Source organism: Leifsonia shinshuensis, from assembly GCF_013410375.1.
In the GTDB taxonomy this organism is placed as follows: Bacteria; Actinomycetota; Actinomycetes; order Actinomycetales; family Microbacteriaceae; genus Leifsonia; species Leifsonia shinshuensis.
In genome coordinates this window covers 3,542,342-3,771,283 of record NZ_JACCFL010000001.1, presented here as the reverse complement: position 1 = coordinate 3,771,283, position 228,942 = coordinate 3,542,342, and the positions used below count along the sequence as shown (strand labels likewise).

The window sequence follows — 228,942 nt, the reverse complement described above, 5'->3', positions numbered from 1 at the left end:
AGGTCACCCGCTGGGCGTCGTCGTTCAGCGCGACGGTGTCGCCGTGCAGCGGGGTCACCCGGAGCAGCCGGACGCCGTGGATCGGCACGAGCGAGCCGGTGAAGCTCCCGGTGAAGGTTCCGAGATCCTTGCCGGCCCACAGGTCGCGGACCTTCGCCGGCCCGGTCAGGCCGAGGTCGGACCAGTTCGCGGTGATGTCGGACTCGGTCGGGCCGAGGTTGAACAGGGCGACGGTGTAGCTGCCGTCCGCGTTCGGCGCGTACCAGACCTGCTTGTTCGTGGAGGTCGACACCGGCTGGGCGGGCGTGCCGGTCTGGTCGACCGCCACGACCTCCTTGTTGGTGAGCAGGTCGACGCCGAACGGGTCGAGCTTGGTCAGGTCGTTGCCGACGTACATCGGAGCCGCCGAGATCGCCCACAGCGTGGTCGCCGTCCGGCGCTCGTCGCGGGTGAGGCCGTCCATCGTGCCGTTGCCGACGTCGAGCGAGTCGAAGTCGTTCCAGCCGCCCGGCCCGGCGTAGCGCCACCAGTCGGCGGCCCGCGGGAACAGCCGCGCGATGTTGCTCCACTGGGTCAGCTGGACGCCGGGGGCGTACGCCTCGACGTCCCACTCCACGCGCCAGCCGTTCGCGTACTGCTTCCAGGTGTTCGCGTAGTTGATGTCGAGCGCCCAGGACAGCTCGAACCAGATCCCCTTGGCCTTGAGCGCCTTCGACCAGGCGGCGACGTCGTCACGGGCGTCCACCGACAGGTCGCTGATCCCCGAGCCCGGGGTCACGCTGTCGAACTTCACGAAGTTCACGCCCCAGGCCGCCAGCTGGTCGACGATGGAGTCGATGTACTTCTGCGCGCACGGGTTGGAGAAGTCGAGGCGGTAGCCGATCTTCCAATAGTCGGCCTGCTGCAGCGGCTGCTTCACGATGTCGTGGGTGGTGCAGCCGGGCGCGTTCGCGATCGGGTACGCCGCCTGGTACACCGCGGGCGAGATGCCGGGGATGAAGTAGAGACCGAACTTCTGGCCGTTCGCGTGGACGTGGTCGATGACCGCCTTCAGGCCGTTCGGGTACAGCGTCGCACTCGGCGCCGGCCGGCCGTTGGCGTCGACGCCGTCGTTCCAGCCGGAGTCCACGTTGATGCGGTCGTACCCGGCTTTGCCCAGCTTCGCCTTCATGGCGTCGGACTGGGCGATGATCTGGTCGGCGGTGATCCACTTGCCGTTGCCGGTGTAGACCTGCATGGAATAGCTGCTCCAGCCCAGGTACGGCTTCAGCGCCCAGGGGTCCGGGGTCGGCGCGGGCGCCGGTGTCGGGGTCGCCGTCGCCGCGGGCTTCGGAGTGGACGTCGGCTTCGCCGTCGGCGACGCGGTCGGTGTCGCGGTCGCCGCGGGCGTCCCGGTGGGAGCCGGGGTACTGGTCGCCGTGGCGGTCGTGGGAGCGGTGGGGGTGGGCGTCCCCGTCGGGGTCGCCCCGGCGGGAGCCGCGGCTGCCGCCACGAGCCCCAGCGCCGCGATCGTCGCGAGCAGGGCGGTCAGCCCGCGTCGCGAACGTTTCTGGCCTGTCATACGTTCTTCCTCTCTGAAGAGCTCGCGCGCCCTTACGGCGGTGGAGCGATATGTGGTGGGCCGTCTGATCTGTGGTGGGCGGTGTGGGGCTGGGCGATCGTCCGTGCGGAGGTCAGGGCACGCGCACGAGGTCGAACAGCATCGCTTGCTGGGGGTTGAGCGTGGGCAGCGGGGTCCCGGCGACGGCGAGCACCGCGCCGGGGAGGACGACGCCGTCGGCGGTCGCGGCTGCGGCGATCCAGGACGGGTCGGCGCTCTGGTGCCGGCTCGCCGGGCCGAAGTCGTCGCGGATCCGCACGCGGTAGCGGGCGTCCGGGTCGAGGCCGGGGAAGCGCACGCGGCCGGACTGGCCCGGCGCGGAGGTGGCCAGGCGCGCCCAGGTGTAGATCGCCCGGTCGCCGTCGACGGAGACGATGCCGGAGAGCAGCGTCGTGTCGTCGGCCAGGTCGGCGTTCACCACGCGGCCGGAGTGGATCAGGCCGCGGAGCTCCCGGTAGGCGGCGCCCCAGCGGGCGATCCGCTCCAGCTGGTCCTCGTCGGCCTCCTGCAGGTCCCACTCGATGCCGGCGTGCGCGGTCAGCGCGACGATCAGGCGGAACGCGAGATCGGTGGTCCGGGAGGTGGTGTGCGAGCGCGCGGCGCCGAGGTGCGAGCCGATCAGCTCGGGCGGGATCAGCATCCGGGTCCAGCGCTCGATCTGCAGGCGCTCCACCGGGTCGTTGCAGTCGGACGCCCAGACCCGGTCGGTGCGGTCGAGGATGCCGAGATCGACCCGGCCGCCGCCGCCCGAGCAGGTCTCGATCTCCAGCCCGGGGTGGCGGGCCCGGAGGGTGTCGAGCATCCGGTAGAGGGCGAGGGTCTGCTCGTGCACCGCCGGCCGGTCGACGCCGGCGTAGCCGCTGACCGCCTCGGAGAGGTCGCGGTTGTGGTCCCACTTGATGTAGTCCACGCGGTACTCGTCGACGATCGCGCTGATCCGCTCGAGGACGTACGCGTAGGCGTCCGGGCGGGTGAGGTCGAGCACGTACTGGTCGCGGGCGGTGGCGCCGAGCGCCTGGCGCGGGCCGAGCACCCAGTCCGGATGCGCGCGCGCCAGGTCCGAGTCGAGGTTGATCATCTCCGGCTCGAACCAGAGGCCGAACTCCATGCCGTGCGCGCGGACGATGTCGACCAGCGGGCCGAGCCCGTCCGGCCAGACCGAGCGGTCCACGATCCAGTCGCCGAGCCCGGCGTTCGCGTCGCGGCGGCCGTGGAACCAGCCGTCGTCGAGCACCACGCGCTCCACACCGACGCGCGCGGCGCGCTCGACCAGGGCGGTGAGCCGCTGAAGGTCGTGGTCGAAGTAGACGGCCTCCCACGAGTTCAGCGTCAGCGGGCGCGGCTTCGCCGGGTGCGACGGACGTGCCCGCAGCCGCCGGTGGAGGCGGTCGGCCAGCCCGTCGAGCCCGTCCGCCGACCACAGGAACAGCGCGGTCGGTGCGACGTAGCGGTCGCCGTCCGCGAGCGCGATCTCGCCGGGGCGCAGGCCCTCGCCCACGCCGAGGACGGACGAGAACGGGCCGGCGCCCTCGGTGAGGCGCTCCACGACGTACTCGGCGTCGCCGCTCCAGGCGAGGTGCGCGGCCCAGGCCTCGCCGCGGCGGAAGCCGAGGTCCTCCGTGCCGGCGACGACCAGGAACGGGGCGTCGTGACCGGGCTTGCCGCGGCGCGCGCGCCGGACGTGGCTGCCGAAGAACAGCGGGCCGCGCTGCGGGGCGCGCTCGCGGCACCACTTCCCGGTGAAGTCGAGGATGTCGGTCGCCCGCTCCGGCACGGGCATCAGGACGCGGAGGGCGTCGAGCGTGTACGGCTCAGCGGCACTGCCGGAGAGCGCGGCGTCGCCGGAGACCGCGGCGCCGCCGGAGAGCGCGGCGTCCCGGGTGACCGTGACGTCCACCGCGAGCACGCCGAACCGGTCGAGCGCGATCGCCATCGTCGACCGCAGCGCGGTGATCTCGTCCACGAGGTCGAACTCGATCCGGCCGCCGAGCCCGCCGTCCCGGCCGTCGGTCTCGTACCGCACGGCCACCGTGTGCGGCCGCGGCGTGGTCGCCGACCCGGCGGCGTGCCCCTCCTGCGCCGGGGTCCCCGCCCAGCCCTCGAACTCGCTGGGCCACAGGCTGAACGACCGCGGGATGTCCGGCGAGTTGTTGAGCACGGCGGGGTCGCCGCTGTCGCGCAGGGCTTCCAGCGTCGTCTCGTCCACCGGGCCGAGGTCGGCGCCCCAGTGCAGCACGCGCGGCATCCGCCCTGCCGTGTCGATGACGAGGGAGGTGCCCGCTGCACGCAGGGCGAGTACGGCGCCGTAGCCGTCGAGCATGGGTCTGGCTCCTAGGGAAGGGGATTGCTTGACAGTGTCAATAAACCATGCCTACTGTGTCATCTGCAACCCCGGCCCTGCGATCGGTGAACGGACTTTCGGGACTCACATGACGACGAACACGCTGCAGCTCTCCTGGTCGGCTCCGGCCGCCCACTGGGAGGAGGCCGTGCCGCTCGGCGACGGTCGCCTCGGGGCGATGGCGTTCGGCGGCGCCGAGGGCCGCTACCAGGTGAACGACGCCACGGTCTGGTCCGGCACCCCGGAGACGGCGGGGGAGGAGCTGCGCCGCGTCCTCGCGGGCGGGGCCGGTCCCGACCGGCTGCGGGAGGTGCGCGCCGCGCTCGCGGACGGCGACCTGGACACCGCCGAGCGGCTGCTCCTGACCTTCGAGGGGCGTTACTCGCAGGAGTTCCTGCCGCTCGCCGACCTGTTCGTCGGGCTCCCCGGCGCCACCGTCGCGGCCGGCGAGCCCGCGCGGGTGCTCGACCTCGACGACGCGTACCTGGAGGAGCGGCTGGAGGTCGGCGGCGTCGCCGTCCGCCGCGTCTCCTGGGTCGCCGGGCACACCCTCGTCATCCGCATCGAGGCCGACGAGCCGCTCCCCGAGGTGCGCGTCCGCCTGACCTCCCCGCTGCGGGAGCTCGGCCGCCGGGGTCACGGCGGGCCCGGCTACGGCGAGCTCGGCCTCGACCTGGCCGTCCCGGTCGACGGGGCGCCCCTGCACGAACCCTCCGTCGTCCCCGCCCTCCGCTACGCGGAGCCGGGCGACGGATCGTATGACGGCTTCGCATCCACGGCCCTTGCGGTGCGGAGCGATGGCACGACCGAATCCGACGACTCCGGTCTGACGATCCGCCGTGCCGGTCGGCTGTCGATCGCCCTCTCGTCGTCGTCCCGCGCTGAGTCGTGGTGGGCCGGCGCGGACGACGAGTGGCGGAGCGTCTCCCATGAGACGATCCGGAACCGCGCGCGGGAGCGCGTTCTCGGCGCGCTTGGCGAGAACGCCTCCCCGGCCGCCCCCGGCGCGTTGCGCGGGCGGGCGGCGCGGTTCGCGATCGGCGGCCGGCGAGCCGGCCGGTGGGACGTGCGCGCCGACATCCTCGACGGCGCCGACGACGGCCTCCGGGCGACGGTCGCGGCCGAGTACGGCCGCTACCTCCTCCAGTCCTGCTCGACCCCGGGCGGCCCCGCCGCCAACCTGCAGGGCATCTGGAACGGCGAGCTGCGGCCCGCCTGGTCCTCCAACTACACGATCAACATCAACACCGAGATGAACTACTGGGCGGCCGGCCCGCTCGGTCTCGTCCCGGAGGCGGAGCCGCTGATCGCGCTCGTCGAGCGCATCGCCCGCACCGGCCGGGACGTCGCCCGCGAGCTGTACGGCTGCCGCGGCTGGGTCGCCCACCACAACAGCGACCTGTGGGGCTGGAGCCTGCCGGTCGGGATGGGGCACGGCGCGCCGAGCTGGGCGATCTGGATGATGGGCGGCGTCTGGCTGTGCCACTCGCTCTGGGACCAGTACGAGTTCACCGGCGACGACGCGCTCCTGCGCGACCGGATCTGGCCGCTGCTGCGCGGCGCGACCGAGTTCTGCCTGGACTGGCTGCAGGTCGGCCCGGACGGCGTCGCGTACCTCGCACCCTCCACCTCCCCGGAGAACCAGTACCTCGACGCGGAGGGCCGGCCGCGGGCGCTCGGGCTCACCTCCACGATGGACCTGGAGCTGATCCGCGCCCTGTTCGAGCGCGCGCTGGTGGCCATCGACACGGTCGGCGGCGCGGACACCGACGCCGCGGACACCGAAGGCGCGGACGCCGACGCCGCGCTGCGCCGGGAGGTCGTCGCGTCCCTCGCCTCCCTCCCCGAGCCCCGGGTCGGCTCCGACGGCCGGCTGCTGGAGTGGTCGGCGGAGGTCGGCGAGCACGAGCCGGCGCATCGCCACCTCTCGGCCCTGGTCGGGCTGTACCCGCTCGACCAGATCACCCCGGAGGCGACGCCCGCGCTCGCGGACGGCGCCCGGCGCTTCCTCGACGCCCGCGGCCCCGGCGCGATGGGCTGGTCCTGGGCGTGGAAGATCGCCCTCCGCGCCCGGCTCGGCGACGGCGACACCGCCGCGGAGCTGCTGCGGGAGGCACTCGCGCCGTATCGCGGGGACGCCAGGCGGCACGGACCGGTCGACGGCTCCGAGTGGGGCGGCCTGCTCCCGAACCTGTTCAGCACGCACCCGCCGTTCCAGCTCGACGGCAACCTCGGCTTCCCCGCCGCGATCGCCGAGCTGCTGCTGCAGAGCCACGGCGGCCGCGTCCACCTCCTTCCTGCGCTGCCCGCGGCCTGGCCGGACGGCCGCGTCGACGGCCTCCACGCCCGCGGCGGCATCGTCGTCGACGTGTCCTGGTCGGACGGCGCCCTGCGGGAGGCCGTGCTGCACAACCCCGGTGCGGTGGACCGCCGCGTGCCGGTCCGCTGGGGCGGGTCGGATGTCGACGTGCTCGTGCCCGCCGGCGGGACGGCCGTCGTCGCGGACCCGGTGCCCGTATCCTGATCGGGACATGGAGATGCCCGATCGAGCACTGGACCTTGACGACGAGCTGCGGAGCCGCACGGCCCTGCTCGGGTCGGCGTCCGACGCGGCCACCCGCGTCTTCACCACGATCCTGACCAGGAGCCCGATCAGCAGGATCGACGTGGCCAAGCTCACCGGGCTGTCGCAGGCGGCCGTGACCAAAGCGGTCGCTCCGCTGGTGGCGGTGGGGCTGCTCAACGACTCGCTCGGACCGACCCTGACCGGCCTCCCCGGCCGGCCCGTGAGCCCGGTCGCGCTCGTCCCCGACGCGGTCGTCACGCTCGGCGTGAAGGTGAACGATGACGAGCTCATCGGCGTCGCCACCGACCTCACCACGCGCGTCATCGCGTCCGAGCGGCTGCCGCTCGCGTCGCGGGCGCCGGCGGAGGTCATCGACGCGATCGCGGAGCTCTGCGCGCGGCTCGCGGAGCGGCTCGGCGACCTGGGCCCGCGGCTCGCGGCCGTCGGAGTCGCCGTCTCGGGCGACGTCGACTCCGAGACGGGCGTCGTCCGCGACTCCGCCATCATGGGCTGGAGGAACGTCGAGCTGGGACCGGTGCTCGCGGAGCGGCTCGGTCGCCGGGTCGTCGTGGAGAACGACGTGCGGGCGCTCACCATCGGCGAGCACTGGTTCGGTGTGGGGCTCGGCACCCGGTCGTTCGCGATCGTCACGATCGGCCGCGGCATCGGCTCCGGCCTGCACCTGAACGGGGAGGTCGTCGAAGGCGCCTACGGCGTGGCCGGCGAGATCGGCCACCTGCCGCTCACCTCGCCCGACAAGGTGTGCGCCTGCGGCCGCCGCGGCTGCGTCGAGGCGGTGGCCTCCACCAGCGCCATCGCGGCCGCCGTGTCCGCCGCGCACGGACGGCCGGTCACGATCGGCGAGGCCGTCGAGCTCCGCCGGGCCGGGGACGCCGCCGCCGTCGAGGTGTTCGACGAGGCCGGGAGGGTGATCGGAGCCGCCATCGCCAGCCTGGTCAACCTGGTCGGACCCGAGCTCGTCGTCATCGGCGGCGAGGGGGTGGCCGACTTCGACCTCATCGAGGAGCCGCTGCGCCGCTCGTACGCGGAGCACGTGTTCGCCTCCGCCGACCGCTGCCGGATCGCCGTCCGCCCGCACACCTTCGAGGACTGGGCGCGGGGCGCTGCGGCGACCGCGGTCCGTTCCCTCGTGGTCTGACCCGCCGCTGCCCGCGGGTCAGATGCCGAGCGCGGCCTGGATCTCCCGCGCGGCGCGCGACGCCGTCTCCCGCGCGCTGTCGACGCTGGACGGGCTGTAGCTCGTCGCGACGTAAGGCACGGTGAGCGCCGCCACGGCCTCCGGGCTGTCCGAGCGGAGGATGGGGACGACGACGTCGGTGATCCCCGGTTGCGCGGAGTCCGGGAGCACGAACACCCCGTCCTTCCGGATCGCTGTGAGCCGCTCCTGGTCGAGGCCCCCGAAAGCCGTGGAGACGGTGTCGGCGGCGCCGGTGACGGCGGAGAAGGCGGCGAGGACCATCCCGGTCGCGGTCGTGGCCACGTCGAACAGCGCCCCCACCCGCACCCGGAAGCCGAAGTCCGCCGGGCTCTCGACCTGCGCGACGATCCGCACCCGGTCGCCGTCGAGGATCCCGAGGTTGCAGGACTGCGCGACCGTCGCGGAGACCTCCCGCATCACCGGGACGGCGACGCTGAGCAGCGAGCGCAGCGGCTCCTGCCGGTGGGCCAGGTCGAACATCCGCATGGACAGCTGGTAGAGGCCGGACGACCGGTCCCTGTGCAGGTAGCCGCGCTTCTCGAGCCGCATCAGGGGCCGGAAGATCTGTCCGGTCGAGCGCCCGACGGCGGTGGCGATCTCCAGCTGACTGAGCGGCGACGGGCTGCTCGCCAGGAGTTCGAGGATGTCGAGCGCCTTGTCGATCGCCGGCGCCGCGTAGTCGGGTGAGTCGGACATCCGGTCCCCTTCCCCTATGGGCTGGTCATGCTGACGGGCTGGTCATGCTGACGGGCTGGTCATGCTGACGGGCTGCTTACGAAGCTGCGTGGAGGTTCGCCAGCATGCGGCGGGCGATCGTCCGGTCGATGTCGTCCGGTACCGGCTGGGCGCCGGGCGGCAGCGTGGCGGCCTGCGTCGCCACCCGCTCCAGCGAGAAGGTCTGCAGCAGGAAGCCGAGGTCCATCGACTCGATCGAGTTCCCCTTCGGCTCGCGTCCGGCGAGGTTGAACATCCGGCCGTTCGCGATGAGGATCACGTGGTTGCCGTTCGGGAGGTCGATCCGCTCGACCGCGTCGACGATCTCCGTGCTGCCGGTCTGCCTGGCCCGGAGGGCGGCGACGTCGATCTCCCACGGGAAGTGGCCGATGTTGGCGAGGATCGCGCCGTCGTGCATGTTCTCCACGATGTCGTAGCCGAGGACGTCCGGCCGGCCGGTCGCGGTGATGAAGACGTCGCCCCAGGCCGCGAAGTCCTGCGGGGTGCCGACGCGGAAGCCGTCGAGCGCGGCCTCGAACGCCTTCAGCTCGTCGGTGTCGACGACGGCCACCTTGCCGCCGAGCGCGCGGAGATACTGCGCGACGCCCCGGCCGCACCAGCCGTAGCCGAACACCACGAAGCGCCGGCCGGGGACCATCACGTTGGTGATGCGCATGAAGCTCTCGACGGCCGACTGTCCGACGGCGTGCTTGTTCTCGCCGATGGCCTTGAGCAGGCTGTCGTTGATGACGATCACCGGGAAGGGGATGCTCCCGGCCAGCTCGCTGCGCAGGCGGTCGCCGCCGCTCGTCGTCTCCTCGGTCCCGCCGAGGATCGTGTGCGCTGACCCGCGTTCGACGAGGCCGGCCGCCAGGTCGGCGCCGTTGTCGAGGATCATGTCCGGCCCGGCGTCGAGCACCTTCGCGATGTTGCCCGCGTGCTGCTCGGCGGTGTCCTCGCGTGCGCCGTGGATGGTCACCCCGGGGAGCGTGTTGAGGTACGCCACGACGTCGTTCTGAGTGGAGCCGAAGTTGCCCGTCCCGACGATCTCGGCGCCGCCGGCGGCGAGCGTCTCCAGCAGGACCGCCGTCTTCGGCTCGACGTGCAGGGACATGCCGATCCGATGGCCGGCGAACGGCCGCGTCCCGGCGAGCTCATCGCGGGCGGCGGCCAGGAGGCTCATCCGGGAGCGGATCCAGGCGACGCGCGCGCGTCCCTGCTCGGCGTGATCGTCGGTGTCCATGTGCAGTATCGTACACAGGCGAAAGCCGATTTCATATATGCATGAGCTACCCCGCGCGGACGGGGAGCTTCGTGTCGTCCTGGTGGTACAGGAACTTCTCGAGGGGGAACGGCTTGTGCTGCACGGCGGCGGCGATCAGGAGCTGGCCGATGACCGTCTCGACCACCGCCCGCTCGAAGAGGCCGAGCCCGGACGGGACGGTGATGACGGTGAGGCCGGGGTGCCCCGACGCCGGGAGCTCCGCGGCCTCGGCGCTCGTGACGAGCACGACCCGGACCCCGGCGTCGAGCACCGAGGAGGGGATCGTGGTCTCGCGGCCGTCGCCGAACAGCACGAGGACGTCGTCGGCCGAGAGGACCTCCATCGGGCCGTGCAGGTACTGATAGGTCTCGAACGCGCTGCTGGGCGTGCGGAGCCCCTCGCGCACCATGAGCGAGAGCTCCGCCGCGGACGCCAGCGAGGCGCCGCGGCCGACGACGTCGATGCTCGCGGCCCCGGCCAGGATCCCGCCCGCGGCCTCCGCGATCGGCGCGTACCCGCGGAGGGCCTCCGCGACCCGCTCCGGGAGCCGCGCGGCCTCCTCTCCCGAGTCGAGCGCCCCGACCCGGTCCAGCAGCAGCGCGTAGGCGAGGATCGTGGCGGTGTAGCCGCTCGTGTAGACCGGGGAGTCGGGGAAGCCGCCGAGACCGAGCACGACGTCCGTCGCCTCCCGGATGGGCTGATCCGGGAAGTTGGTGATGCCGATCCGCGAACCGGGCGGCAGCGCGCCGGCGGCGGCGAGCGGCTCCGGGCTCCTGCCGGACTCCGAGACGATGATCGAGTGATCGGCACGCACCGCCGCGAGGCCGTCCGCCACGTCGGAGGCGATCACCGCGACAGCCGGCCGGCCGCGCTGCGCGAGCGCGGCGAGCGGCACCTGCGCCGAGTTGAGCGAGGCTCCCATCGCGACGAAGGCCACGCTCTCGTCCCGGCCCCAGCGCGGGAGCGCTGCCGCGTCGAGAGCGCGTGCGACGGTCGCCAGGGCGAGCTCGAGGTTGGCGGGCTGGGCGTTCATGGCGTCGATGAAGGATGCGGTCGGTTCCATAGTCGTCTTTCTCGAAGAGGTGGGTCGTGCGGGTTCGGGAGGGCGTCAGCCCTTGACGGCGCCGGCGGCCATGCCGCTGACGACGTAGCGCTGGAAGACCATCGCCACGATGATCGGCGGCAGGGCGGCGAGGATGCCGCCGGCGGCGACGAGCCCGAAGTCGGTGGTGTAGCGGCCGGCGAACTCGCTGATCGCGACCGGCAGCGTCTTCGCGGCGTTCGACGACGTGAAGATGAGGGCGTACATGAACTCGTCCCACGCCAGCAGGAACGCGAACATCAGCGCGGCGAAGATCCCGGGCCGGGCGGCGGGCAGGATCACCCGGAACAGCGCGCCGAGCCGGGTGGTGCCGTCGATGCGGGCGGCCTCCTCCAGCTCCTCGGGGATGGTGAGGAAGTAGTTGCTGAGGATCCAGAGCACGAACGGGACGACCAGCGAGCAGTCGACGATGATCAGCCCCGTGACGGTGTCGAGCAGCCCCAGCGAGTTGAGGATGAGATAGAGCGGGATCAGCAGGGCGATCTGCGGCAGCATGTACGTCGCGAGGAACAGGATCAGCACGGCCTGCCGGAACCGGAACCGCAGCCGGGCGAAGGCGTAGGCGCCGAGGATGCCCACGATCATCGAGATGCCGACGGTCCCGACCGCCACGATCGTCGTGTTGGCGAGGGCGGCACGGAAGGTGGCGCCGACGCTGTCGGCTCCGCCGCGGAAGATCAGCTCGTAGCGGCTCCAGTCCAGCGTGTCCGGGATCCACTGCAGCGGCGTCGAGATGAGCACGCGCTGCGGCGTCACGCTGGCGAGCACCATCCAGCCGAACGGCAGGAGGACCGCGAGCGCGACGACCAGCGCCGCGAGGTGCAGGAGGATCGAGTTGCGTTTGGCGTGTCTCACAGCAGGCTCATCTCGGATCGGCGCAGCAGGCGCAGGTAGAAGAAGGTCAGGGCCAGGATGACGAGCACGATGATGTACGACAGTGCGGCTCCCACCCCGAAGTTCTGGTCGGAGAAGGCCGTCGTGTAGGCGTAGTACGCGACCGTCTGGGTGCCGTTGACCGGGCCGCCGCGCGTCATCGTGTAGATGATGTCGAAGACCTTGAACGCCTCCACCGTGCGCAGCACCAGCACCACCGAGATGGAGGGCACGAGCATCGGGAGGACGATCGAGCGGAAGATCCGCGGCCAACTCGCCCGGTCGACCTTCGCCGCCTCGTAGAGCTCGGAGGGGATGGACGTCAGCCCGGCGAGCAGGAAGAACGCGACCAGCGGTGTCGTCTTCCAGACGTCGGCGATGATGACCATGTTCAAGGCGGTGGTCGGGTCGCCGAGCCACGCCTGGTACTGGTCGATGATCCCGAGCTGGGTGAGCGCCGCGTTCAGCGCTCCGTACTGCGCGTTGAAGATGCCCTTCCACATCGCCGCGTTGACGATCGTCGGGATCGCCCACGGGATGATGACGATGGCGCGGAACAGCCAGCGGGCGCGCAGCTTGGCGTTCAGCAGGCCGGCGACGATCAGCCCGAAGACCAGCTCGAGCGCCGTCGAGACGATGGTGAAGTAGAGCGTGCGTCCCATCGCCGCCCAGAACCCGGACGAGCTGAGGACGCCGATGTAGTTCTGCAGCCCGACGAACGGGGTGTCGGTCGCCAGCGCCGAGTTCACCTCGAAGAACGAGATCAGCAGCGTGCGCAGGATCGGGTAGACGATGACCCCGAAGACGGCGATCGCGGCGGGCAGGAGCAGCCAGAACGCCAGCCGGCCCTGGTTGTCGCGCCTGCGCCGGGTGCGGCGCTCCCGTGCGGGGGAGCGCCGTTCCGTCTCGACTCCGGCGACCGACACGCCCGTCACTTCAGGCTCGCGTTGGCGGCCGCGACCGCGTCGTCGAGGGCCTGCTGCGGGTTCTTCTTACCGAGCAGCGCGTTCTGCAGCTCGACCTGGAGGGCCTGCGAGACCGTGTTGTAGTTCGCCACCGGCGGGCGCAGGATCATCGAGTCGTACGCCTTGCCGGCCGCGGCGAACACCTCGGGGTTCGTCTTGGTGATGTCCGGCTTGTCGTAGCTGGCCTTCCAGTTCGTCATGGAGCTGGTGACGTACTTGTCCTGCACGGCCTCGCTCGTCATGTACTCGATGAACTTCCACGCGGCCGCCTGGTGCGTCGACTTCGAGCCGATCGCGAGGGCCATCGAGCCGTTCACGCCGGGGTTGTCCCCGCCGGGACCGGCCGGCGGCACGGTGACGGCGACCTGACCGACCACCTTCGAGATCGACGGGTCGTTCTGGTCGCGGAAGGTGGACTCCCAGTTCAGCTCCATCGCCGTCTTGCCCGCCGCCATCGACTTGTCGGTGTCGTCCTCCAGGAAGGTCGTCGAGGCGGGGTCGGTGAGGCCCTCGTCGAGCGACTTCTTCATGAACTCCAGCGCTTGCACGCCCGCGCCCTTGTTGATGGCGAGCTTGCCGCTGGAGTCGGTGAACTGGCCGCCGAAGGCGCCGAGCAGCTCGGCGTAGTCGCAGACGAGCGCTTCGGCCTGCGACCAGCTCCAGGAGATCGGGTACTGCACGATCCCGGCGTCCTTGAGCTTCTTCGCGACGGCGAGCACGCCGTCCCACGTCTTCACGTCGTCAGGACCGGCGCCGACCTTGGCGAGCATGTCCTTGTTGTAGAAGAACAGCTTGGTGGAGGGTCCCCACGGCACGCCGTAGTACTTGCCCTTGTACTCCGCGCTGCTGAGCGCGCCGCCGAGCATGTCGGACTTCCAGCTCGACGGGAAGTTCTTGGTCACGTCGGTGATGATGCCCTTGGAGGCGAACTCGGCCGGCCAGATCACGTCCAGGTGCACGACGTCGTAGGTGCCGGCGGGCGCCGACGTGACGATCTTGTCGTGCAGCGCCTCGTACGCGACGAACGTCGGCTTGACCGTGATCTTCGGGTTCTTCGCCTCGAAGTCCTTGATCATCGCGCCGATGTCCGACTCCGAGTAGCCGGCCTGCTTCATGAACAGGGCGTTGATCGTGCCGGTGCCGTCGCCTTGGCCGCCGCCGCCGGAACCGGCTCCCGTCACGCTGCAGGCGGTGAGGGCGAGCGCGGCCACCGCCGCGAGCCCGACGCCGGCGAGCGCGCGGCGTCGCCGAGGGGGTGTGATTCTCATGACTTCCTCCGTGATGGTGTTGATGGTGCGAACGGGACCGCGCCCGGCTGGGCCGAGAGTCGCCTGGCCATCGCCAGGGCGCCTTCGACCGGAGCCGCGGTCAGCAGGTGCACGACGTGCCCGAGGCCGCGGGTGCGCAGGCGCTCGTGGAACGCCTGGAACAGGCGCGGCTGGTTGGTGATGACTCCGCCCGCGCAGACCACGTGCCGGCCGACGGCTCCGTGCCGGTGGACGAGCTGCACGCTGCGGGCCAGCTCGTCCGCCGCGTCGTCGATGACGCGTGCCGCGCGCCGGCTCCCGGCGTCGGCGGCGGCGAACACGAGCGGTGCGGCCGCTCCCCAGCGAGTGATCCGGGGATGGACGGTGAGAGCGTTCGACAGGCCGACGACGTCGTCGACGCCGAAGTGGGCGAACAGCGCGTCGGCGAGCTGGTCGGGCTGCTCGCGCTCGTCGACGGCGTCGAACAGGGAGCGGACGGCGTCGCGGACCAGTGCCGGTGCGCTGCCCGGGTCGTTGAGGATGTAGCCGTAGCCGCCCGCGGTGACCGGGGTCCCGTCGGCCAGGCGTCCGACGACCTTCGAGCCGGTGCCCGCGATCACGGCGATCGCGTCGTCGAAGCCGGCGGCGGGTCCGAGGAGCTCGACGTCGTTGACGGTCCAGGTGCGTCCGCGGTGGGCCTCGGCGAGAGCCGACTGGAAGGCCAGGGTCTGGGCCTCGCTGTCGAGCCCGTGCGCGCCGACGGCCAGGGCGGCCTCGGCGCTGCCGGGCAGTCCGCCGAACAGCGCCAGCAGGCCCTGCACGCTCGCGGGGGAGTCGAGCTTTCCGTCCGCCTGCCATTCGGCCGTCGGCACCGACCGGTCCAGGAGCGTGGCGCCGTCGGACTCGGCGCGGACATGCGTCTTCGTGCCGCCGATGTCGATCCCAACGATCACGCGTGGCTCCTCTGCCGTCGTTGCCAGGAAGTTCTCTCCGACCGGTGGGTACTTCTTTCCGATCGGAGTGAGAAGAAGTTGGGTCGACACTAGAAGCAGGACGGCCGCCGTGTCAAGAGCGGCTCAGAAGTCGATGTACGCGAAGCCGTTCACTTCGGCCGCCGCCAGCTCGGCGATGCCGAGCAGCACGCCGTCCTCGCCGTGGGTGGCGGGGGTGACGCGCGGAACCCGGATGATCCGGCCGCGGAGGCGTTGCTCGATCTCCGGGATCACATTCGCGTGCTCACCGGCGAAGCTGCTGCCGAAGACGACGAGCTCCGGGTCGAGGACGATGACGAGCGCGGCGACGGCGATGGCCACCATGTCGAGGATCTCGTCCGCCATCTCCCGCGCGTCGCGGTCGCCGGTGCGCGCGAGCTCGAAGACGTCCTGCGCGGCGAGGGTGCCCGACGCGGGGAGTGCGACGCCCAGCTCGCGGGCGCGGCGGGTGAGCGCGAGCGACCCGATCCGGTCCTCGAGGTCGCCGTGCTCGTCGTACGAGCGCTCCAGGGATGACCGTTCCATCAGCAGGTAGCCGATCTCGCCGGCCTCGGCACGCGCGCCGCGGTACAGCTCGCCGTTTGTGATGACGCCGGCGCCGAGCCCGTTCTCGAGGAAGATCGCGACCAGCCCGGAGAGCCCTTTGCCCGCGCCCGCCCGCAGCTCGCCGAACGCGAGGGCGTTCGCGTCGTTCTCGACCACGATCGGGAGGTCCGTCCGCTGCCGGAGCAGGGTGCCGAACGGCACCCCCGTCCAGCCGAACTCCGGCATCGTGCCGACGATGCCGTCGGGCTGCTGGACGACCCCCGGGACGGCGATCCCCGCGGCCAGGCACGGCGTGCCGAGCGCGTCGGCTCTGGCGATCAGCTCGTCGAAGAGCGCGAACACGCGCTCCAGCTGGGCCTGCTGGTCGTCCCTGCGCTGCTGCTCGGGAGAGTCCTTGGACGCACGCGGCCCGAGCTCGACGCTCCGCCGGAAGACGATGGTGCCGTCGAAGTCGACGAGGATGCCCGTCGCCACGTCGGAGCGCAGCTGGATCGCCGCGACCAGGCGCGAGCTGCCCGCGTAGCGGAGGAGCACGGAGGGCCGCCCGCCGCGCGAAGGCTCCTGGCCCGCCGTGACGACCAGCCCGTCCTCGACGAGCGCTGCGGTGAGCCGGTTGATCGTGGCCGGGCTGAGGCCGGTCATCGCTCCGAGCTGCTGCCGCGAGAGCGGACCGGAGGCGCGGAGGGCCTCGATGATCGCGGTCTGGTTCACGCGGGCGAGCGTGCTCGTCGTCGCCGCTCCGCTTGCGCGTCGTGCCATGTCGTCCACCCCTGGTCCTGATCGCTAGAACTTTACTATCCGTGTGCGACGAAAGTGGCGCACGCCCCGTTGCGAGTTCACCGGAGGGCGACACGCCGTGTCGCTGTACCCAGTTCGGAGGGGGGAATGTCGGTGGTTCCGCGTATTGTCGCGGGTGTGGGACGACGTCCCGAAAAAATCCCCAAAACACTACATCTAGTGGAATGACAATCGTGTCATTCGGGTTATATAGTGGGTAAACACCGCGAGACGCGCGGATGACAAGACTTCAGGGGAGGCCATCATGGACTACGAGAACGACACCGTCGGCGGCTATGCGGTTCCGGTCGACCCGATGGACCTGCTGCAGTGCGACAGCTGCCAGTGACCCGCTGACGACAGCTTCGAGAACCCCGGCGCCCGGTGCGCCGGGGTTCTTCTGTTCCCGGGTTCACGTTTGATGGGGAGGGGGTTTCGCGGAGGGGTCGGGAGCCGGCTGCGTAGAATCGATGGGTGCCAGTGAATCCCGAGCTCGTGGGCCGCAGTTTCCCGCCCACCCCTCCGTATCTCGTCGGCCGTGAGAAGGTGCGCGAGTTCGCCGCCGCCGTGCTCGCGACGGATCCCCTCAGCTTCGACGTGGCCGCTGCGCAGGCCGCCGGGCACGCCGACCTTGTCGCGCCGCCCACCTTCCCGGTCGTGGTGCAGCAGCGCACGCTCGATCAGCTCCTCGCCGACCCGGAGGCGGGCATCGACTTCAGCCGCGTCGTCCACGGCGACCAGCGGTTCACGTTCTCGCGCCCCGTCGTCGCGGGCGACGAGCTGACGGCGACGCTGACCGTCACGGCGGTCAAGTCGCTCGGCGCGCACAGCATGGTCACCGCCGAGACGGTGATCGTGGACGCCGCCGGCGAGCACGTCGTCACCACCGTGTCCACCCTGGTCGTGCGAGGAGACGAGTGATGGCCGCCCCCGATTTCGACGCCCTGGCCGTCGGCGACGTCGTCGCCGAGCGCGCCTTCGACCTCAGCCGCGACGCGCTGGTCCGCTATGCCGGAGCGTCGGGCGACTTCAACCCGATCCACTACCGCGACGACGTCGCGACCTCGGTCGGCCTCCCCGGCGTGATCGCACACGGGATGCTCACGATGGGGCTCGCCGTACAGCCGGTGGTCGACTGGGCGGGCGACCCGGCGCGCGTGGTCGACTACCAGGTGCGGTTCACCCGTCCGGTGGTCGTCGACCCGGCCGAGGGCGCGAGCGTGCTCGTGACGGCCAAGGTCGGTCAGCTCGACGCGGAGGCCCGGGTCGCGCGGATCGACCTGACCACGACGTTCAACGCCGAGACCGTGCTCGGCAAGGCGCAGGTGCGCGTCTCGCTCGCGTGAACGACGGCGTGAACGACGGCGTGAGCGACGGGATGACCGTGGACGAGGAGCGGACGGGGACTCCGCTGTCGGAGCTGACGACGATGCGCGTCGGCGGCGTCCCCGAGCGGCTGATCGCGCCGGCGGACACCGCCGCGCTGGTGTCCGCCGCCCGTGAGGTCTGGCAGTCGGGCGAGGAGTGGCTGCTGCTCGGCGGCGGCTCCAACACCGTCGCGAGCGACGAGGGCTTCGACGGCACCGTGATCCGCGTGGTGACGCGCGGCGTCGAGCGGCTGGACGCGCCGGAGGGCCGCGTGCGGCTGCGGGTCCAGGCCGGCGAGCCCTGGGACGACGTGGTGGCGCTGACCGTGCGGAACGGCTGGTCGGGCGTGGAGGCGCTGTCCGGCATCCCCGGCTCGACCGGCGCCGCGCCCGTGCAGAACATCGGCGCCTACGGCCAGGAGCTGGAGTCGGCGCTGCTCGGCGTCGAGTTCCTGGACGCGGGGACCGGCGAGGTCCGCCGGCTGTCGCGCGCCGAGCTGGAGCTCGGCTACCGCACCTCGGTGCTGAAGCGCGGGATGCTCGGCGTCGTGCTCTCGGTCGACCTGGAGCTGGCGGACAACTCGGTGCCGGGCGGCGTCGGCGCGCCGCTCAGCGCTCCTGTCGCCTACGCGCAGCTCGCGGACTCGCTCGGGGTGGCCCTCGGCGCTCGCGTGCCGGTCGCGGAGCTCCGGCGCGCGGTGCTCGCCCTGCGCGCCTCCAAGGGCATGGTGCTCGACCCGGACGACCCGGACTCGGTCAGCGCCGGGAGCTTCTTCACGAATCCGATCGTCTCGGAGTCGTTCGCCCGCAGCCTCCCGGCGAACGCGCCGCGCTGGCCGGTGACGCCTCCCGAGCCGAACGTCGTGATCGGCCTCCCGCCGGGCGGCGTGCACCCGCTGGACATCCCGCCGCTGGCGGACGGTCCGTACGACGTCAAGCTGTCGGCCGCGTGGCTGATCGAGAACGCGGGGATCCGCCGCGGGTTCGCGCTGCCGGGATCCGGCGCCGCCATCTCGTCGAAGCACACGCTCGCGATCGTCAACCGCGGCCACGCGAGCGCCGCGGACGTGGCGCAGCTCGCGTCGTTCATCCAGGCCAGGGTCCAGTCGGAGTTCGGGGTGCTGCTGCGCCCGGAGCCGATCCTGGTCGGGCTGGTTCTCTAGGCGATTCCCGGCCGGAGGGTCACGCCCGCAGCGCCGCCGCGAACGGCAGCACCGCCCCCGCTCCCGCCCGCCGGAGTTCGCGTCCGGCCACGGTGACCGTCCAGCGGCTGTCGATGAGGTCGTCGACGAGCAGCACCGGAGCGCCGGCCGGCACGTCGAGCGCCGACGCGTCGAACCGGTCCCACACGCCCGCCAGCCGGTAGGTGCTGTTGCCGCCGGGGCCGCCGGAGGGGCCGCCGCCGCGCGGCCCGAGCGCGCCGAGGTACGGCAGCCGGCCGATCTCCGCCAGTCCGCGCGCGAGGCTCTCGGTGAACCGCGGCCGGCCGCGTGACGGCACGGCGACGACGGCCGTGGGCCGGCTCGCCCAGTCCCAGTCGGCGAGCACCTGCACGCACGCCCGGAGCAGCTCCGGCGGGCACTCGGCGTCCGGCGCGCCGGTGTCGAGGACCTGCCGCAGGCGCCCGCCCCAGCCCAGGTCGGTGAGCCGGGCGAGCACGCGCCCGGTCTCGACCTGCTCGCCCGGGGCGATCCTGCCCTTCACCGGCACGCCGAGCGTGTCGGCGCCGGTCGGCCAGAGCTTGCGCGGCTCGACGGGGACGCCGACCCGGTCGAGCTCGCCGGCGATCGTCGCGCGCGCGTCGGCCTCCACAGCCGCCGGGTACCACACGCCGGCGCACCGGTCGCAGCGGCCGCACGGACCGGCGTCCGGGTCGTCCAGCTGCCGCTGCAGGAACTCCATGCGGCAGCCGGGCGTGCTCTCGTAGTCGAGCATCGCCCGCTGCTCGGCCTCCCGCGCCGCGGCGATGCGCTCGTAGCGGTCCCTGTCGTACGACCACGGCTGCCCCGTCGACACCCAGCCGCCGGGCACCCGGCGCGCGGCGCCGTCGACGTCGAGCACCTTCAGCAGCAGTTCCAGCGTCGACGCGCGCAGGTCGACGCGGCTCTCCAGAACGCGCGTGGACTGCACCTGCGGCCCGAGCGCTGCGAGCAGCGCCGTCGCCTTCTCCTCCGTCGGCATGGCTGCGGTGGCGAAGTACGCCCAGATCGCCCGGTCCTCCGGCCCGGGCAGCAGCAGCACGTCGGCCGAGTCCGTCGCGCGCCCGGCGCGGCCCACCTGCTGGTAGTACGCGACCGGGGAGGACGGCGCGCCGAGGTGCACCACGAACCCCAGGTCGGGCTTGTCGAAGCCCATGCCCAGAGCGCTGGTGGCGATCAGGGCCTTGACCTCGTTGCGTTTGAGCCGGCCCTCGAGCTCCTCCCGCTCGGCCGGGTCGGTCTGGCCGGTGTAGGCGGCGACATCGTGTCCGGCGCGCCGGAGGACACGGGCCGTGTCGTCGGCGGCCGAGACGGTGAGCGTGTAGACGATCCCGCTGCCCGGCAGGTCGGCGAGGTGGCCGGCGAGCCAGGCGAGGCGCGCGGTGGCGTCCTCGAGGGCGAGCACGCCGAGCCGGAGCGACCGCCGGGCCAGCGGACCGCGGATGGTGCGCACCGCTCCGGCGGCCGCGGACCCGCCGAGCTGCTCCTCGACGTCGGCGACCACGCGCCGGTTGGCCGTGGCGGTGGTCGCGAGCACGGGGATCCCGTCGGGCAGCGCCGCCACGAGATCGCGCAGCCGCCGGTAGTCCGGCCGGAAGTCGTGGCCCCAGTCGGAGATGCAGTGGGCCTCGTCGATCACGAGCAGGCCGCAGCGGGCGACGAGGGCGGGAAGGTGCTCGTCGCGGAAGTCCGGATTGTTCAGCCGCTCCGGCGACACCAGGAGCACGTCGACCGTGTCGTCGCGCAGCCGGGCCACGACGTCGTCCCACTCGTGCCGGTTGGCCGAGTTGATGGTCAGCGCGCGCACCCCCGCCCTGGCCGCCGCCTCCACCTGATCGCGCATGAGCGCGAGCAGCGGCGACACCAGGATGGTCGGGCCCGCGCCGCGCTCGCGCAGCAGCATCGTGGCGACGAAGTACACCGCCGACTTGCCCCAGCCGGTGCGCTGGACGACGAGCGCCCTGCTGCGATCGTCGACGAGCGCGGACACGGCCTCGAACTGGCCGTCGTGGAAGTCGGCGTCGGGGCGCCCGACGAGGTCCCGGAGGCGGGCGAGCGCACGGTCGCGGGTGGTCTCGGCGGCGGTGTCGGTGCTGGTGTCGGGGCTAGTGCTGGCGGTGCTCATGCAGCCATCGTCCCAGAGGGCGCCGACGTCGCAACCGCCCCCGGCGCAGCTGTGGACCGGAAGCCAAGCGAGCCGCCCTGTGGAGGAGATCGGCCGTCCCGCCGCCGCGGCGCGGCTCAGGTGATCGACGGGATGAAATGGCCGGCGCGGAACGCGGTCAGGGCGGGACGGGGCCGGGATCGCCCCGGATCGCGCCCCTACCGTATCGGGATGTCCACTCTCACCCGTACCCGCGCACAGGGCAGCGTCCGGGCTCGCCTCCGTCCGTTCGAGCTGCGGCTCCGCCTCCCCGACGGCACCTCGGCGGTCGTCGCCATAGAGGCCCGCAATGTCGGCGAGGCGCTCGATCTGGCCCGCAACGCGCTCGGTGACGTCCAGGTCATGGAGTCCCGATGATCCGTCGTCCGTGAGCGCCGCCCGCGCGACGGCGTCTCACTGCGACGCGCCCGAGAACACAGCGCCCGAGAACACAGCGCCCGAGAACACAGCGCCCGAGAACACGAGATGAACCGCGAACCGCTCCGGGTGATGCAGGTGGTCGACCACCTGGGCCACGGCGGGGCCCAGCAGGTCGTGGTCGACCTCTCCAACTGGCTGTCCGCCGACCACGGCGTCGAGGTGTCCGTGATCGGCGCCGGCGGTCCCTCGGCGGCCCGCCTGGCGCCGGCCGTGCGCGTGCTCACGGGCGACGGCGGCGGCTTCGGCGGCCAGACCCTGCGGCTGCTGCGCGCCGCCCGGGCGGTGCGACCGCACGTGCTCCACGCCCACCAGCGGCGGGAGGCCCTGCAGGCGCTCGTGGTGGGACGGATCCTCGGCATCCCCGTCGTGGAGCACGCCCACACCCGGCTGCCGAGCGTGCGGCCGCGGTTCCTGTCGTTCCGCAGCCGCGCGGTGTTCGCGGTGAGCCCCGCCGTGGCCGACATGGTCGTCCACGACGCCGGCCGGCCGCGCGAGCGGGTGCTCGTGGTGGGCAACGTCCCCGCTCAGCGCCCGGGCTCGGCCGATCCGGCGCCCCGCCCGGTGACGGCGCCGCTGCGGCTCCTCGCGGTCGGCCGGCTGGTCGAGCAGAAGGACCCGCTGCGCTTCGTGCGCGTCGTCGCCCGGCTCGCCGGCGAACGGCCGGTGGCGGCCACGTGGGCCGGGGACGGCGAGCTGCGCGAGACCGCGCACGCGCTCGCGCGCGAGCTCGGCGCCCCCGTCGAGTTCGCCGGTCACGTCGACGACGTCTCCGAGCGGCTGGACGCCGCGCACTTCCTGGTGATGACCTCCCGCTGGGAGGGGACGCCGCTCGCCGTGCTCGAGGCGTTCGACCGCAGGCGGCCGGTCGTCGCGACCGCGTCCGCCGCCAACGGCCTGCTCGACGGCGGGCGGGGCTACGAAGTGCGGGACGACAGCTCGGACCGCGACTTCGCCGCGGCGATCGCTCGGGCGGCCGACGACGGCGCCGGGCGCGCCGCGGCGGTCGAGACCGCGAAGCGGTGGGCCGACGCGGAGGCCTCCTCGGAGCGCGTCTTCGGCCCGGTGCTCGACACCTACCGCCGCCTCGCCGCGGCCGCCCGCTCGTGAGCCCGCTCCTGCTCTTCCTCGGGGCGGTCGGCGTCCTCGCCGTCGCGCTCCTGATGATCGCCGTGCCGCCGCGGATGATCCGGGGCGTCGCCGTCTCGTTCGCATTCGTCGCCGCCTCGTTCGGTCTCGCGACCAACGCCCCGGACATCATCCGGCAGGTGAGCTCCGTGGCCGCCATCGGCGTCCTGGTGCTGTCGCTGGTCCGGTCCCGGGCGGCGCGCTCCGGGGGCGTCCGGTTCTGGGCCGTCGCCGTGTGGTGGGGCTACGTGTCGCTCGGCGTGCTGCTCACGGGCAGCTACGGGTCCATCCGCATCGTGCTGTACTTCGGCCTGGCCGCGCTCGCGGCCTACGTCGCGTCGTCGCTCGCGCAGGCAGAACTCCGGCTGGTCTACGGCACCGTCGCCGGGCTGGCGGCCCTGCAGGTCGCCCTCGCGGCCCTGGAGGTCCTGGTCCTGCCGGAGCCGGTCTGGGGCTACACCGGCTTCGTCCGGTACAACCCGTTCGTGGGCGACGTCTACGCCCGCGCGCAGGGCACGTTCGGCCACCCGATCGTCTTCGCCGTGTTCTGCGGGATCGCCGTGATCGTCGCCTGGTCCAACCCGGCGCGGTGGTCGCCGAAGTGGCGGCTGACGAACCTGACCGTCGCGGTCGTCGGTCTCGGCCTCTCCGGGACCCGCAGCGCGGTGGCGGCCGTCGCCGTCGGCCTGCTCCTCCACGTCGCGCTGAACAGCTCGCTGACCGCCTGGCTGCGCTCCGCCGTCGGGGTCGGCGCCGTGATCGTCGTCCTGCTCAACATCGACATCGGCATCGGCACGATCGTCGCGAACCTGCTGGACTCCGGCTCGTGGAGCCACCGCCTCGGCGCGCTCGAGTCGGTCTCCCAGCTGATGGCGCGGCCACCGCTGGAGGCGTGGTTCGGTAACGGGTTCGGGAGCGAGAACCAGCTCTACGACCGCGGGCTCATGCAGCAGATCTACCTGCGCGCCGTCGACAACATGCTCGTCTACGCGCTCGGCACGATGGGGGTCGTCGGGCTGGTCGCGCTGCTCGCCTTCTGGGTGGTGGCGTTCTGCTTCGCCGATCGCACGGTCAAGGCCGTCCTCGCGATGCTGTTCGCGATGTTCTTCTCGTTCGACCTGTTCACCTGGATGAACGCGGGCGTCCTGGCCAGCCTGATGATCGCCCTGCCGCGGACGGCCCGGCCGGCTCCCGGGCTCGTCGCACCGCCCGGCGAGCCGGCGCTGCTGACCGCCTGAGTCCGGCTTGCCGGTGCCGGCGTCAGCGGCCGGAGCGCAGTGCCTTCCTGCTGCGCTGCTCCCGACGGGTCGACGCCGGCTCCGCGGCGCCCGTTTCGGCGCCGCCCGCCTCGGCGGACCGTGCCTCCACGGGCACCGGGGCGGCGTCCGCGTGGGAGGTGTAGTAGTCGTTGCGGTAGTAGCCGTAGTCGTGCGAGTCCACGCCGTTCGGCGGGATCTTGTTGAGCACGGCGCCCAGCACCTTGCCGTTGACCCGCGTCACGGAGCGGTAGGCCTTCTGGAGCTGCTCCGCGGTGACCTGCTTGGCGCCGACCGCGATCACGACGCCGTCCGCGATGGTGCCGAGGATGGCGGCGTCGGTCACGGACAGCAGCGGCGGCGCGTCGAGGATGACGGTGGCGACGCCCGAGAGCGCGCCGATCAGCTCCCGCATCGTGCGGGAGCCGAGCAGCTCGCTCGGGTTCGGCGGCACGCGCCCGGCGCCGAGCACGCGCAGGTGCGTGCTGGCGGAGGGCGCCTGGAGCGCGTCGCCGAGCGCGACCCGCCCGCTCAGGACGTCGGTGAGCCCGACGCCGCCGCGCAGCGAGAACAGCGTCGACTGCATCGGACGGCGCAGGTCGCAGTCGATGATGACGACGTTCTGGTTGCTGGAGGCGATCGCGTCCGCCAGGTTCGCCGTGAGCGTCGACTTGCCCTCGCCGGGGATCGAGCTCGTCACCACGATGACCTTCGGCGGGTTGTCCACGTCGATGTAGCTGAGGTTCGTCCGCAGCTCCCTGAGCGACTCCGAGATGGCGAAGAGCTGCACCGAGTCGGCCGTCGAGGCCTGCTCGACGACGCGCTGGCGCTCGGAGAGCGCCGGGCTCGCCGGAACGGTGCCGATGACGGGGGCGTCGAGGAGGCGCTCGATCTGCTCCACCGAGCGGATCCGCCGGTCGAACTGCTGGCGCAGGAGCGCGTAGACGAGCGCGAGCGCACAGCCGGCCAGCACGGCGAGCACGAGGGCCGTCTGGATGTTGGGCGAGGACGGGAAGTAGGGTGCGCGGGCGTTCGCGAGGGGGACGAACGAGATGGCGGGATCCCCGACCGAGCCCTCGGGGGACTCCAGCGCGCGCACCTGCTCCGAGAGCGCGGTGCTCCAGGCGTTGGCGAGCTTCGCGGCGGCCTCCGGGGTCCCGGCGCTCGCCGTGATCTCGATGATCGCGGTGTCCGCGGGCAGGGTGGCGGTGATGTGGGCGAGGAGGTCGGAGATCGAGCGGTCGGTGCCCAAGGCCTCCTGCGCGCGCTTGGCGACGGCGTCCGACGTGGCGACGCGCACGTACGACTCCGCACGCGACTTCGCCAGGCTCTCGCCGGCGAACGCCATCGACAGGCTCTCGCCGGTCGCGGCCTGGGTCAGCCCGGTGGCCGTCGACTGGTAGACCCGGGGCTGGAGCGCGGTGACGCCCGCCACCAGGCCGATGGTGGCGAGCACGATGACTGCTTCACCGAGCCAGTAGCGCCGGATCATCCGCACGAAGTCGCGCAGGTCGCGGCCCTTCGCCTGGGTGTCAGCGGTGTCCGTCTGCAAGCTCATCGCGCAGCTCCATTTCCGGCGTCGTCGGCCTGTTCCTGTTCGGGTCGGTGCGTGGGTTCGAGGAGGCGCAGCGTCACCAGCTCGTCGATCAGCGCCCGGCACTCCGCGCGGGCGGAGGCGGGGTGGCCGGGGTAGGCGGCGAGCAGGCGGTCGACCAGCTCGCCGTCCGGGGCGTGACCGTCGAACGACCGCCAGAGCGCCCCGGACGTCCCGGTGAGGACGAACTGGCGGAAGTCGGTCACGTCCGCCACGGCCCACCGCCCCGCGGCCGTCTCCACGGAGACCACCGCGCGGGCATGGCGATGCACCATCGCACCGGGTTCACCCGCGATTTCGCCCGAAGCAGGGGCCGACGTCACCGTCGCCACTCGAGCACCCCCGCGTCGACCAGCAGGCCGACGGCGTCGTGGAAGGCCGCATCGTCCCCGGGCGCCGCGCCGTGGGCGTCCCGCAGGCGGGCGAGGAGGGCGTCCTCGGTGCGAGGCTGCGCGGTCTCCCGCCAGAGCGTCCCGGCGATGCCCGCGAGCACACGGACCTCGGCGCCGTGCGCGAGGGCGAGCAGGCCGCCGGCCTCGACGGCGTCGCCGACGGGGGTGCGGACCAGGCTGGTGGTCCCCTCTGCCGCGTCCCGTCCGACAGCGGGCGTCGTGAACGCGAGCTCCTCGGCGGAGCCGGGCGGCGCGGCGGGGGGACCGGCGACGGGGTCCAGCTCGCGCGCGTCGGCGTAGGTCAGCAGCTCGATGCCGCCGACCTGCCGGATCAGCTCCGCGAGGGCGCGGAGCGGCCGCGGATGGTGGGCGAGCGCGGAGAGCTGCGGCACCAGCGCGTCCAGGCTCTCGATCAGGTCGAGGCGCCGGGAGCGCGGCGGCCCGGCCAGACCGGGGTCGCGGTCGAGGACGATGACGCGGGAGACCGGGTGGGGCCGCGGTTCGGCGACCGCGAGACCGAGCGCGCGCGGTGCGAGCTGCGCCTTCACGGGACCGCCGCGGCCCACCGAGAGCGGCTTGGGATACGGCAGCACCGCGCCGTCGGCGCCGACCAGCGCCATCTCGTCGGTGAGGTAGCCGGAGGCCGTGGCGAGCCGGGCGACAGCGGTGGTCTTGCCCGCGCCGGAGGGTCCGACCAGGAGGATCGCGCCGCCGTCCCGGTCCGCGACAGCGGCGGCGTGGAACAGCAGCCCCCGGCCGGTGCTCCGATCGATGAGGGCCCGCGTGATCCGCGCGCTGGCGTCGGCGAGCGCGGCGGCGACCGCGGTGTCGCCGCCCGGGGCGACGACGGAGACCTCCTGCTCGGCCACCTCAGCGCCGCCGGCGGCCGCATCGGAGAGCAGGAGGTGGGACCACGCGTCCGCGAACGCCGCGCCGAGAGCGTCGGCGCCTTCCCCGCCGACGGTGACGCGCAGGCGGTGGCCCAGGGCGCCGACGACGAACGTCCGCCCGGTCGCGGGCAGGGGCGTCGCGGGCAGGGGCATCGCTGCCAGGGGGGTGGCGGGCTCGGTCGGGTGCGCGGGCATGGGCGGGTCTCCTCAGGTGCCGTCGGTCCAGGCAGGGAGGACCAGTATCGGCGCGCGTGCGGCGGCTCCCTCGCGGCGTGGTCCGTCGCCCGTCCCGCCGCCGGCGGGTGATGCCGGGCGGCGACAGGCGGGCGCCGGGCCGAAATGCCAGGTGAAGAGTCCGGTGCGCCGCCGCGGGAGCGCGCGCCTCCCGCGTCGGCACGGCGCACGCGGAGGCGATCCTTTCGCTCTGCGTCCGCGGCTCCACCCGCCGCGGCATCGACCCGAGGGGAGACCCGATGCCGGAGAGCGGCTTCTCCGTCCTGTTCGTGTGCACCGGCAACATCTGCCGGTCGGCGATGGCGGAGCGACTGCTCGCGGCGCGGATGGGCGCCCCGGGCATCGTCACGGTGAGCAGCGCGGGCACCCGCGCGGTGGTCGGGCGGGGGATCTCCTCCCTGACCCGGCCGCGCGTGCGCGCGTTCGGCGGCGATCCCGACGGCTTCGCGGCCACCCAGCTGACCGAGGCGGCGATCGCGCGGGCCGACCTGATCCTCGGGATGGCGCAGGAGCACGCCACGCGGGTCACCGAACTGGACCCCGGCGCGTTCCGGCGCACCTTCACGCTGCTGGAGTTCGCCCGTTCCCTCCACGCGGCCGCCATCGACGGAGACGGCGTCGACGGACACGGCATCCGCGGCGACGCCGGTGACCCCGAACGCTGGCGCGCCGTGACGGAGCGCGCCGTCGACGCCCGCCGCCGCGGCCTCGTGCCGCCGCGCGCGGACGACGACATCGCGGACCCCTACGGCCGCCCTGAGAAGGCGTTCGACGAGATGGCGCGCCGGCTCGTCCCCGCGATCGACCTGCTCGCCGGACGGCCGGTGGCCGCCCGATGACGCACCCCGAGCACGACACCGACACCGACACCGCGCCGGTCACCGCGCGCCGCGCCCGGCGGGATCGCGAACGCGAGCGCACCAGCCGCACGCGGCGCCGCAGGCGCTGGATCTGGATCACGGCCGCCGCGCTCGTCCTCGTGCTGCCCGTCGCCCTGATCGGCGGCTACCTGTGGTGGCTCGGCTCGACCTACGACGGGTCGGTCGGGCGCATCCCGAACGCGTTCCCGAGCGAGGGCCCGCGCCCGACGGGCGTGGCGGGGGTCACCAACATCCTGCTCATCGGGTCGGACTCCCGCGACGGCCTGCACGACGTCATGTCCGGGAAGGCGACCGGCGAGCGCTCCGACACCCTGATGCTCGTCCACCTCCCCGCGGACCGCTCCGGCGTCGTCTTCGTCTCGATCATGCGCGACCTCTGGGTGCCCATCCCCGGTCACGGCACCGCCAAGATCAACGCCGCGTTCAGCTGGGGCGGGGTCCCGCTCGCGGTCCAGACCGTCGAGGACCTGCTCGGCGCCCGGATCGACCACGTGATGGTGGTCGACTTCGACGGGTTCGGAGCCCTCTCCACCGCGCTCGGCGGCGTGGAGGTCCGGTCCGACTACGCGTTCACCTCGAAGAACATGCCGGGCTACTCGTTCGTGAAGGGCGACAACCTGCTCGAGGGCTCCGCCGCCGTCGCGTTCGTGCGCGAACGCTACTCCTTCCCCGACGGCGACTATCAGCGCGTCCGCAACCAGCAGGCCTTCATCCGCGGCATCCTGCAGAGCTTCATCAGCGCGTCGACGCTGACGGACCCGGGCAGGACGCGGGCCGCGATCGGCACGTTCGCGCGCTATGTGGCCGTCGACGACGGGCTGGACGCCTCGGCGGTGGCGTCGCTGGCGCTCGGCTACCCGGGCCTGCGACCCGGAGACATCCACACCCTCACGCTCCCGACAGCCGGGACGGGAACCTCTCCGGACGGGCAGTCGATCGTGAAGGTCGATCCGGCGCGCACGGAGGTCCTCAGGAAAGCGCTCGCCGCCGACGACGTCATCCCGACGCTCGAGGGCGGGGCGCTGGGCGACGGAAGGAAATGATGGTCCGCACCGAGTCGCAACTCCCGCACACGCTGGCCGGCCGGCTGCGCGCCGCGCGCGCCCTCCTCGTGGCCGACGTCCTGGTGATCGGGGGAGCCCTCGCCACCGCGCACCTCGTCCGGTTCGGCAGTCGCAACGACCCGGCGCAGATCGGGCCGCTCGACACGTCGTACGTGATGGTCTCGATCGTCCTCGGGGTGCTCTGGCTGGTCCTTGTCGTCGCGCTGGACGGCTACCGGACCTGGCCGCGACGGCTGAACGGCCCGTCGTACTGGCCGCCGGTCCGCGCCTCGGCCTGGCTGGTCGCCCTGCTGGCCGTCGCCTCGCTCGCGCTCCAGCTCGACCTGTCGCGCGCCTATCTCGGCTTCGCCATCCCGATCGGGCTGCTCGGTCTGCTGGCCGTCCGTTCGGTGAGCCGGTGGTGGATCTACGCGCACAGGGCACGCAGGTACACGCGCCGCGCGCTCGTGGTGGGCACGCCGGAGCGGGTCGCCGAGCTCGCCGGCGTGTTCGCCGAGCGCGCCGCGCCCGTCGCAGTCGACGTCGTCGCCACCACGGGCGTCGAGAACGCCCACGGGCCGTACCTGCGGCAGCTGGTCGAGGAGCACCGCATCGACATCATCGTGCTGACCGAGGAGCGTGACGGCGCGAACGTCCGCCAGCTGCTCTGGGACGTGGAGGGGGCCGGCGCCGTGGTCTGGCTGTCGATCGACGTCCCGGAGCTGGCCGCCCCGCGAGCGGAGTACCATCCGATCGACCGGCTGCCGATCATCGAGGTCGCGCCCGCGGACCGCTCGATCACGCGGAGGCGGGCGAAGCGCGCGTTCGACATCGTGCTGAGCTCGGTCGCGCTGACGCTGCTCCTCCCCGTCATCGTGGTCTGCGCCGTCCTGATCCGGCTCGACAGCCCGGGGCCCGCCTTCTTCCGGCAGGCCAGGATCGGCCGCGGCGGCAAGACGTTCGGCATCGTCAAGCTCCGGACGATGCGGGTGGACGCGGAGAAGCAGCTGGCGGCCCTCCAGCACAGGAACGAGGGCGCCGGGCCGCTCTTCAAGATCAAGGACGACCCGCGCGTCACCCGCGTCGGGGGCTTCCTGCGCCGCACGTCGATCGACGAGCTCCCGCAGCTCTGGAACGTGCTCAAGGGCGAGATGAGCCTCGTCGGGCCGCTGCCGACGGAGGTCGCCGAGTACGACCGCGACAGCCATCGCCGGCTCATCGTGAAGCCGGGGATGACCGGCCTGTGGCAGGTCAGCGGCCGGTCCGACCTGACCTGGGAGCAGGGGGTGCGGCTCGACCTCTTCTACGTGGAGAACTGGTCCGTGGCCGGCGACCTCGGGATCCTCTTCCAGACCGTCGGGGTGGTGCTGCGGCCGAACGGCGCCTACTGACGCCGGGGATGCTCAGCCTGACGCCGGGAGAGGCTCAGCGCCGGCGCGGGTCCCGGCCCGCCGCGGTCAGCGTCGCGAGCACCCGCGGGAGCGCCCGCGCGCCGCGGAACCAGCGCCGCAGGTAGCGCCCGGCCAGCTCCACCGGCCCGAGCCGGCTGGCCGTCGTCTCCTTCAGGAAGGCGGAGGGCGGGGGGAAGAGCGCGAGGCGCAGCTTCGAGAGCCGCTCGCGCGGCGACGCCCGCCGCAGGAGCAGCGCCCGCCGCTCCGACGCCTCGGGGAACTGGGTGCGCAGCCGCCATTCGAGCGACGCCTCGCCCCACGCGAAGCCCGCCTCGTACGGCTTCAGCTGCTCCAGGAACGGGCGCGCGGTGGCCAGCGCGCCGAGCCGCTCCGCGCGCTCGAGCAGCGTCGCGACGTCCATGCGGGCGCAGCGCGCGACGAGGAAGCGGAGCTCGTCGCGGTGGCGCTGGGAGAACCGCGAGCGGATCGCGTGGACCGCTCCGATCAGGATGGCGTCGACGAGTCCGGGGATGCGGACCGGCTGGTCGCCGCACCACATGACCGTGCGCTGGGCCCAGATCAGCTCGAACAGGTCGCCCGCCGCCTCCAGCCCCGGGTAGCGGAAGTGGACGTCGATGTCCGCCGCCCACTCCGGGTGGTACATGCTCGCGCTGTGCACGGGGAAGGTGTCGGTGTCCGGGTCGTGCGCCCGGCGGCGCCAGCCCCTGGCCTCGAGCGCCGCGGTGAGGCGGCGGTGGTCGTCCTCGGCCACGAGCACGTCCACGTCGCTGCTGACGTGCGCCGGCCGGAGCTCGTACTCGTCGGCCGCGATCCCCTTGATGACGAGGAGGCGGATGCCGTCCAGGGCGGCGAGCCGGGCGACGGCGGCGCTGAGCAGGAGCGTCGGCGGCGCGGGCGGGGGAGGCGGGGAGGGCGACCACGATCCGGGTCGTTTCACCAGGCTTTTCACTTCCGCGTCCTCCCATCGGCGGCGGCCGCGGCTCCCGCCTCCGGAAGGTCCCGGTGCGATCGCCGCGGTTCCGCCTGACTCGCAGGGGGCCGCACCGGCGCTCCCGGCCGCCCCTCCGACATAGTCGCAGCCGCGGGCGGCGCGTCCCGCCGGGCGGGCGACGGCTCAGGTGAGCGCTCAGGTGATCCTGCGCGTCGTGTCCGGCGGGATTCCGGAGTGCGCCCCGCGCGGGCGCCGGAACGTGGGTCTTACTGGAGTCCGCGGACGCCGCGTTCCGGATCGGGTACCCGGAGGCGCCGCCGAGGGTGGTCGGGCGTCGCCACGTCAGACGGCAGGACACGACTACCCGGGGCGCCGGCGGCTCATTCGGGTTGAGCGGCCGGCGCCCTCATCCCGCGGGCGGGGTCAGACCTGACGGCGCCGGTTGCGCTGTGCGGCGCTGACGGCGCCGAGCAGGGCGGACACCACGATGATCAGCCCGACGACGGCGATCCAGACGGCGATGGCAGCCCCGGGCGTCAGCGTGGCTATCCAGACGGTGACGCCGGCCAGCCGGGCGGGCGACGAGACGACCGCGAGCGTCCCCGCGGCGAAGAGGACCAGCAGCAGCCCCCAGACGATCCCGCCCCAGCGCACCGGGGGCGGCCCCGACGGCGCCGGGCGCGGCGGGACCGCGGGGACGGTGACGGACAGCCACGGCTCGGCCGGCTCGGCGGCCGGCTCCGGCGCGACGGGGGCGGCGGGCGGCTCCGCATGCGCTGCCGGCTCCGGGACGGCGCCCGCCGACGGGATGACGAGCGTGTCGGCGTCGTCGGCGCTGGTGGCGGAGTCGGTGGCCTCGGCGGACTGCGCGGACTCGGCAGGCTCGACACGCTCTGAAGGCTCTGCGGCCGTGGGCGGGTCGGTCGGCAGCGGCGTCGTGGCGTCCGTGCCGTCGGTCGGGTCGTCGGCGTTCGTGGTCATGTCGGTCTCGTTCTCTCTCACTGCTGGACTCGTTCGATGTGGACGGCGTCGATCTGCGCCACCCGGACGACGGCCTCCGGCGGCCCCGACGGTCCGACCACGAGGTCGGTGGCGCATCCCCCAAAGAGGCCGCCGTCGCACCGGTGCACCTGCTCGGCGCCGGACGGGTCGGTCACTGTGACCGCGGAGACGGTTGCCGTCTCCACGCGCACGGTGGCGTCGGCGGGGACGATCACCGTGGTCGGGCCCGGCCCCTTGGCCAGGTTGACGACGGGCGTCCCCGCGGCGGTCACGGCCTTCGAGAGGTCGATCGTGGTGTCGCCGAGGGCCTGGAGGTAGTTCGCGTTCCCCGCCGGTGTCACCGACAGCGTCCTCCCCGGGGTGACGCCGGCGTCCAGCCGCACCCCCGGCGAGGTCGGCAGCAGCGCGGCCAGGGCGGTGAGCGCGGCGAGCAGGAGGCCGAGGAAGATCAGGAAGCCGCTGCGGCGGCGGGCGATCCCCGCGATCAGGACCGTCACCCCGAAGACCAGGGTGGCCGCGGCGAGGGAGGCGGTGAGCGCGTAGCCGGGGAGCCCGGTCAGCGGACCCCAGAGCGCCCCGGTGAGGGAGCCGGCGACGAGCGCGAGGCCGACGGACAGCCAGCCGATCGCGGCGCCGACCCGCGGGTTGGCGGCGCGGTAGGCGACGCGCCGCGCCTCGGCCTCGGCGTTCGCGGCCGACGCCTGCGCCCGCAGCTGGGCCGAGCGCTGGGCCTTCACCGCGCGCATGTCCTCGGCCAGCCGCAGCTTCCACTGGTCGTGCTCCGCCTTCCACTGGGCCTGGCGGGTGCGCCAGTCGGCCACCTCCTGCTCGGTCGCTCCCGCGGCGGGGGCGGGAGGCGCGGTCGGCTCGGCGACGGTCGCGACGGTCGGCGGTGCGGGGACCGCGGCGGCAGCGGTGGCGGTGGCTGCCGCTGCGGTCGCGGGGCCGCTCGCCGCCGGGGCGCCGACATCGGAGGGACGCTCCGGCGCGGCTGCGGCTGTCGCGGTCGTGGCGCGCCCGGACCAGCCGCGGTGGTCGGCGTTGCGCGCCGCGACGACGATGAGGGCGGTGGCGGCGCCGAGGACGACCAGCGTCCAGAACACCCTGCCGAAGCCGTCCCACCAGCCGGTGGGGCCGCCGAACCACCAGATCCCGTTCGACCAGGGCAGCAGCGAGAGCACCACGAGCACGCCGATCGCGACGATCGGCGGCTCGAACTCGCCCTCGAACAGGCGCTGCAGGTGGATGCGGCCGTCGCGGTCCGGCAGCAGCGCCCAGGCGAGGGCGTAGAGCAGCACGGCGGGTGCGCCGAGGAGCGCGGCCACGACGACGATCCCGCGGACGATCAGCGGGTCGATCCCGATGCGGTAGGCCACGCCGGCGCAGACGCCGCCGATCCAGCCGTCGGTGCGCGTGACGCCGAGGCTGCGCATCCAGTCGAAGAAGCGGGTGCCGCGGCCGGAGAGGCCGGTCTGCGGGCCGCCGTACGGGGCCTGCGGGCCGCCGTATGCGGGCCCGCTGCCGGCCTGCGCGCCCGAAGAGCCAGGGCCGCCGGACGGGGGAGGGCCATCCGAAGTCGGAGGGGTCGTGCTGTCGTTCACCATGACTCGATCGTGGCGCGCCGAGCCGTCCGCTCGCTATCGGGGGACACCCTGACCGCACCCTGATTCCCGCCGATCGCGCTGTGCGGGACGGACCGGGTCTGCTTGGATTCCAGGTATGGCCACCACTCCAGCGACCGGCGCGCGCGTGCAGCGCCCTCCGCTCGCGCGCCCGCGCGACTGCGTGGTCGGCGGGGTGAGCGTAGCGCTGGCCGACCACCTCGGCTGGCCGGTGACTGCCGTGCGCTGGCTCTTCGTCGGCACCTCCCTGATCGGCGGGGCCGGAGCGCTGCTCTACCTGTGGCTCTGGGCGCTCAGCCCGCTCCGCGACCCGGCTCCCGGCGACCCGGACGAGCGCGTGACGCGCCGCGTGAACGTGCCGTGGGTGCTCGCCGCCTTCGGCGCGGCCGCAGGGCTCACGGCCATCGTCCTGGTGGCCGCCGACGCCTCCGGCGCGGCGTTCGGCGCCGTCGTCGCCTCGGTGCTCCTGCTCGTCGCCGGCGTGGTCTGGGACCAGCTCGTCGACGACCAGAGCCTCGCGCCCTCGCCGCTGGCGCCCGCGACCTTCCGGCTCGCGGCCGGCGCGTTCCTCGTCGCCCTCGCTCTCGTGCTCAGCGGCATGCAGGCGGGCCGCTCCTCCGGGTACCTGTGGCTGGCGATCATCGGGGCGACCTTCGCCGGCGCCGCCGTCCTGGTCGCGCCCTGGGCGCTGCGGCTCTGGCGGGAGCTGATCGCCGAGCGGACCGCTCGCGTGCGCGAGGAGCAGCGCGCGGAGATGGCGGCGCACCTGCACGACTCGGTCCTGCAGACCCTGGCGCTCATCCAGAACCGGGCGGGGGCCTCCAGCGAGGTCGGCAGGATCGCCAGGGCCCAGGAGCGCGAGCTGCGCGACTGGCTGTACGCCGAGGGCGCGGACGGCGCGCCGCCGGAGGCGTCCGACCTCGCCACCGAGCTCCGCGAGGTGGCGGCGGCGCTCGAGGTCGACCACGCCGTGCACTTCGACGTCGTGAGCGTGGGCGAGCCCGTGCTGCGCGCTCCCGCCGAGCTGGGCGCGGCAGCGCGCGAGGCGATGCTCAACGCCGCCCGGCACGCGGGCGGCGACGTCTCCGTCTACGTCGAGTCCGGCGCGGGCAGCGCCGACGTGTTCGTCCGCGACCGCGGCCCCGGCTTCGACATCGCCGCCCTGCCGGAGGGCCGGCTCGGCGTGCGCGAGTCCATCGTCGGCCGGATGCGCCGCGCCGGCGGCCACGCCACGGTGACCTCCCGGGACACCGGGACCGAGATCCACCTGACCGTCGAACTGCCCGCCGAGCGAGAATGAGACCATGACCGACGACACCGCACCGCGCCCGATCACGGTCGTGATCGTCGACGACCATTCGATCTTCCGCTCCGGGCTGCGGTCCGACCTGGACGACCGCCTCCGGGTCGTCGCGGAGGGGCAGGACGTCGACGGCGCCGTGGAGGCGATCCAGCGCACGCGTCCCGACGTCGTGCTGCTCGACGTCCACCTCCCCGGCGGGGCGGGCGGCGGCGGCGCGGAGGTGCTGCGCCGCACGGCCGCGGAGCACCACGGCACGCGCTTCCTGGCCCTCAGCGTCTCCGACGCGGCCGAGGACGTCGTGGGCGTCATCCGGGCGGGAGCGCGCGGCTATCTGACCAAGGGCAGCTCCGGACGGCAGGTGAGCGACGCGGTCGTCGCCGTCGCGGGCGGCGACGCGGTGTTCTCGCCCAAGCTCGCCGGGTTCGTGCTCGACGCGTTCGGCGCGGCGGCGGGGGAGCAGGCCGAGAGCACCGACGAGCTCGACCGGCTCTCGGCGCGCGAGCGCGAGGTCATGCGGCTGATCGCGCGCGGCTACGCCTACAAGGAGGTCGCCGCCGAGCTCTTCATCTCGGTCAAGACCGTCGAGACGCACGTCTCCGCCGTGCTGCGCAAACTCCAGCTCTCGTCCCGTCACGAGCTCACCGCGTGGGCCCTGGAGCGCAAGCTGCTCTGACCCCGGGCGTTTTTGCGAGGGGGTGCGGCGTCCCGTACACTTGGGTGCGGTGGTTGAATCCGCCAAGCTTTTCTGCGCCTATTTTTCGCGAATGCCAGGAGGGTTTCTTGGGTTCACGATCCCTAGGGCGGTAGCTCAATTGGCAGAGCAGCGGTCTCCAAAACCGCAGGTTGCAGGTTCGATTCCTGTCCGCCCTGCAAACCGGCATCCCGGATGCCGGTCCACGAAAGGTGTAACGAGGTGGCCCGAAAGGTAATCGACGAGCCGAGCGAGGAAGTCGTCGCCAACGCCAAGAAGGATCGCGCCGCGAGGCGCAACCCCTTCGCGCGGATCGCCCTGTTCATCCGGCAGGTCATGGGCGAGCTCAGGAAGGTCGTCACGCCGACGCGCAAGGAGCTCCTGAGCTACACCGGCGTCGTGCTCGTCTTCGTGGTGATCATGATGGCGATCGTGTCCCTGCTCGACTGGGTGTTCGGTCTCGGCGTGGTGTGGGTCTTCGGGAATCCGAAGTAACCGAGCCTCCCGACCGGCCGCACGGCCATACCGACAGAAATGGAATGAATTCAGTGTCTGAGACGAATCGCGACGACGTCGACTGGGCGACCGCTGCAGAGCAGTCCTCCGAAGACGACGAGGCGCAGACGGGCAACGTCCTGGAGCGCGACGAGGAGTCGTCCGACCCCGCCGAGCACGAGGCGCTGCACATCGTCGCGGAGGACGGCACCGAGATCGACCTGGACGCGGTCCTCGACGCGATGGCCGAGGCCGTCGACCCCGAGGCCGACCGTGCGGTCGACGAGGCCCTCGAGGTCGACTCGGCCGAAGAGGCCGAGGCCGCCCAGGAGGCCGTCGAGGACGAGGACGAGGCCGCCGCGGACCCCTACGAGGAGTTCCGCGCCGAGCTGCGCGCCAAGTTCGGCAAGTGGTACGTCATCCACTCCTACGCCGGCTTCGAGCGCCGCGTGAAGTCCAACATCGAGAACCGCATGGTCTCCATGAACATGGAGGACTTCATCTTCGAGGTCCAGGTCCCCATGGAGGACGTGGTCGAGATCAAGAACGGCCAGCGCAAGATGGTCAACCGCGTGCGCATCCCCGGCTACGTGCTGGTGCGCATGGACCTCAACGAGGACAGCTGGTCCGTCGTCCGCCACACCCCCGGCGTCACCGGGTTCGTCGGCAACGCCCACAACCCGACCCCGCTGCGCTTCGAAGAGGCCTTCTCGATGCTCAAGAGCCTCGTGCAGGTCGACCAGGCCCCGGCCAAGGGCGCCGCGAAGGGCCAGAAGGCCGCCGCGCGCGTCATCCCCGCCGAGGTCGACTTCGAGATCGGCGAGACCATCACCATCAAGGAGGGCTCGTTCGCGGGCCTGCCTGGCTCGATCAGCGAGATCAAGCCGGAGAGCGGCAAGCTCACCGTGCTCGTGTCGCTCTTCGAGCGCGAGACCCCGGTCGAGCTCAGCTTCGACCAGGTCACGAAGCTCTGACGGGAATCATTCAGGGCATCCCCCAGTTTTGACATGACACCGGGTCTCGGAAAGGCCGAGAAACCGGGAGAGCGACGCGGGTTCCGAATCCACGCGCTCGAATACACAAAGAAGGAAGAGACATGGCACCGAAGAAGAAGGTCACCGGTCTGATCAAGCTTCAGATCAACGCCGGCGCCGCCAACCCGGCCCCGCCGATCGGCCCGGCCCTGGGTCAGCACGGCGTGAACATCATGGAGTTCTGCAAGGCGTACAACGCCGCGACCGAGTCGCAGCGCGGCAACGTCATCCCGGTGGAGATCACCGTCTACGAGGACCGTTCGTTCACGTTCGTCCTGAAGACCCCGCCGGCCGCAGAGCTGATCAAGAAGGCCGCTGGCGTTCCCAAGGGCTCCGGCGTCCCGCACACCACCAAGGTCGGCAAGCTGACCCAGGAGCAGGTGCGCGCCATCGCCGAGCAGAAGATGGTCGACCTCAACGCCAACGACATCGACGCGGCGTCGAAGATCATCGCAGGCACCGCCCGTTCGATGGGCATCACGGTCGAGGCGTAAGCCCGACCTCCCCGTCACCCAGACATCACCGTGGCAGAGCCGGCCAGGCTCGCACCACATTCTCGTAAGGAGAAATCTCATGGCACAGAAGTCCAAGGCCTACCGGGCCGCGGCCGACAAGATCGAGGCCGGCAAGTTCTACACCCCCACCGAGGCCGTCACCCTCGCGAAGGAGACCGGTTCCGCCAAGTTCAACTCGACCGTCGAGGTCGCGCTGAAGCTCGGCGTGGACCCGCGCAAGGCGGACCAGATGGTCCGCGGTACCGTCATCCTTCCTCACGGTACCGGCAAGACCGCGCGCGTCATCGTGTTCGCGACCGGCCCGGCCGCTGAGGCAGCCATCGCCGCGGGCGCCGACGAGGTCGGCGGCACCGACCTGATCGAGAAGGTCGCCGGCGGCTACACCGACTTCGACTCGGCCGTCTCCACCCCGGAGCTCATGGGCCAGGTCGGCCGTCTCGGCAAGGTGCTCGGCCCGCGCGGCCTGATGCCGAACCCGAAGACCGGCACGGTCACCCCGGACGTGGCGAAGGCCGTCTCCGACATCAAGGGCGGAAAGATCGAGTTCCGCGTCGACAAGCACGCCAACGTGCACTTCGTGGTCGGCAAGGCGGGCTTCACCGCCGAGCAGCTCGACGAGAACATCAAGGCCGCCCTCGACGAGGTCGTCCGTCTCAAGCCGTCCGCCGCGAAGGGCCGTTACATCCAGAAGGGCGCCGTGTCGACCACGTTCGGCCCGGGCATCCCGCTGGACGTCAACGCGATCTGATCGCATCGTTCCCTCGACGGGCCGGCGCCGCGCACGCGGTGACCGGCCCGTCGTCGTCCGCGGGACGGAATCTGCGACGAACCTGTCTACCCCATCTTGCGGAGGGTAGAACGGCTGGACTACGTTCGGTCTGTCGCGCGTCGCGCGGCGGCTCGATGTCGAGCCAGTCTCAGCGAAGGGGAACGTTGTGAAGCACTCTCGCACCACCGACCAGGTCATCCACAAGAGGGCCATCGGTATCATCGCCACCACGGCCGCCGTGGTGGCGTTTTTGATGGCAGGGGCACCCGCGGCGAACGCCGACGGCCGGGTCTCCTACTCCGGCTCCGTCCCGTCGTGGGCCACCGCCCAGAACGACCAGGGGGCGGCGCCGGCCGACGAGACCGTGCAAGGCGAGATCTATCTGCCGCTGCGCGACCTGAAGGGCGCGGAGAATCTGGCCAAGCAGGTCTCGAATCCGTCGCTGGCCGGCTACCGCAAGGCCCTGAGCCCGGCGCAGTGGATCGCGCGGTTCTCGCCGTCGCAGGCCGACTACGCTTCGGTGCTCGCGTTCCTCAAGACGGCGGGTCTCACCATCCAGGGCACGCCGGACAGCCGTCAGTACGTGGTGTTCCGCGGGACCCCGCAGCAGCTCGGCTCGGTGTTCGGGACCTCCCTGCATGCCTACGACTACGCGGGCCACCGGCTCGTGGCGCCGTCGTCGGCTCCGTCGCTGCCGGCCGCGATCGGAGCGAAGGTCTCCGGCGTCAGCATCGAGCAGTCCCGGACGCTGACGCGGCCGGACTCGATCGTGCAGGGCGACATCGGCGCCTCCGAGACCCCGCAGGTCTCGCGCAAGGCCGCCACTGCTCCGGTGATCCAGACCCCGTGCTCGCACTACGTCGGCGAGCACGTGGTGACGGTTCCTCCCGCGTACAACGGACAGACCAGCTACAGCACCTACAACTGCGGCTACACCCCGCAGCAGCTCCGGAGCGCGTACGGACTGACCGACCTTACCCGCCGCGGCGTCAACGGCAGCGGCCAGACGGTCGCGATCATCGACGCCTACGCCAGCCCGAGCATCCTGCAGGACGCGAACGGCCTCGCACAGCAGAACGGCGAGCCGCTGCTGACGGCGTCGAGCTACCAGCAGCTCGTGCCGCCGGCGTCGCAGTTCACGGATCAGGCGGCCTGCCAGTACCCGAGCGGGTGGCAGGGCGAGCAGACCCTCGACGTCGAGTCCGTGCACTCGGTTGCCCCCGGCGCGCGCATCCTCTACGTGGGCGGCACCGACTGCGGCGGCGGCCTGGACATCGCCATGTCGAAGATCCTCGACAACAAGCTGGCGAACATCGTCAGCAACAGCTACGGGAACGTGGGCGAGGCCGTGCCGGCCGACGTGATCCAGGGCGAGGTGGACCTCCAACTGCAGGCGGCGGGCGAAGGCATCGGCCTGTACTTCTCGAGCGGCGACCACGGGGACGAGGCGGCGCCCAACGAGGTCGGCCACCCGTCGCCCGACTTCCCCGCGTCGTCGCCGTGGGTGACCTCGGTCGGCGGCACCAGCCTCGGCATCGACAAGAACGGCGCGATCGCGTGGGAGACCGGCTGGGGCGACCAGCTCGACAAGATCGTGAAGAACCCCGACGGTACCCTCGCGTACACCTCCGCTCTGCCCGGCGCCCTCTTCGCCGGGGGCGCGGGCGGCGGCGTGAGCGCCGTCTTCTCCGCGCCGGAGTACCAGCGCGGGATCGTGCCGCAGGCGCTGAGCAACGGCTACCGGGTCTCGCCGGACGTCTCGGCGCTGGCCGACCCGTACACCGGCTTCCAGATCGGCATCCGGCCCATCGTCGACGACACGACCCTCGCGACGGGCGACTACGTCAACGAGACCTACGGCGGCACGTCGCTGGCCTCGCCGATCGTCGCCGCCCAGATCGCGATCGTGCAGCAGGCGACCGGGAGGACGATCGGGTTCGCCAACCCGACGCTCTACGCGGTCGACCGGGTGCTGCCGAGCGCGTTCCGCGATGTCGTGCCGCAGAATCCGCCGCAGGCGCTGGTCTACACCAGCCGCAACAGCGGCAACAGCTATTTCATCACGCTCGATCAGGACACGTCGCTGAAGACGGCCAGGGGATACGACGATGTCACCGGCCTCGGCGGCGTCTCGTTCACCCTCCTCAGCCTCGTGGCCCAGGGACGGCACTGAGCGGGTCCGACCGACGACGGGGGACGCCCTCATGCGGCTGCGCATGGGGGCGTCCCTCTGTCCGCCCCGGCGCCGCTACGCTGGCGGGATGACCGTCGTGATCCGTCCCGCGACCCCCGGCGACGCCGTGGCGCTGGCCTCCGTCGCCGCCGTGACGTTCCCGCTGGCGTGCCCGCCGCACACCACGGAGGAGGCCAAGGCCGCCTTCATCGCGACGGTGCTGTCCGCGGAGCGGTTCGGCGAGTACACAGTCGACCCGGAGCGGCGGCTGCTCGTGGCGGAGGACGCCGCGGGCGAGGTCATCGGCTACACCATGGTGAACCTCGGCGAGCCCGCGGACGCGGACGTGCGCGCGGCCCTCCGGGTGCGCCCCACCGCCGAGCTGAGCAAGTGCTACGTGCTGCCCGGGCATCACGGCGAGGGCGTCGCGGGGCGCCTGATGGAGGCGAGCCTGGCCGCGGCGGCCGCCGCCGGAGCGGAGGGCATCTGGCTCGGCGTCAACGAGGAGAACGCGCGGGCGCAGCGCTTCTACGGCAAGCACGGTTTCGAGCGCGTGGGCTCCAAGCGCTTCCTGGTCGGCGACCGGCTGGAGGACGACTGGGTGATGGAGCGCGCGCTGGTCAGCCCTCCGCGACCTTGAGCACGATGGCGCCCCGGGTGTGCTCGTGCTCGAGCGCCCGGTGGGCCTCCGCGATCTCGTCGAGCGGGAAGATCCGGTCGACGTGCACCCGCACGCTCCCGGTCTCCAGCAGGCGGGCGATGACGGCGAGGGTGCTCCCGTCCGGCGCGCCCGTGTAGCCGGTCGCCCGCACCCCGGCGGCTTCTGCCGCCTCGGCGAGCCCGGGGTCGACGCCGGCGGGGACGTGCAGCACGAGCAGGCCGCCCGGCCGGATGAGCGCGAGCGCGCGCGTGGCGCGGTCCAGCTCCGGGGACGGGTCGATCACGACGTCGACGGTGTCCCCGAGGCCGGTGGGGTCGTACCCGGTCGCGGCCTCGTCCACCACCTCGGCGGCGCCCAGGGCGCGCAGCCAGCTGTGGTTCGTGCTGGGCGTGGTGGCGATCACGTGGGCGCCGAAGTACGCGGCGAACTGGATCGCGAAGTGGCCGACGGCGCCGGTGCCGGCGTGGACGAGGACGCGCTGGCCCTCGTGCGCCTTGGCCAGCTCCACCACCATGCCCCACGCCGTGAGCGCGGCGTGCGGCGCCGCGGCCGCCTCGATGTGGGAGAGCGTGGCCGGTTTGCGGACGAGGCTCACGCTCGGCACCGAGACGTACTCGGCGTAGCTCCCGCCGAAGCGCGGCACCATCACCATCCCGAAGACCTCGTCGCCCGGGCGCAGCGGATGCGCGGCGAACGGCGACTCCACGACGACCCCGCTGAAGTCGTGCCCGAGCACGGCCGGGAAGCTGTGGATCGCGTCGAAGACGCCGAGGCCGGAGCGCGTGGAGGCGTCCAGCGGGTTCACGCCGGCCGCGACGACCTTCACCAGGAACTCCGCGTTGACCCGGTCGGGCGTGGGGGCCTCGCCGATCCGGAGCACTGTCGCGTCGCCTGCCGCGTCGAGGAGTGCGGCGCGCATCGTCTTCGGCATTCCTGATCCCCTCGTCGCCCCGCCGCGTGCGGTGCGGCTGCCTCCCAGTCAAACGCGCGGATGAGTCTGCGGTGTTACAGGCGGGTCACCACGTGTGAACAGTCTGTTTCCCGGACCCTGCGCAGCGCCTTTCCCGGTCCGTTCAGGATCGGGCGGCCCGGCTCAGGACGTTCGCAGGAGGGGTCCGGATAGAATCCCTCGACCCGAATCATCCCGGTCCGAGGACCATCCCTGCCGGAACACGACCCGAGGAGAGCCGCTGTGCGACGACCGCTGCGTATCGTGCGCCAGCCGTTCGCCCTGCCGGTGCTCGCGGGCGGCTGGCAGCGGGCCGTCCCGGTGCTGCTGGCGATCGGGACGGTGTGCGTGCTCGGCGGGCTGACGATCATCTGGGCGGCCCGGCTCACCGTGCCGTATCCGGTCTACGTGAGCGAGCTCGGCGCCGTCGGCGCTCCCACCGCGGTCCCGTTCAAGGTCGCGCTCCTGCTCATCGCGGCGGGCGGCTTCTCCGTCGCGCTGGCGAGCGGGCACGTCCGGTCGTCGCTGCGCGCGCTGGACCGGTGGGCGCCCGCCGTCAGCCTCGGCTTCGCCGCGCTGTGCTTCGTCCTGGCGTCCCAGGTCACCTGCACGGCGTACTGCCCGGTCCCGCTGGTGAACCCCGAGTCGACGGTGCAGGACCTGGTGCACACGGTCTCGGCCGTCCTCGGCTTCGCGGCGGCGTGCTTCGCGATGCTCCAGGTCGCGTTCGCCTCCGGCCTGCCGCGGGTCGCGCGCTTCTCGCTGGCGAGCTGCGTCGCGGTGGCCCTCATCACCATCGTGGGCGGCCTGCTCGCGCTCGTGCACGTCGCGACGGAGATCGGCGCCTGGCTGGAGCTCGTCGGCACCACCGTCGCGATCGCGTGGATGGCGGTCTACGCCCTCGCGCTGGTCCGGGTCCCGGCCGGCCCTGGCCGCACCATGGCCGCCGCACCGGACGCCGCCGAAGCCGGCACGATGGATCAGGAAGCGATCGTCGGCTGAACCGCAGCGGCCGGCCGCGCCGTCGCCTCGCGCAGCAGGTCGATCAGATCGCCCGCCAGCGCCACGAGCCGGGCGATCTCCCGGTCGTCCCGGTCGACCCACTGGCACTGGGGCTCCTCGTGGATCGGCACGAACCGGTCGTGCTGCTCCCACACGAACAGCGTCCGCTCGGCGCCGAGGACGTACTGCTGCCACCAGATCTGCCGGAGGTAGTGCCGGGGGATGCTGTTGAACGGCTTGTTCGTGGTCTTGATCTCGGCCAGCTCGATCCGGCCGCCGTCGCGGAGGACGAGGCCGTCCGGCGTCGCGAGGTGCCGGCGGTCGCGCTCGGCGTGGAACAGCAGGTCGGACGGCTGGATGCCGTGCGTCGCGGCGACCCAGGCGGCGATCTCCGGCTCGCGGCTGCGGCCGTGCCGGGTGAAGCTGTTGCCGGAGAACCCGGAGCCGTTCAGCTTGTCGGAGACGGCGGCGCGCAGCGACTGCGGCGTCGACAGCTTGGCGACATCCGTCGCGGTGATGCCGCGGCTGCGGGCGCGGAGCCAGCCGACGCGATCGCTCGACGACGCCACGACGCGCGCCAGGTGCCCGGTCGCCCCCGGGACGGCCGGCACCACCGGCCGCGGGGCCGGAGCGGACGAGGAGGGCCCCAGGTCCGCCAGCACGCCCGGCCGGTAGAGGTCGGCGGTGCGGGTGGCGGAGCGGTCGAACACTCCTCCATTCTGCCTCGGCCCCCGGCGACTCGCCGTCAGCCCACGCCCGCCGCGCCGAGCTGGCGGCGGGCCTCGTCGATCGTCGCGAGGGTGGACACCGCCTCCGCCAGCGAGTGCAGCGGCGACTCGGTGCGGCCCTCCGCCACGTAGCGCGCGAGAGCGGCTGCTTCGTACGACATCCCCTGCCGGTGCGGACGCCCGTACGGGTCGCGCCACGCCTCCACGACGCGGCCGTCCGAGCCGGTCAGCCGGAGGCCGCTCGGACCCCAGAACGGGCTGTCCAGCTCGATCCGGCCGTCGGCGCCGCAGATGGTCGCCAGCGACGGCGTCCCGGCCCGCAGGCCGGTGCTCAGCAGCGCCTGCGCGCCGCGGGCCGAGCTGAGGATCAGCGCCGCCTGCTCGTCCACACCGGTCGGGGCCAGCGTGCCTGTCGCGATGATCCCGGCGGGGGCGCCGAGCGCGAACGACGCCCACGACACCACGTAGACCCCGAGGTCGAGGAGGGCGCCGCCGGCGAGCGCGGGGTCCCAGAGCCGCCCGGCGGGGTCGAAGGCGGCGTTCCCGCCGAAGTCGGCGGTGACGACGCGCAGCTCCCCGAGCGCGCCGGCGTCGAGCAGTTGCCGCACGATGTCGGTCTGCGGGAGGTAACGCGTCCACATCGCCTCCATCGCGAAGACGCCGGCCGCCCGCGCGGCGTCGGCGATCCGCCTGGCCTGCTCGGCCGTCGCCGCGAGCGGCTTCTCCACCAGGACGTGCTTGCCCGCCGCGATCGCGAGGAGGGCGTGCTCCAGGTGCTCGCTGTGCGGGGTGGCGACATAGACGACGTCCACCTCCGGGTCGGCGACCAGCGCCTCGTAGGAGTCGTAGGCGCGCTCGACGCCGTGTGCGGCGGCGAACGCGGCTGCCCGCTCGGCCGACCGCGACCCGCAGGCGACCATCCGCTGCGTCGTGTGCGCGTGCAGCGCGTCGGTGAAGTCGGCGGCGATCCCGCCGGGGCCGATCACGCCCCAGCGCAGGGCGGGCGCGTCCGCGGGGTCCGGAAAGCGGGGCGAGGGGAGGCTGGCCATACGCACAGTCTGCCCTGCCACCTCAGGGGGGTCGCAACACGCCGTTATCCGCGGTGCGGAACGGCGTGTTGCGACCCCTCTTCTGAGGTTCGGGTCAGACCGGCTGCGGGTTGGAGACCTCTGGGGCCTGGCGGGCGCCCGCGACCGGCGCGGCCCAGCGGACGCCGTTGGCGAGGACGCGGCGCACCTGCGGGTGGAAGTAGACCGGGTACTCCTGGTCGCCGGGCGAGAAGTAGAAGATCTTGCCGCGGCCGCGCGTGAACGTCACGCCGGAGCGGAAGACCTCCCCGCCGGTGAACGAGCTGATGAACACCAGGTCGTCCGGCGTCGGGATGTCGAAGAACTCCCCGTACATCTCCTGCGCCTCGATCACGATGGGCTGGTCGACGCCCTCCGCGATGGGGTGCGTCGGGTTCACGTTCCAGACCAGCTCGCGCTCGCCGCCCTCCGGGTTGCGCCAGCGCAGCGAGCAGGTGGTGCCGAGCATGCGGATGAAGATCTTCGAGAAGTGCCCGGAGTGCAGGACGATCAGGCCCATCCCGCCGAGGACGTGCTGCCGCACGCGCTCCACCACCTCGTCGGAGACCTGGTCGTGGGCGATGTGCCCCCACCAGAGCAGCACGTCCGTCTCGGCGAGCTGCTGCTCGCTCAGACCGTGCTCCGGGTCGGCGAGGGTCGCCGTGCGGACGGTGACCTCCTGGCCGAGCAGCTCGGTGAGGCCGGCGGCGATGGCGCCGTGGATGCCGTCCGGGTAGATCGCGGCGATCTCGGGCTGGGTGGTCTCGTGGACGCCCTCGTTCCAGACGGTGACGCGCAGCGGTGTCGTGGCGGTCATGGTCATGCCTCCTGGGTCTCGGTGGTGGTCGTGCTGTCGGCGTCGAGCCCGGCGGTCGCCGGGGTCAGGCGCACCTCGGCGCCGAGGCGGGCCGACTCGTAGGCGGCGTCGATGACGCGGGCGCGATCGAGGGCGAGCGAGCCGTCCCAGTGCGACCAGTTCGGCTCGTCGGCGACGTGCTCGAGGAAGGTCTCGACCACCGCGAGGTGGCCGCGGCCGGCGTCGGCGGTCACCGCGATGTCCTCGACCTCCTCGCCCTCTCCGGTGAAGATGGTCAGTTCGCCGGCGGGGGCGTAGTCGACGACGCGGAGGTCCGCGCCGCCTTCGGTGCCGTAGAGGGTGATGCCGAACTCGTCGCCGGCCGGCCGGTAGGCGGCCCAGCTGGTCTCGAGGACGATCGAGCCGCCGCCCTCCAGGCGCAGCAGCAGGCTGGCCAGGTCCTCCACCTCGTAGGCGGAGCCGACGTGCTGCTTGTCGCTCTTGGCGCCGCCGCGGCCGCGTGCGCCGAGCTCGGAGTGGGTGACGGCGGAGACGGCGGTGACCTGCGGCTCGCCGAACAGGTGCAGCGCGTAGTCGAGCACGTGCACGCCGATGTCGATCAGCGGTCCGCCGCCGGCCATCTCGCGGTTGGTGAACCAGCTGCCGAGCGCGGGGATGCCCGCCCTGCGCAGCCAGATCGCGCGCGCGTGGTACGGCCGGCCGATCTGGCCGGCGTCGATCGCGGCCTTCAGCGCCTCGATGTCGCCGCGGCGGCGGTGGTTGAAGGCGACCTCCAGCACGCGGCCGGAGCGGTGCGCGGCGTCCACCATGGTCTGGGCCTCGGCGGCGGTGCGCGCGATCGGCTTCTCGCTGAGCACGTGGATGCCCGCCTCCAGCGCGCCGACGGTGATCGGCGCGTGCAGGAAGGTGGGGACGGCGACGCTCACGACGTCGAGGTCGCCGTCGGCGACGAGGTCGCGCCAGTCGCTGTAGCGGCGCGTGACGCCGTACTTCTCGCCGAGCTCGGCCCGGGGGCCGTCCTCCATGCCGGCGATGGCGACGAGCTCGACGCCGGGGAGGGAGGCGTAGGCGTCCATGTGCTGCTGGCCGGCCCAGCCGAGGCCGACGACGCCGGCGCGGAGCGGGGTGGTCGGAGTGGTTGCGGTCACTGCGGTCCTTTCGAGGGAGGGTGTTCGTGGAGCGGTGTCGTGGTGGTCGTGGTGGTCGAGGGCGGCGGGCGGTCGAATCGATTCGACCTTCCTGTGGGGCGGCGGTGGTGCGGTGCGGCTTCAGCGGGGGAGGGGACGGGAGGCGACGCCCAGGGTGTCCTGGATGACCATGATGGCCGCGCCGATGGCGCCGCCGGTCTCCGGGGAGCGGGACTGGGTGATGGTGAGATGCTGCGTGGCGAGCGGGGTGGAGCGCTGGTAGACGACCTCCCGCACCCCGGCGAGGAGCTGCTCGCCGACCTGGGACAGGCTGCCGCCGACGACGACGAGCGACGGGTTCAGCAGGTTGACGCAGGTCGCGACGACCTCCCCGAGATCGCGGCCCGCCTGGCGGATGGCCTGCAGCACCTCGGCGTTGCCGGTGCGGGCGAGCGCGACCACGTCGTCGCTGGAGGCCGCGGGGATGCCCGCGGCGGTGAGGGCGCGGGCGATCGCCGGTCCGCTGGCCAGGGCCTCCAGATCGGCGTCGCTGGCGCCGTGGCTCGGGGTCTCGCTGGTGAACGGCACGCGCACGTGGCCGAGGTCGCCCGCGGAGCCCTGCGCCCCGCGCTGCAGCCGGCCGCCGCTGATGATGCCGGCGCCGATGCCGGTCGCGACCTTGACGAACAGCAGCTCCGACTGGTCGGGCCAGGCGAGGGCGTGCTCGCCGAGGGCGAGGAGGTTCACGTCGTTGTCGACGAGGACGGGCACGTCGAACACGCGCCGCACGTACGTCGGGATGTCGAAGCGGTCCCAGCCCGGCATGATCGGCGGGTTCACCGGGAGGCCCGTCGAGTGCTCGACCGGCCCCGGCACGCCGATGCCGACGCCGACCAGGTCGCCGAGCGGGCGCCCGGTCGCGGCATACAGGCGCTCGGCGGTCTCGAGCGCCCAGTCGAGGATCGCCTCCGGGCCGTCGGAGATCCGCAGGCGGCGGGACTCGCTGGTCGTGATCGTACCGGCGAGGTCGGCCAACGCGACGACGCCGTGGGTCGCGCCGAGGTCGATCGCCAGGACCACGCGCGAGTCGGGGTTGAACCGGATCCGCGCGGGAGGGCGGCCTCCGGTCGACACGTCGTCGCCGGCCGGCGCCACGAGCCCGGTCTCGGTGAGCGTGTCGATGCGCACCGCGATCGTCGAGCGCGCGAGACCGGTCAGCTCCGCGAGCTGCGCCCGGGTACGCGGAACGCCGTCGCGCAGGATCGCCAGGAGCTCCGAGGCGTCTGCGGCGACGATGCCGGACGCCCGGGCACTGTCGGTCATGCAGGTATTGAATCACAGGGCTGGCCGGCGATCCAAAGGCGGGCGGCCGTGCGTCGACTTTTGATTGACAATCGGCAGAAGTCTCGCTTGAATGGACGTCGGCGCCGTTTCGTGCGCCGTCACCCCAGCGTCACCATCCAGCGAAACTCGACGAGGAGAACCAGTGTCGACGTCCAACCTCTCCGTGCAGCTCTACACGGTCCGTGAGCTCCTGACCGAGGACACGGTCGGAACCCTCCACCGGATCGCCGACATCGGGTTCACCCAGGTGGAGCCGTTCGGCTTCCTCGACTTCGCGGACGGCCTGCGCCAGGGCTTCGCCGAGACCGGCCTCACCGCGCCCACCACCCACCAGGGGTTCATCGGCCGCGAGGACCTCGACACCGTGTTCGCCACGGCGGCGGACCTGGGCATCACGACGGTTATCGACCCGCACGTCCCCGCCGAGCGCTGGCAGACGGCCGAGGACGTGGAGGCCACCGCCGCCGCGCTCAACGCCGCCGCCGAGGTCGCCGCGAAGCACGGCGTCCGCGTGGGCTACCACAACCACGCGCACGAGCTGGAGAGCACGATCGACGGCGTGACCGCGCTGGAGTACTTCGCGTCGAAGCTCGCGCCGGAGGTCGTCCTGGAGGTCGACACCTACTGGGTGGCCGTCGGCGGCAAGGACCCGGTGACGCTGCTCCCGAAGCTCGGCGACCGCGTCGTCGCCCTCCACATCAAGGACGGCCCCGGCACCACCGAGACCAAGGACCAGGTCGCCGTCGGCCAGGGCTCGCTGCCGATCGCCGACATCATCGCCGCCGCCCCGAACGCCCTCCGCGTCATCGAGCTCGACGACTCGCGCGGCGACCGCTTCCAGGCCGTCGCCGACAGCTACGCGTTCCTCACCACCGAGGCCTTCGCGTGACCGGCACGGAGAAGGTCGGCACGGGCAAGGTCGGCGTCGGCCTCATCGGCGCCGGCGTCATCAGCAACCAGTACCTCGAGAACCTCACCGCGTTCCCGGACCTCGACGTGCGCTTCGTCGCCGACATCGACCTGGAGCGCGCCAAGGCCCAGGCCGAGAAGTACGGCGTCCCGGGCTCCGGCACTGTGGAGGAGCTGCTCGCGGACGACGCCATCGAGATCGTCGTCAACCTCACCATCCCCAAGGTGCACGTCGAGGTGGCGCTGCAGGCGCTCGCCGCCGGCAAGCACGTCTGGAGCGAGAAGCCGTTCGCCCTCGACCGCACCAGCGGCATCCAGCTGTTGGAGGCCGCGCACGAGAAGGGCCTGCGCGTCGCGACGGCGCCCGACACCTTCCTCGGCGCCGGCATCCAGTCGTCGCGCCGCCTGATCGAGAGCGGCGCGATCGGCGCCCCGCTGACCGCGCTGACCCTCATGCAGAGCGCCGGCCCGGAGTCGTGGCACCCGAACCCGGACTTCCTGTTCCAGGAGGGCGCCGGTCCGCTGTTCGACATCGGCCCGTACTACCTGACCGCCCTGGTGCAGCTGTTCGGCCCGGTCAAGCGCGTGTCTGCCGTCGCCTCCAAGGCGAAGGAGTCGCGCGTCATCGGCTCCGGCCCGCGCGCCGGCGAGTCGTTCCAGGTCACCGTGCCGACGCACGTCAGCGCGCTCTACGAGTTCGAGAGCGGCCAGACCGCGCAGTCGATCTTCAGCTTCGACTCCAAGCTGGGCCGCACCCAGTTCGAGGTCGCCGGCCTGGAGGCGACGCTCGTCGTCCCCGACCCGAACACCTTCGAGGGCGACCTCCTGGTGCACGGCGCCGACGGCGTCGAGACGCTGCCGTCGACCGGCACCACGAGCAGCCGCGGCATCGGCGTCGTCGAGCTGGCGCGGGCCATCCGCGCGGGCGTCCCCGAGCGGGCCTCCGGCGAGCAGGCCTTCCACGTCCTCGACGTCATGGTCGCGACCATCGAGGCCGGCGAGTCCGGTGCGCCGGTGGACGTGAAGAGCACCGTCGAGGTCGCTCCGGCCCTGCCGGAGGACTGGGACCCGCGCGCGGCGACCCTGGCCTGATCACGGCGCGGTGGAGCTCAGGGCAGCGCGGAGCGATGCCGCGACCCCAGCGCCGAGGGAGCCTGCGACCGAGGACCAATCACAGACCATGACGAACGGAGCAGTGTGAGCAGCGAGTCAGGTGGACTGAGCCGACGGGACGAGAGCGCGGCCGGAGCGCGGCTGCGGGTCGCGATCGTCGGCGGCGGGTTCATGGCGGAGGTGCACTCGCGCGCCGCCCGGGCCGCGCGCGCCGAGCTGGCGGGCATCGTCTCGTCCTCCCCGGAGCGCTCGGCCGCCGCGGCCGAGCGCCTCGGGATCGGCCGAGCATACGGGTCGCTGGAGGAGGTGCTCGCCGACGACACGATCGACGTCGTCCACGTGACCACGCCGAACGCGCTGCACGCCTCCCAGGCCGCGGCGGTGCTGGCCTCCGGCAAGGACGTCGTGTGCGAGAAGCCGCTGGCGACCACCGTCGCCGACGCGGAGGCGCTGGTCGCCGCCGCGGCCGGTCGCACCGCGACCGTGCCGTTCGTCTACCGCTTCCACCCGCTCGTGCGGGAGGCCCGGGCGCGCTTCGCGTCCGGGGCCGCCGGGCAGGTGCTCACCGTGAACGCCTCCTACCTGCAGGACTGGCTGCTGGCCTCCGGCGACGACAACTGGCGCGTCGACTCCGAGCAGGGCGGGCGCTCCCGCGCGTTCGCCGACATCGGCTCGCACCTGGTCGATCTGGTGGAGTTCGTCAGCGGGGACCGGGTCGCGCGGCTGTCCGCGAAGAAGCGCACGGTGTTCGCCGAGCGCGCCTCCCACGCGGGCATCACCACGGAGGACGCCGCCGCGGTCATCATCGAGACCGTCTCGGGAGCGATCGGCACTCTGCTGGTGTCGCAGGTCGCCCCCGGCCGCAAGAACCGGCTGTGGCTGGAGATCGCCGGCAGCGCCGAGAGCGTGGCCTTCGACCAGGAGCAGCCGGAGACGCTGTGGGTCGGCCGCCGTTCGGGCAGCCTCCTGATCCCGCGCGACGCCGACCAGCTGAGCGCCGACGCCGCGCGGCTGTGCGTGGTGCCGTCCGGGCATCCGCAGGGCTACCAGGACGCGTTCAACGCGTTCGTCGCCGACAGCTACGCCGCGGTCGCGGGGGAGACCCCCGACGGCCTGCCGCGCTTCGAGGACGGCCTGCGCGCCGTCCGGATCACCGACGCCGTGATCGACTCGGCCGAGTCGGGCACCTGGATCGAGATGGGAACCAACTGATGACTGATGGCGAGTCGGGGCGCACGCACCCGGTCACCCTGTTCACCGGCCAGTGGGCCGACCTGACGCTCGAGGAGGTCGCGAAGCACGCCTCCGAGTGGGGCTACGACGGCCTGGAGATCGCCTGCTCGGGCGAGCATCTCGACGTCTGGCGGGCCGCGGAGGACGACGCCTACCTCCAGGGCCGCCTCGACATCCTCGACAAGTACGGCCTCAAGGTCTGGGCCATCTCCAACCACCTCAAGGGCCAGGCCGTCTGCGACGACCCGATCGACTTCCGCCACCAGGCGATCGTCGGCTCGAAGGTGTGGGGCGACGGCGACCCGGAGGGCGTCCGGCAGCGCGCAGCGGAGGAGCTGAAGCTCACCGCGAAGGTCGCCCGCAAGCTCGGCGTCGACACCGTCGTCGGCTTCACCGGCTCCAGCATCTGGCCGTACGTCGCGCAGTTCCCGCCGGTTCCCGCCTCCGTCATCGACGCCGGCTACCAGGACTTCGCCGACCGCTGGAACCCGATCCTCGACGTGTTCGACGGCGAGGGCGTGCGGTTCGCGCACGAGGTGCACCCGTCGGAGATCGCGTACGACTACTGGACCAGTGTCCGCTCGCTGGAGGCGATCGACCACCGCGAGGCGTTCGGCTTCAACTGGGACCCGTCGCACATGATGTGGCAGGACATCGACCCGGTCGGCTTCATCGTGGACTTCAAAGACCGCATCTACCACGTCGACTGCAAGGACACCCGCCTGCGCCCGAAGAACGGCCGCGCCGGCGTGCTCGGCTCGCACCTGCCCTGGGGCGACCCGCGCCGCGGCTGGGACTTCGTCTCCACCGGGCACGGCGACGTGCCGTGGGAGGACTCGTTCCGCGCGCTGGAGTCGATCGGCTACACCGGCCCCATCTCGGTCGAGTGGGAGGACGCCGGGATGGACCGCCTGCACGGCGCCGCCGAGGCGGTCGGGTTCATCCGCTCGCTGCTCTGGAAGCTGCCGACGGCGTCGTTCGACGCCGCGTTCAGCAACCAGGACTGACCGCGACCGGACTGAGGTCGGGGCCTCCCGGTAGGCTCGCGCTCGTGGACATCATCCGGGGTGAGGACTGGTACGGACGCGACCTCGACGGCCTCGAGTTCGACGGGGTGGAGTTCATCGACGTCGACCTGACCGAGGTGCGCTCGACGGGAGCGACGTTCACCGCGTGCACGTTCCGCTCGGTGCGGTTCAACGTGAGCGAGCACACCGACAGCGCGTTCGTGAACTGCACCTTCATCGGCTGCAACTTCTTCGACGCGACGTTCCGGCGGTGCAAGGTCACCGGCAGCAGCTTCAGCGGCTGCGAGTTCGCGCTGCTGACGGTGGAGGGCGGCAACTGGTCGTTCGTGGACCTCGGCCGCGCGGAGCTGCGCGGCGTCGAGTTCACCGGCGTCAAGCTCCGGGAGGCCGACCTCAGCCGCGCGCGCTGCGCCGAGGCCGTCTTCGCGGGCTGCGACCTGTCCGCCGCGGTCCTCACGGGAGCCGACTTCGCGGCGGCCAGCCTGGTCGGTAGCGACCTGACCGGCGTCGACCCGGCCGAGGTCGGCCTCCGCGGCGCGACCATCGACGAGCGCCAGGCCGTCCTCCTCGCGGAGGCGGCGGGCATGACGGTGGTCCCCACCCCCTCCTGACCGCCACGACATTCGTGACGAATGTCGCGTTTGACGCGCCCAAAGGCGACATTCGTCACGAATGTCGCCTTCGGTGAATCTGGCACATTCGTGACGAATGTCGCCAATGGCGTCGCCAAAGTCGACATTCGTGACGAATGTGCGCGGCGCTACGCGACCTCCTTCACCTGCCCGTGCTTGATGTGCAGGCGGCGCTGGGCGCGCTTGGCCACGGCCGAGTCGTGCGTGACGACGATGACCGTGAGGCCGCGGTCGCGCCACAGGCCCTCGAGGAGGTCCATGATCTCGTCGCGGGTCTCCTCGTCCAGGTTGCCGGTGGGTTCGTCCGCCAGCAGCACGTCCGGGTCCTTCACCAGGGCGCGGGCGATCGCGACGCGCTGCTGCTGGCCTCCGGAGAGCTCGGACGGGAGGTGGCTGCCGCGGTCGGCGAGCCCCACCGAGGCGAGCGCCTCGGAGGCGCGGCGCTTGCGCTCCTCCGCGCTCACCTTGAGCGGGGCGAGCGCGGTCTCCACGTTCTCGTGAGCCGTCAGCGTCGGGATCAGGTTGAAGCCCTGGAAGACGAAGCCGATCTCGGTGGCGCGGATCCCGGTGAGGTTGCCGTCGCCGAGCTTCGACAGGCTGGCCTGGCCGAGCTCCACCGAGCCGGAGCTGGGCCGGTCGAGCGCGCCGAGCATCTGCAGCAGCGTGGACTTGCCGCCGCCGGTCGGGCCCTGGATGGCGACGAGCTGGCCGTCCGGGATCTCCAGGGTGACGTCGTGGAGGGCGACGACCTCCCGGCGGGACTGGGTGTACTTCTTGGTGACGTTCGTGAGGGTGTACACGGGGACTCCTTCTGTTCGGGGACGGTTCAGGCGACCGAGCGCAGGGCGGCGGCGGGACGGAGACGGGAGGCGCGCCAGCCGCCGATCGCGCCCGCGATGAGGCCGCCGAGGATGGCGAGCGCGACCGCGCCGACGATGATCCACAGCGTGACGGGCGCGTGCAGGGCGATGTCGGCAGTGGTCTGGGAGGCCGCCCGGCGGATGCCGGCGAACGCGCCGTTCCCGCCGCCGAAGCCGCCGCCGGTGGTGCCGGAGCCGGTTCCTCCGGCGCCCGAGCCTCCCGTCCCGGCCCCGCCCGTGCCCTGACCCGCAGCGTTGGCGAAGCCGGAGCCGATGCTGCCGGTCAGGGTCGGGGAGACGATGTTGACCACCCAGACGCCGATGAGGCCGACGGCGACGCCGATGACGCCGCCGATCAGGCCCTGGACGACCGACTCGCCCGCGACCTGGCCGGTGATCCGGCGGTTGGACCAGCCGATCGCCTTCAGGGTGCCGAACTCGCGGGTGCGGCGGGTGACGCCGGAGATGGTGAACAGGATGGCGATGAGGAACGCCGCCGCCAGGACGATCACCGAGAGCCAGGTGCCGAGGCTGGAGATGAGCTGGCCTGCGCTGCCGAGCGAGCCGGAGACGCTGGAGGCCAGGTCGGCCTGGGTGCTGACGGTCGCGCCGGGGAGGGCCTTGGTCAGGTCGGTCTTGATCTGGTCGATGTCGCTCGACGACGCCGCGGTGATGTAGACCGAGGAGATCTTGCCCGCCTGCCCGGACAGCGTCTGCGCGACCCCCAGCGGGATGTAGGCGTTCGCGGCGGTGGTGGAGTCTGCGCCGGTCGCCGAGACGATGCCGATCACCTTGAAGTCGGTGCCGCCGATGGTGACGGTGTCGCCCACGGCCTTGGACGCGGTCTTGGCGTACGCGGCGTCGAGCACGACGACGTCGGCCGCCTTGTCCGCCGCGGTGAAGGTGCGGCCGCTGGACAGCGTCACGGACGCGAGCGGCCCGACCGACGTGCCGGCCGGGTCGAGGCCCAGCACCGAGAACGAGTCGACGGTGAACGAGCTGCCGCCGGCGCCGTCCGCGCCGCCGGTGGGCGGAGGGGTGGAGGCCGTGCTGCCGCCGGCCGCCTGGCGCTGCTCGCGCAGCTGCTGGAAGTTCGGGAGGGTGCCGCTGAAGCTGGTGTTGGTCAGCGACAGCACGGCGGCGGCCGACTTCACGTTCTGGACCTTCTCGGCCGTGGTCAAGGTGGCCGCGTCCATCACGGTGGCGCCGCGGGTGGGCTCCAGGCGGGAGGTGTTCACCTGACGGCCGGAGCCGGTGTCCGTCCCGGAGTTGGCGCCGAAGTCGAAGCGCGGCCCGCCGCCGGCGCCCTGCTGGGCGGTCGCGCTCTGGGCCGTGGCCGGCTTGGTGACGGTGATGTCGGTGCCGACGCCGTAGACGGACTGCAGCACGCTCGCCTGCGCGTCCTTCACACCGGCGGAGACCGCATTGACGATGATGACGAGCGCGATCGCGAGGGCCATGCCGATCGCGATGATGACCGTCTGCTTGCGGCGATTGAGCAGCTCGCGCCGCAGATATGTCCCGAACATTGGCTTTACGTCTCTCTGGGTCGGAAAGGAGTGATTCAACGGACGGTAGGTTCGGCGCTTTTCGGGGCACTGTGGCGAGGCTATGGATCCGCCGGACGACGTTCGGGGACGTCGCCTCCGCCTCGTGGCGCCGGTCCGACGGCTCTCAGAACTCCCATAGCTTTCACAAAGTCACCATCAATCCCGCTCCTCATAATGGGAAAGGTGACCATCAATGCCCGTGCCGCCTCCGGTGCCTCCAGCCAGCCCCGTACCCTCCTGCGCCGCGCCGACGGCAGCTCGATCCGCGTGCTCGTCGTCGACGACGAGGCCACGCTGACCGATCTGCTCGCGATGGCGCTGCACTACGAGGACTGGGAGGTGAAGACCGCGTCGAACGGGCAGCAGGCCCTGCAGCTCTCGCGCGAGTTCAAGCCGGACGTCGTGGTGCTGGACATCATGCTGCCCGACATCGACGGCCTCCAGGTGCTCTCCCGGATGCGCGCCGACGGCAACGAGGCGCCCGTGCTCTTCCTCACCGCCAAGGACTCCCTGGACGACCGGATCGCCGGGCTCACGGCCGGCGGCGACGACTACGTCACGAAGCCGTTCAGTCTGGAGGAGCTCGTCGCCCGGCTCCGCGGCCTGCTGCGCCGGTCACGCGCAGCCGTCGCCGACCAGGACGACCCGGTGCTGATCGTGGGCGACCTCGTGCTGGACGAGGACAGCTACGAGGTGCACCGCGACGGCGAGCCGATCCAGCTCACCGCGACGGAGTTCGAGCTGCTGCGGTTCCTGATGCGCAACCCGCGCCGCGTGCTCAGCAAGGCGCAGATCCTGGACCGGGTCTGGTCGTACGACTTCGGCGGCTCCTCCAGCGTCGTGGAGCTCTACATCTCCTACCTGCGCAAGAAGATCGACGCCGGCCGGCCGGCGATGATCCACACCGTGCGGGGCGCCGGCTACATGGTGAAGGCCGCGCAATGACCTCTGCCCGCTCTGCGGGCGCCCCGACCTCCGGCCGTGAGCGCGCCCGGCGCCTCGGTCTCCGTCCGTTCCGCACCTGGACGCTGCGCAGCCGCGTGGTGCTCGTCGTCGTCGCGATGCTCGCCGTCCTGGGGGCGGTGATCGGGACGATCAGCGTGCTCGCCCTGCAGAACTACCTCACGGTGCGGCTCGACCAGCAGCTGACCAGTGCGCTGGCGCGCGGCCAGCACGCGGCGGACAGGATCTACGGGAACCAGCCGACCGGACCGGACGCGATCGGCATCGTGCAGACCCCCGGCCAGCAGACCGGGACGTTCGGCGTCATCCGCAGCGGATCCGACCTCCTGTACCCGGTGATCCTCGCGGACCGGCCGCCCGCGTCGTCCGACAACCAGCCGGTGGCGCCGCAGCGCGTCCCGATCACGACCTCGGCGCTGCTCACCCTCCCCGCGGACCAGCAGCCGCGGACCATCGACCTCGGGCCGACCCTCGGCCCGTACCGGATCGCCGCCGCGCAGCTCGACAACGGCGACAGCGTCATCATCGGCCTGCCGCTCAGCGAGGTGAACGCGACCACCCAGCAGCTCACGATCGTGATCGCGCTGGTCACCCTCGCGGGCCTGATCTTCGCCTTCCTGATCGCCAGCTTCGTCGTCCGCCTCGCTATGAGACCGCTCGCCCGCGTGACGGAGACGGCCGAGCAGGTGGCGCACATGCCGCTCGACCGCGGCGATGTCGCCCTGTCGGTCCGCGTCCCGGAGGAGGACACCGACACGCACACCGAGGTCGGCAAGGTCGGCAGCGCCCTCAACCGGATGCTCGGCCACGTCGCGTCCGCGCTGACCGCGCGGCAGGCGAGCGAGCAGAAGGTGCGGCAGTTCGTCGCGGACGCCAGTCACGAGCTCCGCACGCCGCTCGCGTCCATCCGCGGGTACGCCGAGCTCACCCGGCGCTCGCCGCACGAGCTGCCGCCGGACGTCACCCGCTCGCTCGGCCGCATCGAGTCCGAGGCGACGCGGATGACCTCCCTGGTGGAGGACCTGCTGCTGCTCGCCCGCCTCGACGAGGGCAGGGAGCTCGACCGTGACCCCGTCGACCTCTCCCTGCTGCTCATCGACGCCGTCAGCGACGCGCACGCGGCCGGACCCGGCCACACCTGGCACATCGACCTGCCGGAGGAACCGGTCGAGGTCCTCGGCGACGCCCCGCGCCTGCACCAGGTCGTCATGAACCTGCTGGCGAACGCGCGCGTGCACACGCCGGAGGGCACCAGGGTGGTCGCGGCGCTCGCCGTGGACGCCGCGACGCGGGAGGCGGTCGTCACGGTCGCCGACGACGGTCCCGGCATCCCGGAGGACCTCCAGTCCACGCTGTTCGAGCGCTTCGCGCGCGGGGACAGCAGCCGCAACCGCGCCACCGGCTCGACCGGGCTGGGACTCGCCATCGTGCACGCGGTGGTGGAGGCGCACGGCGGCACGGTCACGGTGGCGAGCGAGCCGGGCAGCACGGTGTTCACGGTGCGGCTCCCGCTGGCGGCGTCGGCGGAGGGCGCGCCCCCGGCGGCCGCTCCGATCGAGGACGCCGTCCCGGAGTACGACGCCGCCCCCGGCTACGACGCCGTCCAGGAGTACGACGCCGCCCCGTCCGAGCCGACGCGCGAGCCCGCACCCGCACCCGCACCCGCGCCTGAACGGGCCGAGCGCGAGTGACCGCAGCAGCACTGCCGGCCGTCGCGTACGGCGACCCCGCCGCCCCGCCGCTGGTGTTCCTGCGCGGGCTGCCGTCGGAGCCGGGCCGCGCCCGCGGGCTCGACGCGCTCACCGAGCGCCTGATCGTTAGCGGACCGGCGCGCACCCACCGCGTCTACGCCGTGGGTCGTCCCGCGGAGCTCGAGCCCGGCGCGACGATGGCCGAGGTCGCCGCCATTTACGCGGCGACGCTCCGCCGCCGCTTCCGCACGCCCGCCGCGGTGATGGGCGTGTCGACGGGGGCGAGCATCGCCCTCCAGCTCGCCGTCGACCACCCCGGCCTGGTCGGCTCCCTCGTCGTGGCGGCGGGCGCCGCCGCCCTCGGGGCCAGCGGCCGCGCCGCCCAGCGCCGCTACGCGGACCTCCTCGGCAGCGATCATCCGGCGGCGACCAGCGAGCTGGCCGTCGCGACGATGGACGCCCCGCTGCTGGCCCCGGCCGTCCGCCTCGTCACGCGGCTGCTGCCCGGCCCGGCCGACCCGGTGGGCCTGCGCGCCCTGGTCCAGGCGGAGGACGGCTACGACGTGCGGGACCGGCTCTCGGAGGTCTCCGCGCCCGTCCTGGTCGTCTCCGGCGGACGCGACTTCTTCTACCCGCTGAAGCTGGCGGCGGAGACGGTCCGCGGGCTCCCGCACGCCCGGCACGTGGTGTACCTGAAGCGTTCGCACGCCGGCGTGCCGCTGCATCCGCGGTTCGGGCGCGACGTCGGGGACTTCCTGCGCGCGCAAACCGGCGCCGATTTGCGTGCGGCCCGCCCCATCCCGTACCCTTGACGGAGCCGAAGACCGCTGGTCGACATGCTTGCATGTCCGAAGAACTACTCAGGTAGGGGCCCGCGCAGGTGTGTGAAGTGATTCCCGCAGTTCTCTGCGTGTCGAGCTCCGTGCGTCTGCGCCGGAGCTTTTTTCTTTGCCCGCGGTCGAGGCGCACGCCGCTCCCGCGGTGTGCGAGAAGACAACCGAGGAGTAGCCATGGCGAACAAGGAAGCCACGGTCGCCGAGCTCGAAGGACTGTTCGAGAGCTCGACCGCCGTTCTGCTGACCGAGTACCGCGGTCTCACTGTTGCTCAGCTCAAGACGCTGCGCAAGTCCATCAGTGAGCACGCGACGTACGCCGTGGTGAAGAACACGCTGACCAAGATCGCGGCCAACAACCAGGGAATCTCGTCGTTCGACGACGAGCTGGTCGGGCCGTCCGCGATCGCGTTCGTGCACGGCGACCCCGTCGCCGTCGCGAAGGCTCTGCGCGACTTCACCAAGGCAAACCCTCTGCTGGTGGTCAAGGGCGGTTACTTCGACGGTAACCCGCTGACCGCAGAAGAGGTAGGCAAGCTCGCCGACCTCGAGTCCCGTGAGGTTCTGCTGGCCAAGCTGGCCGGCGCCTTCAAGGCCTCGCTGTTCGGAGCCGCATATCTGTTCAACGCACCGCTGTCGAAGGCCGTTCGCACGGTCGACGCGCTGCGTGAGAAGCAGGAGTCCGCTGCCTGATCCTTCCGGATCAGCACGCGGTGAGTAACCACACACACTAAGGAGAGAATCATGGCAAAGCTGTCGACTGAGGAGCTGCTCGACGCGTTCAAGGAGCTCACGCTCATTGAGCTCAGCGAGTTCGTGAAGAAGTTCGAGGAGACCTTCGAGGTCACCGCCGCCGCCCCCGTCGCCGTGGCCGCCCCGGCCGCCGGTGGTGCGGGCGCCGCTGCCGAAGAGGTCGAGGAGAAGGACTCGTTCGACGTCGTCCTCGAGGCCGCCGGTGACAAGAAGATCCAGGTCATCAAGGAGGTGCGCGCCCTCACCAGCCTCGGCCTCGGTGAGGCGAAGGCCCTCGTTGACGGCGCGCCGAGCACCGTGCTCGAGGGCGCCAACAAGGAGACCGCCGAGAAGGCGAAGGCTCAGCTCGAAGAGGCTGGCGCCACCATCACCCTCAAGTAGTCGACGCCCCATCGGGGCTTCTTCTACCGCAGGCTGATACAGCCACGCGACGCGGACTCCTTCTGTAACAGAGTGTTCCGCGTTGTGGAGGGCGTCGCCCCCGTGACGGGGCGGCGCCCTTCGTGGTTTAACCGGCATGATCCGGTTCCGCCGCGGCAGGTCGCAGCGCGGACGCTCGTCCCACCAGAGCGTCCGATCGCGCCTGCCCGCGTGCATCGGTGTGCAAGGACGCACGACCGGAAGAAGAAACCACGATGAATACCTGGCGCACGTTCGCCTCCACCCTGCGCGGACTCGGGGCCGCGCTCCTGCACGGTGACGACCGCGACAGCGGCGCCCACCCGCCGGATCTCTACCGCAGGACCCTCCTGTACGACCGGTACCTGCGGTGACCCGAACCCATCCGAAACGCCCCCGGCTTGCGCGGCCGGGGGCGTTTCCCCGTCCTAGGGTCGGACGGGTGGACAGTGAGCACGAGGCGCGCGTCGCCTACGACCTCGTCGCGGAGGACTACGCGGCCCTGCTGGCGGGCGAGCTCGAGAAGCTCCCGATCGAGCGGGCGCTGCTGACGGCGTTCGCCGAGCAGGTCGCCGCCGACGGCGGGGGAGCGGTGGCCGACCTCGGCTGCGGTCCCGGCCGCGTCTCCGGGTTCCTGGCCGGCATCGGCGTGGAGGTGCGCGGCATCGACCTCTCGCCCGGGATGATCGAGGTCGCCCGACGTGACCACCCCGGCATCCCGTTCGAGGTGGCGTCGATGGCAGCCCTGCCGTTCCAGGACGGCGAGCTCGCGGGCGCGCTGGCCTGGTACTCGATCATCCACATCCCGCAGGACCGTCAGGACGCGGTGTTCGCCGAGTTCGCCCGGGTGGTGCGGCCGGGAGGCCGGTTGCTGCTCGCGTTCCAGGTGAGCGAGCACGGCGACGAGGACATCGTGCAGCTACGGCAGGCGTACGGGCACGAGCTGGACCTCCGCACCCGGCGGCAGTCGCCCGACCGGGTGAAGCAGCGGATCGCCGCGGCGGGATTCTCGCTCGTCGCCGAGGCGACCCGCGAGCGGATCGCGCCGGAGAAGTCGCGGCAGGCGTTCCTGCTCGCTCAGCGCACGGCGGACGTCGACTCCGGCGACGCGGCCTCCGCCTCCTGAGCGGCGTGCGCCCGCACGCGCCCGCGCACCAGGAACCAGCCGCCGATGAGCAGGGGGACCACGACCACGACGGCGGTGCCGATCGTGAGGGTACCCATCGGCCAGTCGAACAGGATCAGCGCGCCGACCAGCGCGAGGAAGCCGAGCGTCAGATAGCTCGTGAACGGAGCCCCCGGCATGTGGAACGACGGCCGGGCGACCTTCCCGGCCTTCGCCAGGGAGTGCAGTTTCAGCTGGCAGACCACGATGATCGCCCAGGCCCACAGCAGCCCGATGGAGGTCAGGTTGATCCCGACCTCGAACGCGTCGCCCGGCATCACCAGGTTCAGGGCGACGCCTGCCAGGGCGACCACGCCGGTGATGAGGATGCCGCCGTAGGGCACCCCGGCCTTGTTCATCCGGAGCGCGAACCGGGGGGCTGCACCGCGCAACGCCAGCGACCGGGCGATCCGGCCGGTCGAGTAGAGGCCGGCGTTGAGCGACGAGAGGGCGGCGGTCAGGACGACGAGGTTCATGATCGCGTCGGCGCCGTCGACGCCGATGGACGAGAAGAACGTCACGAACGGGCTCTCGTTCTTCTTGAACGCGGTGTACGGGAGGAGCAGCGAGAGCAGCAGGACGGAGCCGACGTAGAAGAGCGCGATCCGCACCAGGATGGTGTTGATGGCGCGCGGCATGGTCTTCTCCGGGTTCTCCGTCTCGCCCGCGGCCGTGCCGATGAGCTCGATCGCGCCGTAGGCGAACACCACGCCCTGGACCACGAGGATGAGCGGGAGGAGCCCCTGCGGGAAGAGCCCGCCGTTGTCGGCGAGCAGCGCGAAGCCCGGCGTGCGGCCGTCGACCGGGGTGCCGAAGACGACGAAGGCGATGCCGATCACGAGGAACGCGACGAGCGCGACGACCTTGATCAGCGCGAACCAGAACTCCAGCTCGCCGAACACCTTCACCGAGAGCAGGTTGAGCAGCAGCACCACGGTGAGGGCGATCAGCGCGAACACCCACTGCGGGACCTCCGCGAGCACCGGGACGTACTTGCCGAAGAAGTGCATGTAGAGCGCGACGGCCGTGACGTCGACGATGCCGATCATGCCCCAGTAGATCCAGTACATCCAGCCGGTCACGAACGCGAGCTTCTCGCCGAAGAACTCGCGGGCGTAGGACACGAACGACCCGGAGTCGGGACGGTGCAGGACGAGCTCTCCGAGCGCCCGCAGGATGAGGTACGCGAAGACGCCGCAGATCGCGTAGACGACGAGCAGCCCCGGACCCCCGTCGTGGAGGCGGCCTCCGGCGCCGAGGAAGAGCCCCGTGCCGATCGCGCCGCCGATGGCGATCATCTGGATGTGCCTGCGCTTGAGGCCCTTGTGGTACGCGCCGTCGCCGGACGGATCGGGGGAGGTCATCCGGCGATTCAATCAGGTGATGTGTGGCATTTCGGCCGGGCTTGATTTATATAGTCCAGCTATATATAATTGAGGCCGTGACCGAGACCATTCGCACCGACACCAGCACGACCAGCACCGACACCGCCCAGCTCCGCCAGACCCTCGGCGACCTCGTCGTCGCCAGCCACCGGCTCACCCGGCTGGCCGCGCGCGTCACCGGCAGCGCAGAGTCGCCGGCGACCTGGCGCACCCTGAGCGTGCTGCAGTCGGTCGGCCCGATGCGGCTCGGCGAGCTCGCCTCGCAGAGCCGGGTCGCCCAGCCGACGATGACCAAGCTGGTGCGGAACCTCGTCGAGTCGGAGTGGGTCAAGCGCATCGCCGACGTGGACGACGCCCGCGCCTGGCAGATCGCGATCACACCCAAGGGCGCCGACGCGCTCCAGGACTGGCGGGACACCCTCTCCGCCGCCCTGGTGCCGATGTTCGCCGACCTGCGCGACGACGAGCTGGCCGCCATGCGCGCCACCGTCGAGATCATCGCGTCGCGCGTCGACCTCTCCAACGCCGCCTCCGCCGCCCTCGACGGCCGCTGAGGCTTTCGCGCCGCCGTTCACCCATCGTTCCCCGTCAGCCCCAGGAGGCCTCACCCTTCATGTCCCACCAGAAGCCGGACAACATCCTCAAGCAGCCGACCGCCGTCTGGGCCGTCGCGTTCGCGTCGGTCATCGCCTTCATGGGCATCGGCCTCGTCGACCCGATCCTCCCGGCGATCGCCGCGAGCCTGCAGGCCACGCCGACCCAGACCGAGATGCTCTTCACGAGCTACCTGCTGATCACCGGTGTCGCGATGTTCTTCACGAGCTGGATCTCCAGCCGCATCGGAGCCAAGCGCACCCTGCTGATCGGCCTCGCGCTGATCGTCGTGTTCGCGCTCGCCGCCGGGCTCTCGCAGAACGTCTGGTCGATCATCGGCTTCCGCGCCGGCTGGGGCCTCGGCAACGCGCTGTTCATCTCCACCGCCCTCGCCACCATCGTCGGAGCGGCCGCGGGCGGGACGTCGGCGGCGATCATCCTCTACGAGGCGGCGCTGGGACTCGGCATCGCCATCGGCCCGCTGCTCGGCGGCCTGCTGGGCAGCTGGAGCTGGCGCGGACCGTTCTTCGGCACGGCGACCCTGATGGCCATCGGCTTCATCGCGATCGTCGTCATGCTCAAGAAGAACCCGGAGAAGCCGTCGCCGACGAAGCTCTCCGCCCCCTTCCGCGCCCTCGGCCGGCCCGCGCTCGGCTTCCTGGCCGCGGCGGCGCTGTTCTACAACATCGGCTTCTTCGTGCTGCTGGCGTACACGCCGTTCGCCCTGGCCGACCTGGGGGTGAAGGACGCGATCACGCTCGGGCTGATCTTCTTCGGCTGGGGCGTCGCCCTGGCGCTCACGTCGGTCTGGGTCGCGCCGCTGCTCACCGCCCGGCTGCCGCGGACCCGTGTGCTCTGGCTGATCATGCCGCTGCTGGCGCTCGACCTCGCCGCCGCCGGGCTCCTGGTGGGCTCGCTGGTCGCGCTGATCGTCTGCGTCATCGTCGGCGGCCTGCTGCTCGGCATCCTGAACACCGTGCTCACCGAGTGCGTGATGGAGGCCACCGACCTGCCGCGCTCCGTCGCCTCGAGCGCCTACTCCGGCGTCCGCTTCCTCGGCGGTGCGATCGCCCCGCCGGCGGCCACCCTGCTGGCCAGCCTGTTCGCGCGCTCCACCCCGTTCTACGCCGGCGCCATCTCGGTGCTGATCGCCGCCGCCCTGGTGATGCTGGGCCACAAGCACCTCAAGCGCGTGGACGCCCCGCACGAGACGCGGGAGCAGGAGGCCGAGGTCCTCGCCCTGGCCGACGCGGACTGAGGCGCTGCCGGGCGTACCGCTCCGCCCGGCGCCCCCGTCTCAGGAACGGCGACAGTAAGCCCTGAACCGGTTCAAGACGAACGAAGAGCCGCCCTGTCCTAGTCAGGGCGGCTCTTCCCGTACGCGCAGAGCGTCGATACGGACGGACTGTCGGCGGTCGATCGTGCCTACCCGAAAGGCGCGATCGGCCAACGGCCGCATGACCCATTGTTTCAGATGCGCGGACCCGAATCGCTCATATCCGACCGGATTCGTGCAATCCGCAACGAATTCGTCCGCGCGGGTGCGGACTCGCAGGTGTCCGGCTCAGCGCGGGGGCGCCGTCGACGTGCGCACGACGAGGTGCGCAGGCGACCGCACGGAGCCGGCGCGCGGCTCCCCGCCGGCGAGCTCGTCGAGCAGGATCCGCGTCGCCGCCGAACCCTGCTCGAAGGGGCTCTGGGCCATCGTGGTCAGCCCGAAGCACGCGGAGTAGTCGTGGTCGTCGATGCCGATGACCGACAGGTCGTCCGGCACACGGAGCCCGTGGTCGGCCGCGGCGAGCATGGCGCCCATCGCCATCTCGTCGGAGCCGGCGAAGACCGCCGTCGGCTTGGGGCCGGGGCGGTCGAGCAGCCGGTTCATCGCGGCGCGTCCCTCGGGGAGGGAGAACCCGCCGGGGATGACCCACTCCGGCCGCACCGTCAGGTGCGCGGCGCGCATGGCCTTCTCGAAGCCGCGCAGCCTCCCGGCCGGCACGTTGCTGTTGAGGCCCTCCTCGTCCTCGCCGCCGAGGTGCGCGATCTCGGTGTGGCCGAGGCCGATGAGGTGGTTCGTCGCCTCCCGGGCGGTGGCCTTCTCGTCGATTCCCACGCTGCGCAGCCCCTTGACCGGGCCGCCCACCACGATGGTCGGGTGGCCGAGGGACGCCAGCTGCTCGCGCTCGTCCGGCGTGAAGTCGAGGCACAGCGCCAGCAGCGCGTCCGTGCGCTTGCGCAGGATGCTGCGGTGGAAGACGCGCTCCCGGTCGCCGCGGTGGCCGCCCAGGTTGAACAGGATCATGTCGTAGCTGGCCGAGCGCAGCTCCGCGTCGACGCCCTCCAGGACCTGCGTGTAGAACCAGCGGCTGACCGACGGCACGACGACGCCGAGCGCGAGCGTGCGCCCGCTGGCCAGCCCCGACGCGCTCGACGACGCCACATAGCCGAGCTCGTCGGCGGCGCGGCGCACCGCCGCGCGCGTCGTGTCGGACACGTTCGGGAGCCCCCGCAGCGCCCGCGAGACCGTCGCCGTGGAGACGCCGGTCGCGCGCGCGACCTCCTCGATTCCTGCCATGCTGCTGCCCCCGTCAGGAGTCCTGGCCCGCTCGCGCCTCCTCCGCCCGCAGGCGCGACGCCTGGATGCGGCGCCGCGCCTGCAGCAGAGCGATGAAGACGACCACGAGCACGAGCGAGATCACTGCCCAGACCAGCGCCGGCTGGCCCGTGAGCTCGCAGGAGGCGGTGATGATCACGAAGGCGACCGCGAAGAAGCCGACGAACCCCAGACCGAGGTCGACGAACTCCTTCGGGTCGTTCCTGCGCATCGGCTCAGCCCTTCACTCCACCTGCCGTGAGGCCCGCGACGATCCGGCGCTGGAAGATCAGCACCAGGATGATGAGCGGGACGGTCACGATCGTACCGGCAGCCATGATGGCCGTGTACGGCTCCTGGTGCGGCTGGCTCCCGGTGAAGGACGCGATGGCGACCGTCACCGGCTGCGTCTTGTCGCTGGAGAGCTGGCTGGAGATCAGGAACTCGTTCCACGAGGAGATGAACGCCAGGATCGCGGTCGTGAACACCGCGGGCGCCGCCAGCGGCAGGATGATCTTGCGGAACGCCTGCGCCTGCGTGCACCCGTCGATCCGGGCCGCCTCCTCCAGATCCCACGGCATCTCGCGGAAGAACGAGACGAGCGTGTAGACCGTCAGCGGGAGGGCGAACGAGATCTCCGGGATGATCAGCGCCTGGTAGGTGCCCATCCACCCGATGTTCGTGAACAGCTGGAACAGCGGGGTGATGAGCGCGACGCCCGGGAACATCGAGGCGGCCAGGATGATCCCGAGGATGATGCCCTTGAACTTGAAGTCCAGGCGGGCGAGCGCGTACGAGGCGAAGATGCCGACGACCAGCGAGATCAGCGTCACGCAGACGCCGATGAACAGCGAGTTCAGCAGCGCGCCGGGGAGGTTGTTCCCGAGCTTGGTGGAGAGCGCCGTCACGTAGTTGTCGAGCGTCACGTGCGTGAACCACGGGGTGTTGTCGCTCGTGTACCCGACTTCGCGGAACGAGGTGACGACCATCCAGTAGAACGGGAGCAGACACCAGAGCACGACGACGATCGCCTGGATGCCGGTGCGGATGGCCTGGTTCCTGTTGCGCTGCTTGGTGCGGTTCTTCGTACGGGTCCGGGGGAGGGCGTTCGCCTCCGCGGTGGCCGATGCGGGGCCGGCGACGGTGGTCATCCCTTCGCTCCCTTCGCTTGCGTCTCCTGCGTTCGGACCACGTTCGTGCCGAGGAACCGCACGAAGATGAACGCGACCAGGAAGATCAGGATGAATGTGATGGTGGAGAGGGCGGCAGCGCTGTTGAAGCCCTGCCTGATCTGATCGACCACGAGGATGGACAGCGTCGTGGTCGCATGGCCTGTGCCTCCGCCGCCGCCCGTCAGGATCTGCGGGAGGTCGTAGATGCGCAGCGCGTCGAGCACGCGGAAGAGGACCGCGACCATCAGCGCCGGCTTCAGCAGCGGCATCGTGACCCGCCAGAACCGCTGCCACGTGCTCGCGCCGTCCATCTTCGCCGCCTCGTAGACGTCCTCCGGGATGATCTGGAGGCCGGCCAGGATGAGCAGCGCCATGAACGGCGTCGTCTTCCAGGTGTCGGCGATGATGACCGCGAACCGGGATGCCCATTCATCGCTCGTCCAGAGGATGTGCGTGTTGAGCACGGCGTTGGCGACACCGGCGACCGAGAAGATGAAGAACCACAGCTTCGCGGTGACGGCGGTGGGGATCGCCCACGGGATCAGGATGGCCGCGCGGACGAACCCGCGGCCGCGGAAGGCGCGGTTCATGATGAGCGCGAACCAGAGGCCGAGGACGGTCTCCAGGATCACGGTGGTGATCGTGAAGAAGAAGGTGACCCCGACGGCGCTCCAGAAGGTGGCGCCGAGGTTGCCAGGCGGGCACGAGACGGTGGTCCCGTTCGGGCCGGCGCACTGCTGGAACAGCCAGTGGGCGTAGTTCTGGAAGCCCGCGAAGCCGCCCTGCACGAACAGGCCGGTCGCGGGATCGAGGCCCGCGTCCTTCTGGAAGGACATCACGATGGCGCTCACGATCGGGTAGCCGATCACGACGGCGAGCAGGACGATCGTGGGGAGGATCAGGTAGAGGGCCCAGCGGCTCTGCTGGCGGTGGACGCGCTTGGCACCGGCGCGCTGCTCAGGTGGCCTGCTCTTCGTTGATGAGGGGGCGACGACGTTCGACGTTGACATGTGCTGCCTCCGGGAGGAAAGCGGGAAGTGTGGGGAGCCGGGCGGCGGGAAGGGTCCCGCCGCCCGGCGACCGTGATGGGCCTTACTGGCCCGCGCTCGCGGTCTTGATGGCCGCGGACATGTCCTTCAGCGCCTGGTCGACCGACTTGTCGCCCTTCAGGGCGGCGTAGGCGTTGTCCTGAACGGCCTTGGTGATGGCCGGGTAGAACGGCGAGACGGGACGCGGAACCGCGTTCTCGATCGACGTCTTCAGGGTGGACAGGTAGGGCAGCTGGCTGTTCAGGCCGGCGTCGTCGTACAGCGAGGAGAGGACCGGTGCGAGCGAGCCCTGCGTCACGAAGAACTTCTGGGTCTCTTCGCTCTGCAGGAACTGCAGGAACGCGAACGCGGTCGCCTTGTGCTTGCTGTAGACGCTGATCGCGGCGTTGTGGCCGCCGAGGCTGGACACGCCGGGCTTGTCGGCGGAGACGCCGGGCAGCGGGGCGATGCCGAAGGTGTCCTTGACCGTCGACGATCCGTCGGTCTTGGCCAGGTTGTAGACGTACGGCCAGTTGCGCAGGAACATCAGCTTGCCGGCCTCGAACGCCTGGCGGCCCTGCTCCTCCTGGTAGGTGATGGCCTCGGCCGGGATCTGGCCGTTCTTGAAGCCGTCCACCAGGCGGGTCAGACCCGCGTTGGCCTGCGAGCTGTCGACGGTGACGGTCTTGCCGTCGTCGCCGACGATGGTGCCGCCGTTGGTGTTGATGGCCTCGGCCACGTTCACCGTCAGGCCCTCGTACTGGGCGAACTGACCGGCGTAGCAGCCGATGCCCTTCGCCTTGGCGATGTCGCAGTCCTTGAGCATCTCATCCCACGTCTTGGGCGGCGTGGGGACGAGGTCCTTGCGGTAGTACAGGATGCCGCCGTCGGAGGTCTGCGGCGCCGCGTACTGCGTGCCGTTGTAGGTGCCCGACTTGACCGTCGGAGCCAGCAGCTTCGAGTTGTCCATCTTGAAGTTGCCGGTCAGCGGCTGCAGCCAGCCCTTCGCGGCGAACTCGCCCGTCCACACCACGTCGACATCGACGACGTCGTAGTTCGGGTCCTTCGCCTGGAAGTGCTGCACGAGGTCGTCGTGCTGCTGGTCCGCCTGGTCGGTCTGCTCCTTGAAGGTGACCTTCTCGCTGGGGTGTGCTGCGTTCCACTTGTCGACCAGGGGACGGACGACGTTGGAGTTGTCCTTGCCCTGCACGTAGGTGATGGGGCCTTTGCTGTCGAGGTTCGCGCCGGCGTCCCCGCCCTGGCTCCCCCCGGATCCTGATCCGCCGCCGGTACATCCCGCAAGGGCGAGGCCGGCGATGGCGACCCCTGCGATCACGGCGAGACGTGCTGCTTTCATTTCACTCCTCGTTGAGCTAGTGGTGCTCTGTGTTGAGCGTGGTGCTCTCGGTGCAGGCGCGGGTGCGCCCGCGCTCAACGTACTCCCGGGTGCGCATTCTGTGCAAGCGTTTACGTCAAGCGCTTGCATTGCGATTCGGTCACGGCGGCGTCTACCCGCGTGCAGGGGATGGACCCTCCGTTTCGGGCGCTCGGGCCGGTCGTTCCTCCGACGGCGTAACCGACGCGGCATCGGCGCTCCCGGCGCCGACGTAGGCTTTCCGTGTGAGCGGAATGCGTGGCATGGGCGGCGGTGGCGGCATGCGCTCACGGGTCAGCGGCGGCGACGCCGCGGCCCAGCGGGCGCTGAATGCGGAGGCGCCGCGCATCCCGCACCTGTTCCGCCGCATCGTCTCGCTGTTCGCCGCGCACAAGGTCGCGATCGTCACGACGATGGTGCTGGTGCTGATCGGCGCGGCTCTGTCGGTCGTGCCGCCGCTGCTCACCCAGCGCGCCTTCGACGAGGGCCTCTTCCCGAAGTCCGGCAAGCCGGACATGCCCGTGCTGATCGAGATCGTCGTGGTGATGATCGTGGTCTTCGTCGGCTCCGCGCTGCTCGGCGTCTGGCAGACCTACCTGACCTCCTCGGTCGGCAACAAGGTGATGGGCGCGCTGCGGGTGCGGCTGTTCTCGCACCTGCAGTCGATGGAGCTGAGCTTCTTCACCAAGACCAAGACCGGCATCATCCAGTCGCGGCTGCAGAACGACGTCGGCGGCGTCGCCAACGTGCTCACCAACACGATGTCGAGCATCCTCGGCAACACGGTCACGGTGATCGCGGCGCTCGTGGCGATGCTGCTGCTCAACTGGCAGCTGACCATCGTGGCGGTCATCCTGATGCCCATCCTGGTGATCGCCCAGCGGCGGGTCGGCCAGGTGCGCGCGCGGATCGCCACCCGGACCCAGGAGTCGCTGTCGGACATGACCGCGATCACGCAGGAGACGCTGAGCGTATCCGGCATCCTGCTGTCGAAGAGCTTCAATCGGCAGCAGGCGGAGATCGAGCGCTACTCGGACGAGAACCGCACCCAGATCCGGCTGCAGGTGTCGCAGTCGATGAGCGGCCAGTGGTTCTTCGCTATGGTCAACATCTTCCTGTCGTCGATCCCGGCGATCGTCTACCTGGTCTCGGGCTGGCTGATCCTCGGCGGGGCGACCGACATCACCGCGGGCACGATCGTCGCGTTCACGACGGTGCAGGCGCGGCTGCTGTTCCCGCTGCTGGCGCTGATGCGCGTGGCGCTCGACCTGCAGACCTCCGGTGCGCTGTTCGCGCGCATCTTCGAGTACCTCGACCTGAAGCCGGCCATCGCCGACCGTCCGGACGCCGTGCCGGTCGACCCGGGCCGCGACCTCGGCCGGATCGAGTTCGACCACGTGGTGTTCCGCTACCCGGACGCCCGGCCGGGGGAGCGCAACACCCTCGACGACGTGTCGTTCGTCATCGAGCCGGGCGAGTTCGCCGCGTTCGTCGGGCCGAGCGGCGCGGGCAAGACGACGGTGAGCTACCTCATCCCGCGGTTCTACGACACGACCTCCGGGCGCATCCTCTTCGGGGACGCCGATCTGCGCGACCTGCAGCAGGACTCGCTCGTCTCGCACATCGGCGTGGTGAGCCAGGAGACCTACCTGTTCCACGCGACCATCGCCGAGAACCTGCGCTACGCGCGACCGGACGCGACGCAGCAGGAGCTGGAGGCCGCGGCGAAGCGCGCGAACATCCACGAGACGATCGTGGGCTTCCCGGACGGCTACGACACCATCGTCGGGGAGCGCGGCTACCGCCTCTCCGGCGGCGAGAAGCAGCGCATCGCGATCGCGCGCGTGCTCCTCAAGGACCCGGAGGTGCTGATCCTCGACGAGGCGACGAGCGCTCTGGACACCATCTCGGAGCGGGTGGTGCAGCAGGCGCTGGACACGGCCTCCCGCGGGCGCACCACCATCGCGATCGCGCACCGGCTGTCCACGATCGTGGCGGCGGACGTCATCTTCGTCATCGACCACGGCCAGGTGGTCGAGCGCGGGACCCACCGCGAACTGCTGGACCTCGGCGGCATCTATGCGCGGCTGTACCGTGAGCAGACCGAGACCGCCGTCCTCGACCCCGACTGACGGGCACCCGGCCCGCCTGACGCCGAGGGCGTTTACGTGACTCTCGATCATTGTTAGGCTGGTCTAACAATGGAGTCAAGCGAAACGAATACCGCGCTGGAGGTCGTGGAGCGGCCCGCGCGCGCCCGCCTGCGCCTGTGGTTCCTGCTCGGGCCGGCCTTCGTCGCGGCGATCGCCTACGTCGACCCGGGCAACGTCGCGGCCAACCTGACCGCCGGCGCCCAGTACGGCTATTTGCTGGTCTGGGTGCTCGTCGCCGCCAACGCCATCGCGGTCTTCGTGCAGTACCAGTCCGCCAAGCTCGGGATCGTCACCGGCCGGAGCCTCCCGGAGCTGCTCGGCGCCCGGCTCGGCACCGGCGCGCGACGGGCCTACTGGGCGCAGGCCGAGCTGGTCGCGGCCGCGACCGACATCGCGGAGGTCATCGGCGGGGCGATCGCGCTGAACCTGCTGTTCGGTCTCCCGCTGCCGATCGGCGGGCTCATCGTCGGCATCGCGGCGATCGCCCTGCTCGCGGTGCAGACGCGGGGCGGGCAACGGCCGTTCGAGGCGGTCATCCTGGTGCTGCTCGGGGTGATCGCCGTGGGCTTCGTGGCCGGGCTGGTCGTCAGCCCGGTCGACTGGCGGGCGGCCGCGGCCGGGCTCGTGCCGCGCTTCGACGGGGCGCCGACGGTGCTGCTCGCCGCGAGCATGCTCGGCGCGACGGTCATGCCGCACGCGATCTACCTGCACTCGGCGCTCGCGCGCGACCGGCACGGCGTGAGCGGCGACCAGGGCAGGATCCGCACCCTGCTGCGCGCGACGCGGCTCGACGTGGTGCTCGCGCTCGTGCTCGCCGGAGCGGTCAACATCGCGATGCTGCTGCTGGCGGCGTCCGCGCTGCCCGGAGTCGCCGGGACCGACACGATCGAGGGGGCGCACGCCGCGATCAGCGCGGCGCTCGGCCCCGCGATCGGCGTCATCTTCGCGGTCGGGCTGCTGGCCTCCGGCCTCGCGTCCACCTCGGTCGGCAGCTACGCCGGGGCGGCGATCATGAGCGGCCTCCTGCGGGTGCGGGTGCCGCTGCTCGCCCGCCGGATCGTCATGCTCGTCCCGGCGATCGGCATCCTCGCGCTCGGGGTCGACCCGACCTGGGCGCTGGTGCTGTCGCAGGTCTTCCTCAGCCTCGGCATCCCGTTCGCCATGATCCCGCTGCTGCGGCTCACCGGCTCGCGCGCGGTGATGGGTGAGCGGGCGGACGCCCGCTGGGTGCGCGTGCTGGGCGGGGGCGTCGCGGCGCTCATCGTCGCGCTCAACCTCGCGCTGGTGGTGCTGACGCTCGCACCGCAGTGATCGCCGGCGCGGCTTCGCGCGCTCAGCCGGCGGCGACCCAGACCGCAGCGGCGGCCGTCGCGCCGAGGACGACCGCCTCGCCGTTCACGTGCACGGTCACGTCGCCCGCGAACGCCCGGTGCTCGTCGACCGTCAGCACGGCGTCCAGGCCGATGCCGCGCTCGCCGAGGTAGCGCAGCACGGCCGGGTCCGCGTCCGAGATGCGGACGACGGTGAGCGGGGTCGCCGTGCTCGCATCGAGCAGCGGGACGGCCTCCGGTCGCCGCGGCGTGCCGTCCGCGGTCGGGATCGGGTCGCCGTGCGGGTCGCGCGCCGGGTAGCCGAGCCGGCGGTCGATGCGGTCCACCAGCCCGTCGGAGACCGCGTGCTCCAGCACCTCGGCCTCGTCGTGCACCTCGTCCCAGCCGTAGCCGAGCTCCTCGACCAGGAAGGTCTCGATCAGCCGGTGCCTGCGCACCATCGCCACCGCGCCGCGGCGGCCGTCGTCGGTCAGCTCGATCGCGCCGTACGGCTCGTGCACGACCAGTCCCTGGTCGGCGAGCCGCCGGATGCCATCGGACACCGTCGCCGCGCGCACGCCCATCCGCTCCGAGAGCTGCTTGACCGTGATCGGGTCGCCGGCCCATTCGGTCGCCGACCAGATCAGCTTCAGGTAGTCCTGGGCCACGGGCGAGAGATCGGACACCGGCATGCCAGAAGTCTAGGCGGCGGCCGGCAGCGCGGATGAGCGGGTAACACGGCGGCGTCCCCGCGGCCGCCCTGTTACGGTGGAGCGCGTGAAGTACGCAGAGACCATCATCGACTTGGTCGGCGACACTCCGCTCGTGAAGCTCAACAGGCTGACCGACGGAATCGCGGCGACGGTGCTCGTCAAACTCGAGTACCTGAACCCCGGAGGTTCGTCGAAGGACCGCATCGCCTCCCGCATCATCGACGCTGCGGAGGCCGAAGGGCTGCTGAAGCCCGGCGGCACCATCGTGGAACCGACGAGCGGCAACACCGGCGTGGGCTTGGCGCTCGTCGCCCAGCAGCGCGGCTACCGCTGCGTGTTCGTGCTGCCCGACAAGGTGGGCGAGGACAAGCGGAACGTCCTCACCGCCTACGGCGCCGAGATCGTGGTGACGCCCACCTCGGTGCCTCCCGAGCATCCGGACTCCTACTACTCGGTGTCCGACCGGCTCGCGGCGGAGATCCCCGGCGCGTTCAAGCCCAACCAGTACTTCAACCCGAACGGCCCGCGCAGCCACTACGAGACCACCGGTCCCGAGATCTGGCGCGACACCGACGGCCGGATCACCCACCTGGTGGCGGGCGTCGGCACCGGCGGCACCATCTCCGGCACCGGCCGCTACCTCAAGGAGGTCTCCGAGGGCCGCGTCCGCATCGTCGGCGCCGACCCCGAGGGCTCGGTCTACTCCGGCGGGACCGGTCGGCCGTACCTCGTGGAGGGCGTCGGCGAGGACTTCTGGCCGGGCGCGTACGACCCGAGCGTGGTGGACGAGGTCATCCCGGTCACCGACGCCGAGTCGTTCCACATGACCAGGCGGCTCGCCCGCGAGGAGGGCATCCTCGTCGGCGGCTCCAGCGGCATGGCCGTCGTGGCCGCGCTGCGCGCCGCGAAGGACCTGACCGCCGACGACATCGTCGTGGTCATCCTCCCGGACGGCGGCCGCGGTTACCTGGCGAAGATCTTCAACGACAAGTGGATGCGGTCCTACGGCTTCAGCGAGGTCCCCGACGAGGCGACGGTGCACGACGTCATCCGCACGAAGCGCGGCGACCTGCCCGACCTCGTGCACGCGCACCCGTCCGACACCGTCCACGACGCCATCGAGATCATGAACACGTACGGCGTCTCGCAGCTCCCGGTGCTGACCGCGGAGCCGCCGGTCGTCATGGGCGAGGTCGCCGGAGCGCTCGACGAGCGCTCGCTGGTCGACGACGTGTTCGGCGGCCGCGCCAAGATGAGCGACCCGGTCGGAGCGCACCTGGGCGAGCCGCTGCCGCTGATCGGAATCAACGAGCCGGTCACCGCGGCGCGGGCGGCGCTCGCCGTCGCGAACGCGCTGCTGGTCACGGAGGACGGCAAGCCCGTCGCCGTGCTGACCCGGCAGGACCTCCTCACCTACCTGAGCGAATGACGCTCACCTCCCTCACCCCCGCATTGGAGCAAGGATCCCGATGACCCACGGTTTCGCCACGCGCGCCATCCACGTCGGCCAGGAGTTCGACCCGACGACGGGCGCGATCATCCCGCCGATCTACCAGACCTCGACGTTCGTGCAGGACGGCGTCGGCGGCCTCCGCGGCGGCTACGAGTACGGGCGCGCGGGCAACCCGACGCGCACCTCGCTCGAGGAGCTGCTGGCCTCGCTGGAGGGCGGCGTGCGCGCGCTGTCGTTCGCGTCGGGCCTGGCGGCCGAGGACGCGCTGCTGCGCGCGGTGCTGCGCCCGGGCGACCACGTGGTGCTCGGCAACGACGTCTACGGCGGCACCCACCGGCTGATCAACCGCATCCACGGCGCCTGGGACGTGCGCAACACGACCGTCGACCTCGGCGACCTGGACGCGGTCCGCGCGGCGCTGACGACCGACCGCACCCGCGTGCTGTGGATCGAGACGCCCAGCAACCCGCTGATGAAGATCAGCGACCTCGCCGCGCTGGTCGAGCTGGGTCACGCGGCAGGGGCGCTCGTCGTCGTGGACAACACGTTCGCGTCGCCCGCGCTCCAGCAGCCGCTGTCGTACGGCGCCGACGTCGTCGTGCACTCCACCACCAAGTACCTCGGCGGCCACTCCGACGTGATCGGCGGCGCGCTGGTCTTCGCCGACGCCGAGCTCGCCGAGAAGGCGCAGTTCATCCAGTTCGCGGCCGGCGCGGTGTCGTCGCCGATGGACGCCTGGCTGACCACCCGCGGCATCAAGACGCTCGACGTGCGGATGAAGCGGCACAGCGAGAACGCGCAGGCGATCGCGGAGGCCCTGGTCGGCCGCCCCGGGATCGACGCGGTGTACTACCCGGGCCTCCCGGACCACCCCGGCCACGACCTCGCGGCGCGGCAGATGAGCGGCTTCGGCGGGATGCTGTCCGTCGCCCTCAGTGGGGGAGCGGCCGCTGCCCGCCGGTTCGCCGAGTCGACGGAGGTGTTCCAGCTCGCGGAGTCGCTCGGCGGCGTGGAGTCGCTGATCGGCTACCCGTCGGAGATGACGCACGCGTCGGTGCGCGGCACCGAGCTGGAGGTCCCGGACAACGTCATCCGGCTGTCGGTCGGGATCGAGGACGTCGCCGACCTGCTGGCCGACGTCGAGCAGGCGCTGAGCCGCTAGCCGGGTCGCCGCAGTGCGCCGAGCCGCTCGGCGAACGGCTTCAGCCTGGCCTTCGCGAGGTTCTCGCGGACGAGCCAGGCGGCGTCGGTGTCGTCGGACGCCGCGAGGCGTTCCAGGAGCGGGAGCCCGGCCTCCGGGTCGGCGGCGGCGACCACGCTGATCGCGTAGCCGAGGGCCTTGCGGAGGACGCGGACGTCCTCCGCCCGGCGCTCCGCCGCGGGCACGGCGAGCAGCGCGTCGACGGCCTCCGTGACGATGGCGGTCGCCTGCGCGGCGTGCTGCGGGTCGCGGAGCAGCGGAGGCTCGGCCACGGCCGCCACCGCCGCCCGCATCGGCAACGGCTCGCCCGAGCGCAGCCAGACCTCCACCTGATCCAGGCCCGCCCGCCAGTCCGCGGCGAGCACGCGCTGCAGTCCGGTCGCGGCCAGTTCGCGGACGCGCCAGCGCCGGTCGCCGGCTGCGGCGGTGAGGAGGGCGACGGCGTCGCCCGGCAGCGTCTCGCCGTCGGCCGCGGCGCGGGCCGCCACGGCGCCGGCCGCGAGCGCCGCACAGGCCGGGAGGAACTCCTCTGTCCCCTCGGGGAGCGGCGTCGCCAGCTGCGGCGGGGTCGCGAGCCAGCCGGCGAGCACCGCGAGTCCCGAGGCGCGGTCCGCCGCGACGGTCTCCGCGAACCGCCCGGCCAGCTCGAGGTTCGCGCGCGGCCCGGGGAGCCGGCTGTCCTCTCCCAGCGCACGCTCGATCGGCGCGCGGTCGCCGGAGAGCGCGCGGCTCCAGAGTGCGGCGAGGTCGGCCATGCGGCGAGTCTAGGGACCTATGCAGCAGGATGGGAGCATGACCGCCATCCGCCCCGCCGGGTCCGCCGACGCCGACGCCGTCCTCCGCCTGTTCGACGAGGCGATCGCCTGGTTCGTCAGCATCGGGAACACCGGCCAGTGGGGCACGGAGCCGTTCTCGTCCCGGCCGGAGCAGGTGGCCAGGATCCGGGGCTGGGTCGCGGAGCAGGGCTCCTGGGTGGCCGAGCAGCCCGGGACGGGCGTCGTCGGGTTCCTGGCGCTCGGCGCGGCGACCGAGTACGTTCCTGCGGCCACCGAGCCGGAGCTGTACGTGCGCGTCCTCATCGGCTCGCGCGACGCCCGCGCCAAGGGCACGGGGCGCCGGCTGCTGGAGTTCGCGCACGAGCAGGCGCAGGCCGCGGGCGTCGGGAAGCTCCGGGTGGACTGCTACGCCGGGGGCACCGGCGACCTCGTGCGCTTCTACGAATCCTGCGGGTACACCCGCACCGACCTGTTCACCGTCGGCGCGTGGCCGGGGCAGGTGCTCGAACGGCCGGTGGACGCCGCGCGCTGAGCGGATTCTCGGCATTCGGGGTATTGATCCGTGAGGAGCCCTCACCGATAGTGGAGGCGTGAGGACTTTCGGGGTGGAGGAAGAACTCCTCTTGGTCGACGAACGCGGGATCGCGACTCCGGTCGCCCCGTCCGCTCTGGCGGACGCTCCCGCCGGGACCGAGCTGCGGCTCGGCGCCGAGATCCAGCAGGAGATGATCGAGACCCAGACGCTGCCGCGCCTGGCCACGGACGAGCTGCTCGCCGACATCCTCGAGGGGCGCACCCTCGCCGACACGCTCGCGCAGCGGCACGGCGCCAGGGCGATCGCCGTGGCGATGTCGCCGATGCCGCTGCGTCCGCACGCCACGCCCGATCCGCGCTACGACCAGATGATGGCCAGGTACGGGCTCACCGCGAAGGGCACCCTGGTCTGCGGCTGCCACGTGCACGTCGCGATCCACTCGCGCGAGGAGGGCGTCGCCGTCCTCGACCGCATCCGCACCTGGCTGCCCGTGCTGCTGGCGCTGACCGCCAACTCGCCGTTCACGGGCGGGGTCGACACCGGGCACGCCAGTTACCGGTTCGTCGCCTGGCACCAGTGGCAGAGCGCGGGGCCGACCGACGTCTTCGGCTCGGTCGAGGCCTACGACCGGTTCGAACGGCTGCTGGTTGAGACCGGCGTCATCCTCGACAAGGCGATGCTCTACCTCGACGCGCGGGTCTCGCACAAGCAGCCGACCGTGGAGGTGCGGGTCGCCGACGTCTGCCTCGACGCGCGCGACACCGTCGTGCTGGCCGCGTTGGTGCGCGCCCTCGTCGACACCGCCGTCGGCGAGTGGCGTTCGGGCGTCGCGCCGCTGCCGACGCCCTCCGCCGCGCTGCGGCTGGCCGAGTGGCAGGCGGCGCTGACCGGCGTCGGCGGCATGCTGCCGCACCCGGTGACCGGCCGCGAGGGCACGGCGGTCGCCGCCCTGGACGCGCTGCTCGTCCACACGGCCGACGCGCTGGAGAGCTACGGCGACCTGGAACTGGTGCGCAGCGGAGTGGACAGGATCCTGCGCAGCGGCGGCGGCGCCGGCCGGCAGCGCGCGGCGCTCGCCCGGCGCGGACGGATGCGCGACGTGGTCGCCGAGGCGGTCGCGGTGACCCACGACGCGGGCGACGAGGGCGACGGCCGTTTCGTGGCGTAGCAGTCCCTTCCGTCGGAGGCCGGACGCGCTTACGCTTCGGACATGAGGTGGGAGGCCATGACGTGGAGGCGGACATGACGGGGAAGGAACTGGCCCACCAGCACGCCGTCTACACGTACGGCTCGCTCCCGCTCACGCTCATGTACAGCCCGACCGCGACCGCGGCGTGGGAGGTGTACTTCGGCGGCGACTACCTCGGCCTTGTGGAGGAGGCGCACACCGCCGGCGATCCGTGGCCGTCGTTCGTGGCGCGGCCGCCCGGCGAGGAGGAGACCGGCGACGGGATCCCGGCGCGGGACTGGCGCGTGGCCGTCGAGCTGCTGGCGGCGCGCGCGGGGCTCTGAGGCGCGCTCGGCGCCTAGCGCCGCCGCACCCGCAGGATCCCCCAGAGGATGAGCCCCGCGGTGACGACGAGGCTCGCCAGGCCGAACCACAGCGACCCGAGCTGCAGGATGATCGGCACGCTCAGCGCCGTGAGGATCCCGCCGCCGAGGATCGGCTCGTAGGTGAGCTGCTTGTAGCCGTACGCGCGGGCGGCGGCGGTCGTGCGCGCCGGGTCGGCCATGTCCGCGAGGACGAACCCGGTCGCCACGTTGCCCTGCGACTGCCCGTAGTCGGCGATCGCGTGCTCGAACCAGTCGACGGGGTGGATGCGCGGGCCGAGCCAGAGCATCCCGACGACGCTCCAGGCGAACGCGATCACCGTGAGGATCACCAGGCTCGGGATGTTCGCCCCGAGGGCGGCCAGCGACATCGTGCCGATCGCGGCGGCGATCAGGATGTCCAGCGCGAGCGTCGTGATGTCGTTGACGGTCCGGCGCTCCACCAGCTCCTCCTTGCCGGCCAGGCTGAGGACGAGCTGCACCACGAACCCGCCGATGACCGTGAACGGGAACAGCGGGAAGTCGTCGAACAGGCCGGAGCCCAGCGCGTTGGCCCCGAACCGCAGCAGCTCCAGGATGAGGAGGCCGAGCGCGATGGCGAGCGCGATCGCGCCGAAGCTCCGGCTGATCGAGCCGAGCCCGACATCGGGCTGGTCGGTGTCGCCGCTGTTCGGCGGGATGTAGTGCTCGGCGTCCGTCGCCGGGTGCACGCGGTCCGTGCGCGCGACGGAGATCCGCGGGTTGCGGATCGCGTAGTTCACGAGGATCGAGCCGCCGACCACCCCGGTGATCATGCTGATGGTGGCGAGCCCGAGCCCGATGTCGACGACCTCCGGAGCGCCGGCGGTCTTCAGGATGTCGCCCATCCCGGCGATCGTGCCGTGGCCGCCCGCGAAGGACAGCTCCAGCACCGAGCCCGCCGCGTCGGGCAGTCCGAAGACCGGCTTCAGCAGGAGGGCGACGGCGAGCGCTCCCAGGGCGAACTGGCCGAACGAGAACACGCTGCCCAGGATGAAGTGCGGCGCAGACTCCCGCCAGAACGTCCGCACGCTCGGCAGGCGCTTGCCCAGCATCACCCCGGCGAAGACGACGTTGATCATCAGGCCGGGAAGTCGCGCGAGGATGTCGGCGACGGGCGCGGGCACCAGCCCCGACGAGTGCGTGAGCGCGCCCAGCACCTGCGGCCCGAGCAGCAGGATCAGGAAACCCGCGATGACGCTGACCGGGATGTACAGCCGGCGCAGGAACCCGGCGTACCGCCGCACGAGGGTGGCGACGACGAGCGCGAGCCCCAGGAACACGAAGGCGAGCGCCGCCCACTGCGCGTCGGTGTAGCCGCCGAACATCGGGCCTCCTCCGTGCCGCCCCGGCCAGAACGCGAACGGGTCAGAACGCAACGGGTCAGAAGGCGAACTGCGCCCATTCCGCACGGTCGAGGCTCACGCGCTCGCCGTGCCGTTCGACCACCCAGTGCGAGGGTGTCCCCGCCAAGTACGTGCAGAGCACGGTCTCGCTGCTCCAGCCGTCCGCGGAGCGGATCCATCTGACCAGATGGATGTCCTGCCCCGGTTTCGGCGCGTTCCCGATCGGCGTCTCATAGGTCGTCACGCTGCACCCCTCCCCAGTTGTGCAGCCGGTCCTCGCCGGCGGCGACGCGATGTGCTCCGCCTCCGCCGGCTCAGGACTGGCTCCTGGACTCGACCCTAGTGGGGTACAAGGCCGGGGGACAAGTGGATTCAGGTGAACGGCAGCCCACAGCTTCCGGACGGGTTAGATGCCGGGGTCGTCCTCGTCGTCCGCCGCCGCGTCGTCCTCCGGTTCGAAGACGCCGTCGGCGTCGTACGGGCCGCCGCCTTCGCCCTCCGCGAGGGCGTCGGTGTCGATGGGCTCGCCGGAGGGGGTCTCCGGCCAGTTCTCTCTCTCATCGGTCATGCCGCGATGGTAGGCCCGATCGCGGTATCGGCAGTACCTCCCTCGTGCGGGGCGCCGACGGGTACCGTCAGAGCGACGCTACGTCGAAGCGACGCTACCGTCGAAGCGACGCTACGTCGAAGCGGAAAGGGGAACGAAACGATGGAATACACCCGACTGGGATCGACCGGCCTGACGGTCAGCCGCCTCGCGCTGGGCTGCATGAGCTTCGGCGACAGGTCGCGCGGCTTCAACGAGTGGGCGCTGGACGACGAGGCGGCCGCCCCGATCTTCCGCCAGGCCGTGGAGGCCGGGATCACGTTCTGGGACACGGCGAACATCTACGGCATCGGCAGCTCCGAGGAGATCGTCGGCCGCGCCATCCGCGAGTACACCACACGCGAGGACGTCGTGCTGGCGACCAAGGTGAACTTCAAGATGCACGACGGCCCCGGCGGCGCCGGGCTCTCGCGCCGCGCGATCCTGGAGCAGATCGACGCGTCGCTGATCCGGCTGAACACGGACTTCGTGGACCTCTACCAGATCCACCGCTTCGACCCGCTGACGCCGGTCGAGGAGACGATGGAGGCGCTGCACGACGTGGTCAAGTCCGGCAAGGCCCGCTACATCGGGGCGTCGTCGATGTGGGCGTGGCAGTTCGCCAAGCTCCAGCACGCGGCCGACCTCGGCGGCTGGACCCGATTCGTGACCATGCAGGACCAGTACAGCCTGATGATGCGCGAGGAGGAGCGCGAGATGTTCCCGCTGCTCGCGGACCAGGGCGTCGGCAGCCTCCCGTGGAGCCCGCTCGCGAAGGGCCGGCTGACCCGGCCCTGGGGCGAGCAGACCCTCCGCGGCGAGACCGACCCGCTCCAGGCGCGCTACACGGAGGAGCACGACCGGCCGATCGCGGAGGCGGTGCAGCGCGTGGCGGAGGCCCGCGGCGTCCCGATGGCGCAGATCGCGCTGGCCTGGGTGCTGCGCAACCCGGTCGTGGACGCCCCGATCGTCGGCGCGACCAAGCCGCACCACCTCCCGGACGCGGTCGCGGCCGTGCACCTGGAGCTGACCGAGGACGAGGTGCGCGAGTTGGAGGCGCCCTACCGGGTCACGATGCCGACGGGCTTCTGAGCCGCTCCATCCACATGACAGGACACGCCGCCTCGCGGATCCGCGAGACGGCGTGTCCTGTCAGTTCGTGGGCGTCCTACGCCTCGGGGGCGGGCTCGCCGGCCTTCGCCTCCGCGATCGACGCGCGGACCGCGTCCATGTCGAGGGACTTCACCTGGCCGATGAGGTCCTCGAACGTCGGCGCCGGGAGCGCGCCCGGCTGCGAGAAGACCAGGATGCCGTCGCGGAACGCCATCAGGGTCGGGATGGAGGTGATGCCGGCGGAGGCGGCGAGCGCCTGCTCGGCCTCGGTGTCCACCTTGCCGAACACGACGTCGGTGTGCTCCTGCGACGCCTTCTCGAAGATGGGGCCGAACATGCGGCACGGGCCGCACCATTCCGCCCAGAAGTCGACGAAGACGATGTCGTTCTCCGTGATCTGGGACTCGATGTTCTGAGCGGTGAGCTCGACGGTTGCCATGAGGGTCTCCTGCTGTTCGAGGGAAGTTGTGGGGGCCGGTGTGGACGGCCGCACTGATTGGAACGGTACGCCCGCCGATGGCATTCCCGCGCGGTCATCCAACCCGGCCCGCTCATCGGAGCCGCATAGGAACCCGTGAGGACACCCATCGACCGGGCATAACCGCACGAAAGGTCACGGGTAGGTCACGGCGGCAGGGTTGCTGCCATGTCCCAGCCAACGACCCTCTCGCTCGACATCGTCGTGCCCGTGTACAACGAGCAGGCGACGCTCGACACGTCCCTCCGCCGGCTGCACGCCTACCTGACCGACACGGTGCAGGCGAGCTGGCGGATCACGATCGCCGACAACGCCAGCACCGACGACACGCCCGCCCTCGCGGACGCGCTCGCCGGAGAGCTGACCGGGGTCGTCGCCGTGCACCTCCCGCTGAAGGGGCGCGGGCGCGCCCTCAAGGCGGTGTGGGGCTCCTCGCCCGCCGAGGTCCTCGTCTACCTGGACGAGGACCTCTCCACCGACCTCGCCGCTCTCCCCCCGCTGGTGGCGCCGCTGCTCTCCGGCCACTCCGACCTCGCGATCGGCACCCGGTTGGGGAGGAGCGCGCGCGTCACCCGCGGCGGCAAGCGCGAGTTCATCTCCCGCAGCTACAACCTGCTGCTGCGCCGTACGATGTCGGTCGGCTTCTCCGACGCGCAGTGCGGCTTCAAGGCCATCCGCCGGGACGTCGCGCAGCGTCTCCTGCCGCTGGTGGAGGACGACGGCTGGTTCTTCGACACCGAGCTGCTGATCCTCGCCGAGCGCGCCGGCCTGCGCATCCACGAGATACCCGTCGACTGGGTGGACGACCCGCACAGCTCGGTGGACATCGTGCGCACCGCGCGGGAGGACCTGAAGGGGATGCTGCGCGTCGGCACGAACATCGCCCGCGGGCGCATCCCGATCGAGGCCGTCTACGCGGAGCTCGGCCGGCGGCCGTTCGCGCCGCCGACGCCGCCGAGCTTCTTCGGCCAGGTGGTGCGGTTCGCGATCGTCGGCGTGCTGTCGACGGCCGCGTACGCGCTGCTCTACCTGCTGCTGTCCGGCGCGCTGGGCGGGCAGGCCGCGAACTTCGCGGCGCTCCTGCTGACGGCGATCGCCAACACCTGGGCCAACCGGCGCTTCACGTTCGGCGTGCGCGGCCGGCCCGGGATGGTGCGGCACCAGTTCCAGGGCCTGGTCGTATTCGGGATCGCCTGGGCGCTGACCAGCGGCTCGCTCGCCGTGCTGCACGCGACGGCTCCGGGCGCGCCCGCCCGGGTGGAGCTGATCGTGCTCACCGCGGCCAACCTGTTCGCGACGCTGCTGCGCTTCGTGCTGCTGCGGCTCTGGGTGTTCCGGGCCGGGAGGCGAGCGGCGGTGCCGGAGGCCGTGCCTCCGCCACGGTCGGCGTCGCCGTCCACGGATCCCGTTCCCGCAGGCGCGGTGTCTGAAACCGCCGCCCTTGTCCTCGCCCCGACCGAAACGGAGAGGTGACCATGTCCGTCAGCACCGCACCAAGCCAGACCGTCTCACCCAGCTCGGCCACCGCGACCGCGCCACCCGGCCGCTCGGCCGTCTGGCTGCGCCGCCTCGTGCGCGGCCGGGAGGACGCCGCCGTCTGGGAGCGCCCAGCGCTCCTCGGCCTCCTCGCCGTCACCGCGCTGCTCTATCTGTGGGACCTCGCCGCCAGCGGCTGGGCGAACTCCTTCTACTCCGCCGCCGTGCAGGCGGGCTCTGTGAACTGGGAGGCGTTCTTCTACGGCTCCAGCGACGCCGCGAACTCGATCACGGTCGACAAACCGCCCGCGAGCCTCTGGATCATGGCGCTCTCGGTGCGGATCTTCGGGCTCAGCTCCTGGAGCATCCTGGTGCCGGAGGCCCTGATGGGCGTCGCGACCGTGTGGCTGGTCTACCTGATCGTGCGCCGCAACTTCAGCGCACGTACGGCGCTGCTCGCGGGCGGCGTGCTGGCGGTCACCCCGGTGGCCGCGCTGATGTTCCGCTTCAACAACCCGGACGCGCTGCTCGTGCTGCTGCTGACTCTCGCCACCTACCTGACCCTGCGCGGCATCGAATCGGGCCGGATCCGGTGGGTGGTCTGGGCGGGCGTAGCCGTCGGCTTCGGGTTCCTGACCAAGCAGCTGCAGGCGTTCCTGATCCTCCCGGTGCTGGCCGGCGTCTACCTGGCGGCCGCTCGCGTCTCGTGGGCGAAGCGCTTCGGCCACCTGTTCGCCGCGCTCGGCGCGGTCGTGGCCGCGGCCGGCTGGTGGGTCGCGATCGTCGAGCTCATGCCTGCGTCGATGCGCCCGTACATCGGCGGCTCGCAGACCAACAGCTTCCTCGAACTGACCTTCGGCTACAACGGCCTCGGCCGCCTCACCGGCAACGAAACCGGCAGCGTCACCAGCGGTCGCGGCGGAGCGACGGGCGGCGGGATGTGGGGGGCGACCGGCATCCTCCGCCTGTTCGAGAACGAGATCGGCGGCCAGATCACCTGGTTGCTTCCCGCAGCGCTCGTGCTGTTCGCCGCGGCGCTCCTCCTCGGCCGCCGGATGGCGCGCACCGACCCCCGGCGCGCGACCCTCCTGCTGTTCGGAGGCTGGCTGATCGTGACCGCGCTGGCGTTCAGCTTCATGGCCGGCATCTTCCACGCGTACTACACGGTCGCCCTCGCCCCGGCCCTCGCCGGCGTCGTCGCGATCGGCGCCTCGGCGGTCTGGGGCGCCCGCGGCCGGCTCTGGGTGCGCATCCTCTCGGCCGTGACCCTGATCGGCACGGCGGTCTGGGCATGGGTCCTGCTGGACCGGGCGACCGACTGGCTCCCGTGGCTCAAGGTCGTCGTCCTCATCATCGCGCTCGCGGCGTCCGTGCTGCTGCTCCTTGCCCCGCGCAGCCGGCCACTGTCGGGCGCGACCATCGCCACCACCCTGGTGGCGGCACTGCTCGCCCCGACCGCCTACACGATCCAGACCGTGACCACCGGTCACACCGGGTCGATCGTGACGGCAGGGCCGACGGTGTCGGGCGCGATGGGCGGACCGGGCGGAGGCCGCGGGTTCGGCGGAGCGCCGAACGGCGGCGGCCAGGGCGGCGCGCCCGGCGGCGGGTTCGGCGGGCAGGGCGGGTTCCCGGGTGGGAACGCTGGTCCTGGAGGGACGACCGGCGGCACGACCGGTGGGACCGGAGGGACCGGCGGCACGACCGGAGGAACGGGTGCGGCCGGCGGTACGACCGGCGGCACGACCGGCACGCAGGGCGGCCCCACCGGCGCTCCCGGCGCCGCGGGCGGGGGCGGCATGCGCGGCCTGCTCGGCTCCAGCACCGTCAGCTCCCAGCTCAGCGCGCTGCTGAAAGCCGACGCGTCCTCCTACACCTGGGTGGCGGCGGCGATCGGCTCCAACTCCGCCGCCGGCTACCAGCTCGCGACCCAGGAGGCCGTCATGCCGGTCGGCGGCTTCAACGGCTCGGATCCGTCGCCCACCCTGGAGCAGTTCGAGCAGTATGTGAAGGAGGGCAAGATCCACTACTTCATCGCGGGCGGAGTCGGCCAGGCCAACGGCGGGAGCAGCGCCTCCAGCGCGATCGCGTCCTGGGTCGAGAAGAACTTCACCGCGACCACGGTGGGAGGTGTCACCCTCTACGACCTGACGAAGTGATGGGAGGCCCCGAAGGGCACATGGACGCCCCTATCCGCTCCGGATAGGGGCGTTCTCGTGCCCCTCGGCGGAGGTTTCGTGCGTCTCGGCGGGGATTGGCGGCGGATATGCGATCAGTGGCCGCGAATGGGCGGCGGATGTCGGCGGTCCGCGCCAGGATTGTCCGGTGACCGAACCTGCGCCCTCCACCACGCGCGTACCCGCTGCAGGCGGAACAGCGGAGCACGTCGAGCACCGCGGCCACCTCGGCGTCGCGGGCGGCACCGCGCTCTACGTCGCGGCCGTGCTCGGCACCGGCATCCTGGTGCTCCCCGCGCTGGCCGCGGCGGCGGCCGGGCCCGGCGCCATCCTCGCGGTCGCCGCGCTCGCGCTCATCTCCGTCCCGCTGGCCGCGACCTTCGCCGCCCTGGCCCGCCGGCACCCGGACGCGGGAGGCGTCGCGACCTTCGCACGGCGGGCGTTCGGGCCGACCGCCGCGCGCATCGTCAGCTACTGGTTCTTCTTCGGCACCCCGATCGGCGCTCCCATCGCCGCCCTGATGACCGCACGCTACGTCGTGGCGGTGATCGGCGGCGGCGCAGCGCAGACCACCCTCATCGCGATCGCCCTCATGGTCGTGCCGGTGGCGGTGACCGCGTTCGGCGTCCGCTTCGCCGCGTCGGTGCAGCTGGTGCTCTCCGGGGCGCTCATCGCGGTCCTCGTGTTCGTCCTCGCGGCCGCCGCTCCGCACGCGCGCGCCGAAAACCTGCAGCCGCTGCTCCCGCACGGCTGGTCCGGGGTCGGCCTCGCGATGAGCCTCTACATCTGGGCGTTCGCCGGCTGGGAGGCCGTCGCGGGCATCGGCGGCGAGTTCCGCAACCCGCGGCGCGACATCCCGCGGGCGACGGCCCTCGCGCTCGTGATCGTGTCGGTGGCGTACCTGGCGATCCAGACCGTCACCGTCGCCGTGCTCGGGTCGGGCGCCTCCACCTCGGCGGTCCCGCTGCTCGACCTGGTCTCGGTCGCGACCGGCTCCGGGGGAGGGGTCGTGGTCGCCGTCATCGCGGCGATCGTCGTCACCGGCGTCTTCAACGCGTACCTGGCGGCCTTCAGCAAGCTGGGCGCCGCGATGGGCCGCGACGGCGACCTGCCCGCCTGGTTCGGCCGCGGCGCCGAGAACGGCGCGGTCGCCCGGCGCGGGCTCCTGCTGTCCGCCGTGGTGATGGCGCTGTACTCGGTGGTGGTGCTCGCCAGCGGCGACCTCCAGCCGTTCATCCTCGTGCACACCAGCATCGCGGCGGCGGTGTACGGGCTCGGCGTCGCCAGCGCGATCGTGCTGCTGCCGACGCGGTCGCCCGGCTGGTGGATGGCGGTGCTGTCGTGCGTGTTCGCGGCCGGCCTGCTCGCGCTCGCGGGCTGGCACCTGGTGTTCCCCGCCGGCATCGCGGTCATCGCGGCGCTCGTGGGGGTGGCCGCGAGCCGGCGGGCCCGCCGTCGTCGCTGAGGCCGGCGTCGTCGGGACCGCCGTCGTCGCTGAAGCCGCCGTCGTCGGGACCGCCGTCGTCGCTGATCGGCCGCCGCCGCAGAGCCGGGGAGCGAGTGCCCTGCGACGCCGCGCCCGGGACGCACCGGGTCGCGGGGGCGGAGCGCCAACGTCACGGATAATGGGGCGGTGAGCCACGACCCCGCGCAACGCGCCGCGAGCATCCGCGACGTCGCCCAGCTCGCGGGCGTCTCGCACCAGACCGTGTCCCGGGTCATCAACGACCACCCGAGCATCCGGGAGTCCACCCGGCAGCGCGTCCTCGACGCGATGGAGCAGCTGCAGTACCGGCCCAACCGCGCCGCGCGGGCGCTCGTCACCGCCCGCTCCCGGACGCTCGGCGTGCTCTCCACCACCGCCGCGGCGCTGTACGGCCCGGTGTCGAGCATCAACGCCGTGCAGGGCGCCGCGCGCGACGCCGGCTACTACCTCGCGGTCGCCCAGATCCCGCAGCTCGACGACGCCGGGATCGCGGCCGCGCTCGACCACCTGCTCGCCCAGGCGGTGGAGGGCATCATCGTGATCGCCCCGCAGGACCTCGTGCTGGAGCACATCTCGAGTGCCCGGCTCGCCGTCCCGTACGTGACGCTCCAGGGCGGCTCCGAGTACGTCGCGCGCGAGCTGACCGTCGACCAGGAGGCGGGCGCCCGCGCGGCCACCGCCCACCTGGTCTCGCTCGGCCACCGGCGCATCCTCCACCTGACGGGGCCGCTGGTGTGGTTCGAGGCGCAGGCCCGCGCCGCCGGCTACGCCCGCGAACTGGAGGCGGCGGGGCTCGCCGTGCCACCGCTGCTGGAGGGCGACTGGTCGGCCGAGTCCGGGTACCGGGCCGCCCGGTCGTTCCTGCGCGACCCCGAGGCGACCGCCGTGTTCGCCTCCAACGACCAGATGGCGCTCGGCGTCTACCACGCGGCCAGGGAGGCCGGCCGCCGCATCCCCGAGGACCTCAGCGTCGTCGGCTTCGACGACATCCCCGAGGCGGCGCACTTCTGGCCGCCGCTGACGACCGTGCTGCAGGACTTCACCGAGCTGGGCCGCCGCAGCGTCGAACGGCTGGTGGCCGAGATCGAGGGCGGCGAGGTGCCGGGCCCCGCGAGCCTCCTGCCGGAGCTGATCGTGCGCGCCTCCACCGCACCCGCCCCGGCCTGACCCGCCACCCGGCACGCAACCGCCGAGTACGCGAAAAATCCGCTCCAGACCGTCGAGTACGCAGAGAATTCGCGTACTCGGCGGCTGCTCGGCGCTCGTCGGGGGGAGGTCGTAGGCTCGGAGGATGAGCACGGACGGGGGATCGACGGTCCAGACCGGGCGCCTCGCCAAGCCGGAGGGGGTGCTCGCGCCGCGCTACCGCTGGGTGAGCGTCGGCATGTGCCTGCTCGTCACGCTGGCGGCGTTCGAAGCGCTCGCGGTGACGACGATCATGCCGACCGTCAGCCGCGAGCTCGACGGCGCCGCGCTCTACGCCTTCGCGTTCGCCGGCCCCCTCGCCGTCGGGGTCGTCGGGATGGTGGTCGCCGGCACGTGGTGCGACCGCGGCAACCCGCGCACCGTCCTGTTCGCCTCGGTGGGACTGTTCGGCGCCGGCCTCATCCTCGCCGGGCTCGCTCCGACGATGGGGCTGTTCGTCACCGGGCGGCTTGTCCACGGGCTCGGCGGCGGCGCGCTCACGGTCGCGCTGTACGTGATCGTCGCGCGCGTCTACCCGCCGCCGCTGCACGCCCGCATCTTCGCCGGCTTCGCCGCGGCGTGGGTCGTCCCGTCGCTGATCGGGCCCGTCATCGCGGGCGCCGTCGCCGAGACGGTCGGCTGGCGCTGGGTGTTCCTCGGAGTCGTCGCGCTCGTGGTGCTGGCCATGCTCATGGTGGTGCCGGCGATGCGCGGCGTCCACGGCCCGGAGGAGCGGCCGGCCGGCGGCCGCACCGAGCTGGTGCGCGCCGGGCTGGCCGCGCTCGTCGCCGTCGCCGTCCTCGCCCTCACCCTCGCGGCCGGGTCCCGCGGTCCCGTCCAGTGGCTGGTGCCGGTGTTCGCGGCCGCCGCTGCGGTCGCCGCCCTGCGGCCGCTGCTCCCGGTGGGCACGCTGCGAGCGCGGCGCGGCCTGCCGAGCGTCATCCTGGTCCGGGGCATCGTGGCGGGGACGTTCTTCTCGGCCGAGGTGTACGTCCCGCTGCTGATGGTCACGCAGTACGGCGCGTCTCCGGCCGTCGCGGGGCTCGCGCTGACGGCGGCCGGCCTCAGCTGGGCCGCCGCCTCGTGGGCGCAGGGCCGCTTCCCGGCCATCGGCCACCGGCTCGCCGCCCGGCTCGGCGCGCTCGGGCTCACCATCGCGATCGCCTCCCTGCTGGTGACCGCGCTGACCGGCGCCTCCCCGGTGGTCGTCGTGGTCGGCTGGGCGTTCGCGGGCGCGGGCATGGGCCTGCTCTACCCGCGGCTCGGCGTGCTCACCCTGGAGTACTCGACCCCCGCCGACCAGGGCTTCAACAGCTCGGCGCTCTCGATCGCGGACTCCACCGGCTCGGCGATCGCGCTGGCGACCACCGCGATCGCGTTCTCGGCGCTCGGCGGAGCCGCGTCGCCGATCGCGTTCGCGGGCGTGTTCGCCGTGAACGGCGTGCTCTGCCTGGCCGCGTGGCTGTGCGGCGGGCGCATCCACCGCCGCTGACCCCGCCGGATTCGCCGGCTCGCCACCCCGCCACCGCCCCGCCCGCCCCGCCCGCCGGGCGGACCGGGGTCGCAACACGCTGTCACGCGCTGCGCTTAGCGGCGTGTCGCGACCCCTGTTACAGGCGCGGGGACGGATGCGCGGGAGACGGTCGCTCACGGAGTGGTGGGTGCCGCCTCCGCCTCGCCGGTCTCCCCGGCGTCGCCGCGCGCCCCGGCCGAGTCCGACGGGTCGCCCTGCCGCCGGCTCGCTAGCAGGAACGGGATCCCGATCAGCTCGATCGCCCCGCCGATGACCAGCGACGTCCCGTACCCCCACAGGTCGGCCGCGCGCCCGAGGGCCGGCTGGATGACCACACCGCCGAGGCTCCCGAACAGCGAGTCGAACGACAGCACCGTCGCGCGCTGCTGGGACGGGATCATGTCGTTCAGGTACGCCTGCCGCACCGGTCCCGCCACCGCGAAGACGAAGCCCCAGATCACCAGCAGCACCACGGCGAACCAGAAGAACGCGGTCAGCCCCATCGCCACCAGGATCACGATGCTGGCGAGCGAGGCGCCGATGATCGCCGTCGTCCGCTTGGCGAACAGGCGCCGGAGCCGCGGCGCGAAGATGCCGCCCGCCGCCTGCGCCAGCGACAGGATGGCCGCCGCGAGTCCCGCGACCGAGTACGCCTTCGGGTCGCCGTACAGTTCGAGCAGGTAGGGCTGGAGGGCGTAGAACGCGTAGATCCCGACCCCGGACGCGAACGGCGCCGACAGGATGACGTAGCGCACCGAGCGCTTCCGCATCCCGTGCTCGATCGACTGCGAGAGGACGTTCCTGGTCGCCCGCCACGGTCCCATCGACCGGTCGGGGGTGAACCCGACGTCGCGCATCGCGACGAATGCGAACACGAACATCAACACGAGCACGCCGGCCCGCAACAGGAACGGCACACCGAGGTTCGTCACCTGCGCGATCACCCCGCCCAGCACGGAGCCGGCGAACATCGCGGCGCCGGTGACGACGAGCGCGCGGCCGAAGACCGACTCCAGGCTCCCCTTGTAGCCGGTGAACGTGAGCGCGTCGACCATCCACGCGTCGGTCGCACCGGAGAAGAAGGTGAAGCCGAGTCCGAGCAGCATGGAGGCGACTGCCCACCAGAAGAACGGTGCATGCCACAGCCAGAGCAGCCAGTAGAGGACGGTCGACGACGACAGGGTGATCGTCCCGAGCAGGTAGGAGGCGCGACGCCCGATGGTGTCGGCGACGACGCCGGTCGGGATCTCGAAGAGGACCATCCCGGCCGTGAAGAACGCGTTCGCCGCGAACGCTTCGAAGTTGGTCAGCCCGGCGTCGAGCAGGAAGAGCGTGTTGATCCCCCAGATGAACGACGCGGCCAGGGTGTTGCCGAGCAGGAGCGTGAGATAGACGCCCTGGACCCGGCGGGCGGAGGGGATCATGGCCGTGAACCGTGTGGTGCGTTCATGCGGGACATGATCGTCCGGTCGGGGGTGCGGTGCCAGAGGCGAGGGGGGTGTGGTGCCGGGCGGGTTGGGCCGGGGTGGATTGGCTGGCGTCTCGGGTCGGGCCGGGAGTGTGTCGGGTCGGGCCGGGTCGGATTGGCTGTGGTGTCGGGTCGGGCCGGGTCGGATTGGCTGTGGTGTCGGGTCGGGCCGGGCCGGATTGGCCGTGGTGTCGGGCGGGGCGTGAATCGGGCTGAGTTGGGCCGATGCTGGGCCATGGTGGAGGCGTCCGCCAGGGTGGGAGGTCCGTGACGGTGACGGTCTCGCTATCGGGTCCGCCAATCCCGGCGTCCGCACGCCGCGGCGACCGGCGATCTATGCCAGCCTGTGGGGATGCGCACGGTCGTCTTCGCCCCCGACTCCTTCAAGGGCGATCGCGGCGGCACTGGACGCGGGGGCGACGGCGCTGCTGCTCGCGATCGGCGGCAGCGCGTCCACGGACGGCGGAGCGGGGATGCTGACCGCGCTCGGAGCGCGGCTGCTCGACGCGGACGGGGACGACATCGTCCCGGGGAATCGCGGGCTGGCCGGCCTCTCCCGGGCCGAACTGACCCTGCGAGCGCTTCCTGCGGGAGGCGCGCGTGTGCTGAGCGACGTGACGAGCCCGCTGCTCGGACCCGCGGGTGCGGCGGCGGTGTTCGGGCCGCAGAAGGGTGCGCGTCCCGCGGACATGCCCGTGCTGGAGGCCGGGCTCGCCCGATTCGCCGACGTGCTGCGGGAGGCCGGGGTCGCCGTCGACCCTGCGACGCCGGGAGCGGGCGCGGCGGGCGGGACCGGGTACGGCCTGCTCGCCTGGGGCGCGGTGATCGCGCCGGGGTCCGCGGCGGTCGGGGAGGCTCTGGGGCTGCCCGCGATGGTGGCGGGTGCGCACGCAGTGGTGACGGGGGAGGGCCGGTACGACGACCAGTCGGCGGCGGGGAAAGTTCCCGAGTACGTGGCGGCGCTGGCGCGGGCGGCCGGGATCCCCGCCCTCCTGGCGGCCGGGTCGATCGCCGCCGACCCGCGCGGATTCGCCGCTGCGGCCTCGCTCTCGGAGCTCGCGGGCGGGTCGGCGGCCGCCATCGCGGACCCGCTCCGCTGGGCCGCGGCCGCCGGTGCGGACCTGGCCCGCCGCTTCGCCGCTGTCGGCAACGGAGGAGATTAGCCGGCTCTCCGGCCCTGATAGCAGTCAACGGAGGAGATCCTGGTGTCTGGGGCGGAAATGTCCTCCGGAGGCGACGTGGGACGGGCCCCGGCCGCGTCGGGTCCGCGAACGCCAACGGAGGAGATGCGGGTGGCCGGGGCGGGAATGTCCTCCGGGGGCGACGTGGGATACGGGCCGGCCGTGTCGGGTCCCTGAACGGCGACCGAGGAGGCTCGGGAGTCGGGGGCGGGAATGCCCTCCGCAGGCGACGTGGGATGCGGCCTGGCCGTGTCGGTCCCCGAACGCCAACGGAGGAGATCCGGGTGTCTGGGGCGGGAATGTCCTCCGGAGTCGACGTGGGATGCGGGCCGGCCGTGTTGGTCCCCGAACGCCAACGGAGGAGGCTCGGGTGTCTTGGGCGGGGATGTCCTCCGGAGACGGCGTGGGATGCGGGCCGGCCGTGTCGGGTCCCTGAACGTCAACGGAGGAGGCTCGGGTGTCTGGGGCCGGAATGTCCTTCCGGAGGCGACGTGGAATGCGGTCCGGCCGCGTCGGGTCCGCGAACGCCAACGGAGGAGATCCGGTCGCGTCGCGCGCCGATCTCCTCCGTTGACTGACTTTTCGGGTCGCAGAAACCCGGAACTCCTCCGCTGCCCACGACCTACAGGTACTGCCCCCGCTGCTCCCGGATGACCGCCCGCGTGTCCACCGGCAGCGGCGCCGCCGCCTCTACGGTCCACGTCGGCCGCTCGCCGGTCAGCGCCCACGCCGCCTGCACGGCGCCGCCGTCGGCGACGTACTCGCCCGGCGCCGGCACGACGACCGGCGCGTCGAAGACCTGTGCCGCGATCGCGGCCACTGCCCGGTTCTGCGCGGCGCCGCCGATCAGCAGGATGCGCTTCTCCCGCACGCCGACCGCGCGCACGGCGTCGAGGCCGTCCGCGAGGCCGCACAGCATCCCCTCGATCGCGGCGCGCGCGAACGTCGCCGGGCGCGTGGTGGCGATGGTGAGGCCGTGAAGGCTGGCCTTCGCGTCGGGGAGGTTCGGGGTGCGCTCGCCCTCGAAGTACGGGACGAGCACGACGCCCTCCGCGCCGGGCTCCCCCGACAGGGCGAGCTCGGCCAGGGTGTCGAAGTCCACCGACAGCAGGTCGGCGATGGAGCTCAGCACGCGCGCCGCGTTGAGCGTCGCGATCAATGGCAGGTTGAGGCCGCCCGCATCGGCGAAGCCCGCGACCGTCCCGGTCGGGTCCGCGATGGGCGAGTCCGTCACGGCGAACACCGTTCCGCTGGTGCCGATGGACACCACCACGTCGCCGTCCGCGGCACCGAGGCCGAGGGCGGCGCCCGCGTTGTCGCCGGCGCCGGGGCCGACGAGGACACCGTCCGGGGTGCGGCCGGCGGCGTCCGCCGGGCCGAGCACGCGCGGGAGGATGACGCGAGCGCCGTCCGTGTCGCGAGCTCCGGCGTCAGCACACACGCCCGCAGCACCGGCGGCCTCCCGCCCGGGCCGCCCGAGTGCCCGCTCGAACAGCTCGAAGTCGTACGCCCCGGCCCCCGCGCTCCAGTACGCGGTCCCGCTCGCGTCGGACCGGTCGGTGGTCAGCGCCTCCAGGTCGGGGCCGAGCGGGCTCTCGTCCGCCGGGCCGTAGCCGAGCAGCCGCCAGGTCAGCCAGTCGTGGGGGAGGGCGACGGCGGCGACGCGCGCGGCGTTCGCCGGCTCGGCGTCCCGCAGCCAGCGCAGCTTGGTCGCGGTGAAGGAGGCCACCGGCACGACGCCCACGCGCGCGGCGTACGCCTCGGCGCCGACCTCGTCGATCAGGTCGCGGGCGGCCTGCGCGCTGCGGGTGTCGTTCCAGAGCAGGGCGTCGCGGATGACCCGGCCCTCCGAGTCCAGCACCACCATGCCGTGCTGCTGACCGGCGATGGAGATCGCGGCCACGTCATCCAGTCCGCCCGCGGCCTCCAGCGCCGAGCGCAGCGCGCTCCACCAGGCGGCCGGATCGACCTCGGTCCCGTCCGGGTGCGCGGCCCGGCCGGAGCGCACCAGCGCCCCGGTCTCCAGGTCGCGCACGACCACCTTGCAGCTCTGCGTCGACGAGTCGACTCCGGCGACCAGCGTCACGTGCGGTCCTCACTTCTCAGATCGTTGCGAAGGGGCGCGTAGACGACCAGTCGTCCACGCGCCCCGGGAACAGCTGGGTCAGCCGCGGGCCCCGAGCAGGTGCTCGAGGGCGAGCTGCTGCAGGCGGACGAAGCCGAAGCCCTTGCCGCCGAAGTAGGCGCTCGCGTCGAAGTCCTCGTACGCGCTGCGGTCGGCGAGCAGGTCGTCGTAGCTCTCGCCCGCGCCCAGCGTCGGCTGGGACAGCTCGGTCACGCGCGCCGACTGCAGCGCCTCCTGCACCTCGGGGTCGGCGCGGAACGCGGCGGCCCGCTCCTTCAGCAGCAGGTAGGTGCGCATGTTCGCGGCGGCCGAGTCCCACACGCCGGTGATGTCCTCGGTGCGGGACGGCTTGTAGTCGAAGTGGCGCGGGCCGTCGTAGGCCTGGCCGCCGTTGGGGCCGCCGTTCTCCAGCAGGTCGACGAGGGCGAAGGCGTTCTGGAGGTCGCCGTGGCCGAAGACCAGGTCCTGGTCGTACTTGATGCCGCGCTGGCCGTTGAGGTCGATGTGGTAGAGCTTGCCGTGGTACAGCGCCTGGGCGATGCCGGCGGCGAAGTTCAGGCCCGCCATCTGCTCGTGGCCGACCTCGGGGTTGAGGCCGACGAGCTCCGGGCGCTCCAGCGAGTTGATGAACGCGAGGGCGTGGCCCACGGTCGGCAGCAGGATGTCGCCACGCGGCTCGTTCGGCTTCGGCTCGATCGCGAACCGGATGTCGTAGCCCTTGTCGGTGACGTAGTCGCCGAGCAGGTTGACGGCCTCCCGGTAGCGCTCCAGCGCCGCCTGGATGTTCTTGGCCGAGTCGTACTCGGCGCCTTCGCGGCCGCCCCACATCACGAACGTCTTGGCGCCGAGCTCGGCGGCCAGGTCGAGGTTGCGGAGCACCTTGCGCAGCGCGAAGCGGCGGACGGCGCGGTCGTTGGAGGTGAAGCCGCCGTCCTTGAAGACGGGCGCGCTGAACAGGTTGGTGGTCACCATCGGCACGATGACGCCGGTGTCGGCGAGGACCTGCTTGAGGCGGTCGATCTGCTTCTGGCGCTCGGCGTCGGTCGAGCCGAACGCGAACAGGTCGTCGTCGTGGAAGGTGAGGCCGTAGGCGCCGAGCTCGCTGAGCTTGGTCACCGCCTCCACCACGTCGAGCTGGGGCCGGGTCGGGCCGCCGAACGGGTCGGTGCCGTTGTAGCCGATGGTCCACAGACCGAACGAGAACTTGTCGGCGCGGGTGGGGGTGAGGCTCATGGAAGGTTCCTTCAGCGTCGTCGGTGATTTGTTGTTTCACTCAACTTATACCAGGCCCGGAGCCCGCGCGCCAGTCCGGGCGACCCGGGGCTCAGATCCGCGTCGCGAGCCACGCCGCCTGTTTGTGCCAGTGCGCCGCCTGCCCGCCCTCGTGGTCGTTGAACGGGTAGACCTCGATCGCGCGGTCCTCCGCGGCGAGGTGGTTGTACGCGGCGAACGTCGTGGACGGCGGCACGACCGTGTCCATCAGCGCCACCGAGAACAGCGACGGCGCCTGGATGCGGCGGGCGAAGTTCACGCCGTCGAGGTACGACAGCGTGCGGAACGCCGCGTCCACCTCGTCGCGGTGCACCGACAGATAGGTGGCCAGCTCCTGGAACGGGCCGCCGACCGCGACTTCGGCGCCGCGGCGGTACGCGCACAGGAACGCGACATCCGGCAGCACCGCCTGCACGCCGGCCAGCGCGCCGGCGGCCAGCGCGATCCCACCGCCCTGGCTGCCGCCGGTGACGGCGATCCGCGCCGGGTCGACGAACGGGAGCGCACGGGCCGCGTCCACCGCGCGCACCGCGTCGGCGAACACCCGGCGGTAGTAGTGCTCGCGGGGGTCGTGGATGCCGCGGGTCATGAAGCCCGGCGTGGCCGGCCCCGAGCCGTGCGGGTCGGCGGTGGAGCCTCCGGTGCCCCAGCCGCTGCCCTGGCCGCGGGTGTCCATGAAGACGTGCACGTAGCCCGCGAGCGCCCAGTCGACGTTCTCGCCGGCGAGGCCGCGCCCGCCGCCGTAGCCCTGGTACTGCACGACCGCGGGGAGCGGGCCGTCCGCATGCAGCGGTCGCGAGACCCAGGCGCGCACGGGCTCCCCGCCGAAGCCGGGGAAGGTCAGGTCCTCCACGACGAGCTGGGTGACCGGCGTCGCGGCGGGTGCCAGCGCCACCTCGCCGCCTGCCGCGCGCGACTCCGCGAGCGTCGCCTCCCAGAAGGCGTCGAAGTCGGCCGGCTCCTCGACCTCTGGACGGAAGTCGATCAGTTCGGCGAGGGTGAGGTCGGTGAGCGGCATTGGTCTCCTCGGGAGGGCTGGGTGCGGAAGTTTCGCGGGACGGGGCGAAAGCCTGGCCGACATTGTGGCACAGTGTCTGCATGTCCGAACCGCCAGCTGGGCCGAGCCGTCCCACCCTGGACGCCATCGCCCAGCGGGCAGCGGTGTCGCTCTCCACGGTGTCGAAGGTGCTCAACGGACGCCCCGGCGTCTCGGCCCCGACGCGGGCGCGCGTCGAGGAGCTGCTGCACGACTCCGGGTACGCGCGCCGCGGCGCCCTTCCCGAGCGCGGAGGGCTGGTCGAGCTGGTGGTCGCCGACCTGCTCAGCGAGTGGTCGGTCGAGATCATCCGCGGCGTCGAGCGGATCACCAGGGAGGCCGGCTTCGTGCTCGCGCTGTCCGCGCTGGGCGATCACCTCGAACCCGGCGGGGACTGGATCTCCGGCGTGCTCAGCAGGAAGCCGGTCGCGGTGATCCTGCAGTTCTCGAACCTGACCGCCGAGCACCGGCAGCGGCTGCGCACCAGGAACATCCCGTTCGTGGTGGTGGATCCGGCCGGGGACCCGCCGCCGGACGTCCCGGCGATCGGCGCGACCAACTGGGCGGGCGGCGTCACGGCGACGCGGCACCTGCTCGACCTCGGGCACGAGCGGATCGCGGTCGTCTCCGGGCCGCCCGACCTGATGTGCTCGCGAGCGCGGGTCGGCGGCTACCAGTCCGCGCTCGCCGAGGCCGGCCTCCCCGCCGATCCGGCGCTCGCGGGCGGCGGCGAGTTCAGTCGCGCGGACGGGGAGCGGGAGGGCAGGCGGCTGCTCGACCGGGCGGACCGCCCCACCGCGATCGTCTGCGGCAACGACCTCCAGGCGCTCGGCGTGATGGACGCGGCGTTCGCGCTCGGGCTGGACGTGCCGGGGGACGTCTCGGTGGTGGGCTTCGACGACGTCGCACCGGCGTCGTGGGCGCGGCCGGCGCTGACCACCGTCCGGCAGCCGCTGCAGGAGATGGCGGAGGTCGCGACGCGAACCGCGCTGCGCCTGCGCGACGGCGACCTCGAGAACACCCGGCTCGAGCTGGCGACGTCCCTCGTCGTCCGCGACTCCACGGCGCCCCCGCCCACCCGCTGACCCGGCGCGTCGAGAAAGTTTTCCAAGCAGTCACCGAAACTTGCGCGCACGGAACACCGCCGGTTAGCGTCGCGCTCGGAGACCGAAACGGCACGCACGACGCGAAGGAGCGGGAACGGATGACAGAGGCGGCACGCGAGCTGCGGGTGGCGATGGTCGGCTACGGCTTCATGGGCGCCGCCCACTCCCAGGGCTGGCGGGTCGCTCCGCGATTCTTCGACCTGGCCGCCGAGCCGGTGATGGCCACCATCGTCGGCCGGGACCGCGACCGGGTGGAGGCCGCTCGCCGGAAGTTCGGCTGGCAGCGCGCCGAGACCGACTGGCGCCGGGTTGTCGAGGACCCGGACATCGACATCGTCGACATCTGCTCTCCGGGAGCCTCGCACGCCGAGATCGCGATCGCCGCGCTGGACGCCGGCAAGCACGTCCTCTGCGAGAAGCCGCTCGCCAACACCGTGGCCGAGGCGGAGGCGATGGTCGCCGCCGCCGAGCGCGCGGCCTCCCGCGGCGTCCGCTCGATGGTGGGCTTCAGCTACCGCCGCGTCCCGGCGATCGGCTACGCGCGGCGCCTGGTGCAGGAGGGCCGCCTGGGTGCGATCCGCCAGGTGCGGGCGCTCTACCTCCAGGACTGGCTGAGCGACGAGAACGGCCCGATGACCTGGCGGCTCGACAAGGAGGCCGCCGGCTCCGGCTCGCTCGGGGACATCGGCGCGCACGCGATCGACCTGGTCGAGCATCTGACCGGCTCCCGGCTGGAGTCCGTCTCCGGGACGCTCGCGACCTTCGTGGAGGAGCGGCCGCTGCTCGGAGAGACGGTCGGGCTCTCCGGCACGGCCTCCACCGAGCGCGGCCGGGTGACCGTGGACGACGCAGCGTGGTTCACCGCCCGGCTCGACGGCGGAGCGGCGGCGGGCGCGATCGGCGCATTCGAGGCGACCCGCTACGCGACCGGCCGCAAGAACGCGCTGCGGATCGAGCTGAGCGGCTCCCGCGGCGCGATCGCCTTCGACCTGGAGGCGATGAACGAGCTCCAGTTCTACGACGCCACCGCGCCGGCGGGGGAGCAGGGCTTCACCCGGATCATCGTGACCGAGCCCGAGCACCCCTACATGGCCAACTGGTGGCCGACCGGGCACGCGATCGGTTACGAGCACGCCTTCAGCCACCAGATCAAAGACTTCGTCGACGCGGTGACCGGCGGCGCCGACCCCGAGCCGTCGTTCGCGGACGGCCTGCACATCCAGCGCGTGCTCGCCGCCGTCGAGGCCTCCGCCGGCTCCGGCAGCGCCTGGACCCCCACCGCCTGAACCGCCTCCTCACCCACCAGTCGAGTACGCCCGAAATCAGCCCGAAACCGTCGAGTACGCAGACAATTCGCGTACTCGGCGGTTGCGATCGGAAGGAACCATGACCAGACAAGCCCTCGTCGTCCGCGGCGGCTGGGACGGGCACATGCCCGTCGAGACCACGAACCTCTTCATCCCGTTCCTGCAGGAGAACGGCTTCGCCGTGCGGGTGGAGGAGAGCCCGGCCGTCTACACGGACGAGGCGTTCATGGACACGGTGGACCTCGTCCTGCAGATCAACACGATGAGCACCATCGAGCCGGACGAGTTCGCCGGGTTGCAGCGCGCGGTCCTGAACGGCACCGGCATGGCCGGCTGGCACGGCGGCATCGCGGACTCCTACCGGAACAACGCCGACTACCTGCACATGATCGGCGGCCAGTTCGCGCACCACGCGGGCAAGGACCCGGCCGAGCGGACGGGCGAGCAGTCGGACAACTACATCCCCTACACGGTGAACATCACGGAGTACGGAAAAGCGCACCCGATCACCGCGGGGATCGAGGACTTCGACCTGGAGACCGAGCAGTACTGGGTCCTCAGCGACGAGTACAACGACGTCCTGGCCACGACCACGCAGAGCGTTCGACCGTGGGACGCCTGGAACCGCCCGGTCACCGCGCCGGCGATCTGGACGCGGCAGTGGGGCCAGGGGCGGGTCTTCGTCTCCGCGCCGGGCCACCGACTGGAGATCGTGGAGTCGCAGCCCGTCCGCACCATCATCGAGAGGGGCCTGCTGTGGGCGGCGCGCTGAACGTCGGAGTGATCGGGGTCGGCGTAATCTCGGCGCAGTACTTCGCCGAGTTCCCGAAGCTGCCGAACCTGCGCCTGCGCGCGGTCGCAGACCTCGACCTCGACCGTGCACGGGCCGTCGCCGCCGAGCAGGGCGTGGAGGCGATAACCGTGGACGAGCTGCTGGCGCATCCCGAAGTGGATGTCGTGCTCAACCTCACCATCCCGCTCGCGCACGCGGACGTCGCGCTGCGCGCGCTCGCCGCGGGCAAGCACGTCTATGGCGAGAAGCCGCTGGCGCTCACGACGGCGGAGGCCGAGCCCGTGCTGGCGCGTGCCGCCGACCTCGGGCTGCGGGTCGGCTGCGCGCCGGACACGGTGCTCGGGACGGGCATCCAGACCGCGCGGGCGGTCCTCGACGCGGGCGGGATCGGCGTTCCGCTCGGCGCCGCGGTGGCGTGGACGGCGCCCGGCCACGAGCTCTGGCACCCGGCGCCGGCGTTCTACTACCAGCCCGGCGGCGGTCCGCTGTTCGACATGGGGCCGTACTACCTGACCTCGCTCGTGACGTTCTTCGGGCCGGTCGTGCGGGTGTCCGGCGCGACGCGCCGCTCGGAGCGCGCGCGCACGGTCGCGACCGGGCCGAACGCGGGAGCCGAGCTGCCGGTGGACGTGGAGACGCACGTCACGGCCATCCTGGAGCACGCCTCCGGCGTGGTCTCGACCGTGACCGTCTCGTTCGAGGTGTGGGCCTCCCGGGTGCCGCTGTTCGAGGTGTACGGGACGGCGGGGACGCTCGCCGTGCCCGACCCGAACCACTTCTCCGACCCGGTCCTCGTCGCGACCGCGGAGGACCGCGAGTTCCGCGAGGTGCCGGTCGCGGGCGGTTACGCGGACGCGGGCCGCGGCTACGGGCTGGCCGACCTGGCGCGAGCCGTCGAGACGGACCGGCCGCACCGGGCCTCCGGCGAGCTCGCCTTCCACGTGCTGGAGATCATGGAGGCCGTGCTCGCCGCGGGCGCCCGGCACGAGGTCGTGACGCTGACCTCCACGGTCGAGCGGCCCGCGGCGGTGCCCGCCGGAACGCGGCCCGAGAGTTGGTGAGGTCCGGCGCACCCGGCGACCTGTAATACAGTGACCGGGATCATGAACAGCGGGACGACAGCGGGGACCAACCTCGACACGGTGCGGCGGCACAACCTCTCGACGGTGCTCGGGATGGTGCACCGCGAGGGTCCGCTGGCGCGCTCGGCGCTCACCCATTCGACCGGGCTGAACCGGTCGACCATCGGCGCGCTCGTCGCCGAGCTCGTCGACCTCGGGCTCGTGCGCGAGCGCGAGCCGGAGACCAGCAACCGGGTCGGCCGGCCGTCGCCGGTGATCGCCGCGGACGGCCGGGTTGTCGCGCTCGCCGTCAACCCCGAGGTCGACGCCGTGACGGTCGGGGTCGTCGGGCTGGACGCGCACGTGCACCGCCGGGTGCGCTATCCCACCGGGCACGTGCCGACCGCGCGCGAGGCCGCCGCGATCGCCTCGGCGGTGATCGACGGGCTGCGGCCCGAGCTGACCGCGGCCTCCCGGGTCGTCGGCATCGGCGTCGCGGTGCCGGGGCTGGTCCGCGAGGAGGACGGCGTCGTGCGCCTGGCCCCGCACCTGGAGTGGGCGGAGGAGCCGTTCGCGGCCGAGCTCGCGGAGGCGACCGGCTATCCCGTGGTCGCGGCCAACGACGCCAGCCTCGGCGCGAACGCCGAGCGCCTGTTCGGCGCGGGGCAGGGCGCGGCCGACCTCGTCTACGTCAACGGCGGCGCGTCCGGCATCGGCGCGGGCGTCATCGTCGGCGGGAGGCCGCTGACCGGCATCAGCGGTTACGCCGGCGAGCTCGGCCACACTTTGGTCAACTCGGCGGGCGTGCGCTGCCACTGCGGCGCGATCGGCTGCCTGGAGACCGAGGTCAGCCAGCGCGCGCTGCTGCGGGTGCTCGGGCTGGCCTCCGCCGACCCGGACGAGCTCTCGCGGGCGCTCGGCACGGCCGTCGCCGCCGGCGACCCGGCGGTGCTCGCGGAGGTGGACCGGCAGCTCGGCTTCCTCGCGACGGCGCTGCGCAACGCCACCAACGTGTTCGATCCGGAGCGGATCGTGCTCGGCGGGTTCCTCGGCGCGCTGCACGAGCTGGCGCCGGAGCGGCTGCCGGAGCTGGTCGCCTCCCAGGCGCTCGCCGCCTCCGCCGAGACCCTCACGATCACCCGTGCCGCGCTCGGCAGCGACATCCTCATGATCGGCGCCGCCGAGCTCGCCTTCGCCCCGCTCCTCGCGTCCCCCTCCGCCCCCTAGCCGACCGCCGAGTACGCGCGAAATCAGGCGAAATCCGCCGAGTACGCAGAGAATTCGCGTACTCGGCAGTCAGGGGGTGGGGGCGGCGCCGAAGTCGGGGATGGGGAGGCGGGCGCCGTTCTGGAGGGCGCTCTGGTGGGCGATGATGCCGGGGAGCGTGTAGCGGGCGGCCTGCCAGGCGTTGACCGGCGGGAGGGCGTGCTCGTTCACGGCGCGCACGAAGTCGTCGGCGAGGAAGTGGTGGCTGCCCTCGTGGCCGTTCGTCACGTGGTCGAACTCGCGCGGGAGCCGCGACCGGTCGTGGATGGGCGCGCTGCCGGAGGTGAACGCGTCGCGCAGCGCCGGGGAGACGTGGGCGAGCGACGGGTCGTCCGGCGACAGCGTCGGCTTCGGCTGCAGGAGCTCGGTGATGTCGGTGACCCCCTCCTTGTCGGTGCGGTGCGAGACGGTCGCCAGCTGCTCGAAGCTGCCCTCCGTCCCGAAGAATCGGAACCGCGACTCCCGGATGTGCGACGGGTAGCCGACCCGGCGGAACTCGTTCGTACGGAACGATCCGCCCCCCGCGACCTCGAACAGCGCCGTCGCGTTGGAGAAGTCGTTGCCGAACATGCTCACCTCGCGGTCGAACACGCCGTCGCCGCGGTCGTCCCGCACCCCGATGGCCGAGACGCTGACCGCGTGCGTGCCCCAGGCGCCGAGGATGCCGCCGATGGAGTGCGTGGGATAGAGCAGGGGCGGATAGCTGGCCGTCGCCTTCCACTCCTCGCCGCCGGAGTAGCGGTAGGCGTCGTAGAAGCCGAGGTCCATGTCGTGCACGTAGTCGCCCTCCGCGTAGAACACGCGGCCGAACGCGCCCTCCGCGATCTGCGACCGCGCGTACACGGTGGCCGGGTTGTAGTGGCTGGTCTCGCCCATCATGTAGGTGAGGCCGGTGCGGCGGACGGCGTCGATGATCGCGCCGATCTCGTCGGCGCTGATCGCCATCGGCACGGCCGAGTAGACATGCTTGCCCGCCTCGAGGGCGCGCACGACGAGCGGGCCGTGCGTCCAGCGCTGGGTGAAGATCGCGACGGCGTCCACGCGCGGGTCCTCGAGCGCCGCCTCGAACGAGGGGAGCGTGCCGGCGAGTCCGTGCTCGGCGACCAGCCGCTCGGCGCGCTCGGGGAGCAGGTCGGTGGCGTAGACCGCGCTCACGCCGGGGTGCAGCGCGAAGAGCTTGGCGAACTGCCCGGCGAACTGGCCGGCGCCGATCATGGCGATGGAGAAGGTCATGTCACTCGCTTCCGGTGTCGGGCTCTACCCCGCGAAAACGGGGCGATGCGCACGTTCACATTCTGCCGCGAATGACGATAGTATGGGTACGCGCCCGCGATCGAATCGATTCGAGCGGGCGGCCTCCAGCACCGCGCACCCGTCGCGGTGCTGTCGTTTTGCGTCCGCGCCGGGCGCAGCCCTCCTCCCCGCACGCCCTCCAGCAGAAGGACTTCGTTTCGTGACCACCGTCGTGCATCCCGGCGACTCGCTCACCGGCCGCCAGCGCTTGGCGTACATCCTGATCCTCGGCGCGCTCACCGCTCTCGGGCCGTTCACGATCGACATGTACCTCCCGGCGCTCCCCACGCTGGAGTCCGACTTCCACGTCTCCACGGCGATGATCCAGCTCACGCTGACGGCGACCACGATCGGCTTCGGGCTCGGCCAGCTCCTGGTCGGCCCGTGGTCGGACAAGATCGGCCGCCGGGTGCCGCTCATCGCCGCGACCGGCGTGCACATCTTCGCCTGCCTCGCAGCGGCGATCTCGCCCAACGTGGAGCTGCTCGGCATCGCCCGCGCCCTGATGGGCATCGGCGCCGCGGCGGGCGGCGTCGTCGCCATGGCGATGGTCCGCGACCTGTTCGGCGGGCGCCCGCTCGTGCGTATGCTCAGCCGGCTGGCCCTCGTCAACGGCCTCGCGCCGGTGCTCGCTCCGGTGCTCGGCTCGTGGTTGCTGCTGGTGATGCCGTGGCGCGGCATCTTCGTCGTGCTCGCCTGCTACGGCGTGTTCGTGATCGCGTGCGTGTCGCTGTGGATCGCCGAGACCCTCCCGAAGGCGCGCCGCCACGACGCCGGCCACTCGACGGTCGGGCAGCGCTACCGCTCGGTGCTGAGCGACCGGGTCTTCGTCGGCATCGCGATCGTGGGAGCCGCGAACTTCACCGGCCTGTTCTCGTACCTGTCGGCGAGCCCGTTCATCTTCCAGGGTCTCTACGCATTCACGCCGCAGGAGTACGGCCTCCTGTTCGCGGTCAACTCGATCGGCATCATCATCGGCGTCCAGTCGGCGTCGCGGCTGACCAAGTACTTCGGGCCGCAGTGGATCCTCGCGGTGTCGACCGCCGTGATGTTCGTGGCGTCGGTCGCGATCGTCGTGCTGGACCAGGCGCACGCGGGGATCTGGGGTGTCGCGATCCCGCTGTGGTTCTTCATCGCCGCCTGCGGGTTCGGCTTCCCGTGCGTGCAGGTCCTCGCGCTGAACAACCACGGCCACGAGGCGGGAACGGCGGCGAGCCTCCTCGGCGCGCTCAACTTCGGCGCGGCGGGCGTGTTCTCGCCGATCGTCGGCCTCCTCGGCACCGGAAGCGCGGCGCCGATGGGCGCCATGATGGCGATCTGCGCAGCGGTCTCCATCGCGGCGCTGTGGCTGGTCGTGCGGCCGCGGACGGTGCCGGAACTCTCGCACTGAGGCGGTGGGGCGGCGACTCCGGGGCGGCGGTGTGTGGCTGGGCGTCGGCCGCAGACGATGCCGGAGTGGGCGCACTGACGCGCGCGGTGCGCTGACCCCGGGCGGCGGCGTGGCTGATCGCGCCCCGCGGACGGCGCCGGAGCCAACGCACGGACCCGCGCGGCCGGGGCGGTACCGTGATCCCATGAGCGCGACGCCACCACTCCACCAGGCCGCACGGATTCAGCGCCGCTGGCCGCTGATCTCGGCGTCCGTCGCCATCGCTCTGGTACTGGTGCTCGGCGCGATCATCGCGTTCCGGCCCAACGAGCCGTTCGTCATCGACCTGAAGTGGATGGCCGAGGTGACCGAGCACCGCTCGCCGGTGTGGACGGTGCCCGCGCTGTTCTTCAACTGGGTCGGCGGCGGGATCGTCGGCTCGGTAGTGATCCCCGTGGTGATCTTCCTGCTGCTGCTGGCGTTCCGGCGGCCGTGGGGCGCCTCGTACTTCGCGATCGCGAGCGTGATCTCCGTCGTCTGCGTCCAGGTCCTCAAGCACACCGTCGGACGGGCGCGGCCGTCCGAGATCCTGGTGGTGGCGGATCCGGGCTCATTCCCGTCGGGGCATACGGCCAACGCGGCGACGATGGCGGTGGTGTTCGGCATCCTGTTCCCGCGGGTGTGGGTGTGGTGCGTCGGCGGCGCGTGGGCGATCCTCATGGCGATCAGCCGCACCTACCTCGGCGCGCACTGGCTGAGCGACACGATCGGGGGCCTGCTCCTCGGTGCGGGCGTCGCGGTCATCGTGTGGGCGCCGCTGGCCTACAAGCTGGCGGAGGAGAGCGCCCGGCCGCACCCGTTCGTCCTCGCCAGGAGCAGACCGGCACCACGCTAGGCCGGCGCCTCCAGCGCCTGCAGCGCCCGGAGGCCCACGCCGATCGTCGTGCCGGCGTCCCCGCCGCTCCGCTCGGACCAGGCCGCGGACAGCCCGGCCCACGCCAGCGCCCAGCGCAGCATCCGCCGCTCGTCCACGCCCGTCTCCTCTGCGATGACCGCGACGGTGCGCTCGAAGCGCCCCGGCGCGAGCGCCACCTCCGGGTCGGGGTTGCAGAGGATGTTCGCGAAGTCGAAGGCGGGGTCGCCGTGGACGTGCTTGGGGTCGATCGCGAGCCAGCCGTCCGTGCCGAAGTCGAGCACGTTGCCGTGATGGACGTCGCCGTGCAGCACCACATCGCCCGCGGGCGCCGCCAGCAGCGCGCGGGCCTCCTCCTCGGCGCGCCGGAACATGCCGTCGTGGGAATACGGCTGCTCGGCCGCGTGCTCGAACAGCTCCGCGAACCAGCGGGTCAGGTCGAACAGGCCCTCCGGGCGCGGCCGGTCGTCGACGCGTTGCAGACGGAGGGCGGCACGGCAGAGGATCCGGGTCGCCTCGTCGTCCCCGTCCGGACCGGACGCCGCGAGCGCCGACAGCGAGCGGTCGCCGGTCGCCCGCGCGAGCACCAGCGCGTCCCCGTCGGCGGCCAGGACGGGCGCTGCGCCGCGCCCGGCCCACCAGCGCAGGACGCGTCCGCCCGCGGCCTCCTCGGCGCCGGTCGCCAGCTTGAGGAACGCCGCGCGCCCGTCCAGCGTCACCGGCTGGAGGACGCTCGACGGGGTCGCGAACGCCGCGCCGTCCGGGCTCAGCGCCCACCGGGCCCGCCAGGGGGCGAGCAGGGCCTCGGGATCGCGCCGCATCAGCCTTCGTCCCGCCGGCTCGGCGCGGAGGCGGTCGCGTAGGCGCCGGGCGTGAGCCCGACGACGGCCTTGAACTCGCGGCCGAAGTGCGCCTGGTCCGTGTAGCCGAGGTCGGCCGCGAGCCGGGCGAGGGCGGGAGGCTGCGGGTCGCGCAGCGCCGCGGCCGCCTCCTGCAGGCGGTAGCGCTGGATGAGCCACTTCGGCCCGAACCCGATGTGCCCGGCGACGAGCCGCTGCAGGCGCCGCACGCCGATCCCGAACCGGTCGGCGAGCTGCTGCACCCGTCGCAGATCGCGGTCGGACTCCACGGCCGCGACGATCGCGTCGACCAGCTGAGCGTCGGCGTCCGGGGCGGGCAGCTCCTGGAGGACGGCCTCGAAGTCCGCGACCGCTCCCTCGGAGTCACCCGCAGCAAGCCTGTCGCGGATCGCGTCCGCCACCGCCGCGAGCGGCACGAGCAGCGCATCGAGCGGGATCGAGGCGGGAGCGCCGCGCAGCGAGCCGCCCACCCAGCCCCGCGCCGTGCCGGGGAGCAGCAGTGCCCCGAACGCCCAGCCGATGCCGGTCAGCGTACGGCCCGAGAGCCCGCGGCTCGCCCGGTGCAGCCGCGCGGAGCCCGCCTCGATCACGACGTTCGCCGCCGGGTACTCGAGCACCGCCTCGCGCACGCTCCCGCCGCCCGGGATCGACCACCGCGGCAGCCAGTAGTGCCGGACGAACGGCTCGCCGGCCGTTCCCGGCGTGCGGCGCTCGATGAGCACGGGGGCAGCGCCGGTCTCGGCTCCCGGTGTCAGGCGGCCCTTGCTCAGCGGCCCGGCGGCGGTGGACGAGGTCACGCTGACATACTTTCATGGTGAGCTCGATCCGCCCGTACCGTCCCGCCGACCGGGCAGACGTCTACGACATCTGCGTGCGGACGGGGGCCAGCGGCGGCGACGCGCGCGGGCTCTACTCGGTCGACGACCTGATCCCCGACGTCTTCGCCGGACCGTACCTGGAGTACCAGCCGGACCTGGCGTTCGTCGTCGACACCGGAGAGCGGGTGGCGGGGTACGTGCTCGCGGCGGCGGACAGCGTCGCCTTCGCGGACTGGTACGACGCGCACTGGCTGCCCGGCTTCCGCGAGCGGTACCCGCTCGAGAAGGCGCCGACGCCGAAGGAGAGGGAGGCGATCGGCTTCGGGCTCGACCAGCACGAGGCGATCGTCCCGGAGGTCGACCGGTTCCCGGCGCACCTCCACATCGACGTGCTGCCCGAGCTGCAGGGGCAGGGCTTCGGCCGCCGGCTCATCCGCGAGCTGCTCGCCGCGCTGCGTCAGCGCGGGGTGCCCGGCGTCTTCCTGCGGATGTCGCCGGCGAACACCGGGGCGATGGCGTTCTACCGCCGGCTCGGCTTCGAGGAGCTGCCGTCCAGCCGGCCGGACGCTCCCGCACTGGCGATCGCGACCGACGCCGAGGTGTGAGCCGACGCCGGCGCCGCTCTACCGGAACCGCGGCATCCGCTCGAACCAGTACAGCAGCTCGGGCGAGCGGCGGCGCAGCTGCGTCATGGTCATGAAGTCCTCCGGCCGTGTCACGGGCACGTCGAGCTGGTCGGCGACCCGCTCCATGTCCTCGGACGACCAGAACTGTCCGCGCATCCGGATGAGCACCCGGCCGTCGTGCCCGGTGATGAACAGCTGGGGGAGCGTGTCGAGCGTGCTGCCGTCGTAGAGCCGGACCAGCAGGATGGACCCGACGTCGGCGGGCCGCACGAACCGCACCTCGCCGAAGAAGCCGCGCTCCCTCACGCCGTCGGCGCGCAGGGTGATCGTGGCGCTGAAGAACGCGTGCACGCCGAGGATCGTCGCGACCACGACGAGCACGTGGGCGAGGAGGACGTAGCCCCAGTCCCCGTCCGGGATGGTCAGCCAGTACAGGACCGCGAACACCGGTGTCGTCAGGGCGAAGATGGCGGTCAGGCCGCGCGTGAACAGGTCCCTGTGCGGGCGCAGCACGGTGTCCACCGCCACGTCCGTGCCGACCCCCGACTGCTGCTGCCTGCTCATCCCTTCGAGCTTGACGGATTCCTCCCGTCGTCTGTAGCGGCATTTTGGGGGACACGGCGTTCTACCTCCGCCAGGTGCTTGACGCGCAGCGAGCGCACCCGGAAGGCGGACAGGATGGTCGCCAGCACGCCGACGGCGAAGAGGATCACCGTGGCCAGGTCATGCATCGAACGGCCGATCAGCAGGGTCACCGCGGCCAGCGCCACGGTGGCGCAGAGCTGCGAGAACATCTTGCCCGTCATGCCCCATATCTAACATGCGAGCCGGGGTCACCGCCAATCGGCGCCGGCCGATCGGTCACCGCCGATCGGCCGACGATGCCGCCGTCAGGCGAGGGAGAGCGCCGTCCAGGAGACGGGCGGGAGCTCGACCGTGAGGACCCCGTCGGCGAGGGCCGCGGTGGTGTTGGCGCGGAGGCCGACGCGCTCCGGGTCCGCGAGCGTGTTCTTCGCGTACACGTCCTCGTCGAAGAGGCTCAGCGCCTCGCGGACCTCCGTCGCGCCCAGGTCGCGCACGTCGATCGTGACCGTCTCGGTCTCGGTGAGGCTGCGGTTGACCAGGAACACCGCCGACTGGCCGGTCGCGGCGTCGTGCGTCGCGACGGCGTCCACGAGGTCCGCCGTCCCGTGGGTGGCGGTCTCGTAGACGCCGGTCCGCACCGTCGGGCGCAGCACCTCCCCGCGGGCCAGCCGGCTGGTGACCGAGAACGGGAAGAACGTGGTCTGCCGCCAGGACGCGCCGCCCGGCTCCGTCATGATCGGGGCGATCACATTGACCAGCTGGGCGAGGGACGCGCTGCGGACCCTGTCGTGGTTCTTCAGCAGCGTGATGAGGAGGTTGCCGACCACGACCGCGTCGGCCACCGAGTAGACGTCCTCGAGCTGGCGCGGCGCGATCCGCCACTCGTCGTTGACCTCGTCGGACGCCTGGTGCTCGTCCAGGTACCAGACGTTCCACTCGTCGAAGGAGATCGCGATCTTCTTGGCGCTCTTGCGCTTGCTGCCGACGTGGTCCGCCGCGGCGACGACCGTGTCGATGAAGTACTGCATGTCCACCGAGGAGGCCAGGAACGACCCGAGGTCGCCGCCGCGCTCCTGGTAGTAGGCGTGCGCGGAGATGAAGTCGACGTGGTCGTACGCGTGCTCCAGCACGATGCGCTCCCAGTCGCCGAAGGTCGGCATCCCGGAGCCGGAGGACCCGCAGGCGACCAGCTCGAGGTCCTTGTCGGCCATCTTCATCGCAGCGGCCGTGCGCGCGGCGAGCTTGCCGTAGTCGTCGGCGGTCATGTAGCCGGTCTGCCACGGGCCGTCCATCTCGTTGCCGAGGCACCACATCCGGATACCGTGCGGATCCGGGGTGCCGTTGGCGATGCGCTGATCGCTGAGCGCGGTGCCGGACGGGTGGTTGGCGTACTCGAGCAGGTCGAGCGCCTCGTCGATCCCGCGGGTGCCCAGGTTGACGGCGAGCATCAACTCGGAGCCGGTCAGCTTCAGCCAGCGCGAGAACTCGTCCAGGCCGACCTGGTTGGTCTCCAGGGAGTGCCAGGCGAGGTCGCGGCGGACCGGGCGCTGCTCGCGCGGGCCGACGCTGTCCTCCCAGCGGAAGCCGGACACGAAGTTGCCGCCGGGGTAGCGGATGGTGGTCGCGCCGAGCTCCTTCACCAGTTCGACCACGTCGAGGCGGAAGCCGTCCTCGTTCGCGGTGGGGTGTCCCGGCTCGTAGAGGCCGTCGTAGACGCACCGGCCGAGGTGCTCGACGAACGCGCCGAAGATGCGGCGGTCGATGGGTGCGACGCGGTCGGAGCGGTCGAGGGCGATGTGGGTTTCCGGCATGTCTGCTTCCTGGTTTCTACAACGTTGTAAAAGCCATGATCGCGGCTGGATGTGACCGTGTCAAACGGCGGAGTCAGCCCGCGGTGATCCTGGTCGATTCGCGGGGGATGAGCCGGTACGGCACGAAGACCTCCTCCGGCGTGAACGGCGCAGGCCCTCCCTCGATCCTGCGGACGAGCAGCTCCACCGCCGTGCGCGCGATCTCCTCGCGGCCGGGGTCGATCGTGGAGAGCGCCGGCATCGAGTACTGCGTCTCGTCGATGTCGTCGAACCCGATCACGGCGACGTCCTCGGGGACCCGGAGGCCGGCCTCCTGCAGCACGCGCAGCGCGCCGAGCGCGAGGACGTCGTTGAAGGCGACGACCCCGTCGAAGTCCACCCCGCGCGCGAGCAGACCGCGCATCGCGTCCGCCCCGTCCCGCCGGTGCCACGAGCCGACCGGCACGACGAGCTCGTCGTCGGCGGGGACGCCCGCCGCCGCCAGCGCCTCCCGGTAGCCTGCGAGGCGGAGCGCCGCCGAGCCGATCTCCTCGCCGGGGTGCGCGCCGAGCGCCACGACCCGGCGCCGGCCGAGCCCCAGCAGGTGCTCGGTGGCGGCGCGGGCGCCTTCGCCGTTGCGCATGGTGACGTGGTCGCGGGGGCCATTGAAGATCCGCTCGCCGAGCAGGACGACCGGGACGGTGATCCCGGCGACGATGTCGACGTCGTCCTGGTCGAGGGCGAGCACGCTGTACAGCACGCCGTCGACCAGCTGCGACCGCGGCCGCCGCAGCACCTCGAGCTCGCGCTCCCGGTCCGCGCCGAACTGCTCGATGAGCACCGACAGCCCGTGTCCCGCCGCGACCCGCATGACGGAGTCGGCGAGCTCGGCGAAGTAGGCGTTCCGGAGGTCGGGGATCATCAGCGCGATGACGTTGCTCCGCCCGGACCGCAGGCTGCGCGCGGTGGGATTGGGTGTGTACCCCAGCGTCGCGATGGCGTCGAGGACCCGCCGCCGGGTCTCCTCACGCACGTACGGATAGTCGTTGACGACGTTCGACACCGTCTTGACCGACACCCCGGCCAGCCGGCTGACATCGTGCATCGTCGCGGCCACGCCCGCTCCTGTCTGTTTCCCGTCGGCACGAGGTTACAACGTTGTAGGGCGGGGCTGTGCCGCCGGCTCCGCTGCGGCCGGCTACGCCACCACCTTGAGCGCCTCCCGCACCGCTCCCTCCTCCAGGAGCGCGCCCACCGCCTGCGCGCGGAGGTCGGCCGGCACCGCCCGGAGGACGCCGCCGGCGTGCGGCGCGAGGCCGGCGGCGTGCGTCGCCGCGAGGGCGCCCGCAAGCGGGACGCTGCCGCCGTCCGCCTCGCCCGCGCCGGCGAGCATCGCCGCCAGCAAGTAGTGCGCCCCGCCGCGCCCGGCGAGGGCGGCGAGCTCCGCGTCGCTCAGCCGGACGCCGTCGGCCAGCCGGCGGGGGAGGAGCGTCGTCCGGACCCCGGCCACCGCGACGCGGGCCCAGCCGTCGTGGGTCACCTCGTCGGTGAGCGCCGTCACCCCGGCGAGGAGACGCGGGAGGTCGCGGTCGAGCCGCAGCGCCTCCAGGAGGTTGCGCGCGGAGCCCAGGGCGACGACGCGGATGCGGCCGGGGTGCCGGCGCGCGAGCTGCGCCAGGGCGGAGGCGGCGGGCGTGCGCAGGACGCGGGCCGTGGAGCGCGGCAGCGTCACGTGGGCGATGGTGGAGGCGGCCGGGTCGAGGTCGGAGACCGGGGAGGCCTCGGCCGGGAAGACGCCGACCCGGATCGCGCCGAACATCCCGGCGAGGTCCGTCAGCGTGTGCGCCGCCGTCCGGTCCGGATCCGGGGCGGCGGCACCGATCCCGGCCACCTGCGCGCCCGTCCCGAGCAGGTGCAGGAGGGCGAGGGCGGCGTCCGGGCCGGCCGGCGTGTCGAGAAAGAACAGCGGCTGCGGCACGGTTGCGGGTTCGAGCGCCACGGGGACCTCCACGTCGTCGTCTGGTCGGTATACGAACTTGTTATACACGTACGGCGTACACGCCCACAACTGCCCCATAATGAGAGCGTGGCGCTGCATGCAGAGGCGGAGGAGTTCCTCTCCCGACCGCTCGAACGACGAATGGCGATCCCGCTGCGGGTCGAGGTCTACACCCGGCTCACGGAGGCGATCCGCGCGGGCGTGTTCCCGGAGTCGTCGCTGATGCCGTCGGAGAGCGAGATCGGGGCGGCGCTCGGCGTCAGCCGCACGGTCGTCCGGGAGGCGATGCTCCTGCTCGCCGAGGACGGTTTCGTGAACTCCGTCCGCGGCGTCGGACGCGTCGTCTCCGGCCGCCTGCCGGAGACCGGACTGGAGAAGCTCCGGCCGTTCGAGGAGGCGTCCGGCGACGCGGGGAGGCTCCGCCGCACGCAGCACCGCGCCGAGCCGGCGTCCGCGGACTTCGTCGCGTCGGGGCTCGGCCTGGCCCCGAACGAGCCGACCTGGCTGTTCGAGAGCGTCATCCTGAACGGCTCGACGCCCTCCGCGCTCCTCCAGGAGCACCTGCCGGGCGGCGCCGTCCTCCGCCGGCTCTCACCGGAGCTCGCAGAGGCGATCGAGCAGGACACCGGCGCCGGGTCCAGCGCGCTCCGCACGCTGCTCGACGCCCTGGGCGCCCGGCTGGGCCCGGCGCAGAGCCGGCTCTCGGTCGGCGCGGTCGGCGCCTCCCGCGGTGCGGTCCTCGGGCTGGACGCGACCGCGCCCGTGCTCATCATCACCCAGACCCTGGAGTGCTCCGGTCGGCCGATCTACCTCGCGAAGATCCTGGTCGACACGGCGGCGATGACGCCGACGATCGTGCAGGCGCTCTGACCGGGGTTCTCAGCCCTCCCGCACGTACGACCCGAGCTCCGGGCCCGGGTGCAGCACGCCGTTCACGATCGCCTCGATGGCGAACTCGCTCGCGCCGGCCAGGTCGACCGCGGTGGGGTCGAGCAGCCACTGCAGCTGGAGGCCGTCCATGACCGCCAGGATGGAGGCCGCTGCCCGGTCGATCGTGTCCGGAGCGGTCACGCCCTCCTGGGCGCAGAGCGCGCGGAACGCGGCGCCGACCTCGACCCGGAGGTTGCGGTAGCGGTCCTGGAAGTACTCCTTCGCGGGGTGGTCCTCGGTGACCGACTCCGCGGAGAGCACGGTGAACACCTGGACGATCCCGGGCCGCAGCGCGTTGCGCTGGGCGGTGGCGACGAGGTGGGCGAACAGCGCTGGGCCGCCGGGGATGTGCTGATCGGCGAGGTGGGCGACGTCGTCCCTGTCACGGAACTCCAGCACCTCCAGGAGCAGGTTGTTCTTGGACCCGAAGTGGTGCAGGACGCCGGCGTGCGTCATCCCGACCTGCTCGGCGATGTCGGCGAGCGTTCCGTTCGTGGACCCCTTGGTGCCGAAGGTCTCGATCGCCGCGCGCAGGATGTCGACGCGCTTCTGCTCGGTCTCCGGACGCGTACCGGTGCCGTTGCCGTTGATGGCCATTTCCGTCGCTCCTGCCGTGCTGGTTGCGGCCGAGCTTACCAGCCAGTAACCTCACCTCAACCAACTTGCTTTCTGACCAGTAAGCAAGTTATCGTCAGCCGACATTCCGCAGCACCAGGGCACAACGCATGTGTCCGCCACGAAGGAGAAGCAATGAGGCTTACCAAGTATCTGATCACGGCATCGGCGATCGCCGCCGTCGGCGCACTTGCGCTGACCGGCTGCTCGTCCGACGGCAAGTCCAGCGCCAGCACGGGCAGCACGGGCTCGCTCACCGTCGCGAAGCCGGATGGCGCGGCCATCCTGGCGACCCAGATCAACAACCCGTTCATCACCACCGGCTCGGGCATGTCGCTCGGCTACGACCGGATGATCTACGAGCCCCTCGCGATCGTCAACCCGGTCGGCAAGAACGAGACCACTCCGTGGCTCGCCTCCAAGGTCGTGTGGAACGCGGACTACACCCAGCTCACCGTCACCCCGCGCTCGAACGTCAAATGGAGCGACGGCAAGCCCTTCACCGCCGACGACATCGTCTTCACCTACAACCTGATCAAGAACACCCCCGCCCTCGACCTGGGCGGCCTCAAGCTGACGGACATCAAGAAGGACGGGAACAACGTCGTCCTGAACTTCAGCGAGTCCAAGTTCGTCAAGCAGGGCGACGTGCTGCAGGTCCCGATCGTCCCCGAGCACCAGTGGAAGTCCGTCGCCGACGCGACCAAGGACCCGGTGACGAAGGCGATCGGCACCGGCCCGTACACGATCAAGAGCTTCTCGTCGCAGGGCGTCGTCCTCCAGGCGCGGACGGACTACTGGAAGGGCACCGTCCCGGTGGCCCAGCTCAAGTACCTCGAGTACAACGACAACACCGGCCTCCTCCGCGCACTGCAGACCGGCGAGACCGACTGGGCGCAGATCTTCATCACGGACTACCAGAAGAACTATGTGGACAAGGACCCGAAGCACAACGTCTTCTGGGGCGCCAACGTCCTGAGCCCCGACATGATCCTGGTCAACACCGCGAAGGCGCCGTTCAACGACGTGGCGCTCCGCAAGGCCGTGAACATGGTCGTCGACCGCAAGGCGCACGCCACGACGGCGCGCGGCAACGCCGGCCCCGAGCTGACCAACGTGTCGGGCATCCCGCAGCCGACCGGTGACCAGTACATCGCCTCCGCCTACAAGGACCAGACGTTCAAGATCGACGTCGACGGCGCCAAGAAGGTCCTCACCGACGCCGGCTACACCTGGAAGTCCGGCGCGCTGACCGACCCGTCCGGCAAGCCGGTCTCCTTCACCCTGCAGGACCCGCAGGGCTGGAACGACTACGTCACGGGCATCCAGCTCGTCGCCACTCAGCTCAAGACCACCCTCGGCATCGACGCGAAGGTCGCCACCCCCGACGCCGACACCTGGTTCGCCAACGTCGCGTCCGGCAACTTCGACGCCGCGCTGCACTGGACCGGCTCCGGCTCGAACCCGTGGCACATCTACGACGATGTCATGAACAGCAGCTACCTCGACCAGGCCGCCGACGGCAAGGTCTCGGACAACTTCGGCCGCTACAGCAACCCGGACGCGACCGCCCTGCTGAAGCAGTACGCGCAGGCATCCGACGAGGCCACCCGCACCGCGGCGCTGGAGAAGCTGCAGAAGATCTTCGTGGACGACGTCCCGGCGATCCCGATCGGCACCCACCCGCAGCTCGCCGAGTACAACACCCGGAAGTTCGTCGGCTGGCCGAGCGAGCAGGACCAGTACGCGACCGCCGACCCGACCCAGCCGTCGGCCGTCCAGGTGCTGATGAACCTGAAGCCCGCGGGCAAGTAGTCGCCGAGCGCGACCTCACCCCACCCGTCCGGGGTGGACGGCGGCCTCGTGCCGCCGTCCGCCCCGGGCGACCGCGGACAGCATGAAAGCGACGCCATGACAGACTCCCTTCTCTCCGTGCGCGACTTCTCGGTCGTGTACGACGTCGACCCGCCGGTCGCGGCGGTCAAGAACGTCTCCCTCGACATCAAGCGCGGCGAGATCGTCGGCCTCGCCGGCGAGAGCGGCTGCGGCAAGACCACCCTCGCCTACGGCGTGCAGCGCCTCCTCAAGCCCCCGGCCGTGATCACCAGCGGCAGCGTCGTCTTCCACGACGAGGGTGGCGAGGACATCGACATCAACGCCCTCGACGCGGAGCAGATGCGCCGCTTCCGCTGGGACAAGACCTCGATGGTCTTCCAGGGCGCGATGAACGCCCTCAACCCCGTGGCCACCATCGGCTCGCAGCTCGACGACGTCTTCCAGGTGCACCGGCCGGGCATGAGCCGGGCCGAGCGGCGGGCGGCCGTGATCGAGCTCCTGCAGATCGTCAAGGTGGGTGGGCAGCGGATCCGCTCCTACCCGCACGAGCTCTCCGGCGGCATGCGCCAGCGCGTGATGATCGCGATGGCCCTCGCCCTCCGCCCGCAACTCATGGTCATGGACGAGCCGACGACCGCGCTGGACGTGCTCGTGCAGCGCGAGATCCTCAAGCAGATCTCCCAGCTCCGCCACGACTTCGGCTTCTCCGTCGTCTTCATCACCCACGACCTCCCGCTGCTGCTGGAGATCAGCGACCGGATCGCGATCATGCGCGACGGCGAGATCGTGGAGCTCGCCACCGCCGAGCAGATCTGGACGAACCCGCAGCACGAGTACACGCAGAAGCTGCTGCAGTCGTTCCCGCGCCTCACCGGCGAGAGAGGAGTGGTCGTCCGATGACCACGCTCGAATTCCGCAACGTCACCAAGATCTACAACGTCCGCGGCTCCGGGCAGCTGAAGGCCCTGGACGACGTCAGCTTCACGCTGGGCCAGCGGCAGACGATCGGCCTGGTCGGCCAGTCCGGCAGCGGCAAGTCCACGATCGCGAAGATCCTCACCCAGCTCGAGACGCCCACCCGCGGCGAGGTGCTGCTGGACGGCGCCCCGATCCCGCGCTCGGGCAAGCGGCTGCGGCAGTACCGCCAGCAGCTCCGGATGGTGTTCCAGGACCCGTTCGCCTCGCTGAACCCGTCGCACACGATCCGGCACCACATCGAGCGCCCGCTGCGGCTCGACCACGTCGTCCCGAAGGCCGAGGTGGACGACGAGGTGCGGCGGCTGCTGCGCCGCGTGCAGCTCGACGCGGACGCCGTGATCGACCGCCGACCGCACGAGCTCTCCGGCGGCCAGCGCCAGCGTGTGGCCATCGCCCGCGCGCTCGCCTCCCGCCCGACCCTGCTGGTGGCCGACGAGCCGGTGTCGATGCTCGACGTGTCGCTGCGCGTCGGCGTGCTGAACCTGCTCGCCGACCTGCAGCGCGAGGAAGGGCTCGGCGTGCTCTACATCACGCACGACCTGGCCACCGCGCGGCACTTCAGCGACGAAATCATCGTCCTCAACCAGGGCCGGATCGTCGAGCACGGCCCCGCCGACGACGTGATCCTCCGCCCGCAGGACCCCTACACCCGTGAGCTCCGGGCCGCGTCCCCCGACCCGGAGAAGCACTTCGGCAAGCTGACCGCCCGAACCGTCACGACAGCACAGACCGCAGGAGGTGCGCTGTGAGCGCCGAGACGACGACGTCCGCGGGCATTGCCCAAACCGACTCCACCCCCGTCGACCCGACGCTCGTCGGAACCACCGCCACCAAGGCGGAGCGCCGCGGCGTCCGCGTCCCGTGGCGGTTCATCGGCGGTCGCGTGGCCTTCTACGTGTTCACCCTGTGGGCGGCCATCACGATCAACTTCTTCATCCCGCGCCTGATGAAGGGCGACGCCGTGTCGTCCTATATGGCGCGCAGCCAGGGGCAGCTCACCCCGGACGCCGAGAAGGCGCTGCGCCTGCTGTTCGGCGTCGACAAGTCGGTGCCGCTCTGGCAGCAGTACCTCGACTACTGGAACATGCTGCTGCACGGCAACCTCGGCGTCTCGATCTCGACGGGCATGGCGCCGGTCGGCGACGCGATCGCGTCCGCCCTGCCCTGGACGCTCGGCCTGGTCGGCTTCGCCACCGTGGTCTCCTTCCTGATCGGCACCGCCCTCGGCGCCGTGATCGGCTGGCGGCGCGGCGGGAGGCTGGACGTCTTCATCCCGATCACGACGTTCCTCGGCACGATCCCGTACTTCTGGCTCGGCCTGATCTTCATCGCGATCTTCTCCACGACGCTCGGCTGGTTCCCCGCCGGCCACGCCTACGAGCTGGGCGTGGACCCGGGCTGGAACGCCGACTTCATCAGTCAGGTGCTCTCGCACGGCGCCCTCCCGATGGCCACCATCGTGGTCGTCTCGCTCGGCGGCTGGGTGCTCGGGATGCGCAACATGATGCTCACCGTGCTCGACGAGGACTACATCACGGTCGCGCAGGCGAAGGGCATGCCGGACCGGCGCGTGCTGTGGCGCTACGCCGCCCGCAACGCGGTGCTGCCGCAGATCCAGAGCTTCGCGCTCGCGCTCGGCTTCATCGTCAGCGGCACGATCGTGATGGAGATGGTGTTCTCCTATCCCGGCATCGGCCTGCTGCTTCTCAACGCGACCAACGCCAAGGACTATGCGCTCATGCAGGGCATCTTCCTGGTGCTCGTGCTCGCCGTCCTGATCGCGAACATCATCGCCGATATCGCGTACGCCATCCTCGACCCGCGCACCCGCCAGACGGAGGCCTGATCATGACTCTGCCCCAGACCGCCTACATCCAGGCGGTGACTCCCGAGCCGCCGGCGCCGAAGAAGACCACCTTCTGGTCGCAGCTCAAGGCCTCGCTGGCCATGTTCAGCAACCCGAAGTCGGCCGCCGGCCTGATCATCCTGGGCGTGTTCGTGCTCGTCGCGATCTTCGCCCCGCTGATCGCCCCGTACGACCCGGAGGCGCAGAACCTGAAGGAGACGCTGCAGCCGCCGTCGTTCACCCACCTGCTCGGCACGACGCACATCGGCCAGGACGTCTTCAGCCAGCTCGTCTACGGCACCCGCGGCGTGCTCGTCGTCGGTTTCCTGGCGACGATCATGGCCACGGTCGTGGCGATCGTCGTCGGCGTCACCGCCGGCTACCTGCGCGGCTGGAAGAGCGAGTCGCTGTCGGCGCTGTCGAACGTGTTCCTCGTCATCCCCGGCCTGCCGCTGATGATCATCGTCGCCTCGCAGTTCCAGGACCCGCCGCTGCCGCTCATCGCCGCGGTGCTCGGCCTGACCGGCTGGGCATGGGGCGCCCGCGTGCTGCGCGCGCAGACCATGTCCCTGCGCAACCGCGACTTCATCCAGGCCGCCCGGGCGAACGGCGAGCCGCTGCACCGGGTGATCCTGGTCGAGATGCTGCCGAACCTCCTGGCCATCATCGCCTCCAGCTTCGTCGGAACCATGACGGCCGCGGTGCTGGGCCTGACCACGCTCGCGTTCATCGGCGTCATCCCGGTGTCCAACCTGAACTGGGGCACCATCCTGTTCTGGGCGCAGCAGAACAACGCGTTCCCGGACTACTGGTGGTGGTACGTCCCCGCCGGCCTGTGCATCGCGCTGCTCGGCGTCTCTCTCGCCCTGATCAACTTCGGCATCGACGAGTACGTCAACCCGCGCCTGCGTTCGGCGGGGGAGCGCGCCCGGGCGATGAAGCGCAAGGGCATGAACGTCAACGCCGCCGTCACCCAGGTGCGCACGAACTCCACGACGGCCTCGGCCGCAGCGACCCCGGAAAGCAACACCGCATGACCTCGATCCTCCCGTCCACGACCACCGACATCCCGCAGGAGGCCCTTCCCTACCAGGACCCATCGCTGACGACCGCCGAGCGCGTCGCCGACCTGCTCGGGCGCATGACGGTGGAGGAGAAGGTCGGCCAGATGCTCCAGCTGGACGCGCGCGACGACCTGCGCGACCACGTCCTGCGGCGTCACGTCGGCTCGATCCTGCACACCTCGCCGGAGCGCATCCTGGAGGCCAACCGGCTCACGGCGCAGACCCGGCTGCGGATCCCGCTGCTGGTCGGCGAGGACTGCATCCACGGGCACTCGTTCTGGCCCGGCGCCACGATCTACCCCACCCAGCTCGGCATGGCCGCGACCTGGGACGCCGAGCTGATCGAGCGCGTGGCGCGCGCCAGCGCCGAGGAGGTCGCCGTCACCGGCGTGCACTGGACGTTCTCACCGGTGCTGTGCATCGCCCGCGACCTGCGCTGGGGGAGGGTCGGCGAGACGTTCGGCGAGGACCCGTTCCTGATCGGCGAGCTCGCGAGCGCGATGGTGCGCGGCTACCAGGGCGACGGGCTCGACGACCCGACCGCGATCCTCGCGACCGCGAAGCACTTCGCCGGCTACTCGGAGACCCAGGGCGGCCGCGACGCGAGCGAGGCCGACATCTCCCGGCGCAAGTTGCGCAGCTGGTTCCTGCCGCCGTTCGAGCGGGTGGCCCGGGAGGGCTGCCGCACCTTCATGCTCGGCTACCAGAGCACCGACGGCGTGCCGATCACCGTGAACGACTGGCTGCTCAGCGAGGTTCTCCGCGGCGAGTGGGGCTACACCGGCACCCTCATCACCGACTGGGACAACGTCGGCCGGATGGTCTGGGAGCAGAAGGTCCAGCCCGACTACGCGCACGCCGCCGCCGCCGCGGTGAAGGCGGGCAACGACATGGTCATGACGACGCCGCGCTTCTACGAAGGCGCGCTGGAGGCCGTCGAGCGCGGGATGCTCGCGGAGGACGCCTTCGACGCCGCCGTCGCGCGCATCCTGACCCTGAAGTTCGACCTCGGCCTGTTCGAGGACCCGCGCCTGCCGTCGCCCGACCTGGACACCGTGGTCGGCAGCGCGGCGCACGCCGAGCTCAACCTGGAGGTCGCGCGCCGCTCGATCGTGCTGCTGGAGAACGACGGGACGCTCCCGCTCGCGGCGTCGTCGCCGGTCCGCGTGGCCGTCGTCGGCCCGCTCGCCGACGACGCCCAGACCCAGCTCGGCGACTGGGCCGGCGGCTCCGGCCAGGCCGGCTGGCTCGACGGCCAGCCGCGCGAGATGATCACGACGGTCCTCGACGGCCTCCGCGGCATCGACGGCTGGACAGTGCGGCACGCCCGCGGCGCCGACATCCTCACCCTGGAGCAGGACCCGCGCGGGGCGACATTCCCCGACGGCCAGCCGCGGCATCCGGTGGTCGTCCCGTCGCTGCCGGACGACCGGTTGATCGAGGAGGCCGTGGCCGCCGCCGAGGCGTCCGACGTCGTCGTCGCCGTCGTCGGCGACCGCATCGAGCTGGTCGGCGAGGGCCGTTCCACCGCGACGCTGGAGTTGATCGGCGGCCAGGTCGCGCTGCTGGACGCGGTGATCGCGACCGGGAAGCCGGTGATCGTCGTGCTCCTGGCCTCCAAGCCGCTGGTGCTGCCGCCGTCGGTGGCCCGGGCCGCGGCGGTGCTGTGGGCGGCGAACCCGGGCATGAAGGGCGGCCAGGCTCTCGCGGAGATCATCGCGGGCCGGGCCGAGCCGTCGGGCCGCCTCCCCATCTCGTTCGCGAGGCACGCCGGCCAGCAGCCCACCTACTACAACCAGCTCCGCGGACAGCACGGCGACCGCTACGCCGACCTCACCCAGTCGCCCGCGTGGGCGTTCGGCGAGGGGCTGTCCTACACGACCGTGTCCTACAGCGACCTGACGCTCGCCGCCACGTCGCTCGGCACGGGCGACGAGATCGAGGCGGCGGTGACGGTGACCAACACGGGCTCCCGCCCGGTCCGCGAGACCGTGCAGGTGTACGTGCGCGATCAGGTCACCAGCGTCAGCTGGGCCGACAAGGAGCTGAAGGGGTACCGGCAGGTGGACCTGGCGCCAGGGGAGTCGGCGCGGGTGCGGCTGACCCTGCCGGTGGCGGACTGCACGATCGTGGACGCGGCCGGCGAGCGGCTCGTGGAGGCCGGGGCGTTCGAGCTGCTGGTGGGGCCGTCGTCGCGCGACGAGGTGCTGCTGGCGGCGGGGTTCGAGGTGCGCTGAGGCCGGGGCATCCCATGCTTCCCGACCCGGCAGGACGGTGCTAGCTTACATATGGTAAGCACGCTGATTACCTGCCGGGAAAGGAAGTTGCCGTGACCGGAACACGCACGGACGACGCGACACGACAGGAGCAGGCCTCGTGAGCGCGGAACGCTCCGAGGTCGCCGCCCCACAGCCCGCGATCGCCCGGCAGCAGCACACCGCCGACGACATCGCGTTCGCCCTGGAGGACCTGCTCGACCGGATGGACCGGTCGCCCACGCTCGAGGAGATCCACGCCCTCACCGCCGCGCTCGGCCGGCACGAGCGCTCGGTGCTCGCGCGGTTCTTCACCCGGCTGAGCGCTGCGGCCTAGCCTGGGGACGGGGCCCGGGAGGAGGCGGCAGCATGGCCGAGCTCGAGCGGTTCGTCGCGAGCGGCAGACCCGCGTTGCGGGAGTGGCTGGCGGAGAACGCCCGCACGTCGCCCGGCGTCTGGATTGTGTACGAGAAGGGCGCGGACCGCACCCTGAGCTATGACGACATCGTGGAGGAAGCGCTCTGCGTCGGGTGGGTGGACAGCCTCCCGCGCAGGCTCGACGACCAGCATGCGATGCTCCGGCTCTCGCCGCGGAACCCGAAGAGCAACTGGTCCCGGCGCAACAAGGAGCGGATCGCCGCCCTGCGCGAGCGCGGGCTGATGACCGCCGACGGCGAGGCCGTGGTCGAGGCGGCCGTGGCGAGCGGCACGTGGTCGGCGCTGGACACGGTCGAAGAGCTCGCCGAACCGCCCGAGCTCCGCGCCGCCTTGGACGCCGACCCGGTCGCGCGCGCCAACTGGGACGCCTTCCCGCGCTCGGCCCGCCGCGCGATCCTCGAATGGCTGCTCTCGGCCAAGACCGACGTCACCCGCGACCGCCGCGTCGAGACCATCGTGACCGAGGCGAACCAGAACCGGCGGGCGAATCAGTGGCGCCAGCCCGGGTCGCCGCCACCGGCCCGCAGCTGACCCGGCGGGTCGGAGGTGCGTTGAGCGCCTAACCGCCGTTCCGTCTCGTCCCGCCTCCCGCCCGCACGGCGGCGAACCCGTCCCGGATCGCAGCGACGAGGTGGCGCGTGGCGGCCGAGGGGCGCCGGCTCGCGTCGTCCGCCGGTGTCGCCACGAGGATCGAGCGCACGAACGACGGGTCGTCGACCGGGAGCAGGACGATGCCGGGGTGTGCGGCGGTCGTCGCGAGGCCCGGGATGAACCCGACCACCATGCGCGCCGCGGTCATGCCGAGGAGGACCTGGAAGTCGTCGGTCCGGATCGCGACGTCCAGGACGTGGCCTTCCGCCGCGAAGGCGTCCGCGACGACGCGGTCCATCGCATCCTCGGCGGAGGTGGCGAAGACCCAGCGCTCGTCCCGGAGCGAGAGCACGGCGGGGAGGTCGACCGACCTGCGCGACGCGAGCGGGTGCCCGACGGGCAGCGCCAGCAGTAGCGGATCCCGGTACACCTCCATCGTCACCACGTCGGGCCGGAAGGGCAGGTCGTAGCCGGGCACGGTGTAGACGAGAGCGGCGTCGAGCGCGCCGCGGTTGATCCGGTCGACGAGCGCGGGGACCTCCTCGAAGGTGGCGTCGATCTCGATGCCGAGGTCGCCGACGCTGCCGGCGACGAACGGCAGGATGCTCGCCGCCGCCGTCGCGAAGGTCCCGAACCGCAGCCGCACCCGTCCCAGCTGGCTGAACTCGCGCGCGTCCGCGACCGCCCGCTCGCTCAGCGTCAGGATCTCCTGCGCGCGTTCGAGGAGCAGCATCCCGACGGGCGTCAGCCTGCTGCCGCGCGGCGAGCGCACGAGCACCGGAGAGCCGACCAGCCGTTCCAGGTTCTTCAGGTGGTAGTCGACGGTCGGCTGGCCCCAGCCCAGGCGGCGGGCGGCGGCTGTGACCGAGCCCTCGGCGTGGACCGCCGTGAGCGCCTCGAACTGCCGCAGATCCGCCATCGGATCCCCTGTCTGGATGTGGGTGACGACCACCCGAGCGGGTGGCGAGCCACATACAGTCTATGTGGGCTGAGCGAAGTTCGGGGGATTCTGGTCGCGGCACGCGGCCCGCACGATGGAGGAATGGCCCCCACCCGCACCTCCGCTCTCGACGGCACCGCCGCGATCGACGACGCGCCCGCGTTCGACGCGACCTCGCCGGCTCCCGCCGACCTCCGTCACTGGGAGACCCCCTACGCCGACGCGCTGGAGCGTCACGCCGCGCGCGGACCGGTCGCGCTGATGGTGCCGGGGCACGGCGGCGACGACCTCGGTCTCAGCGCGCGGCTCGCCGGCTACTTCGGGGAGCGGCCGCTGCAGCTCGACGTCCCGATGCTGCTGGACGACATCGACCTGGGGGAGGACTCGCCGCTCAGCCGCTCCCTCGCCCTCGCGGCGGACGCGTGGGGCGCGCGCCGCACCTGGTTCCTGACCGGCGGCGCCTCGCAGGCCAACCGCATCGCCGCGCTGGCCGTGCGCGGACTCGGCGAGAACATCCTGTCCCAGCGCAGCGCGCACTCCAGCTTCAGCGACGGCGTGCTCTCGGCGGGCCTGGTCCCCTCGTTCGTACTGCCCTCCATCGACTCGCGCCACGGCGTGGCGCACGGCGTCTCGCCCGCCTCCCTGGACGAGGCGCTGACCGCCGCGACGCGCGCAGGGCGCCCGGCGGACGCGGTCTACATCGTCTCGCCCAGCTACTTCGGCGCGGTCGCGGATGTCGCGGGGCTGGCGCGGGTCGCGCACGCGCACGGCGCCCCGCTGATCGTGGACGGCGCCTGGGGGCCGCACTTCGGGTTCCACCCCGACCTCCCGGAGTCGCCCGCCCGGCTCGGCGCGGACCTCGTCGTCTCCAGCACGCACAAGCTGGGCGGCTCGCTCACCCAGTCGGCCATGCTGCACCTCGGTCACGGCCCGTTCGCGGACGCCCTCGAGCCGCTCGTCGAGCGCGCTGTCTCGATCACCGCGTCGACCTCCACCTCGGCGCTGCTGCAGGCATCGCTCGACATCGCCCGGCACTCCCTCGCCACCGGCGCGGAGCTGATCGGCCGGTCGATCGCGGGCGCCGACGCATTCCGGGAGGCGCTGCGCGGCGACCCGCGCTTCGGCGTGCTGAGCGACGGCTTCGGCGCCTTCGACGACATCGTCGCCGTCGACCCGCTGCGCGTGGCGATCGACGTCTCCGGCACCGGTGTGAGCGGGCACTGGCTGCGTCAGCGCCTCATCGACGCCGACGGGATCTACTTCGAGATGTCGACGGCGACCACCCTCGTGGCGCTCATCGGCGCCGGCAAGACGCCGGACCTCGCCCGGGCGCACCGGGCGCTGGCCGCGGCGGCCGACTCGGCCGAGGCGTCCGCCGAGGCGGCGAGCGGCGCCGCGGAGGAGTTCCCCGCCCTGCCCGAGGCCGGGCCGCTGCGCATGCCGCCGCGCGACGCCTTCTTCGCCGGCACCGAGCTCGTGCCCGCGGCCGCGGCCGTCGGGCGGATCTCCGCCGACACCCTCGCCGCCTACCCGCCCGGGATCCCGAACCTGATCCCCGGCGAGGAGATCACGGCCCAGACCGTGGCCTTCCTGCAGGCGGTCGCCGCATCCCCGTCAGGGTATGTGCGCGGCGCCGTCGACCCCGCGGTCGAGCGGTTCCGGGTGACCGCCCGCGACTGATCCACCGCGACCGATTTCGGATCCCCCCACCAATCAAAGGAGACTGGTAGATATGCCCACCATCGCTCAGCAGCTGCTGCGCAGGAAGCCCACGACGCCGCCCGGCGCCGGGGAGGCGCACCTGAGACGCAGCATCGGCCTCTTCTCGCTGACCATGATCGGTGTCGGCGGGACGCTCGGCACCGGAATCTTCTTCATCCTGTCGCAGGCGGTCCCCGTCGCCGGACCCGCCGTGATCTGGTCGTTCGTCATCGGCGGCGTCGTCGCCGGGCTCACCGCCCTCTGCTACGCGGAGATGGCCGGCGCTGTCCCGGCCTCCGGCTCCACGTACTCGTACGCGTACGCGACGCTCGGCGAGGGCACGGCGATGGCGGTCGGAGCGTGTCTGCTGCTGGAGTACGGCGTCTCGACGGCGGCGGTCGCCGTCGGCTGGTCGCAGTACGTCAACCAGCTGCTGCAGAACCTCTTCGGCTGGCAGCTGCCGGTGCAGCTCTCCCAGGCGCCCGAGCAGGGCGGCATCGTCAACATCCCCGCGGTGATCGTCATCGTGCTGTGCTCCCTGCTGCTCCTGCGCGGGGCCCGCGAGTCCACGACGGTCAACAGCATCATGGTGGTCATCAAGATCGCCGTCGTGCTGTTCTTCTGCGCGGTCGCCTTCACCGGCTGGAACGCCGACCACTTCCACAACTTCGCTCCGGCCGGGTTCGCGGGCATCGTCGGCGGCGCCGGGATCATCTTCTTCTCGTTCGTCGGCCTCGACGCCGTGTCGACGGCGGGCGAGGAGGCCAAGAACCCGAAGCGGAACCTCCCGCTCGCGATCATCTTCGCGCTGCTCATCATCATCGTGCTGTACGTCGGCACCAGCCTCGCGGCCCTCGGCGCGCAGGCCCCGGCGAAGTTCGCGAACCAGGACGCCGGGCTCGCGGCGATCCTGCAGAACATCGTCGGCTCCAGCTGGCCGGGGACCGTCGTCGCGATCGGCGCCATCATCTCGATCTTCTCCGTGACGCTGGTCTGCCTCTACGGGCAGACGCGCATCCTGTTCGCCATGTCGCGCGACGGGATGATCCCGAAGGTGTTCGCGAGGGTCAACCCGCGGACGATGACGCCGGTGCGCAACACCGTCATCGTGATGATCGCCACGGGCGTCCTCGCGGCCGTCGTCCCGATCGACTTCCTCGCCGAGATGACCAGCATCGGCACCCTCGTCGCCTTCCTCGTGGTCTCGCTCGGCGTCATCATCCTGCGGGTGCGGGAGCCGGAGCTGGAGCGCGGCTTCCGCCTGCCGCTCGGCTGGACGATCCCGATCCTGTCGATCGCGGGCTGCATCGCGATCATCACCCAGCTGCGCCTCATCACGATCATCGTGTTCCTGATCTGGACCGCGGTCTTCCTCGTCTTCTACTGGTTCTACGGCCGGAAGCACTCCACGCTGCAGACCGGGCAGCCGATCGCCGGCGCGGACGCTCCGTACACGAGCAACTTCGCCCAGCCCAGCAAGAGCGAGATCCGCGAGGCCGCCGAACGCCGGAAGGCGGGCCGGAGATGAGCATCGTCGTCGGTGTGGACCCCGCGCACCGCTCCGCCTCCGCGCTGCACCTGGCGGCGCTGATCGCCCGCTCCTCGGGCGCCGACCTCATCGTCACCGCCGTCGTCCCGCCCGCGTGGCCGACGACCGCGGGCGGCGCGGACGCGGAATGGCGCGGCTACACCCGGGAGAACGCCGACGGCGCCCTCGACCACGCCGCGGCCGTGCTCGGCGGCTCCATCGCGGCGGAGTACCTCCTGCACGAGGCCCCGTCCGCCCGGCGCGGGCTCGTGGGCCTGGCCGAGGAGCGGGAGGCGTCGCTGATCGTCGTCGGCTCGGCGACGGACGGGCCCCAGGGGCGGATCGCGCTCGGCTCGGCCAGCGACACCCTTCTGCACGCCTCGCCCGTCCCGGTCGCGATCGCGCCCCGCGGGTACCGCACGGCGGAGGACGCACGCGTCAGGCGGGTCACCGCCGCCTACCGGGGGACCGGCGCGTCGACCGATCTGGTGTTCGGGGCGGCGGGCGTGGCCGCGTCCGTCGGCGCGGAGCTGCGCGTCGCCTCCTTCGCCGTCGTGCCGCGCGACTCCGGTACGTCGGGCGCCGGCTTCGACGCCGAGCAGGACATCGCGGACACCTGGGCCGCGGACGTCGAGAAGCACGCCGCGGCGCTGGTCCGGGAGGTGTCGGAGCTGCCCGACGCCCCGGAGGTCTCCGACGTCGCCGTGGGACGGGGCGAGACCTGGGAGGCGGCCCTGGCGGACATCGGCTGGGAGCCGGGCGAGGTGCTGGTCGTCGGCTCGAGCACGCTCGGCCCGATCGCCCGGGTGTTCCTCGGCTCGCACGCGGCCAAGATCGTCCGCCATTCGCCGGTGCCGGTGGTCGTCGTCCCACACGGCGTCGTCGGCCGCGACAGGGACTGACGCGACAGGGATTCACGCGACAGGGACTCACGCGAGAGGGACCGACCTCCCGCAGCACCACCCGATCGAACCAGAACGAAGGACCGCACCATGGCCCACCCCCTCCTCGACCTCTTCCCGGCCGGGGCCGCCGTCGACCCCGACGGCGTCCTCGTCATCGCCGGCTGCCGCGTCGACGACCTCGCGCGCGAGTTCGGCACTCCCGCGATCGTCGTCGACGAGGACGCCCTCCGCGCCAGGGCGCGCGAGTACCGCACCGCCCTGACCTCGCGCCGGCCGAACGCCCGCGTCGTCTTCGCGTCGAAGGCGTTCCCGGCGACCGCCGTGCAGCGGGTGATGGTCGAGGAGGGGCTGGGCCTGGACGTGGCCGGCGGCGGCGAGATCCTCAGCGCCCTCCGCGCGGGCGTCGACCCGGCGCTCGTCGTCATGCACGGCAACGCCAAGACGACGGAGGAGCTGCGGATCGCGGTGGAGGCCGGGATCGGGCTCGTCGTGGTGGACAACGAGGACGACGTCGACCGGCTCGAGCGGCTGGTCGCGCCGGGGAGCGTCCAGCGCGTCCTGGTTCGGGTGGTCCCGGGCGTCGAGTCGTCCACGCACCCGCACGTGCAGACCGGGCAGGTGGGCTCCAAGTTCGGTCTGACCGCCGCGGCCGCGCGCCGGCTGATCGCCCGGATCGAGGCCAGCCCGCTGCTGGAGCTGCGCGGCCTGCACGCCCACGTCGGATCGCAGATCATGGACGCGGCCGAGCTCGCCGCGGCCGTCGCCCCGCTCGCGGCGCTCGGCACGTTCCCGGTCTACGACCTCGGCGGCGGCCTCGGCGCCCGCTACACGACCGCGGACCGGCCCGCCACGGTCGACGAGTACGTCGAGGCGCTGCTCGCCGCCGCCGGCGAGCACCTCCCGGCGGACGCCGAGCTCATCATCGAGCCCGGCCGCAGCATGGTGAACGGCTCGGCCTTCACGCTCTACACGGTCACCACCGTGAAGCGGGACGCCAGGAACTTCGTCGCCGTCGACGGCGGCATGGGCGACAACCTGGAGGCCGCGCTCTTCCAGCAGCGCTACGAGGCCGTCCTGGCCGGCCGCCTGCACGAGGAGGACGCCGAGGACGTGGTGGTGGTCGGCCGGCACTGCGAGTCCGGGGACGTGCTCATCGACCCGCTGCGGCTGCCCGCCGCCCGGGTCGGCGACCTCCTCGCCGTGCCCGCCACCGGCGCCTACACGCACACCATGGCGAACAACTACAACGGCTACCGCCGGCCGCCGGTGGTCTTCGTGCGCGACGGCGAGGCGCGGGCCGTGATCCGCCGGGAGACCTGGGAGGACCTGTTCGCGCGGGACGTGTGAGAAAGGTGCGTGCAGCGTTGCGGTAAAAAGTCTGAGGTCAGGCCATTGACAATAGGGTCGGTGGCTCGCCACGATGGTGCAACCCACTGTGAATCCTCGAAGGAGAGGTTGCAACGCATGAGTGACACCACGCAAGAAGCAGAGGACGCGGACGCCGCCGACCTCGCCAGGCTCGGGTACAAGCAGGAGCTCCACCGCGGGATGAGCGGGTTCTCCAACTTCGCGATCTCGTTCTCGATCATCTCGATCCTCGCCGGCTGCATCACCTCGTACAGCATCGCGCTGAAGTCCGGGGGACCGTCGGCCATCAACATCGGCTGGCCGCTCGTCGGCGTCTTCGTGCTGTGCGTCGCGCTCGCCATGGCGGAGGTCTGCTCCAAGTACCCGACCGCCGGCGGCCTGTACTTCTGGGCCGGACGGCTCGCCAAGCGGAACAAGCGCCAGTGGGCGTGGTTCGTCGGCTGGTTCAACTTCCTCGGCGAAGTGGCCGTGACCGCGGCGATCGACTACGGCGCGGCGGTCACCATGATGGCGTTCGGCAACCTGGTGTGGGGCATCGATGTCAACGCCGTCAACACCTTCGTCCTCTTCATCGTCATCATCGTGGCGCACGGCCTGCTGAACACCTTCGGCGTGCGGCTGGTCTCGATCCTCTCGAACGTGTCCGCGTGGTGGCACATCTTCGGCGTGCTCATCATCGTCGCCGCCCTGTGGATCATGCCGACCAAGCACCAGGACATCGGCTGGACGTTCACGGCCTGGCACAACGAGACCGGCTGGTCGTTCGCCCCGTACGTGTTCCTCATGGGCCTGCTGATGGCGCAGTACACGTACACCGGGTATGACGCGTCCGCGCACGTGTCCGAGGAGACCAAGAAGGCGTCCACGGCCGCGCCGCGCGGCATCGTGATGAGCGTGCTGATCTCGATCGTCGGCGGCTGGATCCTGCTGTTCTCGATCACCGCCGCCATCCAGGACGGCAGCCAGGCCGGGCTCACCAAGCTCGGCGCCACCTCCACAGGCCTGCCGCCCGCGCAGATCTTCCTGGACGCGCTCAACTACCCGACGGTCGCGAAGTTCCTGCTCTTCATCGTCTGCGGCGCGCAGTTCTTCTGCGGCATGGCGTCGGTCACGGCGAACTCGCGGATGAGCTACGCGTTCTCGCGCGACAACGCCATCCCGGGCTCGCGGCTGTGGGCCAAGGTGAACCAGCGCACCGGCACGCCGACCAACTCGATCTGGCTGTGCGTCGTGCTCTCGATCATCCTGGCGGCGCCAGCGCTGTTCAACCTCACCGCCTACCTCGCCGTCACCTCGGTCGCGGTCATCGGCCTCTACATCGCCTACGTCACGCCGGTGCTGCTGCGGCGGCTCGATCGGAACTTCACGCCGGGCGTCTGGAACCTCGGCCGCTGGAGCGCGGTGATCGGCTGGATCGCGGTGGTCTGGGTGATCTTCATCGTCATCCTGTTCGTGCTCCCTCCGGTCACACCGATCACGGTCGATACTTTCAACTACGCGCCCATCGCGGTGGTCGTGGTTGCCGTGATCGCGACGGTGCTCTGGTTCACCAACGGACGCAAGCACTTCATGACGCGCGAGGAGGCCAGCCATCTGACGATCAGCGCGGACGAGCTGCTGAAGGAGTAGCCGCCGACCATGGACGAACCGGAGCGCGCAATGATCGATTCCCACACGGACACGCCGCCGATCGACGCACCGCTGGTCGACGCGGTCCTGCGGCCGGTGCGGGGCCACATGGCCTTCGAGTCCTGCGTCGAACAGCTCGGGTCGGCGATCCAGCTCGGGATCTTCCGGGCGGGGGACCGGCTGCCGCCCGAACGCGAGCTGGCCGAACGACTCAGCGTCTCGCGGGCCACCCTGCGGGAAGCGATCAGCGCGCTCCGGGTCGCCGGATTCGTCTCCACGACCCGGGGCCGCGGCGGCGGGACCGTCGTCGAGTCCGTCGGGGCCTCGGAGAACTGGCGCCCCGACCAGCCGTCCGGGCCGGCCCGGCTCGCCGACATCGAGGACATCACCGTGTTCCGCTCGATCATCGAGCCGGGCGCGGCCTACCGCGCGGCGCAGGTCGACCTCTCCGCCGACCAGCGCGGGCTGCTCATCAGCTGCCTGCGCGACCTGCGCGAGTCGGAGACGCCGGCCGAGTACCGGCAGGCGGACGCCCGGCTGCACCTGGCGATCGCGACCGTCTGCGGCTCCGACGAGCTGTCGACGGCGTGCAACGCCGTCCAGATCAAGATCCACCAGCTCCTCGCCGAGATCCCGTTCCTGCAGAAGAACATCGAGAGCTCGGAGGAGCAGCACCGCATCATCGTGCAGGCGATCCTCGACGGCGACGCCGACCGCGCCCGCTTCGTCATGCACGACCACTGCGCCGCCACCGCGGCGCTGCTGAAAGGCCTACTGAAATGAGGACACGACCGTGACCACGCGCAACGACCGCATGCTGACCGTCGAGCAGCTCAGGGAGGAGATCCTCAGCGACGCGATCGACACCGTCGTCCTGGGCTTCACCGACATGCAGGGGCGCCTGCAGGGCAAGTTCATCCACGGCCGGTTCTTCCTCGACTCCGTGCTCGCGCACGGGACGGAGGGGTGCAACTACCTGCTCGCCGTCGACGTCGAGATGAACACGGTCGACGGCTACGCCATCTCCTCGTGGGAGCAGGGCTACGGCGACATGGTCTTCGAGCTGGACCTGTCCACGATCCGGCGCCTTCCGCACCGGCCGGGCACCGCGCTCATCCAGTGCGACCTCTCGCTCGAGCACGGCGGTCCGGTCCGGGTGTCGCCCCGCGCCATCCTGCGCGCCCAGACCGAGCGCGCCGCGAAGCACGGGTTCACCGCGCTGGCGGGCACGGAGCTCGAGTTCGTGGTGTTCGAGGACAGCTACGAGGACGCCTGGAACGCCGGCTACCGCGACCTGACGCCCGCGAACCTCTACAACGTCGACTACTCGATCCTCGGCTCCAGCCGGGTCGAGCCGCTGCTGCGGGACATCCGGAACATCATGTACGCGGCGGGACTCGACGTGGAGTCGGCCAAGGGCGAGTGCAACTTCGGCCAGCACGAGATCGCGTTCAAGTACGCCGAGGTCATGACCACGGCCGACAACCACACGGTCTACAAGACGTCGGCGAAGGACATCGCCTCCCAGCGCGGCAAGTCGATCACGTTCATGGCGAAGCCGAGCGAGCGGGAAGGCAACTCCTGCCACGTGCACATGTCGCTGCGCGGGCTGGACGGCTCGCTCGCGTTCTGGGACGAGGCGACCGGCGAGCGCACTCCGGTCTACGACCACTTCATCGCCGGCGTGCTGCGCACGATGCGGGAGTTCACCCTCTTCTACGCGCCCAGCATCAACTCCTACAAGCGCTTCGCCAAGGGCTCCTTCGCCCCCACCGCCGTCGCGTGGGGCCACGACAACCGGACCTGCTCGGTGCGCCTGGTCGGCCACGGGGCCGGCGCCAGGATGGAGAACCGCCTCCCCGGCGGCGACGTCAACCCGTACCTGGCGCTGGCGGCGATGCTCGCCGGCGGCCTGTACGGCGTCGAGCACGAGCTGGAGCTCGAGCCGGAGACCGTCGGCAACGCCTACGAGTCCGGGGCGCCGACCGTCCCGACCACGCTGCGCGAGGCGCGCGACGCGTTCGCCGGCTCCGAGATCGCCCGGGAGGTCTTCGGCGAGGACGTCGTGGCCCACTACGTCAACTACGCGGATGTGGAACTCGCCGCGTTCGAGTCCGCCGTGACGGATTGGGAACTGCGCCGCGGATTCGAGAGGCTCTGAGCATGACGTTCCCCACCTCCTCGTTCGGCGCCGGCGGCACGCACACCGTCCTGAACCCCGCCACCGCCGAGGCCATCACCGACGTCGCGCTCGCCGACCTCGCCGAGACCGACGCCGCCATCGAACGCGCGCACCGCGCCTATCCCGCCTGGCGTGCGATCGCGCCGGGCGAGCGGGCCCGCCTGCTGCGCGCCTTCTCGACCGTCATCGACGAGCACCGCGAGGAGCTCGCGCTGCTCGAAGTGCTCAACGCCGGCCACACCATCGGCAACGCGCGCTGGGAGGCGGGGAACGTCCGCGACGTCCTCGCCTACTACTCCGCCGCGCCGGAACGCCACTTCGGCCGGCAGATCCCGGTGCCGGGCGGCGTCGACATCACCTTCCACGAGCCCCTCGGCGTCGTCGGCATCATCGTCCCGTGGAACTTCCCGATGCCGATCGCAGGCTGGGGCTTCGCGCCGGCGCTCGCCGCGGGCAACACCGTCGTGCTCAAGCCGGCCGAGCTGACCCCGCTGACCGCGATGCGGATCGGCGAGCTCGCGCTGGAGGCCGGGATCCCGGAGGGCGTGTTCACCGTCATCCCGGGCAAGGGCCGGATCGTGGGGGAGCGCTTCGTGACCCACCCGCTGGTCCGGAAGGTCTGCTTCACCGGCTCCACCGAGGTGGGCAAGGGCATCATGCGCGGCTGCGCCGACCAGGTGAAGCGGGTCACCCTGGAGCTGGGCGGCAAGAGCGCGAACATCGTCTTCGCCGACGCGGACCTGGAGAAGGCCGCGGCCTCCGCCCCGGGCGGCGCGTTCGACAACGCCGGCCAGGACTGCTGCTCGCGCTCGCGCATCCTCGTGCAGGAGAGCGTCTACGACCGGTTCCTGGAGCTGCTGGAGCCCGCCGTGAAGTCGTTCCGGGTGACGGATCCGAGCGCCGAGGACGCCGAGATGGGCCCGCTGATCTCGGCGGGCCAGCGGGCGTCCGTCGCCGCGCACCTGGAGGACGCCGACATCGCGTTCGCGGGCCGGACCGTGACCGGGACCGACGGCTTCTGGATGGCGCCGACCGTGGTGCTCCCGCGCACCCTGCAGGACCCGGTGTGGACGCAGGAGCTGTTCGGCCCGGTCGTGGCCGTGCTGCCGTTCACCGACGAGGCGGACGCGGTCGCCAAGGCCAACGACACCCCCTACGGGCTGTCCGGCTCCATCTTCACCCGCGACGTCGGCCGCGCCCTGCGCGTCGCCCGCGGCGTCGAGTCGGGGAACCTCTCCGTGAACTCGCACTCCTCGGTGCGCTACTGGACGCCGTTCGGCGGCTTCAAGCAGTCCGGCCTCGGCCGCGAGCTCGGCCCGGACGCGCCCGACTCCTTCTCCGAGGTCAAGAACGTCTTCCTGTCCACCGACTGATCCAGCACCGACTGATCCACCCGCTCCTGACGCGCCCGCGCGGACACGACGAACCATCAACGAAAGGCGAAACACACTATGGGAAAGCTCGACGGCAAGGTCGGAGTCATCACGGGCGGCTGCAGCGGCATCGGGCTGGCGACGGCGAAGAAGTTCGTCGCGGAGGGCGCGAAGGTCGTCATCGGCGACGTGGACGCGGTGAACGGCCCGCGGATCGCCGACGAACTGGGCGGCGCGTTCATCCAGGTCGACGTGACCGACGCGGAGCAGGTGGGGGCGATGTTCGCGCTCGCCAAGGAGCGCTTCGGCCGGATCGACATCGCGTTCAACAACGCCGGCATCTCACCCGCCGACGACGACTCCATCCTCAAGACCGGCATCGAAGCGTGGGACCGCGTGCAGCGGGTCAACCTGACCAGCGTCTACCTGTGCTGCAAGGCGGTGCTGCCGTACATGCTGGAGCAGGGCAGCGGCTCCATCATCAACACGGCGTCGTTCGTCGCGCTGCTGGGCGCCGCCACGTCGCAGATCTCCTACACGGCGTCGAAGGGCGGTGTGCTGGCGATGACGCGCGAGCTGGGCGTGCAGTTCGCCGGCAAGGGCATCCGCGTCAACGCGCTCTGCCCGGGCCCGGTGAACACCCCGCTGCTGCAGGAGCTGTTCGCCAAGGACCCGGAGCGCGCAGCGCGCCGCCTCGTGCACATCCCGATGGGCCGCTTCGCCGAGCCCGAGGAGCTGGCCAACGCGGTCGCCTTCCTCGGCAGCGACGAGTCGAGCTTCATCACGGCGACCGAGTTCCTCGTCGACGGCGGCCTGTCGCACGCGTACGTGACCCCGCTCGACTCCGACTTCGACTGACCCGCCGATGAGCGCCCCGGTCATCGGTCTCACCACCTACCGCCAGCCCGCCGACTGGGGCACCTGGCGCTCGGTGCGCGCCGACCTGCTCCCCACCGACTACGCGACGGCGGTCGAACGCGCGGGCGGCGTGCCCGTGCTGCTGCCCGTGTTCGCCACCCGGGAGGCCGCGGTCACCGCGGTCTCCCGGCTGGACGGCGTCCTCCTCTCCGGCGGCGCCGACCTGAACCCGGAGCTGTACGGGGAGTCGCCGGACCCGCACGTCACCGCCTGGTACGACGACAGGGACGCGTCGGAGCTGTGGGTGCTGGACGCCGCGGCCGAGTCCGGGCTCCCGGTCCTCGGCGTCTGCCGCGGCATGCAGCTGATGGCGGTCGCGGCCGGCGGGACCCTCGTGCAGCACCTCCCCGACCAGGTGGGCCACGCCGACCACGCCGGCGGCCCCAGCGACTACGGCCGGATCGAGGTGACCCTCGACCCCGGCCACCGGATCTCCGCGCTGCTCGGCAGCTCCTTCATCGCCCCCTGCCACCACCACCAGGCGGTCCGCACCCACCCCGGCTTCGTCGGAACGGCGCAGGACAGCGACGGGGTGCTCCAAGCGATGGAGGGAACGGGGGAGCGGTTCGAGGTCGCGGTGCAGTGGCATCCGGAGACCGGACGGGACCTGGGGTTGTTCGAGGGGCTGGTGGAGGCGGCGAGGGGGGTCAGTTCTCGCACGAGAGGTCTGTAATGTCCGACTTCAACGCTTATGTGCAGGCCCTCGTTCCCGCATACCCGGGGACAGGCAGGCTACGCGATCCAGATAGTCTGCTCTGGCAATACGCGGCCGTGATTACAAACGTGGCCGATGGCTACGATGACAATCTCGCCGAGTATTTCAACGATTTGTCATGCAGGGACTTCATCGAACTCGTTCTCCGCGACCCGAAGGCGAGCGAGCATGCGCCGTTTCGTGATTTCCATGATGCTGTGAGCGCATTGGATCGGCGGTTCAAGACCTTTCTTGCACCGCAACCAGTAGCCCCTGGCAACCGTTGGTGGACCACGCACCTCCCGCTGCGCGCGGGCGCCAATCTGCGGCACGATATGCAGGCGATCTTCGGCTACGGAGCCCAGCCGGCTGAGGAGTAGGGTCACCAGCATCCAGGCCAAGGGCGCCATCGGCGCCGATGCCCAGGGCGACGCTTGCCCGCGGCCGCGCTCCAAAGCTGCCCACTGTGCGGCTGGGGCACCAGGGCGGCATTCGGAAGCTGGGGATAGCCTGAAGAACCGTGCGGCACCATGATCGTGGCGGCGTCGAAATCAGTGTGAAACTCATGTGTGCTGGCTTAGCCGCCTTGGGCGATCAGCTTGCTGACTATGAGAAGTGGGGAGCGCTTGCGGCGATAGAGGACACGACTGAATGGCTCTCGCAAGCCGCTGATGTGCGTTACGACTGACGTTCGCTATGGGGACGAGGTCCTCGATTCCCAGTGGTTCTCCCCACCGAATTCCGGCCAAGTACAGTTGACTCCAACATCCAGCTAGAGGGGGGCGCGTGCCCGGGCGAAAACCATCGATCAACGATGTGGCGCGCATCGCGGGGGTCTCGTATCAGACCGTTTCGCGGGTCATCAACAGCGCTCCGGATGTCAGCCCGGCCACGCGGGCGCGTATCCAGCAGATCATCGCCGACGTCGGATACCACCGCAATCGCGCGGCGGCGGCGCTGGTGACCAACCGCTCGACCTCGATCGGTATCGTGACGGACGGCTCGCCGCGCTTCGGCCCAGTCGGGACCCTTCTCTCGCTCGAGAGCGTCATCCGGGAGCGCGGGTACACCGCGACCGTCGTCGCCGTGAACGAGCCGTACGACGAGTCGGTGCAGGACGCGTTCGACACCCTCGACGAGCTGGGTGTGGACGGCATCATCATCATCGCGCCGCGCCTCTCCATGGCGTCCGCGGTCGTGGCCGCGTCGGTTCGAGTCCCGGTCGAGATGATCGCGGCGGGCGCCTCCGGGACGTCGAACATCGTCACCTACTCCGAGAACCAGGAGCTGGGGGCGCGCATGGCCACCCAGCATCTGATCGACCTCGGTCACACCGACATCGCGCACATCGCCGGCTCGATGGAGTGGTTCGACGCCCGGGTACGCAAGCGCGGCTGGGAGAGCGCGCTGCGGGACGCCGGTCTCGCGCCGGGGCTGTGCGTCGAAGGCGACTGGAGTCCCAAGTGGGCCTACGAGACGGGGTTGCGCCTGATCGAGGAGGGACGGGTTCCCCGGGCCATCTTCGCCGTCAGCGACCACACGGCGCTCGGGCTGATCCGGGCCTTCGCGGAGAACGGCGTGCGGGTGCCGGAGGACGTGAGCATCGTCGGCTTCGACGACGTCGAGGGATCCGATTACTTCCTGCCGCCGCTCACGACCGTCCGGCAGGACTTCCCCGCCCTGGCGCGCGCGACGATCGACGTTCTGCTCAGCGCCGTCGAGGGACACGCGGCCCACCGCGCCCCGAGCGCGCCGACCCTGGTGGTGCGCAACAGCGCGATTCGCGCACGCTGATCACAGCCGCAGCATGCGCTCGCGCAACTCGTCCAGCGCCGCCAGTGCGAGCGGGGCGAACGCGTCGTCCTCTCTCGCCCGGACCCAGCGTTCGAACCCGACCCGGAAGGCGAGCAGCGCCAGCTCGGCGGCGAGCCGGGCGCTGAGCTCGTCGACGCCCTTCTCCCGCAGGGCCGCTGCGATCGACGCGGTGAGGTGCGCGAACTTCAGCTGGCCCCGCTCCTGGAGCTCCTCGTTGCCGGCGACGACGGCGACCCGCCGGAGCGCCAGGGTGCGCCGGGGAGGCGTCATCACGGCATCGGCGGCGGTGAGGCCGAGACGGACGTATTCCGTCGGCTCCGATCCGGGGTCCGCAGCGGAGATCGCGTCCACGAACACGCCCTCGAGGACGTCCTCGCCGGCGAGGATCACCTCGCGCTTGTCGGCGAAGTGCCGGAAGAAGGTCGCGCGGTTCAGCCCGGCCCGTTCGGCGATCTGCGCGACCGTGGTCGACTCGTAGCCGCGCTCCTCGAACAGGTCGAAGGCGGCGGCCTCGAGTCGCTCGCGCGAGTTCGGCGCCCATCTGCCCATGGCAAGCAAGCGTAGCTTATGCGACTGAGTCGCAACACGTGATAGAGTGATGCGACTTGGTCGCATCAGGAGGTCATCATGCGCATCTTCGTCACCGGCGGTTCGGGATGGATCGGCTCGGCGGTCATCCCCGAGCTCGTCGCCCACGGGCACAGCGTTCTGGCGCTCGCGCGGTCGGATGCCTCGGCCGCGGCGGTCGAAGCGGGCGGTGCGGAGGCGCTCCGCGGCGACCTCGTCGACACCGGCCTCCTGCGAAGCGCCACCGCCGAATCGGAAGCGGTCATCCACCTGGCCTACCGTCACGACCTCGGCCAGGCTGGCGGCGCCGAGGCGGACGCGAGGGCGATCGAGGCGTTCACCGAGACGGCCGCCGGCTCCGGCACGCGCATCCTCGTCACCGGAGCGACGATCTCCGTGCCCGGCCGCGCGGCCACCGAGGAGGACGAGCTCGTGCCGGCCGGTCCGGTCGCGGCGAGGACCGCGAACCTGCGGAACGCCCTCGCCGCGGCGCGATCCGGTGCGCCGGTCAGCCTGGTGATGATTCCGAGGACGGTGCACGGCACTGGTGAGCGGCATGGCTTCATCCCCCAGCTCATCGCCCGTGCACGGGCGACCGGGGTCTCGGCCTATGTCGGCGACGGGAGCAACCGATGGCCGGCGGTGCACATCGCCGACGCCGCGACGCTGTACCGGCTCGCCGTGGAGAGTGCGCCCGCCGGTTCCGTGCTGAACGCCGTCGGCGAGGAAGGCGTCCGGGTCCGGGACATCGCCGAGACGATCGGACGCCGCCTCGGGATCCCCGCGGAGCCGCGGCCCGCCGCCGAGCTCGGCATGCCTCTCGGCGCGGTGCTGGCGGGGGACATGCCGGCGTCGAGCGCGCTGACCCGGCGGCTCCTCGGCTGGACGCCCACGCACCCCGGGCTGCTCGAGGACATCGGGCTCGGGCACTACTTCGAGTGACGAAGCCGGCCGGGGCCCGACCCCGGCCGCACGTGTGTCACTCCGTGACTTGACAAACCGCGTCGTGAACGTTCACGATGTGTCTACGCCGTGAACGTTCACGATGATCCACCGGTGGACCTCCCCGAGGTCACGCCTCAGCTCCGATGTCAGTGACGACTGTCGACGTGCTGGGCGCAGAGCCGGCGGGACCGATCCGACACGTCCACTGCGCGCGTCCGTCCCGCGCCGAATCGCGGAGACGGCGCATCTGAGCGGTGCGTCCGCCCGGAGAGGTGCACCGGCTTGATGGCGAGCCGGCTGCGATGACAGCACCCCCGACGCCATCCCGAAAGTACTGGAGAGACCATGTTCCGTAGAACAGCACTGCTGGCGGCAGGCGCCGCGCTCGTCTTCGCGGTCGTCGGTTGCAGCTCGACGACCAGCACCGCAGGCAGCGGCGACTCGGCCGCATCCCAGAAGGCCGAGCAAGCGCTCAAGAAGGTCACCGGGCAGGTTCTGAGCAAGGGCCCGAACGGCGAGTCGCCGTCGCCGGCGGCTGCCGCCGACCTCACCGCGGACGAGATCGCCAAGGTCCGCGCCCGGGGCGCGACGGCCGCGATCGTCATGCACTACGGCGGCAACGACTGGGCCACGGCCCAGATCGCCGGCCTCAAGAGCGAGTTCCAGAAGCTCGGCATCAAGGTCATCGCGACCACGGACGCCGACTTCAAGCCGGACAAGCAGGTGTCGGACCTGGAGACGGTCCAGGCCCAGAAGCCCGACATCATCGTCTCCATCCCCACCGACCCGGTGGCGACGGCCTCGGCGTACAAGGCCGCCGCGGCCAGCGGCGCGAAGCTCGTGTTCATGGACAACGTCCCGCAGGGCCTGACGGCCGGCAAGGACTACGTCTCGGTGGTCTCGGCCGACAACTACGGCAACGGCGTCGTCTCCGCCCTCGAGCTCGCGAAGGCGCTCGGCGGCAAGGGGACGATCGGCACGATCTTCCACCAGGCCGACTTCTTCGTGACGAAGCAGCGCTACCAGGGCTTCAAGGACACCATCACCAAGGAGTTCCCGGACATCAAGATCGTCGCGGAGAAGGGCATCGCGGGGCCGGACTTCGCCGGCGACGCCCAGGCTGCCGCGAACGCGATGCTGACCGCTCACCCGGACCTCTCGGGCATCTGGGGCGTCTGGGACGTCCCGGCCGAGGGCGTGATGGCAGCGGCACGCGCGGCGGGCCGCACCGACCTGAAGATCGCGACGGAGGACCTCGGCAAGAACGTGGCGATCGCGCTGGCGAAGAACCAGCTGGTCGTCGGCCTCGGCGCCCAGGTGCCGTTCGATCAGGGTGTCACCGAGGCACGGCTGGGCGCAGGAGCCCTGCTGGGCAAGACCGCCCCGGCCTACATCGCCCTGAGCGCGCTCCCGGTCGACCACGCGAACGTGCTCGACGCGTGGAAGAAGGTCTACCACCAGGATCCGCCGAAGGATCTGACGGACTCGTACAAGAAGTGACGAGCGGGTCGGGGGGCCACGAGCCCCCCGACCGATCGAAAGGCACTCCATGAGCACAACCACCGATGTCGTGCAGATGCGCGGCATCTCCAAAGCGTTCACCGGCGTCGTCGTCCTCGACGCTGTGGACTTCGAGGTCCGGTTCGGCGAGGTGCATGCCCTCGCCGGCGGCAACGGCGCGGGCAAGTCGACGCTGATGAAGATCCTCCAGGGCGTCTACCGCTCCGACGCGGGCGAGATCCGCATCGCGGGAGAGCCCGTGAGCATCGCCTCCATCCAGGACGCGAAGGCCGCCGGCATCGGCATGGTCTTCCAGGAGTTCAGCCTGGTTCCGAGCCTGACCGTCGCGCGCAACGTCTTCCTCGGAGCGGAGCCGCTGACGCGCTGGGGCCTCATCGACGAACGGGCACTCGTTCGCCGGACCGAGGAGGTCTTCGCCCGGATGGGCGTCGAGATCGACCCCCGCGCGGAAGTCGGCCGGCTCGGCACCGCGTACTGGCAGCTCACCGAGATCGCGAAGGCGCTCTCCCAGAACGCCCGGGTGCTCATCATGGACGAGCCGACGGCGAGCCTCGCGCGGCACGAGACGGAAGCCCTGTTCGAACTGATCGAGCGGCTGAAGGCCGCAGGGATCTCCGTCATCTACATCTCGCACCGCATGGATGAGGTCTATCGCATCGCCGACCGCATCACGGTCCTCCGCGACGGTCGCCGGCTGTTCACCGAGCCGCTCTCCGCGATCACCCCCGAAGCGATCGTCGAGGGGATCGTGGGAAAGAAGGTCGAGAGCCGGCTGACCTACCGGGAGCGGGAGCGCGTCAGCCACGACGGCCCGCCGCTCCTGGAGGTTCGCGGGCTGACCGCCGGCGATCGCGTCCGCGACGTCTCGTTCGCGCTGCGCCGAGGGGAGATCCTCGGCCTGGCCGGGCTCATGGGCAGCGGGCGGACCGAGCTCGCCCGGGCACTGTTCGGCATCGACCGGGCTCGCGGCGAGGTCCTGGTCGACGGCGAGCCGATCGTGCTCTCCTCGCCGAGGCACGCGATCGCCGCCGGCCTCGCGCTGGTGCCGGAGGACAGGCGCGACCAGGGCCTCGTGCTCGATCACTCGGTCCGCGAGAACCTGCTCCTTCCCCTGCTGGACGACATCCGCCGCGGACCGCTGCTCGACGCGGCCGGGGGGCGGGCCCTCTCGGCGTCGCTCATCGAACGCCTGAACATCAAAGTGTCGCATCCGGGGCGCCCGGTGCGGCTGCTGTCCGGCGGGAACCAGCAGAAGGTCGTCATCGCCAAATGGCTCGGAACCGATCCGGACGTGCTGATCCTCGATGAGCCCACCGCCGGCGTCGACATCGGCACCAAGAGCGAGATCCTCGAGCGGATCCGCGACCTCGCCGCGTCCGGCAAAGCCGTCATCGTCATCTCGTCCGAATACCCGGAACTCCTCGCCGTGAGCGATCGCATCCTCGTCATCCGCGGCGGCTCGATCGCCCGTGAGCTCGAGCGCAGCGACATCGCCGACGAGGAAGCTCTCCAACTCGCAGTGCAGGGAGTCTGAACAATGAACAACCCACCGATCATCGAGGCCGCAGAGCCTCGCGCGCGCCTCAGCGTCGGCAAGGTCCTCGCCGCCTGGGACTGGCGGCGGTACGTCATCTACATCGGCTTCGTCGTCGTGTTCCTGTTCTTCGCGATACTCCTGCATGACCAGGGGTTCCTCTCGCCGAACAACCTTCTGAACATCTTCCGGCAGACGTCGACGATCACGGTGATCGCGGTGGCGATGACCTTCGTCATCGCAGCGGCCCAGATCGACCTCAGCGTCGGGTCGACCGCCGGCCTCGCGAGTGTCGTCACCGCGATGGGCATCTCCGCGTGGGGGCCGATTCCCGGAATCATCGCCGGACTCGCCGTCGGCGCCCTGGTCGGCGCGACCAACGGAGCGCTCGTCAGCCTGCTCGGCATCCCGTCGTTCCTGGTGACGCTGGGGATGATGGGGATCGCGGTCGGCGTGGCCCAGTGGATCACGGCGTCCGCGCCGCAGCCGATCCTCGACGACGCCTTCAACACGGTCTTCGGCTCGGGCAACATCGGCCCCGTCCCCGGTCTCCTGGTCTGGTCCGGCCTGTTCGTCGCGCTCGGCGCCGTCGTGCTCGCCCGCACCAAGTTCGGCCGGCAGGTGCTCGCGACCGGCGGCAACCGCACCGCGGCGGACTTCACCGGGATCAACACCAAGCGGATCACCTTCCAGGTCCTGCTGCTCTCGGGCATCGTGGCGAGCATCGCCGGGATGCTGTACGCCGGCCGCCTGCAGTCCGGCCGCTTCCAGTGGGGCGCCGGAGACGAGCTCTCCGCGATCGCGGCCGTCATCCTCGGCGGCACGAGCCTCTTCGGCGGGAGCGGGACGGTGATCGGAACCCTGTTCGGATCCCTGCTCATCGGGCTCATCAACAACGGACTCATCCTCGCGGGCCTGGACAGCAGCCAGCAGCAGGTCGTGCGCGGCGGGATCATCATCCTCGCCGTCGCACTCGCCCGCAAGAAGTGATTCGGAACCATCGGAAAGGCGGAACAGCAATGCGACTCGGATACTGCTCGATCACCTGGGGCGGCGTCGTCGGCCATCCCACCGGAGTGACGAGCGTCAAGGACCTCTTCTATCTGACGCACGGCGACATGCGCCGGGCGGTCACGGACATCGCGGCGGCGGGCTACGAAGGCGTCGAGATGTTCGACGGGAACCTGGTGGACTTCGCCGACCGGCCGCAGGAGCTCACGGACCTCCTGGACGGAGCGGGCGTGCAGCTCGTGAGCGTCTACGCGGGCGCCAACTTCATCTACCCGGACATCCTGCCCGACGAGCTGCACCGCATCCGGCGTTCGGCCGAGCTCGCAGCCTCCTTCGGCGCCGAGCGTCTCGTGGTCGGGGGAGGCGCGCGCAGGGCCGCCGGGACGACCGCCGACGACTACGCCCGGCTGGCCGAGAGCCTGGACCTCGTGGCCGACATCGCCGAGAGTCACGGGCTTGCGGCGAGCTACCACCCGCACCTCTCGACCATCGTCGAGAGCCCGGACGAGCTCGATCGCCTGCTGCCGAACACCCGGATCGGATTCTGCCCCGACGTCGCGCACCTCGCGGCCGGGGGAGGCGACCCGGCGACGGTCATCCGCACCTACGGGGACCGGATCAGCCACGTGCACCTCAAGGACTTGCGCCGCGACCCGTTCGCCTTCCTGCCGCTCGGCCAGGGCGAGCTGGACCTGCCCGGCATCGTCGCCGCCATCCGCGACAGCGGGTACGACAGCTGGCTCATGGTCGAGCTGGACGAGTACGACGGCGATCCGCGGGCGGCCGCGGAGCTCAGCCGGGACTACCTGCGGGATCTCCTCGCGGTCTGACCGCGCGCAGAGCCAACGAACACCTTCGAAAGGACAACAGATGAAACAGCTCAACGTCGGCCTCATCGGCGGCGGGTTCATGGGCAAGGCCCACTCGCTCGCCTACGCCGCCATGCCCATGTTCTTCTGGCCGGCCCCGGCCATCCCGGTGCGTCACACCATCGCCGAGGCGAGCGACGAGCTCGCCGCCGAGGCGGCGCTGCGCTTCGGCTTCCAGCGCTCGACGTCCGACTGGCGGAGCGTCGTCGAAGACCCCGCCATCGACGTGGTCGACATCGCCACACCGAACCACCTGCACGCCGAGATCGCCATCGCCGCGGCGCAGGCGGGCAAGCACATCATCAGCGAGAAGCCGCTCGCCCGCACCGGAGCGGAGGCGAAGGAGATGTACGACGCCGTCGTCGCCGCGGGCGTGGTCAACATGGTCGCCTTCAACTACCGCCGCACGCCGGCGGTCGCCCTCGCGAAGAAGTTCATCGACGAGGGCGCGATCGGCAGGATCCTGAGCTTCCGGGGGACGTACCTGCAGGATTGGAGCGCGAGCCCGGACTCGCCGCTGTCGTGGCGCTTCCAGAAGGCCATCGCCGGCTCCGGCGCCCTGGGCGACATCGCGACCCACGTCATCGACATCGCCCGCTACCTCGTCGGTGAGTTCGACTCCGTCAACGCGATGATGTCGACGTGGATCCCCGAGCGGCCGCTGCAGTCGTCCGGGGCCGATGCGCTCGGCACTGTCCGGGGCGGCGACGGCCCGCGCGGAGCCGTGGACGTCGACGACCAGGTGATGACCATGATCCGTTTCGCCGGCGGCGCCATCGGCTCGATCGAGGCGACGCGCAACGGCTACGGCCGGAACAACTTCATCACCTTCGAGGTGCACGGCACCGAGGGAAGCATCGTCTTCAACTACGAGCGCCGGGACGAGCTCCAGGTCTGCTTCGCCTCGGACGGCGACGACCGTCGGGGCTTCCGCACGATCTACACCGGGCCGGCGCATCCGTACGGGAAGGACCTGTGGCCGATCCCGGCGCTGGGCATCGGCTACGGCGAGACGAAGATCATCGAGGCGCACGACTTCTTCACCGCCATCGCCGAGGGGACGAGCGTCAGCCCGAACTTCGGCGACGGCTACCAGACGGCCCTGATCGACGACGCCATCGTCGAGTCCGCCGAGACCGACGCGTGGGTGGACGTCCCCGGGATCGACTGACGCTGCGGTCCGGCGTGCGGCCCTCTCCCACAGGGCGGGGGAGGGTCGCAGATCCTCCGCGACCTCGTAGTCTGGCCGCACAGGATTTCTCTCCGGAAGGATCGCAATGCGCCCCGAGCTCCCCACCGACACCTGGCAGGCGACTCGCGACACCCTCCACCTGTGGACCCAGATCGTGGGCAAGGTCCGCATGACATTGACGCCGCCCGTCAATCACTGGTGGCACGTGACGCTGTATCTCAGCGCGCGCGGGTTGAGCACCGGTCCGATCCCGATCCCGGCCGGCGTCCTCGACATCGAGTTCGATTTCGTCGCCCATGAGCTCGTCATCAGGACCAGCGGCGGCGGGAGACGCGCGGTGCCGTTCGTCGGGCAGTCCGTTGCGACGTTCTACGCCGCGACGTTGGAGGCTCTCGGCGAGCTCGGGGTCGCGGTCGCGATCCACGCCGCACCGAACGAAGTCGAGATCGCTGTCCCGTTCGCCGAGGACACGGAGCACTGCACCTATGTGCCCGATCACGCGCACGCGTTCTGGCAGCAGCTGATCGACGCGGATCGGCAGCTGCGGAGATTCCGGTCGGACTTCTCCGGCAAGGTCAGCCCCGTGCACTATTTCTGGGGCGCGATGGACCTCGCCGTCACCCGGTTCTCCGGGCGTGAGGCACCGGAACATCCCGGCGGCGCGCCGAACTGCCCCGACCGGGTGATGCTCGAGGGATACTCGCACGAGCTGAGCAGCGCGGGCTTCTGGCCGGGAGGTGGCGCGGAGGGCGCGTACTACTCGTACACGTATCCGGCGCCGGAGGGCTTCGCGGATGCGCCGGTGCCCGCCGGTGCGTTCTACAGCGACGAGTTCGGCGAATTCCTGCTTCCGTACGAGACCGTCCGCCGATCCGCCGATCCGGATGCGCTCGTTCAGGAGTTCCTCCAGGCCACCTATCGGGCGGCGGCCGAGCTCGCGGCCTGGCCCGTGCATGCGCAGGTCGAGGCGTCATGAGCGACCCCGTCCCGCAGGAGCTGCCGGACGCGAGCGACTCGGCGGCGGCGCTCGCAGACCGGCCGCTCGCGTTCTACAACGCTCTGCTGACGGAGCATTTCGTGCTCGAGTCGGCGCGCGGCATCACGGTGAGCGAATCGAGCAGCAGGGCGTCCCTCTACCTGATGACGCTCTCCAGCGGACTGGTCGCGTTCGGCTTTCTCGCCTCGACCCCGTACGCCGGGCTGTTCCTCGCGGTGGTGATCCCGGTCATCGTCATCCTCGGTCTGTTCACGTACGAACGGCTCATCCAGACGTCTCTGGAGGATGTGGCGGCCCTCGCGTCCATCCAGCGGATCCGCCGCTACTACGGCGGCCTGCTCCCCGGCGCCGGAGCGTACTTCCCGATCCCGCCGGGCGCCGCGCCCAACGAACTCCTGGAAATCGGGCAGCGCGGGTACCGCCGGGGCGTGTTCTTCACGATCTCCACCGCGATCGCGATCGTCAACTCGATCGTGGCGGGCGTGGGAGTGGCCCTGCTGGTGTACTGGCTGGGCCGCGAGCTTGCGCTCGCCGTCCCGCTCGGCCTGCTGGCGGCCGTGATCCTCGTCCTGGTCCACGGCGCATACCAGGAGGTGCGTTACTTCCGGCAGCGCCGGCTCCTCGTGCAGAGCGGCTCTGCAACGGCGGTGACCGGGACGACAGACTAGGCCCGACCGAATCCGGAGCGCTTGACCCCGCCGAACGGAAGCTCGGCGAACGAGATGGTCGTGCCGTTCACGAACACCGCCCCGGCTTCGATCGTGCGGAAAGGGAATGGTCGACTCTCAAACCGCCGCCTGGTTGCTGGTGAGCGTGGTCAGCGTGGAGCGGCGCCGGGTGACGTTCCTGCCGCGGTGGACGCCACCAGCTCGGAAATCGCCAGCGCCGCCTGCGTCTCGGCGGACCGCTCGGCGACGCCGTGGCCGAGCAGCGCCTGGATCCGCTCCAGCCGGTTGATGAGCGTGTTGCGGTGCAGGAAGAGGCGTTCGGCCGCCGGAGCGATCCGCATCCTCGTGTCGAAGAAGACGCGGAGGGTGTCGCGCATCTCCGCCATCTCCGGGGTGTCGGCGGCGAGCTCGCCGAGCGCGTGCTCGACGAACCAGCGGGCGCGCTCCTCGTCCCGGCTGAGGACGATCGCGAGCGCCGCGTCGCCGTAGCGGACTCCGCCGGACACGCCGAGGCGGCCCGCAAGCTGCAGCGCATCGGACGCCTCCAGGAAGGTCCGGCGGAACCCGTCGGTTCCCGGATGCGGTTCGCCGACACCCACCAGCAGCGGTGACGGCACGCGCAGGTCCTCCACCGTCGGCGTCCGCGGCGCGCGCTCCCCGGTGACCCAGACGTGGACGGTGCCGGCGGTCGTCTCGTAGCGGAGCATGCGGTCGGTGCCGGCGAACCGGGCGAACCCCTGGACCACGCCCTCCAGCACGCGCCGTTCCACCGTGCCTCCCGGAGGCGACCCGATCGCGCAGCCGAGGTGCCAGCCGAGCAGCCGGACATGCAGCAGCCGGGTCGCCGACTCCACGTCGACCGGCACGGCCGACACCAGCGATTCAACGGTGCTCCGGATGCGCACCTGCTCGGCCTGATAGACGCGCCGGCGCTCCTCGACGATGGCCTCGGTCGCGGCGCCGATCCAGGCGTCCATCGTGGCGCCGACCGAGGTCGCGAGTTCCGGGACGACGCCGACGCCCTCGCCGCCCAGGCGGACGGCCGCGTCGATGAGCAGCGTCAGCCACTCGTGCTGCAGGGTGCGCAGCGCCTCCGTGATGTCCGACAGCGGGACATCCCGGCTGACGATGTCCGCGGCGAGATCGTGATCGATCGCCTCCGTCGCGGCCGGAAGCTGCTCGTCGCCCGCGAGCGCGAGCAGCGACGCCGTCAGGACGTGCTGGGCGAACGACCGGATGACCGGCCACGGTGCGAGGGCGTCCTGGAGCTGCGCGTGCAGCGCGGACAGGGACTCCTCCGTCGCGCCGGCCACCCACCGGGTCGCCCCGTCGCCCAGGCGCGCCCGCAGGCGATCCGCTGCGGATCCGGCGAGCGGCGCGGGCCCGGGATCGCCCTCCCAGTCCAGCGTCGCGATGACGTGCGCCAACGAGTCTGCAGCGGACACGCGGTCAGCTTAAGCCCCGGAGGGCAGAGTGCACAGCGGAGCTCTGAACGCTGCGACAGACCGCACGATGACCCGGGAGCGCCGCTGCCGGAGCCTTGATGTGTCGGGCGAACGCCCGCGAATCCACACAACCATCAACGTGATCTGGAGGTCACTTCACAATGCAGAACAACAATGTCATCGCCGTCTCGTTCGAGGACCCGCGCAACGCGTATCAGGCGCTCAGCGAGCTGAAGGGAGCGGCGCTCGAGGGACGCGTCGACGTGCTCGCCGCGAGCATCGTCACGCGCGACGAGCAGGGCCGGCTGGCCACCGTGGACGGGGACGACATCGCGGGCGGCGCGGCCACCGTCGGAGGCAGCCTCGTCGGGCTCACCATCGGCGTCATCGGCGGCCCCATCGGAATGCTCTTCGGCTGGACCACCGGCCTCCTGGTCGGCGGGGCGTACGACGTCCGCCGCGCGGACGACTCGGAGAGCGTCCTCGGCGAGATCAGCCGCTTCATCCCGCTGGGCGGAACCGCCATCGTCGCGCAGGTCAAGGAGTACGCCGTCGAGGTCGTCGACGAGCTGATGAACCGGCTGGGCGGCACCGTGTACCGGCGCCCCACCGCGGTCGTGCAGTCCGAGCTCGACACCGCCCGGGACGCGTACCGCGAGGCGCAGAAGGCCGCCGACCGGGTCGTGCGCGAGCAGCGCAAGGCCGCCCGTCACGAGAAGGCCGAAGAGCGCAAGACGGTCCTCAAGGAGAAGCTGCACGTCGGCTGACCCGCGGACCGATCGGCCACCGAGCAGCGCTCCGGCGCGCTCGGTGGCCGATCTGCGCGATGAGGAGCCCCGGAGGGAGTTCGGAACTCGGCCTCGACAACGCACTGCCGCGGTCGTAGGGTCGAACAGTTACTTACCAGACAGTAACCGGCGTCCGTCACGACCGTGATCGACACCCGGCCCCGGGGCGCCGCGATCGTTCTTCACCGCGGAAGAAGGTTCATCAGTGCCTCTGTCGTCACTACATCCCGTCCGGGCGCGTGCGTCCCGCCGTCAGCTCGGAGCCGCCGCTGCCGCGCTGGCCGTCCTGCTCGCCGTCTTCGCCTCGGCGCAGGGCGCGAGCGCCGCACCACCACCGTCCGGTGCGGACCTGGGACCCAACGTGATCGTGTTCACTCCGGACATGCCCCAGTCCGCGATCCAGGCCAAAGTCGACGCCATCGCCGCCCAGCAGGTCGACAGCGAGATGGGCACCGGGCGCTACGCACTGCTCTTCGCGCCCGGCACCTACGGGACGCCGGCGAACCCGCTCCGCTTCCAGGTGGGCTACTACACCGAGGTCGCCGGGCTGGGCGCCTCCCCGGACGACGTGACGATCAACGGGTCCGTCGACGTCTACAACCGGTGCTTCACGGACGGCAGCGGCTGCATCGCGCTCGACAACTTCTGGAGGTCGATCTCGAACCTCCACATCGCCGTGGCCGGTGGAACGGGCTGCCAGGCGAACACGGAGTTCTGGGCGGTGTCGCAGGCCGCTCCGATGCGCCGGATGGACATCACCGGCGGCGGGGTGTCCCTCATGGACTACTGCTCCGCCGGTCCGATGTACGCCAGCGGCGGCTTCCTCGCCGACTCGAAGGTCGCCAAGACGATCGTCAACGGCAGCCAGCAGCAGTTCTACACCCGCAACAGCACGATCGGCGGCTGGTCGAACGCGGTCTGGAACCAGGTGTTCTCCGGCGTGCAGGGCGCGCCGGCGCAGAGCTTCCCGAGCCCGCCGTACACGACCCTCCCGACCACGCCGGCCTCGCGCGAGAAGCCGTACCTCGTGCAGGGCACCGCCGGGCTGTCGGTCGTGGTGCCGCCCGCGACGACGAACAGCACGGGCGTGAGCTGGTCGCAGGCGGGCTCGGCCGGCCGCACCATCCCGCTCTCGGACTTCGTGGTCGCGAAGCCGGGCGACTCCATCAGCCGGATCAACGCGGCGCTCGCCGGAGGCAAGAACCTCCTGCTGACCCCCGGGGTGTACTCGATCGATCGCTCCATCCACGTCAAGCGGGCAGGGACGGTCGTCCTCGGTCTGGGCCTGGCCACGCTGACCGCCGAGAACGGATCGACGCCGCTGGTGATCGACGACGTGCCGGGAGTGGACGTCGCCGGGATCACGGTCGACGCCGGTCCGGTGAACTCCGACGTGCTGGTGCAGGTGGGCACGAAGCACCAGCGCGGCCGGGGCGGCTCGAGCGCCGCCGACCCGATCTCGCTGCAGGACGTCTTCCTGCGCGTGGGCGGCCCGCACGCCGGAAAGGCGACGGTCGGCGTCCAGGTCGACAGCGACCACGTACTGCTGGACGACCTGTGGCTCTGGCGCGCCGACCACGGCGCGGGCGTCGGCTGGACGCAGAACACCTCCGACACCGGCCTCGTGGTGAACGGCGACGATGTCACTGCCACCGGCCTCTTCGTCGAGCACTTCCAGAAGTACAACGTCATCTGGAACGGCGAGAACGGCCGCACGGTGTTCTTCCAGAACGAGTTGCCGTACGACGCGCCGAACCAGGCGGCGTGGCAGCACGACGGGACGCTCGGCTACGCCGCCTACAAGGTGGCCGACTCGGTGACCACGCATGAACTGTGGGGCGCCGGCAGCTACATCTACACGAACGTCGATCCGACCCTCCACGCCACCCGCGCGTTCGAGGCCCCGGTCGCGCCGGGCGTGAGGCTGTACGACCTGACCACGGTGTCCCTCAACAAGGCGGGGACGATCGACCACGTCGTCAACGACACGGGCAACGCGGTCACCCCGAGCCACCAGGGCCCGGAGACGGTCGTCGAGTTCAGCGGCTGACGGCGCCCGGTCGCCGCGACCGGAACAGGCCGATGCCCTCGCGTCCCGGACGCGGGGGCATCGGCCTGTTCCGGCGCGCCCGGCGATGAGCGGGGAGGTCGAGGTTCCAGTGTTGCCGCCCATCCAGCTCCGGCCGCCCTCCTTCGCTGCAGCTCCGGACACATCGCCAGGGGACTAGATGGCGTTGTCGCTGTTCAGCCAGAGTGTGCAGTGACGGGCGGCGCGAGGATGGCGCTCGTGGGAGTGACAGAAGGAGCCAAGCATGGCCGTCGAGGGCGAAGCGTTCAGCCGTACGACTCTTCCGATTCCGGATCAGCCGTATTCGGGTCCGACGATCTATGACGCGAAGGATTCGGTGGGGAAGTTTCCTCCGTACAAGCCCGTCCGCCCGCCGGCGGAGGCTCCGAACGTGCTCGTCATCCTGCTCGACGACGTCGGGTTCGGCGCGTCGAGCGCGTTCGGCGGACCGATCGCGACCCCGACCGCCGAACGGCTCGCCGCGGGCGGCCTCAAGTACACGCGTTTCCACACGACGGCGCTGTGCTCACCTACCCGCGCTGCACTGCTGTCCGGCCGCAACCACCACGCCGTGGGCATGGGGGCGATCACCGAGATCGCGACCGCCGCGCCGGGCTACAACTCGGTGCGTCCGAACACGGCCGCCCCGCTCGCGAAGATCCTGCAGCTGAACGGGTATTCGACGGCGCAGTTCGGGAAGTGCCACGAGGTACCGGTGTGGGAGACCTCACCGATGGGGCCGTTCACGCACTGGCCGACGCCAGGCGGCGGATTCGAGTACTTCTACGGGTTCATCGGCGGCGAGACGAACCAGTGGTATCCGTCGATATACGAGAACACCGCACCGGTGGAACCGGATCGGACCCCGGAAGAGGGCTACCACTTCATGGAGGACATGACCGAGCGTGCGATCGGCTGGATCCGGTCCCAGCGCGCCCTGGCCCCGGACAAGCCGTTCTTCACGTACTTCGCCCCCGGCGCGACGCACGCCCCGCATCATGTCCCGGCGGAGTGGGCGGACAAGTACAAGGGACAGTTCGACGAGGGATGGGATGCGCTGCGCGAACAGTCCCTGGCCCGGCAGAAGGCGCTCGGTGTCGTCGCCGCGGACACGGAGCTGACCGCGCGGCCTGACATCATTCCGGCGTGGGACGACATGCCCGACGATCTGAAGCCAGTCCTCGCCCGGCAGATGGAGGTGTACGCCGGTTTCCTCTCGTACGCCGATCACTACATCGGCAAGCTGATCGACGCGCTCGAGCAGCTGGAGATCCTCGACGACACGCTGGTGTATCTGATCATCGGTGACAACGGCGCGTCCGCGGAGGGCACCCTGCAGGGCACGTTCAACGAGTACTTCAACATCAACGCCCGCCACGACCTCGAGACGACCGAGTTCCTCCTGGACCGGAAGGATGAGCTGGGCGGGCCGACGTCGTACAACCACTACGCGGTCGGCTGGGCCCTGGCGATGGACACGCCGTACCAGTGGACGAAGCAGGTCGCGAGCCACTGGGGCGGCACCCGCAATGGCACGATCGTGCACTGGCCGAACGGCTTCACCGCGCGTGGAGAGGTGCGCAACCAGTTCAGCCATGTCATCGACGTCGCCCCCACCGTGCTCGAGGCGGCGGGACTCCCGCATCCCACGTTCGTCGACGGCGTGCAGCAGGAGGCGATCCACGGCACGAGCATGGTGTACTCGTTCGCCGACGCCGATGCGCCCGAGCAGCACACGACGCAGTACTTCGAGCTCGGCGGCGACCGCGGCATCTACCACGAGGGCTGGTCGGCGGTGACGCTGCACCGTCACCCCACGTTCCCCGGCGTGGACCAGACCTTCCACTCGTTCGACGAGGACGTGTGGGAGCTGTACGACGGGTCCACCGACTGGTCGCAGGCCCGCGACCTGTCCCAGGAGCATCCGGAGAAGCTCGCGGAGCTGCAGCGGATGTTCCTGCTCGAGGCGGCGAAGTACCAGGTGTTCCCGCTGGACGACCGCGGGTTCGAACGGTTCAACTCGCAGATCGCCGGCCGCCCCGAGCTCGTGCAGGGCACGTCTCAACTGCTGTTCCCGAAGATGGTGCGCCTCAGCGAGAACAGCATCATCAACACCAAGAACAAGTCCTTCACCGTCACAGCCGAGATCGGGATCCCCGAAGGCGGCGCGGACGGGACGATCGTCGCGCAGGGCGGCGCGTTCGGCGGCTGGAGCGTCTACACCACGAGCTCGACGCTGAAGTTCTGCTACAACATGCTCGGCGTCGACTGGTACATCACGGCGTCGGACGCGCCGCTCGCCCCGGGTGCCCACCAGGTCCGGGCGGAGGTCGCGTACGACGGCGGGCGGCCTCGGCAAGGGCGCCAACGTCACGCTCTACGTCGACGGCGCGCCCGCCGGCGCCGGCCGAGTGGAGCAGACCGAACCGTTCACGTACTCCATGGACGAGACCTCGGACGTCGGCGTCGAGACTGCGACCGTGGTGACCAACGAGTACACCGTCAAGGACTCGACATTCACCGGCACGATCGACTGGGTCCGCATCGACGTGGGCGACGACGACCACGATCACCTCATCGACCCGAAGCACCTCTACGACATCGCCATGCTCCGGCAGTAGTCCCGGTCTCTCCAGGCGATGCGCTCGCTAGTTAGCACAACTGTGCTAACTTGGCGATCATGGTCTTGGTGGCGATCGTGGTGTGCGAAGTGGCCTTCTGGGTGGCAGTCCTGGGTGGGCTCGCCGTCCGCTATCTGGCGGGGAGGCCGCGGCTGGGGATGACACTGATGGTCCTCGCGCCGGTCATCGATCTCCTCTTGCTGGGTTTCGTGGCGATCGATCTGCTGGGCGGAGGGACGGCGTCGTGGCATCACGGGCTGGCCGCGCTGTACATCGGGATCTCTGTCGCGTACGGGCATCGGATGATCGCGTGGGCGGATTCGACGTTCGCCACGCGGTTCCGTGGCGCGCGGCCGCGGCCGAAGCCGGCGGGGGCCGCGTATGCGATCGCGTGCTGGAAGGACGTTGCGCGGACGCTGCTTGCGGTGGCGATCGCCGGTGGGATCGTCGGCGGGTTGATCCTCCTCGTCGGCGTCCCGGAGCGGACCCGGGAACTGCTCGGGCTGTTCCCCCTGCTCGGAATCGTCCTCGGTGTCGATGTGCTCTGGGCAGTGAGCTACACCGTGTGGCCGAAGAAGCCCGCAACGGGTCAGGCGGTGGGGTGAAGGAATGCCGCGTCTGATCGATCACGACGAACGCAACGACGCCATCGCCCAGGCCGCGATCCGCGTGCTGACGCGGGACGGGTTGGCCGCCCTCTCGGTGCGCAACCTCGCCGCGGAGGCGGGCATCGCCACTGCGTCCCTGCGCCGCGCGTTCCCGACCCAGGATGCCTTGCGGCAGTTCTGCTTCGACGAGATCCGTGATGCGGTCGCGGCACGGATCGGAGCACTGAGCGGGGAGGGCGCGCCACTCGTTCTCGCGCTCCTCCTCGAGCTCCTCCCGCTGGACGCGACTCGTCGCTCCGAGTTCGTCGCCCAACTGCAGCTGGGGAGCCTCGCCCTCACCGACCCGGCCCTGCGACCGAGCGCGATCCGGTTGTCGGAGGATGTGCGCAGAGCCTGCACGGCCGCGGTCGCCGAACTTGCGCGGTGCGGCCTGCTCTCGGAAGCGAACGACGCGGGACTCGAAGCAGAACGCCTGCACGCACTCCTCGACGGGCTCGCCCTCCACCTGCTCTGGGAACCGGGACCCGATCCCGCCGGACGCGCCTCGCGAATCCTCACCCGCCACATCGATTCGTTGGCCGGGTGATCACGAACGGCGCTCGCCGGCTTCACGGAAGTCAGTCATGCGCTCGGGAGGCGCGAGCTGACCGGCGCTGGCGCCGGCACGCGGATCGGCTGCTTCGCGATGTGCGGCTTCACCACGTGGCGGGATGCACGAAATCCGCCGCGGGTCTGCCCAGCCATTGCGTGAGCCGCATGGTGAGGTCCATGTCCGCGAGGCGCGCGGTGCGCAGGTTCGTCAGGCGGCTCGGGGTGCATCCCAGTTGCTCGGCCAGGCTCGCCCAGGTGAGTCCGCGGTCGCGCCGCTGGTCGTTGACGGCTTCGTAAAGCGCGGGTAGGTCCCAACGCAGGCGCATGTCGGTTCCGACGGCAGGCAGACCTGTGTCTCCGACCGATCGACTCTGTCCGAACAGGAACTCCTCGGGAGATCGCCCCAGCCATTGCAGCAGCTTCAGCGCGTACTGGCACGACATCGAGCCGCGTCTCACCGTACGGACGAGCGCACCCGGGCACACTGCATTGTCATTCAGCGCGGCTCTCAGCCGGCCCGACTGTTGCGTCAACTCCTCCGCCACAGCCGGCCAGCGCAACCCGAGCTCGGCCCGGTGGGCATCCAGCTCGGCCACGAGCGCGCCTCCGTTGAAAACGGGCGTGGTTGGCATGCGTGCAGTAAAGCACCTGCCACGTGTTCCGGGTAGAGCAAAGCGCTGCTTGACGGTCAGGAGCGAAGGAGGCGGTGATGCTCTGACCCCGCATTCACCCCGCACGTCGAACGCGATGGAGTGCTGGGCACGCTGTGCGCGCACCCCGCGGCGCATCTCAATAAATGGCGGAGAATGGGGGATTCGAACCCCCGAGGGCTTGCACCCAACACGCTTTCCAAGCGTGCGCCATAGGCCACTAGGCGAATTCTCCTGGGTAACCACCACCCTGCGGGCGACGGCTCACAATATCTTAGCGGACGCCGGGGGATGCTCTGTGCACGCCCTCCCAGGCGGACCCGCTAGACTTGTTCGCGGCTCCCCACGTGGCGCCATCCAGGCCAACTCCCCCAGGGCGGAAACGCAGCAAGGGTAACCGGGCTCTGGCGGGTGCGTGGGGGGTCTTTTTCGTGTTCAGGCGTCCGTCGCGCGCGCCGCGTAGAGTGTGGGCAGCACAGCAGCTGACCAACTTCCTCCAGGTTGTTCTACGCTTTGTAGAATGATCCTCCGACGAGTCGAGGTGCGCGTATGACCGAGCAGGAAACCGCCGAGCAGGGGATCGCCGAGCTCGCGTCGGAGGCGTTCGTGGTCGGGTTCCCGCTCGTCTTCGACCTGGAGCAGGTCGAACGGTTCACCCGGGACGGGCTCGGGGCGGTGCCGCCGACCCCCTTCAACGCCTTCGGGCACGCGCGCACGCTCGCCGGTCCCGAGACCGCCTTCGTCTCGGTCAACAACGACACCCTCTACTCCATCGCCCAGCTCGACCTGAGCGTCGGGCCCCTCCTCCTCAGCGTCCCTGCGGTCGGCGACCGCTACTACGTGCTCCAGTTCGTGGACGCCTGGACGAACAACTTCGCCTACGTCGGCACGCGCGCCACGGGGTCGGAGGCGGGGGAGTACCTGCTCGTCCCGCCCGGCTGGGAGGACGACGCCGCGGCGGACGGACCGACCGTCATCCGGCTCCCCACCCGCGTCGCGACGATCGTCGGCCGCTGGGCGGTCGCGGGGGAGGACGACCTGCCCGCCGTGCACGCCCTCCAGGACGCCGTGGCGCTCACCCCCACGCTGGAGGCGTTCGCCCCGCCCGCGGGGATCCCCGCCGTTCCGGACGGGCCGACCGAGGCGCTGACGTTCTTCGAGCGGATGCGGGTGTGGTCGCGGGAGTTCCCGCCGGCCGCGCACGACCGCGACGCGCTGGCGACGTACGAGCCGATCGGGCTGACCGGGCCCACGCCGATCGCCGAGCTGCCGGTAGAGGTCCGCGACGCGCTGGAGGAGGGCTACGCCGTCGGCAAGGAGGCGCTGGAGTCCTCCCTGCACACGTCCGTTCCGACGACGGACGGCTGGCAGGTCGACCTCCACCTGTTCGACTACAACGCCGACTTCTTCGAGGTCGGCGCCCTCGACGGGCGGGAGTGGCAGCTGGCCGACCCGACCACGCGGTACGCGCGCCGGGCCGGCGCCGCGCTCGGCGGCCTGTGGGGCAACCACGGCTACGAGGCCGCGTACTTCCCGACCTACGTGGACGCCGCGGGGGAGCAGCTGACCGGCGCCAACGTCTACCGGCTGCGCCTGAGCCCGACCCCGCCGGTCGGCGCGTTCTGGTCGCTGACCATGTACGACCTCCCGTACTTCTACCTGACGGCGAACCCGATCGGGCGGTACTCGATTGGCGACCGCACGCCCGGGATCGTCTACGACGACGACGGCGGGCTCACCATCACCATCGCCGCGGCGCGTCCCGCCGACGCGAAGGCCGCCGCCAACTGGCTCCCCGCGCCGGAGGGCGGCTTCCGGCCGCTGCTGCGCATGTACGCGCCGGGCGACGCCGTCCTCGCCGGCGACTACCGGCTGGCGCCGATCGAGCGCGTGGACACCGCGCCCGGCGCCGGAGACCACGGCACCGACGGCGACCGCAGCGCCGACGAAGCCCCCGCTCACGAAGCCCCCGCTCACGAAGCCCCCGCCCGCAGCACAGACGAGGAGACCCGCTGAAAGTGGCCCGTTCGCTCTACATCACCTCCGCGGAAGGACACACCGGCAAGTCGACGGTGGCTCTCGGCGTCCTGGAGTCGCTGCGGCACTCCGTCGAACGCGTCGGCGTGTTCCGGCCGATCGCGCGCTCGGCCGTCGAACGGGACTACGTGCTCGAGCTGCTGCTCGACCGGGTGACCGCCGACCTCGGCTACGAGGAGTCGATCGGCGTCACCTACGAGGACGTGCACGCCGACGCGGACGAGGCGCTCGCCGAGATCGTCCGTCGGTTCCGGGAGGTGGAGGCGCGCTGCGACGCCGTCGTCATCCTCGGCTCCGACTACACCGACGTCGGCAGCCCGACGGAGCTCGGCTACAACGCGCGGATCGCCGCGAACCTGGGCGCGCCCGTGCTGCTGGTGCTCGGCGGCCGCATCGGCCAGGGCTTCGGCGAACGGCTCGGCCAGGCCGAGCCACGCTCGCCGGAGGAGCTGCGCCAGCTCGCCGAGCTCGCGCTCGCCGAGCTGCGCCAGGAGCACGCCGGCGTCCTGGCCGTCATCGCCAACCGCGCGGACCCCGACCGCCTCGACGCGATCGTGGACGCCGTCAGCGGCGCCGTCGCGGCGGCCGGCCCCGCGGTCGCGTCCGGCCCGGACCTCCCGCCGGTGTGGGCGATCCCGGAGGACCTCTTCCTGGTCGCGCCGAGCATCCGCTCGATCATGGAGGTCATCGACGGCGAGCTGATCGCCGGCGACGAGGCCCTGCTGGCGCGCGAGGCGCTCGGCGTCGTCGTCGGTGGCATGTCGATGAACAACGTGCTGCCGCGGCTGGTGGAGGGCTCGGTCGTGGTGGTGCCCGGCGACCGCACCGAGGTGCTCCTCGCGGTGCTGATGGCGAACGCGTCCGGCACGTTCCCCTCCATCGCGGGCATCGTGCTGAACGGCGGCTTCGACCTGCCCGAGCCGATCCAGCGGCTGCTCGCGGGGCTGCGCTCGCCGCTACCGATCGTCCGCACCGGGCTGGACACCTACGACACCGTCGTCCGGATCACGCACGCGCGCGGCCGGCTGGCCGCCGACTCGCAGCGCAAGTACGACACCGCGCTCGCCCTCTTCGAGCGGCACGTGGACGCCGAGCGGCTGCTCGCCCTGCTCGACGTGTCGCGGCACGCCGTCGTCACACCGTTGATGTTCGAGTACGACCTGATCGAGCGCGCCCGCGCCGCGGACAAGCACATCGTGCTGCCGGAGGGCGACGACGACCGCATCCTGCGCGCGGCCGCCACCCTGCTGTCGCGCGGCGTCGCCCGGCTGACCATCCTGGGCGAGCCGTTCGAGGTGCGGTCGCGGGCGATCGAGCTGGGGCTCGACATCGCCAAGGCGGAGGTGCTGAGCCCGTTCGACGACGTGCTGCGCCTGCGCTTCGCGCACGAGTACGCGAAGCTCCGCGCGCACAAGGGCATCACCGTCGACCAGGCCGCGGACACGGTCACCGACGCCTCCTACTTCGGCACGATGATGGTGCACCTGGGCCTCGCCGACGGGATGGTGTCGGGCGCCGCGAATACGACAGCGCACACCATCCGGCCCGCGTTCGAGATCATCAAGACCACGCCGGGCGTCTCGGTGGTGTCGAGCGTGTTCCTGATGGCGCTGGCCGACCGGGTGCTGGTCTACGGCGACTGCGCCGTCGTGCCCGACCCGACGGCCGAGCAGCTCGCCGACATCGCGATCTCGTCCGCGCGCACCGCGGAGCAGTTCGGGATCGACCCGCGGGTGGCGATGCTGTCGTACTCCACCGGCGACTCCGGCGCGGGCGTCGAGGTCGACAAGGTCCGCACCGCGACCGAGCTGGTCCGGGAGCGCGCGCCGCAGCTCGCGGTCGAGGGGCCGATCCAGTACGACGCGGCGGCGGACGCGGCGGTCGCCGCGACGAAGATGCCCGGCTCCCAGGTCGCCGGCCGCGCGACGGTGTTCATCTTCCCCGACCTCAACACCGGCAACAACACCTACAAGGCGGTGCAGCGCAGCGCCGGGGCGGTCGCGATCGGCCCGGTCCTGCAGGGCCTGCGCAAGCCGATCAACGACCTCTCCCGCGGCGCGACCGTCGAGGACATCGTGGACACCGTGGCCATCACCGCGATCCAGGCGGCGCTGTCATGAGTGCGGTGCTGGTGGTCAACAGCGGCTCGTCGTCGCTCAAGTACCGGCTGATCGACGCGGAGAGCGAGGAGGCGCTGGCCTCCGGGCTCATCGAGCGGATCGGGGAGCCGTCCGGCCAGATCCACCACACCGGACCCCACGGCGACTGGGAGGCGACGCAGTCGATCCCGGACCACACCGCGGCGTTCCGCGTGATGCTCGACGCGTTCGGGTCGGAGGGCCCGAGCCTGGACGAGAACCCGCTCGCGGCCGTCGGCCACCGCGTCGTCCACGGCGGCAAGCGCTTCTTCGAGCCGACGATCGTCACCGACCTGGTGGAGATCAACATCGAGGACCTCTCCGACCTCGCGCCGCTGCACAACCCGGCGAACCTGCAAGGCATCCGTGCGGCGAGGAAGGCCTTCCCGGATGTGGAACAGGTCGCGGTCTTCGACACCGCCTTCCACCAGACGCTCGCGCCGGAGGCCTACACCTACGCGATCGACGCGGCCCTCGCCGAGAGGCATCGCGTCCGCCGGTACGGCTTCCACGGCACCTCGCACAAGTACGTGTCGGGAGCAGCCGCGGAGTTCCTCGGCCGGCCGCTCGAGGACCTGAAGCAGATCGTCCTCCACCTCGGCAACGGCGCGTCGGTCTGCGCGATCGACGCCGGCCGCTCCGTCGACACCTCGATGGGGATGACGCCGCTGGAGGGGCTGGTCATGGGAACCCGCTCCGGCGACCTCGACCCCGCCGTGCTCCTCCACCTGGCGCGCCGCGCGGGCCTCGGCATCGACGACCTCGACGAGCTCCTCAACCGGCGCAGCGGCCTGCTCGGCCTCTCCGGCCACGGCGACATGCGAGATGTGCGCCAGGCCGCCGAGTCCGGCGACGCCGCCGCACGCCTCGCGCTCGACACCGCCGTGCACCGGCTCAAGCACTACATCGGCGCCTACACGGCGCTGCTCGGCGGGCTCGACGTGCTCACCTTCACCGCGGGCATCGGCGAGAACGACGCCCGGCTGCGCGCGGAGGTGTGCGCGGGACTCGAGGTGCTCGGCATCCGGCTCGACCCCGCGCGCAACCGCAGCGGCTCCCACGAGGCGCGGCTGATCTCCGCCGACGACTCCCGGGTCGCGGTGCTGGTCGTCCCCACCGACGAGGAGCGGGAGATCGCTCGCCAGTCGCTGCAGGCGGTCGGCGCGGGCTGAGTAGGGCGGTGCACGATGCGGCGGCGCGGCAACGGAGCCGGGCGGGACGGCAGGACCACCCGGAGGGCCGCACTGCGGGCAAGGCTGCGGCGCGGGCTGCGGGCCGAGCTGCGCGCCGGGCTCGCCGTCACCGTCGCCGCCGTGGTCGCGCTCGGCGCGGCGCTGACCGGCTGCGCCTCGGACGGCAACCCGGTCGGTCCGCGGTTCATCACGCCCCCGCTCATCCGGTACAGCTCGGTGCTCTGGCCCGTCCCGCTGGAGCTGATCGGCGCGGAGCCCGGCAGCCGGCTCCGGATCAGCGCCACGCTCAGCTCCTCCCGCGGCATCTGGCGGTCGGCGGCGAGCTACGACGTCGGCAGCGACGGGACGGTCGACCTCGCCCGTGACAAGCCGCTGTTCGCCCCGTTCGGCGCGCCGGACTCGGCCGGGCTGTTCTGGTCGCTGCGCGGGCCGTCGCTGAGCCCGGCCGACCTCGCCCAGCAGTGGATGCGCGACACCAACGCGGTCACGCTGACCGCGAGCGACGGCGACCGGGTGGTGGCCAGACGGACGTTCCAGCTCGAGGGGCTGGGCGGCACGCTGCACGGGCGCACCATCTACACCCACGACCTCGTCCCGTCGGGGGTGGCGCCCCCGCACGAGACCCACGAGGACCAGCAGATCGGCCGGTTCTACGACGCCTCCTCCATCGACCGGCCGACCGGGCCGGCGGTGCTCATGTTCGACGATCCGTCGCCCGGGGCGTCGTCGGACTTCACCGCGGCGCTGCTCACGCAGTTCGGCGCGTCGGTGTTCGTCATCCCGATGACCTCGCCGGACGGCGTGCACGTCTCCACCGTGATCGACGCCGGAACCGTCTCAGCGGTCCTCGACTGGCTCGACCGGCTGGCCGCCGTGGACGCGCGCCACGTCTTCGTCTACGGGACGGGAGCGGCCGAGCAGCTCGCGGTCTGGGCGGCGACGCGCTTCCCGGCCCGGCTGCACGGCCTCTTCGCCGGAGCGGGTCCCGCAGCGCTGCTCTGCCTCGCCGGCTCCAGCGCCTCCCCGGTGTTCGAGGGCAGCGTCGGCGTGCCCTGCGAACGCGACCCCGGCGCCGGGACGACCGCCGCGCCGCCCCTGTCGGGCGTGAACGGGCCGGTCGTGCTGACCTGCGGCGCCGTCGACCGGGTGTTCCCCAGCGCCTGCGACGTGCAGCGGACGCTCGGCGCCACCCGGACCCCGCGCGCCGGCGACAAGCTGCTGGCCGACGCCCGGGCAGCGCACGCCGTCACGGTGCCCCCCGGCCTCCCCATCGCGCTCCCGGCGCCCGGCGACCCCTCCGGCGCGGACGGGCAGGCGACCGAGCAGGCCAGGATCGCGTTCTGGAACGCGGTCGGCCAGCTGCTGCTGCGGGCGGTGCTCTCGTGACCGGCCGCCTGCGCCTGGGTGCCGTCGCGCTCGCGGCGGTCGTCGTGCTCGGGGCGCTCGCCGGCTGCGTGACGCCAGCCGGCGGCGCGCGCATCGTCGTCCAGCGGTTCGGCAACGCGGCGGCGGACCCGGTGGTCGTCTCGCTCACCGGGCTGACGCCGGGGGAGGACGTGGTCCTCCGGGCGACCGCGACCACTGTCGCCGGCACCTGGAGCTCCCGGGCCGTCTACGCGGTGCCGCCGGATGGACGCGTCGAGACGTCCTCCCAGCAGCCGGTCGCCGCGCCGTACGTGCGGCCGGACGCCGGCGCGCTGTTCTGGAGCATGACCGGCCCCTCGCTCAGCCAGCAGGACCTGGAGCGCGCCTGGGCGGAGGGCCAGGTGCGCGTGGAGCTGACGGCGGAGCAGCAGGGCGGCAGGGTCGCGGTCGCGGAGGTGCAGCGCTCGCCGCTGGCCGCGCAGAGCGTCGAGCGCGAGGTCACGGTCGCCGACCTCGCCAGGGCGGCGGCGTCGACGGGCTCCGGCCCCTCCGCCGGGCAGGAGGCGCTGCGGCCCGGCACGCTGTTCACGCCGCTGCCGACACTGGTGCACCCGCGCCCCGGCGTCGTCCTCATCGACGGCGACGACGACGCGGCGGCCGGCGCGTTCGCCGCGCGCAGGATCGCCGCGATCGGCTTCCCCGTGCTCGTCCTCCCCGCCTTCGGGCCGGAGGGGCAGATCCCGGGCTCCGCCGCGCTCTCGGTGGAGGCCTTCGACGCCGCCCGCGCCTGGCTCGCCCGCGATCCCGGCGTCGACCCGCGGCACATCATCGTCTACGGCACGGGGAGCGCGTCCCCGCTGGCACTCTGGTTCGCGGCGAGCGAGCCCGACGCCGTGTACGGCGCGATCGCCGCGAGCGGCCCGACGGCGGAGCTCTGCGCGTCGGCGTCCGGTGCGCCGACGCTGCTGAACCAGGGTCGCGCCGTACCGTGCGCGAGCCCGAACGACCGGATCGCGGACACGCCCATCCTGCCGTTGAACCGCATCCCCGGCCCGCTCCTGCTCGCCTGCGGCACCGCGGACGAGCTGCTCCCGAGCGCGTGCGAGTGGACGCGGGCCGGAGCCGACGAGCGCGGCCCGCGGGCGACGGGCGAGACCCTGATCGCGCAGGGCGCGGCGCACGAGGTCAGCGCGCCGCCCATGCTCCCGCTCGGGCTGGGCGACCTCCCCGCGGCGACGGCGCAGGCGACCGAGGACGCCCGGGTGGCATTCTGGTCTCGGGTGACCGCTCTGCTGGAAGGAGCCATCGAGCCGTGAACGTCGCCGGAGGGACCCGCGCCGCCGTGCGCCGTGCGCTCGCGGCGCTGGCCGGCGTCGTGCTCGCGGCGGCCGCCCTCGCGGGATGCGGGTCGCAGCAGGGCGCCGCGGGACCGCGGTTCGACCTGAGCCTGAACCCCAGCCCGGTCTGGCAGCCGGTCGGCATCCGCCTGCTCGCCCTCCCGCCCGGGCAGCAGGTGACCATCCGCGCATCGCTGCGGCCCGGCGGCCTCTGGTCGTCGCAGGCCGTCTACGCGGTGCCGGCCGACGGCGTGGTCGACCTCGCCAGGGACGCCCCGCTGGAGGCGCCGTTCACCGGTGCGGACGGGATGGGCCTCTTCTGGACGATGCGCAGCAGCACGGGAGAGGCGGCGACCTCGGACGTGACCTGGGGCGGCGCGTCGTTCTCGGTCGATCTGCAGGCCACGGTCGCCGGGCGCCTGGTCGCGGAGACGCGGGTCCAGCGCACCGGGCTGTCGGTGGCAGCGCCGTCGCGCGCCGTGTTCGACGACGGCATCACCGGGGACTACTTCGAGCCGACCAGCGCGGCGGAGGGCGTGCGCCCGGGCGTCATCGTGTTCGACGGCACCGATCCCGGCGAGCCGACGGGCGTCCTCGTCTCAGCGACCCTCGCGGCGCTCGGGTTCCCGACGCTCGACCTGTCCACCTACGGCTCGGCCGGGGCGGTCGACCCGTTGCGCAGCCTCCCGGCCGAGCGGTTCCTCTCCGCGCTGAGCTGGCTGCGCGGCCGGCCGGGGGTGGACGACCAGCGCATCTTCACGTTCGGGACCTCGCGCGGCGCGCAGCTCGCGCTCTGGGCGGCCTCCGCCTATCCCGGGACGGTCTACGGCGCGATCGCGCCGGGCGGCACCACCGGTCTGATCTGCCCGTCGCCCGTGCCGAGCCCGGCGGTCACCGTCGGCGGCGACTGGGTGCCGTGCACGACGGGGACGCACGACCCGGCGCCGGCCGCCGTGCTCGACCTCCAGCGCATCCCCGGACCCGTCGTCCTGGGCTGCGCCGGGCGCGACGAGGAGCTCGCGAACGGCTGCGCCTGGCTGGACGCCGCCGCGCGCAAGCGGCCGGCGCGCGAGGGCGACGCGTACCTGACGGCGCCGGACGCGACGCACCTCTTCTACCTCCCGCCGTACACCCCGCTGCTGCTCCCGCCGGCCCCGGCGGCGCAGCCGACGGAGCGGGCGCGGGAGGCCCTCTGGGCGGACATCCTGACCGCCTTGACGGCGCCGTCGTCGGTGCCGGGGCACTGACGGCGGGCGGTGCGGACGAACCGGCGGGGCGAGTCTCCGCCGGACGGCCGGATTGTCGGCGGCGGCAAGTAGCATGTGTGGGTGGTAACCGCTCTGTATCGCCGCTATCGGCCCGACACCTTCGCCGAGATGATCGGCCAGTCGCAGGTGACGGAGCCGCTCATGACGGCGCTGCGCACCAACCGGGTCAACCACGCCTACCTCTTCTCCGGCCCGCGCGGCTGCGGCAAGACCACCTCCGCCCGGATCCTCGCGCGCTGCCTCAACTGCGCGGAGGGGCCCACCGACACCCCGTGCGGCAAGTGCGAGAGCTGCGTCGAGCTCAGCCGCGACGGCTCCGGGTCGCTCGACGTGGTCGAGATCGATGCGGCCAGCCACAACGGAGTGGACGACGCCCGCGACATCCGCGAGCGCGCCATCTTCGCCCCGGCCCGCGACCGCTACAAGATCTTCATCCTCGACGAGGCGCACATGGTCACTCCGCAGGGCTTCAACGCCCTGCTGAAGATCGTGGAGGAGCCGCCGGAGCACGTGAAGTTCATCTTCGCGACGACCGAGCCCGAGAAGGTCATCGGCACCATCCGCTCGCGCACGCACCACTATCCGTTCCGGCTGGTGCCGCCCGCCCAGATGCTGGAGTACGTCCAGCAGCTCTGCGACAGCGAGGGGATGACCGTCGCGCCGGGCGTGCTCCCGCTCGTGGTGCGCGCGGGAGGCGGCTCGCCGCGCGACACCCTTTCCCTGCTCGACCAGCTCATGGCCGGGTCCGAGGGCAGCAGCATCGAGTACGAGCGCGCGGTCGCGCTGCTCGGCTACACGCACGCCGCGCTGCTCGACGAGGTCATCGACGCGATCGCCGCGCGCGACGCCGCCGGCGCCTTCGCCGCGGTGGACCGCGTCATCCAGACCGGGCAGGACCCGCGGCGCTTCGTGGACGACCTCCTGGAGCGGCTGCGCGACCTGATCGTGGTCGCCGCGACGAGCGTCGACGGCGCGGCCGCCGTCCTCCGCGGCGTTCCGCAGGACGAGCTCGACCGGATGGGCGTGCAGGCGATGAAGTTCGGCGCCGCCGAGCTCAGCCGCGCGGCCGACATCGTGAACGCCGCGCTCACCGAGATGACCGGTGCGACCTCGCCGCGCCTGCACCTGGAGCTGATGATCGCCCGCGTGCTGGTGCCGTCCAGCGACGACACCGAGCGCGGAGCGCTCGCCCGGGTGGAGCGGCTGGAGCGCCGGGTCGGCGTCAGCGACGCCGGCGGCGCGGGGTCGGTGCGGGAGGCGGCGCCTGCTGCCGCGGTCGCGCCTGCGGCTGCTGCGCCGGTGACGACGGCGGCGCCCGCGGCTTCCGGGGCTGGGGCCTCTGCGGCTGGGACCTCCGCGCGTGGGACGTCTGCGCCCGCGCCTTCCGCCCCCGTCGCTGCATCCGTGAATTCTGCGACCGAGCCGGCCGAGACCGCCGCCACGGCGCCTGCTCGGGCCGCGGCTCCCGCTGCCGCGCCGGCCGAGCAGCCGGCTCCGGTGCAGGAGGCGGCGCCGGCGGCGGCTGCTGCTGCTGCTGCACCCGCCCCTCCCGCGCCGGCCGCGCCTGCCGCAGTGGGCGCCGTCTCGACCCAGCAGGTCAAGGACTCGTGGCCGCAGATCCTCGACGCCGTGCAGCGCGCCAAGCGCAGCGCGTGGATGGTCGTGTTCACCGCCCAGGTCCGCGCGCTCAACGACGACGTCCTCACGCTGTCGTTCCCGAGCGACAACGACGTGCAGAGCTTCCGCCAGCCGCAGACGCCGGGCGGTCAGGGCGTGAGCGAATACCTCCGCCAGGCGATCATCGACATCCTGGGCATCCGGGTCAAGTTCATCGCGCGCGCCGACGGCGCCCCGTCCGGCGGCCCCGCGCGCCCGTCCGGCGGTGCCCCCGCGGCCCCGGAGGCCCCGACCTGGCCCGGCGCGGACGGGGACGCCACGGGCGCCCGCCCTGCCGCGGCTCCGGCGCCCTCCGCGGGCTCGACCGCGCCCGGAGAGGGTGCGCGCGGATCGGCCGGGGCGTCGTCGCCCGCTCTGTCTTCGGCCCCGGCATCTGCTTCGGCCCCGGCATCTTCGTCGACCCCGGCAGCGCCGCCCGCCGCGTCGGCATCCCCGGCGTCGTCCTCCGTCACCGAGTGGGCGACCGTCGCCATCCCGTCATCCCCTCCCGCCGCGGTGGCCACCCTGGAGCGACCGGAGGCGCCTGCCGCGCGCGCGTCCGCCCCGACGGCGCCCTCCCCGGCGGCGCCGTCCGTCGCGGGTCTGCCGGACGACCTCCCGCCCGACGACCTCGAGCCGCCGGAGGAGACCGAGCCGCCCTACGAGGCCGCCGTCCCCGACGAGCCGGAGGGCGACTGGTCCGCCGCGCCGTCCGAGCCGGTCGTGGAGGCCCCTCGCCAGCGTCCGGCCCCCCAGACCCGTGCGCCCGAACGATCGGCCCCGCAGCGCCCGGCCCCCGAGCGCCAGAGCTCCGATCGCCAGAACCCCGAGCGCCCGGCCTCCGAGCGCTCCGCCCCCGCCTCCGGCGCCCGCACGCCCACCTTCCAGGCACCGCAGCGCTACGGCGAGGCGGTCGTCCGCGAGATCCTCGGCGCCCGGTTCCTCGAGGAGCAGCCCGCGCCTCCCACGAACGGCATGAGGTAACGCCGTGTACGAGGGCATCGTCCAGGAACTGATCGACGAGCTCGGCCGCCTCCCCGGCATCGGGCCGAAGTCGGCGCAGCGGATCGCGTTCCACATCCTGCAGACCGAGAGCTTCGACGTCACCCGGCTGGCCGAGGTGCTGCTCGAGGTGCGCGACAAGGTGCGGTTCTGCGAGATCTGCGGCAACGTCTCCGAGCAGGCCACCTGCTCGATCTGCCGCGACCCGCGCCGGACGCCCGACGTCATCTGCGTGGTCGAGGAGGCCAAGGACGTCGTCGCCATCGAGCGCACCCGCGAGTTCCGCGGGCTCTATCACGTGCTCGGCGGCGCGATCAGCCCGATCGACGGCGTCGGCCCGGACGACCTCCGCATCCGACAGCTCATGCAGCGCCTCGCCGACGGCACGGTGCAGGAGGTCATCATCGCGACCGACCCGAACCTGGAGGGGGAGGCCACGGCCACCTACCTCAGCCGGCTGCTCACCACGCTCGAGATCCGCGTCACGCGGCTCGCCTCCGGCCTCCCGGTCGGCGGCGACCTCGAGTACGCCGACGAGGTCACGCTCGGGCGGGCCTTCGAGGGCCGCCGCCAGGTCTCCTGACCCCGCCCGCGGCAGCCCGCGCGTTGACGTCACATGGCCGGGGCGGCATATCCGCGGCCGGTAGAATGGTCACTCCCGTGAGTTCTGGAGTGCCTGTGGCCCTGATCGTTCAGAAATACGGCGGCTCGTCCGTCGCCGACGCCGAGAGCATCAAGCGCGTCGCCAAGCGCATCGTCGAGACGCGCAAGGCGGGCAACGAGGTCGTCGTGGCCGTCTCCGCGATGGGCGACACCACCGACGAGCTGGTCGACCTCGCCCACGAGGTCACCCCGATCCCGGCGCCGCGCGAGCTGGACATGCTGCTCACGGCGGGGGAGCGCATCTCGATGGCGCTGCTCGCGATGTCGATCAAGAGCATGGGCTACGACGCGCGCTCCTTCACGGGCAGCCAGGCGGGCATGATCACCGACGCCCAGCACGGCGCCGCGCGCATCGTGGACGTCACGCCGGGCCGCATCAAGGAGGCGCTGGACGAGGGCGCGATCGCCATCGTCGCCGGCTTCCAGGGCTTCAACCGCGACACCCGCGACATCACCACCCTCGGCCGCGGCGGCTCGGACACCACCGCCGTCGCCCTCGCCGCGGCGCTCGGGGCCGAGGTCTGCGAGATCTACACCGATGTCGACGGCGTGTTCACCTCCGACCCCCGCCAGGTCCCGCTCGCCCGCAAGATCGACCGCATCACCAGCGAGGAGATGCTGGAGCTCGCGGCCGCCGGCGCGAAAGTCCTGCACATCCGCGCGGTGGAGTACGCCCGCCGCCACAACGTGACCCTGCACGTGCGCTCCTCGTTCTCGAACCGGGTGGGCACGTACGTCCTCAACGAAGCAGCTGCGGCCGAGGCCGCGAAGAAGGATGGAACCGTGGAAGAGCCGATCATCTCCGGAGTCGCCACCGATCTGAGCGAGGCGAAGATCACCGTCGTCGGCGTGCCCGACGTCCCGGGCAAGGCCGCGCAGATCTTCAAGATCGTCGCGAAGGCCAACGCCAACGTCGACATGATCGTCCAGAACGTGTCCGCCGCGGCGACCAGCCTGACCGACATCTCGTTCACCCTCCCCAAGTCGGAGGGCCAGCGCGTGCTGACCGCGCTGAGCAGCGAGCGCGACGAGGTCGGCTACCAGGCCCTCCAGTACGACGACCAGATCGGCAAGCTCGCGCTCGTCGGCGCCGGGATGCGCACCAACTCGGGCGTCTCGGCCAAGCTGTTCGAGGCGCTCTACGAGGCCGGCATCAACATCGAGATGATCTCCACCAGCGAGATCCGCATCTCGGTCGTCACCCGCGCCGACACCGTGGCGGAGGCCGCCCGCGTCGTGCACACCGCCTTCGGGCTGGACGGCGACGAGAAGGCGATCGTCTACGCCGGCACCGGCCGCTGAGCGGATCGCACCGTCTCGGGAATGGCCGCAGGCGCCATCCCGTTCCCCTTCTTCAGACCACGACCCCGAAGGACACACCATGAGCGAGACCACTCCCGGCCTTGACATCGCCGTCGTCGGCGCCACCGGCCAGGTCGGCGGCGTGATGCGCCAGCTGCTGGAGGAGCGCGACTTCCCGGTGAAGAGCATCCGCTTCTTCGCCTCGTCGCGCTCGGCGGGCACCAAGCTGCCGTTCCGCGGCGAGGAGATCACCGTCGAGGATGTGGAGACCGCCGACGTCTCCGGTATCGACATCGCGCTGTTCTCGGCCGGCGCCACGGGCTCGAAGGCGCACGCGCCGCGCTTCGCCGAGGCCGGCGCCATCGTGATCGACAACTCCAGCGGCTGGCGGATGGACCCGGACGTGCCGCTCGTGGTCTCCGAGGTCAACCCCGAGGCGATCGCCGACGCGCGCAAGGGCATCATCGCGAACCCCAACTGCACCACCATGGCCGCCATGCCGGTGCTCAAGGTCCTGCACGAGGAGGCCGGCCTCCAGCGCCTCATCGTGAGCACCTACCAGGCGGTCTCCGGCTCCGGCCTCGCCGGCGCGGAGGAGCTCGCCGGCCAGATCCGCACCGCGGTGGCCGACGAGAACCTGCTCCAGCTCGTGCACGACGGCTCGGCCGTCGCCATGCCCGAGCCGGTCAAGTACGTCCGCCCGATCGCGTTCGACGTCATCCCGCTCGCCGGCTCGATCGTCGACGACGGCTTCAACGAGACCGACGAGGAGAAGAAGCTCCGCAACGAGAGCCGCAAGATCCTCGGCCTCCCGGAGCTGCTGGTGAGCGGCACCTGCGTGCGCGTGCCGGTGTTCACCGGCCACTCGCTGTCGATCAACGCCGAGTTCGCGTCGCCGCTCAGCCCCGAGCGCGCCACCGAGCTGCTGTCGGACGCGCCGGGCGTGAAGCTCACCGACGTCCCCACCCCGCTGGAGGCGGCCGGTCAGGACCCGAGCTTCGTCGGCCGCATCCGCGCAGACGAGGGCGCTCCGGAGGGCCGCGGCCTCGCGCTCTTCATCAGCAACGACAACCTCCGCAAGGGCGCCGCGCTCAACGCGGTGCAGATCGCGGAGCTCGTCGCGGCGCGCCTCTCGAACCGCGTCGCCGGCTGACCCGCATCATCCAAGGGCACGTGAACGCCCCCTGAATCGCAGGGGCGTTCACGTGCCCTTCGGCGTCTCGGCGCCCGCGGGAGGCGGTGGCGCGCCCAGGCGGCGGGCGGCGACGTCCTGGTGGGCCAGGCGGCGCAAGGCCGCGACCACAGGGTCGTAAAGCGCCGTGCCGAGCACGGCGTAGCCGAGTTGCGCCTCCCGTCCGCCGTCCTCCGGCATCCGGCTGAGGTCGTACTCCGCCATCGCCCGCAGGTGCGCGGCGTAGACGTGGAGGCGTTCCTCCGTCATCGGGATGCCGCCGGCCTCCACCGCCTCGAGCGCGCGCTCGAGCTGGGCCACCGCCGCGTAGCGCTCGTCGTAGACCTGCCCGATCGCCGCGATGGCCGCCTCGGCGCGGGGGAACGGCGGCTGTGCGTCCTCCAGGTAGGGCGGCAGCGCGGCGACGGCCTGGCCGAGCGCGTCGAACAGTCCGGTGTCCGGCAGGCCGGTGTCCGGCAGGCCACCGCCACCATCCTGTCCCTGGTCCGCCGCCTCGCCACCCGGCTCGTCGATCAGATCCAGCACATCCTTCACCCGCCCGAGCGGCAGTCCGGCCACGTCCGACAGCGCCCGGATGAGGCCGATCCGCCGCACGTGCGCCTCGCCGTACTCGGCGCGCGTCGCGCTGACGGCCTCACCGGGCGGCAGCATCCCCTGCCGCAGGTAGAACTTGACCGTCGCCAGCGGGACGCCCGTCCGCTCGACCAGCTCCGAGATGCGCATCCGATCACCTGCCTCTTGACTCTGGATACTAATACTATCTAGTCTTTGGATACCGACACTATCCAACCGAGGAGCCGTCATGCTGCTGCAACCCGCCAGCGCCATCGTCGCCGGCATCGTCCTGCTCACCGTCATCGGCATCGCCTACGGCGGCACCTTCATGCTGCGCGTCGTCACCGGCAAGCAGGGGGCCAACGACCTGCAGAAGTCCTTCTTCCGCGCCGGCCATGCCCACGCCGGCGTCCTCGTGATCCTGGGACTGGTCACCCTCCTGCTGCTCGACGCGGCCAAGGTGACCGGCTGGATGCACTTCGGGGCGATCGGCGTCCTGGTCACCGCCATCCTCATCCCGGCCGGCTTCTTCTTCTCGCCCCTCGGCCGCGACCCGCAGAAGCCCAACGGCGCGATCGCGTTGGTCTGGATCGGGTTCGCCGCGCTCCTGTTCAGCATGGTCGTCTCCGGCGTCGCCCTCATCGTCGCCGGGGCGTCGGCGGCCTAGCCGATGTCTCGATATCGAGACAGATCCTCGCGCGACGACAGGGGATGAGCGCGCTCGCCGTAGGATTGTCTGGTGAGCACTGACCCCATCGACGTCGTCCTGATCGGCGGCGGCATCATGAGCGCGACGCTGGGCTCCATGATCCAGCGCGTCCAGCCCGACTGGACCATCCGCATCTACGAGTCCCTGGGCGAGGTGGCCCAGGAGAGCTCGAACCCGTGGAACAACGCAGGAACGGGCCACGCCGCCCTCTGCGAGCTGAACTACATGCCCGAGGCCCCCGACGGCAGCGTCGACCCCGCCAAGGCCATCAGCATCAACGAGCAGTTCCAGCTCAGCCGGCAGTACTGGGCCTCCCTGGTCGCCGCCGGCCACCTGCCGGACCCGCGGACCTTCATCAACGCGACGCCGCACATGACCTTCGTGCGCGGCCGCGACAACGTGCGCTACCTGCGCAAGCGCTACGAGGCGCTCAAGGACCAGCCGCTGTTCGAGGGCATGGAGTACTCCGAGGACCCGGCGACGATCGGCCAGTGGACCCCGCTCCTGACCAAGAAGCGCAACCCCAAGCAGCGCATCGCGGCCACGCGGCAGACCGCGGGCACCGACGTCGACTTCGGCGCGCTCACCCGCGCCCTCATCGACGACCTGGTCGCCAACGGCGCGGACCTCGCGCTCAACCACAAGGTCCTGAGCATCAAGCGCACCTCCGACGAGCTCTGGAAGATCCGCGTGCGCCACGAGGTCGGCCACACGCCGCACGAGGCCCTCGCGCGCTTCGTCTTCGTCGGCGCGGGCGGCGGCGCGCTGCACCTGCTGCAGAAGTCCGGCATCCCCGAGATCAAGGGCTTCGGCGGCTTCCCGATCTCGGGCCAGTTCCTGCGCACCTCCAACCCGAAGATCGTCGCGCAGCACCAGGCGAAGGTCTACGGCAAGGCCGCGGTCGGCGCCCCGCCGATGTCCGTCCCGCACCTCGACACCCGCGTGGTGGACGGCGAGACCTCGCTGCTGTTCGGCCCGTACGCGGGCTTCAGCCCCAAGTTCCTCAAGAACGGCAGCTGGTGGGACCTGCCCGGCTCGGTCCGCGCCGGCAACCTCGGCCCGATGCTGGCCGTCGCGCGCGACAACTTCTCCCTCATCAAGTACCTCGTCGGCGAAGTGCTGGCCAACCGCGAGAAGAAGCTGAACGCGCTGCGGGAGTTCATGCCGACGGCGAAGTCCGAGGACTGGGAGCTCATCACCGCGGGCCAGCGCGTCCAGGTGATGAAGAAGGACCCGAAGAAGGGCGGCGTGCTCCAGTTCGGCACCGAGGTCATCGCCTCGGCCGACGGCTCGATCGCCGGCCTGCTCGGCGCGTCTCCGGGTGCGTCGACGGCCGTGCCGATCATGGTCGACCTGCTCAAGCAGTGCTTCCCTGACCGCTACGACGGCTGGCTCCCGACGCTGAAGCGCCTCATCCCGACGGTCGGCACCACGCTCAACGACCGCCCGAAGGAGGCCGAGCGCGTGCTCGCGGAGACCGCGGCCGTCCTCGACCTGGCGGACGCCCACGCCGGCGAGGTCGTCCGGGCCTGACCCGCTCCACCCGCAGTCGATCCGTACCGGATGGTACGGATCGACTGGACAGCCGTGCCCGCGACCTGTTATGGTCGTCCACGCTATGAAGTGAGAACCTCCTCTCGTCCCGCGCCCGAGGCGCCGTCGATCGAGTGAGCGACCCCATAGGTCCTGCGCCGCCTGGTATCCCAGCACCGGGCGCTCCGGCGCACTCGCGACGGAAGTCCGCCCGGCGGGAGCCTGCTCCGTTGATGGAGCGCCCGGAAGGTGGTTCGCATTGCCAACACTCACTCTCACCCCGCTTCGCGCCGACGGCGTGTCCGTCCGCTACGGCGACCGGCGCGTGCTCTCCGACGTCTCGCTGACGGTGCCTCCCGGCGCCCGCATCGGGCTGATCGGCGAGAACGGCGCGGGCAAGTCCACGCTGCTGCGCGTGCTCGCCGGCGCCGAGACTCCGGACTCCGGGGTCGTCTCCCGGCCGAAACGGGTCGGCTTCCTCTGGCAGGAGGTCCGCTTCCGGCCCGAGGACACGTTCGCCGCGCTGCTCGAGGACGCCCTCGCCGAGGTGCGCGCCATCGAGCGCGAACTGGAGGCCGCCGCGACCGCGCTCGCCGGGGACGACCCGGCGGCGCACGCGCGGTACGATTCCGCTCTCGCCGCGGCGGAGTTCGCCGAGGTGTGGTCGATCGACGCCCGTCGCGACGCGCTCCTCGACGGTCTCGGTGTCGGCGCCATCCCGCTGGCCCGGCGGCTGGACGAGGTCTCCGGCGGCCAGCGCAGCCGGTTCGCGCTCGCGGCCCTGCTGCTCGGCCGGCCGGAGGCGCTGCTGCTCGACGAGCCGACCAACCACCTGGACGACGCGGCCGCGGCGTTCCTGGAGGGGCAGCTCCTCGGCTGGCACGGTCCGGTGCTCTTCGCGAGCCACGACCGCGCGTTCCTGGACTCGGCGGCCACTGGCCTGCTCGACCTGGATCCGGCGCGCTCCGGCACCACGGTGTTCGGCGGCGGCTACAGCGCGTACCTCGCCGAGAAGGCGGCCGAGCGCGCCCGCTGGGAGAAGCAGTACGCGGACGAGCAGGCCGAGCTCGCGGCGCTCAAGCACGCGGTCGATGTGACCGCGCGCTCGATCGCCTGGTCGGGGAAGGTGCGCGACAACGACAAGTTCGTGAAGTCGTACAAGGGCAATACACTCGACCGGCAGATCAGCCGACGCGTCCGCAACGCCGACGGCCGGCTCGACGAGCTCACCCGCACCCAGGTGCGCAAGCCGCCGAAGCCGCTGAGCTTCTCGGGGATCCCCGCGGGGTTCCAGGCCGCGGGCGAGGAGGCGGGATCGCTGCTGCAGGCGGACGGCCTCCACGTCCCGGGGTGGCTGCGGCTCGGGCGGTTCGCCGTGGAGGCGCAGTCGCGCGTGCTCGTGACCGGCGCGAACGGCGCGGGCAAGTCGACGCTGCTCTCGGTGCTCGCCGGCCGGATCGTCCCGCTCGTCGGGACGGTGCAGCGTCGGCGCGGGCTGCGCGTGGAACTCCTGGAACAGGACGTGCGCTTCGCGGACCCGACCCAGACCCCGCGCCGGATCTACGAGCTGGCGCTCGGGGAGCGGCGCGCGGAGGCGGTGCCGCTCTCCGGCCTCGGCCTGATCGCGGCGCGCGACCTCGACCGGGAGGTCGGGACGCTCTCCGTCGGGCAGCAGCGCCGCCTCGCGCTGGCGCTCATCATGGCCAGGCCGCCGCACGTGTTCCTGCTCGACGAGCCGACCAACCACCTCTCGCTCACCCTGGCGACGGAGCTGGAGCACGCCCTCGGCGGCTACCCGGGCGCCGTCGTCGTGGCGAGCCACGACCGCTGGCTGCGCGAGCGGTGGGCAGGGGAGGTGGTCGCCTTGGACGCCGCGGCGGAGCGGGACGCTTGACGTCCTTTCGAACATATGTTCGAATAGAGCCATGAGGTGGAGCGGGCAGGAGCTGGCGGTGGAGACGCCGTCGGCCCTGCCCGGTCTCGCCCGGCTCAACAACCTGGTGCGGTCGGTGCGCACGCCCGAGTTCGCTGGCATCACCTTCCACGAGATCCTCGCCAAGTCGGCCCTCAACAAGATCCCGGGCGGGGGAGGGCCGATGCCCTTCGGCTGGACGATCAACCCGTACCGCGGCTGCTCGCACGCGTGCGTGTACTGCTTCGCCCGGCCCACGCACAGCTATCTCGAGCTCGACCAGGGCAAGGACTTCGACCAGGAGATCATCGTCAAGGTCAACGTGGCCGACGTGCTGCGCAAGGAGCTGACCAAGCCGAGCTGGGCGCACCACCCGGTCGCGCTCGGCACCAACACCGACCCGTACCAGCGCGCCGAGGGCCGCTACGCGCTCATGCCCGGCATCATCGACGCGCTCACCGACTCCGGCACGCCGTTCAGCATCCTCACCAAGGGCTCCCTGCTCCGCCGCGACCTCGACCGGCTGGCGGACGCCGCGACGAAGGTCCCTGTCGACCTCGCGATGTCGATCGCCGTGTATGACGACGAGCTGCAGCAGTCCGTCGAGCCCGGCACGCCGACGACCAAGGCCCGGCTGGCGACCGTGACCGCCGTCCGCGAGCACGGCCTCGACTGCGGGGTCTTCCTCATGCCGATCCTCCCGTACCTCACCGACACGCGGGCGCACCTTGATGAGGCGCTCCGCCAAGCGAAGGAGGCCGGAGCGACGAGCGTGCTCTACACCGCCCTGCACCTCAAGCCCGGGGTCAAGGAGTGGTACTACCTGTGGCTCGGCCGCGAGCACCCGGAGCTGCTGCCGAAGTACCGCAGCATGTACGGCCGCGGCACCTACGCCCCCAAGGAGTACCGCACCTGGCTCGCGGCACGCATCAAGCCGCTCATCCGGGCGCACCGCCTGGAGCGCGGCCGGGAGGATCCGCTCACCGGCGGGGTGCGCTCGTCGGCGCTGGGGATGCTGCGTGACGGCGAGGGGGAGCGGCGCGTGGTCGATCGGGCAGGCGTCGGGCCCGCGGGCGCCGAGCGGTCAGGGGCCGTGCGGTTCGGGGCGGAGCGGGTCGCCGCGGAGGAGGCGGCGCCGGAGTCCGCGCTGGTGACGCTCGGGGTGCAGCCGACGCTGTTCTGACGGCTCGACTGCGCGCCTGCGCAGCGACGGGGTACAACACGCCGACTCGCCCGGGGTACACAGTCCGCGGGGTTGCTGCCATAATCCCCACTGGGAGCCGCGGACCGGCGGCGCCCACCGGCGTCCCCCCGCCGGTCCCTCTCGCGCCGAAGGAGTCCGGTGTCGCTCGGCCTTCCCAGCCACCTCTCCAGGGCGGCCAACTCCCGCGCGCTGGCCACGGCGGCCCGCTGGGCCGCGCTGGTCTGCCTGGTGATGGCGGCCGTCAACGTCGCCGTCTCGACGGTCGGCGGGACGACCGGCGCGGCCTCCTGGATCAGCACGCTCGTTCTGCTGCCGATGATCGCCCTGCTGATCCTGCAGTCGCGCGGCCGGACCGTCGCGTTCACCGTCGCGTACCTGCTCGTCGGCGCCGTCTGCACCTACTTCTACGTGTACCTGCTCTTCGAGAGCACGCCGACGTACCCGGACACCAACCTGCTCGTCATCGCCCTCCCCGTGGTGGCGATGACCCTGGTCGGCGGAACCGGCACCGGCTCCCTGGTCGGCGTGCTGTGGGCGACGCTCGGGTTCGCCCTCGCGGAGGCGGCGGTCTTCCTGGGGGCGACGGCGGCCGGGCGCGTGTTCCGGCCCGACGCGATCTCGCTGAGCGCCTACCTGCTGCTGGTCGGCATACTGGCCTTCGACGGCCTCACCCGCGGCTCGCGCGCGCGCACCCAGTCGGCCATCCACCGCGCGATCCGCGACGCGCGGCTGGTCGACCTGCGCCGGGAGCTGCTGGCGGAGTCCACAGCCGACCTGCACGACACCGTGATCAGCGAGCTGGTCGCGGTCGCCGCGTCCGAGCCGGGCGAGCTTCCCGCGCGATTGCGGGCGCGCATCGAGTCGGACCTGCGCACGCTCGGCGGCGCCGGCCTCCCCGCCGATGAGGACGTCGCCTCACCCGTGGCCGACACCTGGTACGACAGCGAGCTGCGTCGCGCCATCGAGGACGCGCGCGACGAGGGCCTCGCCGTCGACGTCTCCGGCGACCGGGAGACCGTGGCGCTGCTGGCGGAGGACGCCAGGCGCGCTCTGGGACTCGCCGTCCGCCAGTGCCTGGTCAACGTGCTGAGGCACTCCGGCAGCGCGACCGCGGAGGTCGCCTTCTCGTCGGGCGAGGGGTCGGTGTCCGTGATGGTGGTGGACGGCGGCCGCGGCTTCGTCGTCGGCTCCACGAGCGCCGACCGGCTGGGGCTCCGGCAGTCGGTGCACGAACGCATCAGCGCGGTCGGCGGGACGGTGACCGTCTACTCGGCCGAGGAGGTCGGGACGACCGTCATCATGACGCTCCCGGTCGCGGAGGGGGGCCGATGAACGAGGTGCTGTCCGAGACGATCGTCCACTACCGGTCCACGCCGGTCGAGCGGACCCCGCAGCGGCTCGACCCGCTCGGCGTGCAGTCGGCCTGGCTCCTGGTGCCGCTGCTCGGCGTCGTCGCCGTCGGCTACGCGGTGTTCTCGACCTTCCTCCACCACGACCAGCTCCGGAACCCGGCGCTCGCGGTGTGGGCGATCGCCGTGCTCGTGCTCGCGGTCGTCGTCGCGACCATCCGGACGCACCCGGGGCTCGCGCCGGTCGGCCTCTGGTCGCACCTCGCCATCATCGGCGTCGCGCTGGCCTCCGCGTGCCTGTTCGCCGCCGCCGTCTGGGGGCACAACCAGCGCATCCAGGACGACTGGGGGCAGATCGCCGTCGCCCTGCTGCTCGCCGCGATGCCGCTGTACCGGCCGGTCGCCGAGGTGCTCGCGGTCGCCGCGGTGGCCGCGATCGTGCTGGGCTCCCTCGCCGCGGCGCAGGGAATGTCCCTGATCATCAGCAACCATCCGCTCGTCTACGCCACCGTCGCGGCCACCCCGGTGCTCGCGCTCGCGTTCGGCGGCGCGGGCTACGCCTGGACGATGACCGGCGAGACCCTCCGCTGGCGGGAGGTCGCCCGCGCCGGCCAGCTCCGGCTGGAGGGCGAGCTGCGCCAGGTCGCCCGGCGGATGGTCGCCCAGGAGCGGGCCACCGCGCTGAACGCCGAAGCAGTGCCGTTCCTCACCGGGCTGGCGGCCAGGGGGACCATCACCGACGAGGACCGCGAGCGGGCCAGGGCGATCGCCGGCCGGCTCCGCGCCGCCGCCGTCGAGGCCGTGGAGCGCAGCTGGCTCGCCGAGACCGTCGCGCTCGCGCTCGCCCGCCGCGGCGCGGACGCCGGCTCGGAGGCCGACCGCGCGTCCCGCGTCCACGACCCCGACCGGCTGGAGCAGGTGCTCAGCGAGGAGCAGCGCGCGATCGTCGGAGCGCTCATCGGCACCATCGCCGCCCTCCCCGGGCTCGAGCCGAGGAGCCTCCGGGTGACTGTCGCGGAGCCGGGCTCGCCGGTCTTCCTGGTCACGGCGCGCACGGCGGAGCCGAGGCGCCTGCTGCGCTCGGATCTGGTCCCGTTCCTCAGCGCACTGCGGTCGGCCTCGATGGAGGCCGCCATGCGGGTGAAAGCGGGCGGGCTCACCGTCCGCTTCGCCTATCCTGAGAGGCGAGCACCATGAGCACCAGCACAGCACACCCCGGATCCACCGCACCTCCCATCCGCCTCGCCATCCTCGACGACCACGAGATCCTCCTCGACAGCCTCGCCGCCTGGATCGACCGGAACGCCCCCGACTTCGACCTGGTCGTCCGAGCCGGCAGCTGGCTCGAGCTCGTGCACAGCGACGCCTTCCCCACCGACCTCGTCATCATGGACCTCCAGCTGAGGGAGTCCGTCTCGATCGGCGCCCGTGTGCGCACTTGCCGCGCCGCCGGCGCGAAGGTCGTGGTGCTGAGCGCCGTCGACACGCAGGAGGACCGCGACGCCGCGCTGGCCGCCGGCGCCGTCGCCTACGTCACCAAGACCCAGCCGATGGCCGAGCTCATAGCGGCGGCGCTCGCCGCGGTGGGGCGGGACAGCGCGGCGGGGGAGCCCGCTCCCGCACCCGCCTGGCGGCCGCGGCCGACGGTGCCGGAGGCCTCCCGCCCCAAGCTGAGCGACGGCGAGCGGCAGGCGCTCGTGCTCTACGCGGACGGGCGCACGACCTCCGAGGTGGCGCGCGCGATGAACGTGCAGTATGAGACGGCCAAGACCTACCTGCGCCGGGTGCGCGAGAAGTACGGCAAGGTCGGGAGGCCGACCAGCTCCCGCGCCGACCTCATCCGCCGCGCCGCGGAGGACGGCTACCTCACCTGACGCTCCGGCGCCCGCATAGGATTGCTCCGTGGCAAAACTGTATTTCCGCTACGGCGCGATGAACAGCGGCAAGAGCACCGCCATGCTGCAGGCGGCGTACAACTACGAGGAGCGCGGTCACCGCGTGCTGCTGGCGAAGCCGGCGATCGACACCAAGGGCGACATGGGCATCCTGTCGCGGCTCGGGGTGACCCGTCAGGTCGACTTCCTGATCGCGCCGGAGACCGACGCGTACGGACGCTTCCAGCAGCACCGCGAGCGCACCGTGAAGCGCTACGGCCGCGATGTCAGCGCGCTGCTGGTGGACGAGGCCCAGTTCCTCACCGAGGCGCAGATCGACGACCTGCTCCGGATCGCGCTGCTCGACGACGTGCCCGTGCTCGCCTACGGCATCCGCACCGACTTCCAGACGGTCGCGTTCCCCGGCAGCCGGCGCCTCCTGGAGGTCGCGCACAGCCTCGAAGAGCTGAAGACCATCTGCCGCTGCGGCCGCAAGGCGATCTTCAACGCCCGCAAGATCGACGGCGTCTTCGTCTTCGACGGCGACCAGGTCGCCATCGACGGCGCCTCGGTCAGCTACGAGGCGCTGTGCGGCAACTGCTACCTGGACGAGAGCCAGGGCGTCCTCAACAACGGCCGCCGGCACTGGCCGGTGACCTCGCCCACCGCCTACGACAGCGAACCGGACCCGGACTTCACCTGATGCGCATCTCCGTCATCGGCGTCGGCTACCTCGGAGCCGTGCACGCCGCAGCCATGGCCGACCTCGGCCACACCGTGGTCGGCGTCGACGTCGACGAAGCGAAGATCGCCGCCCTCTCCGAGGCGCGCGCGCCGTTCTTCGAGCCGGGCCTGCCCGACCTGCTCGCCTCGGCCACGGCCAGCGGCCGCCTGCGGTTCACCACCGACTTCGCCGCGGTCGCCGACGCCGACGTCCACTTCGTCGCGGTCGGCACGCCGCAGTCGGCCGACGGCGACGCCGCGGACCTCCGCTTCGTGGACGCGGCCTTCGCCTCGCTCCTGGAGCACGTCTCGCCGGGCGATGTGATCGTCGGCAAGAGCACGGTCCCGGTCGGCACCGCCTCCCGCCTCGCGCAGGTCGTGGCCGAGCGGGCGCCCGGGGCGACGCTCGCCTGGAACCCGGAGTTCCTCCGCGAGGGCTTCGCGGTGAAGGACACCGTCAGCCCCGACCGGCTCGTCTACGGGGTGCCGGAGGGCGAGGCGGGCGCTCGAGCCGCTCGCATCCTGGACGAGGTCTACGCGAGCGCGGTGGCGGCGGGCACGCCGGTCATCGTCACGGACTACGCGACGGCGGAGCTGGTGAAGGTCGCGGCGAACGCGTTCCTGGCCACGAAGATCTCGTTCATCAACGCGATGGCGGAGATCGCGGAGGTCACCGGCGCCGATGTGACGCAGCTGGCCGACGCGATCGGCCACGACGCCCGGATCGGCCGACGCTTCCTCAATGCCGGTGTCGGGTTCGGCGGGGGCTGCCTGCCCAAGGACATCCGCGCGTTCAGCGCGCGGGCGCGTGAGCTGGGCCGGGGCGACTCCGTGCGGTTCCTCGACGAGGTCGACAAGATCAACCTGCGCCGCCGCGACCGCGTCGTGGAGCTCGTGCGCGAGGAGTGCGGGGGCCTCGAGGGCGTGCGCGTCGCGGTGCTCGGCCTGGCCTTCAAGCCGCACTCCGACGACATCCGGGACTCCCCGGCGCTCGACATCGCCATGCGCCTCGCCGACGGCGGAGCGGTCGTCACGGCGACCGATCCCGAGGCGATCGCGAACGCCCGACGCCGCGCGCCGCAGCTCGCGTTCGTCGAGTCGGCGGCGGAGGCCGCGGCCGGCGCGGACATCGTGGTGCTCATCACCGAGTGGCCCGAGTTCACCGGGCTGGACCCGGAGGAACTGGGCGCGCTGGTCTCGCACCGCGTGGTCGTGGACGGCCGCAACGCGCTGGACGCCGAGCGGTGGCGCTCCGCAGGCTGGCGGTTCCGCGGCCTGGGGCGCTAGCCGGCTCGGTTCACCCGCCGCCGCGGTTCGCCTGCCGCTTCGGTTCGCCCCTCCGCCCTCGTTCGGGGGGTTCCCACCCCCTGGGGCAAAAAGTGAGGATTTGTTATCTTTAGCTCATGTCGAACGGTCTCACGGAGGACGGCGCGCCCGTCCCTCCGGTTCGCGCAACGGAGCCGCGGCGCCGCCGCCCGGTGCTCGTCGCCGTCCTGATCGTCGTCCTCATCCTGCTGCTCGGCGCCGGCTGGATCGGCTACCGGGCCTATCTGGCCCGCCAGGAGCTGAAGGCCGCGCTCTACGATGTCGACGCCGCCCGGTCCGCGGTGGAGTCGGGCGACACCGCGAAGGCGCGCGCCATCGCCGGCGACCTGACCCGGCATGCACGCACCGCCGCCGACCTCACCAGCGACCCGATCTGGCGGGCGGGCGAGGTTGTGCCGTGGCTCGGTCCCGACCTCGCCGCCTTCCGCACCGTCGCTGCCGCGACGGAGACGCTGTCGACCCGGGTGGTCCAGCCGCTCGTGACCGTGGCCGGGTCGGTCGATCCGCGCACGCTCACGCTGTCCCACGGCCGCATCGACCTCGCGCCGCTGATCGCGGCCGGACCGGCCGTCGAGAATGCTCGGACCGGGTTCGTCGCGGCCCAGCAGCAGGTCGACGCGATCGACGAGAGCCGGCTCATCGACCCGGTGAACCGCGCGGTCACCCGGATGCGCACCCTGATGGACAAGGCCGGCGGCCAGCTGGAGGCCGTCGCCAACACGGCGAAGCTGCTCCCGGGGATGCTCGGCGAGGACGGGCCCCGCACCTACCTCGTGGTGGCCCAGAACCCGGCGGAGCTGCGCGCCACCGGCGGCCTCATCGGCTCGGTCACCGAGTTCCGCACCGATCACGGCGTCATCACGCTGACCGCCCAGTCGCCGGCCTTCGGTCCGTGGGCGGAGCCCGTCTCCCGCGTGCCCGCGCCGACGACGGCCCTGTTCGGGACCGTCGTCGCGCGGTACCTCCAGGACGCGAACGTGACGCCCGACTTCCCGCTCGCCGCCCGGACCGCGGCGGCGATGTGGGTCCACGACCACGGCGGGGTCGTCGACGGCGTGGTCGCGCTGGACCCGGTCGTGCTCAGCGGGCTGCTGAAGGCCACCGGTCCGGTTTCGCTGCCGACCGGCGACACGCTCACCGCCGACAATGCCGTGCAGGTGCTGCTGAGCGGGGTCTACCAGCACTACGCCCACCCGTCGGACCAGGACGCGTACTTCGCGTCGGCCGCGGCCGCGGTCTTCGGCAAGGTGGCGGAGGGCGGCGTGAGCGGCTCCGCCCTCGTCGGCGTGCTCGCGGACGCCGGGCGGTCCGACCGCGTGCGGATCTGGAGCTCCCGGCCGGCCGAGCAGAGCGTGCTGGCCTCGACGACGCTGGCGGGCGGCCTCCCGGTCTCCACGCCCGACAACGCCGCGCTCGGCGTGTACTTCAACGACGCGACCGGCGGCAAGATGGACTACTACCTCGCGAACTCGGTGTCGGCCGGCGCGAAGGTCTGCCGCGCCGACGGCAGGGTGACCTCGCTGGTCGAGGTGACGCTGGGCAACCGGGCGCCGGCGGACGCCGCCACCACGCTGTCGACGTACGTCACCGGCGGCGAGCTGTTCGGCGTCCCGCGCGGCTCGATCCTGACCAGGATCGCGTTCTACGGTCCGGAGGGCGGTCTGCTCGCCAGCGTGCGCAGCGGCGGAGCGAGCATGGCCTCCGTTACGGGGAGCGACGGCGGACGGCCGGTCGCGGTCGTGGAGGTCGAGCTCAAGCCGGGCGAGTCGAAGACTGTCGACGTCGAGTTCCTGGGGACGGCGCAGAAGCGTCCGGGGGTGACCGTGGCCGTGACGCCGACGCTGAATGGCGACGGCACGACCCCCGTTATGGGGTCACCGAAGGCCATCGGAACCATCGCCGTGCCGTGTGGCCCGGGTGTAAAGTGAGAATTAGTCATTAACTGGCACGTCTGTCCGTTGAGGGGAACGTGAGCCTGATGCTGAAGAGGATCCTGGCGGCCGCGGTCGTCACCGCAGGTCTGCTGCTCGCCGCGCCCGCGGCGGCGAATGCCGACGTCTACACGAGCGGCGCGCCCTGCAGCGTCGACGTGAGCACCATCCAGGCGGGTGACACGGCCACCGTCACCTGCATCCCGGGCACCTGGGCGCCCAGCGAACTCATCTCCTGGACCGGCTCCGGCATCGACGGGGCGAATATCCGGATGGCGAGCTCCGTCACGTTCACCAAGCACGCGAACGCGGACGGGAGCGACGTCCTCCATGTGACGCTGCCGTCGAGCGCGAGCGGCGTGTACACGATCACCGGCGTCGGCGCCACGAGCGGTCACGTCTGCTCGGTGTCGGTCACGGTGCTCCCGGCCGACACCACGGCGTCGACCGTCAGCAGTTCCGGCGGCTCCGGTCTCGCAGCCACCGGATCCGTGATCGCCGAGTGGGCCCTCTGGGTCGGCGGCGGCCTCCTGGTCGTCGGAGCGGTGGCGGTCGCCATCGCCGCGTGGATGCGGAAGGTGCGCTCGTCCTGAGCGCACCGGCCGTGCAGGCCGCCCTGACCGGAATGGCGGGAGGGCGCAGGCGGTTGCCCTCCCTGTGACCTCCACCAGCATCCCCCTCAACGTCCTCGATCTCGCGAGCCGGCCGGCCGGCGGCAGCAACGCCGACGCCGTCGCCGGGACGATCCGCCTCGCACAGCAGGCGGAGCGCCTCGGCTACCGCCGGTTCTGGGTGGCGGAGCACCACGGCATGCCGGCGATCGCCTCCAGCGCCCCCGCCGTCCTGATCGCGGGCGTCGCGGCGGCGACCGAGCGTATCCGGGTCGGTTCGGGCGGGGTGATGCTCCCCAATCACGCACCGCTGGTGGTGGCGGAGCAGTTCGGCACCCTCCGGGCGCTGTACGGCGACCGCATCGACCTCGGCATCGGCCGCGCCCCCGGCACCGACGGCGCGACGGCGATGGCGCTGCGCCGCAGCGCAGAGGGTCTCGGCGTGGACGACTTCCCGCAGCAGCTCCTCGACCTGTTCGGGTTCTTCTACGGCGGGATGAGCGACGCGAACCCGCTGCACGGCATCACCGCCGTCCCCGGGCTGGGAGACGCACCGCAGGTCTGGCTGCTGGGCTCCAGCGGCTACAGCGCGCAGGTCGCCGCGGCCCTCGGCCTCCCGTTCGCGTTCGCCCACCATTTCGCGGGCGAGAACACCGAGGCGGCCCTCGACCTCTACCGGTCGCGGTTCGAGCCGGGGGAGCAGCTGACCCAGCCGCACGCGATGATCGCCGTCAACGTGGTGTCCGACGACGATCCGGAGCGGGTGCGGGCGCTGTCGCTGCCCGGGCAGCTCTCCTTCCTGCGGATGCGCCGGGGGCTCAAGCCGCAGCCGGTGAGCGTCGAGGAGGCGCTCGCGTACGAGTTCAGCCCGGCGGAGGAGGAGTTCATCGCCGCCCGCAACGCGCGTCAGGCGATCGGGACCCCCGACCAGGTGAAGGCGCGGCTGGACGCCCTGATCGCCTCCACCGGCGTCGACGAGCTGATGGTGTCCTCCGGCGCCGCCACCGTGGACGGCCGCATCCGGTCGCTGGAGATCGTGGCGGACCTGTACCCCGCGGAGTGAGCGCGTGCCCGGGCCGCATGACGGACCATGACGGCCGGAGCGGCGGGTGCGGATGCCCGGGGGTAGCGTTGGGCGCGATCCTGACCCCCATCCAGCGAAGGCGGTACCCCGCATGGCACGCACACCCCACGTTGTCGGCGTGAGCGGCAGCCCGACCGCGCCCTCCCGCACGACAGTCCTCGTCGACGAGGTCGCGCGCTCCTTCGCGGAGGCGACGGGAGGGACGTCGACCACCATCGAGCTGGCGCCGCTGCTCGCCGAGCTGGGCGCCGCGCCCTTCCGCAGCGGCCTCAGCCCGCGCGTGCAGCAGGCGCTGGAGACGGTTGAGGCGGCGGACGTCATCGTGGTCGGCTCGCCGGCCTACCGTGCCACCTACACGGGCCTCTTCAAGCTCTTCTTCGACCACATCGGCCAGTACGCGCTGGTCGACAAGCCGATCGTGCTCACGGCGACCGGCGGCAGCGACCGCCACGCCCTGCTGGTGGAGCACCAGATGCGCCCGCTGTTCGGCTTCTTCCAGTCCCTCACGCTTCCCCTGGGCATCTACGCGAGCGAGTCCGACTTCCGGGACTACGCGATCTCCTCGGACGACCTCCGTGAGCGGATCAACACCACGGTCAGCCGCACCCTCCCGCTCCTGCGCTCCCACATCGACCCGGAGTCGCTGGGCGGATTCAACTGGTTGTCGCAACACCTCGATCGAGAGGTGTTCAGCGATGGTGACGGCGGATTGGAGCAAGAAGACCAGCGAAGTGCCCGTGAGTGCGCGTCGGCAGTGGCGTGCGGATCGGGCGTTGCGTCCGCCGATGCGCTCGCCCGGGCGGCCTGAGCCTTCGCGGGAGGTGCAACGGCAGTTCTGGCGTCTGATCGCGACGGGTATCACCTCCGCCGAAGCGGCGCTGACGGTGGGCGTGTCTGTGCCGGTCGGGACCCGTTGGTTTCGTCACGCTGGCGGCATGCCGCCGATCAGCCTCGCCCCGCCCACAGGTCGCTATCTGTCCTTCGAGGAACGCGAGGAGATCGCGCTTCTCCGCGCCAAGCAGCTCGGCGTGCGTGAGATCGCCCGCAGGATCGGCCGCGACCCGGGAACGATCTCCCGCGAGCTGCGCCGCAATGCCGCCACGCGCAGCGGCAAGCAGGAATACCGGGCGCTGGTGGCGCAGTGGAAGGCGCAGCAGGCGGCGAAGCGGCCGAAGAAGGCGAGGTTGGTGACCAACGCTAGGCTGCGCGAGTACGTCCAGGACCGTCTCGCCGGCAACGTCCGCCGACCCGATGGCAGCGTGGTCGTCGGCCCTGAGCCGCTGGCATGGAAGGGGCGGAACAAGCCGCATCGGCAGGACCGGCGGTGGGCGATCGCGTGGAGCCCGGAGCAGATCTCACACCGCCTGAAGGTCGACTTCCCGGATGATGAGTCCATGCGCATCAGCCACGAGGCGATCTACCAGTCGCTGTTCATCCAGGGCCGTGGCGCGCTCAAACGCGAACTCGTCACCTGCCTGCGAACCGGTCGCGCACTCCGGCAGCCACGAGCTCGAGCGCAGAACCGGCCGCAAGGGCATGTCACCGCCGATGTCGTGTTCTCCGAACGTCCTGCGGAGGCGGCGGACCGCGCCGTTCCTGGGCACTGGGAGGGGGATCTGATCATCGGAACGGGCCGATCGGCGATCGGCACTGTCGTCGAGCGCAAGAGCCGCTCGACTCTGCTGGTGCACCTGCCCCGCCTGGAGGGCTGGGGCGAGAACCCATATGTGAAGAACGGTCCTGCACTGGGAGGCTACGGCGCCGTCGCGATGAATGCTGCTCTCGTCGCGACCATGACGAAGCTTCCAGAACAGCTTCGCAAGACACTCACCTGGGATCGCGGCAAGGAGCTTTCTGCGCATGCCCAGTTCGCGCTTGAGACGGGCACGAAGGTGTTCTTCGCCGACCCCCACTCGCCCTGGCAGCGGCCGACGAACGAGAACACAAACGGGTTGCTGCGTCAATACTTCCCGAAGGGCACGGACCTCTCGCGGTGGTCGGCCGAGGACCTCGAAGCCGTCGCTCTCGCGCTCAACAACCGGCCACGGAAAAGCCTGAACTGGCGCACTCCCGCGGAAGTCTTCGAGGAACAGCTACGCTCGCTTCAACAACACGGTGTTGCAACGACCGATTGAGCCCAAGCTGTACGCGACGGTGGACTTCGCGCGGCCGGATGCGTTCTGAAGGCTGCCGCACAAACAAGAAGAGCCGGTTCGAATCTCGAACCGGCTCTTCTTGTTGTTACCAGTGGGTCGGGGTGACAGGATTTGAACCTGCGGCCTCTTCGTCCCGAACGAAGCGCGCTACCAAGCTGCGCCACACCCCGGTGGCCCGAAGGCCTCATCTAGGATACACGAGCGCGAGGGGTGCAAATGACCACTCGGCTCACTCCGACGCCGTGAGCGTGACGAGCGTCGCCTCCGGCCGGCACGCGAAGCGAACCGGCGCATAGATCGAGGTGCCGAGGCCGGCCGAGACGTTGAGGTAGGCCGCGCGGAACGCGTGCCGCCAGACGCTCAGCCCCTTCACCTGCGAGCGCGGGATGTCGCAGTTGGTGACCAGTGCGCCGAAGCCGGGCACGCAGACCTGGCCGCCGTGGGTGTGGCCGGCGAAGATCATCGAGGCGCCGTAGGTGACGAACGCGTCGAGCACCCGCCGGTACGGGGCGTGCACCACGCCTAGCGTGACCGTCGGCCGCTCGGAGCGCGGCTCGTCCGCCGGCCACATCGCGTCGTCGGAGTACGGGTCGTTCTCGCGCAACTCGTCCAGGGCGCCGGGGATGGCCTCCAGCCGGTCCGCGTGGATGTGCGGGTCGTTCACGCCGAACAGCTCGAGGTGCGTTCCGCGGATGTCGAGCGCTCCGGCCGCGTTGTTGAGGTTCAGCCAGCCCAGGCCCTCCAGGTACGCGGTGAGCGCCCTGTCGTCCAGGCGCGGGGCCGTGGAGGAGCCTCGCTTCGAGGGGCCGCGGAAGTACTTGAGCGGATTCTTGAGCTGCGGGCCGTAGTAGTCGTTCGAGCCGTGCACGAAGACGCCGGGGATCCCGTCGAAGGCGTCGAACGCCGCACGGATGCCGGCGAGGCCGTTCTCGTGGCTGAGGTTGTCGCCGGTGTCGACGATCAGGTCGGGCTGGAACCGCGCGAGCGCGCGCACCCACTCCTGCTTGTCGGTCTGCCACGGCGCCATGTGCAGATCGGAGAGGTGCAGCACCCGGATCGGCTGCGCGCCGGCGGGGAGCACGGGCACGCTCACCTCGCGCAGCGTGAACGCGCGGCGCTCCACGAGCGAGCCGTACGCGAACGCGGCGGCGCCCGCACCGGCGAGCACCGCGAGCGCGGTGCCCACCGGGTGGAGGCGCGAGGTGCGCGGCACTAGCCGCCCGCTCCCGGTCCGGGAGTCGGGGTGGTGCTCTTCTGCAGCGTGAGGGTCACCTGGGTGCCGGGCTTCGCGGCGGTGCCGGCGCCCGGATCCATCGTCTGCACGATGTCGTCCGGCGACGCGCCGCCGCCGACCTTCACGCCGAACCCGGCGGCCGCGAGGGCCTTCTGGGCGTCGGACAGCTTCTGCCCGACGACGTTCGGGATGGCGACCAGGGCGCCGTTGCTGGTGTAGATCGTGATGACCGTGCCCTTGCCGACCGACGTGCCGGCGGGCGGGTTGGTCGACGAGACCGTTCCGGCCGCGGCGGCGGAGTCCTGCGGGCCGCCGTCCGCGCTGTCCAGGCCGAGGCTCGTCAGGATGGCCTTCGCCTCGTCGGGCGACTTACCGGTGAGGTCGGGGACCGCCACCTGGACGCCCTGCACGAGCTTGCTCGGCGGCGCCGGGAACGGGTCGCCGCCGTACTTGCCGACCGCGGCCGACATCATGGTCCGCATCACCGCGGTTCGCGCGATCGCGGGGGTCGTGCCGTGCGTCGGATAGATCCGGCGCATGTCCTGGTGGCCGGTCACGTTGCCGACCCAGTACGCCCCGGCGACCTTGGTGGTCGACGCGACCAGCCAGAGCTGCTCGTTGTTCTCGGTGGTACCCGTCTTGCCGAGCATGTCTTTGCCGGTGGTGTTCATGCCCGCGGCGGTGCCGTTCTGGATCGGCCCCTGGAGGCCCTTCGCCATCGCGTTGGCGATGGCCGGGTCGATGGACTGCGTGCACTTGCTCGCGGGCGGCGGAACCTCCTTGCCGTCGCTGCCGACGATCTTGTCGATCGCGATCGGGGTGCAGGTCATGCCGTTGTTCGCGATGCCAGCGAACGCGGTCGCCATCGTCAGCGGCGCGATGTTGTTGGTGCCGAGCACCGACGCCGGGTTGCTGGCGAGGGGGTCGCCGTTCGCCGTGTGCACGCCGAAGGCCTGCGCCTCGTTGCGGATCTGGCAGAGGTCGAGCTGCGAGGCCATCGCGATGAACGCCGTGTTGATGGAGTTCGTCGTCGCGTTCTGTACGGTGCGGACGCCCTCCTCTCCGGAGGAGTCGTTGGTCGGCCGGTAGGTGCCCGACCAGTCGCCGTCGCAGGTGTCCTTGAACTTGGTGTAGGTGCGGATGTTCGCGTTCACGGTCTCGTTGAGCGAGTGCCCCTGCTTGAGCCACTCGGCGAGGGTGAACACCTTGTACGTCGAGCCCACCTGGAAGCCGTTCGAGCCGCCGTAGGCGTTGTCGGTGGCGTAGTTGATGCTGGTGAACTGCGCGCCGGTGTCGGCCGGGTCCTGGCTGTACTGCTTGTTTTGCGCCATGTAGAGCACGCGGCCGGTGCCCGGCTGCACGCCGACCAGCACGCCGCCGATGTCGACCTTGTAGACCTGCGGCACGTACGACGCGAGGGTGTCCTCCGCGACCTTCTGCAGGTCGGGGTCGAGGGTGGTGTAGATCTTGTAGCCGCCGCGGTTGAAGTTCGCCGCGCGGGTGTCCACGTCCTTGCCGAACGACTCGTCGTTCAGGATGATCTTCTGCACGTAGTCGCAGAAGTAGGCCGCGCCGCCCGCGGTCTGGCAGCCGCGCGTCGACGGGGTGATGACCGGCTGGATCGGCGTCTTCAGCGCCTCCTCGTACTGCGCCTTGGTCAGCTTCTTGTACTCGTACATCTTGCCGAGGATGTAGTCGCGGCGGTCCTTGTTCTTGGCGTAGCCGTTGGCCGCCCCGTTCGTCTTCGAGTCGGGGTTGTCGATCTTGAGGCCGGTCGGCTCGTTGACGATCGCGACCAGGCTCGCCGCCTGCGCGGGGGTCAGCGCGGCGGCGGTGGTGTTGTAGTAGTAGCGGGCCGCGGCCTCGATGCCGTAGACCGAGCCGCCGAAGCCGGCGATGTTGAGGTAGCCCTCGAGGATCTGGTCCTTGGAGTACTTCTTCTCGAGGCCGATCGCGTACTTCATCTCCTTGACCTTGCGGTCGGGAGTGACGCCGGTCGAGTCGTCGACGCAGCTCTGGTAGCTCTTCTTCTGCGCGTCGGTCTTGACCGGCATGGCCTCGCACTTCTGCAGCAGCACGTTCTTGACGTACTGCTGGGTGATCGAGGAGCCGCCCTGCACGCCGCCGCCGGAGACCGTCGACAGCACACCGCGCATGGTGCCCTGGATGTCGACGCCGCCGTGGCTGTAGAACCGCGGGTCCTCACCGGCGATCGCGGCGTCCTTGACGGCCTGCGACATCTGGTCGAAGCCGACCGGGAGGCGGTTCTGGGAGTAGAAGGTCGCGAGGGCGACGTCGGAGCCGTCCGACGCCTTCGCGTAGATCGTGGTCGGCTGGGCGAGCTGACCGATCTGGAGGTACTCGGGAAGGCCCTCGAACACGCCGATGCCGTTGTTGGCGGCCATGCCCGTCACGGCGATGGCGGGGGTGACGGCAGCGGTGACCAGAAGACCGGCCACGGCACTCATGCCGACGAACGCGCCGACTGCTCCGAGCACACCTCTAGCCTGTGGTTTTTGCGCAGACATAGGATCAATGTAGGCGATAAACCTGTTAAACCCCCCGAATGGAAAGAGCACCATGCTGCGCTGGGAATACCTTACGACTCCTCTCATGATCCATAACACGGCCGCCATCCTCAACAACTGGGGCTCGGAGGGGTGGGAGCTGGTGCAGGTCGTGACCGGCCCCGAGGGCGGCCTGGTGGCCTACCTCAAGCGTCCCGTGCAGGCAGAGGACGCCGCCTGATGGCCGCGATCGAAGCGCGGCTGGCCGAGCTCGGCATCGACCTCCCGGACGTCGTGCCTCCCGTCGCCGCCTATACGCCCGCGGTGATCGACGCCGGGCGCGTCTACACCTCAGGCCAGCTCCCGATGGTCTCCGGCGCCCTCCCCGCGACCGGCAAAGTCGGCGACGGCCACGGTCTCGTCCCGGCCGACGACGCCAAGGAGTACGCCCGCATCTGCGCGCTCAACGCGCTCGCGGCGGTCAAGAGCGTCATCGGCTCCCTCGACCGCGTGACGCGCGTCGTGAAGGTCGTCGGCTTCGTCGCGTCCGACCCCTCGTTCACCGGCCAGCCCGGCGTGATCAACGGCGCGTCGGAGGTGCTCGGAGAGATCTTCGGCGACGCGGGCGTGCACGCGCGGTCCGCGGTCGGCGTCTCGGTCCTGCCGCTGGACGCCCCGGTCGAGCTCGAGCTGATCGTCGCCTACGAATAGCCGCCCCGCCGCCCGCCGCCGAGCACAGGAAAAACGTCGCGAATCCACTCGATTCGCGACGTTTTTCCTGTGCTCGGCGGCCGGAGGCGGCCGCGCGATCAGGTGAGCTTCGCCTGGATGGAGCTCATCACGGCCGTGTCCGCGAGCGTGGTGGTGTCGCCGACCTCACGGCCCTCCGCCACGTCGCGTAGCAGGCGGCGCATGATCTTGCCCGAGCGCGTCTTGGGCAGCTCCGTGACGATGAAGATGTCGCGCGGGCGGGCGATCGCGCCGATCTGCTGCGACACGTGCTTGCGCAGCTCCGCCGCCACGTCGATCGACTCGGCCGTCTCCAGCTGGTTCTGCTTGATGATGACGAACGCGACCACGGCCTGGCCGGTCGTCTCGTCGGCCGCTCCGACCACCGCGGCCTCCGCGGTGAGCGGGTGCGCGACGAGCGCGGACTCGATCTCGGCCGTCGACAGGCGGTGCCCCGACACGTTCATCACGTCGTCCACCCGGCCCATGAGCCAGATCTCGCCGTCCATGTCGTAGCGGGCGCCGTCGCCGGCGAAGTACTTGTCGCCGAACTTCGACCAGTAGGTCTCGATGAAGCGGTCCGGGTCGCCCCAGATGCCGCGCAGCATGCTCGGCCACGGCTCGGTGACGACGAGGAGGCCGCCCTGGTCCTTGCCGACCGGAACGCCGGCCTCGTCGAGGATGTCGATCGAGATCCCGGGCAGGGGCACCTGCGCGCTGCCCGGCTTGAGCGTGGTCACGCCGGGAAGGGCGGAGACCATGATCGCTCCGGTCTCGGTCTGCCACCAGGTGTCCACGATCGGGGTGGAGCCGCCGCCGATGACGTCGCGGTACCACATCCACGCCTCGGGGTTGATCGGCTCGCCCACCGAGCCGAGCACGCGCAGGCTGGACAGGTCGAACTTCTGCGGGTGCTGGCGCCCGATCTTCATGAAGGAGCGGATCGCCGTCGGCGCCGTGTAGAAGATCGAGACCTTGTACTTCTCGATGATCTCCCACCAGCGGCCCGGGTGCGGGGTCTCCGGCGTGCCCTCGTAGAGCACCTGGGTGGCGCCGTTGGCGAGCGGGCCGTAGACCACGTAGGTGTGGCCGGTGATCCAGCCGACGTCGGCGCTGCACCAGTAGACGTCGGACTCCGGGTGGAGGTCGAAGACGTTCTTGTGCGTGAACGCCGCCTGGGTCAGGTAGCCGCCGGAGGTGTGCAGGATGCCCTTCGGCTTCCCGGTCGTGCCGGACGTGTAGAGGATGAACAGCGGGTTCTCGGCGGGGAAGGCCTTCGCGACGTGGTCGGCGTCCACCAGAGCGATCTCGTCCTGCCACCACAGGTCGCGGCCCTCGGTCCAGGCGACCTCGTTCTCGCCGCGCTTGACCACGAGCACGTGCTCGACCGTGGACTCGCCGTTCGCGAGCGCGGCGTCGACGGCGTCCTTGAGCGGGAAGACCCGGCCCTTGCGCCAGCCGCCGTCGGCGGTGATGACCAGCTTGGCCTCGGCGTCGTCGATGCGGGAGCGCAGGCTCTCGGCGCTGAAGCCGCCGAACACGACGGAGTGCACCGCGCCGATGCGCGCGACCGCCAGCATCGCGATCACGGCCTCCGGGATCATCGGGAGGTAGATCGCGACGCGGTCGCCGGCGTGGATGCCCAGGCTCGTCAGCAGGTTGGCCGCCTTCTTCACCTCGGCGGTCAGCTCCGCGTAGGTGATCGAGCGGCTGTCGCCCGGCTCGCCCTCCCAGTGGATGGCGACGCGGTCGCCGTTGCCGGCGAGCACGTGGCGGTCGAGGCAGTTGTAGGCGACGTTCAGCTCGCCGTCGTCGAACCACTTCGCGAACGGCGGGTTCGTCCAGTCGAGCGTGCGCGTGAACGGGGTGTGCCAGTGCAGGAGGTCGCGGGACTGGTCGGCCCAGAATCCGAGCCGGTCGGCCGCGGCGCGCTCGTAGAGCTCGGCCGTCGCGACCGCGTTCGCGGCGAACTCCTCGCTGGGCGCGAACCGGCGCGCTTCGTGCAGCAGGTTGTCGATTGTGTTGCTCATGGGGAGTCTTTTCGCTCCTTTGCGATGCTGGTGTTCGAGTCGTGGCGCGACAATCCCTGACTCTACAGCCCGCAGGTGACGCTCTACAGCCCGCAGGCGACGGCCTCCGAGCAGACTTGCGTTTGCATTGATTCTGCGTAAACTAGTCACCGGCCGAATGATAATTCTGGCGTGCGGCGCAATCGATTCCCCCCAATCATGCGCCGCAGTGGCCGCACCTGTTCCCCCCAATAGGTGCGGCCCCCCTTTTTTAACCCGCGGTTTGGTGTCGCCTCCCGGTTGTCCGGCGGCGGGTGTGGACAGTGCGGACTCTCCACCGATTCCCGTTCCGGGCTCCGGCCGCGGCGCCAGCTTCGTAGCGTCGAGGCATGGAGACACCGACCGGACGCGACGCGTCCACCGACCGCCTTCCTCGCTTGCCGCACACCGCCGGCGCGGCTCGTGCGCGGGGCGAGCCCGACGTCTGGGAGACCTTCGGGCCGCTCGCGCCGTACCTGATGCACGAAGGGGTCACCGACCTCTTCGTCACCGGTGACGGCGTCCTCTGGTCCGACGGCGGCCCGCGCGGCCTCCACCGGGTGGAGGGCTGGTGGCCGGACGCGCACGCGACGCGCCGGCTCGCCACCCGGCTGATCGCCTCCGGCGGCCGGCACATCGACGAGGCGACGCCGTTCGTGGACGTGCGGCTGCCGGGCGGGGTGCGCGTCCACGCCGTGCTCCCGCCGATCTCGACCGGCGGGACGCTGCTCTCGATCCGCGTGCCGTCGCCCACCGCCCTCGGCCTGGACGACCTGGTAGCGGACGGGTCGCTGTCCGCCGCCGACGCCGGACGGCTCCGCGCCGCGGTCGGCGCGCGGAAGAACATCCTGGTGACGGGGGCCGGCGGCGCGGGCAAGACCACGCTGCTGGCGGCGATGCTGGCGCACGCGCCGCCCACGGAACGGATCGTGCTGATCGAGGACGTGGCGGAGCTCCGCGTCCCGCACCCGCACGTGGTCGGCCTCCAGACGCGGCAGCCGAACCTGGAGGGCGCGGGCGGCGTGGGGCTGCGCAGGCTGGTGCGGGAGGCGCTGCGGATGCGGCCGGACCGGCTCGTGCTCGGTGAATGCCGCGGCGAGGAGGTCGCCGACCTGCTGTCGGCGCTGAACACCGGCCACGACGGCGGCGCGGGGACCCTGCACGCGAACTCGCTCGACGACGTGCCGGCCCGCATGGAGGCGCTCGGGGCGCTCGCCGGCCTCGACGACATCGCGGTCGCGCGCCAGACGGTCAGCGCGATCGGCCTGATCGTCCACCTGGATCGCTCGGGCGACCGCCGCCGTGTCGCCGGGTTCGGCCGGTTCGCGACGACCGCGGACGGGCGGCTGGCGCTGGTGCCGTATGCGTGAGCGGAGGGCGACCGGTCGCGGTCGCGGCGCGCCACCCGCGGACGACCTGCTCTCGAGCTCGGTGGAGGCCCTGGCCGTGCTGCTCGACGCGGGGATCGCGCCGCGCTCGGCCTGGCAGCACGCGGGCGCGGAGGCGCGGCACCCGGCGATCGTCCGGGTCGCCGCCCTGATCGGGGCGGGGACGCCGCCGGCCGAGGCGCTCGCCGCGGCGTCGGTCCGCGGCGACGGCGGGGGACTGGCGGCGATCGCGGCAGCGTGGGACGTCGCGGAGCAGGCGGGAGCGGCCCTCGCGCCCGCGCTGCGCGGCGCCGCCGAATCGCTGCGGGACCGGGCGGACGCGGAGCGGGACGTCGCGACGGCGCTCGCCGGACCGCGCGCGACGGCACGGCTGATGGCCTGGCTCCCCGTCGTCGGCGTCGTCATGGCCTACGTGATCGGGGTGGACGTCGTCGGAGCGCTCATCGGCGGCCCGCTCGGCTGGGCGGCGGGGATCGGCGGCGCCGTCCTGCTCCTCGGTGGTCGCGCCTGGACGCGGCGGCTCCTGTGCGACGCCTCCCGCTCGGGGCCGGTGGCCGGAGCCGGGCAAGACCTGGTGGCGATCGCCCTCGCCGGCGGGCTGTCGGCGCCCGCCGCGTGCGCGATCGCGGAGGACGCCGCCCATCGGGCAGGGCTCGCGGTGCAGGTGACCGGCGATGGGTCCGTCGCGCGGGTGCTGGGCATAGCGGAACGGGCCGGCGCCCCCGCGATCGAGTCGCTCACGGCGGAGGCGCGGCAGGAGCGGCGCACCGCGCGGGCGGACGGCCGGAGGAAGGCGGAGCTCCTGGCCGTGCGCCTGCTGCTCCCGCTCGGCGTTTGCGTGCTGCCCGCGTTCGTGCTGCTCGGGGTGGTCCCGGTCGTCCTCGCGATGATGTCCTCCACCTTCGCGGGCCTCGGCTGAGTAGTCCACAGATTCCCGGCTGCGGCCGTTCGTGGGGCGGGACACAGGCACGATCGAAGCAGCCGCCGACGGCGGCGAAGAAGAACCGGAAGAAGCAAGGAACGAGGGGGAGAGATGAAGGAGATCATCCGACGGCTGCGCCACGAGGAACGCGGGGCGAGCACGGCAGAGTACGCCGTCACGACGATGGCGGCGGTCGGCTTCGCCGGGGCGCTGCTCATGCTGCTGCGCGGTGACGAGGTCAGGGGCGTGCTCACCGACCTGGTCCGCCGCGCGCTCACGGTCGATGGCTGACGTCGCCCGGCCGAGCCGCCGTCCCGCCGAGCGCCCGCGCTCGGCGGGCGGGGGCGGCCCGCTGCGCGCGCTTCGCGAGCGGGGGAGCGTCACGGCGGAGTTCGCTGCCGCGCTGCCGGCCGTGCTGCTGTGCCTGGCGCTGTGCGTAGGCGCGATCCAGGCGTCCGCGCAGCAGGCGCGGCTCCTCGATCACGCGGCGTCGGCGGCACGGCTGCTCGGGCGCGGCGACACCGCTCCCGGGCCGCCGGACGGCGCCACCAGGAGCGTGGGAACGGAGGGCGGGCTGCTGTGCGTGACCGTCACCGCTCCCAGCCGCGCAGGAGGCATCGGCGCGCTCGGGCTGACCGTGTCGGCCCGCTCGTGCGCACTCGACGACTCGGAGCCGGGATGAGCGGCGGGGACGGGAAAGGATGGCAGTTGGACGACACTCGCGACCGAGGCGCCGGGTCGGTGCTCGCGCTCGCCGCAGTGGCGGCGACCGTGACGCTCACGGCTGCGGTCGTGGGAGTCTCCGGCGCGTGGGGCGCGCGGCAGCGCGCCGCCGTCGCCGCGGACGCCGCCGCCCTGGCGGCGGCGGACATCGCGGTCGGCCGCAGGGGTGGGGACCCCTGCTCCCAGGCCGAGGCCGTGGCGCGCGCCGACGGAGCCGCCATCCGGGCGTGCGTCATCGCCGGGGTGATCGTGACCGTCGAGGCGGCCGTCCCGTACCACGGCTGGGAGGCCTCGGCCTCCGCGCGGGCGGGTCCGCCGGGATCCCGGTGACAGCGCCGGCGCTCAGGCCGACGCCGTTCCCCCGGGCCGTGGTCGGCCTCGGCCGCGGTCCGCGCAGGTGCGTCGGGCCCCCGGGAACGCGATCCGCGCTCAGTCGAAGACGGTCTCCACGTATCGGTAGGCCACGGCGCTCGGGAGCGAGGCGGTCGGGTCGTCGGAGGCGTACTCGGTCTCCGAGGCGGAGCCGCGCACGTACAGATAGCGCTTGCCTCCGGACGGGGCGGGCAGCTCCAGCCGGGGCTGTGGGTCGCCCGAGTCCAGGAAGGACGTCGAGATGGTCTTGCCCTCCAAGGGGCCGTCGATGAGCTTGGCGGTGTACGTCGTCATTGAAGTCGTTGCCATGCCCTCATTGTCCCCCCGGGGGTCCGGGAGCAACAGGGTCGCCGTGCCGGCGACGGGTCCGCCCGCGGCGAACGGGACGGCAGAGGATTAGGCACACTGGCGGCCTAGGTGTGTATGGTTTGCCTGTTGGGCCGTGCGGCCCACGCTCGCCGCCCTCTGCGCGGCGCTCGGGGGAGCGCGCTTCGGACCAGTGAGGTCCTGCGAACACAGTTGCTATATAAGAGGAGTCAAGTGCCTGGCACGAAGAAGCTCGTCATCGTCGAGTCTCCGAACAAGGTGAAGTCCATCGCCCAGTACCTCGGCGAGGGCTACGAGGTGATGGCCTCCGTCGGACACATCCGCGACCTGATCGAGCCCAAGAACCTGCCGCCCGAGCTGAAGAAGGGGTCGCTCGGCAAGTTCTCCGTCGATGTCGAGAACGAGTTCGCTCCCTACTACGTCGTCTCCGACCAGAAGAAGAAGACGGTAGCCGACCTCAAGCGGGCGCTCAAGGACGCCGACGAGCTCCTGCTCGCCACTGATGAGGACCGCGAAGGGGAGGCCATCGCCTGGCACCTGGTCGAGGTCCTCAAGCCCAAGGTCCCCGTCAAGCGCATGGTGTTCCACGAGATCACCCGGGAGGCGATCGAGAAGGCGCGCGACAACACCCGCGAAATCGACACCGCCCTGGTCGACGCGCAGGAGACCCGCCGCATCCTCGACCGGCTCTACGGCTACGAGGTGTCGCCCGTGCTCTGGCGCAAGGTCGGCCCCGGGCTCTCCGCCGGCCGGGTCCAGTCGGCGGCCACCCGGCTCGTGGTGGACCGCGAGCGCGAGCGGCTCGCGTTCGTCGCCGCCTCCTACTGGGGGCTCACGGCGCAGCTGCTCCCCGAGGACGCCTCCGCGTTCGAGGCGCGGCTCGCCCGCCTGAACGGCGACCGCGTCGCGACCGGACGGGACTTCGACGACCACGGCCGGCTCACCTCCGGCGCGACGATCCTCGACGAGACGTCCGCCCAGGCGCTCGCCGACGCCGTCCGGCTGCCCAGCACGGCCGTCACGGTCGCGAAGGTCGACTCGAAGCCGTACTCGCGTCGTCCCGCCGCTCCGTTCACGACGTCGACGATGCAGCAGGAGGCCGCGCGCAAGCTGCGGTTCTCGGCCCGCCAGACGATGAGCGTCGCCCAGACGCTCTACGAGAACGGGTACATCACCTATATGCGCACCGACTCCGCGTCGCTGTCGCAGCAGGCCACCAATGCGGCCCGCGCCCAGGCGGCGAAGCTGTACGGCGCGGAGACCGTCCCCGACAAGCCGCGCGTCTACGCCTCCAAGAGCAAGAACGCGCAGGAGGCGCACGAGGCGATCCGTCCGGCGGGTGAGACCTTCCGCACCCCGGCCGAGCTGGAGAAGTCGCTGCGCGGCCCCGAGCTGCGGCTCTACGACCTGATCTGGAAGCGCACGGTCGCCTCCCAGATGGCCGACGCCAAGGGCCAGACCGCCTCGGTCACGGTCGAGGCGCGCATCGGCGAGGGTCAGCTCGACGGCACGGTCGCCGAGTTCACCGCCAGCGGCACGGTGATCACCTTCCGCGGCTTCCTGAACGCCTACGAGGAAGGCCGCGACGAGGAGCGCAACGCCGACGCCGGCGGCGACGCCAAGCTGCCGCCGCTGACCCAGGGCCAGACCCTCGGCGTCGCGGACGTCGCCGCGGACGGCCACGAGACCACGCCGCCGCCCCGCTACACCGAGGCGAGCCTGGTGAAGGCGCTGGAGGAGCTCGGCATCGGGCGCCCCTCCACGTTCGCGAGCATCATCTCCACGATCATCGACCGCGGCTACGTCACGCAGCGCGGTCAGGCGCTCGTGCCGAGCTGGGTGGCGTTCTCGGTCGTCCGCCTGCTGGAGGACTACTTCGGCGACCTCGTGCAGTACGACTTCACCGCCGAGATGGAGGACGACCTGGACCGCATCGCCGACGGCGAGGCGGAGCGGGTCGACTGGCTGAACAGCTTCTACTTCGGCAGCGACAAGCACAAGGGTCTGCGCCGGGTGATCGACAACCTCGGCGAGATCGACGCGCGGAGCATCAACTCGATCGCGATCGACGACGACGTGACCCTGCGCATCGGCAAGTACGGCCCCTACCTCGAAGTGCAGGAGCCGGGCGCCGCCGAGGACGCGACGCCCCGCCGCGTCAACCTCCCGCCGGACCTCGCCCCGGACGAGCTCACCCCCGCGAAGGCGAAGGAGCTCATCGAGGCCCCCGTCCAGACCGACCGCGAGCTCGGCACCAACCCGGAGTCCGGCAAGCTGGTCCTCGCCAAGGACGGCCGGTTCGGCCCGTACGTGACCGAGGCCGACCCCGAGCCGGAGCCCGAGGTGGACCCGCAGACCGGCGAGGTCGCCGAGCCGAAGAAGGCCGCCAAGAAGACGGCCGCCAAGCCGCGCACGGCGTCGCTGTTCAAGTCGATGGACCTCGCGACCATCGACCTGGACACCGCGCTGCGCCTGCTCGACCTCCCGCGCACCGTGGGCGCCGACCCCGAGACGGGCGCGGAGATCCAGGCGGCGAACGGGCGCTACGGGCCCTACCTCAAGAAGGGCACGGACACCCGCTCGCTGCCGACCGAGGACGACATCTTCGGGATCGACCTCGCCGGGGCGCTCGAGCTGTTCGCGCAGCCGAAGTACGGCAACCGCCGTGCCTCCAGCGCGCTCAAGGAGTTCGACGCCGACCCGGTCAGCGGCAAGCCGATCAAGATCAAGGACGGCCGGTTCGGCGCGTACGTGACCGACGGCGAGACGAACGCCACCATCCCGCGCGGCGAGACGGTGGACGAGGTCGACTTCGACCGAGCGGTGCAGCTGCTGGCGGACAAGCGCGCGAAGGGCCCGGCCAAGAAGCCGGCAGCCAAGCGCACAACCACCCGCACGGCCGCGGCGAAGACCACGGCCAAGACGACCGCTGCGAAGACGACCGCTGCGAAGACGACCGCTGCGAAGACGACCGCCGCCAAGACCTCCGCCGCCAAGACCACGAAGGCCGCCCCCAAGACGGGCACGTCGGCGCGCGCCGCGGCGAAGAAGCCCGCCGAGTGAGCGAGCCGCGGCAGGGCCTGTTCATCACTCTGGAGGGCGGCGACGGCGTCGGCAAGTCGACGCAGGCCGCCCTCCTGGAGGAGTGGCTGCGCGAGCGAGGCCGCACCGTCGTGCGCACCAGGGAGCCCGGCGGCACCGCGGCCGGGGTGGAGATCCGCGAGATCGTCCTCCACCACCGCGGCGACATCGCCCCGCGGGCGGAGGCGCTGCTCTACGCGGCCGACCGCGCCCACCACATCGCCACCGTCGTGCGTCCCGCGCTCGGGCGCGGCGAGGTCGTCGTGCAGGATCGCTACATCGACTCGTCCGTCGCCTACCAGGGCGCGGGGCGCGTGCTCGACGCGGACCAGGTCCGCGACCTGTCGCTCTGGGCGGCCGAGGGGCTCCTCCCTGACCTGACCATCCTGCTCGACCTCGACGAGACCGCGGCCAGAGCCAGGCTCGACACCGCGCGCACGCGCTACGACCGGCTGGAGGCGGAGCGCTCCGACTTCCACGCGCGCGTCCGGGCCGCGTACCTCGCGCTCGCCGCCGCGGAGCCCGAGCGCTTCCTCGTGGTGGACGCCGCGCTGCCCGTCGCGGAGATCGCCGCCGACATCCGCCGCCGGCTCGAGGACCGGGTCTGACCGCCGCGGCAACCCCGGTGCCTCAGGAGACCGCGGCGCCTCAGGCCGCCCCGGCGCCCGCGCTGTCCGCCGTGCCCGCTAGCCTGGGAGGCATGGCGGTGTGGGACGACCTGACGGGTCAGGACGACGCGATCGCCGTCGTCCGCTCCGCCGCGGAGGCCGCCACCGCCTCCGGTCCGGCCGCCGACGCCGCGCGCGGCATGACCCACTCCTGGCTGATCACCGGCCCTCCCGGGTCCGGGCGCTCCAACCTCGCCTACGCCTTCGCCACCGCCCTGCTCAGCCCGGGCACGCCCGAGGGCGATCTGGCGACGCAGCGCCAGGTGGAGGCGCGCACGCATCCCGACCTCGCCGTGCTCAGCACCGAGCGGGTCATCATCTCCATCGACGAGGTGCGGTCCCTGGTCTCGAGCTCCCAGTTCGCGCCGTCGGTCGGCCGCTACCGGGTCATGGTCATCGAGGACGCCGACCGGATGACCGAGCGCACCTCGAACGTGCTGCTCAAGGCGCTGGAGGAGCCGCCGGAGCGCACGGTGTGGATCCTCTGCGCCCCCAGCGACGCCGACCTGCTGCCGACCATCCGCTCCCGCGTCCGCACCGTGCGGCTCAAGGTGCCCGCCGTCGCCGACGTCGCGCGGCTGATCGAGCGCCGCGACGGCGTCGACCCCGCGGCCGCCGAGCGTGCGGCGCGCCACGCGCAGAGCCACATCGGCATGGCGCACCGCCTCGCCACCAACGAGGAGGCCAGGCGCCGCCGCGAGCAGACGCTGGACCTCGCGCTCGGCATCCGCTCGGTGTCCGACGCCGTCCTCGCGGCCGCGACCCTGCTCGACGTGGCAGGCGCGGACGCCAAGGCCATCACGGAGGAGCGCGACGCCGAAGAGCGGGAGCACGCGCTGCGCTCGCTCGGGATCGAGCCGGGCGGCGCCATCCCGCCCGCGCTCCGCGGCCAGCTGCGTCAGCTCGAGGAGGACCAGAAGCGCAGGGCGACGCGCAGCCTCCGCGACGGCATCGACCGCATCCTCACCGACCTCCTCTCGCTCTACCGCGACGTCATGATGCTTCAGCTCGGCAGCGGCAGCGAGCTGGTGAACGTCGAGCTCGGCGACCGGCTGACCGCTCTCAGCGCGCACACGAGTCCTGCGGCTACGCTCGCCGCGATGGATGCCGTGACGACCGCCCGCGAGCGGATCGACGGCAACGTCGCTCCCGCCCTGGCCCTGGAGGCCATGCTCACGACGATCCTTCGCGGCGGCGCCGCGCGAAAGGGGACAGACCTGTGACCATCCGAGAGGGCCGTCCGGCCCGCCGGTGGGCCGCTCGCACCGTCTTCGTCGCGATCGCCGCCGTCGCCGCGCTGACCCTGACCGGCTGCGTCACCTGGTTCCTGCCCGCGCACACGTCGAGCACCTCCACCCCCGCGCCGGAGTCCGTCTCGCCCGCGCTCGCGCCGTTCTACCAGCAGCACCTGGTCTGGACCGACTGCTCCAACGGCAAGCAGTGCGCGACCGCGAAGGCGCCGCTGACCTGGAGCGACCCGTCCGCCGGGCAGGTCTCGCTCGCGCTGATCCGCCAGCAGGCGAAGGGCAGCAAGCAGGGCTCGCTGCTGGTCAACCCGGGCGGCCCCGGAGGGTCCGGCTACGACTTCGTCAAGGACTCCGTCGGCTTCGCGACCGACAAGACGCTGCAGAGCCACTTCGACGTGGTCGGCTTCGACCCGCGCGGGGTCGGCCACTCCACCGCCGTGAAGTGCTACGGCCCGGCGCAGATGGACGACTACCTGTACGGCATCACCCCGGGCCAGCGCGGCTCCGACACGTGGATCGCCGCCAACACCACCATCGCCAAGGACTTCGGCGCCGCGTGCGCGACGAACACCGGCGCCCTCCTCGGCCACGTCGACACCGTGAGCGCGGCGCGCGACCTCGACCTGCTCCGCGCGATCCTCGGCGACACGAAGCTGAACTACCTCGGCTACTCGTACGGCACCTACCTCGGCGCGGTCTACGCCGACCTCTACCCGGGGAAGACCGGGCGGCTCGTCCTCGACGGCGCGCTCGACCCGGCCGCGAGCAACTTCGACGTCACCAAGGTGCAGGCGCAGGGCTTCGAGAGCGCCCTCCGCGCGTACCTGAAGAAGTGCCTCACGCAGAAGGACTGCCCGTTCACCGGCACGGTGGAGGACGGGATGCAGACGGTCTCCCAGCTGCTGGCCTCCGTGGAGCGCAGCCCGATCCGCAACTCCGACGGCCGCGAGCTCGGCGCGAACACGCTCGTCACGGCGATCATCTACCCGCTCTACGACGCGACGGCGTGGTCGTACCTGAGCAGCATGTTCGCCGACGTGATGAAGGGCAACGCCTCGGTCGCCTTCACCCTCGCCGACGGCTACAACAGCCGCAACAGCGACGGCACCTACTCGGACAACTCCACCGAGGCGTTCATGGCCATCAACTGCCTCGACTACAGCTACGACGCCGACCCGGCGACCCTGCGCGCGCAGGCGGCGGAGCTCGCCAAGGACGCGCCGGTGATCGGCCCGTACATGGCGTACGGCGACATCGGCTGCGCCACCTGGCCGTACAAGACCACCGTGCAGCGCGGCCCGATCGCCGCGAAGGGCTCCGCACCCATCCTGGTCGTCGGAACCACGAACGACCCGGCCACCCCCTACGTGTGGGCGAGGAACATGGCGTCGGAGCTGGAGAACGGCCACCTGCTCACCTACAAGGGCGAGGGCCACACCGCCTACAACAAGTCGAACTCGTGCGTGAACAACGCCGTCGACGACTTCCTCGTCGACGGCACCATCCCGCCGAAGGGCAAGACCTGCTGACGCGCCATCGCGATCTGCACACGGCCGCGGCGGTGAGTGGTGCAAATTTGCAGACGGTGAAATAATCGAGGCTGTGACTGCAGAGATCGGGACGTCGGAGGGCGAGCTGGGCCTCCGTGAGCGCAAGCGCATCGCGACCAGGCGCGCCATCCAGTTCGCGGCGCTCGAACTGGCCACCGAGCGGGGCTTCGACCATGTCACGGTCGACGAGATCAGCCACGCGGCGAACGTCTCGCCGCGGACGTTCTTCAACTACTTCCCGTCCAAGGAGTCCGCGATCATCGGCGAGCTCCCCGAGCTCCCGGACGAAGCCAGCATCGAGCGCTTCATCGAGGCGGGCCCCGCCGAGCCGATCCTGGACGGGATGGGCCGGCTCCTCATCGCGGCGATCGAGACCGGCGACCTGGACGGCGGCCTGGACGGCGCGCACGAGGGGGAGAATGCAGCCAGCGCCAAGGAGCTGCACGCCCTCCGCCGCTCGCTCCTGAAGGGCAACCCCGAGCTCTTCGCGCAGCGGATGGCGAGCATGCACAAGTTCGAGGACGCCCTGAGCGCCGTCGTCCAGCGCCGGCTCGCCCACGACGAGCCGGCGCTCGCCGACGACGAGGAGACCCTCCACCAGCGGGCGCGGCTGGTCACCTACGTCGCGTTCGCGGGGATGCGCCACGCCTGGTCGTGCTGGGCGGACCACGGCGGCGTCGAGCCCCTCGCCGACCGCCTCCGCAGCTCCTTCGCGGAGCTCCAGGCCCTCGGCGGCCAGCTCCGCTGAACGCACGGCCGGGCCTCCCGGCGTGGTCGAAAGCACACCCCCGGATCGGGTAAGCTATCTGACTGTGCCCGGGGGAGAACCCCGGCCACGCCGCCCTAGCTCAGTCGGCAGAGCATCTCACTCGTAATGAGAAGGTCAAGGGTTCGATTCCCTTGGGCGGCTCCGTTTCCTCCTTCTCGGCATCCGCCGTCCGGCCGCTCCCGGTCCGTGCAGGCGTGCCCGCTCGACCCTGGGTGAATTGGCGCTCACAGGGAACGTCGGTACTATGCCTGGATGCGCGAACCGGACCACCGCGACTCCGGTGTGCCCGACAGCACCGAGTCTGATTCGACGAACCCCCCGACCACCGTTCTCCCCACCGGGGACTCCTCTGCGACGCGTGAGCCCGGTATGGGAGCGACCCCGTCCCGCCGTCGCGCCGCGGCGTCCGGCGGTCTGGCAGGGGCCGCCGCCGGCGTGCTGTCCGCCATCCGCACCCACCCCAAGGCGTGGATCGCCGCGGGCGCGGCCGTCGCGTTCGTGATCCTCGGAACAGGGAGCGTGGCCCTCGGCGCGACCGTCGGCTCCGCCCCGGCCGGCGCCGCCGCGGCCGTCGCGCCGACGCACTCGGCCACCAGGACGCCCACCCCGACGCCCACGCCCACCGCCGACCCGACCCGCCCGGTCCCCGCCGCGCAGCCGGCCGCGAGCCGCATCCGCACCTGCTCCGTCGCCTCGCTCGCGCAGGACGGCAGGCTCGGCAACCTGGAGGCCCAGGTCGTCAACGCCAAGACCGGCCAGGTGCTGTTCGATCGCAACGGCACGAAGCCGGGGCCGACCGCGTCCGTGCTCAAGACGCTCACCTCCGCCGCCGCGCTCGCCACCCTCGGGCCCGACTACCGGGTGCAGACCACGGTCGTGAGCGGGAGCGTCCCCGGCCAGGTCGTCATCGTCGGCGGCGGCGATGTCACCCTGTCGCGCCTGCCGGGCGGCCAGGGCGCGTTCTACACCGGCGCGCCCTCCATCCAGGATCTCGCGGAGCAGACCAAGCGGGCGCTCGGCGGTCAGCCGGTGACCTCCATCGTGACCGACACCTCGCTGTTCGGCGGCCCGGTGTGGCAGCCGAGCTGGGACGAGCACGAGGAGCGCGTAGTGGAGGGCTCGACGCCCTACATGACCTCGCTCATGGTGGACGGCGACCGCAACGACCCGGGAGCGGTCGAGTCGCCGCGCAGCACCGACCCGGTCGGCCGCGCCGTGCAGTACTTCCAGCAGTACCTCGGCACCAACGTCCCGGTGACCTCCGGCACGGCCCCCGCGGGCGCGAAGCATCTCGCGTCGGTCCAGTCGCAGCCGGTGACCGCCCTGATCGACCAGGCGATGACCTACTCCGACAACACGATCATGGAGGAGCTGGCCCGGCTGGTCGCCATCAAGGCCGGAGCGGGCAACACCTTCGACGCCGAGAACGCCGGTGTGCTCGCCGGGCTCAAGGCCTACGGGATCGACACCACCGGCATCCACATCGCCGACGGCTCCGGGCTCAGCGCCGACAACGCGGTGCCGCCGTCGTACCTGACCCAGCTCTTCATCAAGGTGCTCAACCGCCAGAACGGGCTCGGCGTGGTCTACGACGGCCTGCCGGTCTCCGGCCGGACCGGGACGCTCGGGCCCGGCTACAGCCGGTTCACCGGGGCGAACTCGGTCGCGAACGGCGCGGTGCACGCCAAGACCGGCTGGATCAACAACGGCTACACGCTGTCCGGGATCATCGACGCGGCCGACGGCACGCCGCTCACCTTCGCCGTGTTCGCTCTCGGCCCGGTGAGCGACAATGCCAAGCAGGCGATCGACACGCTGACGACCGGCTTCTACACGTGCGGGGACAACCTCACCAACGGCTGAGCCGGGTCGTTCGGCGAGGAACGGAGGAGGGGACGATGGGCAAGGCGCTCTTCATCATCGACGTCCAGAACGACTTCACGGAGGGCGGCGCCCTCGGTGTCGACGGGGGAGCGGCGGTGGCCGCGGCCATCACCGAGCACCTGCGCGCGCACGCGGACGACTACACGATCATCCTCGCGAGCCGCGACTGGCACGACAGGGACAACGACAACGGCGGCCACTTCGCCACCGACGCCGAGCCGGACTTCGTGACGACCTGGCCCGTGCACTGCGTCGCGGGGACGAACGGCGCGGAGTACCATCCCGCGCTCGACACCACCCGCGTCCAGTACCACATCCGCAAGGGCCAGGGGGTGCCGGCCTACTCGATCTTCGAGGGGCGCACGGAGGCCGGGTCGTCGGTCCACAACCTCCTGGACGAGCACGGCATCGACACCGTCGACGTGGCGGGGATCGCGACCGACTACTGCGTGCGCGCCTCCGCGCTGGATGCGCTCAACCACGGGCAGCGCGTCCGCGTGCTAACCGCGCTGGTAGCGGGCGTCGCCGCCGAGTCGTCGGAGGCTGCCCTCGCCGAGCTCGCCCACGCCGGCGCCGAACTCGTCTGAGCCGCCGAGTACGCCCGAAATCAGCCCGAAGCCGCCGAGTACGCGGATTATCGACGTACTCGGCGGTCGGATACGCACTATGCTGATTGCTAGCTAGGTTAGCTAATCGGTCCAGGAGGCGAGGGCGTGATGTCGGGGAGACCATCGGTATGGCTGCGGGTGGTGGTGCCGACGGCGCTGATCCTGATCTGGCTCGTCCTCGCCGGGATCGGCGGCCCGACCTTCGGCAAGCTCTCCGGGGTCTCCAGCAACGACCAGGCCGCGTTCCTGCCGGCCAGCGCGGAGTCGACCGAGGTGCAGGACTGGCAGAAGCGGTTCACCGACTCCCAGGCCGTGCCCGCCATCGTCGTCATCCAGTCGGAGTCGGCGCTCACGCCGAGCGACCTCGCCGCGCTGGCCGACCTCGGACCGAAGCTCGGCGCCGTCCACGGGGTCCAGGCGCCGGAGTCCGGCCAGAGCACGAGCGTCGCAGGTCCCATCCCGTCGCAGGACGGCCGGGCCGTCGAGTTCATCGTGCCCGTCGCGGACACCAACAACGTCAAGACCGTGGTGGCGGACCTCCGCGGCGTGTTGAAGAGCGAACTCCCCGCGGGGACGCAGGGCTGGGTCACCGGTCCGGCCGGGCTGACCGCGGACCTGGTCAACGCGTTCGGCGGCATCGACGGCATCCTGCTCTTCGTCGCGGTCGGCGCCGTGTTCGTGATCCTGCTGCTGGTCTACCGGGCGCTGCTGCTGCCGTTCCTGGTGCTGCTCACCTCGGTGTTCGCGCTGTGCGCGGCGATCCTTGTGGTCTACCTGTTCGCGCTCTGGGGCTGGATCAAGCTCAGCGGGCAGAGCCAGGGCATCCTCTCCATCCTGGTGATCGGCGCGGCGACGGACTACTCCCTGCTCCTCGTCGCCCGCTACCGGGAGGCACTGGAGCAGAACGAGTCCCGGTGGACCGCCATCCTGAAGGCCTGGCGGGCGGCCTTCGAGCCGATCCTGGCCTCCGGCGCGACGGTCATCCTCGCGCTGCTCTGCCTGCTGTTCTCCGACCTCAACTCCAACAAGAGCCTCGGACCGATCGCCGCGATCGGGATCGTGTTCTCGCTGCTCTCGGCGCTGACGCTGCTGCCGACGCTGCTCGCGGTGTTCGGGAGGGCGGCGTTCTGGCCGTTCCGGCCGAAGTACGCGGGCGCTGAGCACGCGCACGATCACACGCACGAGAGCGCCGAGGGCGTCGCCGGCCTGGAGGGCATCCGCGGTGTCTGGCGGCGCGTCGGCCTCCTCATCGCGCGCCGGCCGCGCGTGACCTGGATCGTGTCGTTCGTGGTGCTCGTCGCGTGCGCGTTCGGCCTCACCCAGCTGAAGGCCAACGGCGTCGAGCAGACCGCCCTGGTGCTCTCGCAGTCGGACGCGGTCGACGGCCAGAAGGTCCTCGCGAAGCACTTCGACGCCGGGTCGGGGGCGCCCGTGCTGATCGTGGCCAAGGAGGCCGACGGGGACGCCGTGCTCGCCGCCGCGAAGCAGAACGACGGCATCGCGACCGCGACGCTCTACGCCGGGAACGTCCGGCCCGCGCAGCCCGGGCAGGCCACGCCCGCGCCGGTCGTGAAGGACGGCCGTGTCCTCATCCAGGCGACCTTGAAGGCGCAGCCCGACTCGTCGGCGGCCGAGCAGGTGGTCCGCGACCTGCGCCGCGACCTCCCGGCGTCCGGTTCGGGAGTGCTGGTCGGCGGGGTGACGGCGATCGCGCTCGACACGAACGACACCGCCCAGAGCGACCTGCTGCGGATCATCCCGATCGTGCTGCTGGTGATCCTGCTGGTCCTGATGCTGCTGCTCCGGTCGATCCTCGCGCCGGTGCTGCTGATCGGCAGCGTGGTGCTCTCGTACGCCGCGGCGCTCGGCGTCTCCGCGCTCGTGTTCGATCACCTGTTCCGGTTCCCCGGCGCCGACGCGAGCGTGCCGCTGTTCGGCTTCGTGTTCCTGGTCGCGCTCGGGGTGGACTACAACATCTTCCTGATGACGCGCGTGCGGGAGGAGTCGCTGCGGCTCGGCACCCGGCCGGGCATCCTGCGCGGGCTGGGGATGACCGGCAGCGTCATCACGTCGGCGGGCGTGGTGCTGGCGGCCACCTTCGCGGCGCTCGCCGTCATCCCGATCCTGTTCCTGGTCCAGATCGCGTTCATCGTCGCGTTCGGCGTCCTGCTCGACACCGTGCTGGTGCGCTCGCTGCTCGTCCCGGCGGTGTCCTACGACGTGGGCCGGGCGATCTGGTGGCCCTCGAAGCTGTGGCGGGCGGAGCCGGAGCGCTGAGCCCGTGACGGGTGAGGCGCAGGTGAGAACCGCGCAGTCGCGATCGGGTGCAGCCTGTACAGCCGGAGGCCGTCCGTCCGGGCACGAGTGAGCAGAATGCACGCCCCGCGGCCGGCGCGTTGCCCGCCCTTCACCCGTCGGTCAGCATGGCATCCATGACCCCCACGATCCTCGAGCCGGTCCTCGGCGCGTCGATCGGCGGAGCGGGCGTCGACGTCGCCGCACTGCTCCGCCGGCTCTACCGGACCCTCGCCACCGTCCGCCGGATCGACCGCGAGGCCGTCGCCCTCCGCGGCCGCGGCGTCCTCCCCGGCTACGTCGACTCGCGCGGCAGGGAGGCCGCGCTCGTCGGCGCCGCGCTCGCCCTGCAGGCCTCGCGCGACCGCGCCTTCCCCGCCGCACACGAGCCGGGGATGGCGATCGCGCTCGGAGCGGACCCCGCCGCCGTGCTGCGCTCCCGCCGGGGCGGGATCGACGCGGCGCTGGAGGGATCCGTCACCCACGCGGTCGGCTGGGCGCTCGGAGCCAAGCTCGACCGCACCGGCGGCTGCGCCCTCACCACGATCGGCGCGGGCGCCGGAACGCCGGCGGAGCTGCGCGACGCGGTGACCACGGCGCGCGACTCGGCGCTCCCCGTCGTGTTCCTCTCCAGCTCGGGCCGCACCGAGGGCGCGGGCATGCCCGTCCTCCTCGTGGACGGAGCCGACGCCGTCGCGGTGCACGGCGCCGGCCTGAAGGCGCTGGAGCTCGCCCGATCGGGCGCGGGGCCCGTCCTCATCGACGCCGTCCTCCCCGGCCCGTCCGCGTGGCCCGCCCGCGATCCGCTGGTCGTCTGCGAGCAGCGTCTGCGCGACACCGGGACGGTGGGCGACGCCTACTTCGCGGAGGTCGCCGACACCGCCGACGCGCTCGCCGACCGGCTGCGCGCCCGGCTGACCGCCGGGGCCTGATCCGGGCCGCCATCGGCGAGGATGGGACCATTCGCATCCACGTCGAACGCCACCCCGGGCCCGACCCCGTCCTGCTGATCCACGGCTTCGCCACGACGGGCGCGCTCACCTGGGAGGCCACCGGCTGGGTCGCCGCGCTCGCCGAGGCGGGGCGCGGGGCGATCGTCCCCGACCTGCGCGGCCACGGGGCCAGCGACGCGCCGCACGACCCGGCCGCCTACTCGCCCGACCTCCTGGCGGGCGACCTGCTCGCGATGCTCGACGAGCAGGGCCTCGAGCGCGTCGATGTCGTCGGGTACTCGATGGGCAGCTGGGTGGCGCTCGCGCTCGTCGGCCTGGCCCCGCAGCGGGTGCGCAGGCTCGTGGTCGGCGGGGTCGGCACGGTCGAGCAGTTCGCCCACTGGGGCGTCGCCGCCGTGCAGCGGGCGATCCTGGAGGGCGCGGACACCCTCCCGGCCGACGCGCCGCTGGCGCCGCTCCTGGCCTCCCTGCGCGAGGCGCCGGGCGTCGACCGCGAGGCGCTGGCGGCCTGCGCGGCGGGAATGGCGCAGCATGCGCTGCCGCTCGCCTCCAGCGTGCCGACCCTCCTCGTCGCCGGTGACGCGGACCCGGTCGCCCAGGACGCGGACGAGGCCGCGCGGCTGCTCGGCGCCGAGCTGGTGCCGCTGCCGCGGCGCAACCACATCACCGCGCTGAGCGCGCGGGCCTTCAAGCAGGCTGCGCTTCCCTTCCTGGGAGCTTCGGTCAGCCTGTAGGCGCTGCGTCCGACCGGTCGTACGATGTGCGAGGAGCGAAGGAGTGCCCGCATGATCGACAGGCTGGACGCCGACCTCATCGCGCTGCTCACGGCGGAGCCGCGGCTCGGCGTGTTCGAGGCGTCACGGCGGCTGGGCGTCGCGCGGGGCACGGTGCAGGCCAGGCTCGACCGGTTGCAGCGCACCGGGGTCATCAAGGACTTCGCCCCGACGATCGACAGCCTCCGGCTCGGCTTCCCCGTCACGGCGTTCGTCACCGCCGAGATCACCCAGAGCGATCTCTCCGTGATCGACCACCTGCGCGGCATCCCGGAGGTGCTGGAGGTGCACACCGTGACCGGCGCGGGCGACCTGCTGATCCGCGTCGTCGCGCGGTCCAACGCCGACCTGCAGCGCGTGATCAGCGGCATCCTGAGCGAGCCGGGGATCAGCCGGACCTCCACGGTGATCGCCCTGGAGACCACGATCGAGCATCGGAGCGTGCCGCTCGTGGAGTCCGCGGTGGAGGAGTGAGCCGGGCCCGGACCATCCGGGACGAGACCGGTCGAGACGACGAGGAGTGATCGTGGACGAGAAGACCCTGCTGGAGCGCGTGCCCGACGGCCTGTACATCGGCGGCGAGTGGCTGCCCGGCTCGAACGGCACCCTGAAGGTGTTCGACCCGGCGACCGGCGACCTGATCCGCGAGATCGCGGACGCGTCGGTGGAGGACGGGAAGCGCGCTCTGGACGCGGCCGTCGCCGCCGCCGACGACTGGGCGGCGACCCCGCCGCGCACCCGCGGCGAGATCCTGCGCCGCGCGTTCGACCTGCTGCAGGAGCGCCGCGACGAGTTCGCCCTGCTGATGACGCTGGAGATGGGCAAGCCGCTCGCGGAGTCCAACGGTGAGGTGACCTACGGCGGCGAGTTCCTGCGCTGGTTCTCCGAGGAGGCCGTCCGCATCGCCGGCCGGTACGCGACCAACCCCGAAGGCACCGGGCGCATGATCGTGTCGCAGCACCCGGTCGGGCCGTGCTTCCTGATCACGCCGTGGAACTTCCCGCTCGCGATGGCGACCAGGAAGATCGCGCCGGCGCTCGCCGCAGGCTGCACGGTGGTCGTCAAGCCGGCCGAGCTGACCCCGCTGACGACGCTGTACTTCGCCCGCCTCCTGGCGGACGCGGGCCTTCCCGCCGGCGTGCTCAACGTCATCACGACCTCCACCTCCGGGAAGGTGTCGGCGCCGATCATCGCGGACCCGCGGCTGCGCAAGCTCTCCTTCACCGGCTCCACCGAGGTCGGCCGCAAGCTCCTCCAGCAGGCGTCCGAGAACGTCCTGCGCACCTCGATGGAGTTCGGCGGCAACGCCCCGTTCGTCGTGTTCGACGACGCCGACCTCGACCGGGCGGTGGACGGCGCGATGCTCGCGAAGTTCCGCAACATCGGCGAGGCCTGCACCGCCGCCAACCGCTTCATCGTGCACGAGGACGTCGCCGACGAGTTCGCCCGCCGGGTCGCCGACCGGGTCAAGGCCATGAAGATCGGCCGGGGCACCGAGGAGGGCGTCACGATCGGCCCGCTCATCAACGAGGACGCGGTCGAGAAGGCCGCCGAGCTGCTGGAGGACGCCGTCTCGCGCGGGGCGCTCGTCCTCGCCGGCGGGTCGCGGGTCTCCGGCCCCGGAACGTTCTTCGAGCCGACCGTGGTGACCGACGTGCGCGCCGGCAGTGAGATCCTCCGGCAGGAGATCTTCGGCCCGGTGCTGTCGATCGTGCGGTTCCGCGACGAAGACGAGGCGGTGCGGATCGCCAACGACACCGAGTTCGGGCTGGTGTCCTACGTCTTCACCAAGGACCTCGCGCGCGGCCAGCGGATGATCGAGCGCCTGCAGACCGGGATGATGGGGCTGAACGTCGGCGTCGTCTCCAACGCCGCGGCCCCGTTCGGCGGCGTGAAGCAGTCCGGGCTGGGCCGCGAGGGAGGCCTGGAGGGCATACACGAGTACCTCAGCACCAAGTACACCCTGACGCCCGACCCGTTCAGCGTCTGATCCAGCCACGCCAACCGCCAACGCCGAGGAGCGCAGCACCATGGCCACCGAAGCCGTCATCGTCGACGTCGTCCGCACCCCGTCCGGGCGGGGCAAGCCGGGCGGCGAGCTCTCCGACATCCACCCCGCCGACCTCCTCGCCGGGGTGCTGGCCGAGCTGGTCCACCGCAACGGCCTGGACCCGGTGCTGGTCGACGACGTCATCGCGGGCTGCGTCACGCAGTCGGGGGAGCAGGCGGGCAACATCGCGCGCACGGCGCTGCTGAGCGCCGGATTCCCGGAGAGCGTGCCCGGCGTCACCATCGACCGGCAGTGCGGGTCCAGCCAGCAGGCCGCCGCGTTCGCCGCGCAGGGCGTGATCGCGGGCGCGTACGACATCGTGATCGCCTGCGGGGTGGAGTCGATGAGCCGCGCGCCGATGGGCTCCAACCTCGGCGGCGCCTCGCTCGGCGGCGAGCTGCTGCACGCCCGCTATCCCGAGGGACTCGTGAACCAGGGCGTCGCGGCCGAGCTGATCGCGGAGCGCTGGGGGTTCCCGCGGGAGGAGCTGGACGCCTTCGCCGCGGAGTCGCACCGGCGCGCGGCCGAGGCGGCCGCCTCCGGAGCGTTCGAGAGCGAGCTCGTGCCGGTGCCGACCCCGGACAGCGGCAGCGTCGTCGCCGACGAGACCATCCGGCCCGGGACGACCGCGGAGAAGCTGGCCGCGCTGTCGCCGTCGTTCCGCACCGACCGGCTGGCCGCCCGCTTCCCGCAGCTGGACTGGCGGATCACCCCCGGCAACTCGTCGCCGCTGACCGACGGCGCCTCCGCCGCCCTCATCATGAGCGCGGAGGCGGCAGCGCGGCTCGGGCTGCGGCCGCGGGCGCGCTTCCACTCGTTCGCCGTCGCGGGGAGCGACCCGCTGTTCATGCTGACCGGCATCCTGCCCGCGACCCGCAAGCTGCTCGACCGCAGCGGCGTGAAGCTGGAGGACATCGCCGCCTACGAGGTCAACGAGGCGTTCGCGCCGGTGCCGCTGCTGTGGCTGCGCGAGTTCGGCGCCGACGCGAGCCGGATGAACCCGCGCGGCGGCGCGATCGCGCTGGGCCACGCGCTCGGCTCGTCCGGGACTCGGCTGCTCGGCACCCTGCTCAACGAGCTGGAGGCCACCGGCGGCCGGTTCGGCCTGCAGACCATGTGCGAGGGCGGCGGCACCGCCAACGCCACCCTCATCGAACGCCTCTGACCCCCGCCCCTCAACCCCCCGACCAAGCCCCCGAGCACAGGAAAAACGCTCCATTTGCGGCCGATTACACGACGGAAATCCTGTGCTCGGCGGCCACACGAAAGGATCACCCATGCAGATCGACGGATGTTCGGCGCTCGTCACCGGCGGCGCCAGCGGCCTCGGCAACGCCACCGCCCGAGCGCTCACGGAGGCCGGCGCCCGCGTCGTCATCCTGGACCTGCCCAGCTCCGAGGGCGAGAAGGCGGCCGTCGCGCTCGGCCCGCACGCCCGCTTCGTCCCGGCGGACGTCACGAACGAGGAGCAGGTGCAGGCCGCCGTGGACACCGCGAGCGCGCTCGGCCCGCTGCGGATCGTGGTCAACTGCGCCGGGATCGCGACGGCCCAGAAGGTGATCGGCCGCGACGGCGTGCTGCCGCTGGAGAGCTTCGAGCGCGTCATCCGGGTCAACCTGATCGGCACGTTCAACGTGGTGCGCCTCGCCGCGGTCGCGATGGCGGAGATCGAGCCGGTGGGCGAGGAGCGGGGGGTGATCGTCAACACCGCCTCCGTCGCCGCGTTCGACGGACAGATCGGCCAGCCCGCCTACTCCGCATCGAAGGGCGGCGTCGCGGCGATGACGCTGCCGCTCGCGCGCGAGTTCGCGCGCAGCCTCATCCGCGTCGTCACCATCGCGCCCGGCATCTTCGAGACGCCGATGATGGCCGGCCTCCCGCAGGCCGCGCAGGACTCCCTCGCGGCCCAGGTGCCGCACCCGTCGCGCCTCGGCCGGCCGGCCGAGTACGCCCAGCTCGTGCGCTCCATCGTGGAGAACCCCATGCTCAACGGCGAGACCATCCGCCTCGACGGCGCCATCCGGATGCAGCCCAAGTAACCCACATTCGTCACGAATGTCGCGAATGTCGCCGTCAAACGCGACATTCGTGCCGAATCGGCATCGCGACATTCGTCACGAATCGCGAGCTTCCCCGCACCAATCGCGACATTCGTCACGAATCGCGACAATCGCGGCGGCATTCGCGACATTCGTGACGAATGTCGCGGGGCTTAGGCGCCGGAGTGGGCCTCGAGGAACGTGTACACGTCGGAGTCGTCCACACCGGGGAACGACCCGGACGGCAGCGGCGACAGGATGTGCGCGTGCAGGCGGGCGCTCGGCCACGCCTTGCCCGACCAGTGGCCGGTCAGCTCCGCCGGGGGCCGCTTGCAGCACGACTCGTCCGGGCAGCGCGACTCGGCACGCGCCGTCGTCTCACGGCCGCGGAACCACTTGGCCTGGTCGAACGGCACCCCGACGCTGATCGAGAAGCCGCCGTCCGCCGTGCTGCCGGTCTGGGTCGAGCACCAGTAGGTCCCGGCCGGGGTGTCGGTGTACTGGTAGAACTCCGTGGTCCGGTTGGTGCGTGCGAACGCGTTGCGGGCGCCCCACTTTCGGCAGACCACCTGGCCCTCGATCGAGCCGGTGACGTCGGTGGGGAGGGGCAGGCCGTCGTTCTCGTAGCCCTTGTACAGGGTGCCGTCGTCGCCCACCCGCAGGAAGTGCAGGGGCATGTCCAGGTGGCGGGTCGCGAGGTTCGTCAGGCGCAGCGCCGCGGCCTCGTGGGTGACGCCGAACGCGTCGCGGAAGTCCTCGACGGCGAGGTCCTTCTCCTTCTTCGCCTGCTGCAGGAACGACACCGCCGCGGCCTCCGGCATCAGCGCGCAGGCCGCGAAGTAGTTGATCTCCAGCCGCTGCCGGAGGAAGTCGGCGTAGCTCTCCGGGCGCTCGTGGCCGAGGAGCCGGTGCGCCATCGCCTGCAGGGCCATCGACCGGAGGCCGTGGCCGCCCGGGATGGAGGCCGGCGGCAGGTAGATGCGGCCGTTCTCCAGGTCGGTGATGGAGCGGGTGGAGCGCGGCAGGTCGTCCACGTAGATGAGCTCGAAGCCGAGCTGCTCGGCCATCACGCTCACCTCGCGGTGGGTGAGGGCGCCGCGGACGTGGCCGGAGGCGCGCACGCGCTCCTCGGCGAGCACCTCGATGTCGGGGATGTAGTTGTCCTCCCCGCGCATCCGCTCGCGCAGCTCGGTGTTCGCGCGCCGGGCCTCCTCGGGGGTGGCGATCGCCTCGCTGGCGCGCCGGGCGAGCTCGCGGTGGAGGCCGACCAGGGCCTCCAGGGTCTCGGTCGGCGTCCCCTTCGTCGGCTTGACGGCAGGGAGGCCGAGCGAGCCGTAGAGCGAGCCCTTCTGGGCACGGGACAGCTCGATCTCCAGCGCGGCGCGCTCGTCCGGCGGCTCCGCCGACAGCAGTTCGGCGAGCGGGACGCCGAGCGCGGCGGCGAGCGTGCCGAGCAGCGAGACGCGCGGCTCGCGCTTGCCGTTCTCGATCAGGGAGAGCTGGCTGGCGGCCACGCCCGCGGCGGCGCCGAGCTCGTCCAGCGTGAGGCCGCGCTGGGTGCGGAAGTGCCGGATGCGGTGCCCGAGGGTGGCGACGTCGGCGGTCGCCGGTTCGGTGGCGAGGGAGTCCATGCCTTCACAATAGCGAAAGAATCGCGATTCTTTACCCGGAATTTGTCGCCCGGGGCGGTGAATTCTGTTCGATCCTGGATCCACGCCCCGATCTTTCCGAACGAGAGGACCGACGGAATGTCCATCGCCGAGCTCCCGCTGACCGACCAGGCACACGATGCCGACGCAGCAGACGAGATGCGCGTCTACCCGGCGGCCGGCACCATCGCCGAGAGCGCGAACGCCGCCGCCCCCTCGACTCCCGCGCCGACCGGCCTCGCCGGGCTCCGCGCCTGGGTCGCCGAGATCGCCGAGCTGACCCAGCCCGAGAGCATCGTCTGGTGCGACGGCTCCCCGGGGGAGGCCGACCGGCTGACCAAGCAGCTCGTCGCCGAGGGCAAGCTCATCCGGCTGAACCCGGAGTGGCGCCCGAACAGCTTCCTGGCGCGCACCGACCCGGGCGACGTCGCCCGCGTCGAGGACCGCACCTTCATCTGCTCCCTCGACGAGGAGGACGCCGGCCCGACCAACAACTGGCGAGAGCCGGAGGCCATGCGCGCCGAGCTGCGCGGGGTCTTCGCCGGCAGCATGCGAGGCCGCACGATGTACGTCGTCCCGTTCTCGATGGGGCCTCTCGGCGGGCCGATCTCGCAGGTCGGCGTCGAGCTTACCGACTCCGACTACGTCGCCGTCAGCATGGCGCTGATGACCCGGGTGACCAGCCAGGTCCTCGACCTCATCGACGCCGGTCAGCCGTGGGTGCCGACCGTGCACAGCGTCGGCGCTCCGCTGATCGACGACGCCGGGGTGCGGCACGAGGACGTCGCGTGGCCGTGCAACACCACCAAGTACATCGTCCAGTTCCCGGAGACCCGCGAGGTCTGGTCCTACGGCTCGGGCTACGGCGGCAACGCCATCCTGGCCAAGAAGTGCTTCGCGCTCCGGATCGCCTCGGCGATGGCGCGCGACGAGGGCTGGCTGGCCGAGCACATGCTGCTGGTCAAGGTCACCTCGCCCGAGGGTCGCGCCTTCCACTTCGCGGCGGCGTTCCCGTCCGCCTGCGGCAAGACGAACCTCGCCATGCTCAGGCCGACCATCCCGGGCTGGAAGGTCGAGACCATCGGCGACGACATCGCCTGGCTCCGGCAGGGCGCTGACGGGAGGCTGCGCGCCATCAACCCCGAGGCCGGCTTCTTCGGCGTCGCTCCGGGGACGGGCGAGCTGACGAACAAGACCGCGGTCGACACGCTCTGGGGCAACACGATCTTCACCAACGTGGCGCTTCGCGACGACGGCGACGTGTGGTGGGAGGGCCTCACCGAGACCCCTCCCGCGCACCTCATCGACTGGCAGGGCAACGACTGGACGCCCGAGAGCGGTCGCCCGGCGGCGCACCCGAACTCGCGCTTCACGGTCGCCGCGGCCCAGTGCCCGTCGATCGCGGACGACTGGGACGCGGTCGACGGCGTGCCGATCGACGCCATCCTGTTCGGCGGCCGCCGCGCCACCAACGTGCCGCTCGTAGCGCAGGCCCGGGACTGGAAGCACGGCGTGTTCATCGGCGCGACCATCTCGTCCGAGAAGACCGCCGCCGCCGAGGGCACGGTCGGCGAGCTGCGCCGCGACCCGTTCGCGATGCTGCCGTTCTGCGGCTACAACATGGCCGACTACTGGGGCCACTGGCTGGAGGTCGGCGAGCAGCTCGGCTCGAACGCGCCCGCCGTGTTCCAGGTGAACTGGTTCCGCAAGGGCGACGACGGCCGGTTCCTCTGGCCCGGGTTCGGCGAGAACTCGCGCGTGATCGAGTGGATCGCCCGCCGGGTGGAGGGCACGGCCGGCGCCGCGTCGACCCCGATCGGCCGCCTCCCGCTGGTGGACGAGCTCGACCTGGACGGCCTCGACCTCCCGGCCGAGGACGTCGCGGAGCTCTTCGAGGTCGACCGCGCGAGCTGGCTCGCCGAGTGCGACCTGACCGAGGAGTACTTCGACCGGTTCGGCTCCCGCGTCCCCGCCGCCCTCCGCGCCGAGCTGGCCTCCCTCCGCTACCACCTCAACGCGTAACCAGCCCGCGAGCACAGGAAAACCGTCGCGATTCCGAGCGAATCGCGACGGTTTTCCTGTGCTCGGGAGCTGGTCAGACGAGGAGTTGGTGCTTCGCTAGGTCGCGGTAGAGCGGGGTGGACGCGACGAGCTCGGAGTGGGTTCCTATTCCGACGACGCGGCCGTGGTCGAGGACGACGATCTGGTCGCTGTCCACCACGGTGGAGAGCCGGTGCGCGATCACCAGGAGCGTGCGGTCCTCCGCGACGGCGTCGATCGCCTCCCGCATCAGCTGCTCGTTGCGGCCGTCCAGGCTGGAGGTCGACTCGTCCAGCAGCAGCACCGGGGGAGCGGCGAGCAGCGCGCGGGCGATCGCGAGGCGCTGGCGCTCGCCGCCGGAGAGCATGATGCCGTCCTCGCCGACCGGCGCGTCCAGGCCCAGCTCGCTGCGCTCCAGCACCTCGGTGAGGTTGACGGCATGCAGCACGTCGACGCACTGCTCGTCCGTCGCGTCGGGGGTGGCGAGCCGCAGGTTGTCCCGCAGCGAGCCCGCCAGCACGGGCGCGTCCTGCTCGACGTAGCCGATGTTGGAGCGCAGCGCGACGCGGTCGAGCGTGCGGATGTCCATCCCGCCGAAGCGCACCTGGCCGGCCTCCGGGTCGTAGAACCGCTCGATCAGCGCGAGGATGGTCGACTTGCCCGCACCGGACGGGCCGACCAGCGCTGTGCGCTTGCCGCGCGGCACCGTGAAGCTGACGCCGTGCAGCACGCCGCCGTGCGTCGCGGCCGGAGCGTCGCCGCCGAGCCCGGCCGCGGCCTCCGCCTCGGCCACCACGTCCACGCCGCCGAGAGCGCCGAGCGCGATGGCCTCCGCGTCGGCGGGCGCCGTCGCTGCCTCCGACGGCTCCTCGCGCTCCGGCGCCGACGGATAGGCGAACTCCACGTCTACGAACTCGATCGCCGGCGCGTTCGGCGCCAGCCCCTCGTTCGCGACCCCCACGGTCATGCCCAGCGGCGCGATGTCGCGGTCGAACTGGTCCTCCGTGGGGAGGTCGAGGATCTCCTGGATGCGGCCGAGCGCGCCGAGCGCCGAGTTCACGGCGGTGATCGCGCCGAACGCCTGGCCGAGCGGCAGGATCATCATGAACAGGAAGAGGATGAACGCGACCAGGTTGGCGACCGTGATGGCCCCACTGGCGACCCGGAACCCGCCGACGCCGAGCACGACCAGGAACGACACCTGCATCGCGATCCCTGCGACCGGCACGACCAGCGCGGAGATCCGGGCGACCTGGATGCCCATCTTCCAGGCCCCGGTCGCGTCGGCGTCCACCGCCGCGATCTCCCGCTCCGTCGCGTTCGCCGCGCGGATCGTGCGCACCGAGCTGATCGCGCGCTCGACAGCCGCGGCGAGGTCGCCGACCTTGGTCTGCGCCTTCTGGCTGGCGACCCGGATGCGGCTCGACAGCAGCGTGACCACGACGATGGAGACCGCCACCACGAGCACGGTCAGCCCGAGCAGCACCGGGTCGATGATGAGCATCGCGATGAGCGCGCCGACGAACGTCAGCGCGCCGCCGATCGCCTCCACCAGCCCCTGGGTCAGCACCGCGCGCAGCAGCGTGGTGTCCGAGCCGACCCGGGACACCAGATCGCCGGTGCGCCGGGTGTCGAACTCGCTGATCGGCAGCCGCAGCATCCGGGCGACGAGCTTGCGGCGCGACGACAGCACGACGCCCTCGCCGGTGCGCTGCAGCAGGTAGTGCTGGTAGCCCGAGATGAGGGCGGAGACCACGACGAGCGCGACCAGCCCCCAGACGATCCCGTTCAGCGGCTCGCCCTTGCCGACGATCGTGATGACCTGGCTGACCAGCAGCGGCTGGGCGAGGCTCGCGGCGGCGCCGAGCACGCTCAGCACGACGACGAACGAGAGCACGCCGCGGTGCTCCAGCAGGTAGGCGAGGAGCTGGCTGAACCGCGCGCGCGGCCCGCTGTCCGCCTCCCGCCGCGCGAAGGGCGAACGGCGGCGTGGAGCGGTGGTCTCGGTGCTCATGAGGGGTTCCTTCGAAGGAGGTTCGGGATGCTGCTTCGACCGTACTTCCTGCGCGCTGCCGGTTTGCTGACACCGGCGAAATGTCCGCGGTCCGGGCTACAGTGCTGAACTATGCCGACGTCCGTCATCACCGCCGCCGACCTGGTCAAGAAGTACAAGGACTTCCCCGCGGTCGACGGCATCAGCTTCGAGGTCGAGGCGGGGGAGTCGTTCGGTCTCCTCGGCCCGAACGGCGCCGGCAAGTCGACCACCATGCGGATGATCGGCGCGGTCTCCACGCGCACCGCGGGCGAGCTGAGCATCCTCGGGCTCGACCCGGACAGGTACGGGCCGGAGATCCGGTCGCAGCTCGGCGTGGTGCCGCAGTCCGACAACCTCGACACCGAGCTGCGGGTGCGCGACAACCTCATCGTCTACGGGCGCTACTTCGGCCTCCCGTCGGCGCGGGTGCGGCAGCGCGCCGACGAGCTGCTGGCGTTCGCGCAGCTGGAGGACAAGGCCAAGGCGAAGGTGGACGACCTCTCCGGCGGCATGAAGCGCCGGCTCACCATCGCCCGGGCGCTCATCAACGACCCGCGCATCCTGCTGCTCGACGAGCCGACCACCGGCCTCGACCCGCAGGCCAGGCACATCCTCTGGGACCGGCTGTTCCGGCTCAAGGAGCAGGGGACCACGCTGGTGCTCACGACGCACTACATGGACGAGGCCGAGCAGCTCTGCGACCGGCTCGTCGTGGTCGACAAGGGCACGATCATGGCCGAAGGGACCCCGGCTTCCCTCATCCGGCAGTACTCGACGCGCGAGGTGCTGGAGGTCCGCTTCGGCTCCGAGCGCAACGCCGAGGTCGCGCCACGCCTGGAGGGCGTCGGCGAACGCGTCGAGGTCCTGCCCGACCGCATCCTGGTCTACAGCGACGACGGCGAGGCCGAGCTCGCCCGGCTGACCGAGCGCGGCCTCCACCCGCTCACCAGCCTGGTGCGCCGGTCGAGCCTCGAGGATGTGTTCCTGCGGCTCACCGGGCGGAGCCTGATCGAATGAGCGCGACCTCCGTGGACGAGGGCACGCGGGCCGCGCTCGCCGCCTCGGGACGGCCGCGCCGGTTCGGCGCCTGGTACGTCGCCGAGCACCGCTTCCTGGTGATGCGCTCGTACCTGCAGACGCTGCTGGTCACCGGCTTCGGCAACCCGTTCCTCTATCTCTTCGCGATGGGCGTCGGGCTCGGGAGCCTGGTCAGCGCCAACCTCGGCCCGACCGCCGTCAACGGCGTCAGCTACCTGGCGTTCGTCGCGCCCGCGCTGCTGTGCACCGCCGCGGTCACCGTCGCGAGCGAGGAGTTCACGTACCCGGTCATGCTCGGGTTCAAGTGGAATCCGACCTTCGTGGGCATCAGCGCGTCCCCGATCGCGCCGGGGCAGATCATCGACGGTGTCGTCATCTCGGTGGTGGCACGGCTGCTCGGCACCAGCGTCGTCTACTACCTCTTCATGCTGCTGTTCGGGGCGGTGCCGAGCCCCTGGGGCTGGCTCGCCATCCCGGTCGCCACGCTCGGCGGCCTGGCGTTCGGCGCGCCCGTGATGGCGTACGTCGCGACGCTGGAGCAGGACACCGGCCAGATCGCGATGCTGATGCGGTTCGTGCTGCTGCCGATGACGCTGTTCTCCGGCACGTTCTTCCCGCTGGCGTCCATGCCGGTCTACCTGCAGTGGATCGGGTGGATCTCGCCGCTCTGGCACTCCACCGAGCTCGCGCGCGTCTTCGCCTACGGCTACCCGGAGCCGCTGTGGCTCACGGTCGTGCACGTCCTGTACCTCGCGGCGCTGTTCGTCGTCTTCTGGCGCTGGGCGCGCCGCATCGCCGGGCGGAGGCTGAACAAGTGACCACCACGCGCGATCCGCTCGTCGAGGCCGTGTCCCGGTCGCGTCCGCTGCGCGCGCTCTACGCCGGCAACGCCCGCTCGGTGATGCAGCGCGGCTGGTCGGCGACCCGGAGCACGAACTGGCTGGTCATCGTCTCCGGTTTCTTCGAGCCGATCTTCTACCTGCTCTCGCTCGGCATCGGCTTCGGCCGGCTGGTCGGCGACGTCACCACGGCCGGCGGCCAGCAGGTGCCGTACGCGGCGTTCATCGCCCCGGCGCTGCTGGCGACGGCCGCGATGAACGGCGCGGTGTACGACTCCACCTGGAACGTGTTCTTCAAGATGCACTTCGCCAAGCTGTACGAGGGGATGCTGTCCACCTCGCTCGGCCCGCTGGACGTCGCGCTCGGCGAGATCCTGCTGGCGCTGCTGCGCGGCGCCCTCTACGCGGTCGGGTTCATGATCGTCATGCAGGTGCTGGGCCTGAACCTGTCCTGGTGGGCGCTGCTCGCCCTCCCCGCGGTGCTGCTGATCGCGTTCGGCTTCGCCAGCTTCGGTATGGGCATCACCAGCTACATGAAGACCTTCCAGCAGATGGACTGGATCAACTTCATCCTGCTGCCGATGTTCCTGCTGTCGGCGACGTTCTACCCGATCACGGTCTACCCGGGCTGGATCCAGTCGATCATCATGGCCCTGCCGCTCTGGCACGGGGTCGAGCTGGTGCGCGGCCTCACGACCGGGGCGGTCGGCCCGGGCATGCTGTGGCACGTCCTCTACTTCGCGGTGATGGTCGCGCTCGGCCTCGTCCTCACGACGCGCCGGCTGCGGGCGCTGTTCCTGGACTGACCAGAGCGCGGCCGCCGGTCGCGCCGGCGAGGATCGCCGCCGTCCCGGTGCGCATCAGCCGCTGGACGGAGGCCGTGTCCAGCTGCCCGGAGAGCCAGCGGCTGGACAGGCCCTCGACCAGGCCGGTGAGCAGGGTGGCGGTCCCGCCGATCTCGGCGTCCGGGACCCCGAGGGCGCTCAACGGCGCGGTGAGCCGCGACTGCCAGTCCTGCGTGGCGTCGGAGAGCGCCGTCCTCACCTCGTCCTCGAAGACCGCGATCGCCCGGATCTCGTTCCAGACCACCGAGTCGGCGCGCGTGCCGGGCTCGTCGCCGAACTCGGCCTCGAGCATCGCCGCCACCAGCTCGCCCGGCGGGACCCGGGGGTCGGGCTCGGGGATGCGCTCCTGGACCGCGCGGTCGACGGCCGCGAGGGTCTCGCGGAGCAGCCCCGCACGGTCCTCGAAGTGGTAGTAGATCAGCCCGAGGGACACCCCGGCGCGCTTCGCCACCCGCTGGATCCGCAGGCCCCGCACGCCGCTCGCGGCGATCTCCGCCCGGCTCGCGTCGAGGATGCGCTCGCGCGCGTCCAGCTCGGTCATCGGCGCCTCTCGTGTCGGCCCGGTCCCCTCAGTCGGGGAGCCCGGGAACTCCGTCGTCGATCCCAGTCTCGGGCCAGACCCGGAGCGCGAGCAAATACAGTCCCCCGCCCACGAGGATCGACAGCGGGAGGCTGACGTCCAGTCCGCCGGCGATGTTCGCCAGCGGCGCCGGGTAGAGGTCGTTCTGCACGGTCAGGAAGCCCGCGATGGAGCCGGCGATCAGCGGGACGACCGCGCGGAGGTTCCAGCCGTGGAAGAACCAGTAGCGGCCTCCCCGCACGCCGAGCCCGTAGCGCTGCAGCGCCTGGGCGTCGTAGCGCCCCCGGCGCGCCACGAGGAACCCGATCCCGTTGATGACCACCCACGGTCCCGCGACGGCGTTGAGAACGACGGTCATCGCGGTGATCGAGGCGATCGCGTTGGTGGCGACGACGCCCAGGTACATGATGACGATCGCGATCCCGGAGGTGATCAGCGTGGTCTGGGTGCGGCTCAGCCGGGGGATGATCGACTCCAGGTCGAGCCCGCTCGCGTAGATGTTGATCACGCCCTGGCCGCAGCCGCCCATGATGGCGAGCAGGAGCAGCGGGATCACATACCAGGCCGGGGAGGTCGTGACCAGGTCGGCGACGTACGACGGCGACAGGTGCCCGAACGCGCTCGCGGTGAAGGCGCCGAAGAAGGCGGTGGCGAACAGGCCGACGAAGATGCCCGCGCAGGTGGCGACGGCGACCTGGCGGTCCGTGAACCGCTACGGGTTGATCCGCCGGGCGTAGTCGCCGACCGATGGCGCGTAGGAGAGCGGTCCGCCGATGGAGATCGTCACGGCGAAGAGCCAGGTCGGCCAGAACCCGCCGAGCAGGTAGCCTCCCGACGCGTGCGCCGGATGGAACTGCGGCGCGAACGCGATGATGCCGAGGATCAGGAGCACGCCGGCGGCCGGGATGATGAACTTCTGCAGGGCGACGATGGTGCCGTGGCCGAAGAGCGCGATGAGCACGACCTCGACGGCGATCACCGCGTACCCGATGAGGAACGCGGTGTCGTTCTCGGGCGTCCCGAAGAGCCGGTGCGAGCCGGCGACCAGCGCCTCCCCGGAGGTCCAGACCGCGATGGCGGCGTAGGCGATCGCGAAGAGGAGGGTGAGCGTCGAGCCGAGCAGCCGCCCCCGCATCCCGAAGTGGGCGCCGCTGGAGACCGGGTTGTTCGTGCCCGTCCGGCTGCCGAGCAGCGTCATCGGCACCATCAGGACCATGCCGATGACGAGGCCGACCACGCTCGAGCTGATGGCCTGCCAGAAGTCGAGGCCGAAGGTGATCGGCAGCCAGCCGAAGATCACCACCGAGAGCGCGAGGTTGCCTCCGACGAAGACCCGGAACAGGTTGCCGGGGGTGGAGTGCCGCTCGGCGAGCGGGACGTAGTCGATGCCCGCGAGCTCCACGCGTCCGAACTGGTCGCCGGGCTGCGTCGCGGCTTCGGCGGGGGCATCGGGCCGGCCGATTCGAGTCATGTTCTCTCCTTTGAGAAGGGACGGTGTCCGGGCGCCACCGTAGCACTGACTGAATTTTCAGTCAACATCAGTCCGAACGCTGCTCCGGCGACCGCTATGCTGAGCGGGTGTTCGAGGTGGCGAGCCGGAGCCACCGGCAGTGGGCGGCGGCGGTGACGCTCGGATTCGCCGAGACCACGAACCTCTCGATCTCCGGGCGGCGGTTCGACGTCCGCGGGAGCGGGCAGGACGCCGCGGCCCTGGCCGCGCTGCTGGAGGCGATCGGCGCCCGCCGGACGACCGGCGGCGAGACACCCGACTACCTGTTCTGCTTCGACGCCGGAGCGGCGCCGCTCAGCGGACGCGAGCTCGCGGAGCGCGCCTCCGGCCGGGACCGCCCGCTGGTGATCGCGGACGCGACGCCGGACGGCTCGGCCGTCGACGGCAGCGTGTCCCTCGGCCGGCCGTTGCGGGCGGGCGTGTGGGCGACCTCCGTGCCGGACGCCGTGCTCGTGCGGCTGGACGCGACCCGTCACGCCCCCGACGAGAGCCCGGCGGCCGACCGGATCGCGTGGGCGCGCCGGTTCATGCCCGCGGCGGAGCGCGTCGCCGGCCGCCTCGCGACGGAGGACGCCGTGCGCGGCCTCCGGATCGGGGTGAGCATGGTCCTGGAACCCAAGACCGCGGTGCTCGCCCTGCTGCTGCAGGCGGCGGGCGCCGACGTGTCCGTGTTCTCGCATCCGGACGAGACGGACGACGCGGTCGCCGCCGCACTGGCCGAGGCCGGCCTGCGCGTGTTCGCCCGCGCGGACGCCGGGCCGGACGAGCATCTCGCCCTCGCGACGGCGTTCCTCGCCCGGCGCCCCGAGATCCT

202 protein-coding genes, 4 tRNA genes, 1 other RNA gene and 2 pseudogenes (2 of these 209 only partly in view) are annotated in these 228,942 nt (G+C 71.8%); 143 read left to right on the top strand and 66 right to left on the bottom strand.

Going from position 1 to position 228,942, the window contains the following annotated elements:
• Both HNR13_RS18180 and HNR13_RS18175 read right to left on the bottom strand, forming a co-directional pair.
• Positions 1-1,561 carry the 5' portion of a X2-like carbohydrate binding domain-containing protein gene (locus HNR13_RS18180; RefSeq protein ID WP_179608029.1) on the bottom strand. 1,010 nt of this gene lie to the left of the window's left edge, so 1,561 of the gene's 2,571 nt are visible here — the first part of the coding sequence; it begins with the start codon at positions 1,559-1,561; its stop codon lies beyond the left edge, outside the window.
• Positions 1,562-1,673: 112 nt separating this feature from the next.
• Complete coding sequence (locus HNR13_RS18175) at positions 1,674-3,920, bottom strand: alpha-galactosidase (protein ID WP_179608027.1); 2,247 nt, start codon at positions 3,918-3,920, stop codon at positions 1,674-1,676.
• 109 nt (positions 3,921-4,029) lie between these two features.
• Here HNR13_RS18175 and HNR13_RS18170 point away from each other — a divergent pair, with 109 nt between their 5' ends.
• Both HNR13_RS18170 and HNR13_RS18165 read left to right on the top strand, forming a co-directional pair.
• Positions 4,030-6,465 carry a glycosyl hydrolase family 95 catalytic domain-containing protein gene (locus HNR13_RS18170; protein WP_179608026.1) on the top strand — a complete coding sequence of 812 codons (2,436 nt, stop codon included), beginning with the start codon at positions 4,030-4,032 and terminating at the stop codon, positions 6,463-6,465.
• Positions 6,466-6,478: 13 nt separating this feature from the next.
• A complete protein-coding gene (locus tag HNR13_RS18165) occupies positions 6,479-7,666 on the top strand; it encodes an ROK family protein (RefSeq protein WP_179608024.1) in 1,188 nt (395 codons plus the stop codon).
• A gap of 18 nt (positions 7,667-7,684) precedes the next feature.
• On the opposite strand, the gene HNR13_RS18160 is transcribed toward HNR13_RS18165, so the two are convergent.
• The 8 genes from HNR13_RS18160 to HNR13_RS18125 all read right to left on the bottom strand — a co-directional run bounded on the left by HNR13_RS18160 (position 7,685) and on the right by HNR13_RS18125 (position 16,188).
• Entirely contained in the window at positions 7,685-8,422 is a 738-nt protein-coding gene (locus HNR13_RS18160; RefSeq protein ID WP_179608022.1) for an IclR family transcriptional regulator, read from the bottom strand.
• A gap of 76 nt (positions 8,423-8,498) precedes the next feature.
• A complete protein-coding gene (locus HNR13_RS18155) occupies positions 8,499-9,683 on the bottom strand; it encodes an adenosylhomocysteinase (RefSeq protein ID WP_179608021.1) in 1,185 nt (394 codons plus the stop codon).
• Between the two features lie 46 nt (positions 9,684-9,729).
• Entirely contained in the window at positions 9,730-10,767 is a 1,038-nt protein-coding gene (locus tag HNR13_RS18150) for an SIS domain-containing protein (RefSeq protein ID WP_179608019.1), read from the bottom strand.
• A 45-nt stretch (positions 10,768-10,812) separates the two neighbouring features.
• A complete protein-coding gene (locus HNR13_RS18145; RefSeq protein ID WP_179608017.1) occupies positions 10,813-11,661 on the bottom strand; it encodes an ABC transporter permease subunit in 849 nt (282 codons plus the stop codon).
• On the bottom strand, positions 11,658-12,605 hold the full coding sequence (locus HNR13_RS18140; RefSeq protein WP_343063609.1) for a carbohydrate ABC transporter permease: 948 nt from the start codon (positions 12,603-12,605) through the stop codon (positions 11,658-11,660). Before HNR13_RS18140 ends, HNR13_RS18145 begins: the two co-directional genes overlap by 4 nt.
• Before the next feature lie 5 nt (positions 12,606-12,610).
• Positions 12,611-13,912: an extracellular solute-binding protein gene (locus tag HNR13_RS18135; protein WP_179608014.1), complete on the bottom strand. Its 1,302-nt coding sequence runs from the start codon at positions 13,910-13,912 to the stop codon at positions 12,611-12,613.
• On the bottom strand, positions 13,909-14,844 hold the full coding sequence (locus HNR13_RS18130; protein WP_179608012.1) for a BadF/BadG/BcrA/BcrD ATPase family protein: 936 nt from the start codon (positions 14,842-14,844) through the stop codon (positions 13,909-13,911). Before HNR13_RS18130 ends, HNR13_RS18135 begins: the two co-directional genes overlap by 4 nt.
• Positions 14,845-14,967: 123 nt before the next feature.
• Positions 14,968-16,188, bottom strand: a complete 1,221-nt coding sequence (locus HNR13_RS18125) for an ROK family transcriptional regulator (protein WP_179608011.1) — start codon at positions 16,186-16,188, stop codon at positions 14,968-14,970.
• A 492-nt stretch (positions 16,189-16,680) separates the two neighbouring features.
• Between HNR13_RS18125 and HNR13_RS18120 the strand changes: the two genes are divergently transcribed.
• From HNR13_RS18120 to HNR13_RS18110, 3 genes are read left to right on the top strand one after another with little or no spacing between them, the layout of a single operon-like run.
• The gene (locus HNR13_RS18120; RefSeq protein ID WP_179608009.1) at positions 16,681-17,127 is read left to right on the top strand and encodes an FAS1-like dehydratase domain-containing protein; all 447 of its coding nucleotides are present in this window, start codon (positions 16,681-16,683) and stop codon (positions 17,125-17,127) included.
• Entirely contained in the window at positions 17,127-17,552 is a 426-nt protein-coding gene (locus HNR13_RS18115; protein ID WP_179608008.1) for a MaoC family dehydratase, read from the top strand. The genes HNR13_RS18120 and HNR13_RS18115 overlap by 1 nt, the downstream gene beginning before the upstream one ends.
• Positions 17,553-17,584: 32 nt before the next feature.
• Positions 17,585-18,736 carry a UDP-N-acetylmuramate dehydrogenase gene (locus HNR13_RS18110; protein WP_179609638.1) on the top strand — a complete coding sequence of 384 codons (1,152 nt, stop codon included), beginning with the start codon at positions 17,585-17,587 and terminating at the stop codon, positions 18,734-18,736.
• Between the two features lie 19 nt (positions 18,737-18,755).
• On the opposite strand, the gene HNR13_RS18105 is transcribed toward HNR13_RS18110, so the two are convergent.
• Complete coding sequence (locus HNR13_RS18105; protein WP_179608006.1) at positions 18,756-20,897, bottom strand: RecQ family ATP-dependent DNA helicase; 2,142 nt, start codon at positions 20,895-20,897, stop codon at positions 18,756-18,758.
• 210 nt (positions 20,898-21,107) lie between these two features.
• On the opposite strand from HNR13_RS18105, the gene HNR13_RS18100 reads away from it, so the two are divergent.
• From HNR13_RS18100 to HNR13_RS18090, 3 genes are all read left to right on the top strand, one after another.
• A complete protein-coding gene (locus tag HNR13_RS18100; RefSeq protein WP_179608004.1) occupies positions 21,108-21,293 on the top strand; it encodes a hypothetical protein in 186 nt (61 codons plus the stop codon).
• Positions 21,294-21,401: 108 nt separating this feature from the next.
• Positions 21,402-22,463 (top strand): glycosyltransferase, encoded by a 1,062-nt coding sequence (locus HNR13_RS18095; RefSeq protein WP_179608003.1) that lies wholly within the window; start codon positions 21,402-21,404, stop codon positions 22,461-22,463.
• On the top strand, positions 22,460-23,719 hold the full coding sequence (locus HNR13_RS18090) for an O-antigen ligase family protein (protein ID WP_179608001.1): 1,260 nt from the start codon (positions 22,460-22,462) through the stop codon (positions 23,717-23,719). The genes HNR13_RS18095 and HNR13_RS18090 overlap by 4 nt, the downstream gene beginning before the upstream one ends.
• Before the next feature lie 22 nt (positions 23,720-23,741).
• Here HNR13_RS18090 and HNR13_RS18085 read toward each other — a convergent pair whose 3' ends face one another.
• The 3 genes from HNR13_RS18085 to HNR13_RS18075 are packed head-to-tail and all read right to left on the bottom strand — an operon-like array spanning position 23,742 to position 26,808.
• Positions 23,742-25,295 (bottom strand): tyrosine-protein kinase domain-containing protein, encoded by a 1,554-nt coding sequence (locus HNR13_RS18085; RefSeq protein ID WP_179607999.1) that lies wholly within the window; start codon positions 25,293-25,295, stop codon positions 23,742-23,744.
• Complete coding sequence (locus tag HNR13_RS18080; RefSeq protein WP_179607998.1) at positions 25,292-25,606, bottom strand: PqqD family protein; 315 nt, start codon at positions 25,604-25,606, stop codon at positions 25,292-25,294. Before HNR13_RS18080 ends, HNR13_RS18085 begins: the two co-directional genes overlap by 4 nt.
• A 44-nt stretch (positions 25,607-25,650) precedes the next feature.
• On the bottom strand, positions 25,651-26,808 hold the full coding sequence (locus HNR13_RS18075; RefSeq protein ID WP_179607996.1) for an ATP-binding protein: 1,158 nt from the start codon (positions 26,806-26,808) through the stop codon (positions 25,651-25,653).
• A gap of 278 nt (positions 26,809-27,086) precedes the next feature.
• Here HNR13_RS18075 and HNR13_RS18070 point away from each other — a divergent pair, with 278 nt between their 5' ends.
• The 3 genes from HNR13_RS18070 to HNR13_RS18060 are packed head-to-tail and all read left to right on the top strand — an operon-like array spanning position 27,087 to position 30,162.
• Positions 27,087-27,686 carry an arsenate reductase/protein-tyrosine-phosphatase family protein gene (locus HNR13_RS18070; RefSeq protein WP_179607995.1) on the top strand — a complete coding sequence of 200 codons (600 nt, stop codon included), beginning with the start codon at positions 27,087-27,089 and terminating at the stop codon, positions 27,684-27,686.
• The gene (locus tag HNR13_RS18065; protein WP_179607993.1) at positions 27,683-28,771 is read left to right on the top strand and encodes an LCP family protein; all 1,089 of its coding nucleotides are present in this window, start codon (positions 27,683-27,685) and stop codon (positions 28,769-28,771) included. The genes HNR13_RS18070 and HNR13_RS18065 overlap by 4 nt, the downstream gene beginning before the upstream one ends.
• Positions 28,768-30,162, top strand: a complete 1,395-nt coding sequence (locus HNR13_RS18060) for a sugar transferase (RefSeq protein ID WP_179607991.1) — start codon at positions 28,768-28,770, stop codon at positions 30,160-30,162. The genes HNR13_RS18065 and HNR13_RS18060 overlap by 4 nt, the downstream gene beginning before the upstream one ends.
• 34 nt (positions 30,163-30,196) lie before the next feature.
• Here HNR13_RS18060 and HNR13_RS18055 read toward each other — a convergent pair whose 3' ends face one another.
• The 3 genes from HNR13_RS18055 to HNR13_RS18045 form a co-directional block, all read right to left on the bottom strand.
• On the bottom strand, positions 30,197-31,132 hold the full coding sequence (locus HNR13_RS18055; protein ID WP_179607990.1) for a nucleotidyltransferase family protein: 936 nt from the start codon (positions 31,130-31,132) through the stop codon (positions 30,197-30,199).
• Between the two features lie 405 nt (positions 31,133-31,537).
• Positions 31,538-32,095, bottom strand: coding sequence for a hypothetical protein (locus HNR13_RS18050; protein ID WP_218881264.1), 558 nt, complete (start codon positions 32,093-32,095; stop codon positions 31,538-31,540).
• A 17-nt stretch (positions 32,096-32,112) separates the two neighbouring features.
• A complete protein-coding gene (locus HNR13_RS18045; RefSeq protein WP_179607988.1) occupies positions 32,113-33,720 on the bottom strand; it encodes a PspC domain-containing protein in 1,608 nt (535 codons plus the stop codon).
• A 115-nt stretch (positions 33,721-33,835) separates the two neighbouring features.
• Here HNR13_RS18045 and HNR13_RS18040 point away from each other — a divergent pair, with 115 nt between their 5' ends.
• From HNR13_RS18040 to HNR13_RS18000, 9 genes are all read left to right on the top strand, one after another.
• Entirely contained in the window at positions 33,836-35,038 is a 1,203-nt protein-coding gene (locus HNR13_RS18040) for an ATP-binding protein (protein ID WP_179607986.1), read from the top strand.
• 4 nt (positions 35,039-35,042) lie between these two features.
• Positions 35,043-35,714, top strand: coding sequence for a LuxR C-terminal-related transcriptional regulator (locus HNR13_RS18035; protein WP_179607985.1), 672 nt, complete (start codon positions 35,043-35,045; stop codon positions 35,712-35,714).
• A 124-nt stretch (positions 35,715-35,838) separates the two neighbouring features.
• A tRNA-Trp gene (locus HNR13_RS18030) sits at positions 35,839-35,911 on the top strand.
• 43 nt (positions 35,912-35,954) lie between these two features.
• Positions 35,955-36,227, top strand: a complete 273-nt coding sequence (secE, locus tag HNR13_RS18025; protein WP_179607983.1) for a preprotein translocase subunit SecE — start codon at positions 35,955-35,957, stop codon at positions 36,225-36,227.
• Between the two features lie 53 nt (positions 36,228-36,280).
• On the top strand, positions 36,281-37,201 hold the full coding sequence (gene nusG, locus HNR13_RS18020) for a transcription termination/antitermination protein NusG (RefSeq protein ID WP_179607982.1): 921 nt from the start codon (positions 36,281-36,283) through the stop codon (positions 37,199-37,201).
• A 122-nt stretch (positions 37,202-37,323) separates the two neighbouring features.
• Entirely contained in the window at positions 37,324-37,755 is a 432-nt protein-coding gene (gene rplK, locus HNR13_RS18015) for a 50S ribosomal protein L11 (RefSeq protein WP_055890341.1), read from the top strand.
• 79 nt (positions 37,756-37,834) lie between these two features.
• The gene (gene rplA / locus HNR13_RS18010) at positions 37,835-38,524 is read left to right on the top strand and encodes a 50S ribosomal protein L1 (protein WP_179607980.1); all 690 of its coding nucleotides are present in this window, start codon (positions 37,835-37,837) and stop codon (positions 38,522-38,524) included.
• A 187-nt stretch (positions 38,525-38,711) separates the two neighbouring features.
• On the top strand, positions 38,712-40,718 hold the full coding sequence (locus HNR13_RS18005) for a S53 family peptidase (RefSeq protein WP_343063608.1): 2,007 nt from the start codon (positions 38,712-38,714) through the stop codon (positions 40,716-40,718).
• A gap of 88 nt (positions 40,719-40,806) precedes the next feature.
• Positions 40,807-41,358, top strand: coding sequence for a GNAT family N-acetyltransferase (locus HNR13_RS18000; protein WP_179607978.1), 552 nt, complete (start codon positions 40,807-40,809; stop codon positions 41,356-41,358).
• Here HNR13_RS18000 and HNR13_RS17995 read toward each other — a convergent pair.
• Positions 41,339-42,310 carry an NADP-dependent oxidoreductase gene (locus HNR13_RS17995; RefSeq protein ID WP_179607977.1) on the bottom strand — a complete coding sequence of 324 codons (972 nt, stop codon included), beginning with the start codon at positions 42,308-42,310 and terminating at the stop codon, positions 41,339-41,341. The two genes, HNR13_RS18000 and HNR13_RS17995, sit on opposite strands and share 20 nt — an antisense overlap.
• 261 nt (positions 42,311-42,571) lie before the next feature.
• On the opposite strand from HNR13_RS17995, the gene HNR13_RS17990 reads away from it, so the two are divergent.
• Positions 42,572-43,330 carry a DUF998 domain-containing protein gene (locus HNR13_RS17990; RefSeq protein ID WP_179607975.1) on the top strand — a complete coding sequence of 253 codons (759 nt, stop codon included), beginning with the start codon at positions 42,572-42,574 and terminating at the stop codon, positions 43,328-43,330.
• On the opposite strand, the gene HNR13_RS17985 is transcribed toward HNR13_RS17990, so the two are convergent.
• From HNR13_RS17985 to HNR13_RS17965, 5 genes are all read right to left on the bottom strand, one after another.
• Positions 43,309-44,040: a YqaJ viral recombinase family protein gene (locus HNR13_RS17985; protein ID WP_343063607.1), complete on the bottom strand. Its 732-nt coding sequence runs from the start codon at positions 44,038-44,040 to the stop codon at positions 43,309-43,311. The two genes, HNR13_RS17990 and HNR13_RS17985, sit on opposite strands and share 22 nt — an antisense overlap.
• A gap of 35 nt (positions 44,041-44,075) precedes the next feature.
• Positions 44,076-45,107: a Gfo/Idh/MocA family protein gene (locus tag HNR13_RS17980; RefSeq protein ID WP_179607973.1), complete on the bottom strand. Its 1,032-nt coding sequence runs from the start codon at positions 45,105-45,107 to the stop codon at positions 44,076-44,078.
• Between the two features lie 94 nt (positions 45,108-45,201).
• Positions 45,202-45,948, bottom strand: coding sequence for a ThuA domain-containing protein (locus HNR13_RS17975; protein ID WP_179607972.1), 747 nt, complete (start codon positions 45,946-45,948; stop codon positions 45,202-45,204).
• A complete protein-coding gene (locus HNR13_RS17970; protein WP_179607970.1) occupies positions 45,945-47,090 on the bottom strand; it encodes a Gfo/Idh/MocA family protein in 1,146 nt (381 codons plus the stop codon). The genes HNR13_RS17975 and HNR13_RS17970 overlap by 4 nt, the downstream gene beginning before the upstream one ends.
• 120 nt (positions 47,091-47,210) lie before the next feature.
• Positions 47,211-48,392 (bottom strand): ROK family transcriptional regulator, encoded by a 1,182-nt coding sequence (locus HNR13_RS17965; protein WP_179607969.1) that lies wholly within the window; start codon positions 48,390-48,392, stop codon positions 47,211-47,213.
• Positions 48,393-48,555: 163 nt separating this feature from the next.
• Here HNR13_RS17965 and HNR13_RS17960 point away from each other — a divergent pair, with 163 nt between their 5' ends.
• The 5 genes from HNR13_RS17960 to HNR13_RS17940 all read left to right on the top strand — a co-directional run bounded on the left by HNR13_RS17960 (position 48,556) and on the right by HNR13_RS17940 (position 53,307).
• Positions 48,556-49,302: a sugar phosphate isomerase/epimerase family protein gene (locus HNR13_RS17960; RefSeq protein ID WP_343063606.1), complete on the top strand. Its 747-nt coding sequence runs from the start codon at positions 48,556-48,558 to the stop codon at positions 49,300-49,302.
• Positions 49,299-50,414, top strand: coding sequence for a Gfo/Idh/MocA family oxidoreductase (locus tag HNR13_RS17955; protein WP_179607965.1), 1,116 nt, complete (start codon positions 49,299-49,301; stop codon positions 50,412-50,414). The genes HNR13_RS17960 and HNR13_RS17955 overlap by 4 nt, the downstream gene beginning before the upstream one ends.
• A gap of 105 nt (positions 50,415-50,519) precedes the next feature.
• On the top strand, positions 50,520-51,647 hold the full coding sequence (locus HNR13_RS17950) for a Gfo/Idh/MocA family protein (protein WP_343063605.1): 1,128 nt from the start codon (positions 50,520-50,522) through the stop codon (positions 51,645-51,647).
• Positions 51,647-52,675: a sugar phosphate isomerase/epimerase family protein gene (locus tag HNR13_RS17945; RefSeq protein ID WP_179607964.1), complete on the top strand. Its 1,029-nt coding sequence runs from the start codon at positions 51,647-51,649 to the stop codon at positions 52,673-52,675. Before HNR13_RS17950 ends, HNR13_RS17945 begins: the two co-directional genes overlap by 1 nt.
• Positions 52,676-52,719: 44 nt before the next feature.
• Positions 52,720-53,307, top strand: coding sequence for a pentapeptide repeat-containing protein (locus HNR13_RS17940; RefSeq protein WP_179607962.1), 588 nt, complete (start codon positions 52,720-52,722; stop codon positions 53,305-53,307).
• A 149-nt stretch (positions 53,308-53,456) separates the two neighbouring features.
• Here HNR13_RS17940 and HNR13_RS17935 read toward each other — a convergent pair whose 3' ends face one another.
• Both HNR13_RS17935 and HNR13_RS17930 read right to left on the bottom strand, forming a co-directional pair.
• Positions 53,457-54,128, bottom strand: coding sequence for an ATP-binding cassette domain-containing protein (locus tag HNR13_RS17935; protein ID WP_179607961.1), 672 nt, complete (start codon positions 54,126-54,128; stop codon positions 53,457-53,459).
• 26 nt (positions 54,129-54,154) lie between these two features.
• Positions 54,155-55,717: an ABC transporter permease gene (locus HNR13_RS17930; RefSeq protein WP_179607959.1), complete on the bottom strand. Its 1,563-nt coding sequence runs from the start codon at positions 55,715-55,717 to the stop codon at positions 54,155-54,157.
• 195 nt (positions 55,718-55,912) lie between these two features.
• Here HNR13_RS17930 and HNR13_RS17925 point away from each other — a divergent pair, with 195 nt between their 5' ends.
• The 7 genes from HNR13_RS17925 (at position 55,913) to HNR13_RS17895 (ending at position 61,503) form a co-directional block, all read left to right on the top strand.
• Positions 55,913-56,683: a response regulator transcription factor gene (locus HNR13_RS17925; RefSeq protein WP_281369286.1), complete on the top strand. Its 771-nt coding sequence runs from the start codon at positions 55,913-55,915 to the stop codon at positions 56,681-56,683.
• Positions 56,680-58,392 carry a sensor histidine kinase gene (locus HNR13_RS17920; RefSeq protein WP_179607958.1) on the top strand — a complete coding sequence of 571 codons (1,713 nt, stop codon included), beginning with the start codon at positions 56,680-56,682 and terminating at the stop codon, positions 58,390-58,392. The genes HNR13_RS17925 and HNR13_RS17920 overlap by 4 nt, the downstream gene beginning before the upstream one ends.
• Positions 58,389-59,204, top strand: a complete 816-nt coding sequence (locus tag HNR13_RS17915) for an alpha/beta fold hydrolase (protein WP_179607956.1) — start codon at positions 58,389-58,391, stop codon at positions 59,202-59,204. Before HNR13_RS17920 ends, HNR13_RS17915 begins: the two co-directional genes overlap by 4 nt.
• 198 nt (positions 59,205-59,402) lie before the next feature.
• Positions 59,403-59,918 (top strand): 50S ribosomal protein L10, encoded by a 516-nt coding sequence (gene rplJ / locus HNR13_RS17910; RefSeq protein WP_055917683.1) that lies wholly within the window; start codon positions 59,403-59,405, stop codon positions 59,916-59,918.
• Positions 59,919-59,969: 51 nt separating this feature from the next.
• Positions 59,970-60,359: a 50S ribosomal protein L7/L12 gene (gene rplL / locus HNR13_RS17905; protein ID WP_179607955.1), complete on the top strand. Its 390-nt coding sequence runs from the start codon at positions 59,970-59,972 to the stop codon at positions 60,357-60,359.
• Positions 60,360-60,613: 254 nt separating this feature from the next.
• Positions 60,614-60,751, top strand: coding sequence for a hypothetical protein (locus tag HNR13_RS17900; RefSeq protein ID WP_179607953.1), 138 nt, complete (start codon positions 60,614-60,616; stop codon positions 60,749-60,751).
• Positions 60,752-60,819: 68 nt separating this feature from the next.
• A complete protein-coding gene (locus HNR13_RS17895) occupies positions 60,820-61,503 on the top strand; it encodes a methyltransferase domain-containing protein (RefSeq protein ID WP_179607951.1) in 684 nt (227 codons plus the stop codon).
• Here HNR13_RS17895 and HNR13_RS17890 read toward each other — a convergent pair.
• Complete coding sequence (locus HNR13_RS17890) at positions 61,455-62,906, bottom strand: amino acid permease (RefSeq protein ID WP_179607950.1); 1,452 nt, start codon at positions 62,904-62,906, stop codon at positions 61,455-61,457. The genes HNR13_RS17895 and HNR13_RS17890 overlap by 49 nt on opposite strands.
• 77 nt (positions 62,907-62,983) lie before the next feature.
• Here HNR13_RS17890 and HNR13_RS21920 point away from each other — a divergent pair, with 77 nt between their 5' ends.
• Together HNR13_RS21920 and HNR13_RS17880 are read left to right on the top strand one after the other, a co-directional pair.
• On the top strand, positions 62,984-63,481 hold the full coding sequence (locus HNR13_RS21920; protein WP_343063604.1) for a MarR family winged helix-turn-helix transcriptional regulator: 498 nt from the start codon (positions 62,984-62,986) through the stop codon (positions 63,479-63,481).
• Positions 63,482-63,540: 59 nt separating this feature from the next.
• A complete protein-coding gene (locus HNR13_RS17880; protein ID WP_179607948.1) occupies positions 63,541-64,779 on the top strand; it encodes an MFS transporter in 1,239 nt (412 codons plus the stop codon).
• Between the two features lie 306 nt (positions 64,780-65,085).
• Here HNR13_RS17880 and HNR13_RS17875 read toward each other — a convergent pair whose 3' ends face one another.
• From HNR13_RS17875 to HNR13_RS17855, 5 genes are all read right to left on the bottom strand, one after another.
• Positions 65,086-66,093, bottom strand: a complete 1,008-nt coding sequence (locus tag HNR13_RS17875; protein ID WP_179607946.1) for a LacI family DNA-binding transcriptional regulator — start codon at positions 66,091-66,093, stop codon at positions 65,086-65,088.
• A 13-nt stretch (positions 66,094-66,106) separates the two neighbouring features.
• Positions 66,107-66,343, bottom strand: coding sequence for a hypothetical protein (locus HNR13_RS17870; RefSeq protein ID WP_179607945.1), 237 nt, complete (start codon positions 66,341-66,343; stop codon positions 66,107-66,109).
• Between the two features lie 4 nt (positions 66,344-66,347).
• Entirely contained in the window at positions 66,348-67,262 is a 915-nt protein-coding gene (locus tag HNR13_RS17865; protein WP_179607943.1) for a carbohydrate ABC transporter permease, read from the bottom strand.
• A complete protein-coding gene (locus tag HNR13_RS17860) occupies positions 67,259-68,293 on the bottom strand; it encodes a carbohydrate ABC transporter permease (protein ID WP_179607942.1) in 1,035 nt (344 codons plus the stop codon). Before HNR13_RS17860 ends, HNR13_RS17865 begins: the two co-directional genes overlap by 4 nt.
• Positions 68,294-68,375: 82 nt before the next feature.
• Entirely contained in the window at positions 68,376-69,668 is a 1,293-nt protein-coding gene (locus HNR13_RS17855; protein ID WP_179607940.1) for an ABC transporter substrate-binding protein, read from the bottom strand.
• Positions 69,669-69,940: 272 nt separating this feature from the next.
• Between HNR13_RS17855 and HNR13_RS17850 the strand changes: the two genes are divergently transcribed.
• Together HNR13_RS17850 and HNR13_RS17845 are read left to right on the top strand one after the other, a co-directional pair.
• Positions 69,941-71,818: an ABC transporter ATP-binding protein gene (locus tag HNR13_RS17850; protein ID WP_179609624.1), complete on the top strand. Its 1,878-nt coding sequence runs from the start codon at positions 69,941-69,943 to the stop codon at positions 71,816-71,818.
• 69 nt (positions 71,819-71,887) lie between these two features.
• Complete coding sequence (locus tag HNR13_RS17845; protein WP_179607938.1) at positions 71,888-73,150, top strand: Nramp family divalent metal transporter; 1,263 nt, start codon at positions 71,888-71,890, stop codon at positions 73,148-73,150.
• A 22-nt stretch (positions 73,151-73,172) separates the two neighbouring features.
• Here HNR13_RS17845 and HNR13_RS17840 read toward each other — a convergent pair whose 3' ends face one another.
• On the bottom strand, positions 73,173-73,841 hold the full coding sequence (locus HNR13_RS17840) for a metal-dependent transcriptional regulator (RefSeq protein ID WP_179607937.1): 669 nt from the start codon (positions 73,839-73,841) through the stop codon (positions 73,173-73,175).
• An 85-nt stretch (positions 73,842-73,926) separates the two neighbouring features.
• On the opposite strand from HNR13_RS17840, the gene HNR13_RS17835 reads away from it, so the two are divergent.
• Both HNR13_RS17835 and HNR13_RS17830 read left to right on the top strand, forming a co-directional pair.
• Complete coding sequence (locus HNR13_RS17835) at positions 73,927-75,291, top strand: cystathionine beta-synthase (protein WP_179607935.1); 1,365 nt, start codon at positions 73,927-73,929, stop codon at positions 75,289-75,291.
• 40 nt (positions 75,292-75,331) lie between these two features.
• Positions 75,332-76,477 (top strand): cystathionine gamma-synthase, encoded by a 1,146-nt coding sequence (locus HNR13_RS17830; RefSeq protein ID WP_179607934.1) that lies wholly within the window; start codon positions 75,332-75,334, stop codon positions 76,475-76,477.
• On the opposite strand, the gene HNR13_RS17825 is transcribed toward HNR13_RS17830, so the two are convergent.
• Positions 76,474-77,271 (bottom strand): hypothetical protein, encoded by a 798-nt coding sequence (locus HNR13_RS17825; RefSeq protein ID WP_179607932.1) that lies wholly within the window; start codon positions 77,269-77,271, stop codon positions 76,474-76,476. The genes HNR13_RS17830 and HNR13_RS17825 overlap by 4 nt on opposite strands.
• Positions 77,272-77,308: 37 nt before the next feature.
• On the opposite strand from HNR13_RS17825, the gene HNR13_RS17820 reads away from it, so the two are divergent.
• The 3 genes from HNR13_RS17820 (at position 77,309) to HNR13_RS17810 (ending at position 79,339) form a co-directional block, all read left to right on the top strand.
• Positions 77,309-77,824, top strand: coding sequence for a GNAT family N-acetyltransferase (locus tag HNR13_RS17820; protein WP_218881261.1), 516 nt, complete (start codon positions 77,309-77,311; stop codon positions 77,822-77,824).
• A gap of 58 nt (positions 77,825-77,882) precedes the next feature.
• Positions 77,883-78,995 carry a glutamate--cysteine ligase gene (locus tag HNR13_RS17815; RefSeq protein ID WP_179607929.1) on the top strand — a complete coding sequence of 371 codons (1,113 nt, stop codon included), beginning with the start codon at positions 77,883-77,885 and terminating at the stop codon, positions 78,993-78,995.
• A gap of 74 nt (positions 78,996-79,069) precedes the next feature.
• A complete protein-coding gene (locus HNR13_RS17810; protein ID WP_179607928.1) occupies positions 79,070-79,339 on the top strand; it encodes a hypothetical protein in 270 nt (89 codons plus the stop codon).
• Positions 79,340-79,353: 14 nt separating this feature from the next.
• On the opposite strand, the gene HNR13_RS17805 is transcribed toward HNR13_RS17810, so the two are convergent.
• The 3 genes from HNR13_RS17805 to HNR13_RS17795 form a co-directional block, all read right to left on the bottom strand.
• The gene (locus tag HNR13_RS17805; RefSeq protein ID WP_179607926.1) at positions 79,354-80,724 is read right to left on the bottom strand and encodes a sodium/glutamate symporter; all 1,371 of its coding nucleotides are present in this window, start codon (positions 80,722-80,724) and stop codon (positions 79,354-79,356) included.
• Between the two features lie 55 nt (positions 80,725-80,779).
• Positions 80,780-80,986: a hypothetical protein gene (locus tag HNR13_RS17800; RefSeq protein WP_179607925.1), complete on the bottom strand. Its 207-nt coding sequence runs from the start codon at positions 80,984-80,986 to the stop codon at positions 80,780-80,782.
• A 162-nt stretch (positions 80,987-81,148) separates the two neighbouring features.
• Positions 81,149-81,310 (bottom strand): hypothetical protein, encoded by a 162-nt coding sequence (locus tag HNR13_RS17795; RefSeq protein ID WP_179607923.1) that lies wholly within the window; start codon positions 81,308-81,310, stop codon positions 81,149-81,151.
• Between the two features lie 141 nt (positions 81,311-81,451).
• On the opposite strand from HNR13_RS17795, the gene HNR13_RS17790 reads away from it, so the two are divergent.
• Complete coding sequence (locus HNR13_RS17790; protein WP_179607921.1) at positions 81,452-82,420, top strand: aldo/keto reductase; 969 nt, start codon at positions 81,452-81,454, stop codon at positions 82,418-82,420.
• 76 nt (positions 82,421-82,496) lie between these two features.
• Here the strand turns inward: HNR13_RS17790 and trxA are convergent, their stop codons facing one another.
• Positions 82,497-82,880, bottom strand: a complete 384-nt coding sequence (gene trxA, locus HNR13_RS17785) for a thioredoxin (protein ID WP_179607920.1) — start codon at positions 82,878-82,880, stop codon at positions 82,497-82,499.
• 207 nt (positions 82,881-83,087) lie between these two features.
• On the opposite strand from trxA, the gene HNR13_RS17780 reads away from it, so the two are divergent.
• The 5 genes from HNR13_RS17780 (at position 83,088) to HNR13_RS17760 (ending at position 90,735) form a co-directional block, all read left to right on the top strand.
• A complete protein-coding gene (locus HNR13_RS17780) occupies positions 83,088-84,392 on the top strand; it encodes a bifunctional glycosyltransferase family 2/GtrA family protein (protein ID WP_179607918.1) in 1,305 nt (434 codons plus the stop codon).
• 2 nt (positions 84,393-84,394) lie between these two features.
• Positions 84,395-86,554, top strand: a complete 2,160-nt coding sequence (locus tag HNR13_RS17775) for a glycosyltransferase family 39 protein (RefSeq protein WP_179607917.1) — start codon at positions 84,395-84,397, stop codon at positions 86,552-86,554.
• A 166-nt stretch (positions 86,555-86,720) separates the two neighbouring features.
• On the top strand, positions 86,721-88,037 hold the full coding sequence (locus HNR13_RS17770) for an amino acid permease (protein ID WP_179607915.1): 1,317 nt from the start codon (positions 86,721-86,723) through the stop codon (positions 88,035-88,037).
• A 168-nt stretch (positions 88,038-88,205) separates the two neighbouring features.
• Complete coding sequence (locus tag HNR13_RS17765; protein WP_179607913.1) at positions 88,206-89,225, top strand: substrate-binding domain-containing protein; 1,020 nt, start codon at positions 88,206-88,208, stop codon at positions 89,223-89,225.
• Between the two features lie 124 nt (positions 89,226-89,349).
• Complete coding sequence (locus HNR13_RS17760; protein WP_179607912.1) at positions 89,350-90,735, top strand: MFS transporter; 1,386 nt, start codon at positions 89,350-89,352, stop codon at positions 90,733-90,735.
• Between the two features lie 155 nt (positions 90,736-90,890).
• On the opposite strand, the gene HNR13_RS17755 is transcribed toward HNR13_RS17760, so the two are convergent.
• A complete protein-coding gene (locus tag HNR13_RS17755) occupies positions 90,891-92,180 on the bottom strand; it encodes an MFS transporter (protein ID WP_179607910.1) in 1,290 nt (429 codons plus the stop codon).
• A 250-nt stretch (positions 92,181-92,430) separates the two neighbouring features.
• Here HNR13_RS17755 and HNR13_RS17750 point away from each other — a divergent pair, with 250 nt between their 5' ends.
• Complete coding sequence (locus tag HNR13_RS17750) at positions 92,431-93,387, top strand: glycerate kinase (RefSeq protein ID WP_179609622.1); 957 nt, start codon at positions 92,431-92,433, stop codon at positions 93,385-93,387.
• A gap of 640 nt (positions 93,388-94,027) precedes the next feature.
• On the opposite strand, the gene HNR13_RS17745 is transcribed toward HNR13_RS17750, so the two are convergent.
• The 3 genes from HNR13_RS17745 to HNR13_RS17735 form a co-directional block, all read right to left on the bottom strand.
• Positions 94,028-95,491, bottom strand: a complete 1,464-nt coding sequence (locus tag HNR13_RS17745) for an FGGY family carbohydrate kinase (RefSeq protein WP_179607908.1) — start codon at positions 95,489-95,491, stop codon at positions 94,028-94,030.
• 78 nt (positions 95,492-95,569) lie between these two features.
• Positions 95,570-96,763: a xylose isomerase gene (gene xylA / locus HNR13_RS17740; RefSeq protein ID WP_179607906.1), complete on the bottom strand. Its 1,194-nt coding sequence runs from the start codon at positions 96,761-96,763 to the stop codon at positions 95,570-95,572.
• A gap of 91 nt (positions 96,764-96,854) precedes the next feature.
• Positions 96,855-97,820 (bottom strand): acetylxylan esterase, encoded by a 966-nt coding sequence (locus HNR13_RS17735; protein WP_179607905.1) that lies wholly within the window; start codon positions 97,818-97,820, stop codon positions 96,855-96,857.
• An 80-nt stretch (positions 97,821-97,900) separates the two neighbouring features.
• Between HNR13_RS17735 and HNR13_RS17730 the strand changes: the two genes are divergently transcribed.
• From HNR13_RS17730 to HNR13_RS17710, 5 genes are all read left to right on the top strand, one after another.
• Entirely contained in the window at positions 97,901-98,923 is a 1,023-nt protein-coding gene (locus tag HNR13_RS17730; protein WP_179607903.1) for a LacI family DNA-binding transcriptional regulator, read from the top strand.
• A gap of 119 nt (positions 98,924-99,042) precedes the next feature.
• Positions 99,043-100,230, top strand: coding sequence for a Gfo/Idh/MocA family protein (locus HNR13_RS17725; RefSeq protein WP_179607902.1), 1,188 nt, complete (start codon positions 99,043-99,045; stop codon positions 100,228-100,230).
• 100 nt (positions 100,231-100,330) lie between these two features.
• A complete protein-coding gene (locus tag HNR13_RS17720; protein ID WP_179607900.1) occupies positions 100,331-101,023 on the top strand; it encodes a ThuA domain-containing protein in 693 nt (230 codons plus the stop codon).
• Positions 101,008-102,105, top strand: a complete 1,098-nt coding sequence (locus HNR13_RS17715; protein ID WP_179607899.1) for a Gfo/Idh/MocA family protein — start codon at positions 101,008-101,010, stop codon at positions 102,103-102,105. Before HNR13_RS17720 ends, HNR13_RS17715 begins: the two co-directional genes overlap by 16 nt.
• A gap of 42 nt (positions 102,106-102,147) precedes the next feature.
• Positions 102,148-103,332, top strand: coding sequence for an ROK family transcriptional regulator (locus tag HNR13_RS17710; protein ID WP_179607897.1), 1,185 nt, complete (start codon positions 102,148-102,150; stop codon positions 103,330-103,332).
• A 69-nt stretch (positions 103,333-103,401) separates the two neighbouring features.
• On the opposite strand, the gene HNR13_RS17705 is transcribed toward HNR13_RS17710, so the two are convergent.
• Entirely contained in the window at positions 103,402-104,604 is a 1,203-nt protein-coding gene (locus HNR13_RS17705; protein WP_179607896.1) for a Gfo/Idh/MocA family protein, read from the bottom strand.
• 220 nt (positions 104,605-104,824) lie between these two features.
• On the opposite strand from HNR13_RS17705, the gene HNR13_RS17700 reads away from it, so the two are divergent.
• Positions 104,825-106,054 carry a Bcr/CflA family efflux MFS transporter gene (locus HNR13_RS17700; protein WP_179607894.1) on the top strand — a complete coding sequence of 410 codons (1,230 nt, stop codon included), beginning with the start codon at positions 104,825-104,827 and terminating at the stop codon, positions 106,052-106,054.
• A gap of 184 nt (positions 106,055-106,238) precedes the next feature.
• Positions 106,239-106,928 (top strand): phosphatase PAP2 family protein, encoded by a 690-nt coding sequence (locus HNR13_RS17695; RefSeq protein ID WP_179607892.1) that lies wholly within the window; start codon positions 106,239-106,241, stop codon positions 106,926-106,928.
• On the opposite strand, the gene HNR13_RS17690 is transcribed toward HNR13_RS17695, so the two are convergent.
• The gene (locus HNR13_RS17690; protein WP_179607891.1) at positions 106,925-107,767 is read right to left on the bottom strand and encodes an aminoglycoside phosphotransferase family protein; all 843 of its coding nucleotides are present in this window, start codon (positions 107,765-107,767) and stop codon (positions 106,925-106,927) included. The genes HNR13_RS17695 and HNR13_RS17690 overlap by 4 nt on opposite strands.
• Positions 107,767-108,048: a helix-turn-helix domain-containing protein gene (locus HNR13_RS22125; protein WP_425485001.1), complete on the bottom strand. Its 282-nt coding sequence runs from the start codon at positions 108,046-108,048 to the stop codon at positions 107,767-107,769. Before HNR13_RS22125 ends, HNR13_RS17690 begins: the two co-directional genes overlap by 1 nt.
• 569 nt (positions 108,049-108,617) lie before the next feature.
• Here HNR13_RS22125 and HNR13_RS17680 point away from each other — a divergent pair.
• Positions 108,618-109,229 (top strand): GNAT family N-acetyltransferase, encoded by a 612-nt coding sequence (locus HNR13_RS17680; protein WP_179607888.1) that lies wholly within the window; start codon positions 108,618-108,620, stop codon positions 109,227-109,229.
• An 18-nt stretch (positions 109,230-109,247) separates the two neighbouring features.
• Here the strand turns inward: HNR13_RS17680 and HNR13_RS17675 are convergent, their stop codons facing one another.
• The 5 genes from HNR13_RS17675 to HNR13_RS17655 all read right to left on the bottom strand — a co-directional run bounded on the left by HNR13_RS17675 (position 109,248) and on the right by HNR13_RS17655 (position 113,624).
• Positions 109,248-109,814, bottom strand: coding sequence for a hypothetical protein (locus HNR13_RS17675; RefSeq protein ID WP_179607886.1), 567 nt, complete (start codon positions 109,812-109,814; stop codon positions 109,248-109,250).
• Entirely contained in the window at positions 109,811-110,056 is a 246-nt protein-coding gene (locus HNR13_RS17670; RefSeq protein WP_179607885.1) for a hypothetical protein, read from the bottom strand. Before HNR13_RS17670 ends, HNR13_RS17675 begins: the two co-directional genes overlap by 4 nt.
• 84 nt (positions 110,057-110,140) lie before the next feature.
• Entirely contained in the window at positions 110,141-111,646 is a 1,506-nt protein-coding gene (arfA, locus tag HNR13_RS17665) for an arabinosylfuranosidase ArfA (protein WP_179607883.1), read from the bottom strand.
• A 73-nt stretch (positions 111,647-111,719) separates the two neighbouring features.
• Complete coding sequence (locus tag HNR13_RS17660; protein WP_179607881.1) at positions 111,720-112,742, bottom strand: substrate-binding domain-containing protein; 1,023 nt, start codon at positions 112,740-112,742, stop codon at positions 111,720-111,722.
• Positions 112,743-112,823: 81 nt separating this feature from the next.
• Entirely contained in the window at positions 112,824-113,624 is an 801-nt protein-coding gene (locus HNR13_RS17655; protein WP_179607879.1) for a hypothetical protein, read from the bottom strand.
• A gap of 87 nt (positions 113,625-113,711) precedes the next feature.
• Between HNR13_RS17655 and HNR13_RS17650 the strand changes: the two genes are divergently transcribed.
• Entirely contained in the window at positions 113,712-114,494 is a 783-nt protein-coding gene (locus HNR13_RS17650) for a GntR family transcriptional regulator (protein WP_179607878.1), read from the top strand.
• Between the two features lie 9 nt (positions 114,495-114,503).
• Here HNR13_RS17650 and HNR13_RS17645 read toward each other — a convergent pair whose 3' ends face one another.
• A complete protein-coding gene (locus HNR13_RS17645; protein ID WP_179607876.1) occupies positions 114,504-115,151 on the bottom strand; it encodes a TetR/AcrR family transcriptional regulator in 648 nt (215 codons plus the stop codon).
• 153 nt (positions 115,152-115,304) lie between these two features.
• On the opposite strand from HNR13_RS17645, the gene HNR13_RS17640 reads away from it, so the two are divergent.
• From HNR13_RS17640 to HNR13_RS17605, 8 genes are all read left to right on the top strand, one after another.
• Positions 115,305-116,984: an ABC transporter substrate-binding protein gene (locus tag HNR13_RS17640; protein ID WP_179607875.1), complete on the top strand. Its 1,680-nt coding sequence runs from the start codon at positions 115,305-115,307 to the stop codon at positions 116,982-116,984.
• Between the two features lie 96 nt (positions 116,985-117,080).
• The gene (locus HNR13_RS17635) at positions 117,081-117,905 is read left to right on the top strand and encodes an ABC transporter ATP-binding protein (protein ID WP_179607873.1); all 825 of its coding nucleotides are present in this window, start codon (positions 117,081-117,083) and stop codon (positions 117,903-117,905) included.
• Complete coding sequence (locus HNR13_RS17630; protein ID WP_179607872.1) at positions 117,902-118,732, top strand: ABC transporter ATP-binding protein; 831 nt, start codon at positions 117,902-117,904, stop codon at positions 118,730-118,732. Before HNR13_RS17635 ends, HNR13_RS17630 begins: the two co-directional genes overlap by 4 nt.
• Positions 118,729-119,829 carry an ABC transporter permease gene (locus tag HNR13_RS17625; RefSeq protein WP_382312925.1) on the top strand — a complete coding sequence of 367 codons (1,101 nt, stop codon included), beginning with the start codon at positions 118,729-118,731 and terminating at the stop codon, positions 119,827-119,829. The genes HNR13_RS17630 and HNR13_RS17625 overlap by 4 nt, the downstream gene beginning before the upstream one ends.
• A gap of 2 nt (positions 119,830-119,831) precedes the next feature.
• Positions 119,832-120,866 carry an ABC transporter permease gene (locus HNR13_RS17620; RefSeq protein ID WP_179607870.1) on the top strand — a complete coding sequence of 345 codons (1,035 nt, stop codon included), beginning with the start codon at positions 119,832-119,834 and terminating at the stop codon, positions 120,864-120,866.
• On the top strand, positions 120,863-123,130 hold the full coding sequence (locus HNR13_RS17615) for an exo-beta-d-1,3/1,6-glucosidase (RefSeq protein WP_179607869.1): 2,268 nt from the start codon (positions 120,863-120,865) through the stop codon (positions 123,128-123,130). Before HNR13_RS17620 ends, HNR13_RS17615 begins: the two co-directional genes overlap by 4 nt.
• Before the next feature lie 139 nt (positions 123,131-123,269).
• Entirely contained in the window at positions 123,270-123,485 is a 216-nt protein-coding gene (locus tag HNR13_RS17610) for a hypothetical protein (RefSeq protein WP_179603899.1), read from the top strand.
• Between the two features lie 32 nt (positions 123,486-123,517).
• Positions 123,518-124,117, top strand: coding sequence for a YdeI/OmpD-associated family protein (locus HNR13_RS17605; protein ID WP_179607867.1), 600 nt, complete (start codon positions 123,518-123,520; stop codon positions 124,115-124,117).
• Between the two features lie 28 nt (positions 124,118-124,145).
• On the opposite strand, the gene HNR13_RS17600 is transcribed toward HNR13_RS17605, so the two are convergent.
• Positions 124,146-125,096, bottom strand: a complete 951-nt coding sequence (locus tag HNR13_RS17600) for a LysR family transcriptional regulator (protein ID WP_179607865.1) — start codon at positions 125,094-125,096, stop codon at positions 124,146-124,148.
• Positions 125,097-125,219: 123 nt separating this feature from the next.
• Between HNR13_RS17600 and HNR13_RS17595 the strand changes: the two genes are divergently transcribed.
• From HNR13_RS17595 to HNR13_RS17540, 12 genes are all read left to right on the top strand, one after another.
• A complete protein-coding gene (locus HNR13_RS17595) occupies positions 125,220-126,797 on the top strand; it encodes an aminotransferase class I/II-fold pyridoxal phosphate-dependent enzyme (protein WP_179607864.1) in 1,578 nt (525 codons plus the stop codon).
• A gap of 52 nt (positions 126,798-126,849) precedes the next feature.
• Positions 126,850-128,346 carry an amino acid permease gene (locus HNR13_RS17590; protein ID WP_179607862.1) on the top strand — a complete coding sequence of 499 codons (1,497 nt, stop codon included), beginning with the start codon at positions 126,850-126,852 and terminating at the stop codon, positions 128,344-128,346.
• Entirely contained in the window at positions 128,343-129,248 is a 906-nt protein-coding gene (locus HNR13_RS17585) for a universal stress protein (protein ID WP_218881259.1), read from the top strand. The genes HNR13_RS17590 and HNR13_RS17585 overlap by 4 nt, the downstream gene beginning before the upstream one ends.
• A 90-nt stretch (positions 129,249-129,338) precedes the next feature.
• Positions 129,339-130,598 carry a diaminopimelate decarboxylase gene (gene lysA, locus HNR13_RS17580; protein ID WP_179607860.1) on the top strand — a complete coding sequence of 420 codons (1,260 nt, stop codon included), beginning with the start codon at positions 129,339-129,341 and terminating at the stop codon, positions 130,596-130,598.
• Positions 130,599-130,715: 117 nt separating this feature from the next.
• Complete coding sequence (locus HNR13_RS17575; protein ID WP_179607859.1) at positions 130,716-132,248, top strand: amino acid permease; 1,533 nt, start codon at positions 130,716-130,718, stop codon at positions 132,246-132,248.
• A 30-nt stretch (positions 132,249-132,278) separates the two neighbouring features.
• Positions 132,279-133,031 (top strand): FadR/GntR family transcriptional regulator, encoded by a 753-nt coding sequence (locus HNR13_RS17570; protein WP_179607857.1) that lies wholly within the window; start codon positions 132,279-132,281, stop codon positions 133,029-133,031.
• A gap of 31 nt (positions 133,032-133,062) precedes the next feature.
• Entirely contained in the window at positions 133,063-134,409 is a 1,347-nt protein-coding gene (locus tag HNR13_RS17565) for a glutamine synthetase family protein (RefSeq protein WP_179609616.1), read from the top strand.
• Positions 134,410-134,411: 2 nt separating this feature from the next.
• On the top strand, positions 134,412-135,803 hold the full coding sequence (locus HNR13_RS17560; RefSeq protein WP_179607856.1) for an aldehyde dehydrogenase family protein: 1,392 nt from the start codon (positions 134,412-134,414) through the stop codon (positions 135,801-135,803).
• Positions 135,804-135,881: 78 nt separating this feature from the next.
• Positions 135,882-136,661, top strand: a complete 780-nt coding sequence (locus HNR13_RS17555) for a 3-oxoacyl-ACP reductase (protein ID WP_179607854.1) — start codon at positions 135,882-135,884, stop codon at positions 136,659-136,661.
• A gap of 7 nt (positions 136,662-136,668) precedes the next feature.
• Positions 136,669-137,394 (top strand): gamma-glutamyl-gamma-aminobutyrate hydrolase family protein, encoded by a 726-nt coding sequence (locus HNR13_RS17550; protein WP_179607853.1) that lies wholly within the window; start codon positions 136,669-136,671, stop codon positions 137,392-137,394.
• Complete coding sequence (locus HNR13_RS17545) at positions 137,394-137,795, top strand: hypothetical protein (protein WP_179607851.1); 402 nt, start codon at positions 137,394-137,396, stop codon at positions 137,793-137,795. Before HNR13_RS17550 ends, HNR13_RS17545 begins: the two co-directional genes overlap by 1 nt.
• A gap of 406 nt (positions 137,796-138,201) precedes the next feature.
• Positions 138,202-139,209 (top strand): substrate-binding domain-containing protein, encoded by a 1,008-nt coding sequence (locus HNR13_RS17540; RefSeq protein WP_179607849.1) that lies wholly within the window; start codon positions 138,202-138,204, stop codon positions 139,207-139,209.
• Here HNR13_RS17540 and HNR13_RS17535 read toward each other — a convergent pair whose 3' ends face one another.
• Entirely contained in the window at positions 139,210-139,779 is a 570-nt protein-coding gene (locus tag HNR13_RS17535; protein WP_179607848.1) for a TetR/AcrR family transcriptional regulator, read from the bottom strand. It abuts the gene before it with no gap.
• A gap of 78 nt (positions 139,780-139,857) precedes the next feature.
• Between HNR13_RS17535 and HNR13_RS17530 the strand changes: the two genes are divergently transcribed.
• The 8 genes from HNR13_RS17530 (at position 139,858) to HNR13_RS17495 (ending at position 148,534) form a co-directional block, all read left to right on the top strand.
• Entirely contained in the window at positions 139,858-140,739 is an 882-nt protein-coding gene (locus tag HNR13_RS17530) for an SDR family oxidoreductase (RefSeq protein WP_179607846.1), read from the top strand.
• A 348-nt stretch (positions 140,740-141,087) separates the two neighbouring features.
• Positions 141,088-142,242, top strand: a complete 1,155-nt coding sequence (locus HNR13_RS17525) for a substrate-binding domain-containing protein (RefSeq protein WP_179607845.1) — start codon at positions 141,088-141,090, stop codon at positions 142,240-142,242.
• Between the two features lie 49 nt (positions 142,243-142,291).
• Positions 142,292-143,797: a sugar ABC transporter ATP-binding protein gene (locus tag HNR13_RS17520; RefSeq protein WP_179607843.1), complete on the top strand. Its 1,506-nt coding sequence runs from the start codon at positions 142,292-142,294 to the stop codon at positions 143,795-143,797.
• 3 nt (positions 143,798-143,800) lie between these two features.
• On the top strand, positions 143,801-144,787 hold the full coding sequence (locus HNR13_RS17515) for an ABC transporter permease (RefSeq protein ID WP_179607842.1): 987 nt from the start codon (positions 143,801-143,803) through the stop codon (positions 144,785-144,787).
• Positions 144,788-144,816: 29 nt separating this feature from the next.
• Positions 144,817-145,638, top strand: a complete 822-nt coding sequence (locus tag HNR13_RS17510; protein WP_179607840.1) for a sugar phosphate isomerase/epimerase family protein — start codon at positions 144,817-144,819, stop codon at positions 145,636-145,638.
• A gap of 40 nt (positions 145,639-145,678) precedes the next feature.
• Positions 145,679-146,848, top strand: a complete 1,170-nt coding sequence (locus tag HNR13_RS17505; protein ID WP_179607838.1) for a levoglucosan dehydrogenase — start codon at positions 145,679-145,681, stop codon at positions 146,846-146,848.
• Positions 146,849-146,954: 106 nt separating this feature from the next.
• Positions 146,955-147,845: a DUF5996 family protein gene (locus tag HNR13_RS17500; RefSeq protein ID WP_179607837.1), complete on the top strand. Its 891-nt coding sequence runs from the start codon at positions 146,955-146,957 to the stop codon at positions 147,843-147,845.
• Positions 147,842-148,534 (top strand): hypothetical protein, encoded by a 693-nt coding sequence (locus HNR13_RS17495; protein ID WP_179607835.1) that lies wholly within the window; start codon positions 147,842-147,844, stop codon positions 148,532-148,534. The genes HNR13_RS17500 and HNR13_RS17495 overlap by 4 nt, the downstream gene beginning before the upstream one ends.
• Here the strand turns inward: HNR13_RS17495 and HNR13_RS17490 are convergent.
• Together HNR13_RS17490 and HNR13_RS22075 are read right to left on the bottom strand one after the other, a co-directional pair.
• Positions 148,531-148,626, bottom strand: a pseudogene (locus HNR13_RS17490) (aldehyde dehydrogenase family protein); the annotation flags it as partial. The gene HNR13_RS17495 and the pseudogene HNR13_RS17490 sit on opposite strands and share 4 nt — an antisense overlap.
• 57 nt (positions 148,627-148,683) lie before the next feature.
• The gene (locus HNR13_RS22075) at positions 148,684-149,979 is read right to left on the bottom strand and encodes a helix-turn-helix domain-containing protein (protein WP_179607833.1); all 1,296 of its coding nucleotides are present in this window, start codon (positions 149,977-149,979) and stop codon (positions 148,684-148,686) included.
• 161 nt (positions 149,980-150,140) lie between these two features.
• Here HNR13_RS22075 and HNR13_RS17480 point away from each other — a divergent pair, with 161 nt between their 5' ends.
• The 5 genes from HNR13_RS17480 to HNR13_RS17460 all read left to right on the top strand — a co-directional run bounded on the left by HNR13_RS17480 (position 150,141) and on the right by HNR13_RS17460 (position 156,650).
• On the top strand, positions 150,141-150,746 hold the full coding sequence (locus HNR13_RS17480; RefSeq protein ID WP_179607832.1) for a DUF1269 domain-containing protein: 606 nt from the start codon (positions 150,141-150,143) through the stop codon (positions 150,744-150,746).
• A gap of 226 nt (positions 150,747-150,972) precedes the next feature.
• Positions 150,973-152,817, top strand: coding sequence for an adenylyl cyclase (locus HNR13_RS17475; RefSeq protein ID WP_343063603.1), 1,845 nt, complete (start codon positions 150,973-150,975; stop codon positions 152,815-152,817).
• A 355-nt stretch (positions 152,818-153,172) separates the two neighbouring features.
• Complete coding sequence (locus tag HNR13_RS17470) at positions 153,173-155,491, top strand: arylsulfatase (RefSeq protein ID WP_343063602.1); 2,319 nt, start codon at positions 153,173-153,175, stop codon at positions 155,489-155,491.
• 24 nt (positions 155,492-155,515) lie between these two features.
• Positions 155,516-156,061, top strand: a complete 546-nt coding sequence (locus HNR13_RS17465; protein ID WP_179609610.1) for a hypothetical protein — start codon at positions 155,516-155,518, stop codon at positions 156,059-156,061.
• Between the two features lie 4 nt (positions 156,062-156,065).
• Positions 156,066-156,650: a TetR/AcrR family transcriptional regulator gene (locus tag HNR13_RS17460; RefSeq protein WP_179607830.1), complete on the top strand. Its 585-nt coding sequence runs from the start codon at positions 156,066-156,068 to the stop codon at positions 156,648-156,650.
• Positions 156,651-156,759: 109 nt separating this feature from the next.
• On the opposite strand, the gene HNR13_RS17455 is transcribed toward HNR13_RS17460, so the two are convergent.
• On the bottom strand, positions 156,760-157,287 hold the full coding sequence (locus tag HNR13_RS17455; RefSeq protein ID WP_179607828.1) for a helix-turn-helix domain-containing protein: 528 nt from the start codon (positions 157,285-157,287) through the stop codon (positions 156,760-156,762).
• A 165-nt stretch (positions 157,288-157,452) separates the two neighbouring features.
• Positions 157,453-157,540: transfer RNA gene (locus tag HNR13_RS17450), tRNA-Ser, on the bottom strand.
• A 99-nt stretch (positions 157,541-157,639) separates the two neighbouring features.
• On the opposite strand from HNR13_RS17450, the gene ffs reads away from it, so the two are divergent.
• From ffs to HNR13_RS17395, 11 genes are all read left to right on the top strand, one after another.
• Positions 157,640-157,736, top strand: an RNA gene (ffs, locus tag HNR13_RS17445) — signal recognition particle sRNA small type.
• Between the two features lie 118 nt (positions 157,737-157,854).
• Entirely contained in the window at positions 157,855-159,321 is a 1,467-nt protein-coding gene (locus tag HNR13_RS17440) for a DUF1254 domain-containing protein (RefSeq protein WP_179607827.1), read from the top strand.
• Between the two features lie 2 nt (positions 159,322-159,323).
• Positions 159,324-161,462 (top strand): phosphate acetyltransferase, encoded by a 2,139-nt coding sequence (gene pta / locus HNR13_RS17435; RefSeq protein ID WP_179607825.1) that lies wholly within the window; start codon positions 159,324-159,326, stop codon positions 161,460-161,462.
• A complete protein-coding gene (locus tag HNR13_RS17430; RefSeq protein ID WP_179607823.1) occupies positions 161,459-162,652 on the top strand; it encodes an acetate/propionate family kinase in 1,194 nt (397 codons plus the stop codon). Before pta ends, HNR13_RS17430 begins: the two co-directional genes overlap by 4 nt.
• 15 nt (positions 162,653-162,667) lie before the next feature.
• A complete protein-coding gene (locus HNR13_RS17425) occupies positions 162,668-164,059 on the top strand; it encodes an acyl-CoA thioesterase/bile acid-CoA:amino acid N-acyltransferase family protein (protein ID WP_179607822.1) in 1,392 nt (463 codons plus the stop codon).
• Positions 164,056-165,354, top strand: a complete 1,299-nt coding sequence (locus HNR13_RS17420; protein ID WP_179607820.1) for an acyl-CoA thioesterase/BAAT N-terminal domain-containing protein — start codon at positions 164,056-164,058, stop codon at positions 165,352-165,354. Before HNR13_RS17425 ends, HNR13_RS17420 begins: the two co-directional genes overlap by 4 nt.
• Complete coding sequence (locus HNR13_RS17415) at positions 165,351-166,622, top strand: acyl-CoA thioesterase/BAAT N-terminal domain-containing protein (protein WP_343063601.1); 1,272 nt, start codon at positions 165,351-165,353, stop codon at positions 166,620-166,622. The genes HNR13_RS17420 and HNR13_RS17415 overlap by 4 nt, the downstream gene beginning before the upstream one ends.
• An 81-nt stretch (positions 166,623-166,703) precedes the next feature.
• Positions 166,704-169,283, top strand: a complete 2,580-nt coding sequence (locus HNR13_RS17410; protein WP_179607818.1) for a DNA polymerase III subunit gamma and tau — start codon at positions 166,704-166,706, stop codon at positions 169,281-169,283.
• 4 nt (positions 169,284-169,287) lie between these two features.
• On the top strand, positions 169,288-169,884 hold the full coding sequence (gene recR, locus HNR13_RS17405; protein WP_179607817.1) for a recombination mediator RecR: 597 nt from the start codon (positions 169,288-169,290) through the stop codon (positions 169,882-169,884).
• A 95-nt stretch (positions 169,885-169,979) separates the two neighbouring features.
• Complete coding sequence (locus tag HNR13_RS17400; RefSeq protein ID WP_179609606.1) at positions 169,980-171,266, top strand: aspartate kinase; 1,287 nt, start codon at positions 169,980-169,982, stop codon at positions 171,264-171,266.
• A gap of 79 nt (positions 171,267-171,345) precedes the next feature.
• Positions 171,346-172,419, top strand: a complete 1,074-nt coding sequence (locus tag HNR13_RS17395; protein WP_179607815.1) for an aspartate-semialdehyde dehydrogenase — start codon at positions 171,346-171,348, stop codon at positions 172,417-172,419.
• A 48-nt stretch (positions 172,420-172,467) separates the two neighbouring features.
• Here the strand turns inward: HNR13_RS17395 and HNR13_RS17390 are convergent, their stop codons facing one another.
• Positions 172,468-173,181, bottom strand: coding sequence for a MerR family transcriptional regulator (locus tag HNR13_RS17390; RefSeq protein ID WP_179607813.1), 714 nt, complete (start codon positions 173,179-173,181; stop codon positions 172,468-172,470).
• Positions 173,182-173,260: 79 nt separating this feature from the next.
• Here HNR13_RS17390 and HNR13_RS17385 point away from each other — a divergent pair, with 79 nt between their 5' ends.
• The 14 genes from HNR13_RS17385 (at position 173,261) to HNR13_RS17320 (ending at position 189,404) form a co-directional block, all read left to right on the top strand.
• Positions 173,261-173,680 carry a hypothetical protein gene (locus tag HNR13_RS17385; protein ID WP_179607812.1) on the top strand — a complete coding sequence of 140 codons (420 nt, stop codon included), beginning with the start codon at positions 173,261-173,263 and terminating at the stop codon, positions 173,678-173,680.
• Positions 173,681-173,752: 72 nt separating this feature from the next.
• Positions 173,753-175,255, top strand: a complete 1,503-nt coding sequence (locus HNR13_RS17380) for a malate:quinone oxidoreductase (RefSeq protein ID WP_179607810.1) — start codon at positions 173,753-173,755, stop codon at positions 175,253-175,255.
• A gap of 259 nt (positions 175,256-175,514) precedes the next feature.
• Entirely contained in the window at positions 175,515-177,149 is a 1,635-nt protein-coding gene (locus tag HNR13_RS17375; RefSeq protein WP_179607809.1) for an ABC-F family ATP-binding cassette domain-containing protein, read from the top strand.
• Between the two features lie 31 nt (positions 177,150-177,180).
• Entirely contained in the window at positions 177,181-178,350 is a 1,170-nt protein-coding gene (locus HNR13_RS17370; RefSeq protein WP_179607807.1) for an Rv2578c family radical SAM protein, read from the top strand.
• 159 nt (positions 178,351-178,509) lie between these two features.
• On the top strand, positions 178,510-179,703 hold the full coding sequence (locus tag HNR13_RS17365; RefSeq protein WP_179607805.1) for an ATP-binding protein: 1,194 nt from the start codon (positions 178,510-178,512) through the stop codon (positions 179,701-179,703).
• On the top strand, positions 179,700-180,917 hold the full coding sequence (locus HNR13_RS17360) for a hypothetical protein (protein WP_179607803.1): 1,218 nt from the start codon (positions 179,700-179,702) through the stop codon (positions 180,915-180,917). The genes HNR13_RS17365 and HNR13_RS17360 overlap by 4 nt, the downstream gene beginning before the upstream one ends.
• A complete protein-coding gene (locus tag HNR13_RS17355; RefSeq protein WP_179607802.1) occupies positions 180,914-181,594 on the top strand; it encodes a response regulator transcription factor in 681 nt (226 codons plus the stop codon). The genes HNR13_RS17360 and HNR13_RS17355 overlap by 4 nt, the downstream gene beginning before the upstream one ends.
• 28 nt (positions 181,595-181,622) lie before the next feature.
• Positions 181,623-182,297 (top strand): thymidine kinase, encoded by a 675-nt coding sequence (locus tag HNR13_RS17350; RefSeq protein ID WP_179607800.1) that lies wholly within the window; start codon positions 181,623-181,625, stop codon positions 182,295-182,297.
• Positions 182,297-183,604 (top strand): UDP-glucose dehydrogenase family protein, encoded by a 1,308-nt coding sequence (locus tag HNR13_RS17345; protein ID WP_179607799.1) that lies wholly within the window; start codon positions 182,297-182,299, stop codon positions 183,602-183,604. Before HNR13_RS17350 ends, HNR13_RS17345 begins: the two co-directional genes overlap by 1 nt.
• A 116-nt stretch (positions 183,605-183,720) precedes the next feature.
• Positions 183,721-185,571: a DUF4012 domain-containing protein gene (locus HNR13_RS17340; protein WP_179607797.1), complete on the top strand. Its 1,851-nt coding sequence runs from the start codon at positions 183,721-183,723 to the stop codon at positions 185,569-185,571.
• Positions 185,572-185,621: 50 nt separating this feature from the next.
• A complete protein-coding gene (locus HNR13_RS17335; RefSeq protein WP_179607796.1) occupies positions 185,622-186,167 on the top strand; it encodes a hypothetical protein in 546 nt (181 codons plus the stop codon).
• A gap of 64 nt (positions 186,168-186,231) precedes the next feature.
• Complete coding sequence (locus tag HNR13_RS17330; protein WP_343063600.1) at positions 186,232-187,248, top strand: LLM class flavin-dependent oxidoreductase; 1,017 nt, start codon at positions 186,232-186,234, stop codon at positions 187,246-187,248.
• 112 nt (positions 187,249-187,360) lie between these two features.
• A complete protein-coding gene (msuE, locus tag HNR13_RS17325; RefSeq protein ID WP_179607794.1) occupies positions 187,361-188,077 on the top strand; it encodes an FMN reductase in 717 nt (238 codons plus the stop codon).
• The gene (locus tag HNR13_RS17320; RefSeq protein WP_382314098.1) at positions 188,055-189,404 is read left to right on the top strand and encodes an IS30 family transposase; all 1,350 of its coding nucleotides are present in this window, start codon (positions 188,055-188,057) and stop codon (positions 189,402-189,404) included. Before msuE ends, HNR13_RS17320 begins: the two co-directional genes overlap by 23 nt.
• A 117-nt stretch (positions 189,405-189,521) precedes the next feature.
• Here HNR13_RS17320 and HNR13_RS17315 read toward each other — a convergent pair.
• From HNR13_RS17315 to HNR13_RS17305, 3 genes are all read right to left on the bottom strand, one after another.
• Positions 189,522-189,595: transfer RNA gene (locus tag HNR13_RS17315), tRNA-Pro, on the bottom strand.
• Positions 189,596-189,654: 59 nt separating this feature from the next.
• Positions 189,655-190,638, bottom strand: a complete 984-nt coding sequence (locus HNR13_RS17310) for a metallophosphoesterase (protein WP_343063599.1) — start codon at positions 190,636-190,638, stop codon at positions 189,655-189,657.
• Positions 190,638-193,157 (bottom strand): transglycosylase domain-containing protein, encoded by a 2,520-nt coding sequence (locus HNR13_RS17305; RefSeq protein ID WP_179607792.1) that lies wholly within the window; start codon positions 193,155-193,157, stop codon positions 190,638-190,640. The genes HNR13_RS17310 and HNR13_RS17305 overlap by 1 nt, the downstream gene beginning before the upstream one ends.
• An 82-nt stretch (positions 193,158-193,239) precedes the next feature.
• Between HNR13_RS17305 and sp36 the strand changes: the two genes are divergently transcribed.
• Positions 193,240-193,407: a Sp36 family protein gene (gene sp36, locus HNR13_RS21330; RefSeq protein ID WP_218881256.1), complete on the top strand. Its 168-nt coding sequence runs from the start codon at positions 193,240-193,242 to the stop codon at positions 193,405-193,407.
• A complete protein-coding gene (locus HNR13_RS17300; protein ID WP_179607791.1) occupies positions 193,407-193,877 on the top strand; it encodes a RidA family protein in 471 nt (156 codons plus the stop codon). Before sp36 ends, HNR13_RS17300 begins: the two co-directional genes overlap by 1 nt.
• A gap of 98 nt (positions 193,878-193,975) precedes the next feature.
• Here the strand turns inward: HNR13_RS17300 and acs are convergent, their stop codons facing one another.
• Positions 193,976-195,925, bottom strand: a complete 1,950-nt coding sequence (gene acs, locus HNR13_RS17295) for an acetate--CoA ligase (RefSeq protein WP_179607789.1) — start codon at positions 195,923-195,925, stop codon at positions 193,976-193,978.
• 368 nt (positions 195,926-196,293) lie between these two features.
• On the opposite strand from acs, the gene HNR13_RS17290 reads away from it, so the two are divergent.
• The 5 genes from HNR13_RS17290 (at position 196,294) to HNR13_RS17270 (ending at position 199,306) form a co-directional block, all read left to right on the top strand.
• On the top strand, positions 196,294-197,313 hold the full coding sequence (locus HNR13_RS17290; protein WP_179607788.1) for a TadA family conjugal transfer-associated ATPase: 1,020 nt from the start codon (positions 196,294-196,296) through the stop codon (positions 197,311-197,313).
• On the top strand, positions 197,306-198,250 hold the full coding sequence (locus HNR13_RS17285) for a type II secretion system F family protein (protein WP_179607786.1): 945 nt from the start codon (positions 197,306-197,308) through the stop codon (positions 198,248-198,250). The genes HNR13_RS17290 and HNR13_RS17285 overlap by 8 nt, the downstream gene beginning before the upstream one ends.
• 114 nt (positions 198,251-198,364) lie before the next feature.
• Positions 198,365-198,544, top strand: a complete 180-nt coding sequence (locus HNR13_RS17280) for a DUF4244 domain-containing protein (protein ID WP_179607784.1) — start codon at positions 198,365-198,367, stop codon at positions 198,542-198,544.
• On the top strand, positions 198,537-198,935 hold the full coding sequence (locus HNR13_RS17275) for a TadE family type IV pilus minor pilin (protein WP_246312803.1): 399 nt from the start codon (positions 198,537-198,539) through the stop codon (positions 198,933-198,935). Before HNR13_RS17280 ends, HNR13_RS17275 begins: the two co-directional genes overlap by 8 nt.
• A gap of 26 nt (positions 198,936-198,961) precedes the next feature.
• A complete protein-coding gene (locus HNR13_RS17270; RefSeq protein ID WP_246312802.1) occupies positions 198,962-199,306 on the top strand; it encodes an Rv3654c family TadE-like protein in 345 nt (114 codons plus the stop codon).
• Between the two features lie 99 nt (positions 199,307-199,405).
• Here the strand turns inward: HNR13_RS17270 and HNR13_RS17265 are convergent, their stop codons facing one another.
• A complete protein-coding gene (locus HNR13_RS17265; RefSeq protein WP_179607781.1) occupies positions 199,406-199,657 on the bottom strand; it encodes a hypothetical protein in 252 nt (83 codons plus the stop codon).
• Between the two features lie 231 nt (positions 199,658-199,888).
• Between HNR13_RS17265 and topA the strand changes: the two genes are divergently transcribed.
• From topA to HNR13_RS17190, 15 genes are all read left to right on the top strand, one after another.
• Positions 199,889-202,738, top strand: coding sequence for a type I DNA topoisomerase (gene topA / locus HNR13_RS17260; protein WP_179607779.1), 2,850 nt, complete (start codon positions 199,889-199,891; stop codon positions 202,736-202,738).
• Positions 202,735-203,364 carry a dTMP kinase gene (gene tmk, locus HNR13_RS17255; RefSeq protein WP_179607778.1) on the top strand — a complete coding sequence of 210 codons (630 nt, stop codon included), beginning with the start codon at positions 202,735-202,737 and terminating at the stop codon, positions 203,362-203,364. The genes topA and tmk overlap by 4 nt, the downstream gene beginning before the upstream one ends.
• Positions 203,365-203,456: 92 nt before the next feature.
• Positions 203,457-204,647, top strand: coding sequence for a DNA polymerase III subunit delta' (locus tag HNR13_RS17250; protein WP_179607776.1), 1,191 nt, complete (start codon positions 203,457-203,459; stop codon positions 204,645-204,647).
• Positions 204,644-206,200 (top strand): alpha/beta fold hydrolase, encoded by a 1,557-nt coding sequence (locus HNR13_RS17245; protein WP_179607775.1) that lies wholly within the window; start codon positions 204,644-204,646, stop codon positions 206,198-206,200. The genes HNR13_RS17250 and HNR13_RS17245 overlap by 4 nt, the downstream gene beginning before the upstream one ends.
• 73 nt (positions 206,201-206,273) lie before the next feature.
• Complete coding sequence (locus HNR13_RS17240) at positions 206,274-206,969, top strand: TetR family transcriptional regulator (protein WP_343063598.1); 696 nt, start codon at positions 206,274-206,276, stop codon at positions 206,967-206,969.
• Positions 206,970-207,058: 89 nt separating this feature from the next.
• A tRNA-Thr gene (locus tag HNR13_RS17235) sits at positions 207,059-207,131 on the top strand.
• A gap of 228 nt (positions 207,132-207,359) precedes the next feature.
• A complete protein-coding gene (locus tag HNR13_RS17230; RefSeq protein ID WP_246312800.1) occupies positions 207,360-208,853 on the top strand; it encodes a D-alanyl-D-alanine carboxypeptidase/D-alanyl-D-alanine-endopeptidase in 1,494 nt (497 codons plus the stop codon).
• A gap of 35 nt (positions 208,854-208,888) precedes the next feature.
• Complete coding sequence (locus HNR13_RS17225) at positions 208,889-209,461, top strand: isochorismatase family protein (RefSeq protein ID WP_179607771.1); 573 nt, start codon at positions 208,889-208,891, stop codon at positions 209,459-209,461.
• Positions 209,462-209,590: 129 nt separating this feature from the next.
• Positions 209,591-211,759 (top strand): MMPL family transporter, encoded by a 2,169-nt coding sequence (locus HNR13_RS17220; RefSeq protein ID WP_179607770.1) that lies wholly within the window; start codon positions 209,591-209,593, stop codon positions 211,757-211,759.
• A 155-nt stretch (positions 211,760-211,914) separates the two neighbouring features.
• Positions 211,915-212,709, top strand: coding sequence for a thiamine pyrophosphate-dependent enzyme (locus HNR13_RS17215; RefSeq protein WP_179607768.1), 795 nt, complete (start codon positions 211,915-211,917; stop codon positions 212,707-212,709).
• Positions 212,592-213,464 carry an alpha/beta fold hydrolase gene (locus HNR13_RS17210; RefSeq protein ID WP_343063670.1) on the top strand — a complete coding sequence of 291 codons (873 nt, stop codon included), beginning with the start codon at positions 212,592-212,594 and terminating at the stop codon, positions 213,462-213,464. Before HNR13_RS17215 ends, HNR13_RS17210 begins: the two co-directional genes overlap by 118 nt.
• A gap of 51 nt (positions 213,465-213,515) precedes the next feature.
• Positions 213,516-213,977, top strand: a complete 462-nt coding sequence (locus HNR13_RS17205; protein ID WP_179607767.1) for an Lrp/AsnC family transcriptional regulator — start codon at positions 213,516-213,518, stop codon at positions 213,975-213,977.
• A gap of 52 nt (positions 213,978-214,029) precedes the next feature.
• Positions 214,030-215,493 (top strand): aldehyde dehydrogenase family protein, encoded by a 1,464-nt coding sequence (locus HNR13_RS17200; protein WP_179607765.1) that lies wholly within the window; start codon positions 214,030-214,032, stop codon positions 215,491-215,493.
• 40 nt (positions 215,494-215,533) lie between these two features.
• A complete protein-coding gene (locus HNR13_RS17195) occupies positions 215,534-216,718 on the top strand; it encodes a thiolase family protein (protein ID WP_179607763.1) in 1,185 nt (394 codons plus the stop codon).
• 112 nt (positions 216,719-216,830) lie between these two features.
• Complete coding sequence (locus HNR13_RS17190; protein ID WP_179607762.1) at positions 216,831-217,592, top strand: 3-hydroxyacyl-CoA dehydrogenase; 762 nt, start codon at positions 216,831-216,833, stop codon at positions 217,590-217,592.
• 173 nt (positions 217,593-217,765) lie between these two features.
• Here the strand turns inward: HNR13_RS17190 and HNR13_RS17185 are convergent, their stop codons facing one another.
• A complete protein-coding gene (locus HNR13_RS17185; protein ID WP_179607760.1) occupies positions 217,766-219,223 on the bottom strand; it encodes an XRE family transcriptional regulator in 1,458 nt (485 codons plus the stop codon).
• A 177-nt stretch (positions 219,224-219,400) separates the two neighbouring features.
• On the opposite strand from HNR13_RS17185, the gene HNR13_RS17180 reads away from it, so the two are divergent.
• Positions 219,401-221,263, top strand: a complete 1,863-nt coding sequence (locus HNR13_RS17180) for a phosphoenolpyruvate carboxykinase (GTP) (RefSeq protein ID WP_179609595.1) — start codon at positions 219,401-219,403, stop codon at positions 221,261-221,263.
• A gap of 73 nt (positions 221,264-221,336) precedes the next feature.
• Here HNR13_RS17180 and HNR13_RS17175 read toward each other — a convergent pair whose 3' ends face one another.
• On the bottom strand, positions 221,337-223,295 hold the full coding sequence (locus tag HNR13_RS17175; protein ID WP_179607758.1) for an ABC transporter ATP-binding protein: 1,959 nt from the start codon (positions 223,293-223,295) through the stop codon (positions 221,337-221,339).
• Between the two features lie 111 nt (positions 223,296-223,406).
• Here HNR13_RS17175 and HNR13_RS17170 point away from each other — a divergent pair, with 111 nt between their 5' ends.
• From HNR13_RS17170 to HNR13_RS17160, 3 genes are read left to right on the top strand one after another with little or no spacing between them, the layout of a single operon-like run.
• Positions 223,407-224,333 carry an ABC transporter ATP-binding protein gene (locus tag HNR13_RS17170; protein WP_179607757.1) on the top strand — a complete coding sequence of 309 codons (927 nt, stop codon included), beginning with the start codon at positions 223,407-223,409 and terminating at the stop codon, positions 224,331-224,333.
• A complete protein-coding gene (locus HNR13_RS17165; protein WP_179607755.1) occupies positions 224,330-225,172 on the top strand; it encodes an ABC transporter permease in 843 nt (280 codons plus the stop codon). The genes HNR13_RS17170 and HNR13_RS17165 overlap by 4 nt, the downstream gene beginning before the upstream one ends.
• Positions 225,169-225,999 carry an ABC transporter permease gene (locus HNR13_RS17160; protein WP_179607754.1) on the top strand — a complete coding sequence of 277 codons (831 nt, stop codon included), beginning with the start codon at positions 225,169-225,171 and terminating at the stop codon, positions 225,997-225,999. The genes HNR13_RS17165 and HNR13_RS17160 overlap by 4 nt, the downstream gene beginning before the upstream one ends.
• Here HNR13_RS17160 and HNR13_RS17155 read toward each other — a convergent pair.
• Together HNR13_RS17155 and HNR13_RS21685 are read right to left on the bottom strand one after the other, a co-directional pair.
• Entirely contained in the window at positions 225,962-226,579 is a 618-nt protein-coding gene (locus HNR13_RS17155) for a TetR/AcrR family transcriptional regulator (RefSeq protein WP_179607752.1), read from the bottom strand. The genes HNR13_RS17160 and HNR13_RS17155 overlap by 38 nt on opposite strands.
• A 28-nt stretch (positions 226,580-226,607) precedes the next feature.
• A pseudogene (locus HNR13_RS21685) lies at positions 226,608-228,089 on the bottom strand (purine-cytosine permease family protein).
• Positions 228,090-228,196: 107 nt separating this feature from the next.
• Between HNR13_RS21685 and HNR13_RS17145 the strand changes: the two are divergent.
• Positions 228,197-228,942, top strand: the beginning of a protein-coding gene (locus HNR13_RS17145; RefSeq protein WP_179607750.1) for an adenosylhomocysteinase. 898 nt of this gene lie beyond the right edge of the window; the window shows 746 of its 1,644 coding nt (coding positions 1-746); its start codon is at positions 228,197-228,199; its stop codon lies beyond the right edge, outside the window.

What these genes read in the sequence shown, in the direction of transcription:
- HNR13_RS17280 (WP_179607784.1), top strand. Translation starts at nt 198,365, where the DNA reads ATGAAGGAGATCATCCGACGGCTGCGCCACGAGGAACGCGGGGCGAGC.
- HNR13_RS17780 (WP_179607918.1), top strand. Translation starts at nt 83,088, where the DNA reads ATGTCCCAGCCAACGACCCTCTCGCTCGACATCGTCGTGCCCGTGTAC.
- HNR13_RS17515 (WP_179607842.1), top strand. Translation starts at nt 143,801, where the DNA reads ATGAACAACCCACCGATCATCGAGGCCGCAGAGCCTCGCGCGCGCCTC.
- HNR13_RS17520 (WP_179607843.1), top strand. Translation starts at nt 142,292, where the DNA reads ATGAGCACAACCACCGATGTCGTGCAGATGCGCGGCATCTCCAAAGCG.
- HNR13_RS18070 (WP_179607995.1), top strand. Translation starts at nt 27,087, where the DNA reads ATGCCGGAGAGCGGCTTCTCCGTCCTGTTCGTGTGCACCGGCAACATC.
- HNR13_RS17845 (WP_179607938.1), top strand. Translation starts at nt 71,888, where the DNA reads ATGGAGTCAAGCGAAACGAATACCGCGCTGGAGGTCGTGGAGCGGCCC.
- HNR13_RS17440 (WP_179607827.1), top strand. Translation starts at nt 157,855, where the DNA reads ATGACCGAGCAGGAAACCGCCGAGCAGGGGATCGCCGAGCTCGCGTCG.
- HNR13_RS18035 (WP_179607985.1), top strand. Translation starts at nt 35,043, where the DNA reads ATGACCGACGACACCGCACCGCGCCCGATCACGGTCGTGATCGTCGAC.
- HNR13_RS17360 (WP_179607803.1), top strand. Translation starts at nt 179,700, where the DNA reads ATGAACGAGGTGCTGTCCGAGACGATCGTCCACTACCGGTCCACGCCG.
- HNR13_RS17620 (WP_179607870.1), top strand. Translation starts at nt 119,832, where the DNA reads ATGACTCTGCCCCAGACCGCCTACATCCAGGCGGTGACTCCCGAGCCG.
- HNR13_RS18085 (WP_179607999.1), bottom strand. Translation starts at nt 25,295, where the DNA reads ATGAGCTTGCAGACGGACACCGCTGACACCCAGGCGAAGGGCCGCGAC.
- HNR13_RS17640 (WP_179607875.1), top strand. Translation starts at nt 115,305, where the DNA reads ATGAGGCTTACCAAGTATCTGATCACGGCATCGGCGATCGCCGCCGTC.
- HNR13_RS17875 (WP_179607946.1), bottom strand. Translation starts at nt 66,093, where the DNA reads ATGGCAGGAATCGAGGAGGTCGCGCGCGCGACCGGCGTCTCCACGGCG.
- rplA (WP_179607980.1), top strand. Translation starts at nt 37,835, where the DNA reads ATGGCACAGAAGTCCAAGGCCTACCGGGCCGCGGCCGACAAGATCGAG.
- HNR13_RS18175 (WP_179608027.1), bottom strand. Translation starts at nt 3,920, where the DNA reads ATGCTCGACGGCTACGGCGCCGTACTCGCCCTGCGTGCAGCGGGCACC.
- HNR13_RS17465 (WP_179609610.1), top strand. Translation starts at nt 155,516, where the DNA reads ATGGTCTTGGTGGCGATCGTGGTGTGCGAAGTGGCCTTCTGGGTGGCA.
- HNR13_RS17870 (WP_179607945.1), bottom strand. Translation starts at nt 66,343, where the DNA reads ATGCGCAGGAACGACCCGAAGGAGTTCGTCGACCTCGGTCTGGGGTTC.
- HNR13_RS18050 (WP_218881264.1), bottom strand. Translation starts at nt 32,095, where the DNA reads ATGACCACGAACGCCGACGACCCGACCGACGGCACGGACGCCACGACG.
- HNR13_RS17900 (WP_179607953.1), top strand. Translation starts at nt 60,614, where the DNA reads ATGAATACCTGGCGCACGTTCGCCTCCACCCTGCGCGGACTCGGGGCC.
- HNR13_RS17630 (WP_179607872.1), top strand. Translation starts at nt 117,902, where the DNA reads ATGACCACGCTCGAATTCCGCAACGTCACCAAGATCTACAACGTCCGC.
- HNR13_RS17705 (WP_179607896.1), bottom strand. Translation starts at nt 104,604, where the DNA reads ATGACCTTCTCCATCGCCATGATCGGCGCCGGCCAGTTCGCCGGGCAG.
- HNR13_RS17300 (WP_179607791.1), top strand. Translation starts at nt 193,407, where the DNA reads ATGGCCGCGATCGAAGCGCGGCTGGCCGAGCTCGGCATCGACCTCCCG.
- HNR13_RS17250 (WP_179607776.1), top strand. Translation starts at nt 203,457, where the DNA reads ATGGCGGTGTGGGACGACCTGACGGGTCAGGACGACGCGATCGCCGTC.
- HNR13_RS17525 (WP_179607845.1), top strand. Translation starts at nt 141,088, where the DNA reads ATGTTCCGTAGAACAGCACTGCTGGCGGCAGGCGCCGCGCTCGTCTTC.
- HNR13_RS17945 (WP_179607964.1), top strand. Translation starts at nt 51,647, where the DNA reads ATGACTGATGGCGAGTCGGGGCGCACGCACCCGGTCACCCTGTTCACC.
- HNR13_RS17760 (WP_179607912.1), top strand. Translation starts at nt 89,350, where the DNA reads ATGAGCACGGACGGGGGATCGACGGTCCAGACCGGGCGCCTCGCCAAG.
- HNR13_RS17790 (WP_179607921.1), top strand. Translation starts at nt 81,452, where the DNA reads ATGGAATACACCCGACTGGGATCGACCGGCCTGACGGTCAGCCGCCTC.
- HNR13_RS17510 (WP_179607840.1), top strand. Translation starts at nt 144,817, where the DNA reads ATGCGACTCGGATACTGCTCGATCACCTGGGGCGGCGTCGTCGGCCAT.
- HNR13_RS18170 (WP_179608026.1), top strand. Translation starts at nt 4,030, where the DNA reads ATGACGACGAACACGCTGCAGCTCTCCTGGTCGGCTCCGGCCGCCCAC.
- HNR13_RS18160 (WP_179608022.1), bottom strand. Translation starts at nt 8,422, where the DNA reads ATGTCCGACTCACCCGACTACGCGGCGCCGGCGATCGACAAGGCGCTC.
- HNR13_RS18060 (WP_179607991.1), top strand. Translation starts at nt 28,768, where the DNA reads ATGATGGTCCGCACCGAGTCGCAACTCCCGCACACGCTGGCCGGCCGG.
- HNR13_RS17600 (WP_179607865.1), bottom strand. Translation starts at nt 125,096, where the DNA reads ATGGCGGATCTGCGGCAGTTCGAGGCGCTCACGGCGGTCCACGCCGAG.
- HNR13_RS17725 (WP_179607902.1), top strand. Translation starts at nt 99,043, where the DNA reads ATGACAGAGGCGGCACGCGAGCTGCGGGTGGCGATGGTCGGCTACGGC.
- HNR13_RS17865 (WP_179607943.1), bottom strand. Translation starts at nt 67,262, where the DNA reads ATGACCACCGTCGCCGGCCCCGCATCGGCCACCGCGGAGGCGAACGCC.
- HNR13_RS18165 (WP_179608024.1), top strand. Translation starts at nt 6,479, where the DNA reads ATGCCCGATCGAGCACTGGACCTTGACGACGAGCTGCGGAGCCGCACG.
- HNR13_RS18100 (WP_179608004.1), top strand. Translation starts at nt 21,108, where the DNA reads ATGTCCACTCTCACCCGTACCCGCGCACAGGGCAGCGTCCGGGCTCGC.
- HNR13_RS17220 (WP_179607770.1), top strand. Translation starts at nt 209,591, where the DNA reads ATGTCGGGGAGACCATCGGTATGGCTGCGGGTGGTGGTGCCGACGGCG.
- HNR13_RS17850 (WP_179609624.1), top strand. Translation starts at nt 69,941, where the DNA reads ATGCGTGGCATGGGCGGCGGTGGCGGCATGCGCTCACGGGTCAGCGGC.
- HNR13_RS17545 (WP_179607851.1), top strand. Translation starts at nt 137,394, where the DNA reads ATGTCCGACTTCAACGCTTATGTGCAGGCCCTCGTTCCCGCATACCCG.
- HNR13_RS17680 (WP_179607888.1), top strand. Translation starts at nt 108,618, where the DNA reads ATGGTGAGCTCGATCCGCCCGTACCGTCCCGCCGACCGGGCAGACGTC.
- rplK (WP_055890341.1), top strand. Translation starts at nt 37,324, where the DNA reads ATGGCACCGAAGAAGAAGGTCACCGGTCTGATCAAGCTTCAGATCAAC.
- HNR13_RS17165 (WP_179607755.1), top strand. Translation starts at nt 224,330, where the DNA reads ATGAGCGCGACCTCCGTGGACGAGGGCACGCGGGCCGCGCTCGCCGCC.
- HNR13_RS17335 (WP_179607796.1), top strand. Translation starts at nt 185,622, where the DNA reads ATGCTGAAGAGGATCCTGGCGGCCGCGGTCGTCACCGCAGGTCTGCTG.
- HNR13_RS17645 (WP_179607876.1), bottom strand. Translation starts at nt 115,151, where the DNA reads ATGGCCATCAACGGCAACGGCACCGGTACGCGTCCGGAGACCGAGCAG.
- HNR13_RS17190 (WP_179607762.1), top strand. Translation starts at nt 216,831, where the DNA reads ATGCAGATCGACGGATGTTCGGCGCTCGTCACCGGCGGCGCCAGCGGC.
- HNR13_RS17710 (WP_179607897.1), top strand. Translation starts at nt 102,148, where the DNA reads ATGAACAGCGGGACGACAGCGGGGACCAACCTCGACACGGTGCGGCGG.
- HNR13_RS17530 (WP_179607846.1), top strand. Translation starts at nt 139,858, where the DNA reads ATGCGCATCTTCGTCACCGGCGGTTCGGGATGGATCGGCTCGGCGGTC.
- HNR13_RS17230 (WP_246312800.1), top strand. Translation starts at nt 207,360, where the DNA reads ATGGGAGCGACCCCGTCCCGCCGTCGCGCCGCGGCGTCCGGCGGTCTG.
- HNR13_RS17930 (WP_179607959.1), bottom strand. Translation starts at nt 55,717, where the DNA reads ATGTTCGGGACATATCTGCGGCGCGAGCTGCTCAATCGCCGCAAGCAG.
- HNR13_RS17830 (WP_179607934.1), top strand. Translation starts at nt 75,332, where the DNA reads ATGACCCACGGTTTCGCCACGCGCGCCATCCACGTCGGCCAGGAGTTC.
- lysA (WP_179607860.1), top strand. Translation starts at nt 129,339, where the DNA reads ATGGCCCACCCCCTCCTCGACCTCTTCCCGGCCGGGGCCGCCGTCGAC.
- HNR13_RS18150 (WP_179608019.1), bottom strand. Translation starts at nt 10,767, where the DNA reads ATGGAACCGACCGCATCCTTCATCGACGCCATGAACGCCCAGCCCGCC.
- HNR13_RS17595 (WP_179607864.1), top strand. Translation starts at nt 125,220, where the DNA reads ATGGCCCCCACCCGCACCTCCGCTCTCGACGGCACCGCCGCGATCGAC.
- HNR13_RS17805 (WP_179607926.1), bottom strand. Translation starts at nt 80,724, where the DNA reads ATGTTCGGCGGCTACACCGACGCGCAGTGGGCGGCGCTCGCCTTCGTG.
- HNR13_RS17965 (WP_179607969.1), bottom strand. Translation starts at nt 48,392, where the DNA reads ATGACCGACAGTGCCCGGGCGTCCGGCATCGTCGCCGCAGACGCCTCG.
- HNR13_RS17605 (WP_179607867.1), top strand. Translation starts at nt 123,518, where the DNA reads ATGGCCGAGCTCGAGCGGTTCGTCGCGAGCGGCAGACCCGCGTTGCGG.
- HNR13_RS18080 (WP_179607998.1), bottom strand. Translation starts at nt 25,606, where the DNA reads ATGGTGCATCGCCATGCCCGCGCGGTGGTCTCCGTGGAGACGGCCGCG.
- HNR13_RS17810 (WP_179607928.1), top strand. Translation starts at nt 79,070, where the DNA reads ATGACGGGGAAGGAACTGGCCCACCAGCACGCCGTCTACACGTACGGC.
- HNR13_RS17560 (WP_179607856.1), top strand. Translation starts at nt 134,412, where the DNA reads ATGACGTTCCCCACCTCCTCGTTCGGCGCCGGCGGCACGCACACCGTC.
- HNR13_RS17880 (WP_179607948.1), top strand. Translation starts at nt 63,541, where the DNA reads ATGTCCCACCAGAAGCCGGACAACATCCTCAAGCAGCCGACCGCCGTC.
- HNR13_RS17735 (WP_179607905.1), bottom strand. Translation starts at nt 97,820, where the DNA reads ATGCCGCTCACCGACCTCACCCTCGCCGAACTGATCGACTTCCGTCCA.
- HNR13_RS17795 (WP_179607923.1), bottom strand. Translation starts at nt 81,310, where the DNA reads ATGACCGATGAGAGAGAGAACTGGCCGGAGACCCCCTCCGGCGAGCCC.
- HNR13_RS17575 (WP_179607859.1), top strand. Translation starts at nt 130,716, where the DNA reads ATGAGTGACACCACGCAAGAAGCAGAGGACGCGGACGCCGCCGACCTC.
- HNR13_RS17505 (WP_179607838.1), top strand. Translation starts at nt 145,679, where the DNA reads ATGAAACAGCTCAACGTCGGCCTCATCGGCGGCGGGTTCATGGGCAAG.
- HNR13_RS17340 (WP_179607797.1), top strand. Translation starts at nt 183,721, where the DNA reads ATGTCGAACGGTCTCACGGAGGACGGCGCGCCCGTCCCTCCGGTTCGC.
- rplL (WP_179607955.1), top strand. Translation starts at nt 59,970, where the DNA reads ATGGCAAAGCTGTCGACTGAGGAGCTGCTCGACGCGTTCAAGGAGCTC.
- HNR13_RS17480 (WP_179607832.1), top strand. Translation starts at nt 150,141, where the DNA reads ATGCAGAACAACAATGTCATCGCCGTCTCGTTCGAGGACCCGCGCAAC.
- HNR13_RS17395 (WP_179607815.1), top strand. Translation starts at nt 171,346, where the DNA reads ATGAGCGAGACCACTCCCGGCCTTGACATCGCCGTCGTCGGCGCCACC.
- HNR13_RS17390 (WP_179607813.1), bottom strand. Translation starts at nt 173,181, where the DNA reads ATGCGCATCTCGGAGCTGGTCGAGCGGACGGGCGTCCCGCTGGCGACG.
- HNR13_RS17550 (WP_179607853.1), top strand. Translation starts at nt 136,669, where the DNA reads ATGAGCGCCCCGGTCATCGGTCTCACCACCTACCGCCAGCCCGCCGAC.
- HNR13_RS17675 (WP_179607886.1), bottom strand. Translation starts at nt 109,814, where the DNA reads ATGAGCAGGCAGCAGCAGTCGGGGGTCGGCACGGACGTGGCGGTGGAC.
- HNR13_RS18065 (WP_179607993.1), top strand. Translation starts at nt 27,683, where the DNA reads ATGACGCACCCCGAGCACGACACCGACACCGACACCGCGCCGGTCACC.
- HNR13_RS18115 (WP_179608008.1), top strand. Translation starts at nt 17,127, where the DNA reads ATGGCCGCCCCCGATTTCGACGCCCTGGCCGTCGGCGACGTCGTCGCC.
- HNR13_RS17925 (WP_281369286.1), top strand. Translation starts at nt 55,913, where the DNA reads ATGGGAAAGGTGACCATCAATGCCCGTGCCGCCTCCGGTGCCTCCAGC.
- HNR13_RS17205 (WP_179607767.1), top strand. Translation starts at nt 213,516, where the DNA reads ATGATCGACAGGCTGGACGCCGACCTCATCGCGCTGCTCACGGCGGAG.
- HNR13_RS18075 (WP_179607996.1), bottom strand. Translation starts at nt 26,808, where the DNA reads ATGCCCGCGCACCCGACCGAGCCCGCCACCCCCCTGGCAGCGATGCCC.
- xylA (WP_179607906.1), bottom strand. Translation starts at nt 96,763, where the DNA reads ATGAGCCTCACCCCCACCCGCGCCGACAAGTTCTCGTTCGGTCTGTGG.
- HNR13_RS17500 (WP_179607837.1), top strand. Translation starts at nt 146,955, where the DNA reads ATGCGCCCCGAGCTCCCCACCGACACCTGGCAGGCGACTCGCGACACC.
- HNR13_RS18040 (WP_179607986.1), top strand. Translation starts at nt 33,836, where the DNA reads ATGGCCACCACTCCAGCGACCGGCGCGCGCGTGCAGCGCCCTCCGCTC.
- HNR13_RS18125 (WP_179608011.1), bottom strand. Translation starts at nt 16,188, where the DNA reads ATGGCACGACGCGCAAGCGGAGCGGCGACGACGAGCACGCTCGCCCGC.
- HNR13_RS17180 (WP_179609595.1), top strand. Translation starts at nt 219,401, where the DNA reads ATGCGCGTCTACCCGGCGGCCGGCACCATCGCCGAGAGCGCGAACGCC.
- HNR13_RS17825 (WP_179607932.1), bottom strand. Translation starts at nt 77,271, where the DNA reads ATGGCCGACCTCGCCGCACTCTGGAGCCGCGCGCTCTCCGGCGACCGC.
- HNR13_RS17215 (WP_179607768.1), top strand. Translation starts at nt 211,915, where the DNA reads ATGACCCCCACGATCCTCGAGCCGGTCCTCGGCGCGTCGATCGGCGGA.
- HNR13_RS17455 (WP_179607828.1), bottom strand. Translation starts at nt 157,287, where the DNA reads ATGCCAACCACGCCCGTTTTCAACGGAGGCGCGCTCGTGGCCGAGCTG.
- HNR13_RS17285 (WP_179607786.1), top strand. Translation starts at nt 197,306, where the DNA reads ATGCGTGAGCGGAGGGCGACCGGTCGCGGTCGCGGCGCGCCACCCGCG.
- HNR13_RS18135 (WP_179608014.1), bottom strand. Translation starts at nt 13,912, where the DNA reads ATGAGAATCACACCCCCTCGGCGACGCCGCGCGCTCGCCGGCGTCGGG.
- HNR13_RS17690 (WP_179607891.1), bottom strand. Translation starts at nt 107,767, where the DNA reads ATGCGGCGCGATCCCGAGGCCCTGCTCGCCCCCTGGCGGGCCCGGTGG.
- HNR13_RS17385 (WP_179607812.1), top strand. Translation starts at nt 173,261, where the DNA reads ATGCTGCTGCAACCCGCCAGCGCCATCGTCGCCGGCATCGTCCTGCTC.
- HNR13_RS17355 (WP_179607802.1), top strand. Translation starts at nt 180,914, where the DNA reads ATGAGCACCAGCACAGCACACCCCGGATCCACCGCACCTCCCATCCGC.
- HNR13_RS17170 (WP_179607757.1), top strand. Translation starts at nt 223,407, where the DNA reads ATGCCGACGTCCGTCATCACCGCCGCCGACCTGGTCAAGAAGTACAAG.
- HNR13_RS17495 (WP_179607835.1), top strand. Translation starts at nt 147,842, where the DNA reads ATGAGCGACCCCGTCCCGCAGGAGCTGCCGGACGCGAGCGACTCGGCG.
- HNR13_RS17225 (WP_179607771.1), top strand. Translation starts at nt 208,889, where the DNA reads ATGGGCAAGGCGCTCTTCATCATCGACGTCCAGAACGACTTCACGGAG.
- msuE (WP_179607794.1), top strand. Translation starts at nt 187,361, where the DNA reads ATGGCACGCACACCCCACGTTGTCGGCGTGAGCGGCAGCCCGACCGCG.
- HNR13_RS17425 (WP_179607822.1), top strand. Translation starts at nt 162,668, where the DNA reads ATGCGGCGGCGCGGCAACGGAGCCGGGCGGGACGGCAGGACCACCCGG.
- HNR13_RS17175 (WP_179607758.1), bottom strand. Translation starts at nt 223,295, where the DNA reads ATGAGCACCGAGACCACCGCTCCACGCCGCCGTTCGCCCTTCGCGCGG.
- HNR13_RS17920 (WP_179607958.1), top strand. Translation starts at nt 56,680, where the DNA reads ATGACCTCTGCCCGCTCTGCGGGCGCCCCGACCTCCGGCCGTGAGCGC.
- rplJ (WP_055917683.1), top strand. Translation starts at nt 59,403, where the DNA reads ATGGCGAACAAGGAAGCCACGGTCGCCGAGCTCGAAGGACTGTTCGAG.
- HNR13_RS17695 (WP_179607892.1), top strand. Translation starts at nt 106,239, where the DNA reads ATGAGCGCGACGCCACCACTCCACCAGGCCGCACGGATTCAGCGCCGC.
- HNR13_RS17370 (WP_179607807.1), top strand. Translation starts at nt 177,181, where the DNA reads ATGAGGTGGAGCGGGCAGGAGCTGGCGGTGGAGACGCCGTCGGCCCTG.
- HNR13_RS17570 (WP_179607857.1), top strand. Translation starts at nt 132,279, where the DNA reads ATGATCGATTCCCACACGGACACGCCGCCGATCGACGCACCGCTGGTC.
- HNR13_RS18110 (WP_179609638.1), top strand. Translation starts at nt 17,585, where the DNA reads ATGACCGTGGACGAGGAGCGGACGGGGACTCCGCTGTCGGAGCTGACG.
- arfA (WP_179607883.1), bottom strand. Translation starts at nt 111,646, where the DNA reads ATGCCGGAAACCCACATCGCCCTCGACCGCTCCGACCGCGTCGCACCC.
- HNR13_RS17975 (WP_179607972.1), bottom strand. Translation starts at nt 45,948, where the DNA reads ATGACCATGACCGCCACGACACCGCTGCGCGTCACCGTCTGGAACGAG.
- sp36 (WP_218881256.1), top strand. Translation starts at nt 193,240, where the DNA reads ATGCTGCGCTGGGAATACCTTACGACTCCTCTCATGATCCATAACACG.
- HNR13_RS17555 (WP_179607854.1), top strand. Translation starts at nt 135,882, where the DNA reads ATGGGAAAGCTCGACGGCAAGGTCGGAGTCATCACGGGCGGCTGCAGC.
- HNR13_RS17995 (WP_179607977.1), bottom strand. Translation starts at nt 42,310, where the DNA reads ATGCCGAAGACGATGCGCGCCGCACTCCTCGACGCGGCAGGCGACGCG.
- HNR13_RS17155 (WP_179607752.1), bottom strand. Translation starts at nt 226,579, where the DNA reads ATGACCGAGCTGGACGCGCGCGAGCGCATCCTCGACGCGAGCCGGGCG.
- HNR13_RS17855 (WP_179607940.1), bottom strand. Translation starts at nt 69,668, where the DNA reads ATGAAAGCAGCACGTCTCGCCGTGATCGCAGGGGTCGCCATCGCCGGC.
- HNR13_RS17320 (WP_382314098.1), top strand. Translation starts at nt 188,055, where the DNA reads ATGCGCTCGCCCGGGCGGCCTGAGCCTTCGCGGGAGGTGCAACGGCAG.
- acs (WP_179607789.1), bottom strand. Translation starts at nt 195,925, where the DNA reads ATGAGCAACACAATCGACAACCTGCTGCACGAAGCGCGCCGGTTCGCG.
- trxA (WP_179607920.1), bottom strand. Translation starts at nt 82,880, where the DNA reads ATGGCAACCGTCGAGCTCACCGCTCAGAACATCGAGTCCCAGATCACG.
- HNR13_RS17195 (WP_179607763.1), top strand. Translation starts at nt 215,534, where the DNA reads ATGGCCACCGAAGCCGTCATCGTCGACGTCGTCCGCACCCCGTCCGGG.
- HNR13_RS18000 (WP_179607978.1), top strand. Translation starts at nt 40,807, where the DNA reads ATGACCGTCGTGATCCGTCCCGCGACCCCCGGCGACGCCGTGGCGCTG.
- HNR13_RS17185 (WP_179607760.1), bottom strand. Translation starts at nt 219,223, where the DNA reads ATGGACTCCCTCGCCACCGAACCGGCGACCGCCGACGTCGCCACCCTC.
- HNR13_RS17840 (WP_179607937.1), bottom strand. Translation starts at nt 73,841, where the DNA reads ATGCCGGTGTCCGATCTCTCGCCCGTGGCCCAGGACTACCTGAAGCTG.
- HNR13_RS17290 (WP_179607788.1), top strand. Translation starts at nt 196,294, where the DNA reads ATGGAGACACCGACCGGACGCGACGCGTCCACCGACCGCCTTCCTCGC.
- HNR13_RS17820 (WP_218881261.1), top strand. Translation starts at nt 77,309, where the DNA reads ATGACCGCCATCCGCCCCGCCGGGTCCGCCGACGCCGACGCCGTCCTC.
- HNR13_RS17565 (WP_179609616.1), top strand. Translation starts at nt 133,063, where the DNA reads ATGCTGACCGTCGAGCAGCTCAGGGAGGAGATCCTCAGCGACGCGATC.
- HNR13_RS17590 (WP_179607862.1), top strand. Translation starts at nt 126,850, where the DNA reads ATGCCCACCATCGCTCAGCAGCTGCTGCGCAGGAAGCCCACGACGCCG.
- HNR13_RS17890 (WP_179607950.1), bottom strand. Translation starts at nt 62,906, where the DNA reads ATGACCTCCCCCGATCCGTCCGGCGACGGCGCGTACCACAAGGGCCTC.
- HNR13_RS17265 (WP_179607781.1), bottom strand. Translation starts at nt 199,657, where the DNA reads ATGGCAACGACTTCAATGACGACGTACACCGCCAAGCTCATCGACGGC.
- HNR13_RS17670 (WP_179607885.1), bottom strand. Translation starts at nt 110,056, where the DNA reads ATGACGGGCAAGATGTTCTCGCAGCTCTGCGCCACCGTGGCGCTGGCC.
- HNR13_RS17345 (WP_179607799.1), top strand. Translation starts at nt 182,297, where the DNA reads ATGCGCATCTCCGTCATCGGCGTCGGCTACCTCGGAGCCGTGCACGCC.
- HNR13_RS17430 (WP_179607823.1), top strand. Translation starts at nt 161,459, where the DNA reads ATGAGTGCGGTGCTGGTGGTCAACAGCGGCTCGTCGTCGCTCAAGTAC.
- HNR13_RS17980 (WP_179607973.1), bottom strand. Translation starts at nt 45,107, where the DNA reads ATGGCCAGCCTCCCCTCGCCCCGCTTTCCGGACCCCGCGGACGCGCCC.
- HNR13_RS17585 (WP_218881259.1), top strand. Translation starts at nt 128,343, where the DNA reads ATGAGCATCGTCGTCGGTGTGGACCCCGCGCACCGCTCCGCCTCCGCG.
- HNR13_RS17860 (WP_179607942.1), bottom strand. Translation starts at nt 68,293, where the DNA reads ATGTCAACGTCGAACGTCGTCGCCCCCTCATCAACGAAGAGCAGGCCA.
- HNR13_RS18045 (WP_179607988.1), bottom strand. Translation starts at nt 33,720, where the DNA reads ATGGTGAACGACAGCACGACCCCTCCGACTTCGGATGGCCCTCCCCCG.
- HNR13_RS17730 (WP_179607903.1), top strand. Translation starts at nt 97,901, where the DNA reads ATGTCCGAACCGCCAGCTGGGCCGAGCCGTCCCACCCTGGACGCCATC.
- HNR13_RS17460 (WP_179607830.1), top strand. Translation starts at nt 156,066, where the DNA reads ATGCCGCGTCTGATCGATCACGACGAACGCAACGACGCCATCGCCCAG.
- HNR13_RS17755 (WP_179607910.1), bottom strand. Translation starts at nt 92,180, where the DNA reads ATGATCCCCTCCGCCCGCCGGGTCCAGGGCGTCTATCTCACGCTCCTG.
- HNR13_RS17775 (WP_179607917.1), top strand. Translation starts at nt 84,395, where the DNA reads ATGTCCGTCAGCACCGCACCAAGCCAGACCGTCTCACCCAGCTCGGCC.
- HNR13_RS17535 (WP_179607848.1), bottom strand. Translation starts at nt 139,779, where the DNA reads ATGGGCAGATGGGCGCCGAACTCGCGCGAGCGACTCGAGGCCGCCGCC.
- HNR13_RS18105 (WP_179608006.1), bottom strand. Translation starts at nt 20,897, where the DNA reads ATGAGCACCGCCAGCACTAGCCCCGACACCAGCACCGACACCGCCGCC.
- HNR13_RS18155 (WP_179608021.1), bottom strand. Translation starts at nt 9,683, where the DNA reads ATGGACACCGACGATCACGCCGAGCAGGGACGCGCGCGCGTCGCCTGG.
- HNR13_RS17720 (WP_179607900.1), top strand. Translation starts at nt 100,331, where the DNA reads ATGACCAGACAAGCCCTCGTCGTCCGCGGCGGCTGGGACGGGCACATG.
- HNR13_RS17275 (WP_246312803.1), top strand. Translation starts at nt 198,537, where the DNA reads ATGGCTGACGTCGCCCGGCCGAGCCGCCGTCCCGCCGAGCGCCCGCGC.
- HNR13_RS18095 (WP_179608003.1), top strand. Translation starts at nt 21,402, where the DNA reads ATGAACCGCGAACCGCTCCGGGTGATGCAGGTGGTCGACCACCTGGGC.
- HNR13_RS17635 (WP_179607873.1), top strand. Translation starts at nt 117,081, where the DNA reads ATGACAGACTCCCTTCTCTCCGTGCGCGACTTCTCGGTCGTGTACGAC.
- HNR13_RS17615 (WP_179607869.1), top strand. Translation starts at nt 120,863, where the DNA reads ATGACCTCGATCCTCCCGTCCACGACCACCGACATCCCGCAGGAGGCC.